188 protein-coding genes, 3 pseudogenes and 1 riboswitch (2 of these 192 running past the window's edge) are annotated in these 230,686 nt (G+C 70.0%); of the genes and pseudogenes, 77 read left to right on the forward strand and 114 right to left on the reverse strand.

Going from position 1 to position 230,686, the window contains the following annotated elements; translation table 11 throughout:
* On the forward strand, window positions 1-633 hold the 3' portion of the coding sequence (locus OG787_RS42725; protein WP_369033849.1) for an NAD(P)/FAD-dependent oxidoreductase. Its footprint begins 447 nt before the window's first position; 633 of the gene's 1,080 nt are visible here — the last part of the coding sequence; its start codon lies off the left edge, out of view; the stop codon is at window positions 631-633.
* Window positions 634-931: 298 nt separating this feature from the next.
* On the opposite strand, the gene OG787_RS42730 is transcribed toward OG787_RS42725, so the two are convergent.
* The 11 genes from OG787_RS42730 to OG787_RS42780 form a co-directional block, all read right to left on the reverse strand.
* Window positions 932-1,807, reverse strand: a complete 876-nt coding sequence (locus OG787_RS42730) for an SDR family NAD(P)-dependent oxidoreductase (protein ID WP_369033850.1) — start codon at window positions 1,805-1,807, stop codon at window positions 932-934.
* Between the two features lie 46 nt (window positions 1,808-1,853).
* Window positions 1,854-2,909, reverse strand: a complete 1,056-nt coding sequence (locus OG787_RS42735; RefSeq protein WP_369033851.1) for an LLM class flavin-dependent oxidoreductase — start codon at window positions 2,907-2,909, stop codon at window positions 1,854-1,856.
* The gene (locus OG787_RS42740; protein ID WP_369033852.1) at window positions 2,906-3,427 is read right to left on the reverse strand and encodes a flavin reductase family protein; all 522 of its coding nucleotides are present in this window, start codon (window positions 3,425-3,427) and stop codon (window positions 2,906-2,908) included. The genes OG787_RS42735 and OG787_RS42740 overlap by 4 nt, the downstream gene beginning before the upstream one ends.
* A 27-nt stretch (window positions 3,428-3,454) precedes the next feature.
* Complete coding sequence (locus tag OG787_RS42745; protein WP_369033853.1) at window positions 3,455-4,558, reverse strand: phosphotransferase family protein; 1,104 nt, start codon at window positions 4,556-4,558, stop codon at window positions 3,455-3,457.
* Window positions 4,559-4,686: 128 nt separating this feature from the next.
* Window positions 4,687-5,907 (reverse strand): ketosynthase chain-length factor, encoded by a 1,221-nt coding sequence (locus tag OG787_RS42750; RefSeq protein WP_369033879.1) that lies wholly within the window; start codon window positions 5,905-5,907, stop codon window positions 4,687-4,689.
* A gap of 80 nt (window positions 5,908-5,987) precedes the next feature.
* Entirely contained in the window at window positions 5,988-7,253 is a 1,266-nt protein-coding gene (locus OG787_RS42755; RefSeq protein WP_405538904.1) for a beta-ketoacyl-[acyl-carrier-protein] synthase family protein, read from the reverse strand.
* A 72-nt stretch (window positions 7,254-7,325) separates the two neighbouring features.
* Window positions 7,326-8,171, reverse strand: coding sequence for an NAD(P)H-binding protein (locus tag OG787_RS42760; protein WP_369033855.1), 846 nt, complete (start codon window positions 8,169-8,171; stop codon window positions 7,326-7,328).
* Window positions 8,168-9,247, reverse strand: coding sequence for an LLM class flavin-dependent oxidoreductase (locus tag OG787_RS42765; protein WP_369033856.1), 1,080 nt, complete (start codon window positions 9,245-9,247; stop codon window positions 8,168-8,170). The genes OG787_RS42760 and OG787_RS42765 overlap by 4 nt, the downstream gene beginning before the upstream one ends.
* Window positions 9,248-9,270: 23 nt before the next feature.
* A complete protein-coding gene (locus OG787_RS42770) occupies window positions 9,271-9,576 on the reverse strand; it encodes an antibiotic biosynthesis monooxygenase (RefSeq protein ID WP_369033857.1) in 306 nt (101 codons plus the stop codon).
* Window positions 9,577-9,601: 25 nt separating this feature from the next.
* Window positions 9,602-10,849, reverse strand: coding sequence for a nuclear transport factor 2 family protein (locus OG787_RS42775; protein WP_369033858.1), 1,248 nt, complete (start codon window positions 10,847-10,849; stop codon window positions 9,602-9,604).
* Window positions 10,839-11,156, reverse strand: a complete 318-nt coding sequence (locus OG787_RS42780) for an antibiotic biosynthesis monooxygenase (protein ID WP_369033859.1) — start codon at window positions 11,154-11,156, stop codon at window positions 10,839-10,841. The genes OG787_RS42775 and OG787_RS42780 overlap by 11 nt, the downstream gene beginning before the upstream one ends.
* Before the next feature lie 210 nt (window positions 11,157-11,366).
* Here OG787_RS42780 and OG787_RS42785 point away from each other — a divergent pair, with 210 nt between their 5' ends.
* From OG787_RS42785 to OG787_RS42835, 11 genes are all read left to right on the forward strand, one after another.
* Entirely contained in the window at window positions 11,367-11,681 is a 315-nt protein-coding gene (locus OG787_RS42785) for an antibiotic biosynthesis monooxygenase (RefSeq protein ID WP_369033860.1), read from the forward strand.
* Window positions 11,678-12,601: an MBL fold metallo-hydrolase gene (locus OG787_RS42790; RefSeq protein WP_369033861.1), complete on the forward strand. Its 924-nt coding sequence runs from the start codon at window positions 11,678-11,680 to the stop codon at window positions 12,599-12,601. The genes OG787_RS42785 and OG787_RS42790 overlap by 4 nt, the downstream gene beginning before the upstream one ends.
* A 34-nt stretch (window positions 12,602-12,635) precedes the next feature.
* A complete protein-coding gene (locus tag OG787_RS42795) occupies window positions 12,636-13,640 on the forward strand; it encodes an MsnO8 family LLM class oxidoreductase (RefSeq protein WP_369033862.1) in 1,005 nt (334 codons plus the stop codon).
* Between the two features lie 52 nt (window positions 13,641-13,692).
* Window positions 13,693-14,664 carry a zinc-binding alcohol dehydrogenase family protein gene (locus OG787_RS42800; protein WP_369033863.1) on the forward strand — a complete coding sequence of 324 codons (972 nt, stop codon included), beginning with the start codon at window positions 13,693-13,695 and terminating at the stop codon, window positions 14,662-14,664.
* A 55-nt stretch (window positions 14,665-14,719) separates the two neighbouring features.
* On the forward strand, window positions 14,720-15,502 hold the full coding sequence (locus OG787_RS42805; protein ID WP_369033864.1) for an SDR family NAD(P)-dependent oxidoreductase: 783 nt from the start codon (window positions 14,720-14,722) through the stop codon (window positions 15,500-15,502).
* A 39-nt stretch (window positions 15,503-15,541) separates the two neighbouring features.
* Window positions 15,542-15,811, forward strand: a complete 270-nt coding sequence (locus OG787_RS42810; protein WP_369033865.1) for an acyl carrier protein — start codon at window positions 15,542-15,544, stop codon at window positions 15,809-15,811.
* 18 nt (window positions 15,812-15,829) lie between these two features.
* Window positions 15,830-16,615 (forward strand): SDR family NAD(P)-dependent oxidoreductase, encoded by a 786-nt coding sequence (locus OG787_RS42815; RefSeq protein WP_369033866.1) that lies wholly within the window; start codon window positions 15,830-15,832, stop codon window positions 16,613-16,615.
* 60 nt (window positions 16,616-16,675) lie between these two features.
* Entirely contained in the window at window positions 16,676-17,620 is a 945-nt protein-coding gene (locus tag OG787_RS42820) for an aromatase/cyclase (RefSeq protein ID WP_369033867.1), read from the forward strand.
* 337 nt (window positions 17,621-17,957) lie between these two features.
* Window positions 17,958-18,866: a BTAD domain-containing putative transcriptional regulator gene (locus tag OG787_RS42825; RefSeq protein WP_369033868.1), complete on the forward strand. Its 909-nt coding sequence runs from the start codon at window positions 17,958-17,960 to the stop codon at window positions 18,864-18,866.
* Window positions 18,867-18,900: 34 nt separating this feature from the next.
* Window positions 18,901-19,812, forward strand: a complete 912-nt coding sequence (locus OG787_RS42830; RefSeq protein WP_369033869.1) for an alpha/beta hydrolase — start codon at window positions 18,901-18,903, stop codon at window positions 19,810-19,812.
* The gene (locus OG787_RS42835; RefSeq protein ID WP_405538907.1) at window positions 19,809-21,125 is read left to right on the forward strand and encodes an MFS transporter; all 1,317 of its coding nucleotides are present in this window, start codon (window positions 19,809-19,811) and stop codon (window positions 21,123-21,125) included. Before OG787_RS42830 ends, OG787_RS42835 begins: the two co-directional genes overlap by 4 nt.
* Here the strand turns inward: OG787_RS42835 and OG787_RS42840 are convergent.
* The 8 genes from OG787_RS42840 to OG787_RS42875 form a co-directional block, all read right to left on the reverse strand.
* Complete coding sequence (locus OG787_RS42840) at window positions 21,037-23,838, reverse strand: AAA family ATPase (protein ID WP_405538909.1); 2,802 nt, start codon at window positions 23,836-23,838, stop codon at window positions 21,037-21,039. The two genes, OG787_RS42835 and OG787_RS42840, sit on opposite strands and share 89 nt — an antisense overlap.
* A gap of 258 nt (window positions 23,839-24,096) precedes the next feature.
* A complete protein-coding gene (locus OG787_RS42845; protein ID WP_369033872.1) occupies window positions 24,097-24,258 on the reverse strand; it encodes a hypothetical protein in 162 nt (53 codons plus the stop codon).
* A gap of 113 nt (window positions 24,259-24,371) precedes the next feature.
* On the reverse strand, window positions 24,372-25,835 hold the full coding sequence (ahcY, locus tag OG787_RS42850) for an adenosylhomocysteinase (protein ID WP_405538911.1): 1,464 nt from the start codon (window positions 25,833-25,835) through the stop codon (window positions 24,372-24,374).
* Window positions 25,813-26,718, reverse strand: coding sequence for a methylenetetrahydrofolate reductase [NAD(P)H] (gene metF, locus OG787_RS42855; RefSeq protein ID WP_369033874.1), 906 nt, complete (start codon window positions 26,716-26,718; stop codon window positions 25,813-25,815). The genes ahcY and metF overlap by 23 nt, the downstream gene beginning before the upstream one ends.
* Window positions 26,715-30,224, reverse strand: coding sequence for a methionine synthase (gene metH, locus OG787_RS42860; RefSeq protein ID WP_405538913.1), 3,510 nt, complete (start codon window positions 30,222-30,224; stop codon window positions 26,715-26,717). The genes metF and metH overlap by 4 nt, the downstream gene beginning before the upstream one ends.
* Window positions 30,221-31,204: a carbohydrate kinase family protein gene (locus OG787_RS42865; protein WP_369036281.1), complete on the reverse strand. Its 984-nt coding sequence runs from the start codon at window positions 31,202-31,204 to the stop codon at window positions 30,221-30,223. Before OG787_RS42865 ends, metH begins: the two co-directional genes overlap by 4 nt.
* Window position 31,205: 1 nt before the next feature.
* Window positions 31,206-32,429 (reverse strand): methionine adenosyltransferase, encoded by a 1,224-nt coding sequence (gene metK / locus OG787_RS42870; protein ID WP_369036282.1) that lies wholly within the window; start codon window positions 32,427-32,429, stop codon window positions 31,206-31,208.
* 130 nt (window positions 32,430-32,559) lie between these two features.
* Entirely contained in the window at window positions 32,560-33,597 is a 1,038-nt protein-coding gene (locus OG787_RS42875) for a methyltransferase (RefSeq protein ID WP_369036283.1), read from the reverse strand.
* A 475-nt stretch (window positions 33,598-34,072) separates the two neighbouring features.
* Between OG787_RS42875 and OG787_RS42880 the strand changes: the two genes are divergently transcribed.
* On the forward strand, window positions 34,073-34,870 hold the full coding sequence (locus OG787_RS42880; RefSeq protein ID WP_369036284.1) for a transposase: 798 nt from the start codon (window positions 34,073-34,075) through the stop codon (window positions 34,868-34,870).
* 263 nt (window positions 34,871-35,133) lie between these two features.
* Window positions 35,134-35,856: a transposase gene (locus OG787_RS42885; protein ID WP_369036310.1), complete on the forward strand. Its 723-nt coding sequence runs from the start codon at window positions 35,134-35,136 to the stop codon at window positions 35,854-35,856.
* Here OG787_RS42885 and OG787_RS42890 read toward each other — a convergent pair.
* Window positions 35,838-38,901, reverse strand: a pseudogene (locus tag OG787_RS42890) (AfsR/SARP family transcriptional regulator). The gene OG787_RS42885 and the pseudogene OG787_RS42890 sit on opposite strands and share 19 nt — an antisense overlap.
* An 881-nt stretch (window positions 38,902-39,782) precedes the next feature.
* Entirely contained in the window at window positions 39,783-40,127 is a 345-nt protein-coding gene (locus OG787_RS42895) for a hypothetical protein (protein WP_405538915.1), read from the reverse strand.
* 470 nt (window positions 40,128-40,597) lie between these two features.
* On the opposite strand from OG787_RS42895, the gene OG787_RS42900 reads away from it, so the two are divergent.
* Window positions 40,598-41,752, forward strand: a complete 1,155-nt coding sequence (locus tag OG787_RS42900) for an 8-amino-7-oxononanoate synthase (RefSeq protein ID WP_405540752.1) — start codon at window positions 40,598-40,600, stop codon at window positions 41,750-41,752.
* A gap of 46 nt (window positions 41,753-41,798) precedes the next feature.
* Here the strand turns inward: OG787_RS42900 and OG787_RS42905 are convergent, their stop codons facing one another.
* Complete coding sequence (locus tag OG787_RS42905) at window positions 41,799-42,020, reverse strand: DUF397 domain-containing protein (protein WP_369036297.1); 222 nt, start codon at window positions 42,018-42,020, stop codon at window positions 41,799-41,801.
* A gap of 9 nt (window positions 42,021-42,029) precedes the next feature.
* Complete coding sequence (locus tag OG787_RS42910; protein WP_369036298.1) at window positions 42,030-42,887, reverse strand: helix-turn-helix domain-containing protein; 858 nt, start codon at window positions 42,885-42,887, stop codon at window positions 42,030-42,032.
* 212 nt (window positions 42,888-43,099) lie between these two features.
* On the opposite strand from OG787_RS42910, the gene OG787_RS42915 reads away from it, so the two are divergent.
* Window positions 43,100-43,561: an ATP-binding protein gene (locus tag OG787_RS42915; RefSeq protein ID WP_369036299.1), complete on the forward strand. Its 462-nt coding sequence runs from the start codon at window positions 43,100-43,102 to the stop codon at window positions 43,559-43,561.
* Between the two features lie 28 nt (window positions 43,562-43,589).
* Here OG787_RS42915 and OG787_RS42920 read toward each other — a convergent pair whose 3' ends face one another.
* Window positions 43,590-44,516 (reverse strand): LysR family transcriptional regulator, encoded by a 927-nt coding sequence (locus tag OG787_RS42920; RefSeq protein ID WP_369036300.1) that lies wholly within the window; start codon window positions 44,514-44,516, stop codon window positions 43,590-43,592.
* 109 nt (window positions 44,517-44,625) lie between these two features.
* Here OG787_RS42920 and OG787_RS42925 point away from each other — a divergent pair, with 109 nt between their 5' ends.
* Entirely contained in the window at window positions 44,626-45,246 is a 621-nt protein-coding gene (locus tag OG787_RS42925) for a LysE family translocator (protein WP_405538916.1), read from the forward strand.
* Between the two features lie 69 nt (window positions 45,247-45,315).
* Here OG787_RS42925 and OG787_RS42930 read toward each other — a convergent pair whose 3' ends face one another.
* The 3 genes from OG787_RS42930 to OG787_RS42940 all read right to left on the reverse strand — a co-directional run bounded on the left by OG787_RS42930 (window position 45,316) and on the right by OG787_RS42940 (window position 47,315).
* Window positions 45,316-45,789, reverse strand: coding sequence for a C40 family peptidase (locus tag OG787_RS42930; protein ID WP_369036302.1), 474 nt, complete (start codon window positions 45,787-45,789; stop codon window positions 45,316-45,318).
* A gap of 3 nt (window positions 45,790-45,792) precedes the next feature.
* Window positions 45,793-46,004: riboswitch (cyclic di-AMP (ydaO/yuaA leader) on the reverse strand.
* 350 nt (window positions 46,005-46,354) lie between these two features.
* The gene (locus OG787_RS42935; RefSeq protein WP_006374491.1) at window positions 46,355-46,663 is read right to left on the reverse strand and encodes a hypothetical protein; all 309 of its coding nucleotides are present in this window, start codon (window positions 46,661-46,663) and stop codon (window positions 46,355-46,357) included.
* A 7-nt stretch (window positions 46,664-46,670) separates the two neighbouring features.
* Entirely contained in the window at window positions 46,671-47,315 is a 645-nt protein-coding gene (locus OG787_RS42940; RefSeq protein WP_369036303.1) for an ATP-dependent Clp protease proteolytic subunit, read from the reverse strand.
* 200 nt (window positions 47,316-47,515) lie between these two features.
* On the opposite strand from OG787_RS42940, the gene OG787_RS42945 reads away from it, so the two are divergent.
* Window positions 47,516-47,791 (forward strand): type II toxin-antitoxin system Phd/YefM family antitoxin, encoded by a 276-nt coding sequence (locus OG787_RS42945; RefSeq protein WP_369036304.1) that lies wholly within the window; start codon window positions 47,516-47,518, stop codon window positions 47,789-47,791.
* A gap of 84 nt (window positions 47,792-47,875) precedes the next feature.
* Here the strand turns inward: OG787_RS42945 and OG787_RS42950 are convergent, their stop codons facing one another.
* Window positions 47,876-48,874, reverse strand: coding sequence for an ABC transporter permease (locus tag OG787_RS42950; RefSeq protein ID WP_405538918.1), 999 nt, complete (start codon window positions 48,872-48,874; stop codon window positions 47,876-47,878).
* Between the two features lie 144 nt (window positions 48,875-49,018).
* On the opposite strand from OG787_RS42950, the gene OG787_RS42955 reads away from it, so the two are divergent.
* The 8 genes from OG787_RS42955 to OG787_RS42990 all read left to right on the forward strand — a co-directional run bounded on the left by OG787_RS42955 (window position 49,019) and on the right by OG787_RS42990 (window position 56,288).
* A complete protein-coding gene (locus OG787_RS42955; protein WP_369036306.1) occupies window positions 49,019-49,669 on the forward strand; it encodes a TetR/AcrR family transcriptional regulator in 651 nt (216 codons plus the stop codon).
* 111 nt (window positions 49,670-49,780) lie between these two features.
* Window positions 49,781-50,083 (forward strand): urease subunit gamma, encoded by a 303-nt coding sequence (locus OG787_RS42960; protein WP_369036307.1) that lies wholly within the window; start codon window positions 49,781-49,783, stop codon window positions 50,081-50,083.
* Between the two features lie 13 nt (window positions 50,084-50,096).
* The gene (locus OG787_RS42965) at window positions 50,097-50,408 is read left to right on the forward strand and encodes an urease subunit beta (protein ID WP_055535474.1); all 312 of its coding nucleotides are present in this window, start codon (window positions 50,097-50,099) and stop codon (window positions 50,406-50,408) included.
* Entirely contained in the window at window positions 50,401-52,122 is a 1,722-nt protein-coding gene (locus tag OG787_RS42970) for an urease subunit alpha (RefSeq protein ID WP_369036308.1), read from the forward strand. Before OG787_RS42965 ends, OG787_RS42970 begins: the two co-directional genes overlap by 8 nt.
* Before the next feature lie 16 nt (window positions 52,123-52,138).
* Entirely contained in the window at window positions 52,139-52,804 is a 666-nt protein-coding gene (locus OG787_RS42975) for an urease accessory protein UreF (protein ID WP_405538919.1), read from the forward strand.
* Between the two features lie 291 nt (window positions 52,805-53,095).
* Window positions 53,096-53,776, forward strand: a complete 681-nt coding sequence (ureG, locus tag OG787_RS42980) for an urease accessory protein UreG (protein ID WP_405538920.1) — start codon at window positions 53,096-53,098, stop codon at window positions 53,774-53,776.
* Window positions 53,773-54,546: an urease accessory protein UreD gene (locus OG787_RS42985; RefSeq protein WP_405538921.1), complete on the forward strand. Its 774-nt coding sequence runs from the start codon at window positions 53,773-53,775 to the stop codon at window positions 54,544-54,546. The genes ureG and OG787_RS42985 overlap by 4 nt, the downstream gene beginning before the upstream one ends.
* A 146-nt stretch (window positions 54,547-54,692) precedes the next feature.
* Window positions 54,693-56,288: an alpha/beta hydrolase gene (locus tag OG787_RS42990; protein ID WP_405538922.1), complete on the forward strand. Its 1,596-nt coding sequence runs from the start codon at window positions 54,693-54,695 to the stop codon at window positions 56,286-56,288.
* Between the two features lie 57 nt (window positions 56,289-56,345).
* Here the strand turns inward: OG787_RS42990 and OG787_RS42995 are convergent, their stop codons facing one another.
* The 7 genes from OG787_RS42995 to OG787_RS43025 form a co-directional block, all read right to left on the reverse strand.
* Window positions 56,346-57,359 (reverse strand): NAD-dependent epimerase/dehydratase family protein, encoded by a 1,014-nt coding sequence (locus tag OG787_RS42995; RefSeq protein ID WP_369037038.1) that lies wholly within the window; start codon window positions 57,357-57,359, stop codon window positions 56,346-56,348.
* A 98-nt stretch (window positions 57,360-57,457) separates the two neighbouring features.
* Window positions 57,458-58,207, reverse strand: coding sequence for a lysophospholipid acyltransferase family protein (locus OG787_RS43000; RefSeq protein WP_369037015.1), 750 nt, complete (start codon window positions 58,205-58,207; stop codon window positions 57,458-57,460).
* Between the two features lie 142 nt (window positions 58,208-58,349).
* Complete coding sequence (locus tag OG787_RS43005) at window positions 58,350-59,585, reverse strand: PP2C family protein-serine/threonine phosphatase (RefSeq protein WP_369037016.1); 1,236 nt, start codon at window positions 59,583-59,585, stop codon at window positions 58,350-58,352.
* Between the two features lie 67 nt (window positions 59,586-59,652).
* The gene (locus OG787_RS43010; protein ID WP_405538923.1) at window positions 59,653-62,106 is read right to left on the reverse strand and encodes a SpoIIE family protein phosphatase; all 2,454 of its coding nucleotides are present in this window, start codon (window positions 62,104-62,106) and stop codon (window positions 59,653-59,655) included.
* A gap of 517 nt (window positions 62,107-62,623) precedes the next feature.
* The gene (gene rocD, locus OG787_RS43015) at window positions 62,624-63,859 is read right to left on the reverse strand and encodes an ornithine--oxo-acid transaminase (RefSeq protein ID WP_405538925.1); all 1,236 of its coding nucleotides are present in this window, start codon (window positions 63,857-63,859) and stop codon (window positions 62,624-62,626) included.
* On the reverse strand, window positions 63,856-64,668 hold the full coding sequence (gene ddaH, locus OG787_RS43020; protein WP_369037019.1) for a dimethylargininase: 813 nt from the start codon (window positions 64,666-64,668) through the stop codon (window positions 63,856-63,858). Before ddaH ends, rocD begins: the two co-directional genes overlap by 4 nt.
* Window positions 64,669-64,791: 123 nt before the next feature.
* Entirely contained in the window at window positions 64,792-65,307 is a 516-nt protein-coding gene (locus OG787_RS43025; RefSeq protein WP_369037020.1) for an Lrp/AsnC family transcriptional regulator, read from the reverse strand.
* A 100-nt stretch (window positions 65,308-65,407) separates the two neighbouring features.
* On the opposite strand from OG787_RS43025, the gene OG787_RS43030 reads away from it, so the two are divergent.
* From OG787_RS43030 to OG787_RS43045, 4 genes are read left to right on the forward strand one after another with little or no spacing between them, the layout of a single operon-like run.
* The gene (locus tag OG787_RS43030; protein WP_369037021.1) at window positions 65,408-66,175 is read left to right on the forward strand and encodes a LytR/AlgR family response regulator transcription factor; all 768 of its coding nucleotides are present in this window, start codon (window positions 65,408-65,410) and stop codon (window positions 66,173-66,175) included.
* Between the two features lie 16 nt (window positions 66,176-66,191).
* Window positions 66,192-66,557 carry a hypothetical protein gene (locus OG787_RS43035; RefSeq protein WP_369037022.1) on the forward strand — a complete coding sequence of 122 codons (366 nt, stop codon included), beginning with the start codon at window positions 66,192-66,194 and terminating at the stop codon, window positions 66,555-66,557.
* Between the two features lie 34 nt (window positions 66,558-66,591).
* On the forward strand, window positions 66,592-68,355 hold the full coding sequence (locus tag OG787_RS43040) for a cation acetate symporter (protein ID WP_369037023.1): 1,764 nt from the start codon (window positions 66,592-66,594) through the stop codon (window positions 68,353-68,355).
* Window positions 68,352-69,566, forward strand: coding sequence for a sensor histidine kinase (locus OG787_RS43045; RefSeq protein WP_389354430.1), 1,215 nt, complete (start codon window positions 68,352-68,354; stop codon window positions 69,564-69,566). Before OG787_RS43040 ends, OG787_RS43045 begins: the two co-directional genes overlap by 4 nt.
* 40 nt (window positions 69,567-69,606) lie before the next feature.
* Here the strand turns inward: OG787_RS43045 and OG787_RS43050 are convergent, their stop codons facing one another.
* From OG787_RS43050 to OG787_RS43080, 7 genes are all read right to left on the reverse strand, one after another.
* Window positions 69,607-69,777, reverse strand: coding sequence for a hypothetical protein (locus OG787_RS43050; RefSeq protein ID WP_369037025.1), 171 nt, complete (start codon window positions 69,775-69,777; stop codon window positions 69,607-69,609).
* Between the two features lie 13 nt (window positions 69,778-69,790).
* Complete coding sequence (locus OG787_RS43055) at window positions 69,791-71,662, reverse strand: protein kinase domain-containing protein (RefSeq protein ID WP_405538928.1); 1,872 nt, start codon at window positions 71,660-71,662, stop codon at window positions 69,791-69,793.
* Between the two features lie 77 nt (window positions 71,663-71,739).
* A complete protein-coding gene (locus tag OG787_RS43060) occupies window positions 71,740-73,005 on the reverse strand; it encodes a DUF6777 domain-containing protein (protein ID WP_369037027.1) in 1,266 nt (421 codons plus the stop codon).
* A gap of 180 nt (window positions 73,006-73,185) precedes the next feature.
* On the reverse strand, window positions 73,186-74,139 hold the full coding sequence (locus OG787_RS43065) for a cytochrome c oxidase assembly protein (RefSeq protein WP_369037028.1): 954 nt from the start codon (window positions 74,137-74,139) through the stop codon (window positions 73,186-73,188).
* Between the two features lie 123 nt (window positions 74,140-74,262).
* Window positions 74,263-75,288: a 6-phosphofructokinase gene (locus OG787_RS43070; protein ID WP_369037029.1), complete on the reverse strand. Its 1,026-nt coding sequence runs from the start codon at window positions 75,286-75,288 to the stop codon at window positions 74,263-74,265.
* A 200-nt stretch (window positions 75,289-75,488) separates the two neighbouring features.
* Window positions 75,489-76,220 carry a type 1 glutamine amidotransferase gene (locus OG787_RS43075; protein ID WP_105969560.1) on the reverse strand — a complete coding sequence of 244 codons (732 nt, stop codon included), beginning with the start codon at window positions 76,218-76,220 and terminating at the stop codon, window positions 75,489-75,491.
* Window positions 76,221-76,257: 37 nt separating this feature from the next.
* Complete coding sequence (locus OG787_RS43080) at window positions 76,258-77,496, reverse strand: MurT ligase domain-containing protein (protein ID WP_369037030.1); 1,239 nt, start codon at window positions 77,494-77,496, stop codon at window positions 76,258-76,260.
* A 147-nt stretch (window positions 77,497-77,643) separates the two neighbouring features.
* On the opposite strand from OG787_RS43080, the gene def reads away from it, so the two are divergent.
* On the forward strand, window positions 77,644-78,198 hold the full coding sequence (def, locus tag OG787_RS43085; RefSeq protein ID WP_369037031.1) for a peptide deformylase: 555 nt from the start codon (window positions 77,644-77,646) through the stop codon (window positions 78,196-78,198).
* 56 nt (window positions 78,199-78,254) lie between these two features.
* On the opposite strand, the gene OG787_RS43090 is transcribed toward def, so the two are convergent.
* Window positions 78,255-78,899, reverse strand: a complete 645-nt coding sequence (locus tag OG787_RS43090; RefSeq protein ID WP_369037033.1) for a TetR family transcriptional regulator — start codon at window positions 78,897-78,899, stop codon at window positions 78,255-78,257.
* Between the two features lie 171 nt (window positions 78,900-79,070).
* Between OG787_RS43090 and OG787_RS43095 the strand changes: the two genes are divergently transcribed.
* Window positions 79,071-80,297, forward strand: a complete 1,227-nt coding sequence (locus tag OG787_RS43095) for an acyl-CoA dehydrogenase family protein (protein WP_369037034.1) — start codon at window positions 79,071-79,073, stop codon at window positions 80,295-80,297.
* A 75-nt stretch (window positions 80,298-80,372) separates the two neighbouring features.
* Here OG787_RS43095 and OG787_RS43100 read toward each other — a convergent pair whose 3' ends face one another.
* The 5 genes from OG787_RS43100 to OG787_RS43120 all read right to left on the reverse strand — a co-directional run bounded on the left by OG787_RS43100 (window position 80,373) and on the right by OG787_RS43120 (window position 85,316).
* Window positions 80,373-80,615, reverse strand: coding sequence for a DUF6213 family protein (locus OG787_RS43100; protein ID WP_369037035.1), 243 nt, complete (start codon window positions 80,613-80,615; stop codon window positions 80,373-80,375).
* 25 nt (window positions 80,616-80,640) lie between these two features.
* Window positions 80,641-82,035 (reverse strand): NADP-dependent succinic semialdehyde dehydrogenase, encoded by a 1,395-nt coding sequence (locus tag OG787_RS43105; RefSeq protein WP_405538929.1) that lies wholly within the window; start codon window positions 82,033-82,035, stop codon window positions 80,641-80,643.
* A gap of 87 nt (window positions 82,036-82,122) precedes the next feature.
* Window positions 82,123-82,536, reverse strand: a complete 414-nt coding sequence (locus OG787_RS43110) for an NUDIX domain-containing protein (RefSeq protein ID WP_405540754.1) — start codon at window positions 82,534-82,536, stop codon at window positions 82,123-82,125.
* Between the two features lie 74 nt (window positions 82,537-82,610).
* Complete coding sequence (locus OG787_RS43115) at window positions 82,611-84,149, reverse strand: ATP-dependent DNA ligase (RefSeq protein WP_405538931.1); 1,539 nt, start codon at window positions 84,147-84,149, stop codon at window positions 82,611-82,613.
* A 243-nt stretch (window positions 84,150-84,392) separates the two neighbouring features.
* Entirely contained in the window at window positions 84,393-85,316 is a 924-nt protein-coding gene (locus OG787_RS43120; protein ID WP_405538932.1) for an NAD(P)/FAD-dependent oxidoreductase, read from the reverse strand.
* A 77-nt stretch (window positions 85,317-85,393) separates the two neighbouring features.
* Here OG787_RS43120 and OG787_RS43125 point away from each other — a divergent pair, with 77 nt between their 5' ends.
* The 6 genes from OG787_RS43125 (at window position 85,394) to OG787_RS43150 (ending at window position 90,794) form a co-directional block, all read left to right on the forward strand.
* Window positions 85,394-86,011, forward strand: coding sequence for a helix-turn-helix domain-containing protein (locus OG787_RS43125; protein ID WP_369037085.1), 618 nt, complete (start codon window positions 85,394-85,396; stop codon window positions 86,009-86,011).
* A gap of 117 nt (window positions 86,012-86,128) precedes the next feature.
* Window positions 86,129-87,115, forward strand: coding sequence for an NADPH:quinone oxidoreductase family protein (locus OG787_RS43130; RefSeq protein ID WP_405538933.1), 987 nt, complete (start codon window positions 86,129-86,131; stop codon window positions 87,113-87,115).
* Window positions 87,112-88,299: an acyl-CoA dehydrogenase family protein gene (locus OG787_RS43135; protein ID WP_369037087.1), complete on the forward strand. Its 1,188-nt coding sequence runs from the start codon at window positions 87,112-87,114 to the stop codon at window positions 88,297-88,299. Before OG787_RS43130 ends, OG787_RS43135 begins: the two co-directional genes overlap by 4 nt.
* Window positions 88,296-89,387, forward strand: a complete 1,092-nt coding sequence (locus OG787_RS43140; RefSeq protein ID WP_405538935.1) for an acyl-CoA dehydrogenase family protein — start codon at window positions 88,296-88,298, stop codon at window positions 89,385-89,387. Before OG787_RS43135 ends, OG787_RS43140 begins: the two co-directional genes overlap by 4 nt.
* 235 nt (window positions 89,388-89,622) lie before the next feature.
* Window positions 89,623-90,486, forward strand: coding sequence for a phosphatidylinositol-specific phospholipase C/glycerophosphodiester phosphodiesterase family protein (locus OG787_RS43145; RefSeq protein WP_405538936.1), 864 nt, complete (start codon window positions 89,623-89,625; stop codon window positions 90,484-90,486).
* A 113-nt stretch (window positions 90,487-90,599) separates the two neighbouring features.
* Window positions 90,600-90,794, forward strand: coding sequence for a hypothetical protein (locus OG787_RS43150; RefSeq protein ID WP_369037090.1), 195 nt, complete (start codon window positions 90,600-90,602; stop codon window positions 90,792-90,794).
* 26 nt (window positions 90,795-90,820) lie between these two features.
* Here the strand turns inward: OG787_RS43150 and OG787_RS43155 are convergent, their stop codons facing one another.
* From OG787_RS43155 to OG787_RS43185, 7 genes are all read right to left on the reverse strand, one after another.
* On the reverse strand, window positions 90,821-92,056 hold the full coding sequence (locus tag OG787_RS43155; RefSeq protein ID WP_369037091.1) for a phosphodiester glycosidase family protein: 1,236 nt from the start codon (window positions 92,054-92,056) through the stop codon (window positions 90,821-90,823).
* 88 nt (window positions 92,057-92,144) lie between these two features.
* Window positions 92,145-92,510, reverse strand: a complete 366-nt coding sequence (locus OG787_RS43160) for a DUF779 domain-containing protein (RefSeq protein WP_369037092.1) — start codon at window positions 92,508-92,510, stop codon at window positions 92,145-92,147.
* A gap of 124 nt (window positions 92,511-92,634) precedes the next feature.
* The gene (locus OG787_RS43165; RefSeq protein ID WP_405538937.1) at window positions 92,635-94,686 is read right to left on the reverse strand and encodes a glycoside hydrolase; all 2,052 of its coding nucleotides are present in this window, start codon (window positions 94,684-94,686) and stop codon (window positions 92,635-92,637) included.
* Window positions 94,687-94,810: 124 nt separating this feature from the next.
* Window positions 94,811-96,853 (reverse strand): beta-galactosidase, encoded by a 2,043-nt coding sequence (locus OG787_RS43170; RefSeq protein ID WP_405538939.1) that lies wholly within the window; start codon window positions 96,851-96,853, stop codon window positions 94,811-94,813.
* A 113-nt stretch (window positions 96,854-96,966) separates the two neighbouring features.
* Complete coding sequence (locus OG787_RS43175) at window positions 96,967-98,307, reverse strand: sugar ABC transporter substrate-binding protein (RefSeq protein ID WP_369037095.1); 1,341 nt, start codon at window positions 98,305-98,307, stop codon at window positions 96,967-96,969.
* A gap of 107 nt (window positions 98,308-98,414) precedes the next feature.
* Window positions 98,415-99,362 (reverse strand): carbohydrate ABC transporter permease, encoded by a 948-nt coding sequence (locus OG787_RS43180; protein WP_369037096.1) that lies wholly within the window; start codon window positions 99,360-99,362, stop codon window positions 98,415-98,417.
* Between the two features lie 3 nt (window positions 99,363-99,365).
* The gene (locus OG787_RS43185) at window positions 99,366-100,292 is read right to left on the reverse strand and encodes a carbohydrate ABC transporter permease (protein ID WP_369037097.1); all 927 of its coding nucleotides are present in this window, start codon (window positions 100,290-100,292) and stop codon (window positions 99,366-99,368) included.
* Between the two features lie 211 nt (window positions 100,293-100,503).
* Between OG787_RS43185 and OG787_RS43190 the strand changes: the two genes are divergently transcribed.
* Both OG787_RS43190 and OG787_RS43195 read left to right on the forward strand, forming a co-directional pair.
* Window positions 100,504-101,586: a LacI family DNA-binding transcriptional regulator gene (locus OG787_RS43190; RefSeq protein ID WP_405538941.1), complete on the forward strand. Its 1,083-nt coding sequence runs from the start codon at window positions 100,504-100,506 to the stop codon at window positions 101,584-101,586.
* 165 nt (window positions 101,587-101,751) lie between these two features.
* The gene (locus OG787_RS43195; protein WP_405538943.1) at window positions 101,752-103,104 is read left to right on the forward strand and encodes an endo-1,4-beta-xylanase; all 1,353 of its coding nucleotides are present in this window, start codon (window positions 101,752-101,754) and stop codon (window positions 103,102-103,104) included.
* A 97-nt stretch (window positions 103,105-103,201) separates the two neighbouring features.
* On the opposite strand, the gene OG787_RS43200 is transcribed toward OG787_RS43195, so the two are convergent.
* The 11 genes from OG787_RS43200 to OG787_RS43250 form a co-directional block, all read right to left on the reverse strand.
* Window positions 103,202-104,200, reverse strand: coding sequence for a sugar phosphate isomerase/epimerase family protein (locus OG787_RS43200; protein WP_405538944.1), 999 nt, complete (start codon window positions 104,198-104,200; stop codon window positions 103,202-103,204).
* Between the two features lie 24 nt (window positions 104,201-104,224).
* On the reverse strand, window positions 104,225-105,412 hold the full coding sequence (locus OG787_RS43205; RefSeq protein ID WP_405538945.1) for a Gfo/Idh/MocA family protein: 1,188 nt from the start codon (window positions 105,410-105,412) through the stop codon (window positions 104,225-104,227).
* Window positions 105,413-105,453: 41 nt separating this feature from the next.
* Window positions 105,454-106,944 carry a CoA-acylating methylmalonate-semialdehyde dehydrogenase gene (locus tag OG787_RS43210; protein WP_405538946.1) on the reverse strand — a complete coding sequence of 497 codons (1,491 nt, stop codon included), beginning with the start codon at window positions 106,942-106,944 and terminating at the stop codon, window positions 105,454-105,456.
* A gap of 12 nt (window positions 106,945-106,956) precedes the next feature.
* Window positions 106,957-108,840: a 3D-(3,5/4)-trihydroxycyclohexane-1,2-dione acylhydrolase (decyclizing) gene (gene iolD, locus OG787_RS43215; RefSeq protein WP_405538948.1), complete on the reverse strand. Its 1,884-nt coding sequence runs from the start codon at window positions 108,838-108,840 to the stop codon at window positions 106,957-106,959.
* Window positions 108,837-109,712, reverse strand: a complete 876-nt coding sequence (gene iolB, locus OG787_RS43220) for a 5-deoxy-glucuronate isomerase (RefSeq protein WP_405538949.1) — start codon at window positions 109,710-109,712, stop codon at window positions 108,837-108,839. The genes iolD and iolB overlap by 4 nt, the downstream gene beginning before the upstream one ends.
* A complete protein-coding gene (locus tag OG787_RS43225) occupies window positions 109,709-110,581 on the reverse strand; it encodes an aldolase (RefSeq protein ID WP_405538950.1) in 873 nt (290 codons plus the stop codon). Before OG787_RS43225 ends, iolB begins: the two co-directional genes overlap by 4 nt.
* 4 nt (window positions 110,582-110,585) lie before the next feature.
* Window positions 110,586-111,554: a 5-dehydro-2-deoxygluconokinase gene (gene iolC, locus OG787_RS43230; protein WP_369037105.1), complete on the reverse strand. Its 969-nt coding sequence runs from the start codon at window positions 111,552-111,554 to the stop codon at window positions 110,586-110,588.
* Between the two features lie 200 nt (window positions 111,555-111,754).
* Window positions 111,755-112,612, reverse strand: a complete 858-nt coding sequence (locus OG787_RS43235; RefSeq protein WP_369037106.1) for a sugar phosphate isomerase/epimerase family protein — start codon at window positions 112,610-112,612, stop codon at window positions 111,755-111,757.
* An 85-nt stretch (window positions 112,613-112,697) separates the two neighbouring features.
* Complete coding sequence (locus OG787_RS43240) at window positions 112,698-113,612, reverse strand: ATP-binding cassette domain-containing protein (RefSeq protein ID WP_369037107.1); 915 nt, start codon at window positions 113,610-113,612, stop codon at window positions 112,698-112,700.
* A 4-nt stretch (window positions 113,613-113,616) separates the two neighbouring features.
* A complete protein-coding gene (locus tag OG787_RS43245) occupies window positions 113,617-114,693 on the reverse strand; it encodes an ABC transporter permease (protein WP_369037871.1) in 1,077 nt (358 codons plus the stop codon).
* On the reverse strand, window positions 114,693-115,712 hold the full coding sequence (locus tag OG787_RS43250) for a sugar ABC transporter substrate-binding protein (protein WP_369037870.1): 1,020 nt from the start codon (window positions 115,710-115,712) through the stop codon (window positions 114,693-114,695). The genes OG787_RS43245 and OG787_RS43250 overlap by 1 nt, the downstream gene beginning before the upstream one ends.
* 225 nt (window positions 115,713-115,937) lie before the next feature.
* On the opposite strand from OG787_RS43250, the gene OG787_RS43255 reads away from it, so the two are divergent.
* The 7 genes from OG787_RS43255 (at window position 115,938) to OG787_RS43285 (ending at window position 124,121) form a co-directional block, all read left to right on the forward strand.
* A complete protein-coding gene (locus OG787_RS43255) occupies window positions 115,938-116,969 on the forward strand; it encodes a LacI family DNA-binding transcriptional regulator (RefSeq protein ID WP_369037872.1) in 1,032 nt (343 codons plus the stop codon).
* Between the two features lie 234 nt (window positions 116,970-117,203).
* Window positions 117,204-118,247: a LacI family DNA-binding transcriptional regulator gene (locus tag OG787_RS43260; RefSeq protein WP_369037869.1), complete on the forward strand. Its 1,044-nt coding sequence runs from the start codon at window positions 117,204-117,206 to the stop codon at window positions 118,245-118,247.
* A 319-nt stretch (window positions 118,248-118,566) separates the two neighbouring features.
* Window positions 118,567-119,859, forward strand: coding sequence for an ABC transporter substrate-binding protein (locus OG787_RS43265; protein ID WP_405538952.1), 1,293 nt, complete (start codon window positions 118,567-118,569; stop codon window positions 119,857-119,859).
* Between the two features lie 2 nt (window positions 119,860-119,861).
* Window positions 119,862-120,920 carry a carbohydrate ABC transporter permease gene (locus tag OG787_RS43270; RefSeq protein WP_405538953.1) on the forward strand — a complete coding sequence of 353 codons (1,059 nt, stop codon included), beginning with the start codon at window positions 119,862-119,864 and terminating at the stop codon, window positions 120,918-120,920.
* On the forward strand, window positions 120,910-121,782 hold the full coding sequence (locus tag OG787_RS43275) for a carbohydrate ABC transporter permease (RefSeq protein ID WP_369037866.1): 873 nt from the start codon (window positions 120,910-120,912) through the stop codon (window positions 121,780-121,782). The genes OG787_RS43270 and OG787_RS43275 overlap by 11 nt, the downstream gene beginning before the upstream one ends.
* A gap of 279 nt (window positions 121,783-122,061) precedes the next feature.
* Entirely contained in the window at window positions 122,062-122,820 is a 759-nt protein-coding gene (locus OG787_RS43280) for an IclR family transcriptional regulator (protein WP_369030109.1), read from the forward strand.
* Window positions 122,821-122,987: 167 nt separating this feature from the next.
* Complete coding sequence (locus tag OG787_RS43285) at window positions 122,988-124,121, forward strand: PP2C family protein-serine/threonine phosphatase (RefSeq protein WP_369030119.1); 1,134 nt, start codon at window positions 122,988-122,990, stop codon at window positions 124,119-124,121.
* On the opposite strand, the gene OG787_RS43290 is transcribed toward OG787_RS43285, so the two are convergent.
* The 3 genes from OG787_RS43290 to OG787_RS43300 form a co-directional block, all read right to left on the reverse strand.
* Window positions 124,093-125,589 carry a family 43 glycosylhydrolase gene (locus OG787_RS43290; RefSeq protein ID WP_405538955.1) on the reverse strand — a complete coding sequence of 499 codons (1,497 nt, stop codon included), beginning with the start codon at window positions 125,587-125,589 and terminating at the stop codon, window positions 124,093-124,095. The genes OG787_RS43285 and OG787_RS43290 overlap by 29 nt on opposite strands.
* 24 nt (window positions 125,590-125,613) lie before the next feature.
* Window positions 125,614-128,898, reverse strand: coding sequence for a discoidin domain-containing protein (locus OG787_RS43295; RefSeq protein WP_405538956.1), 3,285 nt, complete (start codon window positions 128,896-128,898; stop codon window positions 125,614-125,616).
* Window positions 128,899-129,040: 142 nt separating this feature from the next.
* A complete protein-coding gene (locus tag OG787_RS43300; RefSeq protein ID WP_369030106.1) occupies window positions 129,041-130,069 on the reverse strand; it encodes a LacI family DNA-binding transcriptional regulator in 1,029 nt (342 codons plus the stop codon).
* A 235-nt stretch (window positions 130,070-130,304) separates the two neighbouring features.
* On the opposite strand from OG787_RS43300, the gene OG787_RS43305 reads away from it, so the two are divergent.
* From OG787_RS43305 to OG787_RS43325, 5 genes are all read left to right on the forward strand, one after another.
* Window positions 130,305-131,600, forward strand: coding sequence for an ABC transporter substrate-binding protein (locus OG787_RS43305; RefSeq protein ID WP_405538958.1), 1,296 nt, complete (start codon window positions 130,305-130,307; stop codon window positions 131,598-131,600).
* 113 nt (window positions 131,601-131,713) lie between these two features.
* On the forward strand, window positions 131,714-132,586 hold the full coding sequence (locus OG787_RS43310) for a carbohydrate ABC transporter permease (protein ID WP_369030104.1): 873 nt from the start codon (window positions 131,714-131,716) through the stop codon (window positions 132,584-132,586).
* Window positions 132,587-132,600: 14 nt separating this feature from the next.
* Window positions 132,601-133,422, forward strand: coding sequence for a carbohydrate ABC transporter permease (locus OG787_RS43315; protein ID WP_369030103.1), 822 nt, complete (start codon window positions 132,601-132,603; stop codon window positions 133,420-133,422).
* A gap of 55 nt (window positions 133,423-133,477) precedes the next feature.
* Entirely contained in the window at window positions 133,478-135,397 is a 1,920-nt protein-coding gene (locus tag OG787_RS43320; RefSeq protein ID WP_405540755.1) for a glycoside hydrolase family 127 protein, read from the forward strand.
* A gap of 34 nt (window positions 135,398-135,431) precedes the next feature.
* Window positions 135,432-137,585, forward strand: coding sequence for a glycoside hydrolase family 127 protein (locus tag OG787_RS43325; protein WP_405538959.1), 2,154 nt, complete (start codon window positions 135,432-135,434; stop codon window positions 137,583-137,585).
* Between the two features lie 26 nt (window positions 137,586-137,611).
* On the opposite strand, the gene OG787_RS43330 is transcribed toward OG787_RS43325, so the two are convergent.
* Together OG787_RS43330 and OG787_RS43335 are read right to left on the reverse strand one after the other, a co-directional pair.
* Window positions 137,612-137,827, reverse strand: coding sequence for a superinfection immunity protein (locus OG787_RS43330; protein WP_369030101.1), 216 nt, complete (start codon window positions 137,825-137,827; stop codon window positions 137,612-137,614).
* An 83-nt stretch (window positions 137,828-137,910) separates the two neighbouring features.
* On the reverse strand, window positions 137,911-141,111 hold the full coding sequence (locus OG787_RS43335; protein ID WP_405538961.1) for a glycoside hydrolase: 3,201 nt from the start codon (window positions 141,109-141,111) through the stop codon (window positions 137,911-137,913).
* Window positions 141,112-141,276: 165 nt separating this feature from the next.
* Between OG787_RS43335 and OG787_RS43340 the strand changes: the two genes are divergently transcribed.
* Window positions 141,277-141,903, forward strand: a complete 627-nt coding sequence (locus tag OG787_RS43340; RefSeq protein ID WP_369030099.1) for a hypothetical protein — start codon at window positions 141,277-141,279, stop codon at window positions 141,901-141,903.
* Between the two features lie 111 nt (window positions 141,904-142,014).
* Window positions 142,015-143,742, forward strand: a complete 1,728-nt coding sequence (locus OG787_RS43345; protein ID WP_405538962.1) for a hypothetical protein — start codon at window positions 142,015-142,017, stop codon at window positions 143,740-143,742.
* 80 nt (window positions 143,743-143,822) lie between these two features.
* Here the strand turns inward: OG787_RS43345 and OG787_RS43350 are convergent, their stop codons facing one another.
* The 9 genes from OG787_RS43350 to OG787_RS43390 form a co-directional block, all read right to left on the reverse strand.
* Window positions 143,823-144,476, reverse strand: a complete 654-nt coding sequence (locus OG787_RS43350; RefSeq protein ID WP_405538963.1) for a cutinase family protein — start codon at window positions 144,474-144,476, stop codon at window positions 143,823-143,825.
* An 80-nt stretch (window positions 144,477-144,556) separates the two neighbouring features.
* Complete coding sequence (locus OG787_RS43355) at window positions 144,557-145,795, reverse strand: PucR family transcriptional regulator (protein WP_405538964.1); 1,239 nt, start codon at window positions 145,793-145,795, stop codon at window positions 144,557-144,559.
* Window positions 145,796-145,917: 122 nt separating this feature from the next.
* Entirely contained in the window at window positions 145,918-146,859 is a 942-nt protein-coding gene (locus tag OG787_RS43360) for an alpha/beta hydrolase (protein ID WP_369030095.1), read from the reverse strand.
* A gap of 21 nt (window positions 146,860-146,880) precedes the next feature.
* On the reverse strand, window positions 146,881-150,846 hold the full coding sequence (locus tag OG787_RS43365; RefSeq protein ID WP_405538965.1) for a beta-ketoacyl synthase N-terminal-like domain-containing protein: 3,966 nt from the start codon (window positions 150,844-150,846) through the stop codon (window positions 146,881-146,883).
* Window positions 150,843-152,600, reverse strand: coding sequence for a fatty acyl-AMP ligase (locus tag OG787_RS43370; protein WP_369030093.1), 1,758 nt, complete (start codon window positions 152,598-152,600; stop codon window positions 150,843-150,845). The genes OG787_RS43365 and OG787_RS43370 overlap by 4 nt, the downstream gene beginning before the upstream one ends.
* Before the next feature lie 125 nt (window positions 152,601-152,725).
* Window positions 152,726-154,288, reverse strand: coding sequence for an acyl-CoA carboxylase subunit beta (locus OG787_RS43375; protein WP_405540757.1), 1,563 nt, complete (start codon window positions 154,286-154,288; stop codon window positions 152,726-152,728).
* 144 nt (window positions 154,289-154,432) lie between these two features.
* The gene (locus OG787_RS43380; protein ID WP_369030091.1) at window positions 154,433-155,314 is read right to left on the reverse strand and encodes a metal ABC transporter permease; all 882 of its coding nucleotides are present in this window, start codon (window positions 155,312-155,314) and stop codon (window positions 154,433-154,435) included.
* A complete protein-coding gene (locus tag OG787_RS43385) occupies window positions 155,311-156,165 on the reverse strand; it encodes a metal ABC transporter ATP-binding protein (RefSeq protein WP_405538966.1) in 855 nt (284 codons plus the stop codon). The genes OG787_RS43380 and OG787_RS43385 overlap by 4 nt, the downstream gene beginning before the upstream one ends.
* Window positions 156,162-157,097 (reverse strand): metal ABC transporter solute-binding protein, Zn/Mn family, encoded by a 936-nt coding sequence (locus OG787_RS43390; protein ID WP_369030090.1) that lies wholly within the window; start codon window positions 157,095-157,097, stop codon window positions 156,162-156,164. The genes OG787_RS43385 and OG787_RS43390 overlap by 4 nt, the downstream gene beginning before the upstream one ends.
* A 238-nt stretch (window positions 157,098-157,335) precedes the next feature.
* Here OG787_RS43390 and OG787_RS43395 point away from each other — a divergent pair, with 238 nt between their 5' ends.
* The 4 genes from OG787_RS43395 (at window position 157,336) to OG787_RS43410 (ending at window position 160,910) form a co-directional block, all read left to right on the forward strand.
* Window positions 157,336-157,956 carry a bifunctional 4-hydroxy-2-oxoglutarate aldolase/2-dehydro-3-deoxy-phosphogluconate aldolase gene (locus OG787_RS43395; RefSeq protein WP_405538967.1) on the forward strand — a complete coding sequence of 207 codons (621 nt, stop codon included), beginning with the start codon at window positions 157,336-157,338 and terminating at the stop codon, window positions 157,954-157,956.
* Window positions 157,953-158,288, forward strand: coding sequence for a hypothetical protein (locus OG787_RS43400; protein ID WP_405538968.1), 336 nt, complete (start codon window positions 157,953-157,955; stop codon window positions 158,286-158,288). Before OG787_RS43395 ends, OG787_RS43400 begins: the two co-directional genes overlap by 4 nt.
* A gap of 50 nt (window positions 158,289-158,338) precedes the next feature.
* Window positions 158,339-159,259 carry a sugar kinase gene (locus tag OG787_RS43405; RefSeq protein ID WP_405540758.1) on the forward strand — a complete coding sequence of 307 codons (921 nt, stop codon included), beginning with the start codon at window positions 158,339-158,341 and terminating at the stop codon, window positions 159,257-159,259.
* A 526-nt stretch (window positions 159,260-159,785) separates the two neighbouring features.
* Window positions 159,786-160,910: a ricin-type beta-trefoil lectin domain protein gene (locus tag OG787_RS43410; protein ID WP_405538969.1), complete on the forward strand. Its 1,125-nt coding sequence runs from the start codon at window positions 159,786-159,788 to the stop codon at window positions 160,908-160,910.
* A 453-nt stretch (window positions 160,911-161,363) separates the two neighbouring features.
* On the opposite strand, the gene OG787_RS43415 is transcribed toward OG787_RS43410, so the two are convergent.
* From OG787_RS43415 to OG787_RS43435, 5 genes are all read right to left on the reverse strand, one after another.
* Window positions 161,364-162,158 (reverse strand): SDR family NAD(P)-dependent oxidoreductase, encoded by a 795-nt coding sequence (locus OG787_RS43415; protein WP_369030115.1) that lies wholly within the window; start codon window positions 162,156-162,158, stop codon window positions 161,364-161,366.
* 518 nt (window positions 162,159-162,676) lie between these two features.
* Window positions 162,677-163,714: a zinc-binding alcohol dehydrogenase family protein gene (locus OG787_RS43420; RefSeq protein WP_369030085.1), complete on the reverse strand. Its 1,038-nt coding sequence runs from the start codon at window positions 163,712-163,714 to the stop codon at window positions 162,677-162,679.
* A 123-nt stretch (window positions 163,715-163,837) separates the two neighbouring features.
* On the reverse strand, window positions 163,838-164,200 hold the full coding sequence (locus tag OG787_RS43425) for a winged helix-turn-helix transcriptional regulator (protein WP_405538970.1): 363 nt from the start codon (window positions 164,198-164,200) through the stop codon (window positions 163,838-163,840).
* Between the two features lie 63 nt (window positions 164,201-164,263).
* A complete protein-coding gene (locus OG787_RS43430) occupies window positions 164,264-165,484 on the reverse strand; it encodes a metallophosphoesterase (RefSeq protein WP_405538971.1) in 1,221 nt (406 codons plus the stop codon).
* A 409-nt stretch (window positions 165,485-165,893) separates the two neighbouring features.
* Window positions 165,894-166,607: a GntR family transcriptional regulator gene (locus OG787_RS43435; protein ID WP_369030082.1), complete on the reverse strand. Its 714-nt coding sequence runs from the start codon at window positions 166,605-166,607 to the stop codon at window positions 165,894-165,896.
* A gap of 160 nt (window positions 166,608-166,767) precedes the next feature.
* Here OG787_RS43435 and manD point away from each other — a divergent pair, with 160 nt between their 5' ends.
* The 6 genes from manD (at window position 166,768) to OG787_RS43465 (ending at window position 173,708) form a co-directional block, all read left to right on the forward strand.
* The gene (gene manD / locus OG787_RS43440) at window positions 166,768-167,976 is read left to right on the forward strand and encodes a D-mannonate dehydratase ManD (RefSeq protein ID WP_405538972.1); all 1,209 of its coding nucleotides are present in this window, start codon (window positions 166,768-166,770) and stop codon (window positions 167,974-167,976) included.
* Window positions 167,973-169,418: a mannitol dehydrogenase family protein gene (locus OG787_RS43445; protein ID WP_405538973.1), complete on the forward strand. Its 1,446-nt coding sequence runs from the start codon at window positions 167,973-167,975 to the stop codon at window positions 169,416-169,418. The genes manD and OG787_RS43445 overlap by 4 nt, the downstream gene beginning before the upstream one ends.
* 74 nt (window positions 169,419-169,492) lie before the next feature.
* Window positions 169,493-170,896, forward strand: coding sequence for an MFS transporter (locus OG787_RS43450; RefSeq protein WP_369030079.1), 1,404 nt, complete (start codon window positions 169,493-169,495; stop codon window positions 170,894-170,896).
* Window positions 170,897-170,922: 26 nt separating this feature from the next.
* Window positions 170,923-171,954: an L-idonate 5-dehydrogenase gene (locus tag OG787_RS43455; protein WP_405538974.1), complete on the forward strand. Its 1,032-nt coding sequence runs from the start codon at window positions 170,923-170,925 to the stop codon at window positions 171,952-171,954.
* A 34-nt stretch (window positions 171,955-171,988) separates the two neighbouring features.
* Window positions 171,989-172,993, forward strand: a complete 1,005-nt coding sequence (locus OG787_RS43460; protein ID WP_369030077.1) for a sugar kinase — start codon at window positions 171,989-171,991, stop codon at window positions 172,991-172,993.
* Between the two features lie 31 nt (window positions 172,994-173,024).
* Entirely contained in the window at window positions 173,025-173,708 is a 684-nt protein-coding gene (locus OG787_RS43465) for a bifunctional 4-hydroxy-2-oxoglutarate aldolase/2-dehydro-3-deoxy-phosphogluconate aldolase (RefSeq protein WP_405538975.1), read from the forward strand.
* 131 nt (window positions 173,709-173,839) lie between these two features.
* On the opposite strand, the gene OG787_RS43470 is transcribed toward OG787_RS43465, so the two are convergent.
* The 10 genes from OG787_RS43470 to OG787_RS43515 all read right to left on the reverse strand — a co-directional run bounded on the left by OG787_RS43470 (window position 173,840) and on the right by OG787_RS43515 (window position 195,877).
* A complete protein-coding gene (locus tag OG787_RS43470) occupies window positions 173,840-176,947 on the reverse strand; it encodes an alpha-N-acetylglucosaminidase TIM-barrel domain-containing protein (RefSeq protein ID WP_405538976.1) in 3,108 nt (1,035 codons plus the stop codon).
* 20 nt (window positions 176,948-176,967) lie between these two features.
* A complete protein-coding gene (locus OG787_RS43475; RefSeq protein ID WP_369030074.1) occupies window positions 176,968-177,873 on the reverse strand; it encodes a beta-glucosidase in 906 nt (301 codons plus the stop codon).
* Window positions 177,870-178,802, reverse strand: coding sequence for a hypothetical protein (locus OG787_RS43480; protein WP_369030073.1), 933 nt, complete (start codon window positions 178,800-178,802; stop codon window positions 177,870-177,872). Before OG787_RS43480 ends, OG787_RS43475 begins: the two co-directional genes overlap by 4 nt.
* Window positions 178,803-178,807: 5 nt before the next feature.
* Window positions 178,808-180,238, reverse strand: a complete 1,431-nt coding sequence (locus tag OG787_RS43485) for an alpha-L-fucosidase (protein ID WP_405538977.1) — start codon at window positions 180,236-180,238, stop codon at window positions 178,808-178,810.
* Window positions 180,239-180,404: 166 nt separating this feature from the next.
* Entirely contained in the window at window positions 180,405-182,399 is a 1,995-nt protein-coding gene (locus OG787_RS43490; RefSeq protein ID WP_405538978.1) for a GDSL-type esterase/lipase family protein, read from the reverse strand.
* Window positions 182,399-186,115 carry a beta-galactosidase gene (locus OG787_RS43495; protein WP_405538979.1) on the reverse strand — a complete coding sequence of 1,239 codons (3,717 nt, stop codon included), beginning with the start codon at window positions 186,113-186,115 and terminating at the stop codon, window positions 182,399-182,401. Before OG787_RS43495 ends, OG787_RS43490 begins: the two co-directional genes overlap by 1 nt.
* Entirely contained in the window at window positions 186,112-189,759 is a 3,648-nt protein-coding gene (locus OG787_RS43500) for a beta-galactosidase (RefSeq protein ID WP_405538981.1), read from the reverse strand. The genes OG787_RS43495 and OG787_RS43500 overlap by 4 nt, the downstream gene beginning before the upstream one ends.
* Window positions 189,756-191,624 (reverse strand): glycoside hydrolase domain-containing protein, encoded by a 1,869-nt coding sequence (locus OG787_RS43505; protein WP_405538982.1) that lies wholly within the window; start codon window positions 191,622-191,624, stop codon window positions 189,756-189,758. The genes OG787_RS43500 and OG787_RS43505 overlap by 4 nt, the downstream gene beginning before the upstream one ends.
* A 33-nt stretch (window positions 191,625-191,657) precedes the next feature.
* Window positions 191,658-194,633 (reverse strand): TIM-barrel domain-containing protein, encoded by a 2,976-nt coding sequence (locus tag OG787_RS43510; RefSeq protein WP_405540759.1) that lies wholly within the window; start codon window positions 194,631-194,633, stop codon window positions 191,658-191,660.
* A 344-nt stretch (window positions 194,634-194,977) separates the two neighbouring features.
* Window positions 194,978-195,877, reverse strand: coding sequence for an SIS domain-containing protein (locus OG787_RS43515; protein ID WP_405538983.1), 900 nt, complete (start codon window positions 195,875-195,877; stop codon window positions 194,978-194,980).
* 195 nt (window positions 195,878-196,072) lie between these two features.
* Here OG787_RS43515 and OG787_RS43520 point away from each other — a divergent pair, with 195 nt between their 5' ends.
* The 3 genes from OG787_RS43520 to OG787_RS43530 are packed head-to-tail and all read left to right on the forward strand — an operon-like array spanning window position 196,073 to window position 199,184.
* Window positions 196,073-197,332 (forward strand): extracellular solute-binding protein, encoded by a 1,260-nt coding sequence (locus OG787_RS43520; protein ID WP_369030066.1) that lies wholly within the window; start codon window positions 196,073-196,075, stop codon window positions 197,330-197,332.
* 5 nt (window positions 197,333-197,337) lie between these two features.
* Window positions 197,338-198,300, forward strand: coding sequence for a carbohydrate ABC transporter permease (locus tag OG787_RS43525; protein ID WP_405538985.1), 963 nt, complete (start codon window positions 197,338-197,340; stop codon window positions 198,298-198,300).
* A complete protein-coding gene (locus tag OG787_RS43530; protein WP_405538986.1) occupies window positions 198,297-199,184 on the forward strand; it encodes a carbohydrate ABC transporter permease in 888 nt (295 codons plus the stop codon). The genes OG787_RS43525 and OG787_RS43530 overlap by 4 nt, the downstream gene beginning before the upstream one ends.
* 50 nt (window positions 199,185-199,234) lie before the next feature.
* On the opposite strand, the gene OG787_RS43535 is transcribed toward OG787_RS43530, so the two are convergent.
* A complete protein-coding gene (locus OG787_RS43535) occupies window positions 199,235-200,023 on the reverse strand; it encodes a DeoR/GlpR family DNA-binding transcription regulator (protein ID WP_369030063.1) in 789 nt (262 codons plus the stop codon).
* A gap of 164 nt (window positions 200,024-200,187) precedes the next feature.
* Between OG787_RS43535 and OG787_RS43540 the strand changes: the two genes are divergently transcribed.
* On the forward strand, window positions 200,188-201,042 hold the full coding sequence (locus OG787_RS43540; RefSeq protein ID WP_405538987.1) for a ketose-bisphosphate aldolase: 855 nt from the start codon (window positions 200,188-200,190) through the stop codon (window positions 201,040-201,042).
* Between the two features lie 112 nt (window positions 201,043-201,154).
* Here the strand turns inward: OG787_RS43540 and OG787_RS43545 are convergent, their stop codons facing one another.
* The 6 genes from OG787_RS43545 to xylB form a co-directional block, all read right to left on the reverse strand.
* Window positions 201,155-202,678 carry an aldehyde dehydrogenase family protein gene (locus OG787_RS43545; protein WP_369030061.1) on the reverse strand — a complete coding sequence of 508 codons (1,524 nt, stop codon included), beginning with the start codon at window positions 202,676-202,678 and terminating at the stop codon, window positions 201,155-201,157.
* A 326-nt stretch (window positions 202,679-203,004) separates the two neighbouring features.
* Window positions 203,005-204,327: a GAF domain-containing protein gene (locus OG787_RS43550; RefSeq protein ID WP_405538988.1), complete on the reverse strand. Its 1,323-nt coding sequence runs from the start codon at window positions 204,325-204,327 to the stop codon at window positions 203,005-203,007.
* Between the two features lie 70 nt (window positions 204,328-204,397).
* On the reverse strand, window positions 204,398-204,997 hold the full coding sequence (locus OG787_RS43555) for an N-acetylmuramoyl-L-alanine amidase (RefSeq protein ID WP_405538989.1): 600 nt from the start codon (window positions 204,995-204,997) through the stop codon (window positions 204,398-204,400).
* Between the two features lie 124 nt (window positions 204,998-205,121).
* Window positions 205,122-206,135, reverse strand: a complete 1,014-nt coding sequence (locus OG787_RS43560) for an acetamidase/formamidase family protein (RefSeq protein ID WP_405538990.1) — start codon at window positions 206,133-206,135, stop codon at window positions 205,122-205,124.
* A 253-nt stretch (window positions 206,136-206,388) separates the two neighbouring features.
* Window positions 206,389-207,597 carry an ROK family protein gene (locus OG787_RS43565; protein WP_405538991.1) on the reverse strand — a complete coding sequence of 403 codons (1,209 nt, stop codon included), beginning with the start codon at window positions 207,595-207,597 and terminating at the stop codon, window positions 206,389-206,391.
* Between the two features lie 73 nt (window positions 207,598-207,670).
* Window positions 207,671-209,116, reverse strand: coding sequence for a xylulokinase (gene xylB / locus OG787_RS43570; protein WP_369030056.1), 1,446 nt, complete (start codon window positions 209,114-209,116; stop codon window positions 207,671-207,673).
* 201 nt (window positions 209,117-209,317) lie between these two features.
* On the opposite strand from xylB, the gene xylA reads away from it, so the two are divergent.
* Both xylA and OG787_RS43580 read left to right on the forward strand, forming a co-directional pair.
* A complete protein-coding gene (gene xylA / locus OG787_RS43575) occupies window positions 209,318-210,484 on the forward strand; it encodes a xylose isomerase (RefSeq protein ID WP_369030055.1) in 1,167 nt (388 codons plus the stop codon).
* 197 nt (window positions 210,485-210,681) lie between these two features.
* Window positions 210,682-211,584: a hypothetical protein gene (locus tag OG787_RS43580; RefSeq protein WP_405538993.1), complete on the forward strand. Its 903-nt coding sequence runs from the start codon at window positions 210,682-210,684 to the stop codon at window positions 211,582-211,584.
* Between the two features lie 61 nt (window positions 211,585-211,645).
* Here the strand turns inward: OG787_RS43580 and OG787_RS43585 are convergent, their stop codons facing one another.
* A complete protein-coding gene (locus OG787_RS43585; RefSeq protein ID WP_405538994.1) occupies window positions 211,646-212,989 on the reverse strand; it encodes an SWF or SNF family helicase in 1,344 nt (447 codons plus the stop codon).
* Window positions 212,986-215,844, reverse strand: a complete 2,859-nt coding sequence (locus tag OG787_RS43590; RefSeq protein WP_405538995.1) for an SNF2-related protein — start codon at window positions 215,842-215,844, stop codon at window positions 212,986-212,988. Before OG787_RS43590 ends, OG787_RS43585 begins: the two co-directional genes overlap by 4 nt.
* Window positions 215,845-216,094: 250 nt before the next feature.
* Between OG787_RS43590 and OG787_RS43595 the strand changes: the two are divergent.
* Window positions 216,095-216,472, forward strand: a pseudogene (locus OG787_RS43595) (fatty acid desaturase); the annotation flags it as partial.
* A 26-nt stretch (window positions 216,473-216,498) separates the two neighbouring features.
* The gene (locus tag OG787_RS43600; RefSeq protein ID WP_405538996.1) at window positions 216,499-218,127 is read left to right on the forward strand and encodes a recombinase family protein; all 1,629 of its coding nucleotides are present in this window, start codon (window positions 216,499-216,501) and stop codon (window positions 218,125-218,127) included.
* A gap of 176 nt (window positions 218,128-218,303) precedes the next feature.
* Here OG787_RS43600 and OG787_RS43605 read toward each other — a convergent pair whose 3' ends face one another.
* From OG787_RS43605 to OG787_RS43620, 4 genes are all read right to left on the reverse strand, one after another.
* Window positions 218,304-219,680, reverse strand: coding sequence for a replication initiator (locus OG787_RS43605; protein ID WP_405540760.1), 1,377 nt, complete (start codon window positions 219,678-219,680; stop codon window positions 218,304-218,306).
* 313 nt (window positions 219,681-219,993) lie between these two features.
* Window positions 219,994-220,191: a hypothetical protein gene (locus OG787_RS43610; RefSeq protein WP_086747616.1), complete on the reverse strand. Its 198-nt coding sequence runs from the start codon at window positions 220,189-220,191 to the stop codon at window positions 219,994-219,996.
* Window positions 220,188-221,498 (reverse strand): FtsK/SpoIIIE domain-containing protein, encoded by a 1,311-nt coding sequence (locus OG787_RS43615; RefSeq protein ID WP_405538997.1) that lies wholly within the window; start codon window positions 221,496-221,498, stop codon window positions 220,188-220,190. Before OG787_RS43615 ends, OG787_RS43610 begins: the two co-directional genes overlap by 4 nt.
* Entirely contained in the window at window positions 221,498-221,836 is a 339-nt protein-coding gene (locus tag OG787_RS43620) for a hypothetical protein (RefSeq protein WP_405538998.1), read from the reverse strand. Before OG787_RS43620 ends, OG787_RS43615 begins: the two co-directional genes overlap by 1 nt.
* 164 nt (window positions 221,837-222,000) lie before the next feature.
* Between OG787_RS43620 and OG787_RS43625 the strand changes: the two genes are divergently transcribed.
* Window positions 222,001-222,780 carry a GntR family transcriptional regulator gene (locus tag OG787_RS43625; protein WP_405538999.1) on the forward strand — a complete coding sequence of 260 codons (780 nt, stop codon included), beginning with the start codon at window positions 222,001-222,003 and terminating at the stop codon, window positions 222,778-222,780.
* Between the two features lie 407 nt (window positions 222,781-223,187).
* Here the strand turns inward: OG787_RS43625 and OG787_RS43630 are convergent, their stop codons facing one another.
* Both OG787_RS43630 and OG787_RS43635 read right to left on the reverse strand, forming a co-directional pair.
* Complete coding sequence (locus OG787_RS43630) at window positions 223,188-223,478, reverse strand: hypothetical protein (RefSeq protein WP_405539000.1); 291 nt, start codon at window positions 223,476-223,478, stop codon at window positions 223,188-223,190.
* Between the two features lie 329 nt (window positions 223,479-223,807).
* Entirely contained in the window at window positions 223,808-224,362 is a 555-nt protein-coding gene (locus tag OG787_RS43635) for an ATP-binding protein (RefSeq protein WP_405539001.1), read from the reverse strand.
* A gap of 188 nt (window positions 224,363-224,550) precedes the next feature.
* On the opposite strand from OG787_RS43635, the gene OG787_RS43640 reads away from it, so the two are divergent.
* Window positions 224,551-225,903: a tetratricopeptide repeat protein gene (locus OG787_RS43640; protein ID WP_405539002.1), complete on the forward strand. Its 1,353-nt coding sequence runs from the start codon at window positions 224,551-224,553 to the stop codon at window positions 225,901-225,903.
* A gap of 13 nt (window positions 225,904-225,916) precedes the next feature.
* Here OG787_RS43640 and OG787_RS43645 read toward each other — a convergent pair whose 3' ends face one another.
* Entirely contained in the window at window positions 225,917-227,134 is a 1,218-nt protein-coding gene (locus OG787_RS43645; protein WP_405539003.1) for a hypothetical protein, read from the reverse strand.
* Between the two features lie 139 nt (window positions 227,135-227,273).
* Here OG787_RS43645 and OG787_RS43650 point away from each other — a divergent pair.
* A pseudogene (locus OG787_RS43650) lies at window positions 227,274-227,951 on the forward strand (acyl-CoA desaturase); the annotation flags it as partial.
* Between the two features lie 105 nt (window positions 227,952-228,056).
* A complete protein-coding gene (locus tag OG787_RS43655) occupies window positions 228,057-228,239 on the forward strand; it encodes a hypothetical protein (RefSeq protein WP_405539004.1) in 183 nt (60 codons plus the stop codon).
* A 91-nt stretch (window positions 228,240-228,330) separates the two neighbouring features.
* On the opposite strand, the gene OG787_RS43660 is transcribed toward OG787_RS43655, so the two are convergent.
* The 3 genes from OG787_RS43660 to OG787_RS43670 form a co-directional block, all read right to left on the reverse strand.
* Complete coding sequence (locus OG787_RS43660; protein WP_405539006.1) at window positions 228,331-229,245, reverse strand: hypothetical protein; 915 nt, start codon at window positions 229,243-229,245, stop codon at window positions 228,331-228,333.
* A 136-nt stretch (window positions 229,246-229,381) separates the two neighbouring features.
* Window positions 229,382-229,678, reverse strand: a complete 297-nt coding sequence (locus OG787_RS43665; protein ID WP_369030048.1) for a hypothetical protein — start codon at window positions 229,676-229,678, stop codon at window positions 229,382-229,384.
* 132 nt (window positions 229,679-229,810) lie between these two features.
* Entirely contained in the window at window positions 229,811-230,419 is a 609-nt protein-coding gene (locus tag OG787_RS43670) for a class I SAM-dependent methyltransferase (RefSeq protein WP_405539008.1), read from the reverse strand.
* A gap of 143 nt (window positions 230,420-230,562) precedes the next feature.
* Between OG787_RS43670 and OG787_RS43675 the strand changes: the two genes are divergently transcribed.
* Window positions 230,563-230,686, forward strand: the 5' portion of a protein-coding gene (locus tag OG787_RS43675) for an MHYT domain-containing protein (protein WP_369030046.1). It continues 653 nt past the right edge of the window; 124 of the gene's 777 nt are visible here — the first part of the coding sequence; the start codon lies at window positions 230,563-230,565; its stop codon lies beyond the right edge, outside the window.

Genomic DNA, 230,686 nt, shown 5'->3' on the forward strand with positions numbered 1-230,686 from the left:
GTCTGGGACCGGGCGGCCGCGCTCCATCCCCCGATCACCGACTGGCTCGGGGGCGACCCACTGGCCGGGGTGACCGTCATGGGCGGCATCCGCACCAGGCGGCGCGGCCTCCTGCGGGACGGCCGGCCCCTGGTCACGGGGCTGGTGCCGGTGGGCGACGCCTGGGCCACCACCAACCCCCTGTTCGGCCTGGGCATGACGACGGGGTTTCAGCAGGGCGTACTCCTCCGCGACCAGCTGCGCAAGACGGGCACGGACGACCCTGCCGAGTTCTCGCTCTCGTACGGCCGGGCGAACGAGAAGACCTTCGGGCCGATGTGGGACAACGCGGAGGCCTGGGACCGGCACCGGCTCGCCGAGATCGACGGGGAGACGCGGGGCCGGACGTACACCACCGACGACGAGAGCCGGCAGCTGGGCAACACCTTGGACGCCGTCCGGCTGCGCGACCCCCGAGTCCTGCGTGCCGTGTGCGACGTCGCCTGCACATACCTCACCGCCGACGAGGCGTTCGTCCGGTCCGGCCTGATCGAACGCGTCGTACAACTGGGAGCAGGCCTCCCGCGCTACACCGAACCCGGCCCGACTCGCACCGAACTGCTGACGGCGCTGGGCATGCCCAGAAAGCGCTGAGCACGACAGCGCGGCCGGACCAGTACGGTCCGGCCGTGCTGTCGTGCTCCGGTGAACAGTGCGGCGCTCGTGGCCTCCAGCCACGGGCCGTCGGGCTTCACGCGCCGGTCGCGGCGCCGCTCCGACGACGTCATCGACGCCCTCGGGCCAGGGGCAGCCGGAGCCGGACGGAGAACGCGCGGTGCCGTGGCGGGCGCCCGGGCCTGGTCTCCCTGGCCCGGGCGCCCGCCACGACAGGTCCGTCCGTCCTCCTCGCCACGGTTTGCCTCTCACCCGGTCGGTACTGGGGTGCTTCACCTCACCACCGCAGGCCCCCGCTCACCTCCAGCACATGCCCGTTGACATAGCGGCTGTCGGAGCTGGCCAGGAACACCGCCGCGTCCGCCACCTCCTCCGGCTTCCCCATGCGGCCCATGGCGAGCTTGGCCTCGTAGTGGGGCCAGATCTTCTTGTTGCGGGGCAGCAGGCTGCCCATGCCGGAGTCGATGAGGCCCGGGGAGAGACAGTTGACGGTGATGTCGCGGGGGGCGAGTTCGGCGGCGCAGACGCGGGTGAACGCCTCGACGGCGGCCTTCGAGGAGCTGTAGACCGCTGCCCCGGGCGTCACCTGCCCGGCCAGGACGGAGGACATGGTGATGAGCCGGGCGTGCTCGCTGCGCTCCAGGTAGGGCACGGCGGCCTGGACGCAGCGGAAGACGCCGGTGAGGTTGGTGCCGATCACCTCGTCCCACGCCTCCTCCGGCAGAGTGGCGGCGGGGCCCGGGCGGCTCACCCCCGCGTTGGCCACGACGATGTCGACGCCGCCCAGGTGGAGGTCGGCGTACTCCATGAGGGCGTCGACGGAGGCACGGTCCTGGACGTCGACGGAGTGGAAGAGGTATTTGCCCGGCCCGATGGACATCTCCCACTCCGCGTGATCGGCGTTGCGGGCCGCCGCGACCACGTCGCAGCCCTCCCGGATGAACGCCTGGGTGATGGCCCGGCCGAGCCCCTTCGTCCCGCCGGTCACTACGGCCTTCCGGCCGGCCAGCCTTGTTGTGGGCACGCCGCCCCCTTCTTCGTCGTAGGCGAATCCGATTCCCGGTTCCGGTGCGGGCTCGTACAGCAGGCCCCGCTCGACGAGGCCCTGCACCAGGCCCCAGTGGACGAGGTCGCCCAGTCCGAGTGCTCTCATGACGGCCTCCTGGTGAGAACTCGCGAGAACCCGTGAGAGGCCGTGCTCATGCGAAGCGGGGCAGCACGTGCTCCGCGAAGAGTTCGAGGGTGCGGACGGACTCCTCGAACGGCATGTTCCCGGAGACGATCTGGAGACTGATGGTGGTCTCGCCGTAGAGGTCGCGGATGAGTTCCACGCGGTCCGCGACCTCCTGCGGATCGCCCACGAGCACCTTGTTGTCCCGCAGTTGCTTGCCGAAGTCACCGCTGTTGACCCGGGCCACGATCCGCTCGTAGCCCGCGTAGTCGGCGCTGCGGTTGTGCTGCCAGGAGGACACGGCCGTGGCGAGCAGGCTGTTGGTGCGCTCCGAGTAGACCTGGCCGAGGCGGTGCGCCTTGTCACGGTCCTCGGCGAGATAGCAGTTGTAGCTGAAGTGGATGTCCTCGTCGGTCGACGCGAGGCCGGCCGCCGTCCGGGTGTCCCGGTAGCGGGCGAGCATCTCCTGGAGCTTCTCCTGCTTGTTGATCGACGGGACCATCATCACGCCGTGACCGGCCGCGCCCGCCGCCTCGCCGGACTCGGGGGTGATGGCCGTCGCCACCAGGACCCGGGGGTGCGGGGACTGGAACGGGCGGGGCAGCAGGGTCACCGGGCCGAAGGAGTGGAAGCGGCCCTCGAACGTGGTCTCCTCCTCGGTCCACAGCCGCAGGCAGGCATCCACGCCCTCGTTGAAGCGGGCCCGGCTCTCGTCCATCGGAATCTGGTACGCCCAGAACTCCTCGGGCAGAAAGCCCCGGCCGAAGCCGACATCGAGGCGGCCGTGCGACAGGTGGTCCAGCATGGCGAGCTTGCCGGCCAGTTTGACCGGGTGGCTGAACGCGGGAAGCACCGCACCGGTGATCAGCCGCACCCGGGTGGTGCGGGCGGCCGCCGCCGCGAGGAAGGTGACCGGGTCGGGGCTGTAGCCGCCGTACGCGGAGAAGTAGTGCTCGACGGTTTTGACATGGTGGAAGCCGAGCTGCTCGGCGCGTTCGGCGAGCGCCAGGCAGTCGTCGAAGAACTGCACCCCGCTCTTGTCCTCGGGGCCGACGGTGGGGAAGAGATTGATGCCGAATTTCACGACGCGTTCCTCTCGGGAAGGAGCTTCAGGTACGAACGGCGGTGGTAGAGCAGGGCGCCCTTGTCGTGGACCTCGCCGCCGAGGACGCGGCCGAGCAGGATCCAGTGGTCCCCCGCCTCGATCCGGGACTCGGCGGCGCACTCCAGATAGGCGACGGAGTCGGCGAACAGGATCGGCGAGCCTGCCGCCCGCGACGACGTGCGGTGCTGGACTCCCGCGAACTTGTCCGCGCTCTTCGTCGCGAACTGCCGGGAGACCTGCTCGGAGCCCTCGGAGAGGAAGTTGACGACGAATCCGTTCGCCTGCTGGAGCGCGGGGAGGGTCTGGGAGGACTTGTCGACGCAGATCAGCAGCAGCGGCGGGTCCATGGACACCGCGCAGACGGCGCTGCTGGTCAGTCCTCTGGGCGTGCCCTGGGCGTCGGTGGTGGTGATGACGGCGACAGAGGTGGGGAGGGAGGCGAAGGCGTCGCGGAAGAGGGAAGCGTCGACAACGCCGGTGGTGGTGCCGGTGGGCATGGCGCCCTCCTTCGGTCTGGTACGGGGTCAGCGGTCCGATGAAGTGGTGGACGGGGTCGGGGACCGTTCCGCCAGCACCGTCTCCAGCAGCCGGGTCGCGTTGCGGTGCAGGGGAATCTCCGGGCCGGGCGGGATACGGCCGTGGGTGCTGAGCAGTGCGGTCACCCGGGCGGTGATCAGGCAGAACCGGAACGCCGCGAACACTTCGTAGTACTCCAGGTGCCGCAGCCGCGTACCGGTGAGCCGCTCGTAGTGGCGGACCGTCTCCGCGCGGCCGGGCAGTCCCGTGAGCCGGGGGACCCCGATGCCTTCGCTGAGGTGCCGGTCGAGGTGGAGGAACCAGGCGAGGTCGCTCTCGGCCGGGCCCGTCTCGGCCATGTCCCAGTCCAGCACCGCGACCGGGGACAGACCCTGGAAGATGAGGTTGCCCAGCCGGGCGTCCCCCCACAGCAGCCGCGCGGGTCCGGACTCCGGCGGCCGGTGGGCGCGCAGCCAGGCCAGGGCGCGGCGGGCGGCGGGCGGCTCGTGGGGAGCGTAGAAAGCGAAGTGGCTCTCGTAGTGGTCGAGTTGTCTGAGCAGGTACGGCCGTGAGTCCCCCGCCGTGAGGAAGTCCAGGCCGAGCGCGGCCGGGTCCAGGGCGTGCAGCCGGGCCAGGACGCCGAGGCCGGCCGACCAGAGGGCACGGCGCTCCGTCGGGGCGAGATCCGCGATCCAGCCCGACCGGTGGTAGGAGGGCACGTCGGCGGGGACCCGCCCGTCCACTCTCTCCATGATCATGAACGGCGCGCCGAGAACCGCCGGGTCCTCCTCGTGCCAGAGCACGGGCGGCACCGGGAGGTCCGTGTCGGCGGCCAGGATGCGCTGGAGGCGTACCTGGGCGGCGAAGCGGCTGTCGGGGTGCACCTGGTGGCGGGTGGGCGCCACGCGCAGGATCGCCACATGGGTGCGAGCGGCCCCCTGTGCGTCCCGCCAGGTCGGCCGGATCGTCAGCGTCTCGTTGGTGAAGCCGGAACCGGTGGGTACGTCCAGACCGGACACGGCGACGTCGGTGGCGTCGGGGAGGCGTGCGGCGAACCAGACCGCGAGTCGTTCCGAAGTGGTCCCCGCGTCGCGTTGAAGGGGGACAGGCATGTGGACTCCCGTCGGAGAAAAGGCGTGAAGGGGTGAGGGAGCGGGGGAGCGCCAGGGCTGTGCGGGATGCCGCGCACGCGCCGTACGCCGTACGACATGTCAGGGCGCCGGCGGCGTGAGCGGCCCGCTCAGCCCGTCGGCCCGCGCAGCACCATCGCCGAGTTGAAGCCCCCGTACCCCCGTGCCAGCACCAGCGCGGTCCGCAGTGCCGCCCGCCGGGGCTGTGCGACGACCAGGTCGAGCTGATAGGGCGCGGGGACGTCGGCGGTGTGCACGGTCGGGGGGATCACGCCCTCGCGCAGCGCCATGAACGCCCACGCGAGGTCGAGGGAGCCGCCGCCGGCGTACAGGCGTCCGGTCATGGTCTTCGGCACGGTGACGGGCACCCCGAACGGTCCGAAGAGCGTGCGCAGGACCTCGGCCTCGGCCCGGTCCAGTTCGGGTACGCCGGCCCCGTCGGCGAAGACGACGTCGACGTCCCCGGCGGACAGGCCCGCGTCGGCCAGGGCGTTCTCGGCGGCGCGGCGCAGCCCGGGTTCCCCGCCTGTGCCGGGCCGGGGGTCGAAGGTGGCGGCGTATCCGCTGACCGTGCCGTAGGGCGTGGCGCCCCGGGCGCGGGCCGCGGCGGCGTCCTCCAGGATCAGCAGGGCACCGCCCTCGCCGGGGACATAGCCGGTGGCGTCCCGGTCGAAGGGCAGATACGCGCGCCGGGGGTCACTGCGGACGCTGATCCGCCGCGTGGCGAGCTGGCCCGTCCAGCCCCATGGGCACAGTGAGCCGTCCACCCCGCCGGAGACCAGGAGGGTGACGCCGGACCGCAGCTGTCGGCGGGCCTGGGCCACGGCGTCGATGCCGCCGGCCTGTTCGGAGACGAGGACGCCGCTGGGGCCGCGGAGGCCGTGCCGGATGGAGATCTGGCCGGTGTTGACAGCGTAGAACCAGGCGAAGGACTGGTAAGCGCTGACGTGCGAACCGCCGTCGCGCCACAGGGCCTGGAGTTCGCGCTGGCCGAACTCGAAGCCGCCGGCGGAACTGGCGGTGATCACCCCGGCCGCGTACTCGGGCAGTGCGGCCGGATCCACTCCGCTGTCGGCCAGCGCCTCCTCGGCGGCGACCAGGGCGAGCCGGGTCATGTGGTCGGTCTGCGGCATCAGCCGGCTCGGGATGCGCTCGGCGGCGTCGAAGTCCGGCACCTCCCCGGCGAGCTGGGCGGGGTATCCGGCCGGGTCGAACCGCCGGACGGGGGCGATCCCGCTGACGGCGCCGAGACTGGCCCGCCACCAGCGTTCACGGCCGAGGCCGTTGGGCGCGGTGACACCGAGGCCGGTGACCACGGCCTCGGCCGGCACCGGGCGGGCGGCGGTCGGGGACGTGCCGGTCTCCGGCCCCGGACGGGAGGCCGTCCGCCGGGTGCCGGCCGTTGCCCTGCTCACGCCGCCTCCGTGGGCCGGGCCAGGACCATCGCGCTCTGGAAGCCCCCGAACCCGCTCCCCACCGTGAGGACGGTGTCGATGCGGCGCTCGCGAGCCGTCAGCGGCGTGTAGTCGAGGTCGCACTCCGGATCGGGCTCGTGCAGGTTCGCCGTGGGAGGCACCAGGCCGTTCTCGATGGCCAGGACGGAGGCCGCGATCTCCAGGGAGCCGATGGCACCCAGGGAGTGGCCGATCATCGACTTGATGGAGCTGACCGGGGTGGCGTAGGCGTGTGTGCCGAGGGCGCGTTTGAAGGCGGCGGTCTCGTGGCGGTCGTTCTGTTTGGTGCCGGACCCGTGGGCGTTGATGTAGTCGACGGCTGTCGGGGCGGTGTGGGCTTCGTTCAGGGCCAGTCGTATCGCCTCGGCCATCTCCTTGCCGTCGGGCCGCAACCCGGTCATGTGGTAGGCGTTGCAGCGCGAGGCGAAGCCGGTGATCTCGGCGTGGATGTGCGCGCCGCGGGCCAGCGCGTGCTCCAGGGACTCGATGACGAAGAAGGCGCAGCCCTCGCCCAGGACGAAGCCGTTGCGGCTGCGGTCGAAGGGACGAGAGGCGTGCTCGGGGTCGTCGTTGCGGGAGGAGGTCGCCTTGATCGCGTCGAAGCAGGCCACGGTGATGGGGGAGATGGGTGCCTCGGTGGAGCCGGCGACCATGACATCGGCCGAGCCTTCGCGGATCAGGGAGACGGCGTGTCCCACCGAGTCCAGGCCGGAGGTGCAGCCGGTGGAGACGACGGTGACCGGGCCCTGCGCCCCGACGTCCCACGCGACCTCGGCGGAGATGGAGCTGGGGACCATGTGGTCGTAGAGGTGGGGGACGGCGTAGGTGTGGTCGACGTTCCACCGCTCGCCGCCGTTGCTGACCACGCTGTACTCGGTGTCGAGACTCATGGTGCAGCCCACAGCGGTGCCGACGGTCACCCCGGTGCGGCAGGGGTCCAGCCGGTCGCTCTCCAGGCCGCTCTCGGCGACCGCCTCGCGGGCGGCGACCAGGGCGAACTGGGTGGCGCGGTCGAGGCGCCGGACCTCCTGCGGAGTGAGTCCGTGGGCCGACGCGTCGAAGTCGCACTCGGCCGCGATCCTGGAGCGGAAGGCCGACGCGTCGAACAGCGAGATGGTCCGAGTGGCGGTGCGCCCTTCGGAGATGAGCTGCCAGAAGGACTTGGAACCGATGCCCCGCGGGGCCACGACCCCGATGCCGGTGATCACCGCGCGGTGGCTCATCCGATGCTCCTGCAGTGCGTCATGTGCATGTCGTCGCTTCCCTTCTTACGGTGGACTGGTCGCCCGGAGGAGTCAGCGGAAGTCGGCCGAGTGCTCGGCGGCCCACTGGGCGAAGGTGCGGGCGGGGGCACCGGTGACACGGAGCACGGTGTCCTCGACGGGGGCCGGGCGGTCCACGCCGGCGGCGAGATAGGACAGGACGGTGTCCGCGAACTCCGGCGGCATGGCGGCGAGCAGTGCCTCGCGCGCCGCGTCGGGCGGTACCTCCTCGTACCGTACGGACCGCCCCACGGCGGCCCCGACGATTTCCGCCTGCCGGCGCTGGGTGAGCGACTCGGGACCCGTGACCACGTACCTCCGGCCGGTGTGACCGGAGCCGGTCAGGGCCGCTGCCGCCACCGCCGCCACGTCGGCCTCGTGCGCGGGCGCGGCCTCGGAGCGGGCGTAGGGACCGCGCACGACGCCGGTACGGACCTGTGCGGCCCAGTTCAGCGCGCTGGTGGCCAGGCTGCCCACCCGGACGAAGGTGCAGGGCAGGCCCGAGGCGGCGACCACCTCCTCGACCCGGGCGTGGTGCGCGGCAATGGGATTGGCGGGCGGCCGCCCGTCGATGACCGACGCCGAGGACAGCACGGTCAGATGGCTGACGCCCGCGTCCCGCGCGGCGGCGGTGAACGCCTCGATGCCGCGGGGTTCGCAGTACAGGAAGACCTTGTCGACGCCTTCCAGGGCGGGCGCGAAGGTGTGCGGCCCGGCGAGGTCGAGCGGCACCACCTCCGTTCCGTCCGGCAGGCCCTTGACCGCCGCCGGGGTCCGGCTGCCCGCCCGCACCCGGGCACCGCGCTCCGTCAGCGCGCGGACGACGTGCCGGGCGAGGGTGCCGCCGGCCCCGGTGACCAGGATCAGCACAGCGCTCACCGACCGTCCGTGAACCCGGGCGCGACATGCTCGGCGAAGAGCCGGAGGCCGCGCTCGACGTCCGCCCGGGGCACGTGCCCGGAGTGCACGGACAGCCCGATCGCGATGTCGTCGCCGTACCAGTCGGTGATCTCGGCGAGCTGGCCGCGGACGTCGTCCGGAGTACCGGCGAGAACCTTGTTCTCCTTCACCCTCTCGTCGAAGGCGGCGCCGTTGCCGACCGCGGCGGCGGCCATCCGGTCGTAGCCCGGGTACTGGTCGCTCTTGACGGTGGCCCAGGCACTGACGGCGGCGGCCATCTTCTCGCTCATCCTCCGCTCCACGTACTCGCCCTGCCGGTACGCGGCCTCCCGGTCCTCGTCGACGAAACACGGGAAGGTGAGGTCGATGCGCTCAGTGCCGGCGCGGTGTCCGGCGCCGGCCCAGGCCCGGCGGTAGACGCTCAGGGCTTCCTGGACCTTCTCCCGGGTGGCGACCGAGGCGATGAGCTGGAGGTGGTGGCCCTGCTCACCGGCCGTGCGGCAGGAGTCGAGGTTGCCGGTGCTGGCCACGAAGACCGGGGGATGGGGCTGCTGGGCGGGCTTCGGCAGCATGGTGACCGGGCCGAACTGGTGGAACGTGCCGTTCCATTCCAGGTCGTCCTCGGTCCACAGCCGGACGCAGGCCTCGACGCCCTCCTCGAAGCGGGCCCGGCTCTCGTCGAGGGGAATGCCGAAAGCGGTGAACTCGTCGGGCAGGAAGGCCCGGCCGAAGCCCACGTCGAGCCGGCCGCCGGAGATGTTGTCCAGCATGGCCAACTGACCGGACAGCTTGACGGGGTGGGTGAACGCGGGAATGACGGCTCCGGTCGCGATCCGCAGCCTGCTGGTGCGGGCGGCGACCGCCGCGAGGAAGGTGGTCGGGTCAGGGCTGTAGCCGCCGTAGTCGAAGAAGTAGTGCTCGACCAGTTTGACCTGGAAGTAGCCGAGTTCGTCGGCGAGTTCGGCGATGTGCAGGCCGTCGTCGTAGTACTGGGTGGGCGTGACCTCGCCGTTCGCTCCGCCCACGGTCGGGAAGAACACGATGCCGAATTTCATGGGATTGCTGCCCTCCCGGCGGTTCAGGCCGCCGACTCGTCGAATTCCAGCTCGACCTCGTACAGGGCCGGGCGTACCTCGGTGATGGCGATGACCTCGGGGAAGAAGGCGGTGTGCGCGTCCATCTTCATGAAGTTCTGGTATTCCTCGACGTTCTCCCAGCGGGCCACGTTGAAGTAGCGGGTGGGGTCGCCCTGGTCGCGGACGAAGGTGTGGTCGATGTAGCCGGGATGGTCCAGGGCCAGGTCGGACACCTTGTCGAAGAGGGCCTCGAACCGCTCGGCCGTGGTGCCGGGACGCAGCGTGAACGTGTTGACCATGACGAGCATGGGGGTGCCTCCGGTCGGGGTGGTGTCAGCGGACGTTGTCGTGGGAGACCAGGCGGTGGCGCACCTTCAGCCCCTGGGAGGTGCGGACCAGGACGTCGTCGACGGCGGTGCTCAGATAGAGCTGGGGGGCGCCGTCCTTGACCGTGGAGTAGATCGCTGCGTAGTAGCGGGTGGTCACGGTCTTGTCGTCGGACGACACCACGTCCACCATGCCCAGCCAGTGCCGGCGCTGAAGGCCCTCGCCGAAGATGCGGTCGAGGCCGGTGCGCATCCGCTCGCGGATCTGGTCGCGGCCGATCCAGGGCTCGGGCCGGGCGTTCTGCACGAACTGGCCGTCCTCGGTGAAGGTGTCGGCCCAGCGTTCGGCCTCGCCGGAGTCGAGCAGGTGTGCCTGGCGGGCGTAGAACTGCACCACCTCGGTGTAGAGCACCGGGTCCGTGCCACCGCCGACCTGTTGTGCGACGTGCTGAACCGCCATGGTGGCCTCCGCCTCCAGAGTCGTACGAACCTTGTCCTTGACGCTGTCGATCGAGGTGCCCTCGTCCGCGTGGGCGGCGAGGACCGCGTGCCGACGGGCGGTCAGCCTGACGCCTGCGGCGGTGGGTACGAGTTCCAGGACCGAGGTGCTGACGGCCAGCGACGGGTCGGCGGCGAAATGCCGTTCGACGATGCGCCGGCCGGGGACACCGACCCGCACTGTCGTGTCGCCCGGGTCCGACGAGACGAGGCGCTTGTACAAGTCCTCGGCGGACAGCGGCAGTTCGGCGGAACTGTCGGCCGTCACCACGAGTCCGCCGGTGAGATGGTCCTGTTCGGCCGCGTCCCGCAGATGGCCGAGTTCGAGGTCGCTGTTGCGGTCGATCAGCGCGTCGAGGCCGGCCTGGAAGGACTCGTCGACGAGCTGATAGGCGTGGGTGAGGACGATCCGTGAGTGGTCCGCGTCGAGCGGTTCGATGCTCCACTCGCCGCTCAACGAGGCCATGGGGGGCGCGGACCTCTCCTGACGGAAGGTCATGGACCGGGTTTTCGGGTCCAGTTCGACCAGCGACACCCAGGTCTTCACCTCGGCGTCGGCGCCCTCGGGCGCGCGCCAGATCTGGACGCGCGGTTCGTCGCCCTCCGTGCCGAGCGGCTCGATGTGCACGGTCCCGGGAAAGAAACGGGACCACTGGGCGAAGTCGCTCAGGATGCCGAAGACGACGTCCGCGGGAGCCCGTACGACGACATCGTGCTCGGCGCGATGGACCGGCGGTACTCCCGGCTCAACCGGCATGGGAGCCCGTCAGGGTGGAGTGCTTGACCGACAGGACGGTGGTGCTGGTGTCGGAGATGTGCCGGGCGGCCTCGCCCAGCTTGCCGATCACGTCCTGGAACTCCGGCTGGGCCCCCATGCGCTGGACCGACTCGTTGTTCTCCCAGTAACTGACGGCGACCCGGGTGAGCGGGTCGTCGAGCGAGCGCACCAGCAGGTGCTTCAGGTAGCCGGGCTGAGCACGGAAGAATTCCGAGGTCTTCTCGAAGACGTCCAGAAATCCGTCGGACTCCGATTCCAGTCGGAATTCGCTGATCAGGACAACCATTTTCTGCACCTCTCGACATAGTGGAATTCGAGTGCGGCCAACACTAAAAGCCGCAGCCTCGAAGCATGCTCGGAGAGTGCTCGGAAGGCGGTCGCGAGAGTTATCCGAGGATATCTCCGAGCGGTTTCCGAGCGTGAGCCGAGGAGCGGGATTCCATACTTTCCGCAGTGCATCACACCGAATTCAAATCGCCAGACAAGGACGGTTGGCATGACTGCGATCTTCGCGAACACCCTCACGCTGAAGGACCCGGAGAACCAGGAAGCCGCCAAGGACCTGGAAGAGACCATCACCGAGGCCGGCGCCTTCATGCAGCGCCAGCCCGGGTTCCGTTCCTTCCGGCTGGTCCGCTCCCCGAAGACCCCGGAGAGCTACCTGATCTACGCCGAATGGGACGACGTCCAGGTGCTGGAGGCCGCCATCGCCCAGCCGGACGTACGGACCCGGGCCGCCCACGTCCGTGAGCTGACGCAGGGCGCGCCGAAGATCTACGAGGTGGTCACCCAGGCGGACCTGCCCGCGTGACCGCACCCGGCACATCCCTGCGACCGCGGGTGACGGAGGTCGCCGACCGGGTCTTCGCCTTCGTCCAGCCCAACGGCGGCTGGTGCCTGAGCAACGCCGGCATCGTCGTGGGCGGCGACCGGGTCTGTGTGGTCGATACGGCCGCGACCGAGGCCAGAACCCGCGCGCTGCACACCGAGGTCGGCCGGCTGAGCCCCGTGCCGCCGAGTTTCCTCGTGAACACCCATCACCACGGGGACCACACCTTCGGCAACTCCTTCTTCCCTGCGCGGACAACCGTCGTCTCCCACGACCTCGCACGGACCGAGATGGCGGAGAAGCAGCTCTCGATGTGCCAGGTGTGGCCGGAGGTCGACTGGGGGAACCTCGAACTACGCCTCCCCGACCTCACGTTCTCCGACCGGCTCAGCCTGTATCTCGGCGAACAGACCGCCGAGCTGCTGTACGTGGGACCGGCGCACTCCACCAACGACGTCGTGGTCTGGCTGCCGGACCGCAAGTGCCTGTTCGCCGGCGACGTCCTGCTGTCCGGCTGCACCCCGTTCATCCTCATGGGATCGCTGGCGGGCAGCCTGCAGGCGGTGGCCAGGCTGCGCACCCTCGGCGCCGAGACCATCGTGTGCGGGCACGGCCCGGTGTGCGGACCCGAGGTCTTCGACGTCACCGAACGGTATCTGCTGTGGATACGGCGGCTGGCCCGGGACGGCATCGCGGCCGGCCTCGATCCGCTGACCGTGGCGCGGGAGACCCCGCTCGGGGAACACGCCGCACTCGTCGACCCGGAACGACTGGTCGCCAATCTGCACCGGGCCTACGCGGAGGAACGCGGCGCCTGGCCCGGCGAACACATCGCCTCGGGGCCGGTGTTCCGCGAGATGACCGCCTACAACGGCGGCCGTCCACTGCGCTGCCTGGCCTGAATCCCCGCTCACCGAGCAATGAGAGGAACACGTTGTGAAACTGTCGGTGGTCGAGCAGGCCCCCGTGGTGGAAGGACTCACCCCGGCCCACTCGCTGCAGCACAGCATAGAACTGGCCCGACTGGCGGACCGGCTGGGGTACGAGCGCTTCTGGGTCGCCGAACACCATGCCGAGATCTTCAACGCCGTACCCGCCCCGGAGATCCTCATCGCACGGATCGCGGCGGAGACCTCCGGGATACGGGTCGGCTCGGGCGGGGTGCTGCTGTCGCTGTACAGCCCGCTGAAGGTGGCCGAGGTGTTCCGCACCCTGCACGCCCTCTACCCGGACCGGATCGACCTGGGCATCGGCCGCGCCAACCGGGTCAAACCGCCGGTGTTCGCGGCGCTGCGGGACGACACGGCCGGCAAGGAGCCGTCCTCGGACGACCTGTGGCGCCGGCTGGAGCAGCTGCGCGCCTATCTGAACCCGGACAGCGGGCTCCCGTTCACCGTCTCGCCCCGGATGCCCGGCGGGCCGGCGCTGTGGCTGCTCGGGGCGAGCGTGTCCAGCGCCGAGGCGGCGGCCCGGCTCGGACTGCCCTACGCCTACGCGCACTTCATCACGCCCCAGTTCACCCGGGAAGCGATGGACACCTACCGGGCCGCCTTCGTACCGGGACCGGACACCCCCTCGCCCCGGCCCATCCTGTCGGTGGTCGTGTGCTGCGCGGAGACCGACGCCGAGGCCCAACGGGTGTACGCCACCCACCGGTTGTTCCACCGCCGCATGTCCCAGGGGGACGTACGGCTGCTGCCGCCGGCCGATCTCGCCGTGGCGGAGATGGACAAGCCGGGCCCCGACCCGCTGGCGGAGGAATCCTTCGAGTGGCCGCGCTATGTCGTCGGCTCACCGGACCGGGTCCGCGACCAGCTGACCAAGATGGCCGACGCCACGGGCGCCGAGGAGCTGGGCGTCGTGTCGATGATCCACGACCAGCGCGACCGGCTGCGCTCCTACCGGCTGCTCGCCGAGGCGTTCGAGCTGACCCCCCGGTGACCCCTGACGTCCAGGGCGGGGCGCCAGGTCCTCCCCACAGAAAGGAAACCCCGTGCGTGTCATCCGGTACCACTCCTACGGCGACCCCGACGTACTGACGATCGAGGATGCCGAAGTCCCCGAACCAGGACCGGCCGAGGTGCTCATCAAGGCCGAGGCGATCGGGGTGAACTTCGTCGAGACACAGCGGCGGCGCGGCACGGCGCCGTTCCCCACCCCGCTTCCCAACGCCCCGCACGGCGATGTCGTGGGCAGGGTGGTGGCGGCCGGAGCCGAGGTGACCAGCGTCGCGGTCGGCGACCGGGTGGCCGCGCCCGTCGCCGGAGAGGCGTACGCCGACTACGCCGTCAGCGACGCCACCTTCCTCTTTCCGATCCCGGAGGACCTCGGCCTCGCCGAGGCGAGCGTCCTGGCCTCGCCCGCACAGACCGCGCTGTGCAGCCTCAAGACCGGGCAGATCAAGCCCGGCGACACCGTGCTGGTGCACGCCGCGTCCGGCTCCATCGGCCATCTGTCGCTGCAACTGGCCAAGGTCCTGGGCGCGGGAACGGTCATCGGCACGGCGGGCTCGGCGCGCAAGCTCGACTTCGCCCGTGAGTACGGGGCCGACGTGGCGGTCGACTACTCGGCCCCCGACTGGGCCGACCAGGTGCGCGTGGCCACCGAGGGGCGCGGCGTCGACGTGATCGTCGACAGCGTCGGCGGCGACGTCCTGCGCCAGGGCATCGGACTGCTGGCGCCCTTCGGCCGGCTGGTGTTCTACGGCGCGGCCAGCGGCGACATACCGAAGATCTCCCCCATGGAGCTGATCGGCCTCCAGTTCCTGACCGGGTCCAGCCTGTGGGCATGGTGGCAGCACCGGCCCGACGAGGTCAGGGCAGGGCTCGACCAGATGGTCGGACTGCTCGCCTCGGGCGGACTGCGGGTTTCCCTCGGCACCACGCTGCCGTTCACCGAGGCGGCCAAGGCGCACCAGCTGATCGAGGAGCGCGGTCACGTCGGGCGCATCCTGCTCATCCCATGAATCTGCCCCGCCGGACGACGGGGGAGCCCACACATGTCCGAGGAGTCATCACACCATGGATCTGCACCTGACAGGAAAGACCGCTGTCGTGACCGGCGGAAGCCGAGGCATCGGACTGGCCATCGCACAGGGGCTGGCCGATGAGGGCGTACGGGTGGTCTGCGGGGCCCGTACTCCCGCCGACTTACCAGAAGGCAGCGGCATCCTCACCCTGGAGGTGGACCTGTCGACCCCGGAAGGGCCGCAGCAGCTCGCCGACTACGCCCTGGAACACCTCGGCGGCATCGACGTGCTGGTCAACAACGTCGGTGGCGGCCTCATCCCGGACCGGCCCTTCCCGGAGATCGACGACAAGTTCTGGTACGACGCGCTCAAGGTCACTTTCCTCAGCACAGTGCGGGCGACACGGGCGATGCTGCCGGGACTGCTGAAGCGCCGCGGCAGCATCATCCACATCGGGTCGATCGCCGCCCACACCCCAGACCCCGGGCACATGCCGTACAGCGCCGCGAAGAGCGCGGCGCTCAACTTCACCGCCGGCCTGGCGAAGCAGTACGCGGGCCAGGGGCTGCGGGTCAACACCATCGCGCCCGGTGTCGTCAACACCGGTCTGTGGCGTTCGCCCGGCGGGGCCGGGGAGCGGCTGGCGAAAGATCTGGGCATTCCACTGGAGGACGTCATCAAGGAAATACCGAAGCTGGCCGGAATTCCCACCGGACGGGTCACGGAACAGGAGGAGATCGCCGCGCTCGCGCTGCTGCTCGCCTCCGATCTGGTGCCCAACATCACCGGCGCGGAATTCGTTGTGGACGGCGCCCTGACGTCCGCTCGCACATGACGGACGGGTAATCGAAGAGACGGCTCAGGAGGGAACAGAATGGACAAGCAAGTGTTCAATATCGACGACCTGAAGCGGATTCTTCTCGAAGGGGCCGGAGAACCGGAAGGCCCAGGGGTGGAGGCGACGACGGTCGATCTCGAATTCCAGGAACTCGGCTACGACTCGCTGGCGGTCCTGGAGACCTGCACCCGGATCGAGCGCGAGTTCGGCGTCTCCCTGGACGAGGAGGTGCTGGGCCAGGCCCGCACCCCGCGTGTGCTGGTCGACGTCGTCAACAGGCATTTGTCCATAGCGAATCTGGCATGAGCGAGCCGGGAGTACACCATGGCTGATCAGGACAGGCGGGTGGCCGTCGTCACCGGGGCGACGAGCGGTATCGGGCTCGCCGTCACCAGGAGTCTGGCGCGCGAGGGCTACCGCGTCTACTTCTGCGCGCGTACCGAAGACTCAGTGACCACCACGGTCAAGAGCCTGCGTGAGGAAGGGCTGGAGGTCGACGGCAGCGCGTGCGACGTGCGGTCCGGCGCGGACGTACGCGCGTTCGTGGCCGGCGCCGTCGAGCGGTTCGGTGCGGTGGACACGCTGGTGAACAACGCCGGACGCAGCGGCGGAGGGGTGACCGCGGGGATCTCCGACGAGTTGTGGGCCGATGTGATGGACACCAACCTGAACAGCGTGTTCCGGATGACGCGGGAGGTGTTGACCGTCGGCGGCATGCTGGACCGGGCGCGGGGGCGAGTGGTCAACGTTGCTTCCACCGCGGGGAAACAGGGGGTCGTCCTCGGCGCCCCCTACTCTGCCTCCAAGCACGGCGTCGTGGGTTTCACCAAGGCACTCGGCAACGAGCTGGCCCCTACCGGCATCACCGTCAACGCGGTCTGCCCGGGCTATGTCGAGACGCCCATGGCGGAGCGGGTCCGTCGGGGATACGCGGACGCGTGGAACACCTCGGAGGAGACGATCCTGGAGAAGTTCCAGGCCAAGATCCCGCTGGGCCGCTACTCGACGCCCGAGGAGGTGGCCGGCCTGGTGACCTATCTGAGTTCCGACACCGCCGCCTCGATCACGGCCCAGGCCATCAACGTCTGCGGCGGCCTGGGCAACTTCTGAGCCGACCGCGTCGCAGAGGAACGCCGTACAGAGATGTCGTACAGGAATGGAGACGACCGGATGAGCGAATCGGCATCACGCGAGGTCGAGCACGAGATCACGATCAAGGCTCCGGCGAACACGGTGTACGGGCTGATCGAGGACGTGACGAACTGGCCTCATGTCTTCCCGCCCACCATCCACGTGGAACGGCTCGAATCCGAGGGGCGGTCGGAGCGGATACGGATCTGGGCCACCGCCCGTGGCGAGGCGAAGACCTGGACCTCCCGCCGGGAACTGGATCCGGAGGCCCTGCGCATCACCTTCCGCCAGGAGCAGTCCGCGCCGCCGGTCGCCTCGATGGGGGGCACCTGGATCATCGAGCCGCAGTCCGCGGACACCTGCCGGGTCCGCCTGCTGCACGACTACCGCGCGCTCGGCGACTCCGCCGAAGGACTGGCCTGGATCGACGAAGCGGTCGACCGCAACAGCCGTTCCGAGCTGGCCGCCCTGCGCGACAGCGCGGAACGGGCCGGCCACTCCGGTGAGCTGCTCCTGAGCTTCGACGACACCGTGTACATCGACGGTTCGGCCGAGGACGTCTACGACTTCCTCAACGCGGCGGACCGCTGGCGGGAGCGGTTGCCGCACGTCGACCGCGTGGAACTGCGTGAGGACGACCCCGGACTTCAAGTGCTCACCATGGACACACTGACCAAGGACGGCTCCAAACACACGACGGAGTCGGTCCGCGTCTGCTTCCCGCACTCACGGATCGTTTACAAGCAGACCCGGGTGCCCGCGCTGATGACCGTGCACACGGGCCAGTGGCGCCTGGTGGAGGGAGCCGGCGCGCTGGCCGTGACCTCGCGGCACACCGTGGTGCTCAATCCGGAAACGATCCGTCAGGTGCTCGGCGAGACGGCAGGAGTGGCGGACGCCAGGAAATATGTTCGTAGCGCTTTGAGCACAAACAGCCTGGCCACGCTCGGACACGCCAAGGAATATGCTGAAGGCAAAGCCTGAAAGGGGCGCCCCGTAATACGCACCTGTTACGGGGCGCGCCGGCGTACAGATTTACGCTCCAGATTCGGCCACTCGACCTAAAATTACAGCCAAGGTAGCTGTCCGCCCTGGAGTGCATAGTGGAAAGAGCTGGAAATCAACGGCAAAGAAGGGCACGAGCAAATTGTACTCTTCGCCCCATTTGTTGTAATAGTTGACCGATTTGCCCCCCTGCCCCACACCTATCGAACCCCTCCCGCTGTCGTGTGACGAATTACGTGCGAATTATTCACCATGATCGATGTAGGGGTTGGCCGCCCGCCCGGTCACCCCTAGTGTCACTGCCACAGCTTGCCCGTTGAACGACAGAGGAGGCGGCTATGCGGATCCTGCCGCCCGAAAGGTGTTGGCGCTGGTGAACGTGAAAATACTCGGGTCGTTCGAAATCAGCGTGCAGGGGAACTCCATCGTTCCATCCGCACCGAAACTCCGGCAAATACTTGCCCTGCTGGCGATACGATCGAACTCCGTAGTGGCCGTCTCCGACTTCGTCGACGAGATATGGGGAGGCGCACCGCCCCGAAGCCTTTCCACCACCCTTCAGACCTACATTCTTCAGATCCGGAAGATCCTCAAGTGCGAGGGTGAGGCCGAGGGCGATGGGGAAGCAGGGGAAAACGGGCTGCAAAGCTCGATAATCACCCATCCGGGGGGCTATCTTCTCCAGACTCCGGAGTCGACCAAGAAAGACTTCGAAGATTTCAATGAATCCGTTGAAAAAGGTCATCGGGAGATGCTGTTCGGCCACTACACGGAAGCGGTGCGCACACTCTCCGACGCGCTCTCCCTGTGGCGTGGCTCGGCCCTGGTCGACGTCCACCGCGGCTCCCTGCTCGACAGTTGCGCCGTGCGGCTGGAAGAGGCCCGGCTGTCCGCGCGGATCCTGCGCACGGACGCCTGCCTCGGACAGGGCTGCGACCTTCAGCTTCTCCCCGAACTGAATTCCCTGGTCGGGCTGCATCCGCTCAACGAGAAGCTGCAGTACCAGCGGATGCTGGCGCTGTACCGGTCCGGGCAGGTGGCCGAATCGCTCCAGAGTTACCGGAATTTCTACTCCGCCGTGAAGGAGCAGGTCGGCATCGAGCCGTCCCCCCAGCTCCAGGAGCTTCAGAGAGCCATCTTCGACTCCTTACCGGTCCTGTCGGAGCCGTCCCCTTCCGCGGAGACACACAAGGTCATCTCAGGGAGCATCCGACGCAGCCCGTGACCTCCTGACGGCACGCCACACGAGGAGAATCCCCATGGCCTCACCGGCTCGTGAGTCGGCCACCGACGTCCGGCGGATCACGCTCGACGCCGACGGCATCACTCTGTCCGCCCTGCTGAGCGAGCCCGTCGAAGCGCCGCCCCGCGCCGTCGTCGTAGCACTGCACGGCGGCGGCATGAACGCCGACTACTTCACCGGCCCGGCCCACCCGTCGCTGTCGCTGCTGTCGCTGGGGGCCGCTCTCGGGCTCACCGTGCTCGCCGTGGACCGGCCCGGCTACCGGGCCTCCGCGGCCCGACTGCCGGCCGGCCTGGGCGTGAGCGAACAGGCCGGGCTCCTGCGGGCGGCGCTGGACGACTTCGCCGCCCGGTACGAGACCGGGGCCGGATTCTTTCTCCTGGCACACTCCTACGGTGGCAAGGTCGCGCTCGTCGCCGCCGCCGAGCACCCGCCGCAGCGGCTGATCGGCCTGGACATCTCGGGCTGCGGGTACGCCTACGCGATCGACCCCGGCCAGGTGTCGAAAGCGCTGGAACGCGGCTGGGTCCCGAAAAGCTGGGGCCCACTGCGTCTCTACCCGCCCGGGACGTTCGGCGCCGGGCGCAGGCTCGTCGAACCCATGCCCCACGCCGAACGCGCGGAGCTGACGCGCTGGCCCGGACTCTTCCGGGCCACCGCGCCCGGCGTCGAGGCGCCGGTGCGACTGACCTTCGCCGAACACGAGGCGTTCTGGCGGCATGACGACGTGGCGCTGGCAGATCTGACCGCCTGGTTCACCGCCGCCCGGCACATCACCGTCGACCGGCAGTCGGGTGCCGGCCACAACATCAGCCTGGGCTGGGCGGCCCGTTCGTACCATCTGCGGGCCATCGCCTTCCTGGAGAGCTGTCTCGTCCCGCACGAGGCGCTGCCCGCGGCCCACGCCGGCCCGGACCCCCGGCCATGAGCGGCGGCCGGCCGCGCCGGAACATCGACCGGGGCATCTTCCGGTCCCTGGCCGTCAGGAACTTCCGGCTGTTCGTGACCGGGCAGGTGCTGTCGGTGTCCGGCACCTGGATGATGGTCGTCGCCCAGGACTGGCTCGTCCTCTCGCTGACCGGAGACTCCGGCCTGGCCCTGGGGTTCGTCACCGCGGCCCAGTTCGGCCCGCTGCTGCTGTTCACACTTCACGGCGGAAAGCTCGCGGACCGGTATGACAAACGCAGGCTGCTCGGACTGTGCAACGCCGCCTCCGCCGTCGGGTCGCTGTGGCTCGCGGTGATGGTGTTCACCGGTGCCGTGCGGCTGTGGCAGGTGTTCGCCTTCGCGTTCTTCCTGGGCGTCGTCAACTCGGTCGAGGTTCCGACCAGGATGTCGTTCGTCGGGGAAATGGTCGGGCCCGGGCTGTTGCCGAACGCGTCCGCGCTCAGCGCCGCGTACTTCAATCTCGCCCGCGTCGTCGGCCCCGCGCTGGCCGGTCTGGTCATCTCCGCGTTCGGGGTCGGGCCCGTCATGGCCTTCAACGCGGCGAGCTACACCACCGTCCTGGTCTGTCTGCGGCTCATGCGGCCGGCCGAACTACGGATTCCGGTGACGGGACAGCGCGGTGGGATCAGGGACGGCCTGCGCCATGTGCGGGACCGGCCCGACCTTGTGACGCCGCTGCTGCTGGTCCTCTTCGTGAGCGTCTTCGCGCTGAACTTCCAGCTCACGCTGCCGCTGCTGGCGAAGAACGTGTTCCACACGGACGCCCGGTCGTTCGGTCTCCTCACCGCGGCGTTCTCGTTCGGCTCCCTGTGCGCGGCGCTCGTCACCGCCAGCCGGACCGGACGCCCGTCGAACCGTACCGTCGTCGTGTCGGCGGCGGTCCTCGGGCTGCTGGAGATCGCTGCGGGCGGGGCGCCCGGATTCCCGGCCGCCGTCGTCCTGCTGGCGGCGACCGGGTGTGCGTCCGTCTACTTCGGCCAGGCCGCCAACCATCGCGTCCAGTTGGGTACGGAGCCGGGCTACCGGGGTCGGGTGCTCGCCCTCTACACGCTGATCATGCAGGGATCCACCACCGTGGGAGCAGTGATCACGGGGTGGATCATCGCATCCCTCGGCGTGCGGGCGAGCCTGTGCCTGGGCGGTCTTGTCGCTCTGCTCGCGGCTGTGTCGGCGAGTGCCCGGGAACGCTCCCGGGCTGCGGGTGTCACCGAAGCAGCCCGTCCGACGGAATCGGGACCGCCGTCACCAGATCTTCCCTGCGCTTCAGACCGAGCTTCCGGTAGATCTTCGTAAGGTGCTGCTCGACGGTGCTCACCGTGATGGAGAGCCGGATCGCCACCTCTCGGTTGCTGTGCCCGATGCCGGCCAGCCATGCCACCCGCCGTTCGGCCGAGCTGAGCAGGTCGGCACCGCTGACGGAGGGCTTGGCCGACGTGTCGGGCCGCTGCCGGCGATCGTCCGGCGCCTCGCCCGGGTCGTCGTCGGCGGCGAGGTCCGCCGGCGACGAGGCCATGACCGCGTCAGCCGGTCCGCTGGCCACCACGGCCCGCAGGAGTGGTTCGAACCCGGCGAACCCGGCGATGCTCCAGGCCCGGCGATTGAGCACCCGGCCCGCCTTCGGAAGGTCGAGGGCGTAGTGGGTACGCCCCAACTCGTACAGGCAGATGGCGAGTTCGACCCGATGCACGCCCCCTTCCAGCAGACCGACCGCGTCGCGAAGGAGGTCCGCCCGGGACTCGACCGGGCGGGCGAGCGCGAGCACCCGCAGGGCTATCGCCTTCGCCCAGGTGTCGCCCGAGGTGGCGATGACCTCTTTCGCAGTACGTGTCGCCTCCTTCTCCCGGCCCAGGAGGAGATACGCCTGCGCGGACCTGGACCGCCAGGGGCAGGTGGACACGGAAGGAATCGCCAGGCGATTTTCGATCTCACCGCACGCGAGAAAATCCCCCAGTGCGGAATAAGGCATCCTGATGGCCAGTCGATACATTCCGCGAGAATACAAGTACAGGCGGCCCAGCTCCGATTCGTAGAACTTCACGGGCACGGGTATGCGCAGGGTCGATTTCACTTCTTCGAACTTGCCCTGTTGTACCTGGGAAAGGATCAGAACACTCAGTGGAAGACCCACGTAGATGCCCCAGCTGGAGGGCTGGGAGAGCGCGCTGAGGGCATCTTTTTCCGCCTTGGCCGGATTTCCGCCGGTCAGTGCGCTGACCGCCTGTGAGCAGTGCAGCATCATGCGCCGGAACGGGCTCATACGTGCGGAGGCGTCTTTCTCCAGGCCGTCGAGGCAGGGCATTTCCGGTAGCACCAGGCAGATGTGGTTCAAAAGCCTCGTGGTGAAGAACCCGACATCGGTGATCCAGTTCGCCTGGTCGGCGTCCAGGAAGTAGGAGCGGACCGTCTGCTTCCACACTTTGAAAGCCCGTGGCGTTCTGCCCATGTCGGCATCGACGACCGCCGCCGTCGCATCGCCCAACCACAGAGCGGCGGATGTGGTGGCGTGCTCCGGGCCGGCCGGGGAAGGATCCGGTGCTGTCGCCTGCCCGGGTGCCGCTTGCGGCCTCCCCACCAGGCTGAGGTGCCTGTCCAGTTCCCCGCGGTCCGGGTCGCTCAACAGGCCCAGCAGCTGGTCGGCCTCCGTCTGCCGCCCGGTCCAGGCGAGCATCGCAGAGACCGATATGACACTGCGGCCGGACAGTCGCCCGCCCTGGGCGAGCGACACCAGTTCGGGGAGGTGGCTCAGGGCCGCATGGGCGTCCACCCGCCACTTGGCGCAGACGGTTTCCATCAGGACCTCCGGCTGTTCGCCGGGGTCGCACGGAGATGTGCGCGCCAGGTCCAGACAGTTCACTGCCTCGTGCCACTCGCCATGGACCTGTGCCTGTCGCGCGGCCTCCCGCAGTACAGCCGTCTCCCAGGACTCCGTCGTGACTCCGGCGGCGAGAATGTACTCGGCTACCTCGCGTGCGGACGCGCCTCGTTGATGCAGCAGCCGCGCCGCCGACCGATGGAAGTCCACGCGCTCCCTGAAAGCGGGGTCCTCCAGGATCACGGCACGGATCGCCGGGTGCCTGAAAGCACCGTCCGAGGCCAGCCCGATCGCCTCGATCAGCTCAACGGCGTCCGCTGTCTCGGTCGGCTCGACCCCGCTCAGGGCGCTCAACAGCGCGACCGGCACACCACCGCCGAGGACCGCCATGGCTCGGGCGACCCCTTCGAGATTGGCCACATAGCTGTTGCAGACCAACAGCTTCACCACCTCCCGGAAGCCCTGTCCCTGGTCCAGCCCCTGCTCCGGCGAATGTCCCGACCCCGGCAGAGCCTTCATGCCCTGGGCGACAGCCGCCAGCAGGCGCGCGTTCCCCCCGGTCAGCTCCATGGCTTCCTTCACATGAGCCGGCGTGGGGCGACTCCCCGTCACCTTCCGGATCAGCTTGGCCGCTTCGCGGGACGTGAAAAGCGACAGTTCCAGGGACAGCAGGGAGGGGTTGTTCTTCATGAGGTCGAACCGGAAGTCCCGAAGCTGCCTCGAATCGGCGGGATAACAGCCGGAGAGAATCAGGAAGACGGGAAGTCGCTGCAGTCGGTACAGCAGAGAACGCAGCACCCAGAGTGAGGGTGCGTCGGCGAGGTACAGGTCGTCCACGATGAGGACGGTGGGAGACGTTCCGTCGATCCGCCGGAGCGACTCCTCTATCTGGGCGTACATCCTGGATGCCAGGGAATGGCACGGCCCGCAGAGCTGTGTCACCTCTCCGCCACAGCAGTGCGTGGCCTCCAACAGGCGTTCCGCGTCCGCGTTCCGCGCGATCTCGTCGTCGAACAGCCTTTTGATCAGTCCCAGCGGTACATCCCGCTCCGTCAGCACCCCGGCGACTTCGCGAACCACTGTTCCGGCGTCACGTGCCTCCCGTGCGAACCGTTCGAGCGAGACGGTCTTTCCCACCCCGAGTGCACCGTGTACCGCCGCAACTCCACCACCGTCTTCGAGCGACGTCCGCATGAATTCCCAAAGCGTGGATGTCACTTCACTCTGACTTGCCACCGAAGTACTCCGGTTTCCTCACCGTTCCGAACAGGTCAGGAAACGCCCACAGTTCACCGTGTTCGTTTCCTGACCACCTCCTACCCACCGCCCAAGTGCTTGAACTCTTAAGAGTTGTGTAAGTGGACGATGCCGGACATGACGTGGTGGTTACGCATGGGGAAAGATGCACAAGCGAGCCGTCTTCGCGCTTGCCCGGCGCCGCCCGACGTTCTGTCAATCAATTCCGCGGATTATATGCGATTCGGCCGAATTATCCTCCTCGCCGGCCAGACGGAGCGGCGGCGTGAGGGGGTCGGTCGTGGAACGAGCGACATGTCGACGGGCGCAGGGATGCTCGCGGTATTGCTTCTCGGCCTCGTGCGGGGTGTCGTTCACGCTGTCCTCCTTGTACGGGTCAGCCCAACGCGGGACTCAAGAGAGACCGTGCCGAGGGCTCGCGTACGCGCAGCGGGGCCGACCTGCGTACGTGAGCCATGGCGTCGTGCGGCTCAGTAGCGATAGTGGTCCGGCTTGTACGGGCCCTCGACCTCGACACCGATGTAGGAGGCCTGCTCCGGGCGGAGCGTCGTCAGCTTCACGCCGAGCGCGTCGAGGTGGAGGCGGGCGACCTTCTCGTCGAGGTGCTTGGGCAGCACATAGACATCGGTCGGATACTCGTCGGGCTTGGTGAACAGCTCGATCTGGGCCAGGGTCTGGTCCGCGAAGGAGTTGGACATCACGAACGACGGGTGACCGGTGGCGTTGCCCAGGTTCAGCAGGCGGCCCTCCGACAGCACGATGAGGACCTTGCCGTCGGGGAACTTCCACGTGTGGACCTGCGGCTTGACCTCGTCCTTGACGATGCCCGGGATCTTGGCCAGGCCGGCCATGTCGATCTCGTTGTCGAAGTGGCCGATGTTGCCGACGATCGCCTGGTGCTTCATCTTGGCCATGTCGGCGGCCATGATGATGTCCTTGTTGCCGGTCGTGGTGATGAAGATGTCGGCCTTGTCGACGACGTCGTCGAGGGTCGCGACCTGGTAGCCGTCCATGGCCGCCTGGAGCGCGCAGATCGGGTCGATCTCGGTGACGATCACGCGGGCGCCCTGGCCGCGCAGGGACTCCGCGCAGCCCTTGCCCACGTCGCCGTAGCCGAAGACGACCGCGGTCTTGCCGCCGATGAGGACGTCAGTGGCACGGTTGATGCCGTCGATCAGGGAGTGGCGGCAGCCGTACTTGTTGTCGAACTTCGACTTGGTGACGGCGTCGTTGACGTTGATCGCCGGGAACAGGAGGGCGCCGTCGCGCTGCATCTCGTACAGGCGGTGGACGCCGGTCGTGGTCTCCTCGGTCACGCCGCGGATCTCCGAGGCGACCTGGGTCCACTTCTGCGAGCCGTCGGTGATGGTGCGGTCGAGCAGTTCGAGGACGACGCGGTGCTCGTCGGACTCGGCGGTGTCGGCCGAGGGGACCTTGCCTGCCTTCTCGTACTCGACGCCCTTGTGGACGAGCATGGTGGCGTCGCCGCCGTCGTCCAGGATCATGTTCGGGCCGCCGCTGGGGGTGTTCGGCCAGGTCAGGGCCTGCTCCGTGCACCACCAGTACTCTTCCAGGGTCTCGCCCTTCCAGGCGAAGACCGGGATGCCCTGCGGGTTCTCGGGCGTACCGTTCGGGCCGACCGCGATGGCGGCGGCCGCGTGGTCCTGGGTGGAGAAGATGTTGCAGGACACCCAGCGGACCTCGGCGCCCAGGGCGACCAGGGTCTCGATCAGGACGGCGGTCTGCACGGTCATGTGCAGCGAGCCCATGATCCGGGCACCGGCCAGCGGCTGGCTGGCGGCGAACTCCCTGCGGATCGACATCAGACCGGGCATCTCATGCTCGGCGAGAGTGATCTCCTTACGGCCGAACTCGGCCAGGGAGAGATCTGCGACCTTGAAGTCCGTGAAGTCAGCTGACTGCTGAGAGGACATGCGTGCTCCTGAGTCGGTTGTGGATGTTCTTGTGAATCTCAAGGGCGGCGGTGGGCCGGTTGAGGGTGATGTAGTGCAGACCCGGCGCACCCTCCGCGAGCAGCCGGTCCGCCATGGTGGTCGCGTACTCCACGCCGATGCGGTGGCCGTCCGCCGGATCGGCCCGTGCCGCCTCCAGACGGCGGGCGAGGCCTACGGGGAACGCCGCGTGGGACAGTTCGGCGAATCGGGTGATCTGCCGTACGTCGGTGGCGGGCATGATTCCCGGAATGACCGGAGTGGGACACCCGGCCGCCGCTACGCGGTCACGCAGCCGCAAATAGTCCTCCACATGGAAGAACATCTGGGTGACGGCGTAATCGGCGCCTGCCCGGCACTTGGCCACGAAATGCCGAATGTCGCTCTCCCAGTCGAGTGAGCGTGGATGCTTCTCCGGGAACGCCGCCACACCCACACTGAAAGCACCCGACCGCCGTACCAGGCCTACGAGTTCCCAGGCGTACGTAAAGCCCTTCGGATGCGACAGCCATTCCCCGTTGGGATCACCGGGCGGATCACCCCGCAGAGCCAGTACGTCCCGTACCCCGGCGTCCGCGTATTTGCCGATGATCTGGCGCAGTTCCTCGACGGAGTGTCCGACCGCGGTCAGGTGTGCGACAGGCCGCAGAGTCGTCTCCGCAGCGATGCGCCTGGAGACCTCCAGCGTGCGATCGCGGGTGGAACCCCCCGCGCCATAGGTGACAGAGACGAAAGCCGGCGCCAAGGGCTCGATACGGCGGATCGTCTTCCACAGGGTTCGAGTCCCGGCCTCGGTTTTGGGAGGGAAGAATTCGAAGGAAATGGAGTGATTGCCGCTCGCAAGGATTTCGTGCAGGGCGCTCATGCACGTGCTCCCGTATTGAAGTACTTGGCTTCGGGATGGTGGATGACGATGGCGTCGGTGGACTGCTCGGGGTGGAGCTGGAACTCCTCGGAGAGGTGGACGCCGATGCGCTCGGGCTGGAGGAGGTCGGCGATCTTGGCGCGGTCCTCCAGGTCGGGGCAGGCGCCGTAGCCGAGGGAGAAGCGGGCGCCCCGGTACTTGAGGGCGAACATGTCCTCGACGTCGGCCGGGTCCTCGCCGGCGAAGCCCAGTTCGGAGCGGACGCGGGCGTGCCAGTACTCGGCGAGGGCCTCGGCCAGCTGGACGGACAGGCCGTGCAGTTCGAGGTAGTCGCGGTAGGAGTTCGACTCGAAGAGCTTGGCGGTCTCCTCGCCGATCCGGGAGCCGACGGTGACGACCTGGAGGCCGACGACGTCGATCTCGCCGGACTCCTCCGGGCGGAAGAAGTCGGCCAGGCAGAGCCGGCGGCCACGGCGCTGGCGCGGGAACGTGAAGCGCGTACGTTCGTTGCCCCGGTCGTCGAGGATGATCAGGTCGTCGTCCTTGGAGACGCACGGGAAGTAGCCGTAGACGACGGCCGCCTCCAGCAGGGACTCCGTCTGGAGCTTGTCCAGGAGGCCGCGCAGCCGGGGGCGGCCCTCGGTCTCGGCCAGCTCCTCGTAGGTCGGCCCGTCGCCGGTGCGGGCCTGCTTGAGGCCCCACTGGCCCTTGAAGAGGGCGCCCTCGTCGAGCCAGCTCGCGTACTCCTTGAGCTGGATGCCCTTGATGACGCGGGTGCCCTGGAAGGGCGGGGTGGGGATCGGGTTGTCGACGGCGACGTCGGAGCGGACGTGGCCCTCTTCCGGGCGTTCCTCGGCCTGTACGGCGGCGGTGGCGCGGACGCGGCGCTGCTTGAGCTCGGGCAGCTTGGCGCCGGGCACGCCCCGCTTGACGCCGATCAGCGCGTCCATGAGGCGCAGGCCCTCGAAGGCGTCGCGGGCGTAGCGGACCTCGCCCTCGTAGATCTCGTGGAGGTCCTGTTCGACGTACGCCCTGGTCAGGGCGGCGCCGCCGAGGATGACCGGGTAGTCGGCGGCCAGCTTGCGCTGGTTGAGCTCCTGGAGGTTCTCCTTCATGATCACGGTCGACTTCACGAGGAGCCCTGACATGCCGATGACGTCGGCCCGGTGCTCCTGCGCGGCTTCGAGGATCGCGGAGACCGGCTGCTTGATGCCGATGTTGACGACGGTGTAGCCGTTGTTGGTGAGGATGATGTCGACGAGGTTCTTGCCGATGTCGTGGACGTCGCCGCGGACGGTGGCGAGGACGATCGTGCCCTTGCCCTCGTCGTCGGTCTTCTCCATGTGCGGTTCGAGGAAGGCGACGGCCGTCTTCATGACCTCGGCGGACTGGAGGACGAACGGCAGCTGCATCTGGCCGGAGCCGAAGAGTTCGCCGACGACCTTCATGCCCTCCAGGAGGGTGTCGTTGACGATGTCGAGGGCGGGGCGGGTCTCGAGGGCCTCGTCGAGGTCGGCCTCCAGGCCGTTCTTCTCGCCGTCGATGATGCGGCGCTGGAGCCGCTCGTCCAGCGGCAGGGCGGCGAGTTCCTCGGCCTTGCCCGCCTTGAGGGACTTGGTGGTGGCGCCCTCGAACAGGGCCATCAGCTTCTGGAGGGGGTCGTAGGCTGGTTTGTCGCCCTGCTGGGCGGAGCGCCGGTCGTAGACCAGGTCGAGGGCCGTCTGCACCTCCTCCTCGCTGAAGCGGGCGATGGGGAGGATCTTCGACGCGTGCACGATCGCCGAGTCGAGGCCGGCCTTGACGCATTCGTCGAGGAAGACCGAGTTCAGCAGCATGCGGGCGGCCGGGTTGAGGCCGAAGGAGATGTTGGACAGGCCCAGCGTTGTCTGGACGTCCGGGTGGCGGCGCTTCAGCTCGCGGATCGCCTCGATCGTGGCGATGCCGTCCTTGCGGGACTCCTCCTGACCGGTACAGATGGTGAAGGTCAGGGTGTCGATGAGGATGTCCGACTCGTGGATGCCCCAGTTGCCGGTGAGGTCGTCGATCAGCCGTTCGGCGATGGCGACCTTGTGCTCCGGGGTACGGGCCTGGCCCTCCTCGTCGATGGTCAGCGCGATCAGCGCGGCGCCGTGCTCCTGGGCCAGCTTGGTGACCTTGGCGAAGCGGGACTCGGGGCCGTCGCCGTCCTCGTAGTTGACGGAGTTGATGACCGCGCGTCCACCGAGCTTCTCCAGGCCCGCCTTGATGACGTCGACCTCGGTGGAGTCCAGGACGATCGGCAGGGTGGAGGCGGTGGCGAAGCGGCCCGCCAGCTCCTCCATGTCGGCGACGCCGTCGCGACCCACGTAGTCCACACAGAGGTCGAGCATGTGCGCGCCCTCGCGGATCTGCTCGCGGGCCATCTCGACGCAGTCGTCCCAGCGGGCGTCCAGCATGGCCTCGCGGAACTTCTTGGAACCGTTGGCGTTGGTGCGCTCGCCGATCGCCATGTAGGCGGTGTCCTGGCGGAACGGGACGGTCTGGTAGAGGGAGGCGGCGCCGGGTTCGGGGCGCGGGTCGCGCGCGGCGGGCGTGGCGCCCCGCACGCGCTCCACGAGCTGCCGCAGGTGCTCCGGGGTGGTTCCGCAGCAGCCGCCGACCAGATTCAGGCCGTAGTCCCGTACGAAGGCGTCCTGGGCGTCTGCCAGGCCCTCGGGGTCGAGCGGGAAGTGGGCGCCGTCCTTGGTGAGGATCGGCAGACCGGCGTTGGGCATGCAGAGCAGCGGAGTGCGGGAGTGGCGGGAGAGATAGCGCAGGTGCTCGCTCATCTCGGCCGGGCCGGTCGAGCAGTTCAGGCCGATCATGTCGATGCCGAGCGGTTCGAGCGCGGTCAGCGCGGCGCCGATCTCCGAGCCGAGCAGCATCGTGCCGGTCGTCTCGAAGGCCATCGAGACCAGCAGGGGTACGTCGAGGCCGGTGGCCTCCATGGCGCGGCGGGCGCCCAGGATCGACGACTTCGTCTGGAGGAGGTCCTGGGTGGTCTCCACGATCAGGGCGTCGGCGCCGCCGGCGAGCAGGCCCTCGGCGTTCGCCTGGAAGCCGTCACGGAGGGTGACGTAGTCGATGTGGCCGAGGGACGGCAGCTTGGTGCCGGGGCCGATCGAGCCGAGGACCCAGCGCTGGCGGCCGTCGCGGGCGCCGAAGTCGTCGGCGGTCTCGCGCGCGATACGGGCACCGGACTCGGACAGTTCGTACACGCGGTCGGCGATGTCGTACTCGGACGCCGCCGTGTGGTTGGCGCCGAAGGTGTTCGTCTCGACGCAGTCGACGCCCACGGCGAAGTACGCCTCGTGGACGGAGCGGACGATGTCGGGGCGGGTGACGTTCAGGATCTCGTTGCAGCCTTCGAGATTCTCGAAGTCCTCCAACGTCGGGTCCTGTGCCTGGAGCATGGTGCCCATCGCACCGTCGGCTACCACCACTCGGGTGGCGAGTGCCTCGCGAAGCGTGCGGGAAGACTCCCTCACGTCAGTACCTCCAAAAGGGGCGCGATGTCCGAGGAGGCGCCCACCCCGTATGCGTCTGCGACGCGAGCCAGCAGGTCGTCCCTGCTCAGTCGGTACTCCTGGGTTCCCACGGTCTCCAGGACCGTGGTGGCCAGGGCACAGCCCAACTGGGCCGCCCTCTCCTTGGACAGGCCGCGTCCCATGCCGGCGAGATAACCCGCACGGAAGCCGTCACCCACACCTGTGGGATCGACGGCCTCCTTGGTCGGCACAGCGGGGACGGTGAGGACCGCGTCCTCACCGGTGGCAAGGGTCACCCCCTGGGCGCCCCGGGTGGTGATCCAGGTGCCCACGCGATCCAGCACCTGTCGCTCGGTCCATCCAGTGCGTTCGCACAGCAGTGCGGCCTCGTACTCGTTGGTGAACAGCAACTGCGCCCCGTCGACGAGCTGGCGGGCCTCCTCGCCTTCCAGGCGGGCCAGTTGTTGCGAGGGATCCGCGGCGTAGGGAAGACGCAGATGCCGACTCGCGGAAGTGTGGCGCAACATGGCTGGAGGGTCGTCCGGTGCGATGAGGACGAGGGCGGGCCTGCCCGCACGAGCTGTCACATCGGCCAAACTGATATGGCGCGCTTCCGCCATGGCGCCCGGGTAGAAGGCGGCGATCTGGTTCTGGTCCCTGTCCGTGATGCACATGAACCTGGCCGTCTGGGACTGCTTGCTCACATGCACATGACTGACGTCGACTCCGTGCATGCGCAGCCAGGCTCCGTATTCGGAGAAGTCGGGGCCCACGGCGCCGACCAGCACAGGGGCGAAGCCCAGCAGACCGAGGCCAAAGGCGATGTTCGCGGCGACACCGCCCCTGCGTACCTGAAGGTCGTCCACCAGGAAGGACAGTGACACGCTGGCGAGTTGGTCGGGCAGCAGCTGCTCACTGAAGCGGCCCGGGAACGTCGTCAGCTGGTCGGTGGCGATGGAACCGGTGACTGCGATCTGCATGTCAGACCCCCACGGCCTTGCGCAGCGCGTCCACGCGGTCCGTGCGTTCCCACGTGAAGTCGGGCAGCTCGCGGCCGAAGTGGCCGTACGCCGCCGTCTGCGCGTAGATCGGGCGCAGCAGGTCGAGGTCGCGGATGATCGCGGCCGGGCGAAGGTCGAAGACCGTCGTGATCGCGGCCTCGATCTTGTCGGCGTCGACCTTGGCCGTGCCGAAGGTCTCCACGAACAGGCCCACCGGCTCGGCCTTGCCGATCGCGTACGCGACCTGGACCTCGCAGCGCGAGGCCAGACCGGCGGCGACGACGTTCTTCGCGACCCAGCGCATCGCGTACGCCGCGGAGCGGTCGACCTTGGACGGGTCCTTGCCCGAGAAGGCGCCGCCGCCGTGGCGGGCCATGCCGCCGTACGTGTCGATGATGATCTTGCGGCCGGTGAGGCCCGCGTCGCCCATCGGGCCGCCGATCTCGAACCGGCCCGTCGGGTTGACCAGCAGGCGGTAGCCCTCGGTCTCCAGCTTGATGCCGTCGTCGAGGAGAGCCTTCAGCTCGTGCTCCACGACGAACTCGCGGATGTCGGGAGCCAGGAGCGAGTCCAGGTCGATGTCGCTCGCGTGCTGCGAGGAGACGACGACCGTGTCCAGCCGGACCGCCTTGTCGCCGTCGTACTCGATGGTGACCTGGGTCTTGCCGTCGGGGCGCAGGTACGGGATCGTCCCGTTCTTGCGGACCTCGGACAGACGGCGCGCGAGACGGTGCGCGAGGTGGATCGGGAGCGGCATCAGCTCCGGGGTCTCGTCCGTCGCGTAGCCGAACATCAGGCCCTGGTCGCCGGCGCCCTGCTTGTCGAGTTCGTCCCCTTCTTCACCCGCGGCGGCACCCTCGACCCGCTTCTCGTACGCCGTGTCCACACCCTGCGCGATGTCCGGCGACTGCGAACCGATCGACACCGACACGCCACAGGAGGCGCCGTCGAAGCCCTTCTTCGAGGAGTCGTAGCCGATCTCCAGGATCTTGTCGCGCACCAGTTGCGGGATGGGAGCGTAGGCCTTGGTGGTGACCTCGCCGGCCACATGCACCAGACCGGTCGTGATCAGCGTCTCGACAGCGACGCGGGACGTGGGGTCTTCGCGCAGAAGCGCGTCGAGGATCGTGTCGCTGATCTGGTCAGCGATCTTGTCGGGGTGACCTTCGGTCACGGACTCCGAGGTGAACAGACGACGGGACATGACGTTTCTCCAAGGAGGGGAGGAGGCAATGAGGTGACTCAACGTCAACAGAACTTGGTCCCCATCCGGCGGACGAGGACCAAGTGGGGCTGTGTGCCGGAACCACAGCGTTCGAGCCAGGGGGGCACGCTCAGCGGGCCCGACCCTCCAGCATCGTCAAGTGACCGTCGCTCAGCCGGGTCTGAGCCACGATGTCCAGTCCCGCCTGGTCGAAGAGGTTGGTCCACTCGCTGATGCTTCGCTCCTTGGCGTCCATGATGAGGAGCATGAGCATGTCCATGTAGCTGCTGGCGTCGTCGGTCTCTCCACCCGTCTCCAGCACCACGTCGATGATGTAGATGGGTACGCTCGGCCCCGCCGCCTCGGCCGCGTTGCGGAGGGTGTCGACGACGGTCTGGTCGTCCCACATGTGCAGGACGTTCTTGAGGATGTACACGTCGCCCTTGACGTCGACGCTCTTGCGGGCGTCGCCGGGAACGAGCTGGATCCGGGACGACAGCTCGCCGCCGGGGCGCAGTTCCGTCAGCACGTCGTCCAGTACGTAATCGAGATCGAGCAGGACACCATTGAGGTGAGAATTCTCCTCCAGGATCTCCTTGATGAGACGGCCACGGCCCCCGCCGATTTCCACGAGAGTCCGGGCCTGCGTGAGATCTATCTTCTGGACGATATCGCTGCTGACCCGTCCGGAGTTGCCGATCATCGCGCGGTTGAAGATCTCCGCAGCCTCAAGGTCGTCCTGGGAGAGGTAGTCGTAGAACGGCTTGCCGTACACCTGCTCGAAAAGGGTGGATCCCTTTCGGACGGTGTCCGCGGTGTGGCGCATGATCTCGTTCATCATGCGCGTCATGCCCCAGCGAATCAGATATCCGGAATCACCCGGAACGTCGGAGCGCAGCTGCCGGGACAGCGGGGTGTGCCCATAGAGGTCCGCCCCGGCCCGCTCCACCACGCCGGTGAAGACAAGCGCCCGGAGCAGCCGATTCAAAGCGTCGGCATCGGCATCGACGGCGACGGCGAGTTCCGCGGCGCTCATGGGGGAATCCGTCATCGCGTCGAACAGTCCCAGCTCCACGCCGGCTTCGGTGAAGGCGGCCGGGGCACATCCAAAACCCAGGCGGAGGATTCCGAGAACAGCGGTCTTGTCGATGTTTTCGCTGGAAGTCATTTTCTGCACCTTCGAGTCGAGGAAGATCGGCGTTTATATCTTTCCGCACCACCTCTCGCGGCTTGCTCGGGAAGGGCTCGGATAGGTGTTGAGGCGGTTGATCCGACACTCTGGCCTCGGACAGGCCGAAGTGCCTGACCTCGCCCGCGACGACGAGTTCCTCGAAGGGCCGAACAGCTCTAGCCTCGATCTTTCTTGACGGCCTGCCGACAGTCGGCGGACCGTTTCGCTTTCGGTGGCTGAGAGTGGGTAGGCCGACAGCCCGGGTGTCGCGTCGGGTGGGCGCCGGGTTCCACTGCTCCGGTGTGGTGGTGCGGATCGTTGGGTTGGTCGGTGTGGTTGGTCAGCCGGGGCTCGGCAGGGCTTTGAGCCGGTCGATGACTCCGTTGCTCAACTCTCTGCGAGGGACGCTGTGTTGACGGCATGATCGCTTCCGTGGCTGGTAGCCCGTCGAATGGCCGCGGGGGTGGAATCGATGTCTCTGCCGTCCAAGGGCCTGCCCGCGGTGCCGGAGCAGACCGCAGCCGTGGCGCGTGCAGCGTTCCCGAAAGGCAGTCTGCCGATCCGGGTGCGTGATCGACTCGCGGAGGTGTTCGCCGACGAGCCGTTCGTCGATGCCTTCGGCGTGCGCGGAGCCCCGGGGATGTCGCCCGCGGTGTTGTCGCTGGTCACGGTTCTGCAGTTCGCGGAGAACCTGACGGACCGGCAGGCAGCGGCGATGGCGGTGCGGGCCATCGACTGGAAGTACGCGATCGGGGCGGAGCTGACGGATACCGGCTTCGACCACACTGTGCTGACCAGGTTCCGCACCCGTCTGGTCGGCCACGGCCTGGAGCGGGCGGTGTTCGACCGGCTGGTCGCTCACTGTCGCGATGTCGGCCTGATCGGGGCAGGTGGTAAGCAGCGCACCGAGGCCACCCACGTCATCAGCGCCGTGCGGGACCTCAACCGCCTGGAGTTGGCCGGGGAGAGCGTCCGCGCCGCGTTGGAGGCCCTCGCCGTGGCCGCCCCCGCCTGGCTGGCCGGGGAGATCGACGTGGCGGAGTTCGCCCACCGCTACGGGCCCAGGTTCAACGGCTGGACCATGCGGAATCCCAGACCAAGCGTGACCGGTTGGCGCTGGTGTTCGCCCAGGACGGCTACGCGCTCTGCCAGGCCGCCTGGTCGCCCGCCGCCCCCGCCTGGATCCGCGACATCGAAGCCGTGGCCGTCCTTCGCCAGGTCCTGGTGCAGACCTACTACCGACGCACCGACACGCGGGGACGGAAGGTGATCATCAAGCGGGACGCCGACAGCGAGGGCGTCCCGCCCGGCAGATGCCGCCTGGCTTCGCCCTACGACACCGACGCCCGCTGGGCGGCCAAGGGCGATGACCTGTTCTGGTGCGGATACAAGATCCATCTGACGGAGAGCTGCGACACTCTCCCCGGAGCCGGAGCCGGAGCCGGAGCCGGAGCCGGAGCCGGAGCCGGAGCCGGAGCCGGAGCCGGAGCCGGAGCCGGAGCCGGAGCCGGAGCCGAACGGCACGGCCGCCGGATGCCGAACCTGATCACGGACGTAGCTACCACCGACGCCACCGTGCCGGACGTGAAGGCCACCACTGGTATCCAGCAGCGCCTCGCCGAGCACGGCATCGCCCCCAGCGAGCACTACCTGGACTCCGGCTACCCCTCGGCGGACCTGGTCACCGCCGCCGCGGCCGAAGGCATCGCCATGGTCACCCCGCTGCTCGCGGACCACTCCCGGCAAGCCAAGGCAGCGGACGGCTTGGACAAGAGCGCCTTCCGCATCGACTGGACAACCCGTCAGGTCCGCTGTCCCCAAGGACACCGCAGCACCGGCTGGCACCCGGTCAAGCAGCACGGACGCGACGCCATCGTGATCGAATTCGCCAAGGCCGACTGCCGCGCCTGCCCGGCCCGCACCCTCTGCACCGCCGCCGTCCGCGGCAACCGCATGCTCACCCTGCGGCCGAAAGAGATCCACGAGAGAGTTGCCGCGGCCCGCAAGGAGCAGGACACCGAAGCGTGGCGGGCCAAGTACGTCCTGCGCGCCGGGATCGAGGGCACCGTCAACCAGGCCCTGGACATCACCGGGATCCGCCGGGCCCGCTACCGCGGCCTGGCCAAAGTCAGCCTCCAACACGCCTTCTCCGCCACCGTGATCAACATCATCCGGTTCGACGCCCACTGGACCGACACCCCCGCACGCCCCCGCGTCAGCCGCCTCGAACGCCTGGCCTACTGGCTCACCGCCTGACCGGCCATCCGGAATTGAGCAACGGAGTCTCCTACCTCCTCAAAGATGCGTAGAGCCTCCTGCTGGCACACCCGGGCGCGGTCCGTTTGGCCGACACCGGTGAGTGCGCGTCCGAGCACGGTGAGGACGGTGGCGTGCCGCCACTCGCCACCAATGCCGTGCAGCACGGTCAGTGCCGCCTCGGCGTTCGCGGCCGCCTGCGCGTAGTGCTGACCGGCGATGTCGACCTCGGCCAGGCGGAACAGGGCCATGCCTTCCCATAGCCGCTGGTGGCTCTCACGGAAGACCTCCAGTGCCTCAAGGAGTCGAATGGTCGCGGAGTCGAGATCTCCACTCCGAGTGAGAGCCAGGCCCAGGACGTAGCGAGCGTCGGCGCCACGCATGGAATTGCCCATGGAGTCGTAGATCTCCGTGCTCTGCCGAGCCAGAGTCACGGCGGTCCGTGTGTGTCCGGTGGCCAGGTGGATGCGCGAGAGGTTGCACAGGGCGCTTGCCTCACCCAGGCGGTCCTCCAACGCACGGAAATTCTCGATGGCGCGAGTGAAGTGTGCCTCGGCGTCGTTGTACCGGTTCCGGTACATCGCCACCGCACCGCTGATGTTCGAAGACCAGCAGGTGGTCAGTGGGTCGTCTGCCTCTGCGGCCAACGCGGCGGCGCGGTCGGCCTCCTGGCCTGCCACGTCGAAGCTGTTGCCGGAGATGTGGCGGATGAAGGCCCGACACACGCGCGCCCGTGCCTCGGAACGAGTGTCCCTAGCCTCCTTCGCCACCTTCCGCAGCAGCACGGCGACGGCCTCGTACTCCTTGGAGTCGGCCCCGGACTCGGCCAGGTCGACCGTGGCCCACAAGAGGTCGACGGCACGCCGCAGAGTCCCGGGCCGCGCTGACTGACGTACGCAGGCCAGCAGGGAGATCGCCTCGGTAGACAGCCAGCCCCGGGCGGTGTGACGGTCGGGGAAGGTCAGGCCGGGGTGGTAGGTCCGCTCCAGGTAATCCACGAACCGGTCTCCGGGACGTTCGATCAGATAGACCCCCGCGACGGTGGCCAAGTAGAAGTCGAGCAGCCGGGACATGGCCGCCTCCCGCTCACTCGGAGGCTGCTCGTCCCGCTCCGCACGAGCACGTGCGAAGAGCCGTACGAGATCATGGAACCGATACCGCCCCGGCGCCGCCGAATCCAGCAACGACGTGTCCACCAGGGACTCCAGCAAGTCCTCAGTCTCCTCCGTCTCCAGGTTCAGTACGGCCGCTGCCGCCGCGAGGGAGATGTCCGGGCCGTCCGCGAGGCCCAGCAGGCGGAACGCGCGTGCCTGTGCGGGCTCCAGTTGGCCGTAGCCCAGCTCGAAAGTCGCCTTCACGGCCAGATCGCCGGCCTGGAGTTCGTCCAACCGGCGTCGCTCGTGGGCCAGTTCGGCCGCGAGTACCGACACCGTCCACGTCCGGTGGGCAGCGAGCCGGGACGCCGCGATCCGGATCGCCAGGGGCAGGAAGCCGCAGGCCGCGACCACGTCCAGGGCCGACTTCCGCTCGGCGGCCACCCGTTCCGCGCCGACGATCTTCGTGAAGAGCTGCAACGCCTCCTCGGGAGACATCACGTCCAGGTCGACGAGGTGGGCTCCCAGGTCCACCATCCGCGCGCGCCGTCACCAGCGCCGCACTGCCCTCCGTGCCCGGCAGCAGGGGCCGTACCTGTGCCACGTCCTTGGCGTTGTCCAGCAGCACCAGCATCCGCCGCCTGTTCAGCATCGACCGGTACAGCGCGGCCCGTTCCTCCAGGGAGTCCGGTATCGCGGAGTCCGGGGTGCCCAACGCCCGCAGGAACGCGCCCAGTACGGTCTCCGGTTCGGCCGCGCGGGAGCCCGCGCCTTGGAGGTCGACGTACAGTTGGCCGTCGGGGAAGGCGGTTCGTGCCTGGTGGGCCACGTGCACCGCGAGGGTCGTCTTGCCCACGCCGCCGATGCCGGCCAGTGCTGACACCGCCACGACGCGGCCCTCGGCCGATGCCAGGACCTCGCTCAGTTCCAATACGAAGGCCACCCGGCCGGTGAAGTCCGCGACCGTCGCCGGGAGTTGCGCCGGGCGCACCTGGACGGCTGCCGGTCCAGGGGCCGGTGGTGCCGACGGTTCCGCCAGGATCGGGTCGGCCCGGAGGATGCGCTGCTGCAGGTCCCGCAGGCCGGGGCGCGGGTCGACGCCCAGTTCGTCCGCCAGCAGGCGGCGCGTGTCCGCGTACACCGCCAACGCCTCGGCCCGGCGGCCACTCCGGTACAGCGCCAGCATCAGCAGCTCGCGCAGGCGTTCGCGGAGGGGATGGGCCGCCGTGAGCGCGGTCAGCTCGCTGACCGCCTCCGCGTGGCAGCCCTGCTCCAGGTCCATGTCCAGGCGGGATTCGAGGAGTTGAAGACGCCACTCCTCCAGCCGCACCCGCTGCGCCTCCGCGTACGGGCCCGGCACGCCCGCCAGCGGCTCCCCGTCCCACAGGTCCAGCGCGAAGTTCAGTACGTCACGTGCGTGGAACAGGTCCCCGGCGTTCTTCGCCTTCTCCGCATCCGCGGCCAGCGCCTGGGCCGCCGAGAGGTCCAGCGCCCCGTCGCGCAGCCCGCGGATCGCGTAGCAGCCCGTCTGGCTGAACAGGACCCCGGAGCCGAGCACCTTCCGCAGCCGGGAGGCGTACGTCCGTACCGCTGCCAGTGCCCGCGAGGGCGGTTCCTCGCCCCACAGGGCGTCGATCAGCTCGGCCGCGGTCGCGGTGCGGCCCGCGCGCAACAGCAGGACGGCCAGCAGGGCCCGTTGCTGCGGGGACCCGGTGGGAAGTTGCCCGTCGCCGCGCCAGGCGCGCACCGGTCCGAGCACGCTGAAGCGCAGGGGCTCTGCCTCGTCTGGCACGTGCCGCTGTTCGGGAGTAGGGGATGCAGACTCCTGCACGGTTGCGATCCCCCGAGCCAACGTCTGATCGCCTGCCCGGGTCCCCGAGGAGGGCAGTGGCACAGGCGCTGGGGCCGTACGCCGTTCCTCCTCGACGTGTTGGGCCGCGGCCACGAGCATGAGTCGCGCTCTCTCCAGGCGACGCTCATCGTCCAGGGCCTGAGCCGCCTCGAACTCCGCGGTGGCGAGGTTGACCAGCGCGGAGCGGGACAAGGGGTGGCGTGACCCGAGTGCCGCGGATGCCTTCTGGGCAGCGACCGCAAGGACATCGGCGGCCCGCTCCCACCGATCGCGGTCCTGCGCGGCCATGGCCGATCCGAACTCGGCCCGGGCCACGGTGATCAGCGCGGAGAGCGACTTCGGATGGGCGCCGCCAAGAAGCCGCACCAGCCCGCGCGCCTCACGGGCGACGGCATGCACCCGTTCATCCGCCTCGGCGTGACGTCCCCGCTGGCGGGCGGTCTCCGCCAGCACCGATTCCGCCAAGAGCCGGATCTCCAGCCGTTCCTGTTCATGGAGGGAGTCATCACGAGCATCAAGACCCAACGCCTCCTCGGCCGCGCTCGCGGCCCCGGGCAGGTCCCCCACCCGCAACTTGACCGACGCCAGATTGGCCAGGCTCCGGGCCGCGGCACCGCCCGCGTGACTGTGCGCCGCCACCCCGACGGCCGGCGACAGGACGTCGGACGCGGCTGGGACGAGACCCCGGTCGGCCAGAACAACCGCCAGCTCGTTGCGCACGTCCCCGGGCAGCGCGAGCGACATCGGATCCCGCTGAAGCTGGGAAACCAGGCCCCGTAGCAGGGTGCGTGACTCTTCGGCCAAGCCGAGCGCTTCGAGCAGAGCCACCAGATAGGCGAGATCCCGACCGGGATGAGGCCGCCGAAACAGATCGGGGACCTCGCTCAGCGCCACCACGGCCGAAGCCGCACTGCGGCGGGCGCCGGTGTCTCCGCGAAGGGCGAGTTCAGCCCGGTTGATGGCCTCCTGCCAGAGATCGGTCATGCGTCGTCACCACGCAGCTGACGCTCCATTGCCGCCTTCGCGGCGATGAACCTGAGTTCGGCGACCTGCGACGGATCGAGCAGCCTGCGCTGCGACCACTCATCGATCCGCTCGAACCACGACTCCGCCGAAGCGGCTGCCACAGCGACCGTCAACTCCTGGCCATGTACGGACTGTTGGGAAAGCGAGCTCGCCGGATGGACCACATCCATCAGATGCTCCACGTCGAACTGGTCGAAGCGGCTCATGGCTTCTCCGATGGTGGCAGCGAAGAGCACGTTGGCGGCCCGGTCGGCGGCGGCCCGGTCCGGGACCTGTTCCAGGAGGATGCCCACGATCACGGGCTCCTGGTCCTCGGGGAGACCCTTGACGACCGGTCCGCCGGAGTAGCCCGAGTAGTCGCCATAGGAGGGCTCGATGGCCCGACATCCGATGAGCAGTTCGCAGCCCCAGCTCCCCGCACGGTCCCCGGTCTCGGGAAGGAGCTCGGCGGCTCGCGTGGTGAGGGAGAGGCGGCCGTACGGACGGCTCAGGTCACGATCATGACGTCAGCGTGGAAATGTGCGACGTACTCCGGCAGATGCACGGTCACGGGGCCCTCTGCCTGTGGAGAGGAGTCCGGCTCCAGGTCTTGAGCATTGCTCGACAGACTGTGAGAAACGATCTTCGGTCTAGGACGTGATGCAGTCTCTGACCTGGTCTTTTTCATTGCTTGATAAAACCCGCTGTGGGTATTGCCACATCATGGGTGCTGGAGGGGCCCGCTAGGGTCTGTCCACTGCCTACAAACCTGTGTGTGCTCGGAGGACCCATGGCGTTCGGCTGGATCGACGAGCAGGCCGAGGCGCGTCGGCGCGCCGGACTCGTACGGACCCTGCGTCCGCGGCCCGCCGACTCGACGCTGCTCGACCTCGCGAGCAACGACTATCTGGGCCTCGCCCGGCACCCCGAGGTCACCGAGGGCGCCGCCCGGGCCGCCCGGCGCTGGGGCGGCGGGGCCACCGGGTCGCGGCTCGTCACCGGCAGCACCGAGCTGCACGCGGAACTCGAACGCGAACTGGCCGACTTCTGCGGCTTCGAGGCCGCCCTCGTCTTCTCCTCCGGCTACGCGGCCAACCTCGCCGCCGTCACCGCGCTCGCACCGCACGGCTCCCTCGTCGTCTCGGACGCGGGCAACCACGCCTCGCTGATCGACGGTTGCCGGCTGGCCCGGGGCACGACCCAGGTCGTCGGGCACGCCGATCCCGATGCCGTCCGCAAGGCGCTCGGCACCCACACCGGGCCCGCCGTGGCCGTGTCCGACACGGTCTTCTCGGTCGACGGGGACGCGGCACCGCTCGATCGACTTGCGGCCGCCTGCCGGGAGTTCGGTGCGGGGATGGTCGTCGACGACGCGCACGGGCTGGGGGTTCTGGGGGACGGCGGACGTGGCTCCGCGTACGCGGCCGGGCTCGCGGGGGCGTCGGACGTCGTCGTGACCGTCACGCTGTCCAAGTCGCTGGGGAGCCAAGGGGGTGCGGTCCTAGGACCCGCTCCGGTGATCGAGCACCTCGTCAACGCGGCCCGTACGTTCATCTTCGACACCGGGCTCGCCCCGGCGGCGGCGGGCGCGGCCCTCGCCGCCCTCACGCTGCTGCGCCGCGAGCCCGAACGGGCCGCACGCGCGCGTGCCGTGGCGCGCGATCTGCACACCCGGCTGACGGCACAGGGGCTGTCGGCGGTACGACCGGACGCCGCCGTCGTCTCCGTGCGCGCGCCGTCCCCGGAGGGGGCCGTGCGCTGGGCGGCCGACTGCCGGGCCGCCGGAGTCGGCGTGGGCTGCTTCCGCCCGCCGTCCGTGCCCGACGGAGTGTCCCGGCTGCGGCTGACCGCCCGTGCGGACCTGTCCGAGGAGCAGATCGCACGGGCGGTACGGGTGATCCGCGACAACAGACCGCAGATCACCGGGAAAACCGTTGATCAGTGACACGCGACCGTGAGTCGGCGGACCGCGGCCGTGCGTCCTAGGGCGATCACCTGAACGCGGTGAGGAAACCCGCCCAGCTCTCGGGGGAGAAGAGCAGGACAGGCCCGGTGGCGTTCTTGGAATCGCGTACGAACAGTCCGGACCGGGCTTCCGCGTCCGGACGGGCCGTCTCCACACAGTTGTTCGCGCCGGTGCTGTAGCTGCTGCGCAGCCATTGCACACCGGGCGGTTCGACGACGGACAGGACGTTCCGAGGCAGTGCGGTCATGGTGCCTCCTTACACGCCGTGTTGTAGACCGGCGATGAAATCCAACGAATCCTCGGGCGAAAGGGCGTGGATCTGAAGGGTGTTGAAGGCCTCGCTGTAGGCCTGGAGGTCTTCTTTCCGTTCGAGGTAGAGGCTACTCATCATCTGGTCGAGAACAACCACATCCAGGTCAGAAGTGCTCGGAAAAGAGAAGATAACGAAAGGGCCGGTGATGCCGGTGTAAGCCCCTGCGGTGAACGGCAGGATCTGGAGCCTCACTTGGGGCAGATGGGCCGCTTCCAGGAGCCGTTCCAGCTGACGCGTCATCACCTCTGGGCCACCCACTTCACGGCGCAGCACCGCCTCGTCGAGGACCGCGCTGAGCGCCAGCGGCGGATCCGAACGCAGCACGTCCTGCCGGGCCAGCCGCACCTCGACCAGGGCGTCGAGCCGGGTCTCCTCCAGGCCGTCCACGGCCGCCCGGGTCACCGCGCGGGCGTACTCCCGGGTTTGCAGCAGCCCCGGGACCACCGAGGTCTCCAGCGTGCGCATGGTGCTGGCCTGCGACTCCAGGCTGATGAAGTCCCGGTAGGTCGGCGGGAGTACACCACGGTAGGCGTGCCACCAGTGGTGCCGGCCGCCGTCCTCACCGCCCGCCAGTACGAGCAGCAGTTCGCGTGACTCGCCCTCCGGGACCTGGTAGGCATCGAGAAGTAACCGGACGTCCGCGGGTTTCACCCCGCTCGCGCCGGTCTCGATACGGCTGACTTTCGACTGGTGCCAGCCCACCAGACGGGCCGCCTGGCCACTTGTGAGTCCGGCCCGGGCACGCAGCGCGCGCAGTTCGGCACCCAGTTTTCGGCGGCGTACGGCGGGTCCGTACTGCATGGGCCACTCCTTACTCCTAATGAGCCGCCCAAATACGCTCTGGGGTCGCAGAGTTCACCGCTTCGAGCGACAGATATATGCATATCTTGGTGGATCGCACCCCGTGACCGGCGCGGGAATGGCAGTCTGGCGCGAAGCACCAGTCCGGGACCGTACTCGAACCAGCCGCTCCGTGTCGGGCTCCGGTTCCGTGGGAAAGGGACGACGCCGCCATGGCAGACCACCTGGAAGCATCCGTCACTCTGCCGAGCGATCCCGCCTCGGTCTCCGCCGCCCGCGCATATGTGGCCAACGTCCTGGCGGAATGGGGTCTGCCAGGGGACAGTGAGGTCGCCGAGACCATCCGTCTGATCGTTTCGGAACTCGCCACCAACGCCGTACAGCACACCTTCGGGTTGTCACCCACCTTCACGGTGGACGTCGCCCTCGACCGTGACGAACATCTGCGCATCGGGGTGACCGACAGTCACCCGCGCTTCCCCAAGCGACTGCCGGCCGCGGTGCAGCAGGACAACGGCCGCGGAATGGTCATCATCCGCTGGCTGACCGCCGAGTCGGGCGGCAGACTCCGCGTCCGCCCCACCCGCGAGGGCGGCAAGACGGTGTCGATCGAACTCCCGTGGACGGCCCCGGCGAGGCCCCCGGTCACGGCGGCGGGCCAGCAGGAGCCGTAAGGACAAACTGACAGGTATCGGTTCGTTCCTAGGCTCCGGTCCCGCCGACGTGGGCCCGCCCGAACGCGCCCCGCAGCAGGGCGCGGAAGGCGTCGGCGGCCGGGGCTGTCTCGTCGGTGCGGCGGACGACCGAGATCGTGCGGCGCAGGTCGCCGGGTTCCAGGAGCCGGGTGCCGACCGGGGTGACCGCCGTCCGCGCGACCATCTCCGGTACGACCGCCACCCCGAGGCCCGCGCTGACCAGCGCGCACACCAGGGCGTACCCCGGTGTCGCCACCAGCACCGACGGGGTCGCGCCGGCCCGGGCGAGGGCGGCCTCGACGCCCTGGCGGGGCGGATGGTCCGGCGCCATGCTGACCAGCGGCTGGCCCGCCAGCTCGGCCAGCGGCAGCCTCGACGCCTCCCCGGCCAGCACATGGCCGGGTGCGGTCACGAGGACCAGCTCCTCGACGAGGACCGGCTCGGCGGTGACTGATCCCGGTAGGGGCGCGGGTGGGGCCGGTTCGTAGGTGTGCGTGAGTGCGAGATCGACCTCCCCGGCGGCTACGGCGGCCACCCCGGCCGGCGGTTCGTAGTCCGCGACCGACAGCCGTACGTCCGGATGGGCCCGGCGGAACGCGCTCAGGACTGGTGGCAGCAGCTGGATCCCGGCCGTCTGGAAGGTGCCGAGACGGAGCGTGCCGCCCGACAGCCCGGTGAGTTGTGACAGTTCGTGCCGGGCGCGGTCCAGCTCGTCCAGTACCCGGCGGGCCCGTGCCACCAGCAGCTCGCCCGCCGGTGTGAGCCTGGCTCCCCGGTGATGCCGTACGAGCAGCGCGGTGCCCGTCTCCCGTTCCAGCTTGGCGAGTTGCTGCGAGAGCGCGGGCGGGGAGTAGCCGAGGCGCTCGGCGGCGCGGGTGATGGACCCGGCCTCGGCGACCGCCACGAGAGCGGCGAGGCGTGTGGGGTCGTACATCCTGCGGCTCCAGGGACGGAGGCGATGGCCAAGGCTTAACACCTGCTTAAGGCAGACCCAGGATATTCGACATACCTGCTGAAGGCCGGGCCGGGGCACGCTGGACGCCATGGACGCACAGCTCATCGCCTTCACCGGGGTCGCCGCGGGCATGGTCGCCATGCCGGGCGCAGATTTCACCGTCGTCGTGCGCAACGCCCTCGTCTCCCGGCGGGCCGGGGTCGCGTGTGCGCTGGGGATCACCGGCGGGCTGCTCCTGCACACCGCGCTGGCCGTCGCCGGTGTCGCCGCCGTGCTCACGGCGGTGCCCGCGCTCTTCCGCGCGCTGCAACTGCTGGGCGGAGCCTATGTGTTGTATCTCGGCGCGCGAACCCTGTGGTCGCTGCGCGGGCGCCGGGCCGAGGTGGCCGACGAGGCGCGGGCCGCCGTACGGCCGATGCGTCAGGGCTTCGTCACCAACGCGCTCAATCCCAAGGCGCCCATCACGTTCCTGAGTCTGCTGCCGCAGTTCGTGCCGGCGGGCGCTCCCGCCCTGCCCAGGACACTGCTGCTCGCGCTGATCATCGTGGCGCTGGCCCTGGTGTGGTTCCCGGCGGTGGCAATTCTGGTGGACCGGCTGGGGCGGTGGTTGCGCCGGCCACGGGCCGCCCGGGCCGTCGAGGCGGTCACCGGCACCGCGCTGACGGTCCTCGGGGCGCTGCTCCTGCTGGAGCCGCTGCTGTCGCTGTGACGGGCTGACGGGCTACGGGTCCCGGGGCGGGACGGCGGCTCCGGAAACCGCCGTACCGCCCCGGGGAGGTCAGCTGACCCGGCCGTACCAGACGCTCTTCGTCCAGATCTTCTGGAGCTTCACGACATCCCCGGTCTTCGGGGAGTGCCAGATCTTTCCCTTCCCGGCGTAGATGCCCACGTGGTAGACGTTCGAGCCCGAGTGGAAGAAGACCAGGTCCCCGCCGCGGCGGCTCTTGGCGGAGATGTGCTTGGTCTTGTTGTACTGGGCCGCCGCCGTACGAGGCAGCTTCTTGCCCGCCTTCTTGTACGAGTACAGCGTGAACCCTGAGCAGTCGAACCTGTTCGGTCCCGTGGCGCCGTACTTGTACGGAGAGCCCTTCTTGGAGGCCGCGATCTGAAGTGCCTTCGTCGACGGCGCGATTGCCGCGGCTTCGGTCGCGACTCCCGGTATCACCAGGGTGCCGCCCACGGCGGCGAGGGTGAGGGCCGAGGCCGTACCGGCTCGGGACATCATCGACGGAACACGATTGAGCGCAGACATGCGCAACCCTTCGTCAGCCGCCTGTGAAGGATGACCTGTCGGATTCGGGCTGGCGAAGTTGCCCGGCCGCTGACGCGGCTTCACCCCAAGGGCTGCTCGGCCCGGTCATGGCGTGACCGTCCCGGCGACCCGTCGTGCCTGGGTCCTCCACTCCTGCCGATGCACATCTGTCGACCGGTCATCCGGGAGGCGGCAGGACTCGGCGTCCACCCGGATCGCCCCACCGTTGTGGCGGGGGCTTGTCGTCAGGAAGGGATCTTGGCTCATGGAAGTAGGAAAATCCCAATGGAATCAGGGCTTTGTGGCGTTACTCACCCGTGACCCATTCGGGTGGACACCCGTACCCTCGGGCCAATTGGGCGAGGGTCGCGCACCCCCGGACCAGCACGGAAACATCGCGGTTCCGGCTGTCAACTACGCGCGTCGCGCAAGCCGAACGGGCCGACCGGGGGACATGTCGCTACGCCGAACGGGGGATGACTTCCAGTCACTCCCCGGCTCGTTCCGGACAGTCCGTCGCCGGGAGGGACGGGCCCGCCCGATACGGGTCCGCCGACCGGGTGGGTCAACTGGCGGGCTCACGCGGAACGGTGACACGCGCCGTTCGGCGCTCCCCGTCGAGAACGCGCAGCGCACGCGCCAGCGTATGGGCATGCACCTCCGCTTCGCCACGCTGATGCATCAACTCCAGCGCGTCCCGCAGCGCCACCGCCTTGGCGACCAGAGCCTGCGCGGCCCGCAGTCCGCGGTACGTGTCGCCGTGATAGGCGGGGTTGATACGGCCGAGCAGATCGGCCACTTCGAGGTAACGGTCGATCAACTCGCCCTCCGCGCGCGTCAGGGCGGGCAGCGGAGGCAGTTCGGGCGGAAGCATCGGTGGCTCACCTCGTGCCGGGGGCGGGGTCCGAGGACCTGCGGCTGGGCACGACGCGGTCCACCAGCCCGTACTCCAGGGCGGCCTGCGCGTCGAGGATCTTGTCCCGCTCGATGTCCGCGGCGACCTGCTCCGGGCTCTGTCCGGTGTGCCGTACGAGCAGTTCCTCCAGCAGGGTACGGATCCGGCCCATCTCCTGTGCCTGAATGGCCAGATCGCTCACCTGTCCCTGGATCGGCCCGGACAGCGAGGGCTGGTGGATCAGCACCCGGGCCCCCGGCAGCGCGCTGCGCTTGCCCGGCGTACCCGCGGCCAGCAGCACGGCCGCCGCGGAGGCCGCCTGCCCCAGACAGATCGTCTCGATGTCGCAGGTGACGAACTGCATCGTGTCGTAGATCGCCGTCATCGCGCTGAACGAGCCGCCGGGGGAGTTGATGTACAGCGAGATGTCCCGGTCGGGCGCCAGATATTCGAGATGCATGAACTGCGCCATCACGTCGTTGGCCGAGGTGTCGTCGACGGGCGTCCCCAGAAAGACGATCCGCTCCTCCAGCAGCTTCGAGTACGGATCCATCGTCCGGTGCCCGGCACTGGTGCGTTCGGTGAACTCGGGCAGGACATAGCGGGCTGACGGTTCGTCGGTGTCGTTCATGGGACGCGCCTCCTCGATGGCTTCCGTAAGAAATGTACAGGACGTACAGAGATCGACGCGAGAGGGCACATGAGCTTTTCGGCCCAGGGTTCGGCAGCGCCCCATAGGGGCGCGGGGAACTGCGCGATCAGCCACGGCGCCGCCGCAGTGAACCGACAACCCTTCGCCGCACCCCAAGCGGAGCGCTTACGCTGGAGCACATGGCCTACGAGATTCCGGTGACGCAAGCCAGGGCTGAACTCGCCGACCTGATCAACAAGGTGGTGTACGGCGGTGAGCGCGTCGTCGTGACGCGGCACGGCAAGCCCCTCGTCGCCCTGGTCTCCGCGGCCGACCTGGAACGCCTGGACAAGCTGGACGCGGCGGAGGAGCAGGTCGTCAGCGCCGTCTCCAGCGTCCGGGAGGTCGGTGCCGCGCCCGTCGAACGACAGCGGTTCGGTATCGCGGCGGAGCACCGGGGGCCCGGGGCGCGCTGATCGCGCGGCCAGGACGTGGACGTACGGGACCGGGTGCCCCCGTCCGCTGTGGCGGGGACACCCGGTCGGTTTCGTCGCGGGCGGTCAGTTCACCAGGGCGGGTTCCCGCTCGGCGGCCGGCGCCGGTTCGCTGTTCCCGTCCTCCTTGCGGCGCTTGAGCGCGCTGCCCAGCAGGACCGAGCCCAGGCCCAGCGCCGCCCACCAGGTCAGGGTCAGGGCGGGACCGAGGGCCGCCGCGCCGTCGAAGAACGACACCGAGCGGAGCAGCGAGGCACCCGCACCCGGCGGCAGCCACTGACCGATCGTGCCGGCCGGCTCGGGCAGGAGGTGCGGGGCGCCGGACGCCCCGGAGAACGGGTTGCCGATCAGGACGACGGTCAGACCGCCGAGGCCGATTCCCGCGGGTCCGAGCAGTGCGGCGAGTCCGGCGACCGCGCCGCTCACGGCGAGCGCCGTCAGCCCCAGCACGGCGGCCTCGGTCCACCAGTCGCCGGTGAGCACCCCGAGCCAGCTGTGCGTGATCGCGGCGGCGACCACACCGACCAGCACGGCGCTCCCGAGCAGGGCGCCGGCCGCACGTACCCCGCGCAGCCCGAGCAGGGTGACCACCGCACCGGCGGCCACACCGGCGAGCGCCAGCGGCAGCACGCTTGCGCCGAAGGCGGCGCCGCGCGGGTCGTTCGCGGCGGCGGGGACGACGTCGACGGTCGTGACCCGGGCGCCGGACCGCTCGGCCTGGGTGGTCACCGCCTGCTGGAGGAGCTGGGCGACGAGGGGGCTCGCGGCCGACGCGGTGAGCAGCTTCGGGCCCTGGGTGGTGACGACCACGGCGCCGTATACGGTCCGGTCCTCGATGGCGTCCCGGGCGGCGGCCTCGTCGGCGTACCGGTGGATCTCGAAGGCGCCCTCGTGGGCCGACAGCTGCTGCTCGACCTGGGTGACCGCGGCGGCCGGGCCCGCCACGCCGAGCGGCAGGTCGCGGGGCGCGGTGCGGGCGGCGGGCCAGGCGAAGGCCCAGAGCGCCAGCGCGACCAGGACGGGGACCAGGACGACTACGGCGATCATGCGGCGGCGGTGCCCCATGGCTTCTTCCTCGACTCTCGAATCGACGTGGGCTGTGTGGCTGAGTGGACCTAAAAAGAAGGATCGTTCGTTTTAGGTGTGCCACCACCGTCCTGCGATCGGCGTCCCTTGTCAAGAAGGAATGTTCGTTTTACTTTTGACGGCATGGCCCGTGTATCCCAGGAACACCTCGACGCCCGACGCCGTCAGATCCTCGACGGGGCGGCACTCTGCTTCGCCCGCAACGGCTTCCACGCCACGTCGATGCAGGACGTGCTCAAGGCGGTCGACCTCTCCGCCGGGGCCGTCTACCGCTACTTCAGCGGCAAGGAGGAGCTGATCGCCGCCATCGTCACCGAGGTGCTGGAGGAGGTCCGCTCCGCCTTCGAGGCCGCGGGGGGGCAGAGCCCGCCTCCGCCGCCGGACGTGATGGTGGGGGAGGTGATGGGCCGGATGATGGGGTCGCGCCCGGGGCTGGCGGAGGAAGGGGCGGCCGTCTTTCCCCGGCTGATCGTCCAGGTGTGGGCCGAGACCCTGCGCAACGACGACCTGTCGAAGGCGCTGAACGAGGGGTACGCGAAGGTCCGCACGGTGTGGGTGGGCCTGGTCGAGCGGTACCAGGAAGCCGGGATGATGCGGGCCGACGTACCGGCCGAGAGTGTCGCGCGGACCATGATCGCGGCCGCTCAGGGCTACGTCGCGCAGATGGCCCTCTTCGGCAGCGCGCCGGTCGAAGTACTCCAGGAGGGGCTTCGCGGTCTGATGAGCATGGGCGGGCCCGCTTCCGGCGACCGGGATGGATCACGCGCCGGTTAACGTCCTTGAAACTCCGGCCAACTAGCGTGCCCATTCGCGCCACCAGCGGTTTTGGTGGCATCGGCAACCGGACCCCGCACGGTCCGGAGCGAGGATGTGAGGTGGGACGCCGTGCAACTGACTCCGCACGAGCAGGAGAGGCTGCTGATCCATGTGGCGGCGGACGTGGCCGAGAAGCGCCGGGCGCGAGGGCTCAGACTGAACCACCCCGAGGCGATCGCGCTGATCACCTCGCACATCCTCGAGGGCGCCCGTGACGGCCGTACGGTCGCCGAGCTGATGTCCTCCGGGCGCAAGATCCTGACCAGGGAGGACGTCATGGAGGGCATCCCCGAGATGATCCACGACGTCCAGGTCGAGGCGACCTTCCCGGACGGCACCAAGCTCGTCACCGTCCACGACCCGATCGTCTGAGGGGAGGGCTGCCGTGATTCCCGGAGAGATCCTGTTCGCCGACGGCCCCGTTGTGTACAACGAGGGCCGCGAGGTCACGTCGATGACCGTGCTGAACGCCGCCGACCGGCCCGTCCAGGTCGGCTCCCACTACCACTTCGCCGAGGCCAACCCCGGCCTGGAGTTCGACCGTGCGGCGGCGCGCGGCAAGCGGCTCAACATCGCCGCCGGCACCGCCGTACGCTTCGAGCCCGGGATCCCCGTCGACGTAGAACTCGTTCCGCTCACCGGCGCGCGCATCGTGCCCGGGCTGCGCGGGGAGACCGGAGGTGCCCTCGATGCCTGAGATCTCGCGTGCCGCGTACGCCGATCTTTTCGGCCCCACCACCGGTGACCGGATCCGGCTCGCCGACACCGACCTGATCGTCCAGATCGAGGAGGATCGTTCCGGCGGTCCGGGTCTCGCCGGTGACGAGGCGGTGTTCGGCGGTGGCAAGGTCATCCGCGAATCCATGGGCCAGGCGCGCGCTACGCGCGCAGATGGCACCCCGGACACGGTCATCACGGGTGCCGTGATCATCGACCACTGGGGGATCGTCAAGGCCGACATCGGCATCCGCGACGGCCGGATCACCGGCATCGGCAAGGCCGGCAACCCCGACACGATGGACGGGATCCACCCCGACCTGGTCATCGGTCCGGAGACCGAGATCATCGCGGGCAACGGCCGGATCGTGACGGCGGGCGCGATCGACGCGCACGTCCACCTGATCTGCCCGCAGATCGCCGACGAGGCGCTGGCGTCGGGCGTCACGACGCTCGTGGGTGGCGGTACCGGGCCTGCCGAGGGTTCGAAGGCGACCACGGTCACCCCCGGCCCCTGGCACCTCGCCCGGATGCTGGAGGCGATGGAGCAGTACCCCCTCAACTTCGGCCTGCTCGGCAAGGGCAACACCGTCTCGCACGACGCGATGCTCTCCCAGATCCGCGGCGGCGCCCTCGGCCTGAAGATCCACGAGGACTGGGGCTCGACCCCGGCGGCCATCGACGCGGCCCTGACGGTCGCCGACCGGACGGGCATCCAGGTCGCCATCCACACGGACACGCTCAACGAGGCCGGTTTCGTGGCCGACACGCTCGCGGCGATCGCGGGCCGGGGCATTCACGCCTACCACACCGAGGGTGCGGGCGGCGGGCACGCGCCGGACATCATGTCCGTGGTCTCCGAGCCACACGTCCTGCCCAGCTCGACCAACCCCACACGCCCCTACACCGTCAACACGGCCGAGGAACACCTCGACATGCTGATGGTCTGCCACCACCTGAACCCGGCGGTGCCGGAGGACCTGGCGTTCGCCGAGTCGCGGATCCGGCCGTCGACGATCGGGGCGGAGGACATACTGCACGACCTGGGTGCGATCTCGATCATCTCGTCCGACGCGCAGGCGATGGGCCGGGTGGGCGAGGTCATCATGCGCACGTGGCAGACGGCCCACGTGATGAAACGCCGCCGGGGAGCCCTGCCGGGCGACGGCAGCGCCGACAACCACCGTGTACGTCGCTATGTCGCCAAGTACACGATCAACCCGGCGCTCGCGCAGGGTCTCGCGGGGGAGGTGGGCTCCGTGGAGACGGGCAAGCTCGCCGACCTGGTCCTCTGGGAGCCCGCGTTCTTCGGGGTCAAGCCGCATCTCGTCATCAAGGGCGGGCAGATCGCGTACGCGCAGATGGGCGACGCGAATGCCTCGATCCCGACTCCGCAGCCGATCCTGCCCCGGCCGATGTTCGGCGCGATCGGCCGGGCGCCGGCGTCCAACTCCTTCAACTTCGTAGCCCAGTTGGCGATCGAGGACGGGCTGCCGGAGCGGCTCCAGCTCGGGAAGCGGTTCGTGGCGATCGAGTCCACGCGAGCCGTGACCAAGGCCGACATGCGGGAGAACGACGCGCGTCCGGAGGTACGGATCAACCCCGACAGTTTCGCCGTGCACATCGACGGGGAGCTGGTCGAGGCCACTCCGGCGGCCGAACTGCCCATGGCTCAGCGCTACTTCCTCTTCTGATGGGGAGGCGGTTCCAGTGAGCAGGGCGGCGTTGCTGGTCCTGGCCGACGGCCGCTTTCCCGCCGGGGGGCACGCGCACTCCGGCGGGGCCGAGGTCGCGGTGAAAGCGGGGCGTATCACCGGGGCGGCGAGCCTGGAGGAGTTCTGCCGGGGGCGGTTGCACACGGCTGGGCTGGTGTCTGCGGCGCTGGCGGCGGCTGCGGCGCGTGGGGTCGATCCCGTGCTGTTGGACGCTGCGGCCGATGCCCGGACGCCGTCGCCGGCGTTGCGGGTCGCCGCGCGGAAGCTGGGGCGGCAGTTGATGCGGGCGGCGCGGGCGACGTGGCCGTCGGCCGAACTGGACGCGCTGGCGAGGGAGTTCCCCAAGGGGGCGCATCAGCCGGTGGTGTTGGGGCTGGCTGCTCGGGCGGCGGGGTTGGGGCCGGAGGATGCGGCGTACTGCTCGGTGTACGAGAGCGTGAGTGGGCCTGCGTCGGCTGTCGTGCGGTTGCTGAGTCTTGATCCGTTCGATGCGACGGGGGTGTTGGCTCGGTTGGCGCCGGAGCTGGACCGGGTGGTGGATCGGGCGGTGGAGGCGGCGGTCGGGGGTGACGTCGATGCGTTGCCTGCGGCTTCCGCGCCGATGTTGGAGGTGGGGGCGGAGGGGCATGCGGGGTGGGCGGTGCGGTTGTTCGCGTCGTAGTTTTTTCGCCCCCGCCGCCCCTACCCGTCCCATCCTTGGGGGCTGCGCCCCCAGACCCCCCTTTGTCCTCAAACGCCGGACGGGCTGAAATGTCCCGGCCGGCGCTGAAGATCAAGCCTCGGCCGGCACCATCCAGCCCGTCCGGCGTTTGAGGACAAGGCCCGTTCAGGGTCGGAGTGGGGGTCTGGGGGCGGAGCCCCCAGGGGATGGGAACGGGTAGGGGCGGCGGGGGCGAAACAAGATCCCGGGACACACCACAGCACACAGCGACCAGAACAGGAGCCGTATCTCATGCATCTCGACCACTCCCACGCCCACGCCGGCGCAGCCGTCAGTGCCGACGCCCGTCGGCCCGACGGCACCCGCCGCGCCCTCCGCATCGGCCTGGGCGGCCCCGTCGGCTCCGGCAAGACCGCCACCGTCGCCGCCCTCTGCCGAGCCCTCCGCGAAGAACTGTCCCTCGCCGTCGTCACGAACGACATCTACACCCGAGAGGACGCAGAGTTCCTGCTCCGGGAGGCCGTGCTGCCGCCCGAGCGGATCACCGCCGTGGAGACCGGCGCCTGCCCGCACACCGCCATCCGCGACGACATCTCCGCGAACCTCGAAGCCGTCGAGGACCTGGAGGACGAGGTCGGCCCGCTCGACATCGTGCTCGTCGAGTCCGGCGGCGACAACCTCACCGCCACCTTCTCGAAGGGCCTCGTCGACGCGCAGATCTTCGTCATCGACGTGGCCGGAGGGGACGACATCCCCCGCAAGGGCGGCCCCGGCGTCACCACCGCCGACCTGCTCGTCGTCAACAAGACCGACCTCGCGCCGTACGTCGGCTCCGACCTCGGCCGGATGGCCGCCGACGCCAAGGCGGCCCGCGGAGAGATGCCCGTCGTCTTCCAGTCGCTCCGCAGCGAGGCCGGCGTCACGGACGTCGCCCTCTGGGTGCGCGCGCAGCTCGCGACGTGGACGGCATGACGACGGCCGGCGTACGGGCCACCGCACGGATCGCCGCCCGGGCCGACGGCCGCGGCGGCACCGACCTGCCGGTGCTTGAAGGGGACGGTCCGCTCGCCCTCCGCCGCATCCGCGCGCACGGCGACGAGGCCCGCGTCATGCTGGTCGGCGCCATGAGCGGCCCCCTCGGCGGCGACCACTTCACCGTCGAGGCGGAGGTCGGGGAAGGCGCCCGACTCCATCTCGCGTCCGCCGCGGCCACCATCGCCCTGCCCGGCCAGGCGAAGGGCGAGGCCCGCTACGACGTACGGATCCGCGTTGCCGACGGAGGCGAACTCCGCTGGCTGCCCGAACAGTTGATCTGCGCCCAGGGCAGCGAGCTGTACGTCGGCACGCGTGTCGAGCTCGCGCCCGGTGCCCGGCTCGTGTTCCGCGAGGAACAGGTGCTCGGACGCTCCGGTGAGGAACCCGGACGCCTCGGCAGCCGTCTCACGGTGCGGGTCGGGGGACGCGTCGTCCTCGACCAGGAGCTGGCCTGCGGCCCCGGAGCGCCGGGCGGCTGGGACGGGCCCGCCGTACTGGCGGGACATCGCGCCCTCGGCCAACTCGTCGTCGTACGGCCGGAGTTCGTGGACGCGCCGGTGAAGGCGCGGATGCTGGGGGAGGGGGCCGCGCTCATGCCGCTCGCCGGGCCCGTCGCACTGGTGACCGCCCTCGCACCGGACGCCCTGCGCCTGCGACGGGTGCTGGACGAGGCGCTGGCGGCCCTGGAAGCCCCCCACAGCGACTGATCCCCGGCCATCCGCTGAGCGGAACTCCCGTCACCGTTTATCGGATTGGCAAAGAAGGCCGCTCACCCCTGTTCACAGGTCTCCCACAGCGCGAGGATCGGTCCCCGTCAACCGACCGACAGCAACTACGTACGGGGAGGCCCCATTTGAGTGCCACACGACCGACGAGACGAGCCGCCGCGCTCGGGTCCGCCGGAGCGCTCATCACGGCGACCCTGATAGCGGGCGCCGTCGCGGCGCCCTCGGCCAGTGCGGACGCCCGGCACGGCCAGGACCGTGAGACGCGGGGCGCGACGATCGCCGCCGCGAAGGCCGCGAAGGCCGGCATCGACTGGCAGGACTGCCCGGCCGACTGGGGTCTGGAGAAGCCGATCCAGTGCGGCTGGGTCACGGTGCCGCTCGACTACGCGAAGCCGTACGGCAAGCAGATCAAGCTCGCCGTCGACCGCATCGGCAACACGGGGACGAAGGAGGAGCGGCAAGGCGCGCTCGTCTACAACCCCGGCGGTCCCGGTGGCTCCGGGCTGCGCTTCCCGCGCCGGGTCACGACGAAGAACCCTCTGTGGGTCAACGCGTCGAAGGCGTACGACTTCGTGGGCTTCGACCCGCGCGGAGTCGGCCACTCGGCGCCCATCTCCTGCGCCGACCCGCAGGAGTTCGTGAAGGCGCCCAAGCCGGACCCGGTGCCCGACTCCGAGGCGGACAAGCGTGCCCAGCGCAAGTCGGCCCGTGAGTACGCCGAGGGCTGCTACGAGCGCAGCGGCGAGATGCTGCCGTACATGACCACCCCGAACACCGTGCGCGACCTCGATGTCATCAGGGCCGCGCTGGGGGAGAAGAAGCTCAACTTCCTCGGGGTGTCGTACGGGACGTACATCGCGGCCGTCTACGGCACGCTCTACCCGAGCCATGTCCGCCGCATGATCGCGGACAGTGTCGTCAACCCGTCGCGCGAGAAGATCTGGTACGAGGCCAACCTCGACCAGGACGTCGCCTTCGAGATGCGCTGGAACGACTGGCAGGACTGGGTCGCCAAGAACGACGCGGTCTTCCACCTCGGCACCACTCGGGCCCAAGTCCAGGCGAAATGGCTGGAGTTGCGGGCCACCGCGAAGAAGAACCCGATCGGCGGGCTCGTCGGACCCGCCGAGCTGATCGGCTTCTTCCAGGGCGCCCCGTACTACGACTCGTCGTGGATCCCGGTCGCCACCGTGTTCAGCAAGTACTTCGCGGGTGACACCCAGGCGCTCGTCGACGCGGCGGCCCCCGACCTCACGGACACCGCGGGCAACGCGGCCTCCGAGAACGGCAACGCCGTCTACACGGCCGTCGAGTGCACGGACGCCAAGTGGCCCACCAGCTGGCAGAAGTGGGACCGCGACAACACCCGGCTGCACAAGGACTATCCGTTCCTCACCTGGGCCAACGCCTGGATGAACCTGCCGTGCGCGACCTGGCCGGTCAAGCAGCAGACCCCGGTGAACGTGAAGTCCGGCAAGGGGCTGCCGCCGGTGCTGATCGTGCAGGCCACACGTGACGCGGCCACCCCGTACGGGGGCGGCGTCGAACTGCACAAGCGCTTCAAGGGTTCCCGTCTGATCACCGAGAAGGACGCGGGCTCCCACGGCGTGACCGGGCTCGTCAACCCGTGCATCAACTCGCGGGTGGACACCTACCTGCTCACCGGCAAGGTGGACGCGGCGGACGTGACCTGCGCCTCGCACGCCACCCCGCAGCCGTAGTCGCAGCGGTCTGCCGTACGAGGTGAAGGGCGGCCGGGGTTCCCCGGCCGCCCTTTCTCACGACTGGGGCCAGGCGTCCTCCGCCGCGTAGTCGAAGAGGTCGCCGTACGTCTCGTACATCTTGGGGTACGCCTCCCGCCAGTCCCGCCCGGCCAGTCGGCCCTCGATCCAGGCGACGGTCTCCGGCAGGCTCTCCGCGTAGCGGACGACGGGCCGGTAGCCCAACTCCCGTTCCGCGGCGGACATGTCGCACACCACGGGCACCGGAACCGACCACGGTGTGTCACCCACCGTGGGCGCCGGGGGCGGACCGTCCACCAGGACGGTCTCCACCTCGACCCCCATCACGGCATCGATGGCCGCGGCGATCTCCGCCACCGTCGGAGCCTCGGGATCCACGGCGTTGAGGGCCCGGGCACCCGGACGCGCCGCGGCCAGCCGGACCAGTTCGGCGATGTTGTGGACGCTCGCCGGATGGAAACGGCTCTCGCCGCCGTAGGCGAGGACGCGCCGGCGCCGCCCGTCCAGGTTGCGCTTGACGAAGTACAGCTCGCGCGGGGTACGGCAGTGCGGCCCGTGGATCGCGCCCGCCCGCAGCAGAGTGGTCGGCAACTGGTCGGCGACGGCGAGGAGTTCACGTTCGAGGCCCGCCTTGCGGGTGCTGTAGGAACTCTCGCCCGGGCGGATCGTGCGCTGGTCCTCGGTGACGGGCACGGGGTACTCGGGGAAACCGTCGGGCTCGCTCTGCGTGTCGAAGTTCCGTCCCTTGTCGTCCTCGTACACGGACAGACTGGAGATCACCACGGCCGACCCGACCCGGCCGGCGAGACCGGCCAACTGCCGTGCGTGCTCGGGCCCGTAGGCCACCATGTCCACGAGGACGTCACATCCGTCGCCCACGGCCGCCGCGAGCGCCGCGTCGTCGGCCCGGTCGGCTGTCGCGACCCGCACCTCCTCCGGCCAGTCCGCGTCCCGCCCGCCGCCCCGCGAGACGGCGGTCACCTCCCACCCGTCGCGGGCGAGCGCACCCACGGCCACCCGTCCGATCTGTCCCGTCGCCCCGATCACCACAGCTCGTGTCATGCAGCGACGGTAACCGCTGACACCGCGAGGCTCGGAGGGGATTAGCTACGAGCAGATCGCCGCCGTGAAGGGGAGCGCCGAGGGGGTCAACTCAGCGGCATGCGCGGGAACTTGCGGCCCCGCTGCTCCTTCTCCGCCTTCTTCTCTGCGGCCTTGCGCTCGGTCTCCTCCGCCTTGGCGACCGCCGCGTACTGGTCGACGTACTCCTGCTCGGAGAGGGTGAGGATGGCGTACATGATCTCGTCGGTGATGGCCCGCAGCACCGCCTTCTCGTCCTCCATCCCCAGGTAGCGGGAGAAGTCGAGGGGCTTGCCGAAACGAATCACCACGGGATGGATGTTCGGGATCACCTTGCCCGGCGGCTGCGCCTCGAAGGTGCCGATCATCGCGCACGGAATGACGGGCACCTGGGCCCGCAGGGCCATGACGGCGACCCCGACCTTGCCCTTGTACAGCCGCCCGTCGTGCGAGCGGGTGCCCTCCGGATAGATGCCGAGCAGCTCGTCCTTGCTCAATACCCCGAGCCCTTCGCGGATGGCCGCCTGTCCGGCCTCCTTGCCGGACCGGTCCACCGGGATCTGCCCGGCGCTGCGGAAGAAGGAGGCGGTCAGCCGCCCCTTGATCCCGGGACCCGTGAAGTACTCGGCCTTCGCGAGAAAGGTGATGCGCCGCTTGAGGACCGCGGGCATCAGGAAGTGGTCCGAGAACGACAGATGATTCCCGGCGACGATGGCGGGGCCCGACGACGGTACGTGTTCGAGCCCCTCGATCCGCGGCCGGAACACCAGTCTCAGCAGCGGACCGAGAAGCACGTATTTGAGCACGTAGTAGAACAAAGGGGGTCGCTCCTCACTCCGTCGGGATCGGCTCAACCGCCGCGTTCTAGCAGGTCAGCCGGGCTCGCGTCGGGCCGTCAGTGTATGTGCAGGCGGGTTCCGCCGGAACCGGGCGGATCGCGCCGCCGTCGCTCGGCCACCCTCACAGCCGTACGACGATCAATGCGGTGTCGTCGGTTGCGCCACCAGGTGGCAGCAGTTCCAACAGGACGGCGTCGGCGAGTCGTTCGGGCTCCGCCGCCCGGTGGCGGGCGAGGGAGTCGGCGAGACGGGTCAGGCCGATGTCGATGTCCTCGCGGCGGCGTTCGATCAGGCCGTCGGTGTACAGGACGAGCGTGGCGCCGTCGGTGAATGTCGTGTCGGCCTGGGGGCGCGGTACCGGGTCGGGGCGGGCGTCGAGCGGGGGATCGGTGGCTCGGTCCAGGAACTCCACGCGGCCGTCGGGGTGGACCAGTGCGGGCGGAGGGTGCCCGGCGCTGCTGTAGGTGATCGTGCGGCGGTCGAAGTCGATGAACGTCGTGACGGCGGTGGCCGACTCGGCGCCGTCCACCACATGGGCGTACCGGCCCAGGATGTCCAGGGCCTGGGCCGGGCCTTCCGCGACCCGGGAGGCGGCGCTGAGCGCACTGCGCAGCTGGCCCATGACACCGGCCGCCGCCAGCCCGTGGCCGACCACATCGCCCACGGACACGCCGATACGGTCGCCGCCCACCAGGTCGACCAGGTCGTACCAGTCCCCGCACACGTTCAGCGCGCCCACCGCGGGCCGGTAGCGCACGGCGGCCCGGTGGTGGCCCACCTGCCGGCGGGCCGGGAGCATCGCTTCCTGGAGGGCGAGGGCGACCTCGCGTTCCCGGGCGTGCGCGCGCCGGAGGCGGTCGTTGAGGTCCTGCAACTCGCGGGCCCGTGTGTACAGTTCGGCCTCCAGCACGCGGGCCCGGCTGCCGCCGCCCCGGCCGCCGCGGGCCCGGATCAGCTCGGTGACCTCCTCGACCCGGTGCACAAGCAGCACCACCCGCCCGTCCGGGCCGAGCACCGGCGCGTTGACCGGGCTCCAGTAGCGCTCCTCCCACTCGCCGGGCCGGTCGGGGCACTCCACGTCGTAGCGCTGGAGCGCCATGGTGTCGCGCTCGCCGGTGGCCAGTACGCGGCGCAGCGAGGCCTCCAGGTTGCGCCTGCCCGTCGCGGTGGGGTCGTTCGGGTTGTCGGGGAAGACGTCGAACAGATGGCGGCCGACCAGGTCCTCGTGCTTGCGTCCGGCCAGCCGCAGGAACTCCTCGTTGGCGTCCGCGTAGACCAGGTCGGGCGTCAGGAGCGCCACCATGCCGGGCAGGGCCTGGAACACCGCCGCGTAGTGGATCGTCGCCGTCTCGTTCATGGTTCCCGCCTCACACCGGGGCCACATCAGTTTCCCACGTCATGCCCGGTATGTACCGGCCCGTGCGTCACACCGGTGGATCCGTGAGGGACTGCTCGGCCCAGATGATCTTCCCCTCTGGGACGAACCGGGTGCCCCAGCGCTGGGTGAACTGGGAGACGAGGAGCAGTCCGCGCCCGCCCTCGTCGGTGGTGCGCGGATGGCGCAGATGGGGTGCCGTGGCGCCACCGTCGAAGACCTCGCAGATCAGCGAGCGGTCCTTGATCAGGCGCAGCCGGATGGGCAGGGTGGCATGGCGGATGGCGTTGGTGACCAGTTCGCTGACGACCAGCTCCGTGGTGAAGGCCAGCTCCTCCAGACGCCACTCCGTGAGCTGCCGGGTGGCCTCCTTGCGGGCGTCGGCGACGACGGCCGGGTCGGCGGGCAGATCCCAGTCGGCGACCTGGTCGGCGCCGAGCAGCCGGGTACGGGCCATCAGCAGGGCCACGTCGTCGTTCGGGCGCGCGGGCACCAGGGCGTCGACCACGGTCCGGCAGCGCACGGCGAGCGACGGCTCAGGCCGCTCCAGCGCCCGCCGCAGCCGGTCCCGGGCTCCGTCGCCGGCCTCCCCGCGGGCCAGCAGGCCGTCGGTGTGCAGGGCGAGCGTGCTGCCCTCCGCCAGGGCCAGCTCGACCGACTCGAAGGGCAGCCCGCCGGCGCCGAGCGACGACCCCTGGGGCAGGTCGACGAACGTGACCGTGCCGTCGGGCAGCACGACGGCGGGCGCGGGATGGCCCGCGGCGGCCATGGTGCACTGCCCGTCCACCGGGTCGTAGACGACGTACAGGCACCCCGAGCCCACGGCCTGGGTGCTGGCGGCCGCCGCCGCGTCCGGTCCGACGCCCTCCTCGCGGGCCGCCGTCGCGACCACGTCGTCGAGGTGGGCGAGCACCTCCTCGGGCGGCAGATCCAGGGCCGCGAGGGTCCGTACGGCGGTCCGCAGCCGGCCCATGGCCGCGGCGGCGTCGATGCCGTGACCGGGCACCTCGCCCACGACGAGGGCGACACGTGCGCCGGACAGCGGGACGAGGTCGTACCAGTCGCCGCCGAGGCCGGTCAGCTCGTCCGCCGGCCGGTACTCCGCGGCCACCTCCACGGCGTCCTGGTCGGGCAGCCGGTGGGGGAGCAGGCTGCGCTGGAGGACCAGCGCGGCCTCGCGCTCGCGGGTGTAGCGCCGGGCGTTGTCCACGCAGACGGCGGCGCGCGAGACGAGGTCCTCGGCGAGGCTCAGGTCGTCCTCGTCGAAAGGTTCCTGGCGGTGGCGGCGGAAGAAGGTGGTGATCCCCAGGGTGACGCCCCGCGCCCGGACGGGCACGATCATCACACTGTGCAGCCCCAGCTCCAGGAACGTGGCCGCACGGCCACCGGGGCCGCCCGTGGCCCACTCCTCCGCACGGGGGTCGAGGTGCGGCTCGCGCCAGGGCCGGCCGGTGGTCAGGGAGAGCACCGGGGGTGATCCGGCCCGGTAGCCGGCCACGTCGCCGACGCGGACGACGGTCTCCGGGACGCTGTCGTGCACCGTCTGGTGGCCGGCCCGGCGCAGCAGTACCCGGTCCGTGGTGCTCAGCGGCCCGGCCGGGAGCTCCGCGCCCCGCAGCACCGGTTCCAGCAGGTCCACGGCGACGGAGTCGGCGAAGGCCGGCACCACCACGTCGGCCAGCTCCTGCGCGGTGTGCACGATGTCCAGGCTGCGGCCGATCTGCTCGCCGGCCCGGTCGAGCAGGGCGAGCCGCTGCCGGGCCCGGTGCCGCTCGGTGACGTCGACGACGGTGTAGTAGACGCCCATCGGATGGCCCCGGTCGTCCTCGAGACGCGTGAACGACAGCATGTGCGCCGTCTCCCGGTGCGGCGCGGAACGCAGCCGGTCCACGTGCTCGTACCCGACCACCGGCTCCCCGGTCTCCAGCACCGCGCGCATCTGCGCCTCGACCGCCTCGGCGTTCACGCCCGGCTGTACGTCCGCCAGCCTGAGCCCCAGCCGGTGCCTGGCGGGTCCGCCGCCGAACTGCTCCAGGGCCGCGTTGGACCACACGAAGCGCAGACTCGGGTCGACGATCGCTATGCCGACGGGGGACCCCGCGACCAGCTGTTCAAGCACCGTACGGCTCATGTCCCAGCCGGGCGCCTCGTCCATCTCCGACAGCAGCACCAGCCACTGGGCGGGGCCCCCGGGTTCCAGCGCCGAGGTGATCCGCACCATGACCCGGACGGGCCGCCCGTCCTTGCGCCGGGCGGTCAGCAGCCCCGCCCAGCCGCCGTCCCTGCGGCACCGCTCGGCGAGTTCCGGCACCCGTTCGGCGTCCTCGGCGGTCAGCAGCCCCGCGACCCGCGTGCCCACCACTTCACCGGGGGCGTACGCCAGCAGCCGCTGGGCGTCACGGGTCCAGCTCGTCACGACGCCCTGCGCGTCGAGCAGCACGGGCGCGGCGTCGGCCACGTCGAACCGCTGCCGGGCGACGCGCTGCTCCTCGTAAGTGCCCACGGCCGACCTCTCTGTCGCTGAGAGTGGTCTACCACCTCTTGCCCCGGTCTTCACCCCGCACGGGTCCAGGGAGCGAACCCCATGGCCCTGTGAACACCGGCCAGCCCTGCCCGAACACCCTCTCCAGCGTCCCGCACCGTGCAACTGCACGCACCGGACCCCGCTCACCGGCGCCGCTGCTTTCCTGCGCCCTGATCCGCCGGGCAGACCGTGGCCCGGGCCTTCACCCCGCAGGGCCGGGACCGGGCGAGCCCATGGACCCGTGAATGCCGGGTCGGCTCTGTCCGAGCGCCCTCTTCAGGGTCCCGCGCCTTGCGCCTGCGCGCACCGGACTCCGCTCACCGGTGCCGCCGTGGCGCCGCTGTTTTCCTGCGCTCCCGTGGTCCCTTGGCTGCCGTGTCAGCCTTGTCCGAGCGCCTTCTCCAGGGTCCCGCGCCGTGCGGCTGCACGCACCGGACCCCGCTCACCGGCGCAGACGGGTCCATGGGGCGAACCCCATGGACCCGCAGCTGCCGTGTCAGCCCTGCCCGAGGACCCTCTCCAGGGTTCCGACGGCCGACCGAAGCTCCTCCGCCGTGACCGTCAGGGGCGGCGCCAGGCGGATGGTCGAGCCGTGGGTGTCCTTGACCAGGATTCCGGACCGCATCAGGCGTTCGCTGATCTCCCGGCCGGTGCCGATGGCCGGGTCGATGTCGACGCCCGCCCACAGGCCACGTGACCGGAAGCCGACCACGCCCTTGCCGACCAGTCCGGTCAGGCCGTCGCGCAGGACGACGCCCAGCTCGGCCGCCCGGCGCTGGAACTCGCCGGTCTCCAGCAGCTCGACCACGGCCTGGCCGACCGCCGCCGCCAGGGGGTTGCCGCCGAACGTCGAGCCGTGTTCGCCCGGTCGCAGTACCCCGAGGACGTCCCGGCGGGCGACCACCGCCGACACCGGCACGATGCCGCCGCCCAGCGCCTTGCCGAGCAGGACCATGTCCGGGACGACGTCCTCGTGGTCCACCGCCAGGGTGCGGCCGGTGCGGCCCAGGCCCGACTGGATCTCGTCCGCGACGAAGAGGCAGCCCTTGCGGCGGGTCAGTTCGCGTACGCCGGTGAGGTAGCCGTCGTCGGGGATCAGGACACCCGCCTCGCCCTGGATCGGCTCCAGGAGGACCGCCGCCGTCGTCTCGTCGATCGCCTCCTCCAGGGCCGCCAGGTCGTTGTACGGGACGATCCGGAAGCCCGGCGTGAACGGGCCGAAGCCCGCCCGCGCCGTCTCGTCCGTCGAGAAGCTGACGATCGTCGTCGTACGGCCGTGGAAGTTGTCCGCCGCGACCACGATCGTCGCCTGGCCGTCGGGGACGCCCTTCACCTCGTACGCCCATTTGCGGGCCACCTTGACGGCGCTCTCGACGGCCTCCGCGCCGGTGTTCATCGGCAGGACCATGTCCAGGCCGGTCAGCTCGGCCAGGGAGGTGGCGAACCGGGCCAGACGGTCGTTGTGGAAGGCGCGGGACGTCAGGGTGAGGCGGTCCAGCTGGCGGTGGGCCGCCTCGATCAGCGCCGGGTGGCGGTGGCCGAAGTTGAGGGCCGAGTAACCGGCCAGCATGTCCAGGTAGCGGCGGCCCTCGACGTCCTCGACCCAGGCGCCCTCGGCGCGGGCCACGACCACGGGCAGCGGGTGGTAGTTGTGCGCGAGGACCGGCTCCTCGGCGCGGATCAGGTCGGCGGAGGTGCGCGTGGCGGCGGCGGTGGTCGTCGGTGCGGTCATGAGCGGATCTCCTGGGTGCAGCACTTGATGCCGCCGCCGGCCTTGCGGAACTCCGACAGGTCGACGGGGACGGGGAGGTAGCCGTGGCGCCGCAGTTCGGCGGCGAGGTCCGTGGCGCCGGGGTCGATGAAGACGTGGTGGCCGTCCGACACCGAGTTCAGCCCGAACGTCATCGCGTCCTCGCGGGTCGCCACGACCGCGTGCGGATACAGCCGCGCCAGTACCTCACGGCTGCCCGGCGAGAAGGCCCCCGGGTAGTACGCGATGTTCGTCTCGTCCAGGACGAACAGCGCCGTGTCCAGGTGGTAGAAGTACGGGTCCGTCAGCTTGAGGCCGATCACCGGCATCCCGAAGTACTCCTGCACCTCGTGATGGGCCTCACGGGTCGTACGGAAGCCCGTGCCCGCCAGGATCCAGCGGCCGGCCGGGACCAGATCGCCCTCGCCCTCGCACACCGACTCGGGGCGGTACACGTCGAAGCCCGCCGACTTGAACCACGTCTCGTACGCGGTCGACTCGGGGCGGCGCTCGGGGGCGTGGAACGAGGAGCCGAAGACGCGGCCGTCGACGACGACCGCCGAGTTCGCCGCGAACACCATGTCGGGCAGACCGGCGACCGGCTCCACGGTGTCCACGGTGTGGCCATGGGCGCGGTAGGCGCTGATCAGCGAGCGCCACTGCTCCTGGGCCAGATCCACGTCGACCCTGGTGTCGGGGTTCATCCAGGGGTTGATCGCGTACTGCACGGCGAAGTGTCTGGGTTCACAGACGAGAAAGCGCCGGGATCGCGGCACACGGCTTTCGGGCACAGAGGGGTTCCTCCGCTTCCTGCGGTGTCGGGTGGGATTGATACCAAGGTAGGAACCGATCCCGACGCCCGACAAGCGACAACCACTGCGTGTCCACGCAGGAATCCTGCGTCTTTGCCACCCTCAACGCAGATCTGATGCGTTTCCCGAGGTGTTGTTCGGCGCAGGGTGGGTAGCGCCCGCCTCCGGGCTTTCCGGGAGGAGGTGGGACAGCACCATGTAGCTGATCGTCTTCCGGATGAACGGCTCCCTGCGGATCCGCTCCAGCACGTTCTCGAAGTGCCCCACATCCGTCGCCCGTACGTGCAGCAGCGCGTCCGCGCCACCCGTCACCGTCATCGCCGCCGTGATCTCCGGATGGTTGCGCACCACCTCCGCCAGGCGCCGCGGCGGCGCCGCGCCCTCGCAGTACACCTCGACGTACGCCTCCGTACGCCAGCCGAGCGCCGACGGCTCCACCGTCGCCGTGAACCCGGTGATCACGCCCGACTCGCGCAGCCGGTCCACACGCCGCTTGACCGCCGTGGACGACAGCCCGATCGCCGCCCCGATCTCGGCGAAACTCGTACGGGAGTTCGCCATCAGCGTGGTGATGATCTTCCGGTCCAGCTCGTCGAAAGGCGCCGGCCTGCTGTTCATCCGGGCACTGTATCCAGCGACCACCGGGCAGCGCGCCCGCCGACGGCTTGCGCGTCCGGCGCATGTGCACGCGTACGAATTCCACCTACACTCCACCTTCATGCTGCGCGCCCTCGCCGTCGACGACGAACGCCCCTCCCTGGAGGAGTTGCTGTATCTGCTGCACGCGGATCCACGCATCGGCAGCGCCGAGGGCGCGGGCGACGCCACCGAGGCACTGCGCCGCATCAACCGCGCGTTGCAGTCGGGCCCCGGTGGACCCGAGGCCATCGACGTCGTGTTCCTCGACATCCACATGCCCGGCCTCGACGGCCTCGACCTGGCCCGTCTCCTCACCGGGTTCGCCAAGCCGCCGCTCGTAGTGTTCGTCACCGCCCACGAGGACTTCGCCGTCCAGGCCTTCGACCTCAAGGCCGTGGACTACGTCCTCAAACCCGTACGCAAGGAACGCCTCGCCGAGGCGATCCGCCGCGCCGCCGAACTCCGCGACAGCGCCCCGTCCGTGCCCGCTCCCATACCCGTGCACGAACCCGACCCCGACCACATACCCGTCGAACTCGGCGGCGTGACCCGCTTCGTCGCCGTCGACGACATCACCCACGTCGAGGCCCAGGGCGACTACGCCCGACTCCACACCGACCGGGGCAGTCACCTCGTACGCATCCCGCTCTCCACCCTGGAGGAGCGCTGGCGCGCCCGCGGGTTCGTCCGCATCCACCGCCGCCATCTCGTCGCCCTGCGCCACATCGGCGAACTCCGCCTCGACGCGGGCACCGTGAGCGTCCTGGTCGGCGCCGAGGAACTCCAGGTCAGCCGGCGGCACGCCCGCGAACTGCGGGACCTGCTGATGCGCCGGCCCACGAGCTGAGGGGCACCTTCCAGCCATGCCCCAGGACCCTTCCGAACGCCGGGTCGTCGTCACCGGACCGCCCCGCCGCGTCCGCCGCACCTCCGGCTACTACCGGCCACGCACCGAGATCGACGAGCAGACCACCCTCGGCCACACCTACGTCCGCTCCCTGATGCGCTCCCAACTCCGCGCCGCCTTCGGCGTGTTCGCGGTCCTCGCGCTGCTCATCGCCCCGCTGCCGCTGCTCTTCGCGGCGATGCCCGACGCCCACCACCTGGAGTGGCTCATCCTCGGCTTCGGCCTCTACGCGCCGCTCGTCCTGCTCGCCCGCTGGTACGTGCGGCGCGCCGAACGCAACGAACGCGACTTCGTCCGGCTGGTCGAGGACCGGGACCGCTGATGAAAAGAGAGCCGAACAGGAACCGGTCCCGCCCGTGAACGAGAACTACGCCGTCCCGGCCGTCGCCCTCGTCGTCGTCGCGACGGTCTTCGTCGGCGCGTTCGGCCTGCGCATCTCCCGCACCACCTCCGACTTCTACGTCGCCTCCCGCACCGTCGGACCCCGCCTCAACGCCGCCGCGATCAGTGGCGAGTACCTCTCCGCCGCCTCCTTCCTCGGCATCGCCGGACTCGTCCTCGTCCAGGGCCCCGACATGCTCTGGTACCCGGTCGGCTACACCGCCGGCTACCTCCTGCTGCTCCTCTTCGTCGCCGCCCCGCTGCGCCGCTCCGGTGCCTACACGCTCCCCGACTTCGCCGAGGCCCGCCTCGCCTCCCAAGCCGTACGACGGCTCGCCGGGGCCTTCGTCGTCGGCGTCGGCTGGCTCTACCTCCTGCCCCAACTCCAGGGCGCCGGACTGACGTTGGCGGTACTGACCGACGCGCCCGACTGGGTCGGCGGGGTCATCGTCGCCGTCGTCGTGGTCGCGACCGTCGCCGCCGGCGGCATGCGCAGCATCACCTTCGTGCAGGCCTTCCAGTACTGGCTGAAACTCACCGCCCTGCTCGTCCCGGCCCTCTTCCTCGTCCTCGCCTGGCAGGGCGACGGCGCCCCCCGCCACGCCTTCGACGAACCCGCCACCTTCCGCGAACAGCGCGTCGTCCGCGTCGAGGACGGCCTCGACCTGAAGCTGAAGGCCCCCCTCACCGTCACCGTGACCGGCACCGTCGACGGCCGCCCGCACAAGGACCAGGTCCTCCGTCTCCCCGCCGGCACCCACCACATCGACCCCGGCACCCGCCTCACCTTCGCCAAGGGCGCCACCCTCCCCGAGGCCGACCGGGGCAACAACGGCGGCATGTCGACCTCCCTCGCCGAAGGCCGCGAGGAACGCCCCCTGTACGCCACGTACGGCCTGATCCTCGCCACCTTCCTCGGCACCATGGGCCTGCCGCACGTCGTCGTCCGCTTCTACACCAGCCCGCACGGCGTCGCCGCCCGCCGCACCACCGTCGCCGTCCTCGGCCTCATCGGCGCCTTCTACCTCCTGCCGCCCGTCTACGGCGCCCTGGGCCGCCTCTACGCCCCCGAACTGGCCCTCACCTCCGACGCCGACGCCTCCGTCCTGCTGCTGCCCGACCGCATGATCGGCGGCCTCGGCGGCGACCTCCTGGGCGCGCTGGTGGCCGGCGGGGCCTTCGCCGCGTTCCTGTCCACCGCGTCGGGGCTCACCATGGCCGTCGCCGGTGTCCTCACCCAGGACGTCCTGCCCTCGCGCGGAGTACGGCACTTCCGGCTCGGCACGGTCATCTCCATGGTCGTGCCGCTCGCCGCCAGCGTCATCGTCGGCGGGCTCCCGGTGGCCGACGCCGTGGGGCTCGCCTTCGCCGTGTCCGCGTCCTCCTTCTGTCCGCTGCTCGTCCTCGGCATCTGGTGGCACCGTCTGACCCCGCCCGGCGCCGCCGCCGGAATGCTGGTCGGCGGGGGCTCCGCACTCGTCGCCGTCGCCGCGACCATGGCCGGTTTCCCCGGCACGGGCGCCCTGCACGCCCTGCTCGCCTGGCCCGCCCTCTGGTCCGTACCCCTGGGATTCCTCACCATGGTCCTGGTGTCCCTGGCCACCCCGGGCCGGGTCCCGGCCGGTACGGCGGCCATCCTGGCCCGCTTCCACCTGCCGGAGGAACTGTCCGGGGCGCACGGCGCCCATGGCGGTCACGGTCTCGGGGGACCGGCGCGTACGGAGGTGACGCGGACATGAGCGGATTCCTGGCCGGGCTCTGCGTGGCCATCCTCCCGCTGCTCGCCGCCGGCTTCTGGCTCGGCCGGCGCACCGCACGCCCCGAACGCCTCGGCGGTCTCGGCACCCCCGTCGAACACGCCACCTTCGAGACCCTGCACACCGCCTCCCTGGCCGCGCCCCCGCTGCGCGCCGGCCTCACCGAGGAGACCGCCCGCCGATCCGCCCGCCGACTGCGCACCCTGCTCGGCACGGACGCCCTCTGCCTCACCGACCAGAAGTCGGTCCTCGTCTGGGACGGCGTCGGCGAACACCACCGCGCCGAGATCATGGAACGCCTCGCCGGACCCCTGGAGTCCGGCCGGGGCGAGGCCTTCCGCCTCACCTGCGACGCCCCGGACTGCCCCCTGCGCTGGGCCGTCGTAGCGCCCTTGACCGTCGACGACCGCGTCCACGGCGCCCTGGTGGCCTGCGCGCCCCGCGAGTCGGCGGTCCTCGTCCGAGCCGCCGGGGAGGTAGCCCGCTGGGTCTCGGTCCAACTGGAGTTGGCGGACCTGGACCAGTCCCGCACCCGCCTGATCGAGGCCGAGATCAAGGCACTTCGCGCCCAGATATCCCCGCACTTCATCTTCAACTCGCTCGCCGTGATCGCCTCGTTCGTGCGCACCGACCCCGAGCGTGCCCGCGAACTGCTCCTGGAATTCGCCGACTTCACCCGCTACTCGTTCCGCAGGCACGGCGACTTCACCACCCTCGCCGAGGAACTCCACGCCATCGACCACTACTTGGCCCTGGTCCGCGCCCGCTTCGGTGACCGTCTCTCCGTCACCCTCCAGATCGCCCCCGAGGTGCTCCCGGTCGCCCTGCCCTTCCTCTGCCTCCAGCCCCTCGTGGAGAACGCCGTCAAACACGGCCTGGAGGGCAGGGCTGCGTTCGCGGGCAAGAGTCACATCAGCATCACCGCGCAGGACGCGGGCGCCGAGGCCCTGGTCGTCATCGAGGACGACGGCGCCGGAATGGACCCGGTACTGCTCCGCCGTATCCTCGCGGGCGAGGTCAGCCCGTCCGGCGGCATCGGCCTCTCGAACGTCGACGACCGGCTCCGCCAGGTCTACGGCGACGACCACGGCCTCGTCATCGAGACCGCCCTCGGCGCCGGAATGAAGATCACCGCCCGGCTGCCGAAGTACCAGCCGGGCGTCCACTCGGCGGGCCGCCTCTTCGAGGACTGACCCGCCCGGCACTGTGCTAGCCCATTCGGGTGAACGGGGATCAGGTGGGCCGGCTGACCACCATCCCGAGGGTGATCAGACCCAGCACCACCCAGCCGAACCACAGCCAGCCGTTGCTGCCGAGCGCCACCGTGTAGGCCGTCACCGCGACGAGCCCGCCTACGGTGAGCACCCCCATGGTCTTCGTGGAACCGTTCGTGGAACCGGGCATCGCAACACCCTCCTCATGGTTCTTCCCCCTCCATGGTGCCCCCGTTCTGCTTCCTGACGGTGCACACGACGAAATGGGTTTCGGAGTCCCACGCTCCGCGACTCGTCCAGGACCCGGACTCGTAGACCGACGGATCGAAGCCGTAGTCGGTCGGCGACACGTCCTTCGCGCAGGCCCTGTCCGACAGGTCCCGGGCCTTCTCGAAGGGGACACCGGCGTCCAGCCGCGCGAATCCGAGGACCTGCTCGTCGTGCTCCGCGGTACAGGCCACCAGCCGGGCCTCCCGCCCGGAGGGCGCCTTGAGACAGTCCCGCTTCTGCATCGTGGCCGTGTCCTGGAACGCCTGCCCCGGTTCGCGGTACGGCCCGAGAGGCCCGTACACCGGCCCGTGCGCACCGAGCAGCAGACAGGCCGTACGCCCCTTGGCTGCCTCGAACCCGCCCTCGGCCGGCACGACGGCGTACCCGCGTACGTCCGCCAGCTTCTCCCGCAGATCCCGGGTCCGCTCCTCGCACTCGGCGGGCCCCAGCTCCCGCGCCTCGGCGGCGGACACGGCGTCCACGACCGCCAGCACCTGCCCGTCGGGCGGCGCGTCCCGGCACGTCGGATCGACGGTCAGCCGTGGCGTCCCCGTGAAGCGAGTACCGCCCGGCCAGTCGGCGATCACACAGTCGCCCTCCGCCAACGGCACGGCGAGTCCCACGGGATCGCCGTACGGCTTCGCCACGGTCTGCTCGTCGCCCTGCCCGCCACCGCCCGGCGGGTCGCCCAGGGTCAGCCAGACCCCGACACCGGCCAGGGCGACCCCGAGGAGGGCGCCCAGGGCGGCGGGGAGAGCGCGGTGGCGACGGGGCGGGGGCGGTGGGGGGATCGGTGGGCCGAAGCCGGGCGGGGGCGGTGGGGGTGCTGGGGGGCCAGGCAGGGCCGGCACGTGCTGAGGCCCGTGCAGCAACTCAGGACCGCCCCACGGCGGCATCGAGCCCGGGTCCGTCCTCGTACGCTCGTACGGGTCGACCTGAGGCGTGACGATGCGGTCCAGCGCCGCCTCCGCGCGGGCCGCCGTGATCCGCTGCGCCGGGTCCTTGGTGAGCATCGCCTCCAAGAGCGGCCCCAGCGCCCCCGCCCGCTCCGCCTTCCGGGGCTCCTCCATGACCACCGCAGTGATCTCCGCGAGATGCGTCTCCCGCTCGAACGGCCCGATTCCCTCGACGGCGTAGTAGAGCGTGCAGCCCAGCGAGAACAGGTCGGCGGCTGCGGTCGGTGGCCCGCCGGTGGCCCGCTCGGGCGCCAGATAGCCCGCCGTGCCGACGAGCGCGGTCGACAGCGTGTACCGCGTCTCGCCCGCGTCCGGCTGCACCGATATGCCGTAGTCGGTGAGCAGGACCCGGGCGTACGGCGTCCCGGTGCGGTCCGGCGCCAGCAGGATGTTCGCCGGCTTCACGTCCCGGTGCATGATGCCCTGCTCGTGTCCGGCGGTCAGCGCGTCCAGGACGGCGAGGCCGATACGGGCGCACTCGGCGGGGGCGAGGGGGCCGCGCATGTCGACGAGGTCGCGCAGGTCGAGGGCGCCCGCGACGTACTCCATGACGATCCAGGGCAGGCCCTCGTGCTCCAGGACGTCGTGGACGGTCACCACGTTCGGGTTGCCGCGGAGTACCGCCGCGTGCCTGGCCTCGGCGCGGGCGCGGGCGACTCGGGCGGTGCGTTCGGCCGAGGCCTCGGCGGGGTCGCGGAACACGATTTCCTTGAGGGCGACCTCGCAGGCGAGTCTCTGGTCGTGGGCCAGCCAGACGTGGCCCATGCCGCCGCTGCCGAGTTGGTTGAGCAGGAGGTAGCGGCCGGCGATTACCCGGCCCACTCCTGAGGTGGGTGATCCTGATGGCATCCGGTGGCTCCCGCTGGGTGGGCGGATCGTTGTCGGGTGCGGCCCGGTGGGGGCTTGTCGCGCAGTTCCCCGCGCCCCTAGGGGGTGGTGGTGGCTGTAGGTGAAGAGCTCGGCTCGGGAGGCGGTGGGTCGGGGGGTGCGCTGGTCGTTTCCGGGGGTGTGCTGGGTGGGTCGCTCGACGGAGGTGGGGGAGGCGGTGGCGGTGGGGGTGGCTCGGGGGTCGGGTCCTCCGTCGGGGGGCCGGTTTCGGGGGTGGACGAGGGTGGTTCCGATGTCGGAGGCGTCGGCTCGTCACTGGACGGAGCAGGTGTCCCGGGGTCGGATGACGGAGGTGACGGGACGGTGCTGCTGGGGGCCGGGGTGCCGGGCCCCGGGGCCGAAGTCGAAGGGGATCCCGGAGCCGAAGTCGATGGGGAACCCGGACTCGTCGTCCCCGGGGGAGTGGTGACGTCGTTTCCGTCGCTGCCGCCCGTGCCGTTGTCGGGGGTGCCGGACTCGATGTGGACGCTCAGCGTGACGTACGAGCCGAAGGGAAGTGCGGTCCCCGGGCCCGGGTTCGAGCCGGTGACGGTGGCGTTCGACGGGGGCAGGCCGTCGGTGTCGTAAGCGGTTGCCAGGCCCAGGTTGGTCAACTGGCTGCTCGCGGCGCCGAAGGTCGTCCCGGCGAGTGATGGCACCTGGTGTCGCTCGCGCGTGTCGAAGACCTTGTCGGCCTCACCCTTTGTGCCGGTCTGGCGGTAGATGCCCCGTTCCGGTTCCTCCACGTCGACCAGGGCGAAGCGGTCGACCTTGCTGGGTGCGGGACGTACGAGCACGACCTCGTCGGCGTCGTAGTCGCTCCACTTCTTGTTGCCGTCCTCGAACTCGACGGAAATACGGTCCGTGTCCCCCTTGAACGGCTTCAGCGGATTTCCGCATGAACACTTCACGGCGGGAACTCCCGCCTCATCGACGAGAACCGCGATTCCGGCCTGGAGCAGTGCGTCGAAGGGGACCGCTTTTTCCTTCTTGTAGTCGTGGTTCTTCACGAGGGTGTCGTGACGCAGGAGAACAGGCGTGAGGCGGTCGAGATAGGCGGGAATCCCGGACTGCGGAATATCGACCACACGTGCCCATTCCTGGGCCTTCCTGTTGTTCCTGGGGTCGGTGAGGAATTTCTTCAGCTTGTCGACGTCACAGACCGTCGGCTTCCTCGTGCCCCCGTACAGCCCGGGCGTGCTGCCCTGCTGCAGGCTACTGCCGTGCGCGGGCTGCGAACGCACCTGGGCGTCCTGGCCCAGACCGCTGTTCTCGTCGAAGAACGGCGCGAGGGAGGGCACCCCCGAGGCCACCGCCTTCACCACCGCCAGCGGTGCCTCTCTGTCGCAACTACTGGCAAATAGAACGCACAGCAGTGCGACTGCCAGCCGCTGAAGTCCATGTTTCCTGAAAGCATGAAGCGTCATACCCGCTCCCCCCGGCGGTTACGTCAGTCCATGCTACTGAATGAGAAAGTGTTTCTGGCAAGGGGAATTAAAGTTGATTCAGCGACCGCGTGCGTTCAGCGAGGCCAAATAGGCGTTGTACGCCTCGAGTTCCTTGTCGCCGTCCCGGTCGGCGGCCCGGTCCTGCCTCTTGGCCTGCCGCTGCTCGGAGCCGTACCACTGGAACAGCAGTGCCAACAGCACCAGTACGGTCGGAATCTCACTGAACGCCCAGGCGATACCGCCGGCCGCGTTCTGGTCGGACAGCGCGTCGATGCCGAGCGAGGCGGGCGGGTTCTTGTACGCCTCGACCATCGGCTCCGACGCCATCATCAGCGCGATCCCGAAGAACGCGTGGAACGGCATGCCTGCGAACAGCTCCAGCATCCGCATGAGATAGCCGGGCCGGTTGGGGCCGGGGTCGACGCCCATGATCGGCCAGAAGAAGATCAGCCCGACGGCGAGGAAGTGACACATCATCGCGATGTGCCCGGTCTTGGACTCCATCAGGAAGTCGAAGAGCGGCGTGAAGTACAGGACATACAGGCTGGCGATGAACAGCGGGATGGTGAAGGCCGCGTGCGTGACGATCCGCATGTACCGGCTGTGCAGCACCGCGAGCAGCAGCTCACGCGGCCCCTTCCGTCGCCCCCGCCCGGCGACCGGCAGCGCTCGCAGCGCGAGCGTGATCGGCGCGCCGAGCAGGATGAGGATGGGCGAGACCATGCTGATCACCATGTGCTGCACCATGTGCACGCTGAACATGACCATGCCGTAGTCGTTGAGCCGGGTGCACATGACGAGCATGACGGTCAGCACCCCGAGCACGAACGAAACGGTCCGCCCGACGGACCACTTGTCCCCACGCCGGGTCAGCCGCACGACCCCCCACGCGTACAGCCCGAGCCCGACAAGACAGGCAATAAGAAAGAACGGATCAGCGGACCACCCGAGCCCCCGCCCCAAGGTGAAGGGTGGAAGATCCATGGTCATACCGTGCCCGCTGTGCTCCATCCCCCCAGAGTAGAACCGCCCCCGGTCACGACGTGAACCGGGGGCAAGGTGGTGCTTTTAGGGGCGCGGGGAACTGTGCGACCAGCCACGACGCACCCGCACCCGACGAACAACCGTCAACGGCTAAAGCACACACTCAGCCTCGGCGTACCGACCCTCAGGAACCGTCTTCAACGTCTCCACGGCCTCGGCCAGAGACACCATCACAATGTCCGTCCCCCGAAGCGCGGTCATCCGCCCGAACTCCCCCCGGTGCACCGCCTCCACCGCATGCCACCCGAACCGAGTAGCCAACACACGGTCGTACGCCGTAGGCGTCCCGCCCCGCTGCACATGCCCCAGGATCACCGGCCGCGCCTCCTTCCCGAGCCGCTCCTCCAGCTCAAGGGAGAGCTGCCGAGCGATCCCGGCGAAGCGCTCATGGCCGTAGACATCCTTGCCGCCCTCGTCGAACTCCATCGACCCAGCCCGCGGCTTCGCGCCCTCGGCGGCCACGACGATCGCGAACCGCTTCCCCGCCTCGAAGCGTGCGCCGACGCGCGCGGCCAGCTCCTCGATGTCGAAGGGGCGTTCGGGGACGACGATGGCGTGGGCGCCGGCGGCCATGCCGGAGTGCAGGGCGATCCAGCCGGTGTGACGGCCCATGACCTCGACGATCAGGACGCGCTGATGGGACTCGGCGGTGGTCTTCAGCCGGTCCAGGGCCTCCGTGGCCACCCCGACGGCCGTGTCGAAGCCGAAGGTGACGTCGGTGACCGCGATGTCGTTGTCGATGGTCTTGGGGACACCGACTATCGGCAGGCCGTTGTCGGACAGCAGCCGGGCCGCCTTGAGCGTGCCCTCGCCGCCGATCGGGATGATCGCGTCGAGCCCCAGCTCGGCGACATGCCCCTTGGCCCGCTCCACGCCGTCCCGCAGATGCTCGGGGCGGACCCGCGAGGAGCCGAGGATGGTGCCGCCGCGAGCGAGGATGCCGCTCACCGCGTCGAGGTCGAGCTTGAGGTAGTCGCACTCCAGGAGGCCCTTCCAGCCGTCCCTGAAGCCGATGACCTCGTCACCGTGGTCCACGACGGCGCGGTGCACGACGGACCGGATGACGGCGTTCAGGCCGGGGCAGTCGCCGCCGGACGTCAGGACACCAATGCGCATCGCCCGAAAACCTTCTCCACGTGGGCCAGGACCGGACCACGCTGTCCGGCTCGATCCCCGCCACCATACCGGCGGCGGGGTCCCGGGCCGTAGCACCCGTCCGCGTGCTGGACACCTGCGCTCACCTGTGCGGATGCCCCGTCAGACGGGCCGGTGACGCGCAGGCGCACGGCAGGTGTACGAACAGCGGGCGCGGCGGGTCAGGCGGGCTGCTGCTGCGCCGCCGAGATCCGCTCGTTGCGCAGCGCCTCGTACCAGCGGTCGTCGGTCGGCGGCAGCGCGTTGACGTCGAGGGCCAGCTTCAGCAACAGGTCCGCGATCAGCGGGTTACGGGCGAGCACCGGCCCGTGCATGTACGTACCGAACACGGTGTCGTTGTACGCGCCCTCCGTGCCGTCCCCCGTGCCGTTGCCCTTGCCGAGCCGCACCTTGGCGAAGGGGCGGGCGGTGGGGCCGAGGTGGGTGACGCCCTGGTGGTTCTCGAAGCCGGTCAGCGGCGGCAGTCCGAGGCGCGCGTCGATGTCTCCGAGTACGTCGCCCACGCACCGCTCGCCCTCGCCGCGCACCGAGACCACGTCGAGGAGCCCGAGGCCGGGCTCGCGCTGGCCGAGGTCGTTGATGAACTCGTGGCCCAGGATCTGGTAGCCGGCGCACACCGAGAACACGATCGCGCCGTTGCCGACGGCCCGGTGCAGCCCGCCGTCGCGGCGCAAACGTTCCGCCGCGAGCCGCTGCGGACGGTCCTCGCCGCCGCCGATCAGATAGATGTCGCCGGAGGTGGGGATCGGCTGGTCGCTGCGCACGTCCAGGCGGGCCACGTCGAGGCCGCGCTGCCGGGCCCGGCGCTCCACGACGAGCGCGTTGCCCTGGTCGCCGTACGTGCTGAGCAGGTCCGGGTAGATCCACACCAGACGCAGCTGGTTGTCGCTCATGAAGTGATCGTCCTCAGTGGTCGGTTGGCGGCAGTGGTCAGTTGCCGACGCGGCGGCGCAGATCCTGGAAGGCGGTGTAGTTCGCGATGACCTCGATCCGGCCGGGCGGCGCCAGCTGCACGGCCTGGTCGGCGTTCTCGCAGACCTGGAAGTGCTGGTTGGCCACTTCGAGCCGGACCGCGAGGTCGAGCTTCCGGTCGCCGATGACGAAGATCGGGTGCCCGGTGAGCTGCGTGTAGTCGACGTCCCACAGCCACGAGGTGTCGGTGCCGTCGGCGCCCCGCGCGTTCACCGAGAGGATGACCGGGGTCGGCGGCGGGTCGATCAGGGAGAACGTCTCCAGCCAGCCGGCCGGGTTCTTGGCCAGCAGCAGCCGCAGATCGCGCTGCATGAACTGCACGACGTCGTACCGCCCGGCCACCGCCTGGACCTGGTACATGCGCTCCAGACCGACCTGCGGCGGTACGCCGAACACGGCGGCGACAGCGGCGGAGGCGGCCGCGTTGGACTTGTTGGCGCGCCCCGGCAACTGGAGGTGGATCGGCCAGGCCGACCCGTGCGGGTCGAGGACGTGGTCGCCGCTGAGCGCCCAGCTCGGCGTGGGCCGGCGGAAGCCGCACTGACCGCAGAACCAGTCGTCGCCGGGCCGCTGCATCACGCCACCGCAGGACGGGCAGGACCAGGCATCGTCCTTCCACATCTGCCCGGCGGCGACCCAGATCACGTTCGGGGAGGAGGAGGCGGCCCACACGATCAGCGGGTCGTCGGCGTTGGCGACGACGACGGCCTTGGATCCGGCCAGCCCCTCACGCCAGTTCTCGGCGAGCATGCGGGTCTCGGCGGCGCGGTCGAGCTGGTCGCGGGAGAGGTTGAGGAGCGCGATGCACTTGGGGTCCGTGTCGCGGGCGACCCCGGCGAGGTACTTCTCGTCGACCTCGATGACCCCGAACTTGGCGTCCGAACCGCCCGCGAGCGCCGAGGTGATGCCGGCGGGCATGTTGGCGCCGAGCGCGTTCGACACGACCGGTCCGGCGGCGCGCAGGGCCTCCGCGATGAGCCGGGTGGTCGTGGTCTTGCCGTTGGTCGCCGAGACGAGGATCACGTCGAGGTTCTGGGCGAGCCGGGCGAGGAGGTCGGGGTCGAGTTTGAGGGCTACCTTGCCGCCGATCACCGATCCGCTGCCGCGCCCTGCCGCACGCGATGCCGCCGCAACGGCCTTGCCGGCCGTCACGGCCAGCTTGGCCCGCGGAGTGAGCGGGTCCGAGTTGCCTGCCATCAGATCTCGATCCTCCTTGCGTACGCGCCGCGCCTGTGCCTCCGGCCACGTGGTGTGGACCTCAGCCTATCGAGATCCGTTCACCGGACCCGCATCGCGGCACCACCTCGGCGCCCGCGCGACTTTGGTGACCGTACCCTTGCGGCCATGCGACAAGGCTCCATCCCGGGTACGCGAGGCCGCGTCCGCCCTCTGACACTGCTCGGTGACCCGGTTCTCCACACCCCCTGCGCGGAAGTCACACACTTCGACGCCGAACTCGCCGCGCTCGTCGAGGACATGTTCGCGACGATGTACGCGGCCCAGGGCGTGGGCCTCGCCGCCAACCAGATCGGCCGCCCGTTGCGGGTCTTCGTCTACGACTGCCCCGACGACGAGGACGTCCGCCACGTAGGGCAGGTGGTCAATCCCCGCCTGGTGCAGGCGGACGGCCTGCTGATGCGCGGCCCGGAGGGCTGCCTGTCCCTCCCGGGCCTGGAGGCGGGCACGGAACGCTACGACGAGGCGGTGGTGGAGGGCTTCACGACGGCAGGGGAGCCGGTGAGGGTGGTGGGCACGGGTTTCTTCGCGAGATGCCTCCAGCACGAGATGGATCATCTGGAGGGCGGCGTGTACGCGGACAGGCTGAGTGGCTGGCGCCACAGCAGGCTGATGCGAAAGGCGACCCGAGCAAATTGGTACCGGGCAGGGGAGCTTGGTTAGGGGCGCGGGGAACTGCGCGACCAGCCCCCACCGGGCCCGCACCCGACACACAACCCTCAGAACCCCGGACCCCCGATGCGATCCCCAGCCGCAGCCAACCGTCCCCACAGCAAATCAGCCAAACTCCGCACCAACTCAGCCCGAGAGCACGGCCGTTCCCCCAACCACCAGTCGCCGGCCGCATGCATCATCCCGACTATCCCGTGCCCCCACACCCGAGCCAACTGCTGACTCCCGGGACCGAGATCCAACCGATCCTCGATCACCTGGGCCAACTCCTCACCCATCAACCGCAGCAACGGCAACGCGTGCTTCCCCACATCGAACCCGGGATCGCCGGGTGACACCCCGTCCGCCGGGTGCATCAGGAACCGGTACACCTGAGGCCGCGCCTCGATCGCCGCGAGGTAGGCGTCCAACGTGGCCTCCACCCGCTCCCGCCGTTCCGCCGGCGCGTCCAGCGCGGCCCGCAGCGAGTTGAGCAGGGCATCGGTGTGCCGCTTGGCCAGGGCGGCGTAGAGTCCGCCCTTGTCACCGAAGTGCCGGTAGAGAATGGGCTTGGTGATGCCCGCCTCGGCGGCGATGGCGTTCATCGAGGCGCCGGGTCCGTCGCGCAGCACCACCCGGTCCGCGGCCTCCAGCAGCTCGCGCCGACGACGGTCGGCCGACCGCTGCTGATCGGTCTGCTGCGTGGATTCCATGGTCTCTCCCCACCCCGTGCTGATATCGGTGACGCCTGCGCAAACTAACACTCATCGGTCGATGCCCATCGAACGGGCTGCCGACCGTGGTCCGGGAGTTGACTTTTCCTACCGACGGGTAACAGACTCCAGTTACCGCAGGTAACATGCTAGTGCAGCACTGGAGGGGTCATGGCCGAATTCACCATGGAGCTCAACGACGAACAGAAGGAGGTTCGCGACTGGCTCCACGGGTTCGCCGCCGATGTGATCCGGCCCGCCGCCGCCGAATGGGACGAGCGCGAGGAGACCCCCTGGCCGGTGATCCAGGAGGCCGCGAAGGTCGGCATCTACTCCCTGGACTTCTACGCCCAGCAGTACTTCGACCCCACCGGCCTCGGCATCCCGATGGCCATGGAGGAACTCTTCTGGGGCGACGCGGGCATCGCCCTCTCCATCGTGGGCACCGGCCTCGCCGCCGTGGGCGTCCTCGCCAACGGCACCGAGGAGCAGATCGGCACCTGGATCCCCCAGATGTACGGCGACGCCAACGACGTCAAGGTCGCCGCCTTCTGCTCCTCCGAGCCCGACGCCGGCTCCGACGTCGCCTCCATGCGCACGCGTGCCGTGTACGACGAGGCCAAGGACGAGTGGGTCCTCAACGGCACGAAGACCTGGGCGACCAACGGCGGCATAGCCAACGTCCACGTCGTCGTGGCCGTCGTCGACGCCGAGCTGGGCTCCAAGGGGCACGCCTCCTTCATCGTCCCGCCGAACACGCCCGGCCTGTCCCAGGGCCAGAAGTTCAAGAAGCACGGCATCCGTGCCTCGCACACCGCCGAGGTCGTCCTGGAGAACGTCCGCATCCCCGGCTCCTGCCTTCTCGGCGGCAAGCAGAAGCTCGACGAGCGCCTCGCGCGGGCCCGTGAGCGGGCGAAGTCCGGCGGCGAGCGCGTGAAGAACGCGGCGATGGCGACGTTCGAGGCGAGCCGGCCCGCCGTGGCCGCGATGGCGGTGGGCACCGCCCGGGCCGCGTACGAGGTCGCCCTCGACTACGCCAAGACCCGGGAGCAGTTCGGGCGCCCGATCATCGACAACCAGGGGGTCGCCTTCCAGCTCGCCGACATGCGTACGTCCATCGACGCGGCGCGGCTGCTGACGTGGCGGGCGTCGTGGATGGCGATCAGCGGGAAGCCGTTCACCGCGGCGGAGGGGTCGATGTCGAAGCTGTTCGCGAGTGAGACGGCGAAGAAGGTCACTGGGCAGGCGATTCAGATACTCGGGGGGAACGGGTACACGCGGGAGTACCCGGTCGAGCGGATGCACCGGGATGCGGCGATCTACACGATCTTTGAGGGTACGAGTGAGATTCAGCGGTTGGTGATTGCTCGGACCTTGTCGGGGATGCCGATTCGGTAGTGCGTCGGCTGCGGGCCGTGGGGGCTGGTCGCGCAGTTCCCCGCGCCCCTAAAAGCAGGTTGGTGACCGCAGCCCCTATCCAGAAGCACTGCTGCCGCTGCTGTGGGCGATGCACGCCACGTCGATCCGGTCGGCCAGCTTGGCCAGTTCGATCGTCAGGGCGGCCACCGTGTCCTCGTCGAGGTTGTCCTGGCCCGCCTCCACGAGGTGCAGCCAGCGACCCCCGACCGTGCGCAGCAGTTTGCTGACGTCGGAGGCGGCCACCTGCAACGTGCCGCGGTCGTCGACGATCAGAGGCAGAGTCACTTCGCGGTTCACAGGGGGGATCGTAGCCGCGGAACGCTCACGCTCCGTGCCATACCGTGGTGATGTTGCAGAACTCGCGGATTCCGTGTCCCGACAGTTCACGCCCGTACCCGGACCGCTTCACCCCGCCGAAGGGGAACGCCGGGTGGGACGCGGTCATCCCGTTGACGAACACACCGCCCGCGTCAAGATCCCGTACGAGACGGTCCACCTCGGCCTCGTCGCGGGTCCAGACATTCGAACTCAGCCCGAAAGGCGTGTCGTTGGCGATCGCCAACGCCTCCTCCAGATCGGCCGCGCGGTAGAGCGTCGCGACCGGGCCGAACGTCTCCTCCCGGTGAATGCGCATCTCGGTCGTGATGTCGGTGAGGACGGTCGGCGCGTAGTACCAGCCGTGGTCCGTGAGGCCCTCGGGGCGTTCGCCACCGCACAGAACCGTCGCACCACTCTCGACGGCCTCGTCGACGAGTTCCTCCAGGTCGGTCCTGCCCCGTTCACTCGCGAGCGGGCCGACCTGCGTGTCCTCGGCCAGCGGATCGCCGACCTTCAGCGCGGCCATGGCCGTCGAGAAGCGTTCCGCGAACGCGTCGAAGACGTCCGTGTGCACGATGAACCGCTTGGCGGCGATGCACGACTGCCCGTTGTTCTGCACACGCGCAGTCACCGCGACCTGCGCGGCCCGGTCGACATCCGCGGACGCCAGGACGATGTACGGGTCGCTGCCGCCCAGCTCCAGCACCGTCTTCTTGACCTCGTCCCCGGCGACGGCCGCCACCGCACGCCCGGCCGGCTCGCTCCCGGTGAGCGTGGCCGCCCGAACACGGGGGTCACGAAGGATCTTCTCCACCGCCCCCGAACCGATCAGCAGGGTCTGGAAGCAGCCCTCGGGGAAGCCCGCCCGGCGGAACAGGTCTTCCAGGTAGAGGGCCGTCTGCGGCACGTTCGAGGCGTGCTTGAGCAAACCCACGTTGCCCGCCATCAGCGCCGGCGCCGCGAAGCGGACCACCTGCCAGAGCGGGAAGTTCCACGGCATCACCGCGAGCACCGGACTGAGCGGACGGTAGCGAACCAGGGCCCGGGAGGCGCCGGAGTCCTTGACGTCGGCCTCGGCAGGCACCTCGTCGGCAAGCAGCCCCTCGGCATGGTCGGCGTACCAGCGCATCGCCTTCGCGCACTTCGCGGCCTCCGCGCGGGCCTGGGTGACCGGCTTGCCCATCTCGACCGTCATCGTGCGGGCGATGTCGTCCCGGTCCTCGTCGAGCAGGTCGGCGGCCCGGTGCAGCAGCCGGGCGCGCTCGGCGAAGCCGGTCGTGCGGTAGGTGCGGAAGGCCGCCTCGGCGGTCGCGAGCCTGCGCTCGATCTCCTCGCCGCCCATGGCCTCGTACGTCTTGATGGTCTCGCCGTTCGCCGGGTTCAGCGTCGCGATGGGCATGCTGGTCTCCTGCCTGAGGGCTGTCCTTCGACCTTCCCGCGCGCGGATGGCCCCCGCAACGTGTACGCCGACCACCGGCACGGTCTCTCAACGCCCCGAGTGCTCCGCCAGCCGGTCCAGAAACCCGGTCTGGGCCGACACGATCACGGCTCGCGCCCGCTCCAGCGTGAACCACTGGACCCGGTCCAGCTCGGGGAACTCCTGCTCCCGCCCCGACCCCCTCGGCCACTCCATCCGGAATGTGCCCGGCACGACAGCGGCCGGATCGAGATCGGCCTCGATCGCCCACGCCGTGACGACCTTCCCACCGGCCTGCCGTACGTCACCCAGCGGCACGGCCTCACCGTCCGGCGGCGCCAGCCCCAGCTCCTCCTCGAACTCTCGGCGGGCCGCGTCCCAGGGGGTCTCCCCGTCCACGTACTCACCCTTGGGGATCGTCCAGGCCCCGGCGTCGCGCCGGGCGAAGAAGGGCCCGCCCATGTGCCCGAGGAGGATCTCCATCTCCGTATCGGGCGCGGCCCGCCGGAACAGCAACAGCCCGGCGCTGCGCTTCCCGTTGGCCTTCGCCTTCGCTGTCACTTTGTCGCCTCCGGGTGTGCGGCCAGCAGGGTCTGTACGGTGTCGGCCTCGGCCGGGGTCTTGTCCTCGCGGTAGCGGACCACGCGGGCGAAGCGGAGGGTGACGCCGGCCGGGTAGCGGGTGGACCGCTGAAGACCGTCGTACGCGATCTCCACGACCAGTTCCGGCCGTACGGTCACCACCCAGCCGTCGTCCGAGACCGCCAGCGCCTGGAGCCGCTCGGTCTGCCAGGTCAGCATCGCGTCGGTCATGCCCTTGAAGGTCTTGCCGAGCATGGCGAAGGACCCGTCGGGGTTGCGGGCGCCGAGGTGGAGGTTGGAGAGCCTGCCGGTGCGGCGGCCGTGGCCCCACTCGGCGGCCAGGACGACCAGGTCGAGTGTGTGGACGGGTTTCACCTTCAGCCAGGAGGCACCGCGCCGCCCTGCGCTGTAGGGGGCGTCGAGGGCCTTGACGACGACACCTTCGTGGCCGCGCGCGAGGGTGTCGGCCAGGAACTTCCCGGCGGCGGGGATGTCTGCCGGGCCGCCGGCGAGGAGCCGGCGTACGCGCATCGGCTCGGGGACGAGGCGGGACAGTGCGGTGTGCCGTTCGGCGAAGGGGAGGTCGAGGAGGTCGTGGTCGTCGATCGAGAGCGCGTCGAAGAAGACGGGGGAGACGGGGGTCTCCCGGGCCGCCGTCGTCACGTCCACGCGTGAGCCGACGCGGCCGGCGGTCTCCTGGAAGGAGCGGGGCCGTCCGGCGGCGTCGAGGGCGATCACCTCACCGTCCAGGATGAACCGCTCGCCCCTCAACGTCCTTGCGGCGGCGGTCACTTCGGGGAGTCTGTCGGTGATGTCGTCGAGGGTGCGGGTGTAGAGGCGTATCTCGTCGCCGTCGCGGTGGACCTGGACGCGGATGCCGTCCAGTTTCTCCTCGACGGCACAGGCGCCGAGCTTCTCGACGGCTTCTGCGATCGAGGTGGCGGTGTGCGCGAGCATGGGCTGGACGGGGCGGCCGACGGTGAGGCGGAAGCGGGCGAGGGCTGTCGGTCCTTCGGCGAGAAGGGCTTGCGCTACGGGCTGGATGGCGCCCGCGAGCATCACGGCCCGGCGTACGTCCGCGGGCGGTGCGTCGGTCGCGACCGCCAGCCCTTCGACGGCGACCGCGTCGAGTGCGCCCTGCCGCACCTCGCCGGTGATGAGCCCGAACAGGAAGCGCTGCTCGTCCGGGGTGGCCGCGGCCAGCAGCTCGCCGACCAGGCGTTTGCGTTCGGCCTGGGAGCCGGGGCCGGTGACGGTGCCGATGGTGGTGAGGCGGGCGTCGACGTCTCGGACGGTGAGGGAGGGTTCGGGGGCGGCGGGGATTTGCTGGTCCAGCACTTTCCAGCCGATGCCGAGGCGTCCCTGGGGGAGGCGTCCCGCGAGGTAGGGGATGACGATGGGGACGTCTTCGGGGGCGGCGTCCCGGAAGAGTTCGGCGAGCAGGGCGATCTTGCGGGTACGGGCGGAGGTGGCGGCCACCTCCTGGGATACCTGGGCCAGCCGGGTGAGCAGCATGGAGCCATGGTGCAACGGGGGTGGCGGGTTCACACCTGGACGGCTTTGTTTCGCCCCCGCCGCCCCTACCCGTTCCCATCCCTGGGGGCTGCGCCCCCAGACCCCCCCTTTCGGCCTGAACGGCCTCGTCCTCAAACGCCGGACGGGCTGGTTTGTCAGCCCGTCCGGCGTTTGAGGACAAAGGGGGTTCGGGGGCGCAGCCCCCGAGGATGGGACGGGGAGGGGCGGCGGGGGCGAGGAAACCTACTCGAACACCAGGTCCGCCACGATGGCCGTTGCCGCACGGTAACCCCCGCTCGCCGCATGGATCACCTGCTCCCCGAACCCGATCGCGTTGCCCGCCGCCCAGACACCCGGCACGGTCGTCAGGCCCGTCGCGTCGACCTTCGGGTACGTGCCGAACGGGGTCTCCGTCAGTTCGGTGCCCAGCGATTCGAACAGGGCGTTGCGCGGGACGGGCCGTGGCGCGACGAACACCGTTTCGCGGGCGTACGTCGTGCCGTTCGTCAGGCGTACCCCGGACAGACGGTCCGCCTCCGTCGTCAGGGACTCCACCTCACCCGGGACCACCTTCACCCCCGCCCCGCCCAGCCTGCGCCGGTCCTCCTCCGTCAGCTCCTCCTCCCGCACCGTGTGCAGGAACAGCGTCACGTCCTCCGACCACCGTGCCACCAGCACCGCCTGATGCACACTCGCCGGCGTCGAGGCCAGCACCCCGAACGCCCGGTCCCGCACCTCCCAGCCGTGGCAGAACGGGCAGTGCAGCACATCCCGCCCGAACTGTTCCGCGACGCCCGGTACCGCCGGGAGTTCGTCCCGCAGGCCCGTCGCGACGACGAGCCGCCGGGCGCGCACCGTCCGGTCGCCGCTGGCCAGCGTCACGGTGAAGTCCTCGCCCCTGACCACGCCCACCACCCTGTCCTCCACCAGCTCCACCCCGTACCCCGCGACCTCCGCCCGCCCCACCGCCAGGAACTCGGCAGGCGCCATGCCGTCCCGGGTCAGATAGCCCTGCGTGTGCGCCGCGGGCGCGTTGCGCGGCTCGCCCGCGTCGATGACGAGGGTGCGAACGCGAGCCCGGCCCAGGACCAGTGCCGCCGACAGTCCCGCCGCGCCGCCTCCGATGACGACGACCTCGTACGACTCGCTCTCGTGCTGCTGGGTCATGGTGACCACCTCCACCACGACCGTCGCCCGTCCGCTGCCGCATTGACAAACATCTTTGCCGAAACTGCAATGGAGGCGTGGACGAGACACGTGTGGATGAGACCAGTGACGACACCGGCCATGTTCTTGCCGAGGTGGGCCCCCGCCTGCGGCGGATCCGCAAGGAGCGGGGGGCCACGCTGGCCGGGCTGTCGGCCACCACCGGGATCTCCGTCAGTACCTTGTCGCGGCTGGAGTCCGGGCTGCGGAAGCCCAGCCTGGAGCTGCTGCTGCCGATTGCTCGTGCCCATCGCGTCGCGCTCGACGAACTGGTCGGGGCTCCTGCCGTCGACGATCCACGCGTACGGGCCAAGCCGATCGTGCGGCACGGGCGGACGTATCTTCCGCTGACCCGGCAGCCGGGCGGGCTCCAGGCGTTCAAGGTGATCCTGCCTGCGAGCAACGAAGAGCCCGAGCCGCGTACGCACGAGGGGTACGAGTGGGTGTACGTGCTGTCGGGGCGGCTGCGGCTCGTGCTCGGGGAGCATGACGTGGTGCTGGGGGCGGGGGAGGCCGCCGAGTTCGACACACGGGTGCCGCACTGGTTCGGGACGGTGGGGGAGGGGCCCGCGGAGTTTCTCAGCCTGTTCGGGCCGCAGGGGGAGCGGATGCACGTACGGGCGCGGCCGACCCGTTCGAAGGGTTCGCGGTCGTGACGCACGCGACTGTTCAGGACCCGGTCCCGACGGTTCCCTGATGCGCAAGCGACCGCTTAGTATGCGATCGAGCCCGGTCAGGTGAACAGGACGAGCGCAGTTCCGTGGAGGCCCCCCATGCAGGCATGGCAAGTGCACCAGAACGGTCAGCCGAGCGAGGTGATGGTCCTCGGCGAGGTGGAGCGGCCGGTGCCCGGTGAGGGCCAGGTGCTGCTGAAGGTGCGTGCCGCGACCATCAACTTCCCGGACGTGCTGATGTGCCGTGGGGAGTACCAGGTCAGGCCGCCGCTGCCGTTCACCCCGGGGGTGGAGATCTGCGGTGAGACGGAGGACGGGCGCCGGGTGATCGGGAATCCTGTGCTGCCCTTCGGCGGGTTCGCCGAGTATGTGGTGGCGGATCCCCGTGGGCTGTTCGCCGCCCCTGAGTCGCTTGACGACGCCGAGGCCGCCTCCCTCCTCATCGGGTATCAGACCGGCTGGTTCGGGCTGCATCGGCGGGCCGCCCTGGAGGCCGGTGAGACGCTGCTCGTGCACGCCGCCGCGGGCGGGGTCGGCAGCGCCGCCGTGCAGCTCGGGAAGGCCGCCGGAGCCACCGTCATCGGCGTCGTCGGCGGGGCCGAAAAGGTGTCCGTGGCGCGGGAGCTGGGCTGTGACGTCGTCATCGACCGGCGTACGGAGAACGTCGTCGGGGCAGTGAAGGAAGCCACTGGGGGGCGGGGCGTCGATGTCGTCTACGACCCCGTCGGCGGTGACGCCTACACCCAGTCCACCAAGGTCGTCGCCTTCGAGGGGCGGATCGTCGTTGTCGGGTTCGCCAGTGGGGACATTCCCAGCCCCGCGCTCAACCACGCCCTCGTGAAGAACTACTCGATCCTCGGGCTGCACTGGGGGCTGTACAACACCAAGAACCCCAAGCTGGTCCAGCACTGCCACGAGCAGCTCACCGAACTGGCCGACCGGGGCGCCATCAAGCCGCTGGTGAGCGAGCGCGTGCCGCTGAGCGGGGCCTCCGCCGCCGTGCAGCGCGTCGCCGACGGTGTCACCACCGGCCGGGTCGCCGTGCTGCCCGCCCTGCCCTCCCCGGAGAACGGAGCCGCCGCATGACCGTCGTCGACGCCACTGAACTCACCCGGCTCACCAAGGAGTTGCTGGCCGCTCATCCGCCCGCCAGTACCGATCGGCTCGACTTCCTCAAGGCCCGCTTCGACGCCGGGCTCGCCTGGGTGCACTACCCGGAGGGGCTGGGCGGGCTCGGTGCGCCGCGTTCCCTCCAGGCCGTCGTGGACGCCGAGTTGGAGGCCGCCGGGGCTCCCGACAACGACCCGCGGCGCATCGGCATCGGGCTGGGCATGGCCGCGCCCACCATCCTCGGCTTCGGCACCGAGGAGCAGAAGCGGCGGTTCCTGCGGCCGTTGTGGGTGGGGGAGGAGGTCTGGTGCCAGCTGTTCAGCGAGCCGGGGGCCGGGTCCGACCTCGCCGCGCTCGGTACCCGGGCCGTTCGGTCGGGGGACGACTGGGTCGTCAACGGGCAGAAGGTGTGGACGTCCAGCGCCCATCTCGCCCGCTGGGCGATCCTCATCGCGCGCACCGATCCCGACGTGCCCAAGCACAAGGGCATCACGTACTTCGTCTGCGACATGACCGACCCGGGCGTCGACGTGCGGCCGTTGCGGCAGGTCACCGGTGAGGCCGAGTTCAACGAGGTGTTCCTGACCGACGTCCGGATCCCGGACGCCCATCGCCTCGGCGAGATCGGCGACGGCTGGCGGGTCGCGCAGACCACGCTGAACAACGAGCGCGTGGCCATCGGCGGTATGCGGCTGCCCCGCGAGGGCGGCATGATCGGGCCGGTCGCCAAGACCTGGCGCGAGCGGCCCGAGCTGCGCACCCACGATCTGCATCAGCGGCTGCTCAAGCTGTGGGTCGACGCCGAGGTCGCCCGGCTCGCCGGTGAGCGGCTGCGGCAGCAGCTCGTCGCGGGCCAGCCCGGCCCCGAGGGTGCCGGTATGAAGCTCGCGTTCGCCCGCCTCAACCAGGAGATCAGCGGCCTGGAGGTCGAACTCCTCGGCGAGGAAGGCCTGTTGTACGAGGACTGGACCATGCGCCGGCCCGAACTGGTGGACTTCGTCGGCCGGGACGCCGGTTACCGCTACCTCCGCTCCAAGGGCAACAGCATCGAGGGCGGGACCAGCGAGGTCCTGCTGAACATCGTCGCCGAGCGTGTCCTGGGCCTGCCCAGCGAGCCGCGCACCGACAAGGACGTCGCCTGGAAGGACCTCGCCCGATGACCGATCTTCTGTACTCGGAGGAGGAAGAGGCGCTGCGCGCCGCCGTCCGGGATCTGCTCACCGACCACTGCGACTCCGCCGGCGTCATCACCCGCATGGAGACGGACGCCCCGCACGACCTCTCCCTGTGGAAGTCCCTCGCCGAGGGGATGGGGCTGGCCGGTCTTCTGGTGCCGGAGGCGCAGGGCGGCCAGGGTGCCTCGCACCGCGAAGTCGCCGTCGTGCTGGAGGAGTTGGGGCGTGCCGTCGCACCCGTTCCGTACCTGACCAGTGCCGTCGTCGCCACGGAGGCGCTGCTGGCCGGTACGGGTGACGCGGCCGGTGAACTGGTCACCGCGCTCGCCTCCGGCCGTACGATCGGCGCCCTCGCCGTCGCGCTGAACGTGGCTCCCGGTGGCGCCTACAAGGTCGTCGTCCACGAAGGCGGCCTGCTGCACGGCGAGTTGACCGGCATCGCGGACGCGGCGGTCGCCGATGTGCTGCTGGTTCCGGCCGACGACGGCGGGCTGTACGCCGTGGACACCGGCTCGGACGCTGTCACCGTCACCCCACAGGTCTCCTTCGACCTCACCCGGCCGGTCGCCACCGTCGTCCTCGACGGCGCCTCGGCCCGGCTGCTGGGCGACGCCGAACCCGCCGTACGGCGTGCGCTGCGGGCCGGGGCCGGACTGCTCGCCTCCGAACAACTCGGGCTCGCCGACTGGGCGTTGACCGAGACCGTGCGCTATCTGAAGGACCGCAAGCAGTTCAACCGGCCCGTCGGCGGTTTCCAGGCCGTCAAGCACCGGCTGGCCCAGCTCTGGCTGGAGGTCGTCAGCCTGCGCGCCGCCGCCCGGGGCGCCGCGGACGCCCTCGCCACCGGCAGCGCGGACACCGACGTCGCGGTCGCCGTCGCCCAGTCCTACGCGGCCCCCGTCGCCGTCCGCGCCGCCGAGGAGGCGCTCCAGCTGCACGGCGGCATCGGTATGACGTGGGAGCACCCGGCCCACCTCTGCCTCAAGCGCGCCAAAGCCGACTCGATCGCCTACGGCACCGCGGGCGGCCACCGCGCCGCCCTCGCCGAACTGGTCGATCTGCGCGCCCCCTGACGTACCCGCAGCAAGGCCGCGAAGGCCCGCCCCTGCCCGGGGCGGGCCTTTTCGTGTGCCCGGTGCCGATGAAATGAACACGCAGAGTCAGTGGTGAACACACAGCGGCAGTCCGGCCAACTCCCTTCCCAGGCACTGCTGCTGGCCCCCGCCCGCCCCTCATACTCGCGGAGGCTCCTTACCTCAGCCAGCTCCGGAGTCAGCCCCACATGATCTCCAGCCAGGGAGGCAGCGCATGGCCCTCACCACCCGTCGTAGAGCCCTCACCGCCTTCGGTGCCGCCGTCGTGGGCACCGTCGCCCTGCCCGCCGCGCGTGCCCTCGCGGGCGAACCGACGTACGGTCCGCGCCCGTTGTGGCGCGCGCACGCCCACAACGACTACGAGCATCCCCGTCCCCTCCTCGACGCCCTCGACCACCGCTTCGGCAGCGTCGAGGCCGACATCTACCTCGTCGGCGATCAGCTCCTCGTCGCCCACGACCCCCAGGATCTCGACCCCGCCCGCACCCTCGAATCCCTCTACCTCGACACCCTGGCCGCCCGCGTCAAGGCCAACCACGGTTCCGTGTACCGGGGTTACCGTCGGCCGCTCCAGCTCCTCATCGACATCAAGACCGAGGGTTCGTCGACGTATCTCGAACTCGACCGCCATCTCCGCCGCTACCGGAGCCTGTTCACGACGTACGCCCACGGCCGCGTCCACCCCGGCCCGGTCACCGCCGTGATCTCCGGCGACCGTGCCGCCCGGGTGCCCATGGAGGCCCAGAGCGTACGGCGGGCCTTCTACGACGGGCGGCTCGCCGACCTCGGCACCTCGGCGCCCGCCTCCTTCGTGCCGCTGATCTCCGACAACTGGACGCTCAACTTCACCTGGCTGGGCGTCGGTACGTTCCCCGACGCCGAACGCGCCAAGCTGAACAACATCGTCTCGACGGCCCACAAGCGCGGGCAGCAGGTGCGCTTCTGGGCCACGCCCGATGTGGCCGGACCCGCCCGGGACGCGCTGTGGGGCGAACTCCTCGCCGCCGGCGTCGACTACCTCAACACGGACGACCTGGCCGGGCTCGAAGCGTTCCTCGACGCGAACGGGACGCCGTAGGACTTGCCAGAGACCACACGTTCGGCCGTCATGTCAGCCGCCCGGACCAACCCTCCGCTACGCCACACTTGCGGCCGAAAGCCGCGAAGTGCGCGTGGCGGAGGAGGTTGACGATGGCCCTGTCCATCTCTGTTGTGGTGCTGCTCCTGATCCTGGCGGTGGTCTTCCTGCGCAACGGAGCGCTGAAGCCCAGCCATGCCGTGGTCTGTGTCCTGCTCGGCTTCACCCTGGCCGGTACGAACGTGGCACCGACCATCCACAGCGGGATCACGGCCACGGCCGACATGGTGAGCAGCCTGAGACCCTGACGTCAGGACGTCGTTCAGGACGTCGTTCAGGACGTGGTGAAGACTCCGATCGCGTTCGGGACGGGGCGTTCGGCGCCGCCGGTCGGATGGTTGCGTACGGTGACCTTGCTCGCCCCCGATGGTCTGGCGACGAGGGTCGTGGAGCCGCCGCCGTCCAGGTTGAAGGCGTCGACCGAGCCCAACTTCCGCATCGTGGCGGCGACTTCGGCGACCGTCAGGCCGCTGCGGTACCTGGCCGCACCGTCCACCGCGAGCAGCAGCAGCTTGCGCCCGCCGTTCGCGATGCCCGCCGCGGTGCGCACGGCGGAGGTGGTGGAGTCGAGGCCGGCCAACGGCTGGCCGCCCTTCAGCACCGGGTAGCCGCCGAGCGCGAAGCGGTACGGGACACTGCTCGTCGAGGCCACGAGACCGCTCTTGACCGTGACCTTCGCGCCGACGAACAGCTTCCGCAGCTGCTGCGCGCCCGCCTCCCGGCCCACGAGGACGGTGGTGTTGGCGCCGATGGCCCCCTTGCCGGGGGAGTTCGCCATCCGTACGACCTTGCCGCGCCGCACTGTGACCTCGTACGTGTCCGTACTGCACGGCGCGGCCCGGTTGGTGTCCGTGCCGCACACCGCCCGTGCCCGGGAGACGCTGCCCCAGGCCGGGGTGAACGCGCCGATGGAACCCACCGGCAGCGCGTACTGGTTGAGGCCGCCGAGGTTGAACCGTCCCACGGGCGTGCCGACGCTGCCCGTCAGGGTGAGGGTGTCCAGCCGGGCCTTCCGGTCGGTGCCCACCCCGAGAACGGCCCTGGTGGTGACCCCGGGCGGCATCGCGGGACCGAAGCGCTGGCCCTTCGGCACCGCCGCCTTGAGGACCACGCCGCTCGCGATGGCGGGGCCCACGGACGCGCCGGTGGCCGCGACCCCGGGATGCTGGACCTCGCTGATGTTGAAGAAATCGCCGTTGACGCCCGCGACGGCGCCCTTGGCGTTGGCCAGTTTCGACACGGCGGACCGTGCCGCCACCGCTCCCGGGTAGAGGAGGTTGAGCCGGACCCGCGCGTTGGCGAGGTCGACGCTCAGCAGGTGGGCGTGGGTCAGCCCCTTGGCCGCCGAGATGTCGAACTGCGAATAGCGCACGCCTGGCGCGATCTGAACGGCACTCGGCGCGCCGCTGGCCGGTGCCGCCCCGATCAGGGCCGCGCCGGCCAGCGTTCCGAGTGCCGTGACTAGTGAGAGTGCTGTTCTGCCCGTTCTGAACCGTTCGCTTCCACGCATTCAGACCCCCCTGATGTCTCGTCAACTGTCCCAGGACGCAAGGGAAGTGCACCAGATGACGATGAGCCGTGCGGGGGGCTTGCGGGGGCTATCCGTCGACTACACGGGAACGGATCAGGAAACGCACTCCTTCGGGTGCCTCCAGTGAGAAACCACTGCCCCGGCCGGGTACGACGTCCACGATGAGGCGGGTGTGGTTCCAGAGCTCGAACTGGCTGCGCGACATCCAGAACGTCACCGGTTCGGCGACACCCTCGACCGTCAGTTCGGCGAGCTGGATGTCCGAACCGCCGGTCCGGAACTCGCCCTCCGGGTAGCACATGGGCGCGCTGCCGTCGCAGCAGCCGCCGGACTGGTGGAACATCAGCGGGCCGTGCATCCCGTGCAGTCGCCGCAGCAGGTCGGCGGCGGCCGGGGTCAGTTCGACGCGCGGGTCCTTCTCGGGCGTTTCCACGGGTTCAGTGAACTCCGTGCGACGTTGCGAGAGGGTTGCGGGCGGCCTCCGACGCCCTGGACACGCGGAAGGCCGCCTCCCCGTACGGAGAGACGGCCTTCGTATACGGATGCGAACTGCCGGATCAGCTTTGGTCGGTCACGTCCGTGATCCGCCAGCGCTGGTTCGAGCCGGAGTTGGCCTGCCAGGTCGTGACGGCGGCACCCTCGTTGGTGGCCTGGCCGCCGACCTCCAGAAGGCGGCCGGTGGCCCAGTTGACGAGGGTCCAGGTGCCGTCACCGGTGGACGACATGACCCACTCGGTGGCCGGATCGCGCTCGCCCGTGTCGGGCTCCACCACGGGGACGTTGTCGCGGACGGCCAGGCGCTTGCCCTCGGCCGGGTTGGCGAACACGTACCGCTGGCGGGCGCCCTTGTCGCCGTGCCGGGCGTCGAGCTGCCAGTCCTGGGCGACGGTGCCGTTGGCCGAGCCGATGACCAGGTTCGTGCCGTTGGCCGCGACGGTCACCGCCTTGCCGCTCTGCACACCGGTCAGGGTGTAGGAGTGGCCCTTGCTGAACAGGCCGGCGTTCTTCGCGACACCCGAGACGCCCTTGATCGCGAAGGAGGTCACGGACTGGGCGGGGACGGTGTACGTGGCCTTGCCGTCGACGACCTTGACCGGGGCCTGCTGCTGAAGCTTGCCGTCGGCGCTGGTCACGGTCGGCGTGACGGTCGCGTTGCCCTTGATCGTGCGGAACTTGGACAGGTCGATGGTGACGTCACGGGCCGCGGTGGTGCTGTTGACATGGACGAGCGAGGCACCCTTGCCGTCCTTGGTCACGGCGGCGGCGCTGGAGGTGTCGTCCACCTTGATCAGCTTGTCGCCCGGCTTGATGAAGTGCGTGAAGTTGCGGGCGGTGTCGAACTTGGTGTTCGTGTAGATCGGGCAGGACTCCAGCGTGTCCGTGGACTTGCAGCTGAACGATAGCTGGATGCTGCCCCAGTTGCCGCCCTTGGCGGACTCGCCGCCCGGCTTCATGTTGTCGTAGTCCTCGACCGGCTGCCAGAACACCCAGGCGGAGGGCTCCAGTTCACGCAGGTCGTTCACGATCTGCTGGGCGAGCCCGAGACCCGGACGCATGTCCGTGAAGCTCTGCCCGTCGCCCCAGTCGCCCTCGACCTCGCTCATCCACAGCGGCTTGTCGGCCGCCTTGGCGAGGTCGCGCACGGTCGTGCGCTGGCCGGTGCCGTAGGTGTGGACGTTCATCTGGTCGACGAGGTCCTTGGACACCTGCGCGTACGAGTTCCAGTTGTTCGCGAAGATCGACGGGTTGGTCTCGTCCATCGCCGAGATCTCGGCCTTGACCTTGGCCTTCTTCAGCTCGGGCGCCAGTGCGGCCAGGACCTTCTCCTGGAGCGCGGGGCCGATGTGCGCACCCTCCTGACGGCCGCCGACGGGCTGGCCGTCCGTGCCCAGCCGGGTGCTCCAGTAGCCGGTGTTGGGCTCGTTGAACGGGTCGACGGTGTCGACCTTGATGCCCTCGGCCTTCTCCAGACGCTTCGTCGCGCCCGCCATGTAGGCCGCGAAGTCGTCGACCGAACTCGCCTTCAGCTGGTCGGTGTTGGCGTTGAAGCCACCGGACACATAGCCGCTCTCCGTCATGAACCAGGGCGGCGAGTTGCTGAACGTCTCCCAGTGGGTGATGTCCTTCTTGATGCGCTCCACCCACCATCGCTGGGTTTCGTCCGCGTTCGGGTTCCAGTCGGCCGCGTCGTCGGCGCTCCACCAGTCGGTGTCCTCGCGGGTGGTGCCCGCGGGCGCCTTCCACCAGCCCTCGACGGCCCCGCCGGCCCGCAGATAGTCCTTCACGTCGGGGGCGTTGCCGCCACCGATGTTGTAGCGGGCGATGTTCAGCGCCAGCCCGTCGTCACCGAACAGCAGCTTCGCGAGCTTCTCGCGGATCGCCGGGGGATAGTCGCCGGTCGCGTTGGCGAACCAGACCAGACTGGTGCCCCAGCCCTCGAACTTCTCCTGGCTGTACGAGGGATCGGGGGTGACGGTGACGGACGGGACCGCGGCCTCTGCCGCCGCCTGCGCGTCCGGCGAGGGCGCGCTGATCAGGGCGGCCGAGGTGGCCAGAGCGGTGATGCCGACGACTCCCAGCAGGTGTCGTGTGCGGGTACGGCGTGCCAACGTGTGCTCCCAACTCAGATGTGGTCGCTGCGGTGGACCGCCGTGCCCGCACCCCGTACGCGGGAGCGCACGAAGCGACGGGGCACGACGGTGTGCCCCTTGGATCAGGGGAGTTCGGGGTTGTTCAGTGGGCGGGCTGCCGCAGTACGGCGACTTCCCTCGGCGCCAGGACGAGAACACCCTCGGTGTCCGTGCCGCCGGTCAGCCGCTCGCCGTCGAGGCCGGGCAGCGGTACCTCCTCCTCGCTGCGGTTCACCAGGAACAGGAACCGGCTTCCGCCGCCCTGTCGTACGGTCGACTCGACCCGTCCACGGGCCGGTTCGGGCAGCTCGCTGTCGACGCCGGCCGGTGCGAGCAGCTCCGGCAGCAGCGCCGCGAGGCCGTCGGCGCCGAGGCGCGTGGAGACGTACGACGCCGAACCCCGGGCTGTCGTACGGCGGGTGACGGCCGGCCTGCCCGTGTACGCGCCCGAGCGGTAGTGGGCGAGGACCTCGACCTCGGGGTCGGTCACGTCGATCCGGTCGGTCCACACCGTGCCCGTACCGCCGCCGTCGACCTCGACCGACTCGCCCTCAAGGAGCGGGCCGAACTCCTCGACGCGGATGCCGAGCAGGTCGCGCAGGGCGCCCGGGTAGCCGCCGAGCCAGATGTGGTCGTTCTCGTCGACGACACCGGAGAAGTACGTGGTGACCAGGTGGCCGCCCGTCTCGGCGTACCGCGTCAGGTCCTTGGCGAGCGTCGCCGGGACCATGTGCAGGACCGGGGTGATCAGCACGTCGTAGCGGCTGAACTCGGTGCGGGTGGTGACGACGTCGGCGCGGATGCCGAGGGAGAGGAGCGCCGAGTACCAGTTCAGGCCCTCCTGGCGGTAGTCGAGCAGGGCGGTGGGGTGCGAGTCCTGCTCGCTCGCCCACCAGGAGTCCCAGTCGAACACGATCCCGACACGGGCCGGTTCGCGCTCGGAACCCGCGATCGGCGCCAGGTCCTTCAGGGTCTGGCCGAGGGCGGCGACCGCGCGGAAGACCTCGCTGTCGGCGCCCGCGTGCGGCACCATCGCGGAGTGGTACTTCTCGGCGCCGGCCGCCGACTGGCGCCACTGGAAGTAGCAGACGGCGTCGGCGCCGTGCGCCACGTGCAGGAGCGAGTCGCGGGCCAACTCGCCCGGTCGCTTGGCCACGTTGACGTGCTGCCAGTTGACCGCGCTGGTGGAGTGCTCCATCAGGAACCACGGACGGCCGCCCGCGATACCGCTGGTCAGGTTGGCGGAGAAGGACAGCTCGTCGCGGTCCTGCGGGCCCGGGTGGACGTAGTGGTCGTTGGAGACGAAGTCGATCTCGCCCGCCCAGTCGGGGTAGTTCATGCCCTTCGTGCCGCCCATCACCATGAAGTTGGTGGTGATGGGGACGTCGGGCGTGAACTCGCGGAGCACGTCCCGCTCCGCGATCAGATAGTCCTTCAGCGCGTCCGAGGAGAACCGCTTGAAGTCCAGCTGCTGGGTCGGGTTCGGGTGCGAGCCGGCCAGCCGGGGCGGCAGGATCTGCGCCCAGTCGCTGTAGCGCTGCGACCAGAAGGCCGTGCCCCAGGCGTGGTTGAGGGCGTCGAGGGTGGTGTAGCGGGCGCGCAGCCAGTCGCGGAAGGCGCGGGCCGCGTCGTCCGAGAAGTCGTAGATGTTGTGGCAGCCCAGTTCGTTCGAGATGTGCCAGGCCACCAGGGCCGGGTGGTCGGCGTATCGTTCCGCCATCTTCCGTACCAGGCCCAGCGCGTGGCTGCGGAAGACCGGGGAGGTGGGCCGCCAGTGCTGGCGGGCGCCCGGCCAGACCGTCTCGCCGGTGGCGGTCACCGGGAGGATCTCCGGGTGCGCGGTGGTCAGCCAGGGCGGCGGGGACGCGGTCGCGGTGGCCAGATCGACGCCGATCCCGCCCTCGTGCAGCAGGTCCATGACATCGTCGAGCCACTCGAAGTCCCAGGTGTCCGCGTCCGGCTGGATCCGGGCCCAGGAGAAGATCCCCACCGAGACGACGTTGACGCCGGCCTCCCGCATCAGCCGTACGTCCTCCTCCCACACCTCCCGAGGCCACTGCTCGGGGTTGTAGTCGGCGCCGTACGCGAGACGGGGCGAGTCACCGTCCGGCCCGTACGGCAGACGGGACGGGGAGGCGGAGGTCATGGTGGTCCTTCCGGATACGGGGGGTACGAGGAGCGGCCGGCGTTGACGCTCTTCCGGCCGCTCCTCGGCTGTTACCGCTCGGCGGACACTCGACCGCCGTTACTGCTGTGCTGTTACTGCTCGACGGTGAAGCCCTGCTCGTTGCCGTACTTGATGGAGGCGTCCTGCCAGCTCTTCAGACCGGCGGAGAGCTTCTCGCTGGAGATGTAGGCCTTGCCGACGGTGTCGTTGAAGATCGAGTTGGCGTACTGCTGGAAGGGCAGGTACGACCAGTCGCTCGCGACGTTGGCGGCGGACTCGGCGAAGATCTTGTTCGCCTCCTGGCCGTCGAAGTAGTCGAACTTCTTGCTCTGGAACGCGGCGTCCTGGAGCTGCGCGGTGGTCGCCGGGAAGGCGCCCTCGTCGACGCGGGTCTGCACACCGTCACCGGCGTTCGCGTACTCGACGAACGCGTAGGCCAGCTCCTTGTTCTTGCCCAGCTCGGGCAGGGCCAGCGAGCTGCCGCCGTTCTCCGCGCTCGCCTTCTCGCCCTTGGTCCAGGCCGGCATCGGGGCCGCGCGCCACTGACCGGCCGCCTGCGGGACACCGGTGACGAAGTTGGCGGGCATCCAGGCGCCCGTGGTCAGGGTCGCGATGGTGCCGTCGCCCAGGCCCTTGTACCAGTCGTCGGTCCAGCCGTTGATCGGCGAGACGAGCTTCTCGTCGATCAGCTTCTGCCAGGTGTCCGTGTACTTCTTGGCACCGGCGTCCTCGAAGTTGATCGCCACCTTGGTGCCGTCGACCTTGTAGGGGCGCGAACCGGCCTGCCACAGCATGCTGGTGGTGAAACCGGCGTCGCCGGCGTCGTTGGCGATGTAGACCTTCGGGTCGGCCTTGTGCAGCTTGCGGGCCGCCTCGACGTACTCGTCCCACGTGGTCGGGACGGCGATCTTGTACTTGTCGAAGACCTTCTTGTTGTAGAACATCGCCATCGGGCCCGAGTCCATCGGCAGGCCGTAGACCTTGTCGCCGTCGCTCACGGCGTTCCACGGGCCGGGCGTGTACTTGGCCTTGAGCTTGTCGGCACCGAAGGGGGCCAGGTCGGTCAGACCCTTGGTGAGCGAGTACTGGCTCAGCGCGAAGTACTCGACCTGCGCGACGTCCGGGACACCCTTCTTCGCCGAGATGGCGTTCGACAGGGCGGTGTAGTGCTTGTCGCCGGAGCGCTCGCCGACCAGGTTGATCTTGACCTTGGGGTACTTCTTCTCGAAGTCGGCGGCGACCGACTTCAGGGTGGGCTCCCAGGCCCAGACGTTGACCGTGCCGCCCTTCTCCAGGGCCGCCTGGATGTCCGCGGCGGAGACGGCCTTCTGGTCCGAGCTGTCGTCGTCGGAGCCGCCGCAGGCGGTCGCGCCCAGGGCGAGGACGGAGAGCAGGGTTATGCCGCGCATCAGACGGCTGGTGGTTCTACGCATGGAGGTGCTTCCACTTCTTCGTGGGCGGGACAGGGTGAGGGTGAATGCGGTGTGAGGGTTGAAAGCGGTGGAGCCGAGGGGGTGTTGTGGGGCCTGAGGGAGGAGGGTCACTCCTTGACGCTTCCGGCGGCGAGGCCGGACTGCCAGTACTTCTGGAGGAGCAGGAACGCGGCGATCAGCGGGATGATGGTGAGCAGTGAACCGGTGATCACCAGGTTGGTGACGACGTCGCCGCCGATCGTCTGGGCCTGGTTGTTCCAGGCGTCCAGACCCAGGGTCAGCGGGTACCAGTTCGAGTCCTTGAGCATGATCAGCGGCAGGAAGTAGTTGTTCCAGGTCGCGACCGTCGTGAACAGCAGGACGGTCACGGTGCCGGGGGCCAGCAGAGGCATGGCGACCTGGAAGAAGGTGCGGATCTCGCCCGCTCCGTCGATACGGGCCGCCTCCATCAGTTCGGTGGGGATGGCCTCGGTCGCGAACACCCACATCAGATACAGACCGAAGGGCGACACCAGCGAGGGGATGATCACCGCCCACGGGGTGTCCGTCAGGCCCATCTTGCTGAACATCAGGAAGGTGGGCACCGCCAGGGCCGTACCCGGGACGGCGACGGCACCGATGACCACGGCGAACACGGCGCGCTTGCCGGGGAAGGTGAACTTCGCCAGCGCGTAGCCGCCGAGGATCGCCAGCAGGGTCGCGCCGCCGGCGCCGAGCACGACGTACAGCAGGGTGTTCAGCAGCCAGCGGACGAAGATGCCGTCGTGGTACGTGAACGTGTCGTGGATGTTCTGCCAGAGGGCGAAGTCGCCGCTGAACCAGAGTCCGGAGGAATCGGCCAGCCCCTCCTGGGTCTTGGTGGCGCTGATGACCAGCCAGATCAGCGGCACGACCGTGTAGATCAGGATCAGGCTGGTGAGCGCGGTGAGCAGGACGCTGCGCCTGGGGCGGCCGGCGGAGTGCTGCTTGCGGGTGCGCAGTCGGGCCGCGCCCTTCGGACCGGCGGTGGGCTGCGCGGCCGCGTCCGGGGAGGTGGTGGTGACGGAGCTGCTCATGGTTCAGGCTCCCTTGCGCATGCCGCGGAGCTGCACGACGTAGGCGATGACCATGGTGATCAGCCCCATGATGATGGCGACCGCCGCGGAGTAGTTGTGCTGCTGACCGTTGAAGGACAGCGAGTACGTGTAGAAGTTCGGGGTGAAGTCGGTCGTGATGGCGTTGCGCGCGATCAGCCGCAGGACGGCCGGCTCGTTGAACAGCTGGAAGCTGCCGATGATCGAGAAGATCGTCGCGATGACGAGGGCACCGCGGATCGCGGGGAGTTTGATGGCGGTGATGACGCGGATCTGCCCGGCGCCGTCGATCTCCGCGGCCTCGTAGAGGGAGGCCGGGATGACCCGTAGCGCGGAGTAGAAGATCAGCATGTTGTAGCCGATGAACTCCCAGGTGACGATGTTGCCGATCGACGCCAGGACCAGATCGCTGGAGAGCGGGTCGGGCAGCGTGACGTCGAACGCGCTGTTGATGTCACCCACCAGCCCGTACTTGGTGCCGTACATGAAGCCCCACATCAGGGTGGCGACCACGGCGGGCACCGCGTACGGCAGGAAGATCGCGATCCGGAAGAAGTCCTTGCCGTAGAGACGGCCGCTGTCCAGGGCGAGGGCGATCAGCAGGGCGATGCCCAGCATGATCGGCACCTGTACGACCAGGAAGAGCGACACCCGTATCAGGGAGTCCCAGAAGTGGTCGTCCTGGAGGGCCTGTTGGTAGTTGTCCAGGCCGACGAACTGAGTGCCGCCGATCAGCTGGTCCCTGAAGAGGCTGAGGTAGATCGAGTACCCGATGGGTGCCAGGAATACGAGGGCGAACACCGCGACGAACGGGCCTATGAACCCCCATCCCGTCCATGAGCGGCGGTCCCTCTTCGCCGCGGGCCGGGCCGGGGCGCGCTTCGCGGCCACCGGCGGTTCTAGGGTCGTCATTGTCGTGCCTCGCTCGTCCGTCTCGGAACCGGCGCTGGTCCGCCGCCGCCCCGATGTTTGCGTAAACATCCCTGGCCGCCAGAACCCCACAAAAGGCCCACCGGCTGTTATGTTTACGTAAACATCTGATGGCGGCATGTCTACACCGCTCCCCCGACGCCGGTCAAGGGTCGTAGGGGGCAACTGTGGACAGGAAGGCGAGGGTTGACGGGTGGACACAGCTGACGGCACCTCGGCGGAGTCGGCGCGGGCACGCGCACGTACCAGGAAGCGGGCTTCCCGCCGCACACAGAGCGCCTCGATGGCGGACGTCGCCAGGGTCGCCGGAGTGTCCTCGCAGACCGTCTCCCGGGTGGCGAACGGCTTCCCGGGCGTCAACGAGGAGACGCGGAACCAGGTCCTCGCGGCCATGAAGGAGTTGGGCTACCGGCCCAACAGTGCCGCCCGGGCCCTGAAACGCGGTGAGTTCCGCACGATCGGCGTGATCACCTTCGGTCTGTCCACCACGGGCAACGTCCGCACCCTGGAGGCGATCGCCACCTCGGCGGCGCACGAGGGGTACTCGATCACCCTGCTGCCGGTCGCCGTGCCGACGCAGGACGAGGTGCGCGGCGCCTTCTCGCGGCTCGGCGAACTCGCCGTCGACGCGGTCATCGTCATCCTCGAAGTGCACCTCCTCGATGCGTCGACCCTCTCCATGCCGCCCCACGTCCAGGTGGTCGTGGCCGACTCCGACGCGGGCGACCGCTACACCGTGGTCGACACCGACCAGGCGGGCGGCACCCGGACCGCCGTACGGCATCTCCTGGACCTCGGGCACCGCACGGTCTGGCATCTCGCCGGCCCCGAGGGCTCGTACGCGGCGCAGCGCCGCACCGACGCCTGGCGCGCCGAACTCCTCGCGGCGGGACGGGTCGCGCCGCCGCTGGTGCACGGTGACTGGTCGGCGGAGTCCGGCTACCGTGCCGGGCTGCGGATCGCCGAACTGCCGGACTGCACTGCGGTGTTCGTGGCCAACGACCAGATGGCGCTCGGGCTGCTGCGGGCCCTGCACGAGAGCGGGCGCCGGGTGCCCGAGGACGTCAGCGTGATCGGCTTCGACGACATCCCGGAGGCGGGTTCCTTCCTGCCGCCGCTGACCACCGTGCACCAGGACTTCGCCGAGGTGGGGCGGCTGTGCGTCGAGGGCGTACTGCGCCAGATGCGGCAGGACGCGACGGAGCACGGGACGACGCTGGTGCCGACACGGCTGGTCGTGCGGAACAGTACGGCTCCGCCGCGGGCCGAGATCTGAGCGAACTCTTCGAAACATTCGAAGAGTCGGCGTTCTTGAGCCATCCCGAAGATGCTGTCGCGCAGCCGGTTGACGGCCCCATGCCTCGCCTTTACGTTCTGCGGGACATTCGGAAACCATTCCGAAACTTTCGTAACGGAGTGGTTGTCGGAAGAAGGGAACGCCATGGATACCCGCACGTCCATCGCCCCTCGAATTCGCGGGGCACTCACCCTCGGCCTCGCGGCCCTGCTCGCCACCGCCGGCCTCACCGCCCTCTCGGGTACCGCCAGTGCCGCGAGCACCCTCGGCGCCGCCGCGGCGGAGAAGGGCCGCTACTTCGGTGCCGCCGTCGCCGCGAACCACCTGGGCGAAGCCGCGTACGCGAACACGCTCAACGCCGAGTTCAACTCGGTCACCCCCGAGAACGAGATGAAGTGGGACGCCACCGAGAGCACCCGGGGCTCCTTCACCTTCACCGCCGCCGACCAGATCGTGAACCATGCCCAGAGCCGGGGCATGAAGGTCCGCGGCCACACCCTGGTCTGGCACTCCCAACTGCCCAGCTGGGTGGGGGGACTTGCCGCCGCCGACCTGAGAACCGCGATGAACAACCACATCACGCAGGTGATGACGCACTACAAGGGCAAGATCCACTCCTGGGACGTCGTCAACGAGGCGTTCCAGGACGGCAGCAGCGGCGCCCGGCGCAGCTCGCCGTTCCAGGACAAGCTCGGCAACGGCTTCATCGAGGAGGCGTTCCGTACCGCCCGCGCCGTCGATCCGGCGGCCAAGCTCTGTTACAACGACTACAACACCGACGGCGTCAACGCGAAGAGCACCGCCGTCTACAACCTGGTCAAGGACTTCAAGGCACGCGGCGTACCGATCGACTGCGTCGGCTTCCAGTCCCACTTCAACAGCGCTTCCCCGGTCCCCGGCGACTACCAGGCGAACCTCCAGCGCTTCGCCGATCTCGGCGTCGACGTGCAGATCACCGAACTGGACATCGAGGGCTCGGGCTCGGCCCAGGCGACCAGCTACGCCAACGCGGTGAACGCCTGCCTCGCCGTCTCGCGCTGCACGGGGATCACCGTCTGGGGAGTCACCGACAAGTACTCGTGGCGGGCGAGCGGCACCCCGCTGCTGTTCGACGGGAACTACGCCAAGAAGGCCGCGTACACGTCCGTACTGACCGCGCTGGGCGGGTCCGGTTCGGGCGGGGGCGGCAGCGCCGGCTGCACGGTGACGTACAGCAAGGCGGAGGAGTGGAGCGACCGCTTCAACGGCAAGGTGACGGTGACGGCGGGCAGTTCGGCGATCAGTACGTGGACGACCACCGTCACCGTGACGTCCCCGCAGAAGATCTCCGCTACCTGGAACGGCACACCCACCTGGGACAGCAGCGGCAACGTCATGACGATGAAGCCGAACGGCAACGGCAGTCTCGCGGCGGGCACTTCGACGAGCTTCGGGTTCACCGTGATGACGAACGGGAACACCACGGCGCCGGTGCTGGGAGGCTGCACGGCGTCCTGACCGTGGTGGCTGCGCAGACCGTGGTACGAGTGTGACGGCTGTGACCCCGGACCCGGGTTCCGGGGACGGGGTCACGGTTCGTGGTTCGCGGGACGGGTCAGAGGGCGGCCGCGGCGCTGTGCAGGTTCTTCGCGGCCAGGGCGAGGCCCTCGGTCTGCGAGTAGGCGGCGTCCTCGTGCTCGATGTTCACGGCCATGTCCGGGTCGATCTCGGCGAGGGCGCGCAGGAACTCCGTCCAGAACGGCACCTCGTTGCCGACGCCCACGGCGACGAACTTCCACGCCGGGTTCTCGGGCCAGGCGTTGCACCAGAAGCCGTAGCCGGTGGGCACCTTGCCGGGGGCGTCGGCGGGCACACGCGTGAACGACGTGTCCAGTACGCCCCGGATGTCGGCGCCCGGGCAGAGCGTCGCGTCCTTCGCGGCGGCGTGGAACACCAGCGGGCCCAGCCACTTGATGGAGGCGACGATGTCCATGCCCTGCCACATCAGGTGCGAGGGGTCCATCTCCGCGCCGACGTTCGTCAGACCGCCCGCGTCGACGAGCCGCTTGAGAGTGACGGGGGAGAAGACGACGTTGTGCGGGTGCATCTCGATGGCGACCCGGACGTCGTTCTCCCGGGCCAGCGCGTCGATCTCCTGCCAGAACTCGACGGCCACACCCCACTGGTAGTCCAGGACGTCCATGTAGACGCCGTCCCACGGATTCACCACCCAGGACGGGTACTTGGCGTCCGGGTCGGAGCCCGGCGTGCCGGACATGGTCACCACGTGCCGGACCCCGAGCAGGCCCGCGAGCCGGATCGTACGGCGCAGGTCGTCGGCGTGCTTCGGGCCGACTCCCGGCAGCGGGTTGAGCGGGTTGCCGTTGCAGTTGAGACCGGTCAGCTCCATTCCCCGCTCGGCGAAGACCGCCAGGTACTCCTCGCGCGCGGTGGCCGAGGACAGCAGCAGGTCGACCGGGCAGTGTGGGGAGGGGATGAACCCACCGGTGTTGACCTCCACCGAGGTCAGTCCGTTCTCCTTGAGGATGTCGAGGGCCTCGGGGAGGGTGCGGTCGTGCAGACAGGCGGTGTAGGCGCCGAGCTTGAGGGCCATGTTCTCTTCCTTCTGGGGTGAGGGTCAGACGGCGGACGGAACCGTGACTGCCGCGCCGCCGTTGCGCGAGGACTCGACGACCGCCTGGATGATCTCCATCGTCCGAAGCGCGTCGGCGAAGTCGGCGCAGGCGGGCAGCGGTTCGGCGACCCCCGCGACCTGGTCGAGGAACGCCCGCGCCTGGTAGGTGAAGTTGTCGGCGTTGCTGGCGCCCACCCCCGGCGCCTCCATCGGCACCCCGCCCGCGAAGTACGGCAGCTGCGGACCGGCGATGATCTGCCGGGCACCACGCGTACGGGCCTCCGGCTGGGCGTCGTCGAAGAGGTACTCGGCCGGCCGGTGCTGGTCGAACGCGGCCCGGCCGCCGAGCCCCAGGACGTCGAAGGCGAGCCCGTTGGGCAGCCCGAAACCGGTACGCGTCACCGAGAAGGTGCCGACGAGCCCGGACTCGAAGCGGGCGGTGAAGGACGCGGTGTCCTCGTTCTCGACCTCGCCGAACTCGTCGGACACGGGCGCCGCGTTGTGCCCGACGACCGCGCCCAGCGGCAGCGGACGCTTGGGGATCTGCGTCGACAGCGCGGCACCGGACACCGAGACGATGGGCCCGGCGACGTACTCGGCGGCGTCGATCACGTGCGAGCCGATGTCCCCGAGCGCGCCCGAACCGGGACCGCCCTTGAACCGCCAGCTCAGCGGCCCGTTCGGGTCGGTCGCGTAGTCGCACCAGTAGCGCCCGCTGAACAGCGACAGATCGCCCAGCTCACCGCGCCGGACGTGCTCACGGATCGCGGCGATGCCCGGGGAGCGCCGGAAGGTGTAGCCGACGGCGGTCACGACATCGGCGCCGCGCTCCAGCTCGACCATCGCGCGGGCGTCGTCGAGCGAGCCCGCCAGGGGCTTCTCGCACAGGACGTGCTTGCCCGCCGCGACCAGTGCCTCGGCGATCGGGCGGTGCAGGGAGTTGCCGACGACGATGCTGACGGCGTCGATCGTCGGGTCCTCGGCGACGGCCTCCCAGCTCGGGAGCGCCTTGTCGTACCCGTAGCGGCGGGCGGTGTCCTCGGCGAGCGCGACGTTGGCGTCGGCTATCGCGGCCAGCCGGACCGGCGGCAGACCGGCGCCGAAGACCGTGTTGACGTTGCGGTACCCGGCGGCGTGGCTGCGGCCGGCCATACCGGCCCCGATCACCGCGACGGAGAGGGGTTTGGTCATGGGGGTGTCCTTCGGAAGAGTTGAGATGAAAGGGGGGAACTTCAGCTGGAAGTGGGGAAGTCGAACCCGGCTTGGTGTTGCTGGGCGGGCTGCGGCCAGCGCGTGGTGACGACCTTGGGCCGCGTGTAGAACCGGATGCCCTCGGGGCCGTGGACGGGGGAGTCCCCGATGAGGGAGTCCTTCCAGCCGCCGAAGGAGTAGTACGACATCGGCACCGGGACGGGCACGTTGATGCCGATCATGCCGATCTTGACCCGGCGCTGGAATCGGCGTGCGGCTTCGCCGCTGGCGGTGAACAGGGCGGTGCCGTTGCCGTACGGATTGGCGTTGATCAGGTCGATGGCCGCGTCGAGCGAGTCGACCCGGACGACGGCGAGCACCGGCCCGAACAACTCCTCCTTGTACGCGTCCATTTCGGTGGTGACCCGGTCGAGCAGGGACGGCCCCGTGAAGAAGCCCTCCTCGTGGCCGTCGACCTTCAGCCCACGTCCGTCCACGACGACGGCTGCGCCCTGGGTGGCCGCGATCCCGACGGCGTTCTCGACGCGCTCCTGCGAGGCCTTGGTGACCAGCGGCCCCATGTCGGTGCCCGGCACATCACCGGGCCCGACCTTGATCTCACGGGCCTTGCGCTCCAGCACCTCGACGAGGGAGTCGGCGGCGTCACCGACGGCCACGGCGACCGAGACGGCCATGCAGCGCTCGCCGGCCGAGCCGTAGGCGCCCGCCGTGATGTGGTTGGCGGCGAACTCCAGGTCGGCGTCGGGGAGGACGACGGCGTGGTTCTTGGCGCCGCCGAGGGCCTGCACCCGCTTGCCGTGCGAAGTGGCCTGTTCGTGCACGTACTTGGCGATCGGCGTCGACCCGACGAAGGAGACGGCCTCGATACCGGGGTGGGCGAGGATCGCGTCGACGGCAGGCTTGCCGCCGTGGACGACGTTGAAGACACCGTCGGGCAGTCCGGCCCGCCGGTACAGCTCGGCGACGAAGTTGGCGGCGGACGGATCGCGCTCGCTCGGCTTCAGGACGAAGGTGTTGCCGGTGGCGATGGCCATCGGGTGCATCCAAAGAGGCACCATGGCAGGGAAGTTGAAGGGCGTGATGCCCGCGACGACCCCCAGCGGCTGCCGGAAGTCGTGCACGTCGACGCCGCGCGACACCTGGTCCGAGAAGGACCCCTTCAGCACATCACCGAGCCCGCACGCGAACTCGACGACCTCTCGGCCGCGGGTGATCTCGCCGCGCGCGTCGTCGACCGTCTTGCCGTGCTCGGCCGAGATGATCCGGCCCAGCTCCTCCTCGTGCTCCACGAGCAACTGCCGGAAGGCGAACATCACTTGGGTGCGCTGCGCGAGCGACGACTCCGCCCAGGTCTCGAACGCGGCGGTGGCGGCCACGACGGCGGCATCGATTTCGGCGGCTCCGCCGAGCACGACCCGGGCCTGCTCCTGGCCGGTGGCCGGGTTGAACACGGGCGCGGTGTCCTCGGCGCCGACCGGCGAACCGTTGATCCAGTGCTTGATGGTCTTCACGTGAGGGTGTCCTTACAGGTAGTGGCGCTGGCCGAGCTTGTGGGAGGCGTACGTCTCGTACGCGGCGCGGGTGGAGTCCAGGGCGGACGTCTGGGCGACGGGGACGTCCCACCAGCCGTGACCGGGCGGGTTCGGCCCGTACAGATCGGTCTCGACATGCACGACGGTCGTACGGGTGGCCGCCTTGGCCTTCTCCATCGCAGCCCGGAACTCGTCTACGGAGGTGGCGTGCAGGACGTCCGCGCCGAGACTCGACGCGTTCGCAGCGAGGTCCACGGGGAGCACATCGCCGTCGAGCTGGCCCGAATCACCGTCCCGGTAGCGGTACTTGGTGCCGAACCGCTGCGAGCCGAGCGACTCCGACAGCGCCCCGATGGACGCGAACCCGTGGTTCTGCACCAGGACGACGATGACTTTGAGCCCCTCGGAGACCATGGTGACGATCTCCTGAGCCATCATCAGATACGAACCGTCGCCCACGAGTACGACGACCTCCCGCGACGGATCGGCCATCTTCGCGCCGACTCCGGCGGCGACCTCGTAGCCCATGCAGGAGTACGCGTACTCGACGTGATAGGCCTTCGGATCCCGGGCCCGCCACAGCTGTTGCAGGTCGCCGGGCATGGAGCCGGCCGCGTTGATCACGACGTCACGGTCGCCGAGTACGTCGTTCAGGGCGCCCAAAATCTGGGTCTGGGCGGGGAGTTCGCCGGTGTTGCGGGACGGCGCGAAGCACTCCTCCTCGATCTCCCTTGTACGGGCGATGAGTTGGCGGGTCCGGTCGCGGTACTCCTGGTCCACCTCCCATTCCGTGAGGGCTCCCGCGAGGGCCTGGATGCCGAGCCGGGCGTCGGCCACCAGCGGCTCCGCCGAGTGCTTCACGGCATCCAGGCGGGCCACGTTGAGGTTGACGAAGGTGACGTCCGGGTTGCCGAAGACGGTGTGGCTGGCGGTGGTGAAGTCGGAGTACCGGGTACCGATGCCGAGGACGACATCGGCGTCTCGGGCCAGCTCGTTCGCGGCGTACGAACCGGTCGAGCCGAGTCCGCCGACGGCGTACGGGTGGTCCCACGGCACCGCGCCCTTGCCCGCGTGAGTGTCTGCGACGGGGATGCCGGTGGCCTCGGCGAAGGCCCGCAGCGCGGTCTCCGCACCCGAGTACACGGTGCCGCCACCGGCCACGATCAGAGGTTTCCTGGCGCTGCGGAGAAGAGCGGCGGCCCGCTGCACGGCCTGCGGTTCCGGCACCGGGCGGCCGACATGCCACACCCTCCGCCGGAAGAACGCGACCGGCCAGTCGTACGCCTCCGCCTGCACGTCCTGCGGCAGGGCGAGAGTGACGGCGCCGGTCTCCACCGGGTCGGTGAGGACCCGCATCGCGGCGAGGGCGGCCGGGATCAGCTGCTCGGGCCGGGATATCCGGTCGAAGTACTTGGACACGGAGCGGAAGGCGTCGTTGACGGTGACGTCCCCGCCCCGGGTGTCCTCCAGCTGCTGGAGCACGGGGTCGGCGGCACGGGTGGCGAACATGTCGGACGGCAGCAGGAGCACCGGGATGCGGTTGGTCGTGGCCAGAGCCGCACCGGTGATCATGTTGGTGGAGCCGGGCCCGGTCGACGCCGAGCAGGCGAACGTGGCGAGCCGGTCGCGCATCTTCGCGTAGGCGACCGACGCGTGCACCATGCCCTGCTCGTTGCGGGCCAAGTAGTAGGGGAGATCGGCCTCTTGGGTGACGGCGGCCTGGAGCAGCGCCTGGCCGATGCCGGCCACGTTGCCGTGCCCGAAGATGCCCCACACCCCGGGGATCAGCCGCTGCTCCTGGCCGTCGCGCTCGCTGTACTGGTTGGCCAGGAAGCGGACCAGGGCCTGGGCGGTGGTGAGCCGGACGGTAGTCATTGGTTCTCTCCGAAGGGGAGCCTGTCGTCGATGTCCTGCGTGTCCCAGGTGGAGCGCACCCAGCCGTGGGCGGGGTCGTCGCAGATCAGCCAGGCGCGTTCCTGCCCGGGACCGGCCATGACGTTGAGGTAGTAGAGGTCGTAGCCGGGCGCGGCGATCGACGGCCCGTGCCAGCCGTGCGGGATGAGCACCGTGTCGCCGGAGCGGACCTCGGCCAGCACATCGATCGGCCGGTCCTCGGTCCCGTACACCCGCTGGTAGCCGAAGGCCCGCTCACCGCCGTCGACCTCGAAGTAGTAGATCTTCTCCAGCTCGGACTCCACCCCGGGGCGTGCCTCGTCGTGCTTGTGGGGCGGGTACGAGGACCAGTTGCCGCCGGGTGTCAGCACCTCGCAGACGAGTAGCTGCTCGGCCTCGAACGTGCCCGGCAGGCAGTAGTTGTTGACCTGGCGGGAGCAGGCCCCGGCCCCGCGCAGCTCGACGGGGACGCCTTCCTTGGGGCCGTACCGGGCGGAGAGTGAGCTCCGCCCGGTACGGGCTGCGGGCAGCGCGAACCGTCCTCCGGTCGCGCTGCTGATCAGGGCTTCCGACTCGCGCGGGAGGTACGCGAAGTCGGTGACCGAGGCGAACACGCCCGTCCGCCCGGCGAGTTCGAAGGCCTTGCCGTCCGTGGTGACGGTGCAGGAGCCCGTCAGCGGCAGGACCAGGAACTCGGAGTCCCGGGTGGACAGGGCGTGCGCCTCGCCCGGCTCCAGGGTCAGGATCCTGAGGCCGGAGTATCCCCAGCCCGCCGACTCGGGCGTGACCAGGAGGTCGTAGGGTCCGTCGGCCGAACTCCCTTTGGGGAGGTGGTACTTGCCCGTGTCCGTCACAGCAGGCTCACCGCCTTGTCGACCGCACCGGCGACATCGCCGTTCGACGGGTAGAGCAGGGAACGGCCGACGACCAGCCCCTGTGCGGTCGGCTGCTTCAGCGCCTTTCCCCAAGATGCGAACGCGGCGGCGGCGTCCCTGACCTCGCCGCCCAGCAGCAGCGCGGGGAGTGTCGAGGCGGACAGCACGCGCTCCATGTCGGCCACGACCGGGAGCTTCAGCCAGGTGTAGGCGGTGCGCCGGCCCAGCCCCGAGGCGATGCTGACCGACTTGACGACGGCATCGGCGGAGAGGTCGTTGCGTACCTTGCCGTCCTGCCAGGTGGAGACGAACGGCTCGACCATGGCGATGAGTTGACGGTCGTTCAGCTCGTTGACGGCACGCGCGGTGTTCTCCAGCGCCGACGGTGTCGCCGGGTCGTCGAGCGCGATACGCGTGAGCATCTTGCCGCCGTCGAAGCCCATCGCCGCGATCGTCTCGGCGTCGTACCCGGTGAACCGGTCGTCGATCTCGAAGACCGACCCGGCGAGTCCCGCCCGGTTCATCGACCCGAAGACGCTCTTGCTGTCGAGTACGCCGAGCAGCAGCAGGTCTTCGAGGATGTCGGCGGTGGCCAGTACTCCGGTCACGCCGGGCCGCTCCAGGGCGGTGCACAGGCGGTCGAGGAGTTCGAAGCGGTCGGCCATGGCGTTCGGGTCGCCGCCGACCCCGTTGGCGCCGCGTGCGGGATGGTCGGCGGCGATGATCATCGCCTTGCCGTGCTCGCCGAGCAGCGAATGGGCCCTCACCCGGCGTGCGGCGGCCGTCGCGATGGCGCCGGGGTCGCCGACTCGGGCGGCCACGATCCGGTTCACGTTGTCGGACAGCACGTCGTCACGCCTTTCCATCGATGAGGGCGGGGGAGGCCTCGCGGAGTTTGGCCTCGACCTCGGCCTCGGTCGGCATGGCGTCGGAGCAGGACAGCCGGCCCGCGACGATGGCACCGGCCGCGTTGGCGAAGGCGATGGTGCGGCGCGTGTCCCAGCCGGCCAGCAGGCCGTGACAGAGGGCGCCGCCGAAGGCGTCACCGGCGCCGAGCCCGTTGACCACGTTCACAGGCACCGGCGGGATCTCGGCGACCGAGCCGTCGCGGCCCACGGCCAGCACACCCTTCGGTCCCTGCTTGACCACGGCCAGCTCGACTCCTGCGGCGAGCAGCGCCTTCGCGGCGGCGTACGGTTCGCGTTCACCGGTCGCCACCTCGCACTCGTCGAGATTGCCGACCGCGACGGTGGTGTGGCGCAGGGCCTCCGCGTAGTACGTACGGGCCTCGGCGGGGTCGGTCCAGAACATCGGCCGCCAGTCGAGGTCGAACACCGTTGTGCCCGTCTTCGCCCGGTGCGCCAGCGCCGCCAGCGTGGCCGAACGGCTCGGCTCCTCGCTCAGCCCGGTCCCGGTCACCCAGAAGACACGGGTGTCGCGTACGGCCTCCAGGTCCAGTTCCTCCGGGCGGATGTCCAGGTCGGGGGCCTTGGGGAGCCGGTAGAAGTACAGGGGGAAGTCGTCCGGCGGGAAGATCTCGCAGAACGTCACCGGGGTCGGCGCGATGTCCGACGTACCGACGAAGCGACTGTCGACGCCGTAGCCGGTCAGGGCCGTGCGGACGAAGTCCCCGAACGGGTCGCGGCCCGTCTTGGTGATCACGGCCGCGGAGTGCCCGTACCGGGCGGCGGCCACGGCGACGTTGGTCGGGCTGCCGCCGAGGTACTTGCCGAACGAGGTGACGTCCGCCAGGCCCACGCCCGTCTGGAGCGGATACACATCCACTCCCACTCGGCCCATGGTCAGGACTTCCAACGGCATGACGGGGTTTCCCTTCGGCGGATCGGCGGACTTAAAGCGCTTTAAAAGTGCTTTCAGCAGAGAACGATGCCCGTGCTGAAATGTCATGTCAATAGATTGTTAAAACATGCTGCCTCGGTGGCTGGACAGGCAGTGTCCGGTCGGCACGCACCACCGGGTCGTCGGGCTGCCGGAGGTGCGTGCCGAGGTGGTCGCAGCCGTCAGGGGCGGGCGGCCAGGTACTCGTCGATCTTCTTCCGCATGAAGCGGGAGGACTCCTTGGCCCGTTCCTCCCAGGCGAAGACGCACGCCGTGAGGGTGCCGTCGAAGCCGTTCGTGTGCAGGGCGCCGAAGAGTTCGTCGAAGTCGACCTCGCCCTCCCCGATGTCCAGGTGCTGGTGGACCCGGGCCGTGGTGCCGGGCGGGTTGAGGATGTAGCGGTTGCCCGACGACGCGGTGTGGTCGAAGACGTCGGCCAGATGGACGTGGGTGAGCAGGTCGCCCGCGTACTCGATGATCCCGGGGGCGTCGTTGCCGATGTGGAAGGTGTGCGGGGCGCAGTAGAGGAAGCTGACGTTGGGGTGGTTGATGCCCCGGATCAGGTTGACGGCGTCGTAGCCGTTCTCGATGAAGTCGTCCGGGTGCGGTTCCAGGGCCAGCTTGACGCCCTCGCGCTCGAACACCGGCAGCAGGTCGTCCATCGACTTCCAGAACTGCGCCTCGCTGCGGTCCGGGTCCTCGGGGCGGCCGTTGAACTCGGAGATCATGCTGTCCACACCGAGATCCGAGGTGATCTGGATGGCACGCTTCCAGTACCGTACGGCGGCCTGGCGGGCGTCCTCGTCCGGCCCCGACCAGCGGAACAGGGGCAGTACGGAGGAGATGCCGACGCCCGCCGCGTCCAGCGCCTTGCGGAACTTCCGTACCGTCGCGTCGTCCACGCGTGGGTGCCGGAAGAAGGGGATGAAGTCCTCCCGGGGGGACAGCTCGATCCACTCGTAGCCCAACTCGGCCACCACGGCGGGCAGTTCGAGGAGCGGGACGTTGCGGATCATATAGGGGTCGAGGGCGATCTTCACGGGGTGTGCCTTCCGGTCACGGGGAGACGGTGGGGCGTTGATTTCGCCGAGCCGTTGCCGAGCATTCGCCGGGCCTTCTCCGGGGTCAGGGCGTCGTCTTTTCCGAGGAGGCGGCCAGGGGCGCCTGGAGGTCTTCGGCCTCGGGGAGTTCTTCGACGTCGACGCCGCGTACCTGGGCCAACTCGTGCTTGAGGGCTGCGAGTTCGGCGCCGCCGGCCATGTGGTTGGTGAGTTCTTCGAGGCTGACCTCGCTGCGGGCGGCGCTCAACTCCATGGTGCCCAGGCGCAGGACGCTGAAGTGGTCGCCGACCATGTAGGCGTGGTGCGGGTTGTGGGTGATGAAGATGACGCCGAGGCCCTTGTCGCGGGCGGCGGCGATGTACTTGAGCACCACCCCGGACTGCTTGACACCGAGGGCCGCGGTGGGCTCGTCGAGGATGAGGACGCGGGCGCCGAAGTAGACGGCGCGGGCGATGGCCACGGACTGGCGCTGGCCGCCGGAGAGGGTGCCGATGGGCTGGTCGAGGTCGTCCAGGACGATGCCCATGTTGCGCAGTTCCGCGTCGGCCGTCTGCTTCATCTTCTCGATGTCGAGGCGGCGCACGGGCCAGGGGCCCTTGGTCATCTCGGAGCCGAGGAAGAAGTTGCGCCACACCGGCATCAGCGGGACGGTCGCCAGGTCCTGGTAGACCGTCGCGATACCGGCGTCCAGCGCCTCACGGGGCGTGCCGAAGTGCACCGGGGTGCCGTCGACGAGGAGTTCGCCCTCGGTGTGCTGGTGCAGCCCGGAGATGATTTTGATCAGCGTCGACTTGCCGGCGCCGTTGTCGCCGAGCACGCAGGTGACCTGACCGGAACGGACCGTGAGGTTCACGCCGTGCAGGGCACGGATGTTGCCGTACGACTTGCCGGTGTCGCGCAGCTCGACGATCGGCTTGCCGTCCTCGGGCGAACTCTCTTTGGTGAGCGTGCCGTTGGGGGAGGTTTCGTTGGTTGTCATGCGATCACCTCCGGGTCGCCTGGCGGCGGACCCACAGATTGACGAGGGCGGCGACCAGGAGCATCACGCCGAGGAACGCCTTGAACCAGTCCGGGTTCCAGTTGGCGTACACGATGCCCTGGGAGACCATGCCGAAGATGAACGCACCGATCACCGGGCCCACCGCCGAGCCGTAACCACCGGTCAGCAGACAGCCGCCGATCACCGCCGCGATGATGTACAGGAACTCGTTGCCCACGCCTTCACCGGACTGCACCGTGTTGAACGAGAACAGCAGGTGCATCCCCACGAACCAGGCACCCGCGCCCACACCCATGAACAGCGCGATCTTCGTGAACTTGACCGGGACACCGACAGCGCGGGCGCTGTCCTGGCTGCCGCCCACCGCGAAGATCCAGTTGCCGAACTTGGTGCGCAGCAGGATCCAGGTCGCGATGGCCGCGAACACCAGCCAGTACACGATCGTGATCTTGAAGTTCACGTCGCCGATGCTGAACTCGGACGCGAAGACCTTCTTGGCCTGGTCGAAGCCGTCCATGTCCGAGATCGAGTCGGACGCCACGTTCCCCGTGAAGATCTTCGTCACGGCGAGGTTCGCGCCCTGAAGGATCAGGAACGAGCCGAGGGTGACCAGGAAGCTCGGCAGCCCGGTCTTGATCAGCAGCCAGCCGTTGAAGGCGCCGACGGCGAGTGAGACGAGCAGAGCGACGATCACGCCGGTCCACACGTTCATGGACAGCTGGAAGCTGAGGATCGCGGCGGTGAGTGCGGAGGTGGTGACCGCGACACCGGCGGACAGGTCGAACTCCCCGCCGATCATCAACAGGGCCACCGGCAACGCCATGATGCCCATCACCGACGCCTGGTACAGCACGGTGGACAGTGCGCTGGTCTCCCGGAAAGCCGGAGCCGCCGCGAAGAAGAACAGGTACACGCCGATGGCGGCGATGAGCGCGCCGACCTCGGGGCGGGCCAACACCCGCCGCCCCAGGGACCGTTCGGCGGTGCGTCCGTCCTTCTGGCTGACCGGCGGAGCCGGCGGTGTGGTCACCGCCGGCGCAGCCTGCTGGGTCATACTCATCACCGGGTGCCCTTCGCGGCGAACGCGGCCACCTTCTCGACGTTGGACTTGTCGACGAAGGCCGGGCCGGTCAGGATCGGCTGCTCGCCGCCGCCGCTGTAGTTGCCGTTGTTCTTGTAGAGCCACAGGGAGTCGACCGCCAAGTAGCCCTGGAGGTACGGCTGCTGGTCGACCGCGAACTGGATGTCGCCCGCCTCGATGGCCGCGATCAGGTCCTTGTTGAGGTCGAACGTCGCGACCTTCGCCTTGCTGCCGGCCTCGGACGCCGACTGGACCGCCGTCAGCGCGAACGGGGCGCCGAGCGTGACGATCTCGTCGATGGACTTGTCCTGGTTGAGCTTCGCGGTGATCGTCGACTTCACGGACGGCATGTCGGTGCCGTTGACGTAGAGGGTCTCGGTCTTGCCGCTGAACGTCTTCTTCACACCGGCGCAGCGCTCTTCGAGGTTGACGTCACCCTGGGCCTGGACGACGCACACGGCGTGCTTGGCACCGGTGGAGTTGAGCTTGGTGCCTAGCGCCTGTCCGGAGACGGACTCGTCCTGGCCGAAGAAGGACAGCAGGCCCTGCTCCTTCCACACGGAGAGGCCGGCGTTGAAGCCGACGACGGGGATGCCGGCCGCCTCCGCCTTGGCGACGACGGCCTTCATCGCGTCGGGCTTGGCGAGGGTGACCGCGATGCCGTCGACCTTCTGGTCGATCGCGTTCTGCACCAGGTTGGCCTGGTCGCCGGCGGTCTCGTCGTTCGAGTAGATGAGCTTGACGTTGTCCTTGGCCGCGGCGGCCTGGGCACCCTTGCGGATGGTGTCCCAGAAGGTGTCGCCGGAGGGCGCGTGGGTGACCATCGCGATCGTCATCCGCGGGGTGGTGGCCTTGCCCGCCGAGGCCTCGGCGCCGCCGTCCTCGGACTTCTTGCCGCCGGAGTCGCTGGAACAGCCCGCCAGCACCAGGGCGGCTGCCGCGGCCGTGGCGACGACGGGGGCGATTCTGCGGGATCGCGGAAGAGATGTGCGGTTCATGCTTCATGCACCTCGCTGTGCAATGGGAGGGAGAGAGGGGAGGCAAGTGGGGGGATGGGGCAGCGATCCGCGGCTGGTGGATGGGGCCGGGGAACCGCGACGGTCCCTGTCGGAGTCGCGGTGAGAACATCAGGACAATTTAAAGCGCTTTAAGTCCTGGTACTATCGGCTCGTTTCACGAACGTGTCAAGGGTGTTGCGCAGGAAGATCTGGCGGGAGGCACAAGTGGACGAGGCCGGTTCGGCGCGTGGCCGGGACGGTGCGAGCAGGCGTCCCCGGCTGGAGGACGTGGCCGCGCGTGTGGGGGTGTCCACCGCCTCCGTCTCCCTGGTGTTGCGCGGAGTCGCCGGCCCCAGCGAGCGCACCCGGCAGCGCGTTCTGAAGGCCGCCGCCGACCTCGGCTACCAGGTCGACCGCACCGCCAGCCTCCTGGCCAGCAGGCGCACCCGGCTGCTCGGCGTCATGGTCGACATCCACAGCCCGTTCCACGCCGAACTGGTCGAGCATCTACACACGGCCGCTGAGGACGTGGGCTACGACCTGGTCCTCAGCACCCAGACCCGCACCCGCGACGAGCACACCGCCGTCGAGACGCTGCTCGCCTTCCGCAGCGAGGCCCTGATCCTGCTCGGCCCGACCGCTCCCGCCGACACCCTCGCCGCCCTCGACCGCAAGGCACCCGTCATCGCCGTCGGCCGCCGGATCGACGACGCCGACCTGGACGTCGTACGCAGCGCCGACGAGGACGGTGTCGGCCAGATAGTCGACCACCTGGTGTCACTCGGCCATCACGCGATCACGTACGTCGACGGCGGCAAGGGCGTGATCGCCACCGACCGGCGCCGCGGGTACCGCGCCGCCATGCGTCGGCACGGTCTGGACGCGCACATCAAGGTGCTGCGCGGCGACCACACCGAGGCGGCGGGTGAGCGTGCGGCCCGCCATCTCATCGACGGCGGCGAACTGCCCACAGCTGTCGTCGCCTACAACGACCAGTCCGCCATCGGCGTCCTGGCTGCGCTCTCCCGCGCGGGCGTCGACGTCCCGGGCGAGGTGTCGGTGGCCGGGTACGACGACGACGCCCTCTCCCGGCTGAGCTGCTTCAACCTGACCACCGTCAGCCAGAGCGCCCGTGAACAGGCCCGGTACGCGGTGACCGCCGCCGTCGAACGCCTCGACCAGGGGCGTACCGAGTCCCGTGAGGTGGTGCTGAACCCGCGCCTCGTCCTGCGGGGGACCACCGCCGCAAGAGGCTGAGCGGGATGGTCGGTACCTTGCCGGTCGCGGTGCTGGCGGATGGGGTTCGAGGCGTCCTGCTGTCAGAGGCCTTGTGGCTATGGCGGCACGTCAGCCGGTAGTCGCCGTGGCCCACGTGGGTGACCTCCGTGCAGTGGCTGCGGGTTGCGGCAGACATCGGATCGAGCGCTTTGCTGTCCGGTCCCTCGGGCCGCCCGGAGCCCCGGCTCGCCGTGGCCGGATACAGTGCACAGCGTGTGGGCCGACAAGCAGCAGCTGGAGCCGCGTACCGAGCAGCCTGACGGCCCCCGCCGCCGGGCCACGATCAACGACGTCGCCCAACTGGCCGGAGTCTCGCGCCAGACGGTCTCCCGGGCCGTCAACGACAAGGGCGAGATCGACCCGGCCACCAAGGAACGGGTCCTGGAGGCCGCCCGACTGCTGGACTACCGGCCGAGCCGGTTCGCGCGGGGCCTCGTCCGCAAGGGGGCGGTGACGGCGGGACTGGTGATCCCGGACCTGATGAACCCGTTCTTCCCCGAGGTGGCCGCCGGTGTGCTGGAGGCCGCCGAGCAGCGCGGCTGGCAGGTGGTCGTGTGGGACTCCCGCACCGACGACACCAGGGAGCGCGAGGCACTCGACGTACTGTCCCATCAGGCGGACGCGGTCGTCGGCTACTTCAAGAACGACGACGACGTTCTCGCCCGCCACCTCGGCGGCGTACCGCTCGTCCTGCTCGAACGCGGCCCGCAGCAGACGCAGTTCGCGGCGGTGGGTATCGACGCCGCCGCCGGGCTCGCGCAGGGCATCGCCCATCTCGTCGGCGCGGGACATCGCAGGATCGGGATGCTGGACGGGGACCGGATCGACGCGCCCGGGCCCCGGCGCGAGGCGTTTCTCGCCGAGGTCCGACGGCATGGGCTGCCCGTCGACGACAGCTGGATCGTGCGCAGTCCCGAGCACAGCGTCGCGGGCGGGGAGGTGGGGATGGCTCAACTCCTTGACGCTCGGCCCGAGATCACCGCGGTGTTCGGCTTCAACGACCTGATCGCCATCGGGGCGATGCGGTGCGCTCGGCGGCGGGGGCTGGGGGTGCCGGACGACCTGGCCGTGATGGGGTTCGACGGGCTGTCGCTGGGGGAGTTGGTGGAGCCGGCGCTGACCACTCTGCATCTCGACAAGCGGCAGTTGGGGCGGCTGGCTGTGGAGCAGGTGGCTCGGTTGCGGGCGGGGGAGGAGCCGTTGAGCGGTTCCGATGCGTGGGTTGTGCCTCAACTGGTGTTGCGCGCCTCGGTGTAGGGCTTCGGCGTATGGGTGGTTCGTTGGCTGCGGGGCGGTGGGGGGCCGGTCGCGCAGTTCCCCGCGCCCCTTTGGGGCGCGTCCTTGGCACCCGGTGTCCTTGTAGTACGCCAACACATCTTCCGTGTACGTCCCTTGACACTGGTTTTCGGCCGTGTCGATACTCAACGGCAACGTTCACGTGAACGTTCACGGCTCTGGCCGACATCGTTGTCTCAGCCTTCTGCTCTCCCCCCACCCGTTGAACGGGCCCGAGCGGCGCCATGCCCCGGTCGAGCCGTGCCCGGAAAGTGAGTGCGCGCCGATGGAACACCGAACAATGTCCCGCAGACGACTGCTGGGGGTCTCCCTCGGCGGTGCGGGTGCGGCCCTGCTGGGGCTGTCGGGATGCGGGGCGAGCAGTGGCTCGGCCTCCGTGGGTACCGACCATCTGAGCCTCTGGTACTGGAAGGGCTCCCTGAGCGACAAGCTCCTCGCCACCGCCAGACGGGGTGTCCCCGGTGCGCCGGGGGTCAAGGTGAAGGGCTCCCAGATCCCCGACGGGGACATCGACCACAAGGTGCGCACGAGTCTCGCCGCCCACGCCTATGTGCCGGACCTGACGGTCGTGAACTCCGACAACCTCGCCACGTTCTTCCCCGACGAGAACGAGTTCCTCGACCTGCGGACGGTGGGCGCGGAGTCCGTCCGTGACCAGTACCTCGACTGGAAGTGGAAGAGCTGCTTCACCCCGTCGGGCCGCATGATCGGCTTCCCGCTCGACGCCGGCCCCACCGCGCTCTACTACCGCAGGGACCTCTTCCGGGCGGCCGGACTGGCGTACGAACCGGCGGACGTCGCCGAGGCGATGCCCACCTGGGAGAAGTTCATCGACGCCGGACGGACCCTCCGGACGAAGGGGCCCGGCAAGCCCTACCTGGTGACCAACATCGGCAACGTCTTCCAGCAGGCCCTGCTCCAGAGCCCCAAGCAGTTCGTGGACGCCGACAACCGCTTCATCGGCGACCAGGCGCACATCCGACGCGCGTGGGACCTGTCCGTGGAAATACTTCAGCAGGGGCTCAGCGCGAGGATCACGGACGGTACGCCGGACTACAACGCGGCCATGAGCGGCGGAAAGGTCACCACGATGACCACCGCCGTGTGGGCCATCAACGGCCTCAAGGAGACCGCGCCCAGGACGACCGGCGCCTGGCGGCTGACCACCATGCCGGACGGCCCCGGCAACTACGGCGGCTCCTACGTCACCATGACCCGCTACTGCCGCGACCCCGAGGGCGGATTCGCCTTCATGAAGTGGCTGCTCAGCCCGGAGAACCAGCTCAAGAGCTACCAGGAGATGTCCCTGTTCCCCACCACTCCGGCCGCCTACGCCGACCCCGCGATGCACAGGGCCGACCCGTTCTTCGGCGGCCAGAAGCCCATCGACGTCTTCGGCCCGGCCGCCGAGAAAGCTCCGGTCATCTACTTCAGCCCGTACGAGGAGACCGCCAACACCCCGTTCTTCCAGGAGCTGACCAACGTGGAACTGCTCGGCAAGAAGCCCGACCGGGCCTGGCAGGACGCGGTCGACACCGCCGAGACCACGCTGTCCCGGCTGGGGGTGAGCTGACCATGGCCACGGTTCTCGACCCGCCGACCGACAGCAAGCAGCCCCTTGTCCGTCGTACGCGATCCACCGCCCCCGGCGGATGGCGCCGCCACTTCCCGCCGCTCCTCGCGATCTCCCCGTTCTACGTCCTGTTCGCCGTCTTCGGCGCCTTCCCGGTCGTCTTCTCCCTGTACCTGTCGTTCCAGGACTGGGACGGCATCGGGGACATGCGCTACATCGGGTTCAAGCAGTACGGCTGGCTGCTGGAGGACTCGGTCTTCTGGCACTCGGTGCTCAACACCTTCGAGATCTGGTTCCTGTCCACGGTGCCGATGCTGTTCCTGGCGCTTGTGCTCGCGTTCATGCTGCACTCGCAGGTCCGGTTCACGGGCGCCCTGCGGGTGGCGTACTTCATCCCCAACGTCACCTCGATGGTCGCCATGACCATCGTCTTCGGCTCGGTCTTCGCGCAGGCCGGGCTCGCCAACTCGCTGCTGCGCGCGGTCGGGTTGGACGGTGTCGGCTGGCTGTCCTCCGAGTGGGGCATCAAGTCGGCCGTCTCCATCATGATCATCTGGCGGTGGATCGGCTACAACGCCCTGATCTTCCTGGCGGGCCTCCAGGCCATCCCCACCGAGCACTTCGAGGCCGCCCGTGTCGACGGCGCGAACAGCTGGCAGACCCTCTTCCGGGTCGTCGTGCCGCAGCTGCGGCCCGTCATCCTCTTCGCCGCCGTCACCTCCACCATCAACGGCCTACAGATCTTCACCGAGTCCCAGGTGCTCTTCCAGTCGGACGATGTCGGAACCATCGGCGGACCGGGCCAGGAAGGTATGACCGTCGTGCTCTATCTCTGGCAGAAGGCGTTCAAGGACCATCAGTTCGGCTACGGGGCCGCGATGGGCTGGCTGCTCTTCGCGATCATCGCGGTGTTCACGGTCATCAACTGGCGGTTGGTCTCCGGCTCCGACAGCGACGACCGTGCCGGCATCGTCAGCCGTCTGCGTCTGCGTCTGCGTCTGCGTCTGCGTCTGCGTCTGCGTCTGCGTCTGCGTGGCAAGGGGGTGCGTGATGGCCGCTGACGAGAGGACGACCAGCAACGCGGGCCTCGCCATCGGCTCCGGCAGCAGAGTCACCCGGATCGGTGTCCGGGCGGTGCTGCTCCTCGGTGTGCTGGTCTCACTGTTCCCCTTCTACTGGCTGGTGGTGATGGCCTCCGGCACCACCCAGGACATCTACCAGTACCCGCCCAAGCTGATCCCGGGGACGCATCTCCTGGACAACATGCGGCGGGTGCTCGACACCGTCGATTTCTTCGGCTCGCTGTTCAACACCGTCGTCGTCGCCGTGCTCGGCACCGTGCTGGTGCTGTTCTTCGACTCGCTGGCCGCGTTCGCCTTCGCCAAGTACGAGTTCCCGGCGAAGAAGTTCCTGTTCGGCTCGCTGCTGGTCACGTACATGATCCCCGCGCAGCTCTCCCTGGTGCCACAGTTCGTCACCATGGCCGAGTTCGGCTGGGCCGGCTCGCTGAAAGCCCTGATCATTCCGGGCGCGGCCAACGCCTTCGGCATCTTCTGGATGCGCCAGTACGCCCAGAACTCGCTGCCCGACGAACTGCTGGACGCCGGGCGCATCGACGGCGCGGGCTTCTTCCGTCTGTACTGGCAGGTGGCGCTGCCACTTTTCCGGCCGGCCCTGGCGTTCCTCGGCATCTTCACCTTCATCGGCATCTGGAACGACTACATCTGGCCCCTGGTCGTCATGATCGACCCCGACAGGGTCACTCTCCAGGTCGCCCTGGCCAATCTCAACGTCCTGTACAACACCGACTACTCGCTGGTGATGGCCGGGGCACTGATGAGTGTCGTCCCGCTGATCATCGTCTTCCTGTTCGGGGCCCGGCACTTCCTGCGGGACCTGGCGGCGGGGGCGACGAAGATGTGACGGAGGTGAGGGCTTTTCTTCGCCCCCGCCGCCCCTACCCGTTCCCATCCCTGGGGGCTGCCGCCCCCAGACCCCCGCCATCGGCCTGCACGGCCTCGTCCTCAAACGCCGGACGGGCTGGGTTTCTCAGCCCGTCCGGCGTTTGAGGACAAAGGGGGGTCTGGGGGCTCAGCCCCCAGGGATGGGAACGGGCAGGGGCGGCGGGGGCGAGAACAAGCGCTGCGCGCCCCTCGCCTCGCACGCCTTGCTCGTGCCGCATGCCGGGCGCACGCTGGTCCCATGGGTGCGCACGAAGGCCCCACGCTCATCACCTCCGTCCAGCGGGCCTTCCGCCTGCTGGAGGCGGTGAGCGCGCACGAGAACGGCGCGCCGGCCAAGCAGCTGGCACGCGAGACGGGCCTGCCCCTGGCCACCGCCTACCACCTGCTGCGGACCCTGGTCCACGACGGCTACCTGCGGAAACTCGACGACGGCGGGTTCATCCTCGGCGACAAGTTCCAGACCCTGCGGACCACCGGCCGAGGGCAGGCGCTGCTCAGCCGGGTCCGTCCCACGCTGGCCGCGCTGCGCGACGAACTGGCGACCGCCGCCTACCTCACCTTCTACGAGGAGGGCGAGATTCGCGTCGCCGAGATCGTCGACGGGCCCAGAGCGCCCCGCGTCGACCTCTGGGTGGGGTTCGAGGACGCCGGACACGCCACCGCACTCGGCAAGTCCGTCCTGCGCGAGCTGGACGAGGACTCCCGCAAGGACTACCTCTCCCGCCACCACCTCGCCGACCTCACCCCGAGAACGATCACCAGCCCGCCGGAACTGCTCCGGCGCATCGACTCCTCACCGGTGGCCCCGGCCGTCACGGACCTGGAGGAGTACTCCCTCGGCACGGTCTGTGTCGCCGTCCCCGTCTACCGGGGCGACACGCTCGGCTCGCTCGGCGTGTCCATGCCGGTGGACCGGCTCTCCCGGCTGCCGGAGATCCGGGCCCGGCTGATGCCGATCGCGGACCGTGTGACCAGGCGTCTCTCGCTCACTATCTGAAAATCCGCTCCTTGTTTCCGACCCGGTTGATCGCGTTTCCTGATTACTGGATGAAACAGGCATATCGGGGGCTCACCCCGTACACAGGTGAGGACTGCGGACGGAACATGAGTCAGGCCCGACACCATGACGGCGACCACTGGCCGATGCGGACGTTCAGGAACAGCATGGCCGCGCTCCGGATCCTGCCCCTCTTGCCCCTCCTGCCCGTGCTGATCGTCGCCGGGGTCGTACTCGGCGACCTCGTCGGCGGAGCCGGGTCGACCTGGCTCCCGCTGCTCGCCGCCGGGCCCGCACTGGCCGCCACCACCAACGGACCGCGCGGTGTCTTCTGCGTCGGCCTCTTCGCCGGGGCGCTCGGTGCGGCACTCGGCAGCTGGAACGGCGTACCGGCCCGCGAGCTGGCCGCCGTCCTGTCCGCCCTCGCCGCCGTCACCCTGGCGAGCGGCCTGGCCAGCGCGCTGCGCGGACGCCGGGAGCGGGTCCTCGACGCCGTCCGCTCGGTCGCGGAGACCGCCCAGCACGCCCTGCTCGTCCCCGTCCCGGCGACGGTCGGCCCCTTCCAGGTGGCCGTCCGCTACAGCGCCGCGGCGGCCGAGGCCCGGATCGGCGGTGATCTGTACGCGCTGATACCCACGCCGTACGGGGTGAGACTGATCGTCGGCGATGTGCGCGGCAAGGGGCTGCCTGCCGTGGGGACCGCCGCGCTGGTCCTCGGTGTCTTCCGCGAGGCCGCCTACGACGAGCCCGATCTGCTCGCCGTCGTCGACCGCATCGAGCGGAGCCTCGCCCGCAACCTCGGCCCGGACGACTTCGTCACCGCCGTGGTCGCCGGATACCCGAGGCCGGGACACCTGGAGGTGGTGAACTGCGGCCACGCGCCCCCGCTGCTCGTCCACGCCTCGGGCGAGGTCACGGCCGTGGAGCCCGCGCACCCGGCCCCGCCCCTCGGCCTGCGCGCCCTCACCGGCCACACCCCCGACCTCCATGTGCTGCCCTTCGCCGACGGCGACCAGCTCCTCCTCTACACCGACGGGGTCACCGAGGCCCGTGACCGGGGCCGCGCCTTCTACCCGCTCGACGAAGGACTGGCCCGCCATGCCTCCGACGAGCCCGCCCGCACCCTCGACGCGCTCCACGAGGAACTCCTCGACCATGTGGGCGGGCGGCTCCACGACGACGCGGCGCTGCTCCTGATCCGCAAACCGACGGTCCGGGAAGTGGTGGTTCCCGAACCGTCGATGTGTGGGGCCACGGGGTGCGAGGTGCCCGTTACTCGCCCGACGGCGCGGTCAGCGTGACGCCGAGAGCCACCGGCGTACCGAAGTTCGGTGTGCCGTCGGCGTTCCAGGTGAACTTCTGCGCCCTGGTGGTGCGGTTCATGTCGCAGCCGCCGGAGGCCGAGTTGTTGGCGTGGTAGACGATCCAGTCCTCCGTCCCGTCAGGTGACTTGAAGAACCCGTTGTGGCCCGGCCCGTACACGCCGTTGGCGTTGGACCGCTGGAAGACCGGGTTCGGTGACTTGACCCAGGAGGCGGAGTTGAGCGGGTCGCCGGTTCCGTTGTACGTCAGCATCCCCAGCTTGTAGTCGGGCGTGGAGCAGTGGCTCGCCGAGTACACGATGAACGTCTTGCCGCCGCGCTGGAGCACCTCGGCGCCCTCGTTGACCGCGCCGCCGACCGTCTCCCAGCTGTAGGTCGGGGTCGACAGGATCCGGCGGGTGCCGCTCGCGGTCCACGGGTTGGAGAGCGGCCGGATGAACATGGGCTGCGAGCCGTTGTAGAACGTGCCGAGGAGATAGAGCTGACCGTTCAACTGGAGGATGCCCGGGTCGAGTTCCCAGGTGTTGTCCTGGGTCGGGTCGAGCAGGTCGGCCTTGAAGGAGTAGGGGCCCATCGGGTCGAGCCCCGCGCTCTCCAGTACATGGATGCGCTGGGTGCCCAGGTTGTACGGCTCCTGCCCGGCCGTGTAGTAGAAGTACCAGCGCTTGCCGTTCGGGCCGTCGAGCAGATGGAACTCCGGGGCCCACATCGTGCCCGCCCCGTTGGGTCGGGTCAGGTTGAAGATCACCTGGTCGGTGGCGGTCGCCAGCCCGGCGAGGGTGCTCGCCTTGCGCATGGTGATCGTCGAGTTCCAGGTGGTCGTGGCGAGGTAGTAGTAGCCGTCGTAGTACGTCAGCCAGGGGTCGGGCCCGTGCTGGGAGAGCGGGTTGGTGAAGGTGTGCGTGCCGGTGCCGTCGCTGGTGAAGCCGGGCAGCCGCCACACCCTGCCGTTGGCGGTGGCGCACGGGAGTTGGACGAGGTTGGTGTTCGAGGCGGACGAACCGCCGCTGGGCGTCACGCACTTGCCGGAGGAGACGGACACGATATTGAAGGTCTTGTCGGTTCCGGAGACCGTCACCGGAACGAGCCGCCACTGCTGGTTCGTCCCGTTGTGGCAGGGCCACTGGATGATCGTGGCGTTGTCCGCGGTGGACGCCCCGAAGACGTCGACGCACTGACCGGACTGCGTGGTGATCGTGTACGTGTCGGAGGTCCCGGCGACCGGGGTGTAGCCGAAGTTCTGGTTGGCGCCCGAGCTGCACGTGAACGCGCGCAGCTGGGTCGCGTTGGTCGTCGAACCGCCGGGCAGGTCAAGGCAGTTGCCGCCGTTCTGGTTCACGCCCGTCGAGCTGAACGTGACGGCGGCGGACGCGGGCGGCGCCACCAGGAGGGCGACCACCATGGCGAGCACGGCGACGAGTACGGCCGTACATCTGGAACGGGTCACTTCAGGCACATCCCTTCTCATCCCTCAGGGTCCGTACGCCTTGACTTCGAGGAGTCCGACGGAGCTGGTGCCGGTGGCGGTGAGCAGCACCCGTAGGCGGGTGGTACTGGTGGCCGTGAACGAGACGGAGTTGTACTGGTTCTTCGCCAGCCCGTACGCACCCGCGCCCGGCACGTCCACGTATGCGCTTCCGTTCCAGTACTGGAGCTTCCAGGCCGAGGGCATGTCGATGCCCTGGTCGTCGTCGAAGAAGTACACGTCGGCCTTGTTGAGGGTCTTCGCGGTCGGCCAGGTCAGCTCGGCCCACTGCTGGCCCGTCTCCGGCCAGGTGCCCCAGCGCGGGTTCACCGTGTCGTTGGACGAGGGCGGATCGATGCCGTCGTTGAGCGCGGCGACGCTCTCCCAGGCGGAGGTGTAGGACGCGGACGGTGTCGCCGAGGACGCCTGGTTGGCCGGTGGCTGCGGTGGCTGGACACCGCCCCGGTTGAAGGCCTTGACCTCGGTGAGGCCCGTCTTCGCGCCTGAGGCGTTGGTGGCCAGCACGCGGACGCGCTGAGCGGTGATCGCCGGGAACTGTACGAGGTTGTAGTTGGCGCGTGGAGCGGTCGGGGTCCTGGTCTGGCTGGGGGCGTTCACCCATGAACTGCCGTCGTAGTACTGGATGGTGTACGCGGACGGCGCCCGGTAGGTCGTACTGGCCGGGCGGCTGTCCTTGAAGTACAGGCGCACCTCGTTCAGTGTGCGGGCCGCGCCGAAGTTCAGCTCGTACCAGTCCTGGCTGTTGGCGGAGCCGCTGGCGCCCCAGAACGGCTCGTTGGTCGGATAGCCGTCGACCGCGCCCGACACCGAGCTGCCGGACCCGGTGTACGAGGCCGAAGTCGTCGCCCCGGACGCCAGGTTGGTCAGGTCGGCGGTGAGGTCGACGCCCGCCTTGGCGAGCATGTCGACCATACGGGGGCTGCTCTGGACGACCTGGTTGGGTGCCTGGAGTCCGGCGACCGTCGTGTTGTAGGTGACCGTGCCGCTGGTGGTGACGGAACCGGTCGCCGGGTCCCAGGTGAAGGGGACCAGGGAGCTGACGGTGGCTGCCCGGTTGCCGTTGACGTAGATCGAGTAGCCCTCAGGGACGCCCGGGTAGCGCACCACGCCGTCGGCCGGGTCGTCCCAGACGATCGACAGATCGGCGTTGCGGTAGCGGAGGTTGTTGACGGTGAAGTGGCTCCAGCCGATGTCGATCGGGGAGAGTTCCACCTTGGCGTCACTGCGCGGCCGGAGACCGGCGACGTCCTCGATCACCGTCCAGTTGCTGCTGCCCAGGATGTTGTGGTGGATCCAGGAGCGGTAGTCGATGGAGCTGCCGTTCCAGTCCGCCCAGAACTCGTTCGCGTCCGGCCACTGGGTGTTGCCGCCGACGTACTGCGCCCAGGTGTTCCAGTACAGGAGCTTCTTGTAGTCGGTCGCGTTCATCCACGAGTTGGGATAGTTGCGCAACACCGAGGAGTACAGCCGGAATTGGACAGTGGAGTTGATGGTCGAGAAGTTGTTGGAACCCGGCTCCCCGGCGTCGGCCGCCGCCTGCTTGTCGACCTGGTTGGCTGTGTAGAAGGGGAAGACCGGGTACTGGGCCGGGTCGTCGTACAGGCGCAACGCCTGCTTGTAGGCAGTGGTGTTGGGGACCGCGCCGACCGCGAACGGGTAGTAGTTGTTGATCTCCTTCCAGGGCACCCACTCGTTCGTCGACTTCAACCGGTGCTCGAACAACTGCCGGTTGGGGTTCCAGAGCACGTTGACGATGGCGTCCTTGATCTGCGTCGCCAGTGTCCGCATCTCGGTCGCCTTGGCCGTGTTGCCGATCGCCTCGTAGGCCTGCGCGGCGGCCAGTGCGCCGCTGTACTGGTAGGCGGACTCGGCGCGGTCCATGTTGCCGGGCTTCCAGTGGAAGGAGACCGCGTCGGCGTCGTTGCCGGTCAGCGCGCCCCAGTCGTACTCGATGAGCTTGTTGTTGTCGTGGTCGTAGTAGGCGAGTTGGCCCTTGACGTCGCCCTCGGCGTACCGCGCCAGGTTGGCGGCGATGCCCGGCTGGCCGCCGTGGATCTGGTAGCTCTTCCAGGCCGCCTCGGCGATGTACTGGGTGTAGCTGTTGGACCAGTTCTCCGGGTCACCCGGGTTGTCGAGGAACCGCCCGCCCTTCGAGGTCTGGCCGACGCTCAGCCAATCCCCGTACGCGTAGGCCGGGTTGCGCAGGTACTTCAGGTCGTCGATGTGCATCGGCTGGGTGAGCGCGATCGCGTTGTTGTAGCCGAGGACGCCCTCGGTCGACGTCGGGAACTGGAAGGTCTGCCCGGGGATGTCGGCGTCCAGGTTGTTGAAGCGCATCAGCCACCAGCGGTAGTAGACGCTCTTCTTGATCGCCGGTTCGGGTACGTCGATGTACGGCACGTTCTGCGCCCACCACAGGTTGTAGGCCCTGACGTGCGTCGCGAAGGCGGTCGCGTTCGAGTAGCCCGCGTAGGCGTTGTACTCGGTGAGCGACTCGGGGATCTCGTCGGTGACGAAGCCCATCACCACCTTCGCGGTCACCGTGGCGCCGGCCGCGACCGTCACCGAGCGGTTGAGACCGCCGCTGGAGACCGTGAAACCGTCGCCGGTGAGGCGGGGGCGGAGGGTGGTCAGGTTGTTGTACGCGTTGACCTGGCCGGTCAGCTCGCTGCCGGTGCCTGTGGTGGCGTACGGCGAAGTCGCCCGTAGTTGCAGGGTCGTTGAGCCCGTGCCGTTGTTCTTGATCGACAGGTTGGTCACGGCCACGTTGTTGTCGGTGATGAACTTGGTCTGGTTGACCGTGACCGAGCCGCTGGTGTGGACGCTGTTCCAGTGGCTGGGCACCTGGCGGCGCTGGGCGACCTGTTCGGTGAAGGTGCCCGGGCTGATCGCGACGGTGTAGGCGTTCTGGTTGTTGACGCTCTCCCAGTAGGCGACGTTGCCGCCGAAGCCGAGCACCGCCGGATTGTGGGTCTTCATGAAGAGGGCGCGGCCCCGGCTCATCAGCCAGGGGCCCGCAGGGTCGTCGCCGGTGCGGGCGAGCAGCCGGTCCATCCAGAAGTCGGTGCCCGAACTCTCCGCGTCGTAGATGGACTTCATCATGTCGCCGGTGGTGTGGGCGACGGGCGGGGCCGGGATCGCGGGTCCGCTGAAGGTGGGGAACCCGATGGTCTGCGCGGCGCGAGCGGGGGTCGCGGTGAGGGCGGAGCAGGCCACGAGCGCCAGGACGATCAGGAGGCGCTGTAAGGCGGGTTCGATTCGTCTTCGCATCGGACGGCTCCCCTTTGCTGAAACGACCTAAAAGGTTTTCGCAACGTAGGAGCGAGCTGATGGAGTGTCAAGAGTGGTGGTCGATAGCCCAGTTCATCGACGGCGGGATTCAGGACAGCAGCAGGATCCAGGACAGCGGGATTCAGGACAACGGTGCCGTCGAGCCCCGGATCACCACCCGGCAGGGCAGCGCCTCGATGCCCGAGCGCCGGCCCCCGCCGATCGCGGTGAACAGGGCGTGCGCGGCGGCCCGGCCGACCTGTTCGAGGTTCATGTCGACGCTGGTCAGCGGCGGCCGGGCGCCGGAGGTCAGGACGTGCCAGTCGTCGAAGCCCATGACCGACACGTCCTCCGGGACCCGCCGGCCGCGCTCGCGCAGTACGTCCATGGCGCCGCGCGCGATCTGGTCGTTGCCGCACAGCACCGCGTCGACGTCCGAGTGCCGGTCGAGCAGAAGCGCGGTGGCCGCCCGCCCCCAGCCCTCCGACCAGGCGCCGAACCTGGGCTCCTCGACCGGGGTCAGACCGGCGTCGGCGAGCGCGGCCAGGGCGCCCTCGGACCGCTCCCGCGCCGCGAGATACCCGGGGTCGCCGGTGATGTGCGCGATCCGGGTACGCCCGCACGCGAGCAGGTGGGTCACGGCGATCCGGCCGGCGTCGACGTTGTCGGGGACGATGGACAGATCGTCCGGGTCGTCCGACGGGGCGTACGCGTAGACCACCGGGACCGGCAGCTCCCGGCCCAGGGACGGACGCGGATCGGTCCGGCTGCCCACGACGATCAGACCGTCGACCCGGCGGCCCAACAGCGCCCGGACATGGTGCTGTTCGCGGATCGCGTCCCCCCGGGCGTCGCACAGGAACACGGCGACCTCGCCCGCCCCGAAGGCGTCCTCGGCGCCCATGAGGATCGGGATGCTGAACCGGCCCTCCAGGTCGCTGGTGAGCAGCCCGACCGTGCCCGTGCGCCCGGCGAGAAGACCGCGCGCCAGCTGGTTGGGGCGGAACGAGAGGCGCTCGGCCGCGTCGACTACGCGCTGTCGGGTCTCGGCGCGCACCTGGCTGCGGCCGTTGAGGGCCTTGGACGCGGTGGCGATGGACACGCCCGCCAGCCGGGCCACGTCGCTGAGGGTGGCGGGCTGCGAACGAGAGGGGCCGGTGGCCTGTGCCATGGATGAACTCCTGTCTCGCCTTGCGTGCGTAAACCGTACGCGAGTTGTTTCGGCCGAGGTGGCTCCCGCGCACTTTCACAGGTTTCGGTGTGCGTGGCGGGCGTGACATCAGGCTCGGACTTCCCTTCTGTGCAAGGGGATTGACGGGCCGTGAGCCGAGTCCTAGCTTCAGAAAGCCTTTTCGGTTTCTTTCCGGCGCGGAACCCACACGAGGGGGATCCTTATGGGGATCGTTATGGGGCACAGAGTTGCCACCGGCGCCGTCGCGCTTCTCGCCGCCGTGAGCCTGGTCACCGCCTGCGGTTCCGACGACAACGGCTCGAACGGTGGAGGAGGGGGTGGCGGGGGAGCGGCCGGTGTCACCGGCGTCGACGACGGTGCCACGTTGACGATGTGGACCCGGGCGGCGACCCGGCCGCAGAGCGAGGCCCTGGTCAAGGCGTACAACGCGAGCCACAAGAACAAGGTCGAGCTGACCGTCGTCCCCACTGACGACTACCAGGCCAAGGTCGGTGCGGCGGCCGGCTCCAAGGATCTGCCCGACCTGTTCGCCTCCGACGTGGTGTTCGTCCCGAACTACACCTCCAGCGGCCTCTTCGCCGACCTCACGGAACGCATCGACGCCCTGCCCTTCGCCGACAGCCTCGCCCCGTCCCACATCAAGGCGGGCACGTACGAGGACCGGAAGTACGTCGTCCCGCACACCCTCGATCTGTCGGTGCTCTTCTACAACAAGGACCTCTACCGGCAGGCGAAACTCGACCCGGAGAAGCCGCCCACCACCCTCGGCGAGTGGGACCAGCAGGCCCGTGCCGTGGACGCGCTCGGCGGCGGCGTCAACGGCACGTTCTTCGGCGGGAACTGCGGCGGCTGCGGGGTCTTCACCTGGTGGCCGTCCATCTGGGCCGCGGGGGAGGACGTTCTGAACGCGGACGGAACCGAGGCGACGCTGGACTCCGCCACCGCGAAGAAGGTCTACGACACCTACCGGGGCTGGGTCGACGACGACATCGTCGCCCCCGGCGCCCGTGACGAGACCGGCGCGACCTGGACCGGGGTCTTCCCGAAGGGGCAGGTCGGGGTCATGCCGATGCCCTCGACCACGCTGGGGCTGATGCCGAAGGACCTGGACCTCGGTGTCGCGCCCATCCCCGGACCCGACGGCGGCAAGTCCACCTTCGTCGGCGGCGACGCCATCGGCATCTCCGCCACCAGTAAGTCGGCTGACCAGGCCTGGAACTTCCTCGCGTGGTCCTTGGGTGACAAGGCGCAGGTCGATGTGGTCGCCGCGCACAAGGATGTGGTGGCGCGGGCGGATCTGGCGTCCAACAAGTACTCGGACGCGGATCCGAGGCTCGTGACGATCAACGAGCTGGTGGGGGAGGGACGTACTCCGTACGCCTTGAAGTTCGGCCAGACCTTCAACGATCCGAATGGGCCTTGGCTGAGCTTGATGCGGGATGCGGTGTTCGGTGATGGGGCGGATGTGGAGAAGGACAACGAGGCGGTGAGTGCTTCGTTGGCGGACTGAGGGTTGTCTGCGGGTGCGTGGGGGCTGGTCGCGCAGTTCCCCGCGCCCCTGAAGGGCGGGGCTGCGCCCCTGCCCTTCAGCGGCACAGTTGGCCGACTCTGTAAAGGAGCCTCATGCGCACCCGCAAGGCCCAGGGCCTCGCCTACGCCGCCCCCACCGCCGTCTTCGTTGCCGTCTTCTTCCTACTGCCACTCCTCCTTGTCGGCCAGATGTCCCTCAGCGACTGGCCCCTCCTCGCCGGTGACCGGGGCCTCAACACCCCCGAGAACTACACCGACGCCACCGACACCGCCCTCTTCTGGCCGGCCGTCCGCTTCACGCTTCTCTACACCGTGATCGTCACGGTCATCCTCCTCGGCCTCGCACTCCTCCTCGCCCTACTCGTGCAGGAGTCCCGACCGGCGGCGGGGTTCTTCCGTACGGTCTACTTCCTGCCCAGCGCCCTCGGGCTCGCCTCCGCGTCCCTGCTCTTCTGGGGGCTGTACAGCCCGACTACCGGCCCCCTCAGCGACATCCTCGAAAACCTGGGTCTCGTCGACGACCCGGTGTCCTTCCTCGGCACCCCGACCTCCGCGCTCCTCTCGACGGTCTTCCTGATCGTCTGGAAGTTCGCCGGGTTCTACATGCTGATCCTTCTCGTGGGCCTCCAGCGCATCCCCCACGACGTGTTCGAGGCGGCCCGGATGGACGGCGCCAGCCGGGGCCAGATCTTCCGCTCCATCACGCTGCCGCTCCTGCGCCCGTCCCTCGCGCTGACGCTGCTGCTCTGTGTGACCGGATCGCTGCTCGCCTTCGACCAGTTCTTCGTCCTCACCAAGGGCGGACCGGACAACAGCACCGTCACCGTCGTCCAGTTGATCTACCGGGAGGCCTTCCAGCGGATGAACCTCGGTACGGCGGCGGCTCTTTCGGTGATCGTCCTGGCCGTACTGCTGCTCCTCAACGCCCTCCAGTTCCGCGGTCTGCGCCGCGCCGACGAGTCATGAGAGGGGACCCGACCGTGCTGACCCGAGCCCTCGGCCGTACGCCCTACTACGTCGTCGCCGGAGGGCTGGCCGTCATCTTTCTCTTTCCGCTGGTGTGGAACGCCTGGGCCTCGGTCAGCGGACAACCCGGCACCGCACAGGAGTCCGGCTACGGCCTCGGCAACTACCGGACGCTCCTCGACTACGACGCGGGCCTGTGGCAGTACTTCCTCAACAGCACCGTCGTCTCCGCGCTCACCGTCGCCCTGACCCTCGGGGTGTCCCTGCTGGGCGGATACGCCTTCGCCCGCTTCGACTTCCCCGGCAAGAACCTGCTGTTCCTGCTGACGCTGGCCATCCTCATGGTCCCGTACGCCACCCTCCTCATCCCCCTCTACGTGCTGCTCGGCCGGCTGCACCTCCAGAACTCGCTCATCGGGCTGAGCCTCGTCCTGACCATGTTCCAGCTGCCGTTCGCCACCTTCATGATGCGGATCTCCTTCGAGGCGGTACCGCGCGAACTGGAGGAGTCGGCGTTGGTCGACGGCTGCGGTACGGCGGGCGCCCTGCGCCGGGTCCTTCTCCCGGCCGTACGACCGGGGCTGATCACCGTCGGCCTGTTCGCGTTCCTCGCCGCCTGGAACGACTTCATCGCCCCGCTGATCCTCATCTCCGACAGCGAGAAGGCACCCCTGCCGCTGGCCGTCGCCAACCTCCGTCAGCAGAGCATGGGCGCCGTCGACTACGGCGCCACCGAGGCCGGTGTGGTGGTCCTCGCGGTGCCCTGTCTCCTTCTCTTCCTGCTGCTGCAACGGCACTACGTACGTGGCTTCATGTCGGGCGCGCTCAAAGGCTGACGATCCGAATGAGAGGCATCAATTGGTGAGCGAGAACCGAGAGTTGTCGACCGTAGTGCCCGTGGCCCCGACCCGGGGACGGCTGCGCCCCCTGGGCCTCGACGAGGTCAGGATCACCGGCGGATTCTGGGCCCGGCGTCGCGAGACCAACGCCACCGCCACGCTCGCCCATTGCCGTGACTGGATGGAACGGGTCGGCTGGACCGGCAACTTCCGTGCCGTCGCCGAGGGCCGCATCCAACACGACCGGCACGGAAGGGAGTTCGCGGACTCGGAGATCTACAAGCTGCTCGAAGCGATGGCCTGGCAGGCAGCCTGTGGCACCGGCGCCGCGCTCGACCCCGACATCGCGGCCCTCACCGAGGCCGTCGCGTCCGCCCAGGAACCGGACGGCTATCTGAACACCGCCTTCGGCCACCCGGGACAGCAGCCCCGCTACAGCGACCTCGAATGGGGCCACGAGCTGTACTGCTACGGGTTCCTGATCCAGGCGGGCATCGCCCAAGCCCGGACCCGCGGTGAGGGCGAGCTGACGAAAGTCGCCCGCCGCGCCGCCGACCACATCTGCGCCACGTTCGGCCGAGGCGGCATCGAGCGCGTCTGCGGACACGCGGAGATCGAGATGGCCCTCGTGGAACTGGGCCGGCTGACCGGCGAGCAGCGCTACCTCGACCAGGCCGCGCTGTTCATCGAGCGCCGAGGCCGAGGCACCCTCGCCGAAGACGAGTTCGGCCGCGTCTACCACCAGGACGACGTGCCCGTACGGGACGCCACGACGCTGCGCGGCCACGCCGTCCGCGCCCTCTACCTCGCGTCCGGCGCGGTCGACGTGGCCGTCGAGACGGGGGACGAGGAGTTGTTCGCGGCGGTCGTACGGCAGTGGGAGGCCGGGGTCGCCCGGCGCACCTATCTGACCGGCGGCATGGGCTCGCACCACCGCGACGAGGCCTTCGGCGACGACTTCGTCCTCCCGCCCGACCGCGCCTACTCGGAGACCTGCGCCGGGGTCGCCTCCGTCCAGCTCGGCTGGCGGCTGCTCCTGGCCACCGGCGACCCGCGCTACGCCGACCTCGCCGAGCGAACCCTGTTCAACGTGGTCGCCACCTCCCCGTCCGAGGACGGCCGGTCCTTCTTCTACGCCAACAGCCTGCACCGGCGCCGCCGAGGTGCCGTACCCGCCGCCGACGAGGTGAGCCCGCGCGCCCAATCGAGCCTGCGTGCCCCCTGGTTCGCGGTCTCCTGCTGCCCGACGAACGTGGCCCGCACCCTGGCCCAGCTCCCCGCGTACCTCGCCACGGCCGACGACCAGGGCGTCCAGCTCCACCAGTACGCGGACGCGGAGATCACCACGACCCTCACCGGCGGCCACGCGGTCGCCCTCAGCGTCCGCACCGACTACCCGTCCGGCGGAAACGTGACGGTACGGATCGACACCTCGCCCCCGGCCCACCCCTGGACCCTGTCGCTGCGCGTCCCCGCCTGGACCGAGGGCGCCACCGCCTACCTGGTCGACCCGGACGGAACCTGCCGTACGGTCGACCCGGGGACCGCGGAGATCACCCGCATGTTCGCCCCCGGTGACGAGATCCGGCTCGAACTCCCCGTGGCCCCACGGTGGATCGCGCCGGACCCGCGCATCGACGCCGTACGTGGCACGGTCGCCGTCCAGCGCGGCCCGCTGGTGTACTGCGCCGAGTCCGTGGACCTGCCGGACGGACGTGAAGTGGACGCCGTACGGGTGGATCCGTCCGTCGAGCCGGAGGACGGGCCGGACGGCACCGTGGTCGCGCCGGGCGAAGTCGTCGAACAGGCCGAGGTCGATCCGAGTCAGGCCGCATGGCCGTACCGGCCACTGGACCGGGCCACCGTTTCCGCCGCCGAGCGTGCGGGAATCGTCCTGGTCCCCTACAACTCCTGGGCGAACCGCGGCCCTTCGACGATGCGCGTGTGGCTGCCGACGACCACCGAGCCCTAGAGCAGGCCCCCGAACCCCACGATCGGAGCCCGAGATGACCCGACCCCCCACCCGCAGAGGCCTGTTGAGACTCGCCGCCGCGAGTGCGGCCTCCGCGCCGCTCACGTACGCGATACCGGCGGCGCACGCGGCGGCCCCGGAGTTACCCGCGTCAGGCGCCGTCCTCCCCGCGCTCGCCCCGCCCACCACCTGGGCCGTACATCCCTTCCCCCTCGACCAAGTCACCCTGGGCGAAGGCGTGTTCCGCCGTAAGCGCGACCTGATGCTGGAGTACGCCAGGGCCTACCCGGCCGATCGCATCCTGGCCGTCTTCCGTGCCAACGCCGGGCTCGACACCCGGGGCGCGCAGCCGCCCGGCGGCTGGGAGACCGCCGACGGCAATCTGCGCGGCCACTTCGGCGGTCACTTCCTCACCCTCGTGGCGCAGGCGTATGCCGACACCCGCGAGGCCGCGCTGAAGGCCAAGCTCGACTATCTGGTCACCGCGCTCGGCGAGTGCCAACAGGCCCTGGCCGACCACGGATCGCCGAGACCGAGCCACCCCGGATACCTCGCGGCGTACCCGGAGACGCAGTTCGTCCTGCTGGAGAGCTACACGACCTACCCCACCATCTGGGCGCCCTACTACACCTGCCACAAGATCATGCGCGGCCTCCTCGACGCCCACACCCTGACCGGCAACCAGCAGGCCCTGACCATCGTCTCGAAGATGGGCGACTGGGTGCACAGCAGGCTGAGCCGCCTGCCCCAGGCGCAGTTGGAGCGCATGTGGTCGATCTACATCGCCGGTGAGTACGGCGGTATGAACGAGGTGCTGGCCGACCTGTACGCCCTCACCGGCCGGGCGGAACACCTCGCCGCCGCCCGCTGTTTCGACAACACCGCGTTGCTCGAAGCCTGTTCCGAGAACCGTGACATCCTCGACGGCCGGCACGCCAACCAGCACATCCCCCAATTCACCGGCTACATAAGGTTGTTCGACCACACGGGGGAGACCGAGTACGCCACCGCCGCGCGCAACTTCTGGGGCATGGTCGCGGGTCCACGGACCTACAGTCTGGGCGGCACGGGTCAGGGCGAGATGTTCCGGGCGCGGAACGCCATCGCGGCGACCCTCGGCGACAACAACGCCGAGACCTGTGCGACGTACAACATGCTGAAACTGAGCAGGCAGTTGTTCTTCCACACCCCCGACCCGGCCTATCTGGACTACTACGAGCGGGGGTTGACCAACCACATCCTCGCTTCCCGCCGGGACGCCCGCAGTTCGGACAGTCCGGAGGTCACGTACTTCGTCGGGATGGGCCCGGGGGTTGTGCGCGAGTTCGGCAACACCGGTACGTGCTGCGGTGGTACGGGGATGGAGAACCACACCAAGTACCAGGACTCGGTGTACTTCCGCTCAGCCGACGGCAACGCCCTGTATGTGAACCTCTATCTCGCGTCGACCCTGCGCTGGCCGGAGCGGGGCCTGGTAGTCGAGCAGACGAGCGATTATCCGTCCGAGGGCGTCCGCACCCTGGTCTTCCGTGAGGGCGGCGGCAGCCTCGATCTGAAACTCCGGGTGCCGTCCTGGGCCACGGGAGGCTTCGCCGTCGCGGTCAACGGGGTTCCGCAGGCGGCGACTTCCGCGCCCGGGAGCTATCTCACCCTGAGCCGCAACTGGCAGCCCGGCGACCGGATCACCGTCTCCGCTCCGTACCGCCTGCGCGTCGAACGGGCCGTTGACGACCCGACGGTCCAGTCACTGTTCTACGGCCCCGTCCTGCTGGTCGCCCGGAGCCTGACCACGACCTTCCGCACGTTCTCCTTCTGCAAGGACTTCACACTGCGCGGCGACCTCGCCGCCACGGTGAGGCCCGAGGGCCGTCCGCTGCACTTCACCACGCACGGACTGACCCTGGCCCCCTTCCATATCGCCGACACCGCCCGCTACCACGCCTACTTCAAGCGCTCCGAGCCCGTCGTGGTGTTCGGCACGGCGACCTCCGGCGTACCGAACCGCGCCCGCCCGGACGGCCTGACCTTCCTCGACGTGCTCTGGGAACGGGCTCCCTTCGCCACCCAGGGGGCCTTCCTGGACGCGGTCCGGGTCCTCGCCGACGACTGGCTCGCGCAGGGGCTGTTCAGCCGGACGGAGCGGGACGCGGTCGTCGCCGCCGCCGTCCGGGCGAACCTGAGGCGTTGACGCCCGTGGAGCCGCAGCGGCAGCCGTCAGGCAAGACTCTCCGCCGTGTCCTTGACCTTCTTCGGCGCGCGGAGAGCCAGGTAGAGAGCGACACCCCACCCGATGACCGATCCACCGAGGAACACATTGATGATGAGGATCAGCCACCGGTCCTTCGACCCACGGTTGAATGCGATGTACGACGGCAGCAGATAAAGCACGGCAAGAGCCAAAATGACGACTGCGGTCAGTGCACTTCCCACAACTCACACCCCAACTGGAACGGTATTTTGCAAACCGCAACTCTATGCTGCCATGTGCATAACAGGCCAGATTCGGCGTGTCGTCAGCGCCGTACGAGTGCGATCCGGTACGTCGTCGTCCGCGTCCCGTCCTCACCGGTCACCGTGACGACGGCCCGCGTCCGGCCGTGCTCGCGGATCGTCTCGACCGTGGCGTTCGCGTAGGGGTCGCGAGCCGTCGCCGTGACCACGGCCCGCGCCGGATCGCGGGTCGTGGCCCGGTAGTCGGTCGTCCCCGGGTCGAACGCCGCGAGCGGGACTCCGGCCACCTCGATCGACGCGGCGGCCGAATCCGAGGAGACGCCGGGGGACTTGGCGTACACCTCGACCTCGCTCATCGTGACGTAACCGCCCTGACGCGCCGTCATGACCACACGCACCCCGGTCGCCGGCCCCGCCGTCAGCGGTACGTCGATCACCGGCGTGCCCTCGGTCCCGACCGGGACGGGGTCGCTCGCGTCGGTCCATGTGCCGCTGTCGGCCGCCTGGACCTGCACCTTGAGGCTCTCCGGGAAGGACGCGTTGGACCCGTCCCGGTGGAAGTACGCGACGACCCGGCTCAGATCGCGGGCCTTCGGCAGCGTGAACGTGATCGTGTCCGAGGGGTTCTTGGTGTTCCCCGGCTTCCAGTTGGACCACGCCTTCTCCGACAGGTCGCCGTTGCGCAGCCGCTCCGCCGAGTAGCCGCTCTCGGTGAAGGTGGCGGCGACGGAGACGTCCGAGTCGGGCGCGATGTTCGTCGCCACCGGCTCCGTGACCTGGACGCGTACGGTCGCGTCGGCCGTTCCGCCGCCGACGATCCGGGCGGTGCCGTGGAGGGTGACGACCCCGGTCGTGCCGTACGCCCCGTCGGGCGCCGGGTCCCAGGTCACCGGAAGGTCGGTCCGGCCGTCGTGCGCGCCGACGCCGACGACCGTGGTGGGCAACTCCGGTCGGCCGCCCACGTATGTCTTGGCGCGACCGGGCAGGGTCGAGGCGATCGTGTCGACGGTGACGACCGCCGTCGCCGGGATCGTGCGCCCGAGCGCGTCGGTCGCCTCACCCCTGACCCGTACGGTCCCGGGATGACGCCAGGCCCGGTCCGACGGCACGTTCCACACGACGGGGAGGGCGCCCCGGGAACCGTCCCGGAACACCGGCGTCACCGTCGTCGGCAGCTCGGGCCGCAGACCGGGGACGGTGAACACCTTGGCGGACTCGGTGCGCAGGACCGTCTCGTCGGGCACCGCCCAGCGCTGGTTCGCCGCCGAAGTCGGGGTGTATGTCGACACCTTGGCGCCGTCCGCCGAGGACTGGCCGGTGACATCGAGCAGGCGGCCGGTGGCGGCGTTGACGAAGGTCCAGGTGTTGTCGCCGGTGGTCGACAGGATCCACTGGGCGGCGGCGTCGGGCTCTCCGGTCGGCGGGTCTTCCAGTACGGCCAGGTTGTCGCGTACGGCGAGTTGTCTCCCCGTCGTGGCGGTGGTGAGGGCGTAGCGTTCGCGGTTCTCGGTGCCGGGCGTCAACTGCCGTACGGACCAGAGCTGTTGGGGGTTCGTCGCGTCGGTCGTGCGGATGACGACGCCGGTGCCGTCGTCCGACGGGGTGAGCGACTTGCCGCTCTGGGCACCCTGGAGCCGGTAGACATGGCCGGGCTGGACAAGGGCGGCGTCCTTCGCCACCCCGCTGACGCCCTCGACCAGGAAGGTCGTGACCGACTTCGCGGGGGCGGTGAGCGTCGCCGAACGGTCGGTCACCCGGACCGGTGCGCCCTGTACGAGCGCGCCGTCGGCGCTCGTCACCACGGGCGTGACGGAGGCCTGGCGCCCGACCTTGCCGAAGCGGGAGAGATCGAGGGTCACGGAACGGGCGGACGTACCGCTGTTCACATGCACGGCCGTCGCCGCACGGCCGGACGCCTTCACCGCGGCGACGGTCGACGCGTCGTCGGTCTTCACGAAGTGGTCGCCGGGGCGGATGTAGTGGGTGAAGTTCCGGATGGTGTGGAACTTGGAGTTGGCCTTGATCGGGCAGGTCTCCAGGGTGTCCGTGGCCGTGCAGTTGAACGGGACATGGATGCTGCCCCAGTTCTTGCCGGCGGCGGCCTGCGGGATCGAGTCCTCGACGGGCTGCCAGAACACCCAGGCGGAGGGCTCCAGTTCACGCATGTCGTCGACCATCCGGGTGGCGATGCCGAGCCCCGGTTCCATGCCCGTGAAGTCGGTGCCCGTGCCCCAGGTGCCCTCGACCTCGCTCATCCACAGCTTCCGGTCGGCGCCCTTGGCGATGTCCCGGGCGCTGGTGCGCTGTCCCGTGCCGTAGGTGTGCACGTTGAGCTGGTCGACGGCGGCCCGGGCCTCGGCGCTGTAGGCGTTCCAGTTCTGGGTGAAGATACCGGGGTTCGTCTCGTCCATCGCGGAGATCGTGGCGTCGGTCCGCGCCCCGACGAGCGCCTTGTCGAGGGCCAGGATCACCTTCTGCTGGAGTCCCGGCCCGGCGTGCGCGCCTTCCTGACGGCCGCCCGTGGGCTGACCGTCGGCGCCCAACTGGGTACCCCAGTAGTTGGTGTTGGGCTCGTTCAGCGGATCGATGGTGTCGAACTCGATCCCGTGTCGCTTCTCCATCTCCTCGGTGACCTTCACCAGATAGGTCGCGAACTCGTCGACACGGTCCGAGCGGATCTGGTCCGTGTTCGCGTCGAAGCCCCCGGAGACGTATCCGCTGACGGTCTGGAACCAGGGCGGCGAGTTGCTGAACGCCTCCCAGGTGGTGACCTTGTCCTTGATCTGGTCCACCCACCAGCGCTGGCCCGCGTCGGCGTCCCAGTTCCAGTGGTCCGGGTTGTTCGGGTCCCACCAGTCCTTGTCCTTCTGGGTGGTGCCCTCGGGCGCCTTCCAGAAGCCGTCCATGGTCGCGCCGGCCTTCATGTAATCGGTGCGGACGTCCGGGGCGTTGCCGCCGCCGATGTTGTAGCGAGCGATGTTCAGGGCGAGCCCGTCGTCGCCGAACAGCATGTCCACCAGCTGTCTTCGCACGGGCTCCGGATAGCCGCCCGTCGCGTTGGCGAACCAGACGAGACTCGTGCCCCAGCCCTCGAACTCCTGCTGCTGGTACGACGGATCGATCCTTACCGTGACCGCGCTCTGCGCCGCCGGGCCCGCGTCCGCGCCCGCTGCGGACGGTGCGACCACGAGTCCCGCACCGAGCACCAGAGGAACGACTGGAGCCAGTACCCGGACGAGGCGACGGCGATGCCGAGAGGACACGGCACTCCCTTCGACGGAGGCGAACACACGGAGACGAACACACGAAGACGAACAGAACCGAACAGAAGGAATCGCGTTCACATGCTTGATTACGGGAATGAACACGTCAAGATGGTGGGCGGGCACGTTTCCTCTTCGGTCCTCCCCCCCCCCACAGGAGCCCCCATGAGTTCAGAGTCGAGTTCTCGGCGATCCCCTTGGCGCAACAAGGCAGTTGTGGCCGCACTGGCAGCCACGATGCTTGCAGGCCCCGGCATCGCACAGGCGGCACCGCAGCCCGCGCCGGTCGCCGGCGAGCGGGCCGCGGCGGCCACCATCACCTGGACCCTCGTCAGGGCGAGCAACCCCACGACGGACCAGCAGAGTGCGTACAACCTCATCACCACGGCCATGAACGCCGCCGTGGCCCGCTACAACAACCTCAGCGACCTCGGGAAGACCATCACCGTCCACTACGAGCCCGGTGTGCCCACCGCGGACGGCAACATCAACGGGACCATCCGCTTCGGCAGCAACCGCAGTTACATGACCGAGCGGACCGCCCTGCACGAGATCGCCCACACCATAGGCGTGGGCACCAGCTCCGGCTGGTCCTCGCTGGGCGGCAGCGGTACCTGGACCGGCGCCCAAGCCACGGCGCTGGTACGGCAGTTCGACGGGTCGAGCGCCAAGATCTCCACCGGCGGCGGCCACTTCTGGCCGTACGGCCTCAACTACGAGAACGAGTTCTCCGGTACGGCGGCCGATCGCCATGTCCGGATCGTCGCCGCGATGAAGGCCGACGGACTGTAGGCGGCCTCACGAGCATGAGGAGTTGGTGCCTGATGACAAAGGTGCCGACGGGAGCTGCGTTCTTGTGAGCACCGCCTGATCGCGTGGTCCCCGCGGTCCTACGGTCCCGCTATGAAGACGAGTCGCAGCAGAGGGAGTTCGTGGCGCAGCACCGCGCTTGCGGTGCTGCTGACCACCGGGACGCTCACCGTGGCGGCCCCGGACGCGCGAGGCGAGAGCACGCGTACCGAGGCCCCCGTGACGTTGTCGAGCCCGGGTGCGGTCGCCGGGGTGACGGAGACGGTGGTCCGGGTGAAGGCACCGCTGCCGGCGTCCTTCGGGGCCCGGCCGGCGGCGTGCGACTGGCTGTCGTACCTGCGCTACCGCTCCTCCGACGGGCCCGCGTCGTCGGCCGACGCCGACCGGATCCTCGTCGCCCAACCGGGCATCCTGGAGGGTGCCGGGGCCTTCGACAGCGTCGCCCGCAACACCGTGGCGCGGACCGCCGAGCGCGGGCTGCACATCGAGTTCTGGGCGCTGGACCGGCGCTCCAACTGCCTGGAGGACCACACCGGTACCGACTCCGGCGACCAGCACACGGCCGTCGACTACTACTACCGGGGCAAGCAGGTCGAGGGCCGTACGTTCGCCGGCTTCCTCGGCAACGACAAGCTCGGATGGATGGCGAAGCTCGGCATCGAGCAGACCGTGCGTGATCAATACGCCCTGCTCACCGCCGAGTTGCCCGATCAGGGGCTGCGCGAGGAGAAGGTGCTGTGCGGCGGGCACTCCCTGGGCGGGGTGATCACCGGGTACTTCGCGACCGCCGACTTCGACGGCAATCCGGCCACCACCGCCGACGCCGGACACCGTCAGTGCGCGGGCTACTTCGCCCTCGACACCACCGTCTCCACCTCGCTCGCCGACCTGAGCGGCAGCATCCCGGACGACACCAACCTGCCCGACATCGGCCTCGGTTACGGCGTCGTCCAGGCCGGGCTCGACAGCGGAGTGCTGCCGCGTTCGCTGTCCGCGCCGGTGCTGCTGAACGCCGAGACGATGACCCTGCTGGCCATCGCGGGCGTGGGCGCCGTACGGGACGGGGGCGGTGAGGCCGATCTGCCGTCGTATCTGCCCGCCAACGTCAACATCGAGGCGACGAACCGCTTCCTGTTCTCCAAGGACGCCGGTGTCTTTCTCACCGGCACACCGGCCGTGAAGGACTTCCGGCTCACCAACGAGGCGGTGCTCGGCGCGCTGCTGGACGACAACTCCGTACCGCTGGCGTTCCTACAGAGCAGCGTGGGGTTCTTCGACGGCGGGCCGATCGTGGACAAGACCTTCCCCGTCGCCAACGGCGGCGACCAGCAGCCGGGGCTGTTCGGTACGGCGTACAAGGCCATCCCGGACCGGCCGCACGGGCCCCTCTACACCTGGCGCAACTACGACCGCGTCGGCGATTCCGACGACCCCGGGTACCGGTCGGCGGACGGGACGCCGTTCACCGGCGCGGGCAAGGAGGTCACCGACATCCAGGAGCTGGCCCGCAGTCTCGCCGAGCAGCCGCTCGACTTCACCGAGCAGTACTTCCCGACGAAGCTGGTGACCGATCTCCAACTGGCCACCTCCCCGCAGGTGAAGCGGCTGATCGTGCACCCGGAGGGGCTCACCGCCGATCCGACGCTCACCGTGCTGGCGGGTGACGGGCTGCTCGCAGGCCGCGTGCCCGCCGAACTCGATCCCGTGGTCGCCGACGGCTATCAGCACCTCGACGTGCTGACCGCGGCGCCGGAGCAGAACAACGGCCTGCCCGAGCCGGTCTCCGCCGCACTGACGGAGTTCGCCCGGGAGCCCAAGTAGCTTCCCTCCCATGGAAGAAGGGCCCGGGAGGAAATTCCTCCCGGGCCCTTTCCCGCTCTGTACGGCCTACGGCCTTCGGCTCAGACCTTGGTCGCGGCGAAGTCGGCCGCCGCACCCGCGTTCGCGGTGTAACCGAGGTGGGCCAGTACGTCGTCGCCGCCGTTCTCGCAGATGGGGTCGCCCTCGGCGCAGAAGTCGATGGTGCGGCTCTGGTAGGTGCCGGTGACGCTCTTGCCGAGGGCCCGGATCGGGTTGCCGAACAGCAGCAACGCGGCGACCCTCGGCTCCAGCGCGGCGGGAATGGTGGCCACGACGGGGCTGCCGACCACCGCGCCGGCGCTGCTGATTCCGACGGAGTTGTCGACGACGTTCGCACCCTGCGAATAGCCGACCAGAATGAAACGCTGACTCGGGCAGGAAGCCGCCTGGCTCCTGACGTGGTCCACCAGATCCGAGTTGCCCTGGGCGGCCGAGGTGAGGGAAAGGTCCGCCGGATAGTCCACCTTGTAGCTGGACAGGCTTTTGCCCGTCAGTTTCCGCTGGAGCGCGGAATACACGGGGTCGCCGACGATCGCGCCGAGCGTGCCCGGCTCGAACGTGCCCCGAGCAGCGACGACGTCGATGTCGGTGCAGGCGGCGGCGGTCACGGCGGCGGACGCGGCGGGTGCCGGGACCGTGGTCAGTGCGGCCCCGCCGGCGAATGCGAGCGAGGCGAGACAGTAGCGGATACGCATGGGGGATCCTTTGCGGGTGAGGCGTGTCAGCGCCTATGGAAAAGGACGTCCCGAACGTATTCGCGTTGCCGCACTGAGGGTTATGGACGGGAATTCATGAATTCCTCGCCTTTTTGTGCCGAGGTGAGTGCCAGGATCAGATCGAGGCGGGTACCCGGATCGTGCAGTTCGGCCTCGCCGAAGAGTTTCTCCAGCTGGCGCAGGCGATAGCGGACCGTCTGCGGGTGGATGTGCAGCCGGGCGGCGACATCAGGCACGTTGCTGCCGCTGAGCAGCCACGCGATCAGTGTCTCCGCGAGCCTGCCGCGCTGCTGTTCCGAGACCTTGTCGAGGGGAGCGAGGGCGCGCGCCCGGAGTTGGGCGAGCATCGGCTCGTCGCTGTGCAGCAGCAGGGTCGACAGGTGGTCGGCGCAGCGCACCACCCCCTGCCGGGGCAGGATCCCGCGCCCCATCAGCCCGAGCGCCCGGGTGGCCCAGTGCAACGACCTGGCGGCCTCGGTGAGCGGCACCGTCGGCCCGATCGCCGCCGGCCGCCCGCGCAGTGCGAGGGTGAACGCCCGGCCGCCGAAGCCGCCCGAGCCGTCCGGGTCCGGCACCAGCATCCGAGGCGGCCGGGTCTCCATGTCCACCAGCGCCCCCGCCGCCGCCAACGGCCGCTCCTCGTCCCGCTGTTCGGGCGTGGCCGCGAGGACGACGACCGCGACGTACGGCGGTACGGTCCACCGGGCGCCGTGCGCCAGGTCCCGCACCGCCTCCGGGGACACCGGACCCTCGCCCAGCAACAGGGCGAGCAGCCGCCCCCGGCGCCGTTCCAGCTCGTCCGTGGAACGCAGCTGCCCCTCCGCGTACCCCGCCGCCGCGGCCTCGGCGACCTCGTGCACGGTCCGGAACGCCAGCTCGCCCAGCCCGGCCATGACCGAGGAGTCAAGACCGAGTTCCTCCGTCGTGCGGCCCAGCAGCCGCCAGGCGTGGAGCCCGCCGACCCGCAGAGCGGACTGGAGCGTTTCGAGGCTGTGTCCCTCCAGCGCCTCGCCGCGCCCCAGTTCGTGGTAGATCGCGGTGATCGAGTCTCCCCGGGCGCGCGGGTCGGCGATGTGGTCGACGAACAGGGTGAGCGCCTGCACGACCCCCGATCTGAGGAGCGCACGGCTCGATCCGTCGAACGACCGGGCGGCGTACTCCGGGACCTGGGTGAGTACCTCCGCCTCCACCTCGTCGGCGACGGCCTCCAACTGGTCGCGCAGCAGTTTGGCCAGTTCGGCCGGCACAGGGGTCGCTCCGGAGCCGTCCGGGGCGCCGTGCGGGGAGGGGGTGGCCACGGCGGGCCCTCCTTTCACCCGGAGACGGCTCACCCTAGGGCTGTTGCCCGTGGGGCGGGGGACAAGTCCAGGGTTGGACGGACGTCCCCTGCGCTCCGTTCCGTGCCCCGACGGCACGGGCCTCACTCCTGCACCCCCAGCGCACCGGCGAGCATCGGCCACGACGCGCTGAACTCCCCCTTCCAGTAGGCCCAGCTGTGTCCTCCTCCCGCGTAGTAGTGGGTGGTGACCGGAACGCGGAGCAGGGCGAGCGTGTCGGTGAAGGCGTGCGCGGAGAGCCACAGGGCGCTCTCCAGCGCCTCGGGCAGCCAGTCCCCGGTGCCACCGACGATCCCGCTGCCGCTGGAGACGTACAGCGGGGTGCCGCGCAGCCCTTCGGCGCGGGCCCGCGGGTTGAAGTCGCGCCAGGTGAGGAGGTTGAGCAGCGGGCTGCCCCAGAGGGAGCGGGGCGCGAGGTTCTCACGGGCCACGATGGCGTCCACGAGCGGGGGCACCCCGGGCGCGGTGGTGTCGAGGATGCCGCTGTACGAGGCCGCCGCCGCGAACATGCCCGGATGGCGCGCCGTGTGCGCCATCGCGCCGTAGCCGCCGGTGGAGACCCCGGCGACCGCCCGGACACCGGAGGCCCGGTACTCGCGGGCGAGCAGCGCGGGTACCTCCGTGAGCTGGAAGGTCTCGTAGTCGGGCCCGCCGCGCCAGGCACTGGGAATGCCGGTGGGCCCCGCGTCGGGCATCGCCACGATCAGGTCGCGGCCCTCGGTGAACGCCTCGATGTCCGTCTCCCGGGTCCAGGACGTGTAGTCGTCGTGGGCGCCGTGCAGGAGGTAGAGGACGGGATAGGTCCGCGTCGGCTGTGTCGCGAACCCCGACGGCAGGATCAGTCGTAGCGGCGCGCTGCGGCCCAGGGCGGGCGACGCCACGGAGACGTCCAGGGTGCGCGGACCGAGGCGGGTCGCGGCGTGCGCGGTGGCGGTTCTCGCGCCGAGCAGCCCGGTGAGCCCGACGGCGGCGGCTGCCTTGGCGACGGTGCGTCGGGACACTCCTGCGGCGTGGTGGTGGGACATGGCGGCTCCTCGTGGTCCGGTTCAGCGGCTGTGCTCGTCGAGCGCGCGCCGCAGATGGGCGACGATCTCGTCGACGTACGGCGGGTCGAGCAGCGACAGATGGTGCCCCGCTACCGGTACGACCGTCAGGCGCGGGCACACCTCGTCCCAGCCGAGCGCCTCGTCGTCCCGCTCGTACGCCGGGTCGCGCACGGTGTGCGGAGCGGGCTCGGTGGCCCGGTACAGCACCACCCGCCCGTCGTAGGGCCCGGGTTCGTGCGCCTCGCCGATCCTCAGGTCCAGATAGGAGGAGCGCTGGTGCTCCAGGGCGGCGGGCGGTACGTCGGCGACCTCGCGCAGGGCCCGCAGCACGGTGTCGATGCGCTCACCGTCGTCGTCCATCGCCAGCAACTCGTCGTACGGCAGCTCCAGTTGGACCCCGTACGCGTCGGCGACATGACGGGCGAAGCCCGTGAAGTGGGCGCGGATCCGGTCGGCCGGGGTGTCACCGGGCCGGGGGAGCGGCCGTACGGAGTCGAGGAGCGCCACGAGCCCGACCTCCCGCCCGGCGGCGGCGAGTTGCCGTGCGGTCTCCTGGGCGACGAAACCGCCGAAGGACCAACCGGCAAGCAGATACGGCCCGTTGGGGTGAGCGGCGGTGACGGCGTCGGCGTAACTGCGCGCCTTCTCGATCACCGTACGGGCGTCCGGGAGCCGGTCCAGACCGTACACGGGCCGTTCCTCGCCGAGCCGTTCGACGAGCGTCCGGTAGACGTCGGTCGTACCGCCGGCGGCGTGGACGAGGAAGAGCGGGGCACCGGAGGCGGTGGCGCGCAGGGTGCGCAGAGGGGCCGCCAACTCGCTTGTGCGGAGCGCCTGTTGGAAGCGCTCGGCCATGGCCTCGACGGTGGCGGCGCCGAGCAGGTCGCGCAGGGGCAGTTCGATCCCGAACTCGCCTTCCAGGGCGGTGCGGATTCGGACCGCCATCAGGGAGTCCAGGCCGAGGTCCGCCAGCGCGGTGGCGGGCGTGATACGGGTCGCCGGGTGGCCGGTGACGGCGGCGATGTGGTGCCGCAGCCGTCCGGCGGCGGACGTGTCCGGTACGTCCGCCTCCTTGGCGGCGGGTGTCGCACGTCTGCCGTCCGTCCACCAGTGCCGGACGTGCCGCCAACGCGGTGCGGGCAGGTCGATGACATGGCCTGGTGGCAATGGCAGCCGCCCGCCCGCGCAGTACAGGGCACCCACCTGGGCCAGGAACTCGGCGGAGGTGTCGGCGTCGCGGCGCAGGGTCCCGATGGCGAGCGCGCCGGGCGCGGTGTCGGTGATCGCCCTGGTCAGAACCGGGTGGGGCGAGATCTCGACGAAGGCGGTGTGACCGTCGGCGTGGGCCGCAGCGACGGCACGGTCCAGGCGCACGGGCCGTCTCAGGTTCGCGGCCCAGTGGGCGGCGTCGAAGAGGGAGTCGCCGCGCGGGTCGTCCAGGACGGTGGAGTAGACGGGGACACGGGGTCGGCCGCCCGGCATGTCTGTGAGTGAGTCGGCCAACTCCGCTAGCAGTGGGTCGACTTGGGGCGAGTGTCCCGCGCCGACGACACGCAGGGCGCGAGCGGTCCGCCCTTGCTGCTCCAGCCTCCGCACCAACCGCGCCACCGCGGCCTCCTCCCCGGTGACGACCTTCTGTCCGGGCGAGGAGTGCACGGCGACGCAGACACCGGGGAAGTCCCGTTCCAGGACGTCGAGTTCACCGTCGTCGAGGTCGACGACAGCCATGGCGCCGCCGCGCAGCCCGCTGAGCAGCCGGGCCCGTACGGCGACCACCCGGGCGGCCTCGGACACGTCAAGCGCGCCCGCGCACACCGCGGCGGCCACCTCGCCCACGGAATGGCCGATGACGGCGACGGGCTCGACACCGTACGAGCGCCACAGCTCGGCCAGCGCCAACTGGAGCCCGAACAACACGGGTTGGGCGACTTCGAGCCGGTCGAGGTCGCCGCCGGACGCCAGCTGGTCGTACAAGGAAAGCCCGCACTCCGGGGCGATCTGCGCGTCGAGCTTCTCCACGGCGGCGGCGAAGGCGGGCTCCTCGGCGAGCAGTCGGCGTCCCATGCCGGGCCACTGACTTCCGTACCCGGAGAAGACCCACACCGGCCCGCGCCCGGCGAGGTTCCGCGTGTCCGTCACGAGCCGTGGATGAGGGAGCCCCTGCGTCAACGCGCCCAGCCCGTCCGCGAGTTCGGCGCGGTCGCGGGCGGCGATCGCCGCGCGTACCGGCCCCCGCCCTCCTCGCCCGGCGAGCGTGCGTGCCACGTCGGCGGGGTGGGCGGCGCCGCCCTCGGGCGTCCGGAGCCAGTCGGCGAGCCGGGACGCCGTGTCGCGGAGCCGAACGGTGTCGACGTCGGAGAGGAGATGGAGGCGAGTGTTCGGGGCCTCCTCCCGGGGCGGCGGGAGGATCTCGGGCCGCCATTCCTCCAGTACCGCATGGGCGTTGGTGCCGCCGAACCCGAAGCCGGACACCCCGGCGGTGGCCGCACCGCCGTAACGCGGCCACGGCTCGCACTCGGTGACCACCCGCAGCCGTTCGTCGTCCAGGGCGCTCCCGTCCGCGCAGTGCAGGGAGGGTGGGATGACGTCGTGGTGCAGCGCGAGGACCGTTTTCACCAGCCCGGCGATGCCTGCGGCGGCCTCCAGATGGGCGAGGTTGCCCTTGACGGAGCCGAGCAGCAGCGGCTGGTCGGGGTCGCGGCCCGTACCGAGTGCGGCACCGAGCGCGCCTGCCTCGATCGGGTCGCCGAGCCGCGTACCGGTGCCGTGCGCCTCGACGTGGTCGATGTGCGCCGGGGAGAGCCCGGACCGGGCGTAGACAGTGGTCAACAGGGCTTGCTGGGCAGCGGGGTTGGGCGCCAGGAGGCCGTTGGAGCGGCCGTCGGAGTTGACGGCCGTGGCACGGATGACGGCGAGGACGCGATCGCCGTCCCGTTCGGCGTCGGAGAGCCGCTTCAGCAGCACGGCCGCGCAGCCCTCGCCGCGTCCGATGCCGTCGGCAGCCGCCGAGAACGGCTTGCACCGCCCGTCCGGCGCGAGGGCACCGGCCCGCTGGAACGCCACGCCGACGGTAGGGGAGAGGAGCAGGTTGACCCCGGCGGCGACCGCCGTGTCGCTCTCGCCGGTGCGGAGGCTGACACAGGCGTGGTGCACGGCGACCAAGGACGACGAACAGGCGGTGTCGACGGCCATGCTCGGCCCCCGGGTGTCCAGCACGTACGCCAGCCGCCCCGCCGTCACGCTCAACGCGCCGCCCGCCGGTGCCCAGGGATCGACGGCCGCCGGGTCGGCGCCGGTGAGCGAGCCGTACTCGGCGGCGGAGACACCGACGAAGACACCGGTGGCGGTACCCGCGAGGGAGCCGGCCGGGACAGAGGCGTGGTCGAGGGCCTCGTGGACGACCTCCAGGAGGATCCGCTGCTGCGGGTCCATCACCGCGGCCTCGCGCGGGGTGATGCGGAAGAAGTCCGCGTCGAACCCGGCGATGTCGTCGAGGTAACCGCCGTACAGGGGCGCGTCGGAGGGCGGAAACGCGCCGAAGTCGCGCCACCGGTCCTCGGGAACCCGGCGCACGGCGTCGACGCCCTCGGCAAGCAGCCGCCAGTAGTCGCCCGGCCCGTGCACACCCCCGGGCAGCCGGCAGCCGACCCCGATGACCGCGACGGGCTCGTCGGCCGTCGCCGGGGCAGAAGCCTGAGCGACCCCTGTCCTCGTCCCCGTCTCCGCGCGGCACAAGTACGCCACCAGGGCATCCCCGGTGGGCGCCTCCCACAGCAGCGTCGCCGCCAGCTCACGACCCGTCGCCCGCGACAGCTCCCCGGCCAGCACGACCGCGTCCCGCGAGGACATGCCGAGGTCCGCCAGCGGCCGGTCCATGGGCACGTCCTCGGCCGCGGTACCGCTCCACGCGGCCACCCGCTCGGCGACCAGCCGACGCAACCGGCCCTCGTCGACACCGCCGCTCATCCCGCCGCCTCCTGCCCGTAGGCACCTTCCAGATAGCGCTGCCGCGTCAGCGCGCGGGCCACCTTGCCGCTGGACGTACGCGGAATCGCGCCCGGCGGTACGAGGAGGACGTCCGCGAGCCGCAACCCGTGCCGTGCCGAGACGGCCGCGCGCACGGCACGCACCAGTCCCGGTACGTCGATCTCTGCGAAGCTGGTACTCCGTACCCGCTCGGCCACGACGACCACCCGCTCGCCCGCGTCACCCGCCACCCCGAACGCGGCGAGCCGGTCGCGCCGCACGGCCGGGTCCGCGTCCTGGACCGTGGCCTCCACGTCCTGCGGATAGTGGTTGCGGCCGTCGACGACGATCAGGTCCTTCAGCCGCCCGGTGACGATCAACTGCCCGTCCAGGAAGGTCCCGAGGTCGCCGGTGCGCAGCCAGTGGCCGGTACCGGCCGAGTCGTCGGTCGGCTCGGCGAACTCGGCGCCGAACACGCGCCGGCTCTGCTGCTCCCGATTCCGGTAGCCACGCCCCACGTTGGGCCCCTGCACCCAGATCTCGCCGACCTCTCCCTCGGACAACCGGGCACGGGACACGGGATCGGCGATCCGTACCCGCTGGCCCGCCGGAGTCCCGCAGCCGGCCAGCGTCACGGCTCTGGGATCGTCGGCCCGCGCGGGCAACGCCTTCCCGGTGGCGAGGGCGTCGCGGTCGAGCGCGAACCGGCGCAGCGGCTCCCCGGGTCTGCCCGCGCTGACGAAGACGGTGGCCTCGGCGAGCCCGTACGACGGACAGTGGACGTCCGACGCCAACCCCTGGGCGGCGAAGGCCGCGTGGAAGCGGTCGGCGGTGCCGGGGCGGACCGGTTCGCTGCCGTTGATCAGCGCGGCGACACCGTCCAGCCGCAGTCCTGATCTCTGGGCCTCGGTGACGGTCGAAGTGCAGTAGTCGTAGGCGAAGTTGGGCGCCGCGCTCAGCGCACGCGGATGCGCGGCGAGCAGCCGCAGCCAGCGCACCGGTTCGTGGAGGAACGCGGCCGGATCCATGAGTACCGACAGCAGACCTCGTACGACAGGGGCGGCGACACTCAGGACGAGCCCCATGTCGTGGTACAGGGGCAGCCAGCCCACACAGGTCACCGAACGGTCGTCCACACCGTAAGCGGCCAGCGCCTGACGGGCGTTGGCGACGACATTGCCGTGAGTGATCTCCACGCCCGCAGGAGACCGGGTCGACCCGGACGTGTACTGGAGGTAGGCGACCGCGTCGTCGTGCGGGGTGACCGACAGCAAGTCCCCGGCGGTGTCGGGCACTTGGTCGACCGCGATGAGCCGCACCGGGAGGACGCGGGCGCAGAAGTCCCGTACCTCGTCGAGGAGGTGACCGGTCGTCACCACGATCGCCGGACTCGCGTCCCCCAGTACGGTCGCGAGCCGGTCGCCGTGTCCGGGCAGGCCCGGCGGATACAGCGGAACGGCGACCAGTCCGGCCGTGAGTGCCGCCAGGAACGCGGTGACGTAGTCCGTCCCCTGCGGGCACAGCAGCGCGACCCGGGATCCGGGCTCGGCCTCCTCGGCGAGGCGGGCGGCCAACTTCCGTACTCGCAGATCCAGTTGGCGCCAGGTCAGGGTGCGGTGGACGCCGCGCGAGTGCGGGGCGGGATGGTCGACGAAGGTGAACGCCCGGCGGTCGGGGGTGGTTTCGGCCCAGTGGCGTACGTACTCCGGCAGACTCCGGTGGGCGGGGGCGAGCGGGGGGCGGCGGCTGTCCATCGGGCATGGCTCCTCACATCGCGGAACGGCGGGACTCACGACTTCACGAGTACTTGGGCGGCTCAGACGTCTCAGAGAGGCCAGAGAGACCAGAGGGGGCAGTGGGGGCAGTGGGGTCAGAGGGGTCAGAGGGGGATGTTGCCGTGTCTGCGCGTCGGCATCGGGGCGCGCTTTCCGCGCAGTGCGCGCAGGGCGCGGACGATGTGCGTGCGGGTGTCGCGCGGGGCGATCACCGCGTCGACGTACCCGCGTTCGGCGGCCAGATAGGGCGTGCCGTGCGTGCTCTCGTACGCGGCGACGAGACTGGCGCGCAGGGTCTCCGGGTCGGCGGCGGCGGCCAGTTCGCGCCGGTGGAGGATGCCCACCGCGCCCTCGGCGCCCATGACGGCGATCCGGGCGGTGGGCCAGGCGAGGTTGATGTCGGCGCCGAGGTGCTTGGAGCCCATGACCGCGTACCCGCCGCCGTACGCCTTGCGCACCACCACCGTCACCTTCGGGACGGTCGCCTCGGCGTACGCGTACAGGAGTTTGGCGCCGCGCCGGATGATCCCGGCCTGCTCCTGACGGACGCCGGACAGATAGCCGGGGACATCGGCGAAGGTCAGCAGCGGAATGCCGAACGCGTCGCAGAACCGCACGAAGCGCGCGGCCTTCTCGGAGGCGTCGATGTCGAGCACACCGGCCGCGTGGAGTGGCTGGTTGGCGACGACACCGACCGAGGAACCCTCGACGAGGGCCAGCGCGCAGATGATGTTCGGCGCGAACAGCTCCTGGATCTCCAGCAGTTCACCCCCGTCGACGACGGCGCGCAGGATGTCCCGCATGTCGTAGGCCTGCCCGAGCCGGTCCGGTACGACCTCGTCGAGACACACGTCGGCGGGCGGCGCCGCGGGCGTGTACTGCGGGGGCCGCTCCAGGTTGTTGGCGGGCAGGTACGACAGCAGGTCCCGTACGGTGTCGAGGGCCTCGACCTCGTCGGCGGCGAGGAAGTGGGCGTTGCCGTTGACGGAGTTGCTGGTGCGGGCGCCGCCCAGATCCTCCGCGCTGGTGCGCTCCCCGGTGACCGCCTCGATGACGTCGGGCCCGGTGACGAACATGTGCGAGGCGCCGTCGACCATCACGGTGAAGTCGGTGATGGCGGGCGAGTACGCGGCCCCGCCCGCACACGGGCCGAGAACGACCGAGAGCTGGGGGATGACCCCGGACGCCTGGACGTTGCGGCGGACCAGCTCGGCGTAGAGGGCGAGCGACGTGACGCCCTCCTGGATACGGGCGCCGCCGCCGTCGTTGAGGCCGATCACCGGGCAGCCGGTCTTCATCGCGAGGTCCATCAGGGCGATCGTCTTCTCCCCGAAGGCCTCACCCATGCTCCCGCCGAACACCGTGGAGTCCTGCGCGAACACACAGACGGGACGGCCGTCGACCGTGCCGTGTCCGGTGACCACGCCGTCCCCGTACGGGCGAGGGCCGCCGTCGACGGTGGCCCTCGCCCGTACGAACTGCCCGGTCTCGGTGAACGAGCCCTCGTCCAGCAGCAGGTCGATCCGCTCGCGGGCGCCGTACTCCCCGCGTCTTCTCGGGCCGCCCTCCGTCAGCGCCCGCGCCCGACGGCTCTCCAGAACGGTGATGCGGTCGGCGGTGCGGTCGGGCACGTGCGTCGCCCAGGATGTTGTCGCCTCTAGCGTCACAGCCACCTCCGAAGTGGCTTTCGAATATGGCAGCGCCGGAGGAGCGGACCGGGCCAATCACCGTTCTGTGTGCGGGAGGTGAGTCCTGCGGGACCGAGGTTCGTCCGTGAGTGACAAGTGTGGGTGCTGTGCGGCTGCTGTGTGTCAGGCGGGCTGCGGGACCGGCCTCCGGTCTCCCCAGCGCCGGGTGCGCCAGGCGCCCGCGAGGCGGCACAGGGCGTAGATGCCGAACGAGATCGTGGTGACGTACGGGCTGATGGGGATGGAACTGCCCAGGGCCAGCAGGATGCCGCCCTCGATGGACAGCACGGCGAACACGACACTGAGCAGTGGCAGCAGCACCGGGGACGCGGTGACGCGGGCGGCGGCCGCGGCGGGTGTCACGACCAGGGTCAGGACCAGCAGCGCTCCGACGACCTGGACCGACAGGGCGACGGTCAGCCCGAGCACGATCATGAAGACGAAGGACAGGCCGCGCACCGGCACACCACGGGCCGCGGCGACGTCCGGGTCGGCGCTCGCGAAGGTCAACGGCCGCCAGATGACGGCCAGGGCGACCAGAACCAGGGCGGAGGTGCCCAGGAGCCAGGTCATCTGCGGGGTGTCGACGGCGACGATCTGCCCGGTGAGCAGGCCGAACTTGTTGGCCGCGCGGCCCTTGTAGAGGGCGAGGAAGAGCACGCCGAGCCCGAGTCCGAACGGCATGAGGATGCCGATCGCCGAGTTGCGGTCCCGGGCCCGCGCCCCCAGCACCCCGATCGCACCGGCCGCGACGAGCGACCCCACGATCGAGCCCGCCACGATGTTCGTGCCCAGCAGCAGTGCCGCCGAGGCGCCCGCGAAGGACAGCTCGCTGATGCCGTGCACCGCGAACGGCAGGTCGCGCATGATCACGAAGACCCCGGCCAGCCCGCCGACGAGGCCGAGCGCGGCACCCGCGATGAGGGAGTTGCGGACCAGGGCCAGCAGCTCGCCGTAGTTCTCGAAGCTGAAGATCTGGTGCCAGACCCCCTCGGCGAGCGTCATCGGCGTACTTCCTCGGTCTCGGGCACGGTCTGGTGTGCGTTCTCATGTGCGTGATGGGGTGGTGCGGCCGGTCCGTCGGGGGCGCCGACGACCACGACCCGGCCCTGGACGCGGAGGACGTCGACCCGGGTGCCGTACAGCTGGGACAGCGACTCCGAGGTCAGGACCTCCTCCGGGGTTCCGACCCGGTGAGCGCCCGGCGCGAGGTACAGCACGCGGTCGACCAGGCCGAGGACCGGGTTGATCTCGTGGGTCACGAAGACCACGGACGTGCCGTGGGAGCGGCGGCGGGCGTCCACCAGTTCGGTGACGGCCCGCTGGTGGTTCAGGTCGAGGGAGAGCAGGGGCTCGTCGCAGAGCAGGATGCGCGGGTCGGTCGCCAGGGCCTGCCCGATCCGGACGCGCTGACGTTCGCCGCCGGACAGCATGCCGAGGGGGACATCGGCGTACGCCGACGCTCCGACCGAGGCGAGGATCTCGTCAACCCGGTGGCGGACGGCGCCGGTGCGCGGCCGGGGTCCGAAACGGTGCCCGTCGATGCCGAAGCGCACGAGATCGCGGGCGCGCAGCATGGCCTGCGCGGACAGTTCCGCCTGCTGGGGGACGTACCCGAGATGACGGCCGGCCTCGCGAGCGGGGCCGCCGAGGACGGTCAGAGTCCCCGCTGACAGGGGCTGCCGGCCCAGCAGGGCCCGTACGAAACTGGTCTTGCCCGAGCCGTTCGGCCCGAGCACGGCCAGGAACTCACCCGGCCGTACGTCCAGGTCGAGGCCCTGCCACACCACGCGCGCGCCGTACGACAGTTCGGCGCCGCGCAGGCTGATCACCGCCTCCGGGGCGGACCGGCTCACTTGGCGAGCGCGCTCGCGAGCGCGTCGACGTTGGAGGTCATCCAGCCGAGGTAGTCCTTGCCGGCGGGCAGGGTCTCGGTCACCGGTACGACGGGAATGCCGGCCGCCTTGGCCGCGGCCTTGGACTTCTCGGTCTGCGGGCCGGAGGTCTGCTCGTTGTAGACGAGCGCCGCGACCTGCTTGTCGGAGAACACCGCCAGCGTGGCCTGAAGCACCCGGGGGGAGACGTCGTCGCCCTCCTCGATGGCCTCGCTGAACGCCTCGGGCGTCTTGTTGACGAGACCGCTGGCGGTGGTGAGGTACAGCGGCACGGGCTCGGTGATGGCGATGCCCTCGCCCGCGTGCTCCTTCTTGATCTGGGCCTCCTTCGCCTCCAGCGCCGTGAGCTTCGTCTTGAAGGCCTCGGCGTTCTTGGTGAAGAGGGCGGCGTCGGCGGTGTCGGCCTTGCCGAGGGCGGTGGCTATTCGGTCGGCGATCTTCGCGACGGTCGGAAAGTCGTACCAGACGTGCTCGTTCAGCTCACCGCCCTTCGGGGCGGTCTTCCCGGAGACCTTGACGGCGTTGACGACCTCGGCGGAAGCGCTGCTGCTCTTCAGCATGCGGTCCACGAAGTCGTCGTAGCCGCCGCCGTTCTCGACGACGAGCTTGGCCTTGGACAGCGCCAGCTGGTTCTGGGTGTTGGCCTCGTAGGAATGCGGGTCCTGGTCGGGGTCGCTGATGATCGACGTGACGTCGACCTTCGCGCCGCCTATCTGCTCGACGATGTCGCCGTACACGTTGGTGGAGGCGACCACGGCGACCTTCGACGAGGCGACCGGTTCCTGCCCACCGCTTCCGTCACCGCCGGAGTCCGACGAACTGCCGCACCCCGCGAGAAGGGCCAGCGAGGCGCCGGTGATCAGGGCGAGACGCCGGGACGGGGACGGGGACATGGATCCTCCACGAGAGCAGCATGCACAGGGGGCCCGGTCGGCACGCGACGGACCGGCATGCGCCACGGTAGATGGAAATGAATGTCAAGAACATGGCCGATTCCGATCGATATGGAAACCATTGCCAACCCTTGACGCGCCCCACGTCGCTCGGGAGAAGATCATGACGATGTCGCGAGAGGCAGGCAGGCGCCCCAAGCAGAAGTAGAAGTAGGAAGCAGAAGGAGAGCGCGCTCCCATGAACCTGGTGGAATCGCTCCGGGCCCACCGCCTGCTGGCGATCGTACGAGGCAAGGATCCCGTCGCTGCCCTGCGCACCGTGCGCACGCTCGCCGAGGAGGGCATCGCGGCCGTCGAGGTCTCCCTGACCACCGCCGACGCCCTGACCGTCATCCGGCAGGCGCGCACCGAGCTGGGCCCCGACGCACTCCTCGGCGCCGGGACCGTACGCTCGGCCGCGGACGCCGCCCGCGCGGTGGACGCCGGCGCGTCGTACCTGGTCACCCCGGCGCTGGTCGATGGTCTTGAGCCGTACGGCGTCCCCGTGCTGATGGGTGCCCTGACACCGACCGAGGTCGAGGCCGCCCTCGCCCGGGGCGCCGCCGCGATCAAGCTCTTCCCCGGGGCACTGGGCGGCCCCGCCTACCTACGGGCCCTGCGCGACCCCTTCCCCGAGGTGCCCTTCGTGCCGGTCGGCGGAGTGGACGCACGGGCCGCCCGTGAGTACCTGGACCGGGGAGCCATCGCCGTTGGCGTCGGCTCACCGCTCGTCGGGGACGCGGCCGACGGCGGGGATCTGGGGCAACTCCGGGCCCGGGCGGCGGTGTTCCGCGAGGTGGCGGCGGGGGAGTCGCTGTGACGCCCTCGGGTCCTTACTCACCGCCGGATGCGGTGGCCTTCGGCGAGACGGTGGCGGTGCTGCGGGCTCAGGGCGCGCTGCGGCTCGGCAAGGTGGCGGCAAGGGGAGGCGCCGTGATGACTCCGGTCAACCAGTCCCCGCCGGATGTGGTGGCCTTCGGTGAGACGATGGCGGCGCTGCGGGCCGAGGACGTGCTGCGGCTGGGCAAGGTGGCGGCAGGGGGAGGCGCCGTGACGACTCCGGTTGTTGAGCCCCCGCCGGATGCGGTGGTCATCGGCGAGACGATGGCGGCGCTGCGGCTCGGCAAGGTGGCGGCGGAGGAAGGGCTGTGACGGCCCCGGGTACCCACTCCCCACCGGACGTGGTGACCTTCGGTGAGACCATGGCGGCGCTGCGGGCCCAGGGCGCGCTTCGGCTCGGCGGGAACCTCGGTCTGTCGGTCGCGGGAGCCGAGTCCAACGTCGCGATCGGGCTTGCCCGGCTCGGGCACCGGGTGCGCTGGGCCGGGCGGGTCGGCGCGGACGAACTCGGCGCGCTGATACTGCGTACGCTGCGCGCCGAGGGCATCGACACCGGCCACGCGGTCGTCGACGACTCCGGCCGGCCGACGGGCCTGCTGCTGACCGAACCCCGCCTGGGCACCCTCACGCGCGTCAGCTACTACCGCGCGGGTTCGGCGGGTTCGGCGGTCTCACCGGCCGACGTACTTCCGGCGCTGGCCCCCGGATCCCGCGTCCTGCACCTCACCGGCATCACACCGGCGCTCGGTCCGGCGGCGGCCGAGGCCACGCTCGCCGCGGCCATGGCGGCTCGCGACGCCGGCATCACCGTATGCCTCGACGTCAACTACCGCTCCCGCCTGTGGACCCCCGACCGAGCCCGCACGGCCCTGCGGCCACTGTTGCCCCACACCGACCTGCTCATCGCCTCCGAGGACGAGCTGCCGCTCGTGCAGGAACGGCTCGGCGCGGGCGAATCCGAGGCCGTGCACAGCATCCTGGCCGCAGGTGTCGACGAGGTGGTCGTCAAGCGCGGCGCACGCGGCGCGACCAGCTTCACCGCCGAAGTGGCGACCGACCGTGCGGCACGACAGGTCGACGCCGTGGACCTGGTCGGCGCGGGCGACGCCTTCGTGGCGGGGTACCTGTCCGGGCTCCTCGACGGCGCGGACATCCCGGCCCGCCTGCACCGGGCCGTCACCACCGCGGCCTTCGCCGTCGCGACCCGGGGCGACTGGGAGGGCCTGCCTACGCGGGACGAACTCGGCTTGTTGGACGCGGCGGAGGGTACGACCATTCGCTGAACCGGGAGATCGCCGGTGGGCTGATGGGCATGCCTGCGGCGAAGTCGGGCGCCCCCGTCTCAGCTCGTGGCTCCCGCGTTCCAAGTCCGTTCCAAGACCCGTCTGCATAGTTCGGTAGCAGGCCGGTTCAGGAGCCCGGCCACGACTACGGAGGCGGACATCTGGGCCAGCTCGGCGACACCCATGTCAGCGCGGGGCGCCCGCAGTTGGCGCACACCGAGTGGACCGCGGCCCTGCACATCCTCGAACGGCTCTGCCGCGCCGACGCCGACTGTCTGTGCGCCAAACTCCGCGAGCTTCGGTACCGGACGAACACCGCGTGTCGCCCTTTGCCTCGGCGGTCGTGAACACGACAGAATCGCCTTCGGGTACATCGCCCCCGGGTACGTGGACGGCCGATCGCCGGCGCCCGCCCGAGGCCATCGCGCACCATCACAGGCCACCGCGCACGACCACGACGTCTTCGACACCTCGAAGACGTACCGGCCGCGCGGGAATCCACCAACTCCAGTACCGGAAGGACGACATGACGGCCTCCTCCGAGGATCCGACGGCGGAGGCCGCCACGGCCCGGCCCGACCGGACCGACGCCGCGTCACTGCCTCTGCCACGCCGGTCGAGGGGTCCCTCGGCGATCGCCGAGGCGGCTGCGGCGCTGGGGTCCGCTGCCACCTCCGAACCCGAGGCTGTGCCTGACCCCGAGTCCGTGCCCCCGCCGCCCATGTCCGCGGCGGCGGCCGAGTTCGCGGCACTCACCGGGACCACGCCGGGCACCGCGGCGCCCGGTATCCGTACCGGGGACACGGCTGACCACCGCGCCGATGTCACAGCCGCTCCGAGCCGGTCCGTGCCGCTCCTCGTGCGGTACCGCAAGATGCTGCTGGCGGCTGCCGTCGGCACCGGCGTCGGCGTCCTGCTGGTCGGCTCCGTGTTCCTCGTGAGCGGCGGCGATGACAGCAAGGGGCGTCCGGCGGCGGCCGGTACCGGATCGGACACGGTCCCGGACAGCGGGGAGAACCCGGCCGCACCTGGCTCCGCCTCGCCGTCAGGTGGATCCTCCGCGCTGGAAGCCAACGCCACGAACGTCACGGAGAGTCCCGGCGGGCAGCCGACCCCGGGCGGCAGTTCACCGGCATCGGGCGACAACACCGGCGATACGACGCCCACGTCGAAGGGCGACACCGAGAACGGCGGGGCGCAGACCGGGAGTTCGCCCGGGGAATCCGCGACGGCTGTCGACTCCGGAGACGCCGACACCGACGTGGTCGAGGGCGTGCTGATCCGGAGCCACTCCTCGGACCGCTGCATCGACGTGAGCGGAGGCAGTTCGACGGACCACACCCGCCTACAGATCTGGGACTGCACGGGCGCCGCCCGCCAGCAGTGGCAGTTCTCGTCGGACGGGACCGTCCGCGCCCTGGGCAAGTGCATGGACGTGGACGGCGGTTCACGGGAGGACGGCGCGTGGATCAAGCTCGTCACCTGCAACGGCACCGGGGCCCAGCGGTTCCGGCTCAACGCCGCGCACGACCTGGTCAACATCCAGGCCGACAAGTGCGTCGACGTCACCGACCAGGGGACCGGCAACGGCTCGGAACTGCAACTGTGGAGCTGCACCGGCGGGGACAACCAGAAATGGAGCACCGGCTGAGGGCCCGTCCGCTGAACCCCAGGGCTTGCGCTTCTCGCCGGTCAGCTCCACGACGAGGGTGTCGGGCAGGCGGCGGCAGCGGGTCTTGGGGGTCAACTCGGCCTCCCTGCACAGCAGTTCGCGTGCGCTCACGACTCCGTGGTCGACGACCCCGTACGGCTGGGTCTGCCAAGGGGTCGGCATCTGCCGGCAGATGAGGGCTGCGGCGAGCAGGCCCGTCGCGTCCGGTGTGCTCGGTGCTGTCGGTCGCGCGCTGCCGGGTCCCGTTTCCTCGGGCCGCACCTCGCTGACGCATCACCAGCTCGCCGACGGAGGCCCTCAGGTGATCGACGCCGCGATGGACGACGCCGTACACGCGAAGGGCGTCTGCCCAGGAGTCTTCCCGGGCAGACCCCCCTCCCGCCAGGCCCCTGGAAGAAGCCGGCCCCTGCCAGAAGCCAAGCCGCCGCCTCCTCAGGGCAGGATCGAGTCGACGTATCCACCATCGACCCGCAGAGCCCCGCCCGTTGTGGCCGAAGCCTGGTCGGAGCTGAGGTACACGACCATGTTGGCGATCTCCTCGGGCTCGATCAGCCGTTGCAGGAGGGACTGCGGCCGGTGCTTCCGCATGAACTCGCGCTGGGCCTCGTCCCAGGGCAGGTCGCGGTCGACGAGTTCGTAGACGAAGTCCTCGACGCCGCCCGTGTGAGTGGGTCCGGCGATGACCGAGTTGACCGTCACGCCCGTGCCCGCCGCCTGCTTCGCGAAGCCTCGGCCGACGGCGAGGAGCGCGGTCTTGGACATGCCGTAGTGGATCATCTCGGCCGGGATGACGATCGCCGAGTCGCTGGCGATGTACTGGATCCGGCCCCAGCCGCGCTCCGTCATACCCGGCAGATACATGCGGGTCAGCCGTACCGCGGCCAGCACGTTCACCTCGAAGTAGCGCCGCCACTCCTCGTCGCTGATCTCCAGCGGGTCCGCGGAGCCGAAGATGCCGAGGTTGTTGACGAGGATGTCCACGTCCGGCAGCGCCTCCAGGACGCGTTGTGCGCCCTCCTCGTTCGCCACGTCGGCGGCCACCGGTACGAAGGAGGCACCCGGCACCTCCGCCGCCAGCCGCGCCACGGCCTCCTCGACCCGCCGCTCGTCCCGGCCGTTCACCCCCACGCGGGCGCCGGAGCGTGCGAGCCCGGCGGCGATCGCCGCGCCGATGCCCTGCGTCGAGCCCGTCACCAGGGCGGTGCGTCCCGTCAGGTCGATCTGCATGTGGAACCAGTCCCCTTGCGTGTTGTACGTGTGGCCGTCCTGCGCGTCTGTATGTCTGCCGTCAGCCTCGCCGGAGGCCGATCGGGTCGCCACTCCGGCCGATCTCATGCACGCGCCTCACCGCTTTCCGGAGAGGAACGGTGAATTCGGAAAATGGCGGGCGGTCATATGCCCCTATCGCGCTCGCCGAATCGCAGCGGTCTCGCGTCGAGTCGCCCGTCGGCGTGCTGCGGCTATCACCCCTCTCTCTTCCGGGGAGAGGAGATCCATGAGTTTCTCGTTGTTGACCCAGTCGTTCAGAAGGGCATGAGAACCTCCCAGACTCAGGGAGTACGCCCACATACTTCGCCCTTGTCGCGTTCCGTTCCATTCGGTTGCCCAGCTGAGCAGGTGATCTGTTCGCTGCTCCGGCGTGAACCTCATAACTCGCATGCCCGTCACCTTTCCATGGTTACGAGAAGGTCTGTTCTCCATCAGCCCTGTAGACGGGACCGAGAAGAAGGAGGTTCACGGACGGCTCAGAATCCGGTGAGCGTCATTTTGCCGACGGCGGAGCCGGACTCCAGGATTCGATGCGCCTCGCGCAGATGGGCGGCGTTGATCGCGCCGAGGTCCCGGGTGGCTGTGGTGCGCAGGGCGCCCGCGTCGACGAGCCGGGCGATCTCGCCGAGGATGTGGTGCTGCGCCGCCTGGTCCGGGGTCCGGTACAGCGAGCGGGTGAACATGAGCTCCCAGTGGAACGAGATGCTCTTCGACTTCAGCAGGCCGATCTCCACGGGACCGAAGTCGTCGATGGCGACCAGCCGGCCGAACGGCTTCAGGATGTCGGCGTACGCGGCGAGGTTCCGGTCCGTGCCGACGGTGCTGAAGATGTGGTCCACCCCGCCGGGCGCCACCTCGGTCACCTGTGCCGGCAGCGGGCGATGGTGGTCGACCACATGCGTCACGCCCATCCGGCGGGCGAACTCGACGGTCTCCGGGCGTGAGGCGGTGCCGATCACGGTCAGGCCGGTGAGGGCTCGCGCCAGCTGGGCCACCATGGCTCCCACACCGCCCGCCGCCGCGGTCACCAGGAGCGTGCCGGTCTGTTCCGGAGCGCCCTCGCGCAGGCCCAGGCGTTCGAACAGGCCCTCCCAGGCGGTCAGGGAGGTCAGCGGCAGCGCCGCCGCCTCGGTGAAGGAGAGCGTGGCGGGCTTCCGGCCGACGATGCGCTCGTCGACGGTGTGGAAGCGTGCGTTCGTGCCCGGCCGGTCGATCGCGCCGGCGTAGAAGACCTCGTCGCCGACCTCGAACAACTCCACCAGCTCACCGACCGCGACGACCGTGCCGGCGGCGTCCCAGCCGAGCACCTTGGGTTCGCCGCCCGGGTCGTTGCTCTGCCGGACCTTGTGGTCCACGGGGTTGACCGCGACCGCCTCCACCTGGACCAGCAGATCGTGCGGACCCGGCTGCGGTACGGGCAGCTCGACGTCCACGAGGCTCTCGTCGTCATCGATCGGCAGGCTCTTGCGGTAGGCGACGGCAGGCATCGTCGTCGTCTTCCAGGTCTCACTCATGATGGATCTCCTCGACGTGTGGGGTGGGCCGACGAGGGGCGGCGGCCATGGCCGCAAGGTATCCACTGGGGGGTAGTAACCTTCAAGGGAGCTTACTTCCCATGGGGAAGTGTCCAGGTGGGGTCAGTCGGAGTCGGGGAACCGGTCGATGTTCTGCTCGACCCAGGTACGCAGATGGGCGAGAGGTGCGCAGGCGTCCTTGCCGAGCGGGGTCAGGCTGTATTCGACACGGGGAGGTACCTCGGCGTAGATCCGGCGGTTGATCAGGCCGTGGTCCTCCAGGCGGCGCAGCGTCTGGGTGAGGACCTTCGGGCTCACGCCCTGTAGTTGGCCGCGCAGTGCTCCGAAGCGCCTCGGTCCGTCCTCGAGCGCACCCAGGGCGAGAGCGCTCCACTTGTTGGCGAGCAGATCCAGCATGTCGCGGCAGGGGCAGGCGGCCGCGTAGACGCTCTTGGGGTCGTCGCAGAGGTCCGATGTCGTCGTCATCCAGCGATAGTACCCATTGGGTACCGGCACCCTCGGCGTCCCCTGTCGGAGCGACCGGAGGCGCTATTGCGAGGTGGGCAGGTGCGGGGAGCGAAGTACGAGCAGGGTGATCTCGCTGGGGGCGAAGACGCGGAAGGGCGGGCCCCAGAAGCCGGTGCCGCGGCTGGTGTAGAGGAGGGTGCGGGTGCCGTGGCTGCTCAGGCCGGCGACGGCGGGCTGGTCTATGCGGACCAGGTGGTGGAAGGGCCAGATCTGGCCGCCGTGGGTGTGGCCGGAGAGCTGGAGGTCGATGCCGTCGGCTGCCGCCCGGTCGATGAACTTGGGCTGGTGGGCGAGGAGCAGGACGGGCAGGTCGGGGTCGGCGCCGTTCAGGGCTCCGGCGAGGTGGGCTCCTTGGCCCGGCAGGCCGGAGGACTCGGCGGTGACGTCGTCCACGCCGGCGACCACGAGGGTGTCGCCTCCGCGTTCGAGCAGCAGATGGCGGTTGCGCAGCGGCTCCCAGCCCAGCTCGTCCATCAGGTCGACCCAGCCCTGGGCCTCGCTGTAGTACTCGTGGTTGCCGGTGACGTAGACCCGGGCCCGGGTGGCCCGCACGGTACCGAGCGGGACGGCCTGGGCGCGGCGTCGTTCGGCCGTGCCGTCCGCGATGTCGCCGGTGTGGCAGACCAGGTCGGCTTCCAGGGTGTTCACCGTCTCGCACACCCGCTCCGACCAGCGGGCGCGGTCGAGGGGGCCGTAGTGGGTGTCGGTGATGAGGGCGACACGGAGGCCGTCCAGCCCGGCACCCAGCCGGGGGAGTTGCACGTCGAGGCGGCGCACGCGCGGCACGCGGCGGGCTTCGGCGTACCCCCAGGCGAGCAGGAGGGCGGTGGTGCCGAGGACGGCCCAGGTGACGATCCGGGCGCGGTCCTGGCTCTCACCGACGCCGGTCACGGTCAGGGTGAGCCGCAAGAGGATGCCGAGCAGGACGGACCAGGTGAACAGGACCCAGCCGGCGCCCAGCAGGGTGTCACCGACGATCGCCGCCCGGTCCTGCTGGCGTCGGCCGTGGCCGCGCCCCATCGCGAGCGGCATCACGACGAGGCCGAGGGCGGACAGGGCGGTGCCGATCAGCGTGACGGGCAGCGGCCAGTGCTGGCCGGTGTACAGGAGCACCCAGCAGGGCACGGCCCACAGCAGGACGGGTGCGATCAGGGGGAGGTAGCGCATCAGGCGGTGCAGTCGGCTCTGCCGCGGAGCCTGCGTCTCGCTGTCGGCGGGTCGGGTGTCGCTGGTGTCGGTCACGGTTCCCCTCTCTGACCGGGCTGCCGTCCCGCGCACTGTATCCGGTCGACCTCGGGCCGCCCGGAGGGGCGTTCATAGGTGCGGTTCCGTGGGGCGAGGGGTTCTCCGCGGGAGGGCGGGACTCCGCGAAGGGCTCCGGGTCTGACGGCCGGTCGACCGGTCACCTGGCGATCGGGGTGCTCACGGACCTGGTCTCCAGCGGATTCGGGGCCCCTGAGCCTTCGGCCAGGGCTCCGACCGGCAGACGGTTCTCCGTGGGAGGGCGGGACTCCGCGAAGGGCTCCGGGTCTGACGGCCGGTCGACCGGTCGCCTGGCGATCGGGGTGCTCACGGACCTGGTCTCCAGCGGATTCGGGGACCCCGGAGCCCTCGGCCAGGGCTCCGACCGGAAGACCGCGGGCACGCGCGGTCACTCCCACACCACCACATTGCGCCGCACCGGCACCGTCGAGGGCCCGCTCGCGAACAGTTCCGGTGAGTGTGCGCGGATGCGCTCGATGTCGCTGAAGACGGCCCGCAGATGGGTGCGCATGGCGGCGCGGGCGAGCGCGACATCACCGGCGACGACCGCGTCGTAGATCTCGCGGTGCTGGACGGCGAACACGGCCGGCGACACGTTCTCATGCAGGCCGAGCCGCCTGGCCCGGTCGAGGTGCCCCTTGGCCGCGGCGACGTTGGTCCACACGTTGCCGTGGCCGCTCAGCCGCATCAGGCCCTGATGGAAGGCCTCGTCCAGCTCGAAGAACTCCTCCAGGTCGAGATCCGCGCGCTGCTGCCGGTCCAGGTTCTCGCGCAGTTCCCGGTCGACCGCGGGGTCGAGCTCCGCGGGGAGATCGTCCAGTGAGGCGAGTTCGACGGCCTCCCGCAGGAACTGCGCGTCGGCGACCTGCGCCGGGTCCACCCGGGAGACGAACGACCCGATCTTCGGGAAGACCTGCACCAGCCCCTCCTGGGACAGCAGGATCAGGCTCTCCCGCACCGGTGTCCGGCTCACGCCCAGAGACGCCGCGAGTTCGTTCTCCGACAGGGCGGCGCCCGGGGCGAGTTCGAGGGTCAGGACCATCTGACGCAGTTTCAGATAGATCTCGCGTCGACTCGTGCGGTCCCGTTTCGGTTGAGCCATGGGGCCATCGTATCGGTGGGTGCGCGCCCGTGAGCTGCGGAGCCCGCGGTGGGGCAGGGGGCGTAAAAACGTGGCGACACGACCATTGCAACTTCACGACACATGCTTGTATACAAGTACTGGCCGACAAGTCGTACGCACCCTCGAAGGAGAGTCACCCGTGAGCAAGATCGAGCGCGTCGACGTGTTCGTCGCCTCTCCGGGGCGCACGTTCGTCACGCTGCGCATCACCACCACGGACGGCGTGACCGGCCTCGGTGACGCCACGCTGAACGGCCGTGAGCTGGCCGTCGCCAGTTATCTGCGCGATCACGTGGTCCCCCTGCTGATCGGCAAGGACCCCGCCCGTATCGAGGACATGTGGCAGTACCTCTACAAAGGCGCCTACTGGCGGCGTGGACCGGTCACCATGACCGCGATCGCCGCCGTCGACACCGCGCTCTGGGACATCAAGGGGAGGATGGCGGGGCTACCCGTCTACCAGCTCCTCGGCGGCCGGTCCCGGGACGGTGTCCTGGTCTACTCGCACGCCAGCGGCACGGATGTGCCGTCGCTGCTGGACGACGTCGAGCGTTACCTGGAGCTGGGCTACAAGGCCGTCCGCGCCCAGGCCGCCGTGCCCGACGTCGGCGGCACCTACGGCGTCCGCAAGGGCAAGGTCTACGAACCGGCCGCGACCGAACTGCCCGACGAGCAACCGTGGGACACCGAGGCCTACTTGGGGTTCGCCCCCACCTATCTGGAAGCCGTCCGGGAACGCTTCGGCTTCGGCTTCCACCTCCTGCACGACGTCCACCACCGGCTCACCCCGATCGAGGCCGCCCGCTTCGGCAAGAGCGTCGAGGAGTGCCGGCTGTTCTGGATGGAGGACCCGACCCCGGCCGAGAACCAGGAGGCGTTCCGGCTCATCCGGCAGCACACCACGACCCCGATCGCGGTCGGCGAGGTGATGAACTCGATCTGGGACGTCAAGGACCTGATCACCGAGCAGCTCATCGACTACGTCCGCACCACCGTCGTCCACGCGGGCGGCATCACCCACCTGCGGCGGATCTTCGACCTCGCCGCGCTGTACCAGGTGCGGACCGGTTCGCACGGCGCGACCGACCTCTCTCCCGTCAGCATGGCGGCGGCCGTGCACCTCGACATCGCCGTGCCGAACTTCGGCATCCAGGAACACATGGGTCACCCCGACGAGGCCGCCGAGGTCTTCCGCACCGGCGTGACGTTCTCCGCCGGCATGCTCCACCCGTCCGAGGAGCCGGGCCTGGGCGTCGAGTACGACGAGAAAGCGGCGGAGCGCTTCCCGTACCAACAGCGCTATCTCCCGGTCGCGCGCCGCCTCGACGGGTCGGTGCACGACTGGTGAGCGCGCGACCGAACCCTACGAAGCCGCTGAGCCGTACGACGCCGCTCGCCCCGCAGGCCAGGCCCGCGGTCGACCCCGCCGAACTGCGCACCCGCGTGGTCCACTTCGGACTCGGCGCCTTCCACCGCGCCCACCAGGCGGTCTACACCGAGAACGCCGCCGCCCGCTCCGGCGAGCCCTGGGGCATCACCGCCGTAGCGCCCCGCTCGGCGGACACCGTACGCGCCCTGCGGGCCCAGGACTGCCTGTACTCGCTCACCGAGCGTCGTCCGGAGGGCCCGCGCACCCGGGTTGTCGGCGCGGTGGTCGACGCGCTGGCCATGCGCCCCGACGCGAAGGCCGTCGACGCCCTGCTGGCCGATCCTGAGGTGACGGTGGTGACGCTCACCGTGACCGAGAAGGGCTACCACCGTCTCGCGTCCACGGGCGGGCTGGACACGGCCGCCGTCGCCGCCGACCTCGTCGCGGACCCCGACGGGCCGCTCACCACCGTGCTCGGGCGGCTGGCCGCCGGGCTGGCGGCGCGGATCCGGGCGGGCGGTGCGCCGATCAGCGTCGTGTCCTGCGACAACATGGCGGACAACGGCGCCGTGTTGAGCCGGGTCGTACGGGAGTTCGTCCGCGCGTCCGACTGGCCCGACCGGGACCGGATCCTGCGCCGGATCGCCGAGACCGTCGCCTTCCCCGCGACGGTGGTCGACCGGATCGTGCCCGCGGTGAGCGAGGCCGACCGGGTGGCCGCGGCGACCGCACTCGGCGTACGCGACGAGCTGCCCGTGACGGCCGAGCCGTACCGGCAGTGGGTGCTGGAGGACTCCTTCGCGGCGCCCCGCCCGCCGTGGGAACGGGACGGCGCCCTGTTCGTCAGGGATGTGTCGCCGTATCAGCTCACGAAGCTGTGGCTGCTGAACGGCTCCCACTCGGCGCTCGCGTACCTGGGGACGGCAGCGGGCCGCACCACCGTCGCCGACACCATGGCGACCGACTGGGGCGAGCGTCTCGTCCGTGCGCTGTGCGCGGAGGTCGCCCCCACCCTCCCGGCGGACGGCCCCGATCCGAGCGTGTACGCCGACGACGTCGTCGTACGTTTCCGCAATCCCGCGATGCACCACCTGCTGCGGCAGATCGGCTCCGACGGATCCCTGAAGATCCCGGAGCGCTGGCTGCCCGCCCTGCGCACGCTGCGCGCCCGGGGCACCAGCGCCCCGGTACTCGAACTCGCCCTCGCCGCCTGGGCGTTCGGCACCCGCCCACCCGGCACGTTCACCGACCCCGCGGCCGACACCTTCGCCGCCTGCTGGGACCCGGGCACCACCCCCGTGGAGACGGTCCGCGCACTGTTGCGCGCCCTCGGCGCGACGGACCTGGCCGACGACGACCCACTCACCACCGCGATCGCCGGCCGACTGCCCGCCCTCCATGCCGGACGCATCGAGATCTGAGCCCCGCCCCGCCCGTCCCCCGTCCCGTCCCCGACCCGCGTCCCCAACACGGCATACGAACAACGGAGTTCACGATGCACGACAGCCCCACCCTCGCGGAGACCGCTCACCCCGCTCGGCGAACCACACGCGATCTCACCAAGGCCGCCGTCTCCGGCTGGCTCGGTACGGCCATGGAGTTCATGGACTTCCAGCTGTACTCGCTGGCAGCCGCGATCGTCTTCAACAAGATCTTCTTCCCGGACGTCAGCCCCGCGATCGGACTGATAGCCGCGATGGCGACCTACGGCGTCGGCTACGTCGCCCGGCTCGCCGGTGCCATCTACTTCGGGCGGATGGGCGACCGGATCGGCCGCAAGAAGGTCCTCGTCATCACGATCCTGCTGATGGGCGCGTCCACCACCCTCATCGGCGCCCTGCCCACCTACGCCACGATCGGCATCCTCGCGCCGAGCCTGCTCGTCCTGCTGCGGCTGATCCAGGGCTTCGGCGCCGGTGCGGAGATCGCCGGGGCCACCGTGCTGCTCGCCGAGTACGCCCCCGTACGCAGGCGCGGCCTGATCGCCTCGCTGGTGTCGCTCGGCACGAACTCCGGAACTCTCGCCGCCTCCGGGCTGTGGGCCATCCTGATCGGCGTACTCAGCGAGGACCAACTCCTCTCCTGGGGCTGGCGGTTGCCGTTCCTGCTGAGCTTCGTCCTCATGCTCTTCGCGGTCTGGCTGCGCGGCGGCCTCAAGGAGAGCCCGGTCTTCGAGGAACGCCCCGACGTCGTCGACGGTGTGGCGATGGACCGCGGCGAGGTCGAGTCCACGATCGCCGCCGTCTCCGACGTCGACGAGCACCGGAGCAGCGTCCTCGCGGCGGGCATCCGCCAGCGCAAGGGCAGGGCGTTCTTCCTCGCGCTGGGGCTGCGCCTCGGCCAGGCGGGCAACTCCGGGCTGATCCAGACGTTCCTGGTCGGCTACATCGCCACCAACCTCTCGGTCGGACGTTCCATCCCCACGGACGCGATCGTCTACGGCTCACTCCTCGGCTTCGCCACCGTGCCGGCGGTGGGCATGCTCGGCGACCGCTTCGGACGCCGCCCGCTCTACATGGCGCTCTCCCTGCTGACCGTCGTCATGGCCTTCCCGGTGATGTTCCTCATCACGTCCGGCTCCACCCCCGCGCTGATGCTCGGCATGGTCCTCGGTCTGAACATCGGCGTCCTCGGCCTCTTCTCGCTGGAGAGCGTGACGATGGCCGAACTCTTCGGCTCCCGCACCCGGTTCACCCAGCTCGCGCTCGCCAAGGAGATCGGCGGCATCCTCACCACCGCGATCGGCCCGGTCCTCGCGGCCTCGCTCACCGCCGTCACCGGCAGCTGGTGGCCCATCGCGGTGATGCTCGTCGTCTACTCGCTCATCACCTTCGTCAGCGCGTTCCTGGCACCCGAGACACGGGGACGCGACCTGGTCCGGCTGGAGGACGCCGTATGAGTTCGTGCCGTACCAGTTCATGCCGTATGAGGGCGGTCGTGGTGCACGGCCCCGGCGACGTACGCGTCGACGAACGGGCCCGGCCGGTGCCGGGCGCCGACGAGGTGCTGCTCGCCCTGGAGTGGGGCGGGATCTGCGGATCCGACATCGCGTACTGGAAGAACGGGGCGTCCGGCACCGCCTCCCTGTCGCACCCGCTGGTGCTCGGCCACGAGGTCGCGGGCCGGATCGCCGCACTCGGCGACGGGGTCACCGGTCTGCACGAGGGACAGCAGGTCACCGTCCACCCGGCCCAGTTGGTCGGCGACGGCGTCCTGCCGGACCGGATCGCCGGACGCACCAACCTCTACCCGCACATCCGCTACTTCGGCTCGGCGGCCTTCGACCCGCACACCGACGGCGGGTTCAGTGAATACCGTACGGTCCGCGCGGCCCAGGTCAGACCACTGCCGGACGGCGTCGACACCCAACAGGGCGCCCTGGCCGAACCGTTGGCCGTCGCCCTGCACGCCGTGGGCCGGGTCCCGGCGCTGCGCGGCCGGACGGTCCTGGTCAACGGTGCAGGACCGATCGGCTCGCTGGTCGTGGCCGCCGCCAGACACCACGGGGCGGGCACAGTCATAGCCGCCGACCTATCTCCTTCCTCCCTCGCCGTCGCCCGCGCGATGGGCGCCGACGAGACCCGCGACATCTCCCGCGGCGAGGGTCTGCCCGAGGACGTGGACGTGGTCTTCGAGACGTCCGGCGCCCCCTCCGCGCTCGGCCCGGTCCTACGGGCCACAGCTCGCGGCGGCACGCTCGTCCAGGTCGGCAACCTCCCCGGTACGGCGGTCTCCGCCGCCCTCGGTGACCTGGTGACCCGCGAGATCACCTGGATCGGCTCCTACCGCTTCGTCGAGGAGATCGACGACGCCCTGCTCGCGCTGCGGGACGGTCTGGACGTGACACCGGTGATCACCCACCGCTTCCCGCTGGAACGGGCGGAGGAGGCACTGGCCGTCGCGGCCGACCCGGGCAGCGGGAGCAGCAAGGTGATGCTCCGCCTGACCGCCACCTGACCACCCGTCCCCTCCCGAGAACCAGGAGATTCCCGTGCCCTTGCCGCCACCGCCCCGTACGGCCGACGGACAGGAACAGGCGGCCGACGTCGTGTGCGTCGGCGAGACGATGGCCGTCCTCAGCCCACCGGGCAGCGGCCCGCTCGCCGAGCAGTCGACGCTCGCCATGGCCATCGGCGGTGCCGAGTCCAACGTCGCCTGCACCCTGGCCGCCCTCGGTCACCGCGTCGCCTGGGTGAGCCGCCTGGGCGACGACCCGTTCGCGCGCCGCATCCTGGCCGAACTCACCGCGCGCGGCGTGGACGTGACGGGGGTGGAGACCGACCCGGTCCGCCCGACCGGCGTCTACTTCAAGGATCCGACCCCGAACGGCACCCGCACCCACTACTACCGGAGCGGATCGGCCGCCACCCTGATGGGGCCGGACCTGACCCGGCTGCCCGCGCTGCGCCAGGCCCGCATCGTGCACCTGTCGGGCGTCGCCGCGGCGCTCTCCGACAGCTGCGCCCGGCTGCTGGAGTCGATCCTCGTCGACCGCGCCACCGGCGGGCCGACCGTCTCCTTCGACGTCAACCACCGCCCCGCACTGTGGCAGGGCGGCACCGCGGAGGCCGCGAAGAGCCTGCTGACACTCGCCCGCGCCGCCGACATCGTGTTCGTCGGACGGGACGAGGCCGAGGCCCTCTGGGGCACCGCCCACCCGGACGACGTGGCGGAGCTGCTCTCACCCGCCCCGCTGATCGTCGTCAAGGACGCCGAACACGGCGCGACCTCCTACGCCGACGGCACCCGTACGTTCGTCCCCGCGCTGCCCACCCGGGTGGTCGAGCCGGTGGGCGCGGGCGACGCCTTCGCCGCCGGCTACCTGGCCGCCGTACTGGAGAACCGCGACGAACGCTCCCGTCTGCGCCTCGGCCACCTGGCAGCCTCCGCGGCACTGCGGACCAGGGCCGACGTCCCCGCCCTGCCACCGCGCCCGGAGACCGACCGCCACCTGACCCTGGACGGCGCGGGCTGGTCCGGCACGACCCCACGCTGAACCCACAGACACGTGAAGGAGCCCTGGCACCATGAGCACCGACTTCCTCGCCCAGTTGTCGAAGGACCGGGTGATCGCCGTCGTCCGGGCCCCGGAGATCCCCGACGCCGCGGCCCTGTGCGAGGCCCTTCGCGCGGGCGGCATCCACTGGATCGAGTTCACCCGCACCACCCCCGGCCTCACTGCCCATCTCCGCCGCGCGGTGGCCGACGGCCAGGACGGCGTCGGCGCGGGCACGGTGATGACCGCCGGCCAGGCCGAGGAATTGATCGACGTCGGGGCCCAGTACCTCGTCACCCCCGGCTGTCGCCCGGACGTCGCCCGGACGGCAGCGGCGGCCGGCATACCGGTCGTCATGGGCGCCCTGACGCCCACGGAGGTCGGCCTCGCACTCGACCTCGACGTGGCGGCGGTGAAGATCTTCCCCGCCCGCGCCTTCGGCCCCCGCCACTTCCGCGACCTGGCGGGCCCCTTCCCGGACGTACCGCTGGTGGCGTCGGGCGGCATCAACGCGGCAAACGCGGCCGACTTCCTCACGGCCGGGGCACACGCGGTGTGCGCCGGTTCGGAGGTCGTACCGCCGGCCGTCGTGGCCGCGGGCGACTGGCCGGAGATCACCCGACGCGCGCGGGCCTTCACCGACGCGACCAGGACCGCTGGTACGACACAAGCAAGTTCTTGGTCTGCTGGTGGTACAGGTCTTGCATGTCGTTGACCAGGGGAATCGGCACATTTGCGAGGGAAGTGCGGTCGTTGGCCCGGATGCCGGGGCGGGGGGCGTGGCCGTCGTCTTGTGGCCGAGCTGCCGCCTGGGCGTGCTGACAGCGGGCGTCATGGTCAGAGAGGTCAGCCCACGGTGAATCCGTCGAACGTGGCGATGCCCCGTGCGCCGGTCCAGCCGTTGGCCGCGGTCATGAAGACCCCGACGTCCTGTGTGGCGGCCGAGCCTCCCGGCAGGGCCGTGCCCACCGTCGTCCAGGTGACGCCGTCCGTGCTGACCTCCCCGGTGTACGAGGCGCCGGACCTGGTCAGTCGCAGCCGCACCGGAGCGGTGAAGGAGCCCGCCAGCGCGATCGAGTCGAGACGGCCGTCGCCGTCGGCGTCCCAGCTCAGCGCGCAGCCGTTGGACGGTGTGACCGCCAGGTTCACATAGCCCGTGCTTCCCTGCGTGTCCAGGTCGTTGCGGACGACGAGGCCCGCCCGTGCCCAGCCCCCGGTCGCGTCCTGGGACGTGACCGTCACCTCGGCCACTGTTCCGTCGCTGTACGCGCCCGCCCGGTACACCGCCCCGAACTCGTTGGTGGCGCCCCACAGGTCGGCTCCGGCGCCCTCGACGGCGATCTCGTCGCCGGCTTGGCCGAACACGGCGTCGTTGGAGGAGACCGTGCGGTACGGGTCGCCGACCCCGGCCGCGGCCACCAGCCGCAGCGGCGCGACCACCTTCCCGCCACCCGCGTACGCCGCCACCGCGACGACCCGGCCGACCAGTTGCGTCGGTTCACCCGCCAGGGAGACCTCGAAGCGAGCGGTGAACGTTTCGCCGGGCGCCACCGACGCGGTGCTCGCCGGTTCGAGCGGCTTCGCCGCCATGCCCTCGGGGGCGGTGACGGAGAGGGTCACGCCGCGTGCCGCGGCGAAGCCGTTCTTGTTGGTGAAGGCGACCGTCACCGTCGCGGGCGTGCCCTCGGCCACCGCTCCCCGGTCGGCTCCCGCGGTGAGGGCCGCCTGATGGGGAGTGGCGGCGAGCAGGTCGCGCACGCGGCGAGCCAGGGCGTACGGGGAGCCGTGGGGTTCGGTGGGGTGCGTTTCGTGGGAGTGTGCCCAGCGGTCCTCCAGGGCGAACCAGTCGATCGTCGCCGGGTCCTTGCCGGCGGTCAGCGCGGCGAAGTACGTCTTCCAGCGGGTCCGGTACAGGCCGCCGACCAGCCCGGCCCACTCCCGGTTCGCGTAGTCGTGCAGGCCCTCGTCGCTGCTGGCGCGTCCGCCCCAGGTGGTGAGGAGGGAGCGGGCGTCGTACTCCAGGCGGTCCTTCTCCGCCCGGTCGGCGCCCCAGGAGCGCGCGTCGGCGAGCCACCGCCCGAGCAGGTGCGGGCCGGAGGCCGCCAGCAACTCGTCGAGGAGGTCCATCCAGTCCAGCCAGGTCCTGGTCAGCCTGCCGAACAGGGCCTTCTCCCCGGCCTCGTGCGCGGCCTTGATCTGTGGCAGCAGGACACGGCTGCGGTTGGACAGGACCTGCCGGGCCACGTCGACGACGTCGTACCGGTAGGCCGAGGTGCTCCTCAACTCCGCCCGCACGGAGAGGAGTTCGGTGAGAGCTGCGTCGAAGGCCGTGGTGTCGTAGCGGTCCTTCTCCGGGCCCCAGGCGGCGGCCTTGTTCGCCGTCAGACTCGGACGGGCACCGAACAGACCGTCGGGTGCCTCGCTCCAGGAGTCCGCGCGGGACATGCTGTACGCGGTGTCGCGGATCGTCTGCCAGGCCGCGGCGGCGTGCCGGTCGGGCCCGCCGTAGCGGGAGAGGGCGTACGCGGCGAACCAGTCGTCCAGGTCGATGACGCCGGGCGTCCAGGCCAGGTCGGTGAGAAGCGCGAGGGCGGGTGCGTTGTTGTCGGCGGCCTCCGGCATCGCCGCGATACCGGCGAGCGAACTGCCCTCCTTGTCACGCCACTTGGGGTACTGCTCCACCCAGTCCGGGGCGTTGGCGCCCATCGGGGTGTGACCGCCGAAGTTCCAGATGCTGCCGAAGGCGTACGGGGTGCCGTCCCAGTCGCGCTCGCGGTCGGTGACGGTGGTGTAGCGGTCCGACAGACCGTCCACGATCAGCATCCGGCTCTTGTCGACGCCGTCGAGCAGCGCCCTGGACGGGTTGGTCTGCCAGCCGAGGATCGCCCAGACGGCCCCCGGGTGGGCCTTCTGAAGCGCCGCCTCGACGGCCTTCGCGGCCTCGCCCACCGGCACGTCACCGGGGTTGCCGCCCTCGTGCAGCAGGTCCATCTTGTACATCGTGCTGTCGCCGAACCGCTCCGTCTGGGCCCGGTAGAAGGCGGCGGCCACGTCGTCGAAAGCCGTGGTGCGCGGGTCGAGCCAGTCCGGGCGTTTGAAGGCGCCCCAGCTGCCCTGTGCCACCACCGCCGCGTCCCCGCCGTGCTGGGCGGGGAAGTCGTCCGGCACGCTGCCGTAGTAGCCCGGCAGGACCGGCGTCATGCCCAGGTCACGTATCCGGTCGACGATCTTCTCGGCGAGCGCGGCGCGTCTCTCGATGAGCTGCCGGGAGACCGGACCGCCGAAGCCCGACATGTTCTGGAGCAGCCACCAGGGCTGGTGGGCGGGGGCCGGGATCCAGGCGCGCAGTGCGGCGTCGGAGTAGCCGAAGCGGCGGAAGGTGTCGTAGTACACCGCGTCGCCGCCGATGTAGACGAGGACCCGGTTGACTCCGTGCACGGCCAGCACGTCCAGCTCGTGCTGCCAGGCGTCCCAGTCGCGATAGGCGCCGGTGTAGCCCTCGTTGGTGTCGTTGAAGGCGAACCGGTGTGGCACGTCGGCCCGTCCCGTGATCTCCTCGGCGGGCGCGGGGAGGGTGCGCGGCAGGTTCAGCTGCTCGCCGGTCCAGGAGACGGAGGCGTGCACGGTCCGTCGTAAGTAGGTGTGGAGGCCCGTGAGCAGCACGGCGGGGCTGGTGCCCTCCACCGTGATGTGCCCGGCCCGGCCGGTGACCCGGAAACGGTCGGTGTCGTCGTCGACGGCCCGCAGGGTGAGCTGCCGGTGGTGGTCGGGAAGCAGCCGCTTCAGCGCGGCTGCGGCGGGAGCGGTGTCGAACAGGGAGCCGTCGGCCGCGTACGCGCCCTGCGGGCGGGTCAGCAGCGCGGCGCCGCCCAGCGCGACCGCACCCGTGAGGATCCGTCTGCGGGTGACACCTGTGCTGCCGGTGATGCCGAGGTCGCCTCGGTTGTCGTGCATGAACGTCCTTCCGGGAGAGTTCAGTTGATCGTCGTGAGCGTCATGGCGAAGATATGCAGGGCGGGAACGCCCGCCTGGAGGCCGTCGCTGACCTTGGGCAGGACCAGGGAGCGCAGCTCCTTGCCGGCCGCCAGATCGACGCCGAAGCTGAACAGGCTGACGGGGGTGTCGTCCCGGCCGGTGGTGATGTGGCGGTAGGGCACCACCACCGCGGCGGCGGGATTCGTCCCGTACCAGTCGGGGACGGCGACCGAGAATGCCTGCTCGGTGCCGTCGGCGTAGACGACCTTGCCGTTGCCCTTGCCCTCGCCCCAGGTGCTGGTCCCGAGAAAGGACAGCCGCGAACCGGAGCCCGACAGCAGCACGGTCTGGCCGGAGGAGACGACGTTGTCCTTGCCCCCGGGCCGGGTGTCCGGCCAGGTGAAGGGCACCCCGTCGTACGTGACCGCGGCACCCGGGGTCAGTCCCACCGATGCCAGCGCCTCGGCGGACAGACTGGAGTTCGAGCCGTCGATGTTGGCGACGGTGAGGGCGCCGTCGGAGGCGATCCCCGCGTTGTCGAAGGCCCCGGGCAGTGAGCGGTACGGCAGCAGGACGGAGGAGCCGGCGCGGGTGCAGTCCGAGCCGTGGCGGTGCACGTCGAAGAGAGCGTGCGCGGTGAACACGATCCGGCCCTCGGCGTCGTCGGCGAGCCGGGTCTGCCAGGTGCGGGTCACCGACCGTCCGGGCGCGAGGCTGCCCAGGCTGTCGGGTGTCCCGGTGTCGTCCACGGCGAGATAGAGCACCGCGGCGCGCAGCGCGATCTTGGTGGTGTTGGTGAGAGTGGCCGTCAGGGTCACCGCCTGGCCCGCGTCGGGGGCGGGCGGGGTGACCGTGAGCGAGACGGTCGGCGGGAGGAAGTCCTCGTCGGGGCGGTAGGCGTTCACGTCTCCTCCACGGTGAAGTGGTCGAACACGGCCCGGACCGTCGTGCCCGGGTAGTTGAGGTTCACGGCGCTCGCCACCACCCCGGCGTCCAGGGCGCCGTTCGCGGAGGGCACGCTCACACTCGCGATCTCGTTCCAGGCGAGACCGTTGTTGGTGCTGCTGTACGCGGTGCAGGTGGTGCCGGAGCGGACCAGGCGCAGCCAGGCGGGGTGGGCGGAGGAGCCGCCGCCGGCCCAGGTGTCGAGGTGTCCGTCGCCGTCGCTGTCGGTCATGAACTCCACGCCGTACGACTTGGACATGGTGAGCACGGCGTAGCCGCCCTTCTCCGGGGCGGTCAGGTCGTTGGCGACGGCGATCCCGTACTTGGCGCTGGGGTTGTCGCTCCCGCTGAGGCCGACCGTCTTGACCTGCACCACGTTCGACGCGGCGACGGAGCCGGGAAGGAGGATGCCGCCTTTCTCGTCACGGCCGCCGGACAGGTCACCGCCGCCCGCCCAGACCACCAACTGGCTGCCGTACTGGCCGAACCGGGCGTCGTCGGTGGTCGCGAACGTCCGGTACGGGTCCCGCACCCCGTTCGGCTCGTAGGGCACGCTGACGGTCCTCGCGGACCGCGCGCAGTCGGCGCTGCGTCCGTCCACGTCGAAGAGGAGGTGCGCGGTGAACGCGACATCCCCGGCGACGTCGGACGGCATCGACGTGCGCCAGCTGCGGGTGACCTTCGCGCCGCGGCGCAGATCACCGAGCGGGATGGTGCGTGCGGCGGTCGTCGCGCCCGGGTCCACCAGGTACAGGACGGCGCCGCGCAGCGGGAACGGGCAGTTGTTGACGATGGCCGCGGTGGCGGTGACCGTGTCACCGGCCGCCGGTTCGGCGGGTTCGGTGGTGACGGTGAGGGTGGGGCCCAGGGTGTCCGTTCGCGTGCTCACGCCGCTCACCGTCGTTCCCAGTCGACGGTGAAGGTGTTGGCGAGCTCGCTGGGCAGGGTGTCCGGGACGGTGATGTGCACCTTGCCGTCGGAACGGGACCATTTCAGCGGGCGGTTGTGGCCGAGCAGCCGGATCCGCGAGGTCGCGGAGAGAGGGATGTCCGCGGGCATGGAGAGGGTGCCGCCGGGGGCGCCCAGCACGATGATGTTGAACTTGCCCGGGGTGACGGTGTACCGGATGCCGAGGGCGCTGCCCTCCTCCTCCGCCCGTACCCAGGGCGTCGAGCCGTAGATCGCGGGCCCGTTGACCTTCAGCCAGGCGCCGATGTCCCGCAGCCGCCGCTGCATGACGTCCGGGATGGTGCCGTCCGGCTTCGGCCCGATGTTGAGCAGCAGGTTGCCGTTCTTGCTGGTGACGTCGGCGAGCAGATGGACGAGGAACTCGGAGGTCTTGTAGTCCTCCTCGACCTCGAACTTGTTGTAGCCCCAGGAGTAGCCCATCGTGATGCAGCACTCCCACTTCTGGGGGTCCATCGTGGGGTTGGTGCGCTGTTCGTAGGTCGCGAAGTCGAAGTGGGTGTCGAAGCGGTCGTTGACCACGACACCCTTCGGCCTTCTGCGGTTCTTGGCCTGGTTGTAGTAGTGGGAGATGGCTTCCTCACTGCGCCACGGCGGTTCGCCGGCAGGCCGGAACCACTGGCCGTCCGCCCACAGCAGTTCCGGGTCGTAGCGGTCGACGATCTCGTACAGCTGCTTCAGCTCGTAGTCCCCGATGTAGTCGTCGACCGGCCTGTAGCCGGTCATCGGGACCTCCGCACCGGTGTAGAAGTTCCTCATCGGCCGCCCGATCGCCGGGTTGAAGAACTCCCCGAGCGAGTAGTAGAGGCCGGGCCGTACGGTGCCGCGCCTGCGCGCGGCCGTCATCAGCTCGCCGACCAGGTCACGCTTCGGGCCGTGGTTCCCGGCATGACGGTCCGTCACCTCGCTCGGCCACAGGGCGAATCCGTCGTGGTGCTTGCTGGTCAGCGTGAAGTACTCGGCACCTGCCTGCTCGAACAGCCGCACCCAGGCGTCCGGGTCGTAGTTCTCGGCCGTGAACTGCGGGATGAAGTCGTCGTAGAGGAAGTCCTGGCCGTAGGTGTCGCGGTGGTACTTCCAGGTGGGATCGGTGTTGAAGCTCTGGTACCAGAGGTACCACTCGGCGGCCATCTGCCGGGCGGAGCCGGCCGGGACGGAGTAGACGCCCCAGTGAATGAAGATGCCGAACTTGGCGTCCTTGTACCAGCGCGGTACGGGGTGGGTGTCGAGGGACGCCCTGGTGGGCTCGTAGTCGGGGATGCCGCCGGTGATCGCCCGGGCGGTACCGGGTGGGGCCAGCAGCACTGCTGAGCCGAGAGCAGTGGCCGAGGTCAGGAAGCGTCTACGGCTGACGTTCACGGGAGGCCTCTCAGTCGGTGGTGACTCAGTCGGTGGTCGAGAAGGAGTCGAAGACGGCCGTGGTGGTCTGGCCTGGGTAGTTGAGGTTGACGGCGCTCGCGACCATCCCGGCGTCGAGGCCGCCGTCGTGGGATGCGCTCGGCACGGTCGCGGTCCCGATCCGCTGCTAGACGGTGCCGTCGGTACTGGCGTACGCGGTGTATGTGGCACCGTCGCGGGTGAGCCGGAGCCAGGCCGGGTGGTACGAGGCACCGCCGCCCGCCCAGGTGTCGAGCCCGCCGTCGCCGTCGCTGTCGGTCATGAACTCCACGCCGTACGACTTGGACATGGTGAGCACGGCGTAGCCGCCCTTCTCCGGGGCGGTCAGGTCGTTCGCGACGGCGATCCCGGCCTTGGCGGAGGGTCCGCTGCCGGTCTGGCCGACGAGGCGGGCGGTGAGGCCGCCCGAGGCGGGTACGGCGTCCGGCACATGGATGGCGGCCTTCTCGTCCTTCCAGCCGGCCAGGTCCTGACCGCCGGCCCAGATCGCGAACTGGGCGTCGTTCTGGGCATATTGGGCGTCGTCGGTGGTGGCGAACGTCCGGTACGGGGGCTGGACCGCGGACGGTACGGGGGTGACGTCGGCGGTCACGCCGTCGGTGTCGTGGCGCGTCCGGCCGCCCTGTCGGAAGGAGGCGCCCACGCCGATGTCGTACGGCCCCCATGCCGCGCCGACGGGCGGGGTGACGCGCCAGGTGACGGCGTAACTCCCGCCTGGGGCAAGGGAGTCGGTGCCCGTCTTGCCCTCCGCTTCGGCGGTCCAGCCGTCCGGCAGGCGCAGCCCGGTGGCGACCCGGGTGATCGCCTTGGAGCCGGTGTTGGTGACGGTCGCGGTGATCTCAGTGGCGCTGCCGGTCGGGAGGCTCGGGCGGTACGGGGTGAGCCGGACGCGGGCCGAGGGGCAGTCACGGGCCGCCCCGAGGCCGGTGAGGTCGACCGCGTCGGCGAACGCCTTCATCCCGGTGTCGTTGGGATGCAGATGGTCACCGGAGTCGAACGCGGCGGCGTAGCGGGTGGGGTCGTCCGGATCCCGTACCGCCTTGTCGAAGTCGGCGTGGCCGTCGAAGACGCCGCCGTCGCGAACGAACGCGTTGACCTTCTGCCGGTCGGCCTCCTTGGCCTCGGTCCAGTAGTCGCCCCAGCCCCGGTACGGGACCACGGTCGCGCCGATCACCCGCAACCCGCGGGCGTGGGCACGTCGCGCGATCTCCCGCATGCCGTCGATCACCTGGTCGCCGGTGGCGCCGCCCCAGCTGAGGTCGTTGACGCCCTCGAAGAGGATCATCGTCCGGGCGCCCGGCTGGGACAGCACATCGCGCTCCAGCCGCTCCAGCGCCGAGGGGTTGCCGTCGGTCCCGGCCGTGATGCGGTTGCCGCTGATGCCCTCGTTCAGCACTCCGGCGGGGGAGGTACAGGCCGACAGCCGGGCCGCCAGGTAGTCGGGCCAGCGCCGGTTGGCGTCCGAGGTGGAGGAGGCTCCGTCGGTGATGGAGTCGCCGAGCGCGACGACGGAGCCCAGCGCCGGGCCGCCCCGCACGTCGACGCCGGTGAGGAACGGGAACGTGGAGTCGGTCGTGGTGAACGCGTCGCCGCCGGCGTCCTCGGCGTGGTCGCCGACGCCGTCGGGCGTCCAGTAGACGGTCTGGAGGCCCATCCAGTGCTGGCTGACATGGGTGAGCCTGCCGGGGAAGTACAGGCTGACCACCAGATCGCTGCGTGCGGCCACGGGAATCCGCAGCCCGTCGCTCGCCGCCTGCCCGCCGGCCGGGATCGTCACGTCCTCCTTGCCGCCGAACGTGAGATCGCGCGGGCGGCCGGACACCGACGAGCCGCTCGCGCGCCGCCCCACGGTCGCGTGTCCGATCGTCACCGGCTGGTCGGTGAACTCATTGGTCAGCCGGATCCGGACACTCGTCCCGCCCGTGCTCACATGCACCGGGATCCGCACGGTCACCTCCGAGGTGCCCGGGTCGTACGAGGCGTGCTGTGCCGTCGCCCAGGTCCCTGTCCAGTCCTGCTGCGGAACCCCGGCCCCGGCCGCGGCCGGAGTCGCCGGGAGGAGGGCCGCCAGGACGATCGCCACGACCGTCGCGAGGGAGGCGCGTCTTCTTGTCACGGGCATCAGGAACCGCCTCCGCAGGTCAGCTTGGCGTCGGCCCAGTCGGCGTGGTCGAGGGCGTTGCCGTCCCCGGCGTCCGAGACGACGAGTTCGAGTCGGCGCGCGCCTGTCATGTCGACGTCGATCTGCTCCGTCGCGGTGTCCCGGTCGACGGTGCCGCTCTCGTAGACGGGGATTCCGTCGGCGAGGACGGTGTAGGCGACGGTGGCCGGGCCGTCGGACCGGCCATAAGTCTCCTGGTCGAGGCCGAGCGCGGCGTGGAAGGAAGTGCAGGTGCCGCCGAGCCACACCTGCACGCTGCTGGCGGCGTGGGTACCGAGGCCCTTCTCGTACACGGTGTCGTGGAGGGTGAGCGGCAGGCCGTCACCCTCGGCGTTCTCGCCGACGGACTGGTCGCGTTCCACCGGCCCCCACCCGTTGCTGCCGGCCTGGAACGGCAGATCGCTGACGTAGTGTTCGCCGGCCGTGAGTGGTGGTGGCTGCGCCGCCACCACCCGTTCCCCGGTCACCGAACCGGGCTTGCCCGCGCGGGTGAAGTCGGCGGTGACGCGGAGGATCGCGACGGTGCCGGTCTCCTGGTCGGCGGGCACGGTGACGGTCCACTGGGCTTTCGCGGAGGCACCGGGCTTGAGGGTGCCGAACCGGACCGGACCGGCCGGGGTCGCGGTCCAGCCGTCGGGCAGCTTCGGGCTCAGGGTGAGGTCGCGGAGCGTCCTGCCGTCGTCCGGCACGGCGGCCGTCGCCGTGACCTGGTAGCTGTTGCCCGGCTCCACGGTGTCGGGGGCGTCGACGGTCACCCGCGCCGGGGTGGCCGGGTCGGCGTAGGCGGCGGTGTCGTAGGCCGGGGCGGCCACATCGGCGACCTGCAACGAGGAGGTGACATTGCCGAGTGTGGTGAGGCCGACCTTTCCGAGGCCGCCGCTCTTCGCGTCCTCGCTCCACGACGCGATGGCGACGGTGTTCCTGCCGTCGGCGCGCAGAATGCCGTTCGGGATGGGGAACGTGTGCTGCGGACCGGTGTCGTTGACGTAGTTGCCCATCAGCCAGCCGTTGACATAGATGAGGGCGCGGTAGTTCCGGTCGGGGTCGTCGGTGATGGTGACGCCGACAGAGACGTCCTGGCCCTTGGGAAGCTTCGGGTTGAAGGTGGTCCTGTACCAGGCGATACCGGGAGTGGTGTCACTGACCGGCAGCGTGGTGTCGTCCCAGGAGCGGTCCGGGTAGCCGGGCAGGGTCCAGCCCGAACGCTCCCCGTACAGACCGCCGTTGTTCAGGTGCCCGCGCACGGTGTCGACGGGCTGCTCACCGCCCCGGGCACCCTGGATGCGCCAGGTGATCTGCGCGTCGGAGCCCGCGAGATACGCCGTGGTCAGGCCGCGCGGCTGCTTGTGGTCGTCGCTGTTCCAGGTGAAGTCCTCGTTGTGGCCCATGGTGCCGACCAGGACGGAGATCACGTTCTCCTCGCCCTTGCGCAGCAATCCGTCGGCGAGGGGAAAGGTCTTGCGCCCGGTCTGACTCGTCCCGGCGAACGTCCCGTTGATCCACACCGAGTACGCGCCCACCGCGGCCGAGCCGGTGTCCGGGTTGGTGGCGTAGGCGGTCAGGGAGAGGGACTTCTCGGTGCCGGTGGCCTTGAAGCGGCCGCGGTACCAGACATAGCCGTAGTGGTAGCCGTACTCGTCCTGGTAGAGCACCGGCAGAGTCCCGGGTCCGGTCGGGTTGTTGCTGCTCAGCTTGTCGGCGTACGTCCAGGACGCGTCGTCGAAGTCCGAGTCGGCCTCGGGGGTTTCGGCGGCCGTCTTCCAGCCGGTCAGCTCGGGGAGCTTGATGTCCTTCGGCCCGGGCACGCTGCCCAGCAGGCTGCCCGAGGAGGTCCGTCTCACCTTCAGCGGTACGCCGTTCCAGGTGACGCTCCGTACGCCGGGCGGGGCGAAGACCTCCAGCGGACCCGCCTTCTTCGCGTCGCCGGTGAGGGCGAGCGTCGTCCCCCGGCCTGTGACGGACGCCGTACGCACCAGTTCGGTGCCGCGTTCCAGCACGGGACCGGCCGCAGTGTCCTGCCGCCAGAAGCCGGCAGCTTCGGTGTCGGTTCCGATGAGGAGCACCAGATCGGGGCGGCCACCGCCCTGGACGAGGACCCGGGTGAGGCCGGTGTGGGTGTAGTCCAGCTTCAGGTCGCCGCGCTCGGCGTCCCAGGTGGCGTCCGCCTTGCCGTCCAGCACGGTGACCTCGGGCTCGGAGGAGTAGCGGAGCACGGTCTGCCCGGGGTCGCCTTCGCCGCCGTACAGCACGGCTTGCACGCGGTCACCGGTCCGTGTGCTGGTCAGCAGCTCGCTGGTGGAGTAGACGAGCCGCTGCCCGCCGCCGAGGTCGTGGCCGGCGACGAGAATCTTGCCGGTCTTGCCGTTCAGCCGTGCGGTGACCGGATACGTGCCGTCCGGGGTCTGCCAGTCGAAGGTGGTGGTGGCGTCGGCGTCGGCCATCGGGTCGCTGTGCCGGAGGTAGAGGAACTGGGTGCCGGTGTCCGGGTTGGCGCGGGCCTCGATGTGCACGGCGGTGTCGGAGGAGGCCGGCGCGTCGACCGGATCGGTCGCGGTGAGCGGTCCTGTGGTCGTGTAGAAGAGGCCCTGCCGCTTCATCTCGTCGTAGTCGGCGCCGGTCTGGCGGGGCTCGCTGATCGGTGCGCCGTAGTCGTACGAGGTGTAGACCTGGCGTGGGTCGGCGAGCCAGCCCCAGTTGGTGCCGCCGTACGTCATGTAGAGGTTCTCGATCGTCGTGCCCTGCATGACCTCGTGCTTGTTGACGATCTTCTGGTAGGCGGGGCCCATCTTCTCCCGGCACTTCTCGTAGCCGGTGTCGCCCCAGGTCTGGAACCAGCCGGTGCCCGCCTCGAAGATCGCCAGCGGGGCGTCGTCCTGCTGCCGCTTGAGGGCGGGCAGCCACCACTCGCCCTTGCAGAAGGAGTTGTACTGGTCCAGCTCGCCGACGAAGTCCAGGCCCTCACCGCCCGCGTACTGCGGCATCGGCTCGTTGCCCACCAGGGGCACGGTGATGCCGTCGGCGCGCACCTGCTTGGACAGTTCGACGATGTAGTCGCGGCCTTCGGGGTCGTACAGCTCGTTCTCGACCTGGTAGAGCAGCACCGGTCCGGCGCCGTCGGTGACCTGGCGGCGGGCGAGGATCCTGTCGATCTCATTGAGCCACTCGCGGGCGGCGTCGAGATACTCGGGGTCGGTGGAGCGGGCCTGTCCCTTCTGGGTCATCAGCCAGCCGGGGAAGCCTCCGCCGTCCGTCTCGGCGTTGATGTACGGGCCGGGCCGGGCGATGACATAGAGCCCGGCCTCCTCGGCCATGTCGAGGAGCTTGTCGACGTCACGGACACCGGAGAAGTCGTAGACGCCCTTCGCCGGGGAGTGGAAGCCCCAGTCGAAGTAGATCGACACGGCGTTCAGGCCGCTCGCCTTGATCTTCTGGAGCACGTCGCGCCACAGGTCCGGGCTGGGGAGCCGCCAGTAGTGGAACTCCCCGGACCAGACGAAGAGCCGCTCGCCGTCGACCTTGACGGAGTACTTGTCGTAACTGACTGTGTGGGGCGTGGGGTTGGCGGCGGTCGGGGCCGTGGCGTGGGCGGGTACCGCCACGGAGAGGACCGCGAGCAGCACGGCGGCCAGTGCGGCGGCCAGTACGGTCCGCAGGTGTCGAACTCGGGCGAGGTTCACGAGGTCCCTCCCGTACAGGTCAGCTTGGCGTCGGCCCAGTCGGCGTGGTCCGTGGAGACATCGCCGTCCCCGTCGACCAGCAGGTCCAGCCAGCGGGCGTCGGCCACGTCCACGTCGATTCCGGTGCCGCCGTCGGAGCCGCGCACCACCGGGGTCGTGGTGAGGGAGCGGCCGTCGGCGATCACCTCGAAGGAGACGCTGCCGTTGTCGCCGACCTCGTCGTCCACCCCGGCGGTCGCGGTGAACCGGGTGCAGCCGCCGCCGAGATAGACCCGGACCCGGCTGTTCGCGTGCACGCCGAGGCCCTTGGCGTGGACGGTGCCGCCGATGCTCAGGGGGCGTCCGTCGCCGGTCACGGACTCCCCGTTGGAGGTGTCCCTTTCCACCGGGCCCCAGCCGTTGACCGCCGTGACCAGGGTCAGGTCGCTCACATAGGAGTCGGCGGACAGCCCCGGCGGTGGCACCTGCACGGCCCGTACACCGGTGACCGTGCCGGGACGGCCGGGCTGGGTGAGCCTGGCGGTCGCGGACAGGACGGCGTAGTGGACCGGGTCGCCGGGCGGGGTGACGGTGTAGTCGGCGGTCACTGTGCCGCCGGGCCGGACCCGGTCGAAACGGGTGGTGTCGTCGGTGGTCGCGGTCCAGCCGTCCGGGACCTTCAGCGCCAGCTCGACGTTCCGGGCGGTCGGCGCGTCCTTCGGCACGCTGAGGGTGACGGGGACCCGGGCGGCGGTTCCGGTGCTCAGGAACGGTTCGGCGTCGACGGTGACACGGGCGCCGGCGTCCGGCACGGCGTACGTCCTGGCGTCGTACGAGGGCGCGGCCACCGTTGCGACCTTGATCCCGCCCGCCGAGGCGCCGAGGTCGACGAGCTTCGCCGAACCCGGGCCCGCACCGGACTCGGTGGACCAGACGGCCAGGGCGATGGTGTTGCCGCCCTGCTCACGCAGAATGCCCTTGGGGATGACGAACCGTGTCTGGGGTCCGGTGTCCGGCAGGTAGCGCCCGATCAGCCAGCCGTTGACGAAGATCTGGGCGCGGTAGCCGGTGCTGCCGCCGTTGGCTTCGGCGAGATCGATCGCGATCGCGTTGTCCTGGCCCTGCGGCAGGTCGAGCCGGGCGGAGGTGCGGTACCAGCGCACGCCAGGCCCGGTCCCACCCGTCTGCTGAGCGAGAGCGGTGCTCTTCCAGCCGGCGTCGGGGTATCCCGGGAGCGACCAGCCGGCCCGCTCCCCGTACAGGCCACCGTTGTTGTAGGGACCCCGGGCGGTGTCGACCGGGTCCGCACCGCCCCGGTTGCCCTGGATCTTCCACGTGAGGGTCGAGGCCCCGCCGATCACCTCGGCGCCGAGCAGACCGCGCGGCTCCTTGGAGTAGTCGTGGCCCCATTCCTCGTTGTGGCCCGCGTTCTCCACGAGGACGGAGAGGACGTTGTCGCCTTCCGCCTTGAGCGTGTCCGGCGGGATGTCGAATGTGTGCGTGCCGTCGCCGGAGCTGCCCAAGTAGTTCCCGTTGAGCCAGACCGCGTACTGGCCGGTCGCACCGGTGTTGGCGTCGAGTGCGAGCGCGGTCGCGGCGCCGGTGGTTCTGAACCGGCCGCGGTACCAGACGTTGCCGTGGTGGTAGCCGTACTCGTCCATCGCGAGGACCGGCAGCGACCCGGCCAGCTCCGGGTTGTTGGCGGTGAGGTGGTCGGCGGTGGTCCAGGTGGCGTCGTCGAAGTCCGGGGCGGCCTCCGGTGCCTCCTCCTGGTACTTCCACGTCGTCAGCGCGGGCAGCTCGACCGGGCGGGGTGTCTGAGTGACGGCGACCTTGCGGCCGTTCCACGTCACCTTCCTGGCGCCCGCGATGACCTCGATCTTCGCGGCCTTCGTGGAGTCGCCGGTCAACTTCAGGGTGCTGCCTGCCAGTTCGGCCGTACGGACGAGGGACGGGCCGCGTACGAGGACCGGGCCGGCGGCGGTGTCCTGTTGCCACCAGTGGGCGGTCTCGGCGGTGTCGGCGATCAGCAGTTCCATGCCGTTCACCAGGACGCGGGCCAAGCCCTTGTGCGTGTAGTTCAGCCGCAGGTCGCCGCGTTCGGCGTCCCAGGCGGTCGTGACCTCGCCGTTGAGGACGGTGACGTCGGGCCGCTCGGGGTACCGCAGCACGGTCTCGCCGGTTTCGCCTGCACGCCCGTACAGCAGCGCCACGTCCCGGTCGCCGATCCGGGCGTGCGTCATGATCTCGGATGTGGAGTAGACGAGCCGCTGGGTCTCGCTCAAGTCGTAGCCCGCGACGAGGAGTTTGGCGTCCCGGCCGTCGACAGTGATCGTTCCCTGCTGCGGCACGCGCGGATAGTCGCCGTCCGCGCCGGTCAGCGACAGGGTCGTCTCGTTCTTGTCCTTCACCCGGGTGTCGGCGTGCCGGACGGTGAAGAACTGGGTGCCGTCGTCGGGGTTGACCCGCCGGTCGACGCGCAGGGCGTCGTCCGACGGGACGGGCGCCTCGGCCTTGTCCGTGCGCGCCAGCGAGGTGACGGAGTTGACCATGTACCCGAGGCGCTTGAACTCCTGGTACTTGTCGGTCAGTAGGCGGGACTCGTTGATCGGGGCCCCGTAGTCGTACGACGTGTAGACCGCGTTCGGGTCGGCGAGCCAGCCCCAGTTGGTGCCGCCGTACGTCATGTAGAAGGACTGACCGCTCACCCCGGCGGCGATGTTCATCTTGCTGAACACCCGGGTGAAGTCGGTGCCGGTGAGCTTCGCGCAGTCCTGGTATCCGGTGCCGCCCCAGGGGTCGAAGGCGCCGCCCTGTGCCTCCGGGATGATCAGGGGAGACTCGGGCTTCCACTCGTTGACGTACGAATAGTCGGGCAGGTTCTTCCAGGTGTCGGGGTCCTTGCAGTCGAAGCCCTGCGGGTAGGCGTCGAAGCCGTAGATGTCCGGGGCACCCTTGCCGCTGACCCAGTTCTTGTTGGCGCCGCCGTCGTTGACGAAGGTCGGGACGTCGATGCCGTCCGCACGTGCCCAGTCGATGAGGGTCTGCATGTAGTCGGCGTCGTGCCGACCGCCCTGGTACTCGTTCTCGACCTGATAGAGGATCACATTGCCTGTGCCACGGGTGAGTTGGTGGCGCGCGATGATCGGGTTGATCCGGCTCATCCACTCCCGGGCCGCCTCCAGGTACTCCGGCTCGGAGGTGCGGTTCACGCCGGCCTGTGTCTTCCGCCAGGCGGGCATGCCGCCGCCGGAGACCTCCGCGTTGATGTACGGGCCCGGGCGGGCGATGACGTACAGGCCCGCGCGCTCGGCCTCGTCGAGCAGCCGCTCCACATCGCGGATGCCGGTGAAGTCGTACGAGCCGGGCTTGGGGGAGTGGTAACCCCAGTCGAAGTAGAGCGAGACCGCGTTGAACCCGCCGGCCTTGATCTTCTGGAGCACGTCGCGCCACGCGTCGGGGCTGGGCAGCCGGAAGTAGTGGAACTCGGCGCCCCAGAGGTACAGGGGCTTGCCGTCGACCTGCACGGAGTACTGGTCGTAGGTGACGGTGTGCGGGGCCGGGGCCTGAGCTTCGGCCTGGGCCGGGGTTGCGATACGCGCACTGGTCAGGGGCATGACAGCCAGAGTCGTGGCGAGCAGCAGGGACTTCCACTTCACCCTCATGACGTCAGCCCCTTCACCACGGCCGCCCGCGCGGTCTCGATGTCGCCCACGTCCTTCGTCCGGCCGTCCAGGTTCCGCGTCGCGGTGGTGAGGGCCTCGGTCAGCGCGTCACTGTCGGCCCCGCCGTCCTTCTTCCGCAGCTGAGCGATGAGTTCGTAGTCCTCGATGCCCTCCTTCAGCTGCTCCCAGCGGATGCTGGACATCGGTCCGTCCTTGCCCGGATAGACCAGGTACTCGTCGCCCTGCGTGAAGATGTGCACCGGCTGTTTGAAGGGGTCGCTGGTCCAGCTGTTGTACGACCAGCGCAGGAAACCGTCCAGATTCCGCTGGGCGGAGATCCACGGCAGCATCCGCGACTCGACGGCGGGCGAGTACGACAGCGTGTTGGGGTGCGCGGGGGAGCCGTACACGTAGAAGGTCGTGATCTTGCCGGCCTTGCGCCGCTCCGCCGCCTTCTCCTTCGTCATCGCGTCGATGCCGCCCCAGTCGACGGACAGGTTGGAGGCGACGCCCTCGGTGCTGATCGAACCGGCCACGGAGATGCGGTTGTCGAAGACCGGCGCGACCTCGTGGACGAAGTCCTTGACGACCCTCATGGTGTCGATGGGCCGCTCGTCGAAGGACAGCCAGGTGTTGTCCAGCCAGCCCTTCGCCTTCAGATGCTTCTCGAAGGCGGGAAGGAACGCTCCCCATGCCTCCCGCCAGCGCTTCCCGCCCAGATCGACGTTCTCGTAGACGGTTCTGCCGGTGCTGGTGTCGGTGTAGGTGAGGTGCTCCTGGTCCTGGAACGCCAGCATGGAGAAGGCGCCGATGTCGGGCCCGAGACCGGCGCGTCTGGCGGTCTGGACGTACTTGTCCCAGCGGCCGAAGTCGAAGGAGAACGTCCTTCCGTTCCAGGTCCAGCCCACCATGCTGGTGTACGGCGTGGCGGTCTGCGACTCCCGGGTGCCGAGCGACCACTGGTGGTGCCAGGGGTTGTCGACGATGGTGGTGTTGATGACCTTCTGGCCGCGCGACGCCAGGTCGCGGTCGTACTTCTCGATCAGCTTCCAGTGCTGGTCGGACCAGAGGCTGACACCGTGGTTCTTGGCGATCGTCTCCGGCTGCGCCCATACGTCGAGGAAGAAGCCGTAGTCCTTCGGGTCGGGCACGCTCGCGTCGGCGACCTCGATGGTCAGTGGGTAACCGGCCTGGGTGCGGCCGTCGGCGCTGACCTTCACCGTGCCGGTGTAGGTGCCGGGCCTGGCCTCCTTCGGGATGTGGAAGGTGAACCACAGGGGCTGCGCCGCGTACGCGGGCACGTCCACGGAGTCCCGCTCCTCCAGCGCGTCGCCGACCACGTCGGGGTTGCGGTCGCCGGAGACCTCCTTGCCGGAGCTGACCTGGTCGATGGTGGCGGACCAGTCGACCTCGCTCTTGGAGCGCTGCACGGGCACGTACTTGACGAACCGGACCTGGGTGTCGTCACCGGAGATCTTCGCTCCGCCGGGCCCGGTGAGGTCGCCGACCACAGCTTCGACGTCGTCGAGGTTGTGGCCGGAGGCGATCGCCAGCTGCGCCGAGACCTGCTCGTTGCGTACGGCGGAGAGCTTCAGCTCCCTGGTGTCCTTGCCCTGGACGGCGGTCATCGGGTAGCGCGGGACCCGCTCTTCCGCGGAGCCGGCGAAGGAACCGGTGGGAACCCAGGTGATGGTGTCCCTGGTGCCCATGGCATCGGCGACCTTGACGGTCAGCCAGGTGGGGGTGGCCTTGGAATTGAGGTCGGTGCCGGTGGTCGTGGCACCGGTGACAGCGATCGCGGTGGTGCTCGCTGCCACGACCACGCCCGCGACGAAACCGGCGACAGCTGAGGACGTTCGTGCCATGGGGTTGGGTTTCCCTCTCTCATGGACGTGCGGTCAGGAAATGACGGAGAATCCGCTGAAGACGGCTTCGATGTTCTCGCCGGGGTAGTTGACGTTGGCCGCGCTGGCGACCATCCCGGCGTCACCGGTGCCGGCGGCCGACGGCACCCGGGCGGTGCCGACCTGCGACCAGGTCTCGCCGTCCTTGCTCGCGTACGCGGTGTAGACGGCGCCGTCCCGGGTCAGCTTGAGATACGCCGGGTGGTAGGTGGAGCCACCGCCCGCCCAGGTGTCGAGCTTCCCGTCGCCGTCGCTGTCGGTCATGAACTCCAGGCCGTACTGCTGGGTCATGACCAGCACCGCGTAGCCGCCCTTCTCCGGTGCCGTCAGGTCGTTGGCGAAGGCGACGCCGGCCTTCCCGACCGGTGAGGTGCTGTTCTGGGAGACCAACTGGGCCTGCACCGTGGCCTTCTCGCCGGCCGCGTCGTCGCGGTAGATGACGCCCTTCTCGTCCTTCCAGCCGGACAGGTCCTGGCCGCCCGCCCAGATGGCGAACTGGTCGCCGCTCTGGGCGTATTGGGCGCCCCCGGAGGTGGTGTCGGCCGTCAGGTACGGCTCCTGCACGCTGCCCGGAGCCGCCTTCACCTGCGCCGGCACGGTGTCGGACACCTTCTGCGTGCCGTTGTGACCGGTGTAGGTGACGGTGCCGGTGAGGTCGTGGCTGCCCCATCGGGCGTCGTCGGCCGGGGTCACCGTCCACGTGGTGGTGAGTGTGGCGCCGTTCTTGAGGGACTTCGTGGTGGCCGGGCCGGTCGCCTTGGCACTCCAGCCGTCGGGCAGGTCCAGTGCGGCCTTGGCGTTCTTGAGGGTCCGGGTGCCCCAGTTGGTCACCTCGGTGGTCACCTCGAACGGCGTACCGGAGTCGGTGGACGGGGCGTCCGGGGTGATCAGGACCGAGGCGGCCGGCGCGTCGTGGCGCTTGAGCGCCTTGACGGCCTTGGCGGCGCCCTTGGCCTTGAGGTTGACGAAGGCGGGGGTGACGCCGAGCGGCGCCGCGTACCCCTTGAGGGTCTTGGGGCCGCGGATGACGGTGCCCTGGTTGACGTCGTACCACGTGCCCGGCGGCAGATGGACGGAGCGGGTGGCGCCCGTGCTCAGCTTGGGCGCGGCCAGCACGGCCGGGCCGAGCATCCACTCGTCGGTGACCGTGTAACTCGCCTCGTCCTTCGGGAAGTCGAAGAACAGCGGCCGCATGATCGGATCGCCGGTCTTCAGGGTGCTCTGCACCTGGTCCCAGATGTACGGGGCGAGCTTCTCGTGGGTCTCGATCGCCTCCCGGTAGAGGTCGACCGTCTCCTGGTCGTAGTCCATCTTCTGACCGGTGGTGGTGTCGTTGGTATCGACCGGGGAGGTCGAGGCGTACATCAGCGGCATCAACGAGGCGGACTGCGCCCACCGCACCAACACGTCCTTCGACGGTGCGGGCTGGCCGCCGGAGCCGCCGATCATGTCGGACTCGACGAACGGGTAGCCGATGGTGGAGATGGCCAGGTTCTGGGTGGCGGAGGCGCGCAGGGAGTCCCAGCCGGTTCCCTTGTCGACCTGGCGGGTGACGAAGCCCGCCTCGTGGGCCGTCCGGTTCCAGTGCACCCGGATGCCGGCGCCCTGGAGGTCGAACTCGTCGGCGAGCTGCGTGCCGAGCTTCTGGTAGTCCGTGGCCTGGTGGCCCTCGCGCGGCGCGCACTTCTCGTCGAAGAATCGGGTGTCGAACTTCAGCCCGTCGATGTCGTACGTGTCCATGAGGGTCTTGAGGTTGCCCTCGTACCAGGCCTTGGCGTCGGGGTTCGCCAGGTCGATGATCCCTGCCTGGCCGTTCCACCAGGTCACTTCACACGGCTTGGCGGTGTCCTCGGCGTCCATGAGCAGATAGCCGTGGTCGACCGCGTACTGGTAGTTGTCGGAGTCCAGGTTGATCCACAGGGTGACCCAGATGCCGAAGTCGAACCCCATGTCGTGGATCTTCTCGGACAGGCCCTTGGGATCGGGGAAGGTCTTGGGATCCCAGGTCAGATTGCCGTAGTTCGACTCCCACTTGTCGTCGAGCTGGATGGTGTGCCCGTCCAGGCCGTTGTCGTGGAGGTCGGTGGCGTAGTCGAGCAGTTTCTCCTGGTCGACCTTGGTGTAGAACTGCGCCCAGGAGTTCCACAGCGGCTTGGCGTACTGCTCGTACGTGGCGTCGCTCTTGGCAGGCTTGCCGACGATGCCTATGTAGTCGCGGTAGACCGCGAGCGGAGTCGACTCGACGAACACGGTGGCCTTGTAGGTGTCGGGCGACTCGACGGTGAAGGTGCCGAGGCCGTCCTTGCCCTTGCCCAGCGCCACATCCATGACGTGCCCGGTGTCGACGCGCAGACCGGTCGACTCGGACGTGTACCAGAACGGGTCGATCATGTTGTACGACGCCGGGCCGAAGGTCTCGTGGTCGACCTCCCCGGCGTCGAGCGGCCAGGGCTGGTTGACGCCGGGACCGCCCTGCTGAGTCTCCGCCTCGCCGTGGCCGTACCAGTGGCCGGCTGATGACAGGTCGTAGGCGAGGCCCAGTTGCTTCGCTCCGCCGCCGTGGACGTCCCAGTCGAGCTGGTAGCGGTCGGCGCCGGGGGTGATCCGGGCCTCCACCGTGGTGCCGTCGAGGGTGCTGTCGGCGGTGACGGTCAGGACGCCGTTCTTCCACGTCCAGCCGGTGACGTCGGTCGCGTGCTGCCACGTGCCGTCAGACGCGGTGAAGCGCAGGGCGCCGGTGTCGGCGGAGGCGGAGGCGGTGGCGAGCACGGTCTTCCCGGCGCGGCGCGTGGTCAGGGCGAGTTCGTCGGTGGCCACGTCGAGGGTGTAGCCGGGGGCTCCGGCGGAGGCCGGCACGGTGACCGTGACGGCGTGCGCGGTGCGGGCCACCTTCGGCCCGCCGGTGGTGGCGGTGGTGGGGCGGGCGGCGGCCGTTGCCGCGGCAGAGCCGGTGACGGGCGCCATCAGCATGGCGGCGGTCAGGGCGCCGGCGAGTAACAGGCCGCCGGGACTGCTCAGTCGGGCGTGCACTCGTGTCCTCCTGTCGGACAGGACGGTGACGGTGACTCAGGAGCTGCGGTGCGTGGTGCCGGTGGTATGTGGCTGCTTGGTTCTGCGTGCAGATGCAAGATTTAAGCGATTTCGCTCATGTTCTTGCGGTAGCCGCCACCTGTCAACAGGCGGGGCACGCGACCTCCCGAGTGGCAGGGGGGCTCTCGTGGAGCAGCTCTTGTACCTGGTGGCGGTCGGTCCCGGGACCTGCCGAGAGACCTCGACGGGCCCGGAAACCGTTCGTAACGGACGGGTAAATTTCCTCAGGTCAGGATCACGGAACGGGCCAGATGGCGCGGATTGTCCGGGTCCAGCCCGCGTGCCGAGGCGAGAGCGGCGGCCAGCCGGTGCACCACGACGAGGTCCGCCAGTGGGTCCCGGCCGAGTGCCACCAACTGCCCGCCGGTGCGGGCGATCTCGTCGGCGAGACCGGACGGCAGGGCTGCCGGATCCCCGAACCACCACGCCACACGGCCGGGTCCGGTGACGCTGATCGGGCCGTGCCGGTACTCCATCACCGGATAGGCCTCCGTCCAGGCGCCCGCCGCCTCACGCATCTTCAGCGCCGCTTCCTGGGCTATCCCGTAGGCCCAGCCCTGCCCCAGGAAGGTGAACTGCTCGGCCTCCAGCACCCCGGCCGGCAGGGGTTCGTCCAGCGCCGAGTGCCCCTGCTGCGGCAGATGTCCGAGGTCCTCGCCCAAGTGGGCCCGAAGGAGCACCAGTTCGGTGCTGGCGAACCGGGTCTGGACGACCGAGGTCTCGTCGGCGAAGTCGAGCACGACGACGTCGTCCGCCGACCCCGTCACCGGCGACTGCGGCACCGCGGTCACCGCGGTGGTGGGGGTGCGCCCGCGCAGTCGGCGGAGCAGCTCCAGCACCTCGGTCGTGGTGCCGGACCGGGTCAGCGCGATGACCCGGTCGTAGGCGCGGCCGGCCGGCATCTCGGAGGCGGGGAAGGCGTCGGTCTCGCCGTGGCCGCCCGACTCCCGCAGTGCCGCGTACGCCTGGGCGATGAACCAGGACGTGCCGCAACCGGCGACGGCCACCCGCTCGCCGGGCCGGGGCAGCGAGGCGGAGGCGGGGCCGTCGGGCTGCCGGGCCAGCGTCAACGCCTGCCGCCAGCAGTCGGGTTGGGTGGCGATCTCGATCTCGGTACGACTCATCGGGAGTCTCCCCTCCAGGGCGCACGGCGTGACCGATACGTGATGCGGCGGCCCTTGACGCCGTGCGCGTTTCATTGAGCATCATGTCGCTTGATGATTGATAGCACTATGAATCGAGCATAAACAAGCAAGCGGGCGCGCAATCAGGCGAGCACGCGCTGGACGAAGCACGCGATGCGTGCGGAGGGGTACTCCGTGAAACGGCACCTCGCAGGCCTCGCCGGGGGACTGTCCCTGGCACTGGCCCTCACCGGATGCGGCAAGGGCAGTTCCTCGGACAGCGGCGGATCCGACGGCAGGACGATCAGGTTCGTCGCGGCGAAGTACGACGACGACACCCAGGCCTACTGGACGGCACTGATCAAGGACTTCGAATCCGTGAACCCCGGCTACCGGGTGAATCTCGAAGTCGTCGACTGGGAGCAGATGGACTCCAAGGTCAAGACGTACGTCCAGACCAAGCAGGAACCCGACATCCTCAACTACAACAAGTTCTCCGACTTCGCCCGCGACGGTCTGGTCCACAAGGCGCAGGACGTCGTCTCCCCCGAGGTGCTGGCCGACTTCCTCCCGGTGTTCCGGCAGAAGGCGCAGTACGAGGGAGCCCAGTACGGCCTGCCCTTCATCTCCAGCGCGCGCCTCTTCTTCTACAACAAGGACATCTTCGCCAAGGCCGGCATCGCCCGGCCGCCGACCACCTGGGCCGAGGTCGAGGCCGACGCCAAGAAGATCAAGCGGGCCGGCTACATCGGCCTCGGGTTACCCCTGGGGGCCGAGGAGGCCCAGGCCGAGTTCCAGATCTGGGCCATGAACAACGGCGGCGGCTGGACCGACGCCTCGGGCGAGTGGGCTATCGACCAGCAGGCCAACATCGACACGCTCACCTATCTGCGGAAACTGACGAAGGACAAGGTCACCCAGCCCAACCCGGAGACCACCAACCGCAAGGACGTCTTCAACCAGTTCGCCCAGGGCAGGATCGGCATGCTGAACGGGGCGGTCTTCATGCGGAAGGGCTTCATCGACCCGGTCGACGCGAAACTGAACTACGGAGTCGCGGCCCTGCCCAGCAAGAACGGCAGTACGCACAAGACGCTCGGCGTGCAGGACTACCTCGTCGCGTTCAAGAAGGGTGACGGGTCGAACAGGACGGCGGTGAAGAAGTTCCTCGACTTCTTCTACCAGAAGGAGAACGCCGCCGAGTTCGTCTCCACCGAGGGGTTCCTGTCGGTCACCAAGTCTGCTGGTGAGGTGCTCAGTTCCGACAGCCGGAACGCCGCCTACTACAAGCCGTTCGTCGACGCCCTCTCCGCCGCGGAGTTCGCCCCCACCGACGACCCCGCATGGGCCGCGGTCGACGGCGCCGTGAAACAGCGCATCGGCACGGCGGTGGCGGGCGGCGACCCGGCGAAGGTCCTGGGCGAGATCCAGAAGACCGCGCAGAAGGACGACTGACCACGGTGGCCGTACACGACGTCACCGTAAGCGCCACCGGGGCCGAACACCCGGCCCCGGTGGCGCCGGAGCCACCCTCGCCGCGCCGCCGTCGCAGGACATGGCGCGCGCTGGAGCCCCTGCTGTGGCTCGGTCCCGCGATCCTCCTCATCCTGGCCATGGTCGTCTGGCCGGTCGTCGAGATGATCCGTACGTCCCTGACGCGGGTGAGCTCCACCGGGCAGTCCCAGGGGTTCGCCGGAATCCGCAACTACACCGACCTGTTCGCCGAGGGCGACCTGCCCGGAGTGCTGCTGCGCACCCTCGTGTGGGTCGTGGGAGTCGTCACCGTCACGCTCGTGCTCTCGCTCGGCCTGGCCGGGCTGCTGAACTCCCGTTTCCCCGGGCGCCGGTGGGTGCGGTGGGCGCTGATCGTGCCCTGGGCCTCGTCCGTGCTGATGACGGCGCTCATCTGGCGCTGGATGCTCAACAACTTCTACGGCGTGGTCAACCGGCTGCTCATGGACCTCGGCGTGCTGGACGCGCCCGTCAACTGGCTGGCCGATCCGGGGCAGGCCCTCGCCGCGATGATGGGCGTGGCGGTGTTCGTCTCGCTGCCGTTCACCTCGTTCGTCCTGCTGGCCGGTCTACAGAGCATCCCCGCCGAGGTGTACGAGGCGGCGCGGGTCGACGGCGCCGGCCCGGTCCGCGGCTATCTGGGCATCACTCTGCCGCTGCTGCGGCCCTCGCTGGTGGTCGCCGCGATCATCAACGTGATCAACGTGTTCAACTCGTTCCCCATCATCTGGGCCATGACGCGCGGCGGCCCCGGCTTCGCCACCGACACGACCACTACCTACCTGTACAAACTCGCCTTCGACAACCAGTCGGTGGGGGAGTCGGCAGCGATGGCCGTCGTCAACTTCGGGCTGGTCATGGCTGTGGTGCTGGTCTATCTGCGCATCGTCCGACAGGAGGACACCGCGTGAGCCGGACCACCGTCATCCCTCGCAGGCCCGCGCCGCGCAGGAAGCGGCCCGGACCGATGAAACTGCGCACCGTCCTGCTCACCGCCGTCGGATGGCTGGTGGCGCTGGCGTTTCTCGCGCCCTACGCGGAAATGCTGCTGACAGCGCTCAAACCGACGCCCGAACTGATGAAGTCCCCGCCGTCCTATCTGCCCTCCCGATGGGAGTGGTCGAACTTCACGCACATCTGGTCGCTCACCGACCCGCGCATCGCGGACGCCCTGCTGTTCTCGCTGTACGTCGCCGGGGCGGCGACGCTCCTCACCCTGGCCGTCGGGCTGCCCGCCGCGTACTACACCGCCCGGCACCGCTTCCGCGGGCGCGGCGCCTTCCTGCTGCTCGTACTCGTCACCCAGATGTTCGCGCCGACCGCGCTGCTGGTCGGCATCTACCGGGAGATGGTCGGCCTCGACCTGACCGACACCGCCGAGGGCCTCATCCTGGTGAACGCGGCGTTCAACCTGCCGTTCTGCGTGTGGATCCTCAACGCGTACTTCGCGAGCATCCCCCGGGAACTGGAGGAGGCGGCCTGGCTCGACGGCACCGGGCGGTTCGGCGCCCTCACCCGTGTCGTCCTGCCGCTCGCGATGCCCGGTGTGGTGACCGCGCTCGTCTACACCTTCATCGGAGCGTGGAACGAGTACGTGGTGGCGCTCACCATCACCTCGTCCAGCAACCGGGCGACCCTGACCAGGGCGATTCCCGGTTTCGTCACCTCGTACCACGAGCAGTGGCAGTACCTGTTCGCCACTTCGCTCGTCTCGATCGTGCCCGTGGTGGTGCTGTTCGTCTTCGTGGAGCGCCACCTCGTCTCCGGCCTGACCGCGGGCGGCGTCCGGGGATGACGCGGGAATACGCGACGCGGCCGGGGCCGGCACGGGAGCGGCGTGCGGTGTCAGGCGCGGATGACCTCCACGCCGGCCGCCGCGAACGACTTGGTCAGTTCGTCCGAGGCGGCCTTGTCGGTCACCAGGACGTCGATGTCCTCCACCGGGCAGATACGGGCGAAGGCCCGCCGGTCCAGCTTGGTGGAGTCGGCGACCGCGACAACCTGCTGCGCGCGGCGGGCCAGTGCCCGGTTGATGCTGGCCTCGCCCTCGTGGCTGGCCGTCGCCCCGTGGGCCACGTCGATGGCGTCCACCCCTATGAAGACCTGGTCCAGTGCGATCTCCGCGAGCAGTTCGGTGGCCAGCGGCCCGATCAGCTCATAGGACGCCGGCCGGGCCACCCCGCCGGTCACCACAAGCTTGACGTGGCGCCGTACGACCAGCTCGTTGGCGATGTTCAGCGCGTTGGTCACCACGGTGATCGCCGTCTCCGTGCCACCGGAACCCAGGTCGGCGCGGGTGGCCAGGGCCCGAGCCACCTCGGTCGTCGTGGTGCCGCCGTTCAGCCCCACCACGGCGCCGGCCTTCACCAGTCCGGCGGCCGCGTGCGCGATCCGCTCCTTCTCCGGAGCGTTGCGCGCGGCCTTGTAGCGCAGGGGCAGGTCGTAGGCGATCGCGTTGAGCGCGGCTCCGCCGTGCGTGCGGGTGACCATCTGCTGGCGGGCCAGCTCGTCGAGGTCGCGCCTGATCGTCGCGGCGGAGACCCCCAACTCCTCGGCAGCCGCCTCGACTTCGATCTTTCCGTCGCGCGTCAGCATCTCCAGCAGCGCGCTCCACCGGGCCTGCGGTGCCGCCATGTCTCACAACTCTCTGTCGACGGTGTGCGCCACAATGTGCGCACCTCCATGAAACCACAGCGCTTGATTGGGTGTTTTATGGTCGCGAAACGAGCAAGATCCTGCACTCTCCGCAAATCCTTGCCGCTGTCGCGGCCCTCGCACGCCGCGATCGGAGGCCGTCCGTGCCGCTGACACCCACCGCCGACATGGTGAGCTCCGCATGCCGCGACAGACGGGCCGTCGGCGCGTTCAACGTGATCACCCTGGAGCACGCCGAGGCCGTGGTCACCGGGGCGGAAGCCGCGGGCTGCCCGGTCATCTGCCAGATCAGCGAGAACGCCGTGCGGTTCCACGGCAGTCGGCTCGCCCCGATAGCGCGCGCCACCGCCGCGCTCGCCGAGGCGGCCGCCGTCCCCGTGGCGCTGCACCTCGACCACGTCACCGACGAAGCGCTGCTGCGCCGCGCCGCGGACTGCGGCTTCGGATCCGTCATGTTCGACGCGTCCGCGCTGTCGCACACCGAGAACGTCGCCGCCACGCGTGCCGCGGCGCATTGGGCGCACGCCCAGGGGCTGTGGGTGGAGGCGGAACTCGGCGAGATCGGCGGCAAGAACGGAGTGCACGCACCTTCGGCGCGTACGGACCCCGATCAGGCGCGCGATTTCGTTTCCGCCACCGGGGTCGACGCACTGGCCGTCGCGGTCGGCAGCTCGCACGCGATGACCACACGCACCGCCAGGCTGGACCACGGCCTCATCGCCCGCCTCGCCAAGGCGGTCCCCGTACCGCTGGTCCTGCACGGCTCGACGGGCGTGCCCGAGGCGGAGCTCCGGCAGGCGGTGGAGGCCGGCATGCTCAAGGTCAACATCGGCACGGCACTGAACGCCGCCTTCACCGGCGCGGTCCGCGACACACTCGCCGCGGCGCCCGCAGCCGTCGACCCCCGGCCGGCTCTCACCGCAGCGCGCCGGGCGATGGCCGACGCCGTGACCTCGGCGCTGCGGACCCTGTCGGGCGGCGAGTACAGGACGAGATGAGCCGACCGGGGTCCGTCGGACCCGACTCTACGTTCCGTGTCAGACGAGGCCGGACCCGGTCAGGGCTGTATCGATCCCTTCGGCCACTCGGCAGGCGCCCTTTTCTGAGCCTCTAGAAGAAGCCCAGCTTCTTCGGCGAATACGACACCAGGAGGTTCTTCGTCTGCTGATAGTGCTCCAGCATCATCTTGTGCGTCTCACGCCCGATCCCGGACTGCTTGTAGCCGCCGAACGCCGCGTGCGCCGGATACGCGTGGTAGCAGTTCGTCCACACCCGGCCCGCCTGGATCGCGCGGCCCGCCCGGTACGCGGTGTTCATGTCCCGGGTCCACACGCCCGCCCCGAGGCCGTACAGCGTGTCGTTGGCGATCTTGATCGCGTCGTCGAAGTCGTCGAACGACGTCACGGACACCACCGGCCCGAAGATCTCCTCCTGGAAGATCCGCATCCGGTTGTCGCCCTCGAAGATGGTCGGCTGGACGTAGTAACCGCCCTTCAACTCACCGTCGTACTCGACGCGTTCACCGCCCGTGAGGATCCTGGCGCCCTCCTGCCGGCCGATGTCCAGATAGGAGAGGATCTTCTCCAGCTGGTCGTTGGACGCCTGCGCGCCGATCATCGTGTCCGTGTCGAGCGGGTGACCCGGCTTGATCAACTCGGTGCGGGCGACCGCGCCCTGGACGAAGTCGGCGTAGTTGCCGCGCTGAACCAGCGCGCGGGACGGGCAGGTGCACACCTCGCCCTGGTTGAGCGCGAACATGGTGAAGCCTTCGAGCGCCTTGTCGCGGAAGTCGTCGTCCGCCGCCCACACGTCGTCGAAGAAGATGTTCGGCGACTTGCCGCCCAGCTCCAGCGTGACCGGCTTGATGTTCTCCGAGGCGTACTGCATGATCAGCCGCCCCGTCGTGGTCTCACCGGTGAACGCCACCTTCGCCACCCGCGCACTGGACGCGAGCGGCTTGCCCGCCTCCACCCCGAAGCCGTTGACGATGTTCACGACACCCGCCGGCAGCAGATCCGCGATCAGGCTCATCCAGTAGTGGATGGACGCCGGCGTCTGCTCGGCGGGCTTGATCACGACCGCGTTGCCCGCCGCCAGCGCGGGCGCCAGCTTCCACACGGCCATCAGGATCGGGAAGTTCCACGGGATGATCTGCGCTACCACCCCGAGCGGCTCGTGGAAGTGGTACGCCACCGTGTCGTCGTCGAGTTCGCCGAGCGACCCCTCCTGCGCCCGGATCGCGCCCGCGAAGTAGCGGAAGTGGTCGATGGCGAGGGGGATGTCGGCGGCGAGCGTCTCCCGTACCGGCTTGCCGTTCTCCCAGCTCTCGGCGACCGCCAGCGCTTCGAGGTTGGCCTCCATCCGGTCGGCGATCTTCAGCAGGATGTCGGACCGCTGGGTCACCGACGTACGGCCCCACGCCGGCGCCGCCGCGTGCGCCGCGTCGAGCGCGCGCTCCACGTCCTCGGCGGTGCCCCGCGCGATCTCCGTGAACGGCTGCCCGTTCACCGGACTCGGGTTCTCGAAGTACTGCCCCCGGGCCGGCGGCACGTACTCGCCGCCGATGAAGTGGTCGTAGCGCGCCTGGTAGGAGACGATCGCGCCGTCGGTTCCGGGCGCCGCGTAACGGGTCATGCTGGCCTGCCTCCCTGAGCAGAACCGCCCGCCGTTGGACGGCTCACGCCGCGAGGCTAGAAGCGGCGAGGTTGCAGCCAGGTTGCGTACGGATCCCGGCGGCGCCGTCCGCGCGGAGTCGGGCACAGACCTGTCATGCGTACGAGGGTGCCGCCACGTGTGCCGAGAGATGCCGGACACCCGCGTGAGCGCCGGGGACCCGCGCCCCACGATCCACGGGTCCTGGACGGCGCAGCCCGGGCAGCGGCTCCTCGGGCGCACTGTGCTGTCTTCTCGGCGGCGCTTGCCCTCCCCGGCGTGCCGGGCACGTGGGCGCCCGCCTGCCGTCAGTGCCGAACGGCCTGATGCGGCCAACCCCGTGGCGCCGCCTGTTCCGACTCCAGTTCGTTCAGGCGTGCCCGCACGGCCGCCGTCGGTCGTACGGCCGCGAGCGCGCGCCAGACTTCGAGGTCGTCCTCGCCCCACGGCGCGTGGGCCCAGTCGGCCAGCAGGTCCGGGTCCCGGCGGGCGACGAGCGCGGTGCGCAGACCGTCGGCGAGCCTGCGCCGCAGCCGGGCCACAGTCGGCGCCCGGGAACCGGGCAGCAGCGGCCCGGCGTACGCCCGCACCGCTGTCGTGACCGCACCCGACTCCAGCGCGCGCTCCACGACGGCGATGTCCGACTCGACCGGCACCGTCAGCCGATACGGACGCGACGCCAGCAGCCCGGGAGCCAGGACGCGGCGCAGCCGGGCCAGTTCGGCGCGCAGGGTCACCGGCGTCACCGACTCGTCCTCGTACAGCGCGCACTGCAGCTCGTCCCCGGTCAGCCCTTCCGGGTGGCGGGCGAGCAGGACGAGGATCTCGCTGTGCCGGCGACTGAGCCGCAACTTCCGTCCGGCGGCGAGCAGTTGGGCCTCGTCGCGGCCCAGCGCGGTCAGTGCGAGCACGTCCGTGGCGGGCAGGACCGGGGTGAGCAGCGCCAGCTGGGACTCGGCGGCCCGTGCCACCGCCTGTACGAACCCGAGGCTGTGCGGATGCGCGAGCCCGTCCCGGCCGGTGATGTCCACGGCACCGAGCACCCGTCCCGTACGCGGATCGTGCACCGGAGCCGCCGCGCACGTCCACGGCTGCACCTGTCGGCTGAAGTGCTCGGCCGCGAACACCTGCACCGGCCGGTCCACGGCGACCGCCGTACCCGGCGCGTTCGTACCGACCGCCGACTCCGCCCAGCGCGCACCGGGCACGAAGTTGATCCGCCCCGCCTGCCGTCTGGTCGCGGGGTGTCCCTCGACCCACAGCAGCCTGCCCTGCGCGTCGCACACCGCGAGCAGATGCTCGCCGTCGGCGGCGAAGGTGCCCATGAGTTCACGGATCAGGGGCATCACCCGGGCCAGCGGGTGCTCCGCGCGGTAGGCGCCGAGGTCGCCGTCCAGCAGCTCCACGCTCGCCGAGCCGTCCGGCCCCACCCCCGCCCGGGCGGAGCGGCGCCAGGAGTCCGCCACCACGGAACGCACCGGCCGGGTCACCGTCCCCGCCTCGGTGAACGTCTCGTGCGCACGACGCAGCACCCGAACCCGTTCGACGGGGTCGGCCCCCGGCTCCAGGGCCACCCATGGATCGGTCAACTCGGCCTCCCCGGTAGGTGATGGCGATGCGGCTGGTGACATCGTCACTCCGGGGCTGGACCCGGACAACCGTTTGGACGGAGTCGACCGAACCACGCCATCACTGTTTCGCTCAGGCGGTGTTGACGAGGCGTATGTAGCGCGTCCAGTCCCAATCGGGTCCGGGGTCCGTGTGATCGGTTCCGGGCACTTCGTAGTGCCCGATGATGTGCGCGCGGTCCCTCGGTATGCCGTAGCGCGCGCAGATCGTCGCGGTGAGCCGCGCCGACTCCTCGTACAGGACGTCTGTGAAATATCCGGGCCGATCCACCCACCCTTCGTGTTCGATGCCGATGCTGCGCAGGTTGTGGTCCCAGTCGCCCGCGTGCCAGGCGATGTCGTGCTCGCGTACGCACTGCGCCACATGTCCGTCGCCGGACCGCACGACGTAGTGCGCGGACACCTTCTTGTCCGGGTGCTGGAAGACGGCCAGGGTGTTGGCGTAGGACGCCTGGGTGACGTGGATGACGACGAGGTCGGGGACCTGGGTACCGGGGCGGCCGGCGGGCGTGTAGTTGGCGGTGCTCGCCGGCTCCCAGGTGCCGAGCGGATAGTCGAGGGACGGGGGCTGGGCGCCGATCCGGGGAGCGGGAAGCAGGGCGTAGGGGCCGACGGCGAGCGCGGCGTTCTTCAACAGCCGCCGTCTGCTGGGGAACGACCTGGTCCGCGCCATCCGTGAAGGGCCTTTCGACAGGGGAGTAACGGCAGGGGGGAGTAACAGGGGGCAGGGGAGTACTCGTTGGGAGACGCACTGATGTGCCAAGGGGGTTGCAGATGCCTGAGAGCCGGCTCCTGGCTCAGAGCCGTAGCGCCGCCGCCGTCTCGCGCAACTGTGCGTGCAGCCCGCGATGGGTCTCGCGCGTGGGCAGCCACTCCTTCCGGATCTTCGCCACGCACGTGTAGTTGGTGTTGCAGACATTGGCCAGCGGCGACTCGACCGCTTGCGTCGCGAACTGGTACGCGTCCAGCTCACTGAACCCGTAGTCCCGGACCAGCCACCGCACCAGGTCGAGCTGGGATATCCGGAACGCGTCCTCCAACGGCCGTGCCGAGCCGGTCGAGATGATGTGCGTGTCGGACTCGATGCGCGGCCAGGGGGTGGCGACTCCCTTGAGCAGTTCGACGATCACCACGGTGTTCATCGCACACTCGACGGCGACCCCACAGGTCTCGCCCTCGCCCTGACGGGCGTGCCCGTCGCCGAGGCTGAGCATCGCACCCTCGACGTTCACCCCGAGATAGCAGGTGACACCGGCCCGCATCTCCGGTGTGTCCATGTTCCCGCCGTGCGCGTCGGGCACCAGCGCGGACCGCACCTCCAGGTTGGCGGGCGCCACGCCCACCGTGCCGTGCATCGGGTCCATGGGCAGCTCGATCTCGATGTCGCTGTCCCGCGCGCGGAACAGCGCCGTACGCCGTGTCCGGTCGAGCTGCCAGATCCAGACCGTCTCCGGCAGCGGCGGCTGCAACGTGGCCGTGGTGTGTGTGGACGTGAGCGCCCCGAACAGCGGGACCGTCGTCGACGCCGCCCAGTCCCGGGCCGGTTCGATGGACACGAAGTGCACCGCGACGGTGTCGCCCGGCTCGGCCCCCTCCACATGGAAGGGACCCGTCTGCGGATTCAGGAACGGGAACTCGCACACTTCGGACACCAGGTCCTTCTCGGACCGCACCCGGCCGGCGAAACAGTCCTCCGTGTACAGGTCGAGGACGGTGCCCGGCGTGATCCGTGCGACGGGCGGCGCACCGCCGAACGTCCAGGCGTACTCGCCCGGTTCGGGGCGTACGGTCAGGATTTTGGGGTCGCTCACAGCTGCCAACTCCGTTCTGCGGACGGTCGGTGGAGGGGGTTCGCACCAACCGTCCCCATGACGGCCGGGCCTCACGTGGATCACGCTACGGCGCCCGGCGGTCGGGCAGGAAGAGCCCATGGAATTCGGTGGACGACCGAGCGATTGTGGATAACTCCGTCACCCGAACGGGTGAGGGTGGTGCACTGTGCGGCGGACGACGGCCGGTCGGAGCGGCTCAGTCGGCCCGCACCGTCCGACCGGTCGGAGTCGCTCAGCCCCGCCCCGCCACCGCCCCCGGATCGTCGAGCACCGCCCGCACCACCGAGTGCGCGGCGCCCAGCAGCGGACCCTCGGGCCCCAGCCGCGACACCGACACCGCACAGGCGGGTCCCGTCGTACGCCGGTCCAGTTCCGCCTCCAGCGACGGCAGCAGCCACGGCGCGAGCCCGGACAGCGCTCCGCCCAGGACGACCGTCTCGGGGTCCAGCAGATTGACCGCCCCGGTCAGCGCGATACCGAGCGCCGTGCCGGCCCCGTCCAGGGCCCGTCGTACATCCGGGTCGCCCTGGGCGGCGCGCTCCGCGAGCAGCCCGACCCGGTCCTCGCCCGGCTCGACGCCCGCCGCCCGCAGGACCGCCTCCTCACCCGCGTACTGCTCCAGGCAGCCACGACCGCCGCACGCGCACTCCGGTCCCTCCGGCCACACCGGCACATGCCCCAGCTCGCCCGCGAAACCCCGCGTTCCGCGCAGCAGCCGTCCGTCCACGACCACCGCCGCGCCGATACCGATCTCGGCCGACACATGCAGGAAATCGGGCGGGGTGCCGTCGCCGAGCCAGAGCTCCGCCAGCGCGCCCAGGTTGGCCTCGTTGTCCACGGTCAGCGGGAACTCGGTGGGGAACAGGGCGCCGAGATCCGTGTCGTGCCAGTCGAGGTTGGGGGCGCGGACGACCGTACGTCCGTCGCGGGCCACGAGCCCCGGCACGGCGACCGCGAGGCCGGCCGGCCACAGGCCCTCGCGCTCCGCCTCGGCGATCACCTTCCGCACCAGCCCGGTCAGTTCCTCGATCACCGGCTCGGGGGAGCGCCCGCGATGGGCGCCGTGGCGCACGGCGCGCGCCCGTACCTCGCCCCGCAGATCGACCGCGCACACCGCGAGATGGTCGACCCCGATCTCCGCGCCGATGCCGGCCGGGCCACGCCCGCTCACGGCGAGCGCCGATCCGGGGCGCCCCACCCGGCCCGGCCGCTCGGGGCCCAGCTCTTCGAGCAGCCCCGAGCGGATCAGCTCGTCCACGAGGGTCGACACCGCCGCCCGGGTCAGCCCGATGCGGGAGGCGACCGCAGCGCGGGAGAGCGGCCCCTCGGCGCTGACGGTGTGCATCACGCGCGCGAGGTTGCGGCGGCGCATGCCCTGCTGGGTGTCGGGCAGCCGGGCGCCCGCGCCGGGCGGACGGGCCTCGTGCAGCGGTGCGGTCATGCCTCCCTCAGTCCTCGGTGGGTGTCAGCGACGCCGGTTCTCTCGGACGTGCTCCTACGCCGGTTCGTATACGTCAGTCGACGTCCGTACCCCGCTCCAGCAGCGGCGATGCGTCGGAGAGTACCCCGGCGATCCGGTCCAGCGTCGCCTGGTCCCGCTCCACCGCGTCCAGGACCGGCCCCCGGGCCGTGTCCCAGCGCCGGGCCACCGCGGCCGGGTCCTCGCCGGTCAGCAGCCCCGCCGCCTGTGCCGCGGCGCCGAGCGCGACCAGTTCCTTCGCCTCGGGTACCTGGACGGGCCGCCCGGACAGTCGGCGTACGGTCTCCTGCCAGGCCGTGCCGCGTGCTCCGCCGCCGATCAGGAGCAGCGGCACCGAGCGGTCGGCGTCCGCGTCGAGCACCAGGTCGAGGGCGCCGAGCAGCGAGTGCACGGCCCCGTCGTACGCGGCCTGGAGCAGCTGTCCGCCGGTCGTGTCGTGGCGCAGCCCGTGCAGCAGTCCCGAGGCGCCCGGCAGGTTCGGGGTTCGCTCGCCGTCCAGGTAGGGCAGCAGGGTGACGGCCGTGCCGGGTTCGACGGCCTCGCGGTCCAGGCCGAGCAGGGCCGCGACACGGTCCACGGCGAGCGTGCAGTTCAGGGTGCAGGCCAGCGGCAGCCAGTCCCCGCGCGCGTCGGCGAAGCCCGCGACGGTGCCGGTCGGGTCGGCGGGCCGGTACGTCGAGACCGCGTACACCGTGCCCGACGTACCGAGGCTCAGCACCGGAGTGCCGGGGCGCAGCCCGAGTCCGAGCGCGGCGGCGGCGTTGTCGCCGGTGCCCGCGGCGACCAGGGTGCCCTTGGAGAACGGCAGGTCATGGCTGTCGCGGACGGTACCGGCCACTTCACCGGGCCGGACCACCCGGGGCAGCAGCGCGGGGTCGAGCCCCACGTGCGCGAGGACCTCCGCGTCGTACGCCTCCGTCCCGGACGCCCACCAGCCGGTGCCGGAGACATCGCCGCGGTCGGTGGTGCCCTGGCCCGTGAGCCGTTCGGTGAGGTAGTCGTGGGGGAGCCGTACGGCCTTGGTGGCGCGCAGTGCCTCCGGCTCGTGCTCCGCCAGCCAGGCCCACTTCGTGACCGTGAAGGAGGCGCCCGGCACGCTCCCGGTGCGCTCCGCCCAGGTCTTCGCGCCGCCCAGTTCCTCGACCAGCCGGCGGGCCTGCGGCGCCGAGCGCACATCGTTCCACAGCATCGCCGGACGGACCGGCTCGCCCTGGGCGTCCAGGGTGACGAGCCCGTGCTGCTGGCCGCCGATCGACACGGCGGCGGCCTCGCGTGCCGCGTCACCGCATTGGCTCAGCGCCTCGCACAGGGCGTTCCACCACTGCCGCGGGTCGCTCTCGCGGCCCGCCCCGGTGGTGACGGTGTGGGGGGCCTGGCCGCTCGCCACGACCTGTCCGGTGGCCGCGTCGACGACCAGTGCCTTGGTGGACTGGGTCGACGTGTCCACGCCGACGACGAGCGGACCCTCGGCTGCTGACATCGGGCTCTCCCTTTTCCGCGGCTCCGCGGGATCTGGCCTGGTCTTTTCCGGTGTCTGTCCGGGTCGCGGCGACCCGTCCCCACCCTCAGTCTCTGCTCAGGGAAACGTTTCAGGGACACGTTGTCTCTTCCCAGAGATGCTTCCGCATACTAATTTGTAAACCGCCATGACGAAATAGTCGGAGCAGCAAGGAGCCGCGGCATGAACTACCAGCCCACCCCCGATGACAGGTTCACCTTCGGCCTGTGGACCGTCGGCTGGCAGGGACGGGACCCGTTCGGCGACGCCACCCGCCGTGCGCTCGACCCGGTCGAGACGGTGCAGCGTCTGTCCGAGCTGGGTGCCCATGGGGTGACCTTCCACGACGACGACCTGATCCCGTTCGGGTCCACGGACGCCGAGCGCGAGTCGCACATCAAGCGCTTCCGCCAGGCCCTCGACGCGACCGGCATGAAGGTGCCGATGGCCACCACCAACCTCTTCACGCACCCCGTCTTCAAGGACGGCGCGTTCACCGCGAACGACCGTGAGGTGCGGCGCTACGCGCTGCGCAAGACGATCCGCAACATCGACCTCGCGGTCGAACTCGGCGCGGAGACCTACGTCGCCTGGGGCGGCCGGGAAGGCGCCGAGTCCGGCGCGGCCAAGGACGTACGTGTCGCTCTGGACCGTATGAAGGAGGCCTTCGACCTCCTCGGCGAGTACGTGATCTCCCAGGGCTACGACCTGAAGTTCGCGATCGAGCCCAAGCCGAACGAGCCGCGCGGCGACATCCTGCTGCCGACGGTCGGCCACGCCCTCGCCTTCATCGAGCGCCTGGAGCGCCCGGAGCTGTACGGCGTCAACCCCGAGGTCGGGCACGAGCAGATGGCCGGGCTGAACTTCCCGCACGGCATCGCCCAGGCCCTGTGGGCGGGCAAGCTCTTCCACATCGACCTCAACGGCCAGTCCGGCATCAAGTACGACCAGGACCTGCGCTTCGGCGCCGGTGACCTGCGTGCAGCCTTCTGGCTGGTCGACCTTCTGGAGAGCGCCGGTTATGCGGGCCCGAAGCACTTCGACTTCAAGCCGCCGCGGACCGAGGACCTCGACGGCGTGTGGGCCTCGGCGGCCGGCTGCATGCGCAACTACCTCATCCTGAAGGAGCGTGCGGCGGCCTTCCGCGCCGATCCGGAGGTCCAGGCGGCCCTGCGTGCCTCGCGCCTGGACGAACTGGCGCAGCAGACGGCGGCGGACGGCCTGGCGGGCCTGCTCGCGGACCGCTCGGCCTTCGAGGAGTTCGACGTGGAGGCGACCGCCGCGCGCGGGATGGCCTTCGAGCAGCTCGACCAGCTGGCCATGGACCATCTGCTGGGGGCGCGCGGCTGAGTCGCGTGCTGGGGGGACACCCGTCTTCGACGGGTGTCCTCGTTCACTGCCGTATCGGCTGTGCTCCGGTTGATCCCCTGTGACCGGTCCTCGCGCGGATTGCTCCGGAATCGTGCGGTCCATGGCATGAGGCCGTATCAACTTCCGCGTGGGGGTCGCGTGCTGACCGGTTCGCGGCGAGTCTTGACGGTATGGCCATGCCGCCCGTACCGCCTCAGCCGCCCGGGCCGCCGGGGGGCACTCCGCCTCCGGGCGGTGGCTTCGGACCGCCCCCTGAAGGCTTCGGCCCGCCCTCCGGAGGAGGCTACGGAAGCGGGGGCTACGGCCCTCCTTACGAGGGCAACGGCAGCAGTGGCTACGGTCCTCCTCCGGGCGGCGGCAACTGGCTGCCGCCGGAGCAGCCCGGGCAGCCCGGTGACCCGGGCGGACACCGAGGGCCGGGCAGGCGTCCGAGTCCGCTCCTGATCCTGATCGCCGCGATCGTCGTACTCGGAGCCGTCGTCGCCGTGGTGCTTCTGGCCTCCGGAGGCGACGACCCGGAGAAGAACCCACCGGAGAGCAGCCAGAGTTCGAGCGGCACCCCGGAGCCGTCGTTCAGCCTCCCGACCGAACTGCCCACGAAGCTTCCCACCAAGTTGCCCACGGAACTGCCGTCCGGGTTCCCCACCGAGCTTCCGACCGAGTTCCCCACGGATCTGCCGAGCGAGTTCCCGAGCGACCTGGAGTCGCTCATCCCCCTGTCCGGCGAAGAAGTCCCGTACTACATGCTGCGAACGGGCGACTGCTTCGACACCGACACCTCCCACCCCGGACAGGCCGCGAAGCGCGCGTGCGACGGACCGCACGACGCCGAGGTCGTGAAGGTGGCAGAGCTGGAGGGCAGTCACTCGACGGACGCCGCCCTGAAGAAGGCCGCGTCCACCCTGTGCCGGTCACCACTGGAGCGCGCGGCGGCTGAGCAGCCCGTCGGTACCGTGCGGGGCAGCCTGGTGCAGTACCCGGACACCGCGAGCTACCGGTTGGGCATCGACAAGGTCGCGTGCAGCCTGGCCGCCGACCTCGGCTCCGGCACCCGGAAACTCACCGCACCACTGACCTGACGTCTCGGCAGATCGAGCTCCACGCGTGCGTGCCGCTCGATCGGCCCCCATTCCAGGGCCTTCAGGGAGACTCCTCCGGGGCCATGTGCTCCAGCGACGCCAGGGCGGTCGCCGGGTCCTGAGCCGACCGACCGGCGGGCACCCAACGGCCGCTCTCCTTCCGGTACGGCCACCAGCGGCCGTCACGCCCCAGGCGCAGCTGGCTGCCCGCGCCGACCACCGTCCACCTGTTGCGCGCCGCCCGCAGCGCCGGTCGCTCGCCCTCGTCCCAGGCCGAGTCGAGAGCGGCACGCGCGCGTGCGAGTTCCTCGCCCTCGACCGCCCACTCCTCCTCCAGGACCGACAACGCCGCCGTACCTCCCGACAGCCAGGCCCGGACGGCCGACGCCAACTGCTCCCGGCTGCGACCGGACCCCTTGGCGAGCCGGTCCGAAACGGCCCCCGAAGGGCCGCCCACAGCCAACCGGACGGCGTCCTGAGCCACCGTCAACTCCGCCTTGACCGGCCGCCGCTCATGACCGGACCCGAGCGCCTCGGCCAGCAGCCGATGCGCCTCCACGGCCGTCCGCGCGGCCAGGAACTCCAGCGCACCCGGGTCCACCCCGGGCGCGGGCAGGCCCTCGGTGTCCAGGGACGGCGGTATCCCGGGCGTTTCGGGCAGCTGAGGCAGGGCGGGCAGCGCGGGGAGGATGTCCCCGGCCGCGTACGCCTCGGCCGCGTCCACACCCGGCGGCTCGGCGGAACCGTCGGCAGGTGCGGCGCTACGGCTCTGTACGGCGTCCAGCAGGGCGCGTTCGCCGCGTCCCCGCATCAGCAGCAGGACGAACGGGTCCTGGTCCAGCAGCCGCGCGACCTGGTAGCAGAGAGCCGCCGTGTGACCGCAGTGGTCCCAGGCGCCGCAGTCGCACTCCGGCTCCAGATCGCCCATGCCGGGCAGGAGTTCGACTCCGGCGGCGGCCGAGTCCTCCACCAGGTGCGGAGGCATCTCCCGGTCGAGCAGGGCCGCGATATGACCGGCCCGTTCGACGGCCATGTCCAGAAAGCGGTCCCATTGGTCGTCGGACAGCTCGTGCAGCAGGACGTCGGAACGGTGCGTGGTGCGGTCGGGGTCCTGGACGACGGCGGTGATGCGTCCCGGGCGCACCGACACGGCGCCCACGGCTCCCGCGCGCGCGAGCCGGCGTCCCGCCCGCACCTGTTGGGAGTCCAGCGCCGCGTCCTCCAGCGACTTCAGCCAGGCACGTCCCCACCACGTCTCCGCGAACGCGCGCCCCGGTGGCGGAGGCAGCGCGGCGAACGTGCGCTCCAGGCCGGCGCCGGACGCGTCCCCCTCGTACGCCTCGCCGTCGTAGTCGTCACCGTTGTGCGCGCCCCTGTGGTGCTCGTCAACGCTGTGCTGATTCATCGCGCGCCCCCTCGCAGCCGCACCAGATCGGCCAGTTCGGTGTCCGTCAGTTCCGTGAGCGCGGCCTCGCCGGAGCCGAGCACCGCGTCGGCCAGTGCCTGCTTGCGGTTCAGCATCTCGGCGATGCGGTCCTCGATCGTGCCCTCGGCGATCAGCCGGTGCACCTGCACGGGGCGGTTCTGCCCGATGCGGTACGCGCGGTCCGTGGCCTGGGCCTCGACCGCGGGGTTCCACCAGCGGTCGTAGTGCACGACATGCTCGGCCCTGGTCAGGTTCAGGCCGGTGCCCGCGGCCTTCAACGACAGCAGGAAGACCGGTACTTCACCCTCCTGGAAACGCTCCACCATCGCCTCGCGTTCCGGGACCGGCGTGCCACCGTGGAGGAACTGCGTGGGCACTCCGCGTGCCGCAAGATGCCGTTCCAGGAGCCGCGCCATCCGTACGTACTGGGTGAAGACCAGAACGCTCGCCCCCTCGGAGAGGATGGTGTCCAGCAGCTCGTCCAGCAGCTCCAGCTTCCCGGAGCGGCCCACGATCCTCGGCCGGTCCTCCTTGAGGAACTGCGCCGGATGGTTGCAGATCTGCTTCAGGCCGGTCAGCAGCTTCACGATCAGCCCGCGCCGGGCCATGTTGTCGGCGCCGGAGATCTCCGCCAGGGTCTCCCGCACCACGGCCTCGTACAGCCCTGTCTGCTCCTTGGTGAGCGACACGGCACGGTCGGTCTCCGTCTTCGGCGGCAGCTCGGGAGCGATCCCCGGATCCGACTTGCGCCGCCGCAGCAGGAACGGCCGTACGAGCCGGGCCAGACGCTCCGCGGCGGCCGGGTCCTGACCGCCCTCGACGGACTGCGCGTACCGCGACCGGAAGGTGCCGAGCCGGCCCAGCAGCCCCGGAGTCGTCCAGTCGAGGATCGCCCACAGCTCCGACAGGTTGTTCTCCACGGGAGTACCGGTGAGCGCCACGCGTGCGCGTGCACCGATGGACCGCAGCTCCCGGGCCGTCTCCGAGTACGGGTTCTTGACGTGCTGTGCCTCGTCCGCCACGACCATGCCCCACGGCACCTCGGCCAGCCGACGCGCGTCCAGGCGCATCGTCCCGTAGGTCGTGAGCACGAACTCGCCGTCGACCAGGGCTTCCAGGCTGCGCCGCGACCCGTGGAAGCGGCGTACGGGCGTACCGGGCGCGAACCGCTCGATCTCGCGCTGCCAGTTGCCCATCAGGGACGTCGGACAGACGACGAGGGTGGGTCCCGCTGCCGACTCGTCGGTCTGCCGGTGCAGATGCAGCGCGATCAGGGTGATCGTCTTGCCGAGGCCCATGTCGTCGGCCAGACAGCAGCCGAGCCCCAGCGAGGTCATCCGGGCGAGCCAGTTCAGGCCCCGCAGCTGGTAGTCGCGCAGGGGCGCGGCGAGAGCGGCCGGCTGACCGACCGGGTCCTGTGCCTCCGGGTCCGAGATACGGTCCCGCAGGGCCGCCAGCCACCCGGTGGGCCGCACCTCCACCCGGCGTCCGTCGACCTCCGTCGAGCCCGTCAGGGCGGCACTGAGGGCGTCGACAGGCGTGACCTTGCGGTCCTGCTGCGCATGGGCGCGGCGGACCTCCCCGGGATCGACGAGGACCCACTGGTCGCGCAGCCGCACCACCGGGCCGTTCGCCTCGGCGAGCCGGTCCAACTCCTCGCGCGTGAGCTGCTGGTCACCCAGGGCGAACCACCAGTTGAAGGCGAGCAGCGCGTCGGCGGACAGGAACGACGGGGTGTCCGACGCGGCCCTCCCGGGACTCGTGTCGTCGTCGGGCGGGCCGACCACCGCACGGGCCGTCAGCTTGCGGGCCAGCTCCTTGGGCCAGTGCACCTCGACCCCGGCGGCGGACAGCGCGCGGGCGCCCTCCCTGAGCAGCTCGGTGACCTCTTCGGCGGCCAGTTCGACGGCGTCCGGCACGGCCGCCGAGAGCAGGGGTGTCAGCGGCGGCCAGGTCCGGGCCGCGCGGCGCAGCGCGAGCAGGGCGTCCATTCGCGCGCGCGGGCCGAAGGCGGAGCCGCCGGTCCCGGCCCACACCTCGGCCGCGTCCGCGACGAGCCCCGGCTCGCTCACGCTGTGCACCTGGAGCACGGCCCGGAAGCGGAGAGCCGTCTCGTCCGGTTCGCCGGACGCCAGCCCCGGTACCTCGATCCGCAGCGAGATCCGTACGCCCGCGTCGTGCCCGGCGGCGACCTCGGCGGCCCACGCACGCTGCTCCGGCACGTGCTGCGGTTCGCGCACCGCGTAGGCGGCCCCGCCCGTGGCGAGAGAGGCTGCGGGGGAGCGGGGCAGCGCGTCGGCCACCGCGTCCAGGAACGCGCGCAGCAGTCGCTCCGGGTCGGGCAGCCGGGGCGGCTCCGTGCCCTCCGATGGCACGGCGTGTGCGTCCGGGGGCATCGCGGCGGCGAGTTCGCGGACCCGCTCCACGTCCTGCGCGCCCAGCGGACCGGCCCGCCAGGCGTCATGGTCCCGCGCGGACAGACCGGGCAACAGCAGCCCGCGCGCGGCCAGTTGCAGGGCGAGAACGGCGGCCGTACCCCAGAACGCCGTGGCCCGATGGGCCTGCGCGGCGGCACGCGCGCGCGTGAGGACCGGCAGCGCCGCACGCACCGGGAGGAGGACGGCGGTCACCCGTGTCCGCTCGACACCGTGCTCGCCCGGCAGGACAACGGTCAGCTCGTCGACGGTTCCTGCGGCGACTGCGGGCGGTGGGTCGCCGTCGGGCCGCCAGAACGCGACCGTGCCGGTGCGGGCAGGATCGGCGGGCACGAACACGGCACAGCAGCGGGCCAGTTCGGAGATCTCGGACGGTGTTGCCGCGGGAATCCTCTGCACAGCGATGGCCGCATTCCTCAAATTTGACTACCGGGGTCCGGGTCGCCGAGGGTACAGCACCCCGAAGTCCAACCCGGCATGGCCGAGTCATGACCCAGGTCACTTTGCCGGAAGGGTGCCGTCAACCCCCTCGAGGCGGCGGGGATTTCCCCCGCACGGACACGGGTGGTGGCGCCATGGTCGCCGAGGGTGTCCGCTTCGTACGTTTCCTCAGGTCAGCCCGATGCCCGAAGAGAGCCGGAGACCGACCATGTCCCAGACCGCCGCCCTTGCCGCCGAACCTCCGGGGTCTCCCGCCGCGCAGTCCGGCGGCAGCGACTTCGCCCCGCTCCTGCGCACCATCAGAGGGCAGGGCCTGCTGGAACGGCGGCACACCTGGTACGCCCTCGGTATCCTCGGCAACCTGCTCGCGCTGGCCGGCATCGTCACCGGCATCGTGCTGATCGGGAGCTCCTGGTGGGTCCTGCTCCTCGCACCGCCGCTCGCCGTGTTCTGCGCCCGCACCGCCTTCATAGGCCACGACGCGGGCCACTCCCAGATCACCGGCAACAAGCCCGTAGGACGTGCGATCGGCCTGGTCCACGCCGACCTGCTGCTGGGGATGAGCTATTCCTGGTGGATCGACCAACGCATAGTCAGATGTAGCTTTTAGGTATGACTGATGACGTACAGCGGGCCCACTGGGGCGACTTGGAAGGACAGAACTGGGCCGGTCTGGCCCGGCTCTCCACCGAGGAGATCGAGGGAGACGACTTAGCCGACGATTCGTCGGACAAGCACCGCTTCGTGCCGATGACCGGGCGGGACATCAAGAGCACGGAGGAGCAGGAGAAGGACGGCCGCCGGTTCGTGGAGAGCCGAGGAGGCCGGTACGTCCACACGTACATGGAGCCCGACACCTCAGCGTGGAAGCGAAGGAGGGTCCGCCTCCCGGACGGCCGTACCGCATACCGAGTGATCCGGCCCGTGTTCGAGGGAGCGTTGGAGGACCTCAAGCGCGGTATCGCGCCGAACGGCGAACGCGTTGACGGTCTGATCGTCTATGACATCGACCGCCTCACCCGCGATCCCCGCCACCTTGAGGACGCCATAGAGGTAGTGGAACACCACCACCGGCCGATCATCGACATCACAGGCACGTTGGATCTTCTGACGGACAACGGCCGCGCCATGGCCCGCGTGTTGGTGACCATGGCCAACAAGCAGTCCGCCGACACGGCCCGCAGGGTCCGGCGCAAGCACAAGGCGTTGCGCGAGCAGGGCATCCCGGTTGGCGGTTCACGCCCGTTCGGTTGGCAGGAGGACAAACGGACACTGCACCCCGAGGAGGCGAAGCTACTGCGGGACGCGGCCCGTCGGTTGATCGAGGGAGCCACCTGGCACGGGATCATCGCTGAGTGGAACCGCGAGGGGATCACGACTCCCCGAGGGAATCGCTGGACACGCGCTGTCCTCAAGGAACTGATGAGGAACCCCCGTCTGTGCGGTCACCGCTCATACACGATCTCCGACATCGACCCGGAGACCGGACGAGAGACGCGTCATATCGCCGTCGCCCAGGACGACGAGGGCAAGCCGGTAGTTGGGCAGTGGCAGCCGATCCTCACGGTGACCGAATGGCAAGCTCTGCTCGCGATCATCGGCGAGGGGCCGATCCGAGGCACCGGACACAACACCCGGACGTACCTGGGAACAGGGACGCTCCGATGCGGCAAGGAAGGCTGCGGCGCACTACTACGCGCGCTCAAGGCGGCACGGAGTCAGGGGAAGCCAGAGGGGTATTTCTACTACGGCTGTCACGGCAAGTCGACCGGCCGAGGCTGCGGGGGCATCAAGATCGGCGGACCGGAGACCGACGAGTTGATCGGCAAGCTCGTGATCGCCAAGTACGAGGAGGAGGCCGCCGCGCGGGAGGCGACCGTGGCCCCGCAGACCTGGTCGAAGGAGGCGGACTTGGCCAACGTCCGTGAGGACATCGCGGACCTCAAGCAGGCCCGGCGGAACCGGCAGATCAGCGCAGAGAGGTATTACGCCGATCTGGCCGAGTACGAGGCCGATGAGCGACGTCTGACGAAGGACCGCAACGCCTGGCAGCGCAAGACCCTTGCTGCTCACGGCAAGCCCGTTGACATGGACAAGGAATGGCGTCGGGACGGGATCACCTTGGTGGAGCGCCGAGCCTACGTCGAGCGCACCTTGACGGCCCTGGTCGTTCTCCCCGTAGGCAGGGGCAGCAAGGTGCCGTTGAGAGATCGCCTGGTCCCGATCTACGCCGAGGAGTAGGGGAGGACCAGCACACGCGGGCCCGTCACGTCGCACGGCGATGGTGACGGGCCCTGTCGTTCGTGGACACCTCCAGGCCCAGAGCGGCGTTGATCCTGCGCCATTTGGCATCAGACCAGCGGGGAGCCTTACGCGCGTGCGCTCGCGCCCAGGCCATGTCCGGATCTTCTACGGGGTCACCCGGACGAGGCACCCAGCCCGCTCCTCTCCGCAGCCAGCTCTTCCCGCGCGGCCTCACGACTGGCGGCGAGATCTGCGGCGATCCCAGCGGCGATGAGCGCGGCCCCCGGCGTGTGGCCGGAGCCGACGTAGCGCCAGTGCCCATCGGTCACTGTGCCGGGCACGGATTCATGACCTTTGTGTTCGGCGCGTTGGGCGCGCAGCGCGGCGTATGTCGTCGAGTAAGCGCGGGACTTGGTGAGGATGTGTCCTCGGTAGCCGAGGGTGTGGGTCCAAGTGCGGAGGCGGAGCGGCCCGTACTCGGGGAGGCTGCCGAGGAGCCAGGCTGTACGCATCAGGGTGCGGACGTGGTCGGACACGTGGGCAGCATCGATGCCCTGCAAGGTGGTGAGCCTGTGGTCGTGGCCGGCACCTGTGTCGCTGGCTCCCTTGGTGACGTACTTGGCGATGTACGCGGCCACGGCGTCGTCATCGGTTCCGTCGCCGTCGGTGTGCAGAGGGCGAGTATCGAGCTGGGCACCCCAGCGGAGGGCGAGTTCTCCGACGGCGGGGCTGTAGGGGGTGCGGACCAGAACCCGTTGGGCGGCTGCGCGTACCGCGTCGGTGAGTTGCTTGGTGGTGCCCCAGAGCGGGGGTTGGTCGTTGGGTCCGGCCGGGCCGTCGAGGCGGACCACGGCGTGCACGTGGACAGCAGCGCGCTTCTGGTATTCGGCGACGCGGGCGAAGGACAGTCGGGCGTGCTGGGGAAAGTGGGACTGGACGAGGCCTGCCGAGGTGGCGAGGTGTCGGCGTACGTCGCGGGTGAAGCGGTCCCACAGGATGCCCGCGTGGGCGTGCCAGAGCACGTGTCCGGTGTAGTCGTAGCAGTCGGAACACAGAGGTTGGCCTACGACAGGAGCGTCCGGGACGTGGACGACCCCGCAGCCGATAGAGCGACCGTGCGCGCAGTTGCCTCCATCGCGGCGGGGGCGGCACCGATTGTCCCCGGCATGATGCACCGGCCCGAACGAAGGTGCGGTCAGCGTGATGAAGAGGCGGGGGCGGTTGCGGATGGTGGTGGGGATGTTCTTGCCGCCGAGGAGGCCCGCGCGGACGAGGTGGTAGGTGTCGCCCGCGTGGAGGCGTGAGCAGGCCGGGCAGACGGTGGCGCGTCGGTTGCGGCAGCGGACGAGGAGGCGTTCGCCCGGTTCGGTGCGGGTGTCGTAGTGGCGGAGGATCTCGCCGGTCTTCGCGTCCAGAGTCGTCGTTGCCCCGGACAGGTGGACCGGGTGAGCGCACCCACCCGTGGCCGCGATCTGCTCCAGCCAGCGGGCGAATTGGGGGTGTTGGGCGATGCGGAGGGCGTCTCGGTCTGTTTCGGGGAGTTGGCGCAGGCGCGCCGTGCGGTCGAGGACGGCGCGCCTGTCGGCCGGGGCGATGTGCTCGGGGGTGATGGTGGTGACCTTCCGGGGTGGGCCGCCGTAGCGGCTCGGATGGGGGTGGGTGGCGCAGCGTGGGTCATGGGGATCACTCCTTGTTGGTTGGGGAGTTGGGGTGGGTTGGCCGGGTTCAGCGGATGGTTCCGGTGCCCCGGCAGACGCGGCAGCGGCGCAGTCGTCCGGTCCAGGTCTTGCGTGCTCCGTCGCCCTTGCAGACGGTGCATCTCACGCGGCGCATGGGCATGCCGTACGTCCCTTTCTGCTGTGTCTAGAAGTGGGAGAAGCCGCTGAGGACCCAGGTGACGAAGCCGTTGATGGTGAGGCTGACGGGGGTCTGGCCGAGGTAGAGGCCGAACAGGGCGATGCAGACGGCCTCCCAGGCGCGGACGTCGCGGGAGCGGACGAGGAGGAAGGTGATGATCCCGAAGACCACGACGAGGGACACGGCGGCACCTGTGCTGATCATTGGGAGTCTCCTTCGAGAGCGGCGAGCGCGCGGGTGACGGTGGGCAGTTCGGGCACCAGGCCCGCGTGCTTGCGGGTGACCGCGACGGCTTCTTGGGTGGGGGTGAGGTGGGAGCGTGCGCGGTTCCAGCCGCCGTCCGGTCCGGTGCACACGGCCACGCCCTGTTCCTGCGCGGTGATCGACTGAGCCACGGCCACGGCGTCCTTGTTGAGGTCGCCGAGGATCATTTCGGCGGTGCCGGGGTCGTTGACCCGGTGACAGATGCGTCCGCCGAGTTGGGCCCGCAGTGCGGTGACGCCGGGGCCGAGGTCGGAGCCGACGCGTTGTCCGGCGACGACCAGGTGGATGCCGAGGGCGGCGCCGAGCTGGGCCAGGCGTAGCAGGAGGGTGGAGCACTGTTCGGCTTCGGCTTTGCTCTCGCGTCTGCCGTCGGACAGGTAGAGTTCCGCGATCTCGTCGACGATCACGACGACCGGTACGGGCCGGAACCTGACAGGCAGTTCCCAGATGGATCGGGCCCCGGCCGTCCGGCAGACGCTCATCCGGTCCTGCATCTCGACCACCAGCGCGGCGAGCACCGCGACCGCCTCACGCCGACTCGTGGCCAGCGCGCTCAACCTCTGTGCAAACAGGCCGAGTTCCATGCCGCCCTTGCAGTCGATGCCGACCAGGGCGACGTGCTGCGGGGCGAGTTGGGCGATGAGCCGGGCCAGCAGGGTGGACTTGCCCGACCGGGTGGCCCCGGCGATCAGCCAGTGCGGCACCACCAGGAGATCCATCACCCACGCGCTCCCGCTCTCCAGCACCCCGATGAGGGCGGAGAGAAGCGCAGTCGGGGCAGTGGCCAGGCCGGGGCGTTCCAGCGGATCGGTGGCCGTGGCCGTCAGCAGCACCAGCCCTCGTTGGGGCGAGGTGACCCGTACCGCGTGGACCTTCCACGCGTGTACGAGGGCATCGGCCGCCTTGAGGTACATGGCCGGGGTCTGGCCCGCGTGCAGCCGCACGATCACGGTCAGCCCGGCACGCGTCGGACGAGGGAACGAGATCCGGGGTGCCACCGGGCGCAGCGGATCGCCCTTGACGATCAGGTCACCGAGGAGCCCGCGCGACGGACGACGGGAGACGGCAAGGTCGGTGAGCATCGTGACCTTGCGCCAGGTGAATACCACCCGCCACGCAGCGGCCGGGTATCCGGCGAGGTACCAGTGCCAGACCGGGCGATGCCGCCGCAGCAGATCACCGCCGCCCAGCACCCAGACGAGCACCAACAGCCCAAGGGCGAGAGCGAGAACGAGGGTGCTGGTCATCACGCACCACCGGCCTTTAAGGCGCCGGTCACGGGGGTGATGGTGTCGGCGCGGAAGCTGACGCCGTGCCGGTCGCCCATCGCCCACATGAACGCGGTCAGCCCGGTGACCTTGAGGATCATCCCTTCCTCGATGCCCTTGGGTTCGCCGGTGACAGCGATCTCGATGACGGAGATCCGCCGCCGGTCCTGCCGCACGGTGACGGCGACGGTGTAGACGGGGTTGCCGTCCCGGTCCTTCTTGACTTCCTGCGTCTCCTGGTTGCTGATCTTTGCTTCGGGGGCGATGGCGCACCGCAGTACGCCGAGCCGCCCGGTGTCCACGGGAATGGACTGCATGTCTGTGGCCTCCCTGGCCAGTCAGGACGCCTGACATATTCAGACGTCACTTGTCCTTACGAGTGATGACTATGAAGTGCTGTACGGCGAGGGTGCAACTACTTATGCTGACGAGTGATGTCGCGCGTGCGACGTGACTACGACCTGAACCCGGAGATGCCGCCATGTCGGAGATCCAGCGCCCCGGAGCCCTCTACCAGCAGGTGGCCGCCGCCATCCGGGAAGCGATCCTGTCGGGCGAGTTCGAGCCTGATTCCTTGCTGCCGTCCGAGGCCCAGCTCATGGCCCGCTACGGCGTATCCCGCCCCACCGTCCGCAACGCGGTTGCCGCCCTGCGCGCGGAAGGATTGATCGACGTCCGCCACGGCAAGGGCAGCTTCGTCCGCTCCGCCGGACAGCCCGCCCTCACCCTCGAACGCCGCATCACCCGCACCACCGACGGCACGTTCACGATGCCCAACGGCGATGCCTGGGACGAAGTCGAAGAGCCGAGCACCTACCGCACCCGCACCACCAAGGACGCAGGCCGCTTCCTCCAACTCGGCGAGGAAGAGGCCCTGTTCGGATGTGACCGTCTCCTGATCGACCCCGGCTCCGGGACGCGCGTCATGCACCGCACGCTGATCCCCTTCACGACCGCCGAAGCCATCCCGTTGCTCGCCGAGGAGCCGTCCACGCGCCCGGCAGAGATCTACGGGCTGCTCACCCAGGAGGGGCACAAGCTGTCCTGGACAGAGAGCGTCCGCGCCCGCATGCCACTTCCCGACGAGCGGACCACGCTCCGCTTGCCGGACGCGACCCCGGTCCTGCTCCTGGCCCGTGTGACGCACGGCACCGACGGCCGCCCGCTGCTCCTCGAAGAGCTGCGCTCCGGGGCGGACCGTGCCGAACTCGCCTACCGGATCACCGCCGACAAGCAGCCCACCCGGCGCACCCGCGCCTGAGTGGCAACGGGCATCGGTCGAATACGTCTTCACTTCCTCAAGGGCGCGCCTGCGGCGCGCCGGGGCGCCCGGCCGCCCCGGACGGGCGTGCGGCGTGGCCGCCGATCCCGTCCGGACGCCCGACGCCCCACACCGCAGCACGCACAAGGAGCCGATGCGTCGACCGACCTTCGCGGGCCGGGGTGTGGTGGGCTGGGGGTCGACGGCCTCCGAGACTTTAGGCAGCCACCATGGGGCGAGCCTCGAAGAACAGGGGGCCGATCGGGCTATTGCGGGCAGCTCCAAGGCCTGCCCGATCCGCTGGCGAGCGTAAGGCCCCCTGTTCACTCGCCCCATGGCAGCTCCCGCCCAAAGTCTCTGCGGCCGGCGACGTGCCCACCCGCACCACCCACCAGGGAGAACGCTCCTCATGCCGCACCGTCGCCAGGGTGCGACTCCAGGAACCCGGCGAGCCGCTCCACCGCGTCGGGCCAGCCCGTCACCCGGACCACGCCGCGTCCGTCCTCGTTCGTCGAGGCAACGGCCCGCATCTCTGACAGTTCGAACCCGGCACCGAGGAACGCCCGGTTCAAACGGTCGGCAGACTCCAGCGCGGCCCGCCACGCCCCCACGTAGTCGACACCGGGCACCCAGAGCCCGCAGTCCGGCCCCGAGTCGTCGATTCCGTCGCTCAGCCAGTTCTCGCCAGCGCCAGTCAATGTGCCCACCTCTGTCCTGGTCCAGATAACAGATCGTCAACTCTCTTTGGTCCAGGGCGGATGCACAGCACAACGACCCCGGTACCATCAGGCACCGGGGGTCGCTGTACTCCCTTCCGGACCACCCCGGTAGCTTCCAGGCGCGGGGGTGGTCCGGTCTTGCGTTTTCGGTTGTGAAGCGCGGCCCCTTGGTACCGGGTGGGGAACCCGGTGGCCCAATCCAAGAGGCCGCGCCCCGTGGGCCGGGGAAGGTCACATCCGGCCCGTATCCGGGTCACTCTCTGCTCCCGCAAGCAAGGGAGCAGAGCGGCACAGTGACCCGGCGCTTGTCAGCCCCATCTCTCGGACCAGAGCCGTTCGAGGTCGAGGCGGGCCCACACGTGCTTGCCGCCCTTGCTCCCCGGCGACCACCACACCGCATCGGCCAGGCGCTGAACGATCAGCAGCCCACGGCCCCGGTCCGGTAACAGCGCCTCAGAGAAGTCACCCGCCAGGTCGGGCGAGATGACCTCACCCGCCGCCAGCTCAGGCGGAGCCGAGTCTTCATCCCCAACACCGATGACCAGCAACTCCGGATACGTCATCAGCGACACGTCGATACGCCGTGCGGCACCCGGCAAGGCAAGCTGACGGTCCGGCACCGCGTGATGCACGACGTTGCCGACCAGCTCCGACACGATGAGTTCCGCGTCGTCGATCGCGTGCGGCAGCTTCCAGGTATGGAGGTACGAGCGGACCATGTCCCGCGCCGCCTTGCCGCAGTCCGGCGACTCGGCGAAGAGCGTCAGAGCCCTGAAGTGCCCAGTCGACGGGTCATGCTCCGAGCGACGGCGCGGAGGAGGCACCGCCAAGTGCTCATGCTGCCGAACTCCCCTCACGTCCATGACATGAACCACCGTCTCAGGTCACGCCTGCCGAGGCCCTCCCGGCAGGGTGGACCGAGGGTGCACCGTATGCATCGCCTGTCGCTCCCCCCTCTTGGGGACCCCCCTCGTGGGTACACTCGCGAGACGGGCACGAAGTGAAGATCGGAAGAGACGAATCGTCAGGTCAATCACGATGGGGAAGTGAGATGACCGAAGCAGCACCGACACCGGCAGCTCTACCGCCACACGTCCTCGAACGCGCGGACGTACGGTCGGCAGTCGCCAACCACGACTTCGGCGAAGTCTTCAGACTCGCCCGACTGCACGGAAAGATCAGCTACGCCAAGATCGCCGAAGCCGTCGGCTACAAGCGCGAGCACATCGGCCTCATGGCCCGGCCGGAGACCGACGGCAAGGGCACACGCCCACGGATCACCCAGCACCGCAAGATCCTCGAAGTGGTGGACGGGCTACGCATCCCCGGCCACCTCGCAGGACTCGCACCACGCCCCTGGGAACTAGCCCGGAGTGCCAGCGTCTCCGCGCCGGAGGACCCCAGCACCTTGATCGCCGAGGGCGGCGCGGGTCTCTGGGACATCGCCGAGTTGCTGCGGCGCACGGAGATGTCCAGCATCAACAGCGCCGCCCTGGAATCGATCGAGCAGGGCATCGATCAACTGGCCCGCGCCTACCCGTACGCCGACGCCGACTACCTGCACGAGCGCACCCGCAACGGCTTGCAGTACGTCACCAAGCAGCTCGAAGGCAGGATGACCCTGCGCCAGCACCGGGAACTTCTCGTCGACGCAGGCTGGCTCTTCCTGCTGAACGCGTGCGTGCAGTACGACCGGGGGCAGCGTGAGGCCGCCAACCTCAGCAAGGCCGCCGCCCTGCGGATCGGCGACGAGGCCGGACACGGCGAGATCAAGGCATGGGCGTTCGAGATCGAGGCCTGGTTCGCCCTCACCCAAAGCCGCTGGCAAGACATGCTGCAAGCCGTCGAAGCCGGACACATCGCCGACCAGACACACTCCGTGGGCGTGCAGTTGTACGCCCACAAGGCCCGCGCCGCCGCCCGCATGGGAGACGCCCGCCTGGTCCGCGATTCCCTGGACGCCGGACGCGCCCGCCTGGACCGGCTACCCCGCCCGGATCACCCCGAGCACCACTTCATCATCGACCCGGACAAGTGGGACTTCTACGAGATGGACGCCTACCGCCTCCTCGGAGACGACGAACGCGCCGCCACTCACGCCCGCTCAGTGATCCGGATCAGCACGGGCCCGGACGGTACCGAGATCTCCCCCATGCGTGCGGCAGAGGCCCGTCTCACACTCGGGGTTGCTGCCGCACGTACTGGCGACATAGAACAAGCCGTAGGTATGGGAACAACAGCACTTACGGCCGACCGAAAGTCCTTGCCATCCCTGCTTTTAGTCGCCGATGAGCTGGACAAGGAGCTCCGCTCCCGGTACCCACGGGAGTCTTCTACACGCGACTTCCACGAGAGGGTCATGGCTATCAAGCGAGGGACAGCAACGCCCGAACTCCCCTTCTGAGCCGTTCGAAGGGCTAAGGATGCGGATTGTGGCCGGGTGGTGCAGGACTCGCTGAATTAGCGAGGGCGGGAGAAGGAGGAACGGCAGTGTTGCCGATCGCTGGTGGATACGTGGTTCCGGCCGGTTGTGGCTCTGCTGCCTGAGCTACGCCGCCACGAATTGAGTCGAGCATTTCTCGTGGGCTGCCGATTTTCCTACTTCCCCAGACAGTTGCAGGCCCCAACAGGAAGATCAGTGCGCCCGGAATGACGGCCCCCGCCGGAATGCCGATGCTGATCAGGACGCCGACCATAACGGCTGCGGCTGTGGCGCCTAGGAGGACGACGCGACCATCCGCCTTACGTACCTCCTGATCTACTTCCTCGACTGAAGGCTGTTGATAGGCGGGGAGTTCGTGATCGTCTATGATGTTGAGCCATTTCTCTTCTGCGAGTCTTTCTAGGATTCCTGTCAGAAACTTAATGAGGTCAGGAATGGCGTCGGTGCCGTCGGTGAAAAGTCGCTCAGTGCGGGCGTCTAGGGCGGCGCTTACACGTGTGGTGTGCTCCAGGAATCGTTGTCTCCGTGCCGGGCTTGCCCGCGGAACGCCAGACTTCCCGAACCGAATAAGAGCGAGTCCGAGACGGTGAATTCGACTGTCGAGATAGAGGAGGGTTGATTTTCCTTGAGATGCGCGGTAGCAGACGATAATAGATCGACAGCAAAGGAAGAAGGCTATCCGATGGCTCTCTTCTGATATTACGGCTCTAATCCTGCGCAATTCGAGCGGCCACCAGAAGCAGGCGAAGGTGAAAAGGGCAATCGCGAGATAGAATTTCTCTCTATGGGGAATGTCTTGGAAATGTGACTCGTAAGCGGCTTGAATGAGTGGGCGCGCCAAAAGGGTGGAGGCGACGAAAGAGGCCGCAGGCAGGTAAAATAGCGTCAATATTGATGACAGGGGAAACGAATTGAGGGCCGTAAAGCCCTCCTTGCTCTTTCGGTTCAAAGTGGGGCCAGGGATTGAAAATCGCACTCCGAAGGTGCGGCAGGCCAGTCGAACCCTGGCGGCAGGCGCTGCACGTCGGAAATCGAGCCACAGGAGAGGTTCTATTACGGTTCCCCTCCTGTACCAGGGGAAGCTGCGAGCGAAATTTGTGGCAAAAAAGCTCGCAAATCTGGTTAGTGCAACAGAGGCGAATGAGGCCAGGATGCAGGTAATCGTGAACTGGCACCAGTTTAGGATACTCACGACGTAAGCCTAATGTTCTCCGCTGGTCGGCGGGGGTAGGATGCGGGAATTGGTTGGCTGGTGTGGGGTGACGCGTTAGTGGATCTCACCTCCAATGACACTCAGGGCAGTGAAGTCACATCTGTCAAGGTGTTGCGACAAGCACAACCGCCACCACGCCAACCCCAACCACATCGACAAGGACCCCGACGTCGTCGCCGACGTCCTGGTCTTCACCGGCGAACAGGCACGGCATCGCACCGGCTTCCGGCGCTGGCTCACCCGCAATCAGGCCTGGCTCTTCTTCCCGCTCACCCTCCTCGAAGGCATCGCCCTGAAGATCTCCGGCTTCAGGGACCTGCGCCGACAGGCGCCCCGGGAACGGGCCATGGAGGCCGTCCTTCTGGTGACCCACGTCGCCGCGTACACGATGCTGCTGCTGACCTCCCTCTCCCTCGGCCAGGCACTCGCCTTCGCCGCCGTCCACCAGGCGCTGCTCGGCCTCCACCTGGGCCTGGCCTTCGCGCCCAACCACAAGGGCATGGAGATGCCCGACCCCGACGGCGAGCGCTGGGGGCATCTGCGCCGCCAGGTGCTCACCTCGCGCAACGTCCGCGGCAGCGCCCTGACCGACTGGTTCCTCGGCGGCCTCAACTACCAGGTCGAGCACCACCTCTTCCCGAGCATGCCCCGCCCCCATCTGAGGCTCGCCCAGCCGACGGTGCGCGCCTACTGCCGTGAGATGGGTATTCCCTATACGGAGACGGGGCTCGTCGACTCGTACCGGCAGGCCCTGCGTCACATGTACGAGGTGGGAGAGCCCCTCAGGGGTATCTAAGGGTCGCGTCTCAGGGACGTCTCAGGGTCGCGGTCCGGAACCGTGGGAGGCGCGGACCCGTTTTCAGAGCAGAGAGCGGCCGTGGCCGCGAAGGAGGCGACACTCATGTCGAGGAACGCGAAGATCGCCGCAGGGGGCGTGGCAGTCGGGATCATCCTGTTGTTCTGGCTGCCGTGGTGGGCCGCGCTGCTGATAGTGCTGGGAGTCCCGGCGGCCGCCTATCTCACGCTGGACCCCGCACAGCGGCGCAGGCTGCGCCGTGTCTCACGCAAGGAGATCGGCCGCTGAGGCGCCGCGACCCGGTGCAGCCCGCGCCTCACCCCGGCTGACACCCCGACCTGCTGAACTCCGCCCGGAACCACAGGTGTCCGGGCGGGGCTCAACTGGGGCGTACGGCCATCTTGTCGAGCGCTTCGAGGAGGCCGGGCAGTTCCGGGCCCCGGCCCACCGGCAGTACCTCTCCGGGCTCGTCGTCGAGCAGGACGAAGGCGATGTCGTCGGTCCTGGCCACCATCGACCAGCCGGGACCGTCGGCACGCAGTGTCCGCGCCTCGCCCGGAGCGAAGGAGGAGCGGACGCGGCCGAGGGGCGGAGGCGTCTCCACGTACGCGCGTGCCTCCGCGAGGACGCGGCGGATCCCGGCACGGGGCCGGTTCACGGTGCCTTCGGCCCCGTTCACGGTGTCCTCGGCCGGGTCGGCCGCCTCCGCGACCTGGTCCGTGTCCGGCTCGGCGCCGTCCGGCTCGCCCCCGGATGCCTCGGGTGTCGCGGACCTGCCGCCCGGCGGGGTGAAGTCCTCGTCGCTGAGCTGCTCCCGCCAGGTCGCCCACTGGAGCGCGATCTCGTCGGCGCCAAGACGCCGCTGGGCCGGGCCCCAGGCGGAGGTGTCCGGCGGAGCGAGCGGCGGCCGGTCCGTGAGTTCGGGGCCCGGGTCGTGCGGGGCGGGCACATCCGGAGCCGCGACGGCGACCGCGAGGGGCCAGCCCGGCAGGGCGGCGACGACCGTGTGCTCCTCCGGGGACAGGTCGTACTCCATTCCGCAGTCCCACGAAGCGATCGCGACCGCGACCAGGGAGACGTCGTCGATGACCACCGTCCACCGCGCGCCGTCGCCGTCCTGGCCGAGTACGAGCCCGTACCCGTCGGCGAACGGCGCGAGGCCGAGCGCCGCACAGGCCTCCGGATAGTCGTCGCCCAGCACGCTCGGGAACTGCGCGGGCGTCAGCAGCACCGCCGTGAGCACATAGAGCGCGTCGTCCTCGGCGGCGACGGCCTCCTCGTCCGTCTCTGCCATCCCAGCCTCCCCATCGGTTCGTCCATCGGCGCGCACCCTAATCCGAGCGGAAGGCCCTTGTCACGACTCCCACCCCACCCGGAGCTGCTGTTTTCCCGCCGGACAGGGAGGAATCGACCGGATGTGCCTGCTTCGGTCAGGTGGCTGGGAGTCCGAGGAGATCCCTGGCCACCGTCCGCGGCGACTCGTCGCGCTCCCTGGCCAGCGCGATGACGGCACGGCACGCCAGCTCGTTCACCCCGAAGGACAACGCCTCCGGGGACACCCAGGCCACCGCCTCGTCCATCTGATCCTGGTCGTCCTCCGCGCATGCCGACACGTACACGGCAGCGGCCTCGAAGAGATTGTGTGTGCGCCTCTCCTGTCCCGCGCTCACTTCCGAGCGCCAGGAACGGAGAAATCTGGTGAACGATTTATGGATTCCGCCGAACATGTGGACCACCCTCCCCCTGTGTGGTTGCCATGGTTGATCGTTCATCTGCTCCTACCAACGTAGGGTTGGAGTTCCGGCGGCAGAAGAGGGCATGCGCGGGTGATGGGCTCCGTACGCCGTTGACGGCCCGGGTCAGACCGTCCGGACAGCCAGTGCCAGGAACCGGGCGTCCTCGTCCACGTACGACGTCATGCGCCACCCGGAACCGGCCAGGAGCGGACCGAGGTTGGCCTCCGCGCGCAGATCCTCCGGGGTGATCCGGCGACCCTGTCGGGCGGCGAGCGCGGCCCTGCCGATCGGGTGGAACAGTGCCAGGGTGCCGCCGGGGCGCACCACGCGCGCGAGTTCCCGCAGATTCTCGGCAGGATGCGGCAGATGCGCGATCAGACCTGCCGCGAACACCGCGTCGAGCGACTCCGAGCGCAGCGGAAGGGCTGACACGTCAGCGAGCAGCAACTGCCCGTCGAGGCCCCGCCCGGCTCGTCCCGCGGCCTCCAGCATGGCCGGAGTCAGATCCGCTCCCAGGACCACTCCGGAGCGCCCCACGGCGGCACGCAGCGGTGTCAGAGCGCGCCCGGTGCCACAGCCCGCGTCCAGCACCCGGGCGCCCTCGCGCAGCCCCAACTCGGCCACCGCGGCTGAGTAGGCGGGCCCGTCGTCGGGGAACCTGCGGTCCCAGTCGGCCGCGCGGGCGGTGAAGAATTCCTGGACGTGTGTGTGGTCGTCGCTCATGTTCCGCATGATCCCGCACGGACGCGAAGCAGCCCACGGCGCGCATGTTCGAGCCGGACTCGGTCGTTCAGTCGCAGTTCCCTGTCATATTTCACTACCTTTCGAAATGCGCCCCCTTCGTGCTCCCGTGCCCCCACTAGCGTCCCGTGGTCATGGGACACCTGGACCACGCGGCCTTCGGCTGGCTGACCCCCGTACTGTCATACGTAATGGCCTGCATGGGCGCCGCCCTCGGGCTGCGCTGCACCGTCCGGGCCCTCGGCGCGACCGGACGCT

The sequence above is a fragment of the Streptomyces sp. NBC_00075 genome, from assembly GCF_045041225.1.
Taxonomy (GTDB): Bacteria; Actinomycetota; Actinomycetes; order Streptomycetales; family Streptomycetaceae; genus Streptomyces; species Streptomyces adonidis.

What these genes read in the sequence shown, in the direction of transcription:
- OG787_RS42730 (WP_369033850.1), bottom strand. Translation starts at nt 1,807, where the DNA reads ATGAGAGCACTCGGACTGGGCGACCTCGTCCACTGGGGCCTGGTGCAG.
- OG787_RS42740 (WP_369033852.1), bottom strand. Translation starts at nt 3,427, where the DNA reads ATGCCCACCGGCACCACCACCGGCGTTGTCGACGCTTCCCTCTTCCGC.
- OG787_RS42745 (WP_369033853.1), bottom strand. Translation starts at nt 4,558, where the DNA reads ATGCCTGTCCCCCTTCAACGCGACGCGGGGACCACTTCGGAACGACTC.
- OG787_RS42755 (WP_405538904.1), bottom strand. Translation starts at nt 7,253, where the DNA reads ATGAGCCACCGCGCGGTGATCACCGGCATCGGGGTCGTGGCCCCGCGG.
- OG787_RS42765 (WP_369033856.1), bottom strand. Translation starts at nt 9,247, where the DNA reads ATGAAATTCGGCATCGTGTTCTTCCCGACCGTGGGCGGAGCGAACGGC.
- OG787_RS42770 (WP_369033857.1), bottom strand. Translation starts at nt 9,576, where the DNA reads ATGCTCGTCATGGTCAACACGTTCACGCTGCGTCCCGGCACCACGGCC.
- OG787_RS42775 (WP_369033858.1), bottom strand. Translation starts at nt 10,849, where the DNA reads ATGCCGGTTGAGCCGGGAGTACCGCCGGTCCATCGCGCCGAGCACGAT.
- OG787_RS42780 (WP_369033859.1), bottom strand. Translation starts at nt 11,156, where the DNA reads ATGGTTGTCCTGATCAGCGAATTCCGACTGGAATCGGAGTCCGACGGA.
- OG787_RS42785 (WP_369033860.1), top strand. Translation starts at nt 11,367, where the DNA reads ATGACTGCGATCTTCGCGAACACCCTCACGCTGAAGGACCCGGAGAAC.
- OG787_RS42805 (WP_369033864.1), top strand. Translation starts at nt 14,720, where the DNA reads ATGGATCTGCACCTGACAGGAAAGACCGCTGTCGTGACCGGCGGAAGC.
- OG787_RS42810 (WP_369033865.1), top strand. Translation starts at nt 15,542, where the DNA reads ATGGACAAGCAAGTGTTCAATATCGACGACCTGAAGCGGATTCTTCTC.
- OG787_RS42815 (WP_369033866.1), top strand. Translation starts at nt 15,830, where the DNA reads ATGGCTGATCAGGACAGGCGGGTGGCCGTCGTCACCGGGGCGACGAGC.
- OG787_RS42820 (WP_369033867.1), top strand. Translation starts at nt 16,676, where the DNA reads ATGAGCGAATCGGCATCACGCGAGGTCGAGCACGAGATCACGATCAAG.
- OG787_RS42830 (WP_369033869.1), top strand. Translation starts at nt 18,901, where the DNA reads ATGGCCTCACCGGCTCGTGAGTCGGCCACCGACGTCCGGCGGATCACG.
- OG787_RS42835 (WP_405538907.1), top strand. Translation starts at nt 19,809, where the DNA reads ATGAGCGGCGGCCGGCCGCGCCGGAACATCGACCGGGGCATCTTCCGG.
- OG787_RS42840 (WP_405538909.1), bottom strand. Translation starts at nt 23,838, where the DNA reads ATGCGGACGTCGCTCGAAGACGGTGGTGGAGTTGCGGCGGTACACGGT.
- ahcY (WP_405538911.1), bottom strand. Translation starts at nt 25,835, where the DNA reads ATGTCCTCTCAGCAGTCAGCTGACTTCACGGACTTCAAGGTCGCAGAT.
- metF (WP_369033874.1), bottom strand. Translation starts at nt 26,718, where the DNA reads ATGAGCGCCCTGCACGAAATCCTTGCGAGCGGCAATCACTCCATTTCC.
- OG787_RS42865 (WP_369036281.1), bottom strand. Translation starts at nt 31,204, where the DNA reads ATGCAGATCGCAGTCACCGGTTCCATCGCCACCGACCAGCTGACGACG.
- metK (WP_369036282.1), bottom strand. Translation starts at nt 32,429, where the DNA reads ATGTCCCGTCGTCTGTTCACCTCGGAGTCCGTGACCGAAGGTCACCCC.
- OG787_RS42875 (WP_369036283.1), bottom strand. Translation starts at nt 33,597, where the DNA reads ATGACTTCCAGCGAAAACATCGACAAGACCGCTGTTCTCGGAATCCTC.
- OG787_RS42880 (WP_369036284.1), top strand. Translation starts at nt 34,073, where the DNA reads ATGTCTCTGCCGTCCAAGGGCCTGCCCGCGGTGCCGGAGCAGACCGCA.
- OG787_RS42885 (WP_369036310.1), top strand. Translation starts at nt 35,134, where the DNA reads ATGCCGAACCTGATCACGGACGTAGCTACCACCGACGCCACCGTGCCG.
- OG787_RS42900 (WP_405540752.1), top strand. Translation starts at nt 40,598, where the DNA reads ATGGCGTTCGGCTGGATCGACGAGCAGGCCGAGGCGCGTCGGCGCGCC.
- OG787_RS42905 (WP_369036297.1), bottom strand. Translation starts at nt 42,020, where the DNA reads ATGACCGCACTGCCTCGGAACGTCCTGTCCGTCGTCGAACCGCCCGGT.
- OG787_RS42910 (WP_369036298.1), bottom strand. Translation starts at nt 42,887, where the DNA reads ATGCAGTACGGACCCGCCGTACGCCGCCGAAAACTGGGTGCCGAACTG.
- OG787_RS42915 (WP_369036299.1), top strand. Translation starts at nt 43,100, where the DNA reads ATGGCAGACCACCTGGAAGCATCCGTCACTCTGCCGAGCGATCCCGCC.
- OG787_RS42920 (WP_369036300.1), bottom strand. Translation starts at nt 44,516, where the DNA reads ATGTACGACCCCACACGCCTCGCCGCTCTCGTGGCGGTCGCCGAGGCC.
- OG787_RS42925 (WP_405538916.1), top strand. Translation starts at nt 44,626, where the DNA reads ATGGACGCACAGCTCATCGCCTTCACCGGGGTCGCCGCGGGCATGGTC.
- OG787_RS42930 (WP_369036302.1), bottom strand. Translation starts at nt 45,789, where the DNA reads ATGTCTGCGCTCAATCGTGTTCCGTCGATGATGTCCCGAGCCGGTACG.
- OG787_RS42935 (WP_006374491.1), bottom strand. Translation starts at nt 46,663, where the DNA reads ATGCTTCCGCCCGAACTGCCTCCGCTGCCCGCCCTGACGCGCGCGGAG.
- OG787_RS42940 (WP_369036303.1), bottom strand. Translation starts at nt 47,315, where the DNA reads ATGAACGACACCGACGAACCGTCAGCCCGCTATGTCCTGCCCGAGTTC.
- OG787_RS42945 (WP_369036304.1), top strand. Translation starts at nt 47,516, where the DNA reads ATGGCCTACGAGATTCCGGTGACGCAAGCCAGGGCTGAACTCGCCGAC.
- OG787_RS42950 (WP_405538918.1), bottom strand. Translation starts at nt 48,874, where the DNA reads ATGGGGCACCGCCGCCGCATGATCGCCGTAGTCGTCCTGGTCCCCGTC.
- OG787_RS42955 (WP_369036306.1), top strand. Translation starts at nt 49,019, where the DNA reads ATGGCCCGTGTATCCCAGGAACACCTCGACGCCCGACGCCGTCAGATC.
- OG787_RS42970 (WP_369036308.1), top strand. Translation starts at nt 50,401, where the DNA reads ATGCCTGAGATCTCGCGTGCCGCGTACGCCGATCTTTTCGGCCCCACC.
- ureG (WP_405538920.1), top strand. Translation starts at nt 53,096, where the DNA reads ATGCATCTCGACCACTCCCACGCCCACGCCGGCGCAGCCGTCAGTGCC.
- OG787_RS42985 (WP_405538921.1), top strand. Translation starts at nt 53,773, where the DNA reads ATGACGACGGCCGGCGTACGGGCCACCGCACGGATCGCCGCCCGGGCC.
- OG787_RS43005 (WP_369037016.1), bottom strand. Translation starts at nt 59,585, where the DNA reads ATGAACGAGACGGCGACGATCCACTACGCGGCGGTGTTCCAGGCCCTG.
- rocD (WP_405538925.1), bottom strand. Translation starts at nt 63,859, where the DNA reads ATGACCGCACCGACGACCACCGCCGCCGCCACGCGCACCTCCGCCGAC.
- OG787_RS43025 (WP_369037020.1), bottom strand. Translation starts at nt 65,307, where the DNA reads ATGAACAGCAGGCCGGCGCCTTTCGACGAGCTGGACCGGAAGATCATC.
- OG787_RS43030 (WP_369037021.1), top strand. Translation starts at nt 65,408, where the DNA reads ATGCTGCGCGCCCTCGCCGTCGACGACGAACGCCCCTCCCTGGAGGAG.
- OG787_RS43035 (WP_369037022.1), top strand. Translation starts at nt 66,192, where the DNA reads ATGCCCCAGGACCCTTCCGAACGCCGGGTCGTCGTCACCGGACCGCCC.
- OG787_RS43045 (WP_389354430.1), top strand. Translation starts at nt 68,352, where the DNA reads ATGAGCGGATTCCTGGCCGGGCTCTGCGTGGCCATCCTCCCGCTGCTC.
- OG787_RS43050 (WP_369037025.1), bottom strand. Translation starts at nt 69,777, where the DNA reads ATGCCCGGTTCCACGAACGGTTCCACGAAGACCATGGGGGTGCTCACC.
- OG787_RS43055 (WP_405538928.1), bottom strand. Translation starts at nt 71,662, where the DNA reads ATGCCATCAGGATCACCCACCTCAGGAGTGGGCCGGGTAATCGCCGGC.
- OG787_RS43065 (WP_369037028.1), bottom strand. Translation starts at nt 74,139, where the DNA reads ATGGAGCACAGCGGGCACGGTATGACCATGGATCTTCCACCCTTCACC.
- OG787_RS43070 (WP_369037029.1), bottom strand. Translation starts at nt 75,288, where the DNA reads ATGCGCATTGGTGTCCTGACGTCCGGCGGCGACTGCCCCGGCCTGAAC.
- OG787_RS43075 (WP_105969560.1), bottom strand. Translation starts at nt 76,220, where the DNA reads ATGAGCGACAACCAGCTGCGTCTGGTGTGGATCTACCCGGACCTGCTC.
- OG787_RS43080 (WP_369037030.1), bottom strand. Translation starts at nt 77,496, where the DNA reads ATGGCAGGCAACTCGGACCCGCTCACTCCGCGGGCCAAGCTGGCCGTG.
- def (WP_369037031.1), top strand. Translation starts at nt 77,644, where the DNA reads ATGCGACAAGGCTCCATCCCGGGTACGCGAGGCCGCGTCCGCCCTCTG.
- OG787_RS43090 (WP_369037033.1), bottom strand. Translation starts at nt 78,899, where the DNA reads ATGGAATCCACGCAGCAGACCGATCAGCAGCGGTCGGCCGACCGTCGT.
- OG787_RS43095 (WP_369037034.1), top strand. Translation starts at nt 79,071, where the DNA reads ATGGCCGAATTCACCATGGAGCTCAACGACGAACAGAAGGAGGTTCGC.
- OG787_RS43105 (WP_405538929.1), bottom strand. Translation starts at nt 82,035, where the DNA reads ATGCCCATCGCGACGCTGAACCCGGCGAACGGCGAGACCATCAAGACG.
- OG787_RS43110 (WP_405540754.1), bottom strand. Translation starts at nt 82,536, where the DNA reads ATGGAGATCCTCCTCGGGCACATGGGCGGGCCCTTCTTCGCCCGGCGC.
- OG787_RS43115 (WP_405538931.1), bottom strand. Translation starts at nt 84,149, where the DNA reads ATGCTGCTCACCCGGCTGGCCCAGGTATCCCAGGAGGTGGCCGCCACC.
- OG787_RS43120 (WP_405538932.1), bottom strand. Translation starts at nt 85,316, where the DNA reads ATGACCCAGCAGCACGAGAGCGAGTCGTACGAGGTCGTCGTCATCGGA.
- OG787_RS43130 (WP_405538933.1), top strand. Translation starts at nt 86,129, where the DNA reads ATGCAGGCATGGCAAGTGCACCAGAACGGTCAGCCGAGCGAGGTGATG.
- OG787_RS43135 (WP_369037087.1), top strand. Translation starts at nt 87,112, where the DNA reads ATGACCGTCGTCGACGCCACTGAACTCACCCGGCTCACCAAGGAGTTG.
- OG787_RS43140 (WP_405538935.1), top strand. Translation starts at nt 88,296, where the DNA reads ATGACCGATCTTCTGTACTCGGAGGAGGAAGAGGCGCTGCGCGCCGCC.
- OG787_RS43145 (WP_405538936.1), top strand. Translation starts at nt 89,623, where the DNA reads ATGGCCCTCACCACCCGTCGTAGAGCCCTCACCGCCTTCGGTGCCGCC.
- OG787_RS43150 (WP_369037090.1), top strand. Translation starts at nt 90,600, where the DNA reads ATGGCCCTGTCCATCTCTGTTGTGGTGCTGCTCCTGATCCTGGCGGTG.
- OG787_RS43155 (WP_369037091.1), bottom strand. Translation starts at nt 92,056, where the DNA reads ATGCGTGGAAGCGAACGGTTCAGAACGGGCAGAACAGCACTCTCACTA.
- OG787_RS43170 (WP_405538939.1), bottom strand. Translation starts at nt 96,853, where the DNA reads ATGACCTCCGCCTCCCCGTCCCGTCTGCCGTACGGGCCGGACGGTGAC.
- OG787_RS43175 (WP_369037095.1), bottom strand. Translation starts at nt 98,307, where the DNA reads ATGCGTAGAACCACCAGCCGTCTGATGCGCGGCATAACCCTGCTCTCC.
- OG787_RS43180 (WP_369037096.1), bottom strand. Translation starts at nt 99,362, where the DNA reads ATGAGCAGCTCCGTCACCACCACCTCCCCGGACGCGGCCGCGCAGCCC.
- OG787_RS43185 (WP_369037097.1), bottom strand. Translation starts at nt 100,292, where the DNA reads ATGACGACCCTAGAACCGCCGGTGGCCGCGAAGCGCGCCCCGGCCCGG.
- OG787_RS43195 (WP_405538943.1), top strand. Translation starts at nt 101,752, where the DNA reads ATGGATACCCGCACGTCCATCGCCCCTCGAATTCGCGGGGCACTCACC.
- OG787_RS43200 (WP_405538944.1), bottom strand. Translation starts at nt 104,200, where the DNA reads ATGGCCCTCAAGCTCGGCGCCTACACCGCCTGTCTGCACGACCGCACC.
- OG787_RS43205 (WP_405538945.1), bottom strand. Translation starts at nt 105,412, where the DNA reads ATGACCAAACCCCTCTCCGTCGCGGTGATCGGGGCCGGTATGGCCGGC.
- iolD (WP_405538948.1), bottom strand. Translation starts at nt 108,840, where the DNA reads ATGACTACCGTCCGGCTCACCACCGCCCAGGCCCTGGTCCGCTTCCTG.
- iolC (WP_369037105.1), bottom strand. Translation starts at nt 111,554, where the DNA reads ATGCCGTTGGAAGTCCTGACCATGGGCCGAGTGGGAGTGGATGTGTAT.
- OG787_RS43240 (WP_369037107.1), bottom strand. Translation starts at nt 113,612, where the DNA reads ATGACAACCAACGAAACCTCCCCCAACGGCACGCTCACCAAAGAGAGT.
- OG787_RS43245 (WP_369037871.1), bottom strand. Translation starts at nt 114,693, where the DNA reads ATGAGTATGACCCAGCAGGCTGCGCCGGCGGTGACCACACCGCCGGCT.
- OG787_RS43250 (WP_369037870.1), bottom strand. Translation starts at nt 115,712, where the DNA reads ATGAACCGCACATCTCTTCCGCGATCCCGCAGAATCGCCCCCGTCGTC.
- OG787_RS43265 (WP_405538952.1), top strand. Translation starts at nt 118,567, where the DNA reads ATGTCCCGCAGACGACTGCTGGGGGTCTCCCTCGGCGGTGCGGGTGCG.
- OG787_RS43270 (WP_405538953.1), top strand. Translation starts at nt 119,862, where the DNA reads ATGGCCACGGTTCTCGACCCGCCGACCGACAGCAAGCAGCCCCTTGTC.
- OG787_RS43275 (WP_369037866.1), top strand. Translation starts at nt 120,910, where the DNA reads ATGGCCGCTGACGAGAGGACGACCAGCAACGCGGGCCTCGCCATCGGC.
- OG787_RS43280 (WP_369030109.1), top strand. Translation starts at nt 122,062, where the DNA reads ATGGGTGCGCACGAAGGCCCCACGCTCATCACCTCCGTCCAGCGGGCC.
- OG787_RS43285 (WP_369030119.1), top strand. Translation starts at nt 122,988, where the DNA reads ATGGCCGCGCTCCGGATCCTGCCCCTCTTGCCCCTCCTGCCCGTGCTG.
- OG787_RS43295 (WP_405538956.1), bottom strand. Translation starts at nt 128,898, where the DNA reads ATGCGAAGACGAATCGAACCCGCCTTACAGCGCCTCCTGATCGTCCTG.
- OG787_RS43300 (WP_369030106.1), bottom strand. Translation starts at nt 130,069, where the DNA reads ATGGCACAGGCCACCGGCCCCTCTCGTTCGCAGCCCGCCACCCTCAGC.
- OG787_RS43305 (WP_405538958.1), top strand. Translation starts at nt 130,305, where the DNA reads ATGGGGCACAGAGTTGCCACCGGCGCCGTCGCGCTTCTCGCCGCCGTG.
- OG787_RS43310 (WP_369030104.1), top strand. Translation starts at nt 131,714, where the DNA reads ATGCGCACCCGCAAGGCCCAGGGCCTCGCCTACGCCGCCCCCACCGCC.
- OG787_RS43325 (WP_405538959.1), top strand. Translation starts at nt 135,432, where the DNA reads ATGACCCGACCCCCCACCCGCAGAGGCCTGTTGAGACTCGCCGCCGCG.
- OG787_RS43340 (WP_369030099.1), top strand. Translation starts at nt 141,277, where the DNA reads ATGAGTTCAGAGTCGAGTTCTCGGCGATCCCCTTGGCGCAACAAGGCA.
- OG787_RS43345 (WP_405538962.1), top strand. Translation starts at nt 142,015, where the DNA reads ATGAAGACGAGTCGCAGCAGAGGGAGTTCGTGGCGCAGCACCGCGCTT.
- OG787_RS43350 (WP_405538963.1), bottom strand. Translation starts at nt 144,476, where the DNA reads ATGCGTATCCGCTACTGTCTCGCCTCGCTCGCATTCGCCGGCGGGGCC.
- OG787_RS43360 (WP_369030095.1), bottom strand. Translation starts at nt 146,859, where the DNA reads ATGTCCCACCACCACGCCGCAGGAGTGTCCCGACGCACCGTCGCCAAG.
- OG787_RS43365 (WP_405538965.1), bottom strand. Translation starts at nt 150,846, where the DNA reads ATGAGCGGCGGTGTCGACGAGGGCCGGTTGCGTCGGCTGGTCGCCGAG.
- OG787_RS43370 (WP_369030093.1), bottom strand. Translation starts at nt 152,600, where the DNA reads ATGGACAGCCGCCGCCCCCCGCTCGCCCCCGCCCACCGGAGTCTGCCG.
- OG787_RS43380 (WP_369030091.1), bottom strand. Translation starts at nt 155,314, where the DNA reads ATGACGCTCGCCGAGGGGGTCTGGCACCAGATCTTCAGCTTCGAGAAC.
- OG787_RS43390 (WP_369030090.1), bottom strand. Translation starts at nt 157,097, where the DNA reads ATGTCCCCGTCCCCGTCCCGGCGTCTCGCCCTGATCACCGGCGCCTCG.
- OG787_RS43395 (WP_405538967.1), top strand. Translation starts at nt 157,336, where the DNA reads ATGAACCTGGTGGAATCGCTCCGGGCCCACCGCCTGCTGGCGATCGTA.
- OG787_RS43405 (WP_405540758.1), top strand. Translation starts at nt 158,339, where the DNA reads ATGGCGGCGCTGCGGGCCCAGGGCGCGCTTCGGCTCGGCGGGAACCTC.
- OG787_RS43410 (WP_405538969.1), top strand. Translation starts at nt 159,786, where the DNA reads ATGACGGCCTCCTCCGAGGATCCGACGGCGGAGGCCGCCACGGCCCGG.
- OG787_RS43415 (WP_369030115.1), bottom strand. Translation starts at nt 162,158, where the DNA reads ATGCAGATCGACCTGACGGGACGCACCGCCCTGGTGACGGGCTCGACG.
- OG787_RS43420 (WP_369030085.1), bottom strand. Translation starts at nt 163,714, where the DNA reads ATGAGTGAGACCTGGAAGACGACGACGATGCCTGCCGTCGCCTACCGC.
- OG787_RS43425 (WP_405538970.1), bottom strand. Translation starts at nt 164,200, where the DNA reads ATGACGACGACATCGGACCTCTGCGACGACCCCAAGAGCGTCTACGCG.
- OG787_RS43435 (WP_369030082.1), bottom strand. Translation starts at nt 166,607, where the DNA reads ATGGCTCAACCGAAACGGGACCGCACGAGTCGACGCGAGATCTATCTG.
- OG787_RS43450 (WP_369030079.1), top strand. Translation starts at nt 169,493, where the DNA reads ATGCACGACAGCCCCACCCTCGCGGAGACCGCTCACCCCGCTCGGCGA.
- OG787_RS43455 (WP_405538974.1), top strand. Translation starts at nt 170,923, where the DNA reads ATGAGGGCGGTCGTGGTGCACGGCCCCGGCGACGTACGCGTCGACGAA.
- OG787_RS43465 (WP_405538975.1), top strand. Translation starts at nt 173,025, where the DNA reads ATGAGCACCGACTTCCTCGCCCAGTTGTCGAAGGACCGGGTGATCGCC.
- OG787_RS43470 (WP_405538976.1), bottom strand. Translation starts at nt 176,947, where the DNA reads ATGCACGACAACCGAGGCGACCTCGGCATCACCGGCAGCACAGGTGTC.
- OG787_RS43490 (WP_405538978.1), bottom strand. Translation starts at nt 182,399, where the DNA reads ATGCCCGTGACAAGAAGACGCGCCTCCCTCGCGACGGTCGTGGCGATC.
- OG787_RS43500 (WP_405538981.1), bottom strand. Translation starts at nt 189,759, where the DNA reads ATGAGGGTGAAGTGGAAGTCCCTGCTGCTCGCCACGACTCTGGCTGTC.
- OG787_RS43505 (WP_405538982.1), bottom strand. Translation starts at nt 191,624, where the DNA reads ATGGCACGAACGTCCTCAGCTGTCGCCGGTTTCGTCGCGGGCGTGGTC.
- OG787_RS43510 (WP_405540759.1), bottom strand. Translation starts at nt 194,633, where the DNA reads ATGCTGATGGCGCCCGTCACCGGCTCTGCCGCGGCAACGGCCGCCGCC.
- OG787_RS43515 (WP_405538983.1), bottom strand. Translation starts at nt 195,877, where the DNA reads ATGAGTCGTACCGAGATCGAGATCGCCACCCAACCCGACTGCTGGCGG.
- OG787_RS43535 (WP_369030063.1), bottom strand. Translation starts at nt 200,023, where the DNA reads ATGGCGGCACCGCAGGCCCGGTGGAGCGCGCTGCTGGAGATGCTGACG.
- OG787_RS43545 (WP_369030061.1), bottom strand. Translation starts at nt 202,678, where the DNA reads ATGACCCGTTACGCGGCGCCCGGAACCGACGGCGCGATCGTCTCCTAC.
- OG787_RS43550 (WP_405538988.1), bottom strand. Translation starts at nt 204,327, where the DNA reads ATGTCACCAGCCGCATCGCCATCACCTACCGGGGAGGCCGAGTTGACC.
- OG787_RS43555 (WP_405538989.1), bottom strand. Translation starts at nt 204,997, where the DNA reads ATGGCGCGGACCAGGTCGTTCCCCAGCAGACGGCGGCTGTTGAAGAAC.
- OG787_RS43565 (WP_405538991.1), bottom strand. Translation starts at nt 207,597, where the DNA reads ATGACCGCACCGCTGCACGAGGCCCGTCCGCCCGGCGCGGGCGCCCGG.
- xylB (WP_369030056.1), bottom strand. Translation starts at nt 209,116, where the DNA reads ATGTCAGCAGCCGAGGGTCCGCTCGTCGTCGGCGTGGACACGTCGACC.
- xylA (WP_369030055.1), top strand. Translation starts at nt 209,318, where the DNA reads ATGAACTACCAGCCCACCCCCGATGACAGGTTCACCTTCGGCCTGTGG.
- OG787_RS43580 (WP_405538993.1), top strand. Translation starts at nt 210,682, where the DNA reads ATGCCGCCCGTACCGCCTCAGCCGCCCGGGCCGCCGGGGGGCACTCCG.
- OG787_RS43585 (WP_405538994.1), bottom strand. Translation starts at nt 212,989, where the DNA reads ATGAATCAGCACAGCGTTGACGAGCACCACAGGGGCGCGCACAACGGT.
- OG787_RS43600 (WP_405538996.1), top strand. Translation starts at nt 216,499, where the DNA reads ATGACTGATGACGTACAGCGGGCCCACTGGGGCGACTTGGAAGGACAG.
- OG787_RS43610 (WP_086747616.1), bottom strand. Translation starts at nt 220,191, where the DNA reads ATGATCAGCACAGGTGCCGCCGTGTCCCTCGTCGTGGTCTTCGGGATC.
- OG787_RS43615 (WP_405538997.1), bottom strand. Translation starts at nt 221,498, where the DNA reads ATGACCAGCACCCTCGTTCTCGCTCTCGCCCTTGGGCTGTTGGTGCTC.
- OG787_RS43620 (WP_405538998.1), bottom strand. Translation starts at nt 221,836, where the DNA reads ATGCAGTCCATTCCCGTGGACACCGGGCGGCTCGGCGTACTGCGGTGC.
- OG787_RS43625 (WP_405538999.1), top strand. Translation starts at nt 222,001, where the DNA reads ATGTCGGAGATCCAGCGCCCCGGAGCCCTCTACCAGCAGGTGGCCGCC.
- OG787_RS43635 (WP_405539001.1), bottom strand. Translation starts at nt 224,362, where the DNA reads ATGGACGTGAGGGGAGTTCGGCAGCATGAGCACTTGGCGGTGCCTCCT.
- OG787_RS43640 (WP_405539002.1), top strand. Translation starts at nt 224,551, where the DNA reads ATGACCGAAGCAGCACCGACACCGGCAGCTCTACCGCCACACGTCCTC.
- OG787_RS43655 (WP_405539004.1), top strand. Translation starts at nt 228,057, where the DNA reads ATGTCGAGGAACGCGAAGATCGCCGCAGGGGGCGTGGCAGTCGGGATC.
- OG787_RS43660 (WP_405539006.1), bottom strand. Translation starts at nt 229,245, where the DNA reads ATGGCAGAGACGGACGAGGAGGCCGTCGCCGCCGAGGACGACGCGCTC.
- OG787_RS43665 (WP_369030048.1), bottom strand. Translation starts at nt 229,678, where the DNA reads ATGTTCGGCGGAATCCATAAATCGTTCACCAGATTTCTCCGTTCCTGG.
- OG787_RS43670 (WP_405539008.1), bottom strand. Translation starts at nt 230,419, where the DNA reads ATGCGGAACATGAGCGACGACCACACACACGTCCAGGAATTCTTCACC.